The sequence below is a fragment of the Rhizobium sp. 62_C5_N11_2 genome (genome assembly GCF_051811185.1).
Lineage (GTDB): Bacteria > Pseudomonadota > Alphaproteobacteria > Rhizobiales > Rhizobiaceae > Rhizobium > Rhizobium leguminosarum.
Genome location: NZ_JBPWPW010000001.1, coordinates 1953837 through 2178314 on the forward strand (window position 1 = coordinate 1953837; position 224478 = coordinate 2178314).

The window sequence follows — 224478 nt, forward strand, 5'->3', positions numbered from 1 at the left end:
CAGCAGTTTCTTACTCTGGGAGGATTTCGAAATTATTAGCGCGACGAGTCCGCGCCGCGGCGCGTCAGATACCCTTGCTGTCCGCATCCGGCACGATCTGCACGCCGTTGATCCTGTAGCTGCCGTCCGGCTGGCGCATGATCTGGTAGATCGCCGTCCAGTCCTTGCCGTCGCGGCCTGAGATCAGCACCTCGTGATAGATCAGCGCGCCGTCGTCGATCGAGCGGCTGCGCCCGAAGGCGTAGTTGCCGGGATGATAGACCGGCTCGTAGCTCTTCTTCACCATGGCGAAGAACAGGTTCTTGTCGGGATACATCGCCTTGATGCCGGGGGCGGCGAAGGAATAGGCGGTCTCGGCATCGTCCTTGAGGAAGGCCTTGATCTGTTCCTCGATCATCGTCCGCGTCGTTTCGATCGGATCTTCGGCGCGGGCCGATACGGGGGAGAGGGCGGATGCGGCACACAGGATGAGAACTGCGAAGAAGGCGCGCATGGATTGATCTCCGGCTCCGTCAGGGAAACGATCCCCCGACGGGCAGAAGTGTAGGCGATTTCTGGCGCAAGAAAAGCGGACTTTACGACCAGCGCCGGAAGAGGGCGCTGGCATTCACCCCGCCGAAGCCGAAACCGTTGGTTATCGCGTAGTCCATCGCCAGCGGCCGCGCTGTCTTGCCGACGATATCGATGCCGTCGGCGGCCGGATCCGCATGTTCCAGGTTGCGGGTCGGCGGCGCGATCTGGTCGCGCAGCGCAAGGATGGTGAAGATCGCTTCCAGCCCGCCGGCGGCGCCAAGCAGGTGGCCGGTCGCCGATTTCGTCGCGCTGACGGCAATGCCGCCATTGCGGCCGAACACCGTGCCGATCGCAGCGATCTCGCCCCTGTCACCGACCGGTGTCGAGGTCGCATGTGCGTTCAGATGCCTGACCTCCGAAGCCGGGATCTTCGCCTGCTTGAGTGCTGCCTCCATCGCCCGGCGGGCGCCGTTGCCGTCTTCGGGGCCTGAGGTCATGTGGTAGGCGTCCGCCGCCGTGCCGTAGCCGACGAGTTCAGCGAGCGGCGTCGCGCCGCGGGCAAGCGCATGCTCCAGTGTTTCGATGACCAGGATGCCGGCGCCTTCGCCCATGACGAAACCGTCGCGCGCCGTATCGAAGGGGCGTGACGCCAGCTTCGGCGTCTCGTTGAAACCGGTGGAAAGCGCACGCGCAGCGGCAAAGCCACCGAGGCTCACCTTGTCGATGCAGGCCTCGGCACCGCCGCAGATCGCCACATCCGCTTCGCCGGAGCGGATCAGCCGCGCCGCATCGCCGATCGCCTGGACGCTGGCCGCACACGCCGTCACCGGAGCGCCGAGCGGCCCCTTGAAGCCGTAGCGGATGCTGACCTGGCCGGCGGCAAGGTTGACGAGGAAGGACGGCACCGTAAAGGGCGACAGCCGCCGCACGCCGCGCGTTTCGCCGATCCGCACCGCTTCGGCGATCGCCGGAAAGCCGCCGACCCCCGACGCGATGATCGTTGCCGTGCGTTCACGCTCGCCTTCGTCGGTCGGCATCCAGCCGGCCTGCTTTACCGCTTCTTCCGTCGCCGCCATGGCGAAGTGGATGAAGCGGTCCATCTTCTTCTGGTCCTTCGGCGTGATGTAACGGTCCGGATCGAAGCCAGCCTCTGCATCCTCAGCGATGTCGGGAACGATACCACCTACCTTGGCCGAGAGGTCGCCGACGATATCCTCCGCCAGCACCCTCAGCCCGGAACCGCCGTCGAGAAGGCGCTTCCAGGCGGGCTCGACGCCGGTCCCGAGTGGCGAGACAAGTCCCATGCCGGTGACAACGATGCGATCCATTGTATTTTCCTCCGACAGCGCCACGCGTCTTTCAGACGCGCAAAGGACGCTGTAACTTTTTGAATTAATGCATCATTTCATCCGCAAATCGCTTCCGATTTTGAGGATGAAATGATGCATCAGGCGTCGATGCCGAGATACCAGGCGCGCATGCGGGCGATCCGCTCGTGCACTTCATCATCGGCGGCGGGGCCTGCAAGCAGGCTGGTGTTTTCGGGTGTCATTTGTTCGCCGGTCCGCGCATCGACCAGCATCGTCTCGCGCTCTCTGCCGGAAGCGGCATCGCTCAAGAGAAAGGCCAGGTCCTCTGCGGGGATGTGCCGGCTTCCCCAGGAAAACAGCGTCATCAGAACAGGAAAGAAATCACGGCCCTTGTCCGTCAGCAGATATTCGTAGCGGGCAGGGCGCTGATGGTAGAGCCGCCGTTCGAACACCCCCTTTTCCGTCAGATGTTTGAGCCGCCGCGTCAGGATGTTCGGCGCCACGCCGAGGCTTTTCTGGAATTCGTCGAAGCGCGAAAGCCCCTGGAAGGCGTCACGCAGGATCAGCATGCTCCACCAATCGCCGACGCTGTCGAGCGCGCGCGCCGCCGGGCATTTGAAATCGCTGAAGCTTGTTCGCTGCATGGCTGCTGTCATTATAGCAGTGACTATCATCATGCAAGTTACTATCTGGCGTCGCCCCCGAAAATGCGGGCGAGCAGAATGCCGGTGACGAGCATGCCGACCGCCACGAAGATCGTATCGCCCGGCGTGCCGATATAGAGCGGCCCGACATTGGCAAAGAGCAGGAAGGCGACGAGGAAATTCGCCCAGCCCCAGACGACATTGGCCGTCGGCGAGCCAAGCTTTGCCCCTTGCACGAATGGGATGCGGAACGGCCTGCCACTGACGCCGTTGACGAAATGTGGGACGCCGTTGGTCAGAAATGCCGCGGCGATGAGATGGGCGATATAGGCGATCCAGGGCAAAAGCTTCTCCTGAGCTGCACGAGTGGCGTCAACGGAGAATGTGGCCGGGATTTCGGCTCCGGCAAGAGGAGGAGGCGCGACTGCCCGTGACGCTGTAGGCCCGCCGCCTGAAAGGCGATGGGCCGACCGGGTCAGACAAGCAGGATGTCTTTGAAGTGAAGTGCTGCGGAATTATCGAGATCCGCGACGTGGATGGCCGTGCCTGCTGCGCTTCCATCTGCGTCAAAGGATAGAATGCCGCTCGCCTGATCGTAGATCAGCTTGTCATCAGCCTCCAGCGCTTTCGTTCCCAGCACGAAATTCTCATCCGAAAATCCGGATAGGCTGAGCGCGGCGAAAATCGAATGATCGAGCATCAGCTTGTCGCCCGCCGCGGAAGAAAAATCCCGGATCTTGTCGACGCTGACATTGTCGGGCTTCACATCGAAGACGAAGGTATCGCCTCCTCCGCCACCGGTGAGCGTGTCTGCACCGGCTTTCCCGAACAGCTTGTCATTGCCGAGGCCGCCGGTCAGCTGGTCGGCGCCTTTGCCGCCATTGATCGTGTTGCTTCCATCGTTGCCGGTCAAAACGTTGGCCGTGTTGTTGCCTGTCGCGCTGAGATTGGCGGTGCCGGTCAAGGCGAGATTTTCGATCGTTCCGGCTGTGTGCTTCTGGTCGGCCAGGTTGAACGAGGTCGAAGCCTTGACGGTGTCCTTGCCGGCCCCGCCTGTCTCATCGGCAAAATCGCCGGCATTGTCGACCACATAGGTATCGTTGCCGGCGCGCCCCGACATATGGTCCGCGCCGGTGCTTCCGTCGAGAATATTGTTGCCGGAATTACCGACGAGAGTGTTTGCCAGGCCATTTCCCGTGCCGTTCAGATTGGCCGTGCCGGTCAGCGTCAGGTTCTCGACGTTTCCGATCGTGTGCGTCGTATCCTTGAGGCTGAAGCTGATCGACGACATGACGGTATCCGTCCCGCCACCCCGGCTTTCGTCGACGATTTGCGCGGGGTTGCTCACGGTGAATATGTCGTTGCCGGTGCCGCCATAGATATGGTTGGTTGCCGGCGGCGTGCTGGCACTGCCGCCTCCGATGTCGATGATGAGGGGATGGTCGACGACGTCAAGCGTCAGGGACGAGACGTTGCTGAGGCTTTTGATCGCCGTCGTTCCGGTCAGAGGGTCGAAGACCTTCACGGAGCCGAAGGATGCGCCGAGATTGACCTTGACGCCTGTCGTCGCGGCCTGGATGGCCGTGTCGGTGGACTGGTTCCAGATATCGGGCTCGTTCCAGATGATGATCTGGTAGCTTCCGTCCGATTTCTCCGTCAGCAGGCTGCGGGCCGAGGACGGCATGCCGTCGATCGAATAATTGAGGGTCCCCGCGCTGAAACTTGCCTTCTGAGCGCCGTCGTCCGCAAGGATTTCCGTTAGATTATGGATCGCCGTCGCAGCCGGCTTGGCCGAGTAGTCGAGATGAAAAAGGCCGAAATGCTTTTCCTGATTGGTGCCCTGAGGATCGGAATAGGCGTCCAGCAGCTCGTAGATGAATGTATTTTTCGATCCGAGTGCGGCGCCGTCCATCAGCGTGTTGAGAAGGAGCTTTGCCTGCGTCGCTTCACTGACGCCCTCCCAGCCGCCATTGGTGTCGGCAGTCAGCGAGGTGTGGTAACCGGTCTCGGTGATTGCCAGGGGCTTGCCCGGATCGGCAGCGCGCTGAACGCCGGCTTCTCGGGAAAGCCACGAGTACGGCTGGTCGCCATCCTTCGCATAGGTATGGATCGTCGTGTAGTCCGAGGCGGAAGCGACGGTATATCCGGTAAAGCCGAGCACCGGGATATTTTTCAACAAGGGATCGGCGTTGACGGCGGCTGAGAGGTCCTTCTGATAGGCGACCGCTGCTGCCTGCCCGCTCAGGCCGTGATAGCTGACCGGCCAGTTGTTGACTTCGTTCGGGCCTTCGATGCCGACGACCGACCCGGGATGGGCCTGCACGAAATCATGCAGCCGCTGGGCGACGGTGGCGGGGTCGACTTCCCGCTGGGCGCTGAAGACGAATTGCACGCCGGCCTTTGCCGCATCGCCGAGATGCGTTTGGCCGTTGGGATCGGAAGCGGAGTTGGGGGCGTGATCGCGAACCGTATCAAGGCCAAGATAATCGAGAGCCTTAACAACTTCTCCGACATTGGAATATTTTCCGTCGGTGTAGTCGATATGCGTATCAATTCCAAAGGAACGAACAATATCGTTTATTCTAACGGCTTGAGCCATAAGCTTTTCTCCCGGTTTACGAGGGAAGTGGCAATGGGAATTAATCCCCATTTGTTGGCGCCAATTCGATTTAATACACGAGGAGGGTCGTGCGGCGATGACTCGTTATCCATGATATATTGTTGCGAATGTGGCTCAATTCGGATTGTATTTATTATGTAATCTGCGCTTGCATTTTTTCGTTCGGCCGGCTGATCATGCGCGAGTGGGACGGCCCATAGGCAGAGTCTGGCGAAATCCGACATGGTTTTGGAGGATGCGATGACCGTCAATGTTCAATTCCGGTTTCGCAGCGGCTTGCCATTATTGGCGTTCGACAATGTCCGTCTCCGCGGAAGTTGGGACGAGCAAGGTCACCCCTCGAATGATTGGACGTCTGTTCCTATGCAGCGCTCTCGTGACGAGGATGGCTATGATGTCTTTGTCATCAGGGTTCCCTTTCCCGATGACGAGATCGGCACGCATTTTCGATGGGGGATCGAACCGGGTCGACCCGGCGCTTCAAGCCTGTGGGCGATCGCCGGCGAATTAGACGACGAGGCCTCGTCGCGTCGCGAACGCTCGTTCGATCTCCAGCAGGGGATAGGGCCGCAGACCTATTATCTGACATGGATCGGCCGCCTGGGAGCGAACCGGGTTGAAAAGCGCGACGCAGCCGATGGCATCCGCTTTTCGGTCTGGGCGCCGAACGCCCGGGATGTCTTGCTGGTCCTGGCCGATCCGGCCATCGGCTATATCGCCGATGACGGCACCGGAGCGGTAGCAACCATCAAAATGCGAAGAACCGTCGACGGATTCTGGATCGCCGAAACCGGCGACGATGATGGCCTTTTAGATTTCGACAGCATGGTCGGCACGCCGTACATGTACCGCGTTACCAAGGATGATGGATCGCTCGTCTACCGCACCGATATCTGGTCCCTCATGCAGATTGGCGCCGGAGACTTTGATCCCGATGGAGCAACCTATCACGGATCACCGGCGGCATTGGACGGACCGCAAAGCTGTTCGGTCGTCTGCGACCCGAAGCGGGTGGTGCTCCCGTCCGGGCAGGAGCTTGCCGCCGAGGCGTTCTGGGCTGACGAATTCGCCGGAGGTCGAAAGCTTCCGGATCGGCTCGAGGATCTGGTGATCTATGAACTGCACGTCGGCGCCCTCGGTTTCGGCAAGGCCGCGCCCGGCTCGCTTGATGATGCCATCGCCTTCGTCGAGCATCTCTCGGCGCTCGGCGTCAACGCCGTGGAATTGCTGCCGATCGCGGAATTCGAGACCCGGGCCAACTGGGGCTACGGCACCTCGCATTTCTTTGCCGCCGACCAGGGGGCCGGCGGCACCGACCGGCTGAAGATGTTCGTCAAGGTCTGCCACCAGCGCGGCATCGCCGTCATCCTCGATGTCTGTTACAACCATTTCGATCCGGATGGCGAGCGGGCGCAATGGTCCTATGATTCCAACGATCACACCCGCAATATCTACTATTGGTATGAGGGAAATCCCGGCGACTACGCCGATCCCAGAGGCGGCTACATCGACAATATCTCCACGGGGTGGGCGCCTCGCTTTGATGAGGAAGCCGTCCGCCAGCTTTTCATTTCGAGCGCGGCATTTCTCGTCTCCGTCTGCCACATCGATGGTTTCCGGCTGGATCAGACGAGTTCGATCCATCAATATCCGGTCCTCCATGCCGACGGCCGGCGCGCCGATCGGGCTGCCGCCTTCGGCGCCAAGTTTCTCAAGCAGTGGACCCGCACGATGCGGCTGATCAAGCCACAGCTTTTCCTGACGGCTGAAGACTATTCGGATTGGTCGGCGATGACGGAACCAAGCCTGACCGGCGACGGACTCGGCTTCGATGCCACCTGGTACGGCGATTTTCATCACAACCTCGTCGAATATCACGGCGGCGCACAGGCGCAGCTATTGAAGAATGCCGGTTTCGGAGACAAGCGGGCTTTGACCATGTCGTCTTTTGCCGGCGCATTGCAGACGAGCGCGCGATCCAAGGTGGTCTACAACCAGTCGCATGACGATTGCGGTAATCGTGAAGGATCGGCACGAACCGCGGTTATTGCGGTCAATTTCGCGCCTATTGTCGGCGAGACCCGGGCATGGGCGGAGGCGAGATCGAGGTTCGCGGCGGCGATGACGCTGCTGTCGCCGGGGACGCCGATGTTTTTCATGGGCGAGGAGATCGGCGCCCAGAAGCCCTATCGCTACAATGATTTCCTCGAGAACCGGGAGAATATTCTCGGCGAAGCGGAAGGTAGCGGCGCAGGGATGGTCAGCTGTTATCGCGATCTGATCGCGCTCAGCATCCATCAGGACGCCATTCGCTCGCGCAATATCGCCATTCCCCTGGTTCACGACGAAAATCGCGTGATTGCCTTTCATCGATGGGATGACGGCGAGGATTTCCTTGTCGTGGGGTCGCTGAACGACGCTCCCTTCGAACACGGCTACCGGCTGCACAGCGAACGTCTGGGGGATGATCTCTGGGAGGAGATCTTCAATACCGATGCTCACAAATATGGCGGCTGGAACGTCGGCAACGGCGGCGGAAGAATTCGAGCCACAGCAGGAGTGCTCGATGCCGTGCTGCCGGCATCAGGCGTTCTGGTCTTTCGCAGGCTGTGACGCGCCACGACCGGAACGGTCAGACGAAGCCGAACGGTAGATTTTCGACCTTCCTGTCTTTGCCGTAGTCGCGCTCATGCGGTGAGCGGCGGCGGCCGTCGCCGCGAGCGGACAGATCGATCCGGTTTTCGGCGAAGATCCCGTCGGGCCAGGTGCCGGTGTCATGGCAATCGGCATCGAGCTTGGGGGCAAGAATTTTCAGGATCATCAGGGTTCCTCCACGGCGCACCATCAACACTCGAAAAGGCCGTCTGGTTCCGTTTATAAACCCGGAATTATTAATAAATTAACCATAAAACTTAAGGGCAAGGGTATCGCCGCATCGATCCCGTCATTCTCGCAAGGGTGACGCTAGTGGACGATTGATGACGAGGACATCGATGCCAGCATCCCTTCGGTCGCGCGGATCAGCCGCGCTGCGCGCGCCATCACCTCGGCTCCGGCCTCCGTCTCGGCAATCGCGGTTGCCATACTGTCCAGCCCGTCCGCCACCTGGATCAGCTTGGGGAGCATGTCGGCTCGTCCGACCGCTTCGGTCGATCTGGCGAGCTTACGCAGCGCCTCCGAATAGCTCGATATCAAAGCGAGTTTCTGGTCTGCGGGAATATTGGAGAACGAGCGTTTCTCGGAAGGCGACAGCGGCAATTTCGGCATGGATGCGACCTGTTGAACTGCGTGTGAACTCGAATAGCCGCTTTTTGTTCCGAGCTGGCCCATTGTCCCGAGGGCCGATCGCTAGCTTTGAAATGGAACTCCGGAGCTTGCTTGCCGTTGAGAGGCATGAACACAGGAGGTTTCCATGCAGTTGATCGATACGCGAGTGACACAGGCCGGCGACATTTTCACCGTAGAATTTTTAGGCGAAGGAGGAGAATCGATTTCGGTCAAAATTGATAACTCTCACGGCGAACTCGACGACAAGACGGCGGTCGATCACGCCAAGGTCATGATGGTTCAGCTGACCTCTTTTGCCGACCGTGAAGCAGATGGCAGCATCAACCGGTACGATGCCTTGAGCAACGGCAATTTCGACGAAGGCAGCAAGGGTTTGATCGGCCAGCCGAGTGCGCGTTCGGCCGGCGACAGGCAAACGCTGGAGGAGGAGCTCAACGAGGGCCTCGAGGACAGCTTTCCTGCAAGCGACCCGGTCTCGGCAACGGTGTCGTCCATTCCCGCCAACGCGCCACGGCATTGATTTCGCCGCGATCTCAATTCCAAATGCAGGCGAAGGCTGCCCCGGTTCCCGCGGGCAGCCTTCTTCTTACGTGACAGATTGATGTCAAAACTGAGAAACAGCTGAAAACATCAGGTGTGTGATTGACATGGGAGCCTTCTAGAGAGGGCACGAGAAGGGGCGCGGGTGACGCGCTGCCGACGTCTCGGAGACGCGCCCATGAAAATCATTCAGATCACCGACACCCACTTCAGCCCAGACAAGCCGCATTTCAACGGCAACTGGGCGCCGCTTCTGACCTGGATCGAAGAGACCGGCGCAGACCTGATCGTCCATACCGGCGATCTCACCGTCGACGGCGCCGACAAAGACGCAGACATCACCTTTTCGATGGATCTGATGCGCCAGCTGTCGATCCCGATGCTGATCGTCCCCGGTAATCACGATGTCGGCCACCTCAAGGGATCGGACCAGCCCGTCAATGCCGAGCGGCTCTCCCGCTGGCGCAGCCTTGCCGGCGACGACCGCTGGCTGGAGGATGCGGCCGGCTGGCGCTTCATCGGGTTGAACTCATTGCTTCTCGGTCATGAGGATGACGAGGAGGAGGCTCAGTTCGATGACAATGATCTGACACCCAGAGCATGATGCCGAAAAGTGTGAGCGTTTTCGGACGACATCATGCTTAACTCTTTAATTGAGAACAGGATTCAGATTTTAGGCCGACCGGGCCTAAAATCATCCTGTTCTAGGCAGAGTTATCGACTTCTTATTTATTCATACACATGGAAGTTGCTGGGGAATGCAACCTGTGGAATAGTCAGGTTGACGCCATCTACCCACTTCATTCTCATCACCTGGACAAGAATGTCTCACAAAAAAATGGAATGCTCCACGGCGTGGCGGATTTTAGCGGCGGCCTCCCTTGTCGCAAACTTCGCGTTGCCAGCCTATGCGGACACCCCGTCCGTGCCCTGGCCGCAAACGCAAAGCGACATCCAAGCCGAGTCCGACGTGCATTTTGGCACGCTCGCCAACGGTATGCGGTTTGCGATCATGCGCAATGTCACGCCGCCCGGACAGGCAGCTATCCGCTTTCGCATTGGCTCCGGTTCGCTCGACGAAAACGACGACCAGCAGGGCCTGGCGCATGTTCTCGAGCACATGGCCTTCAAGGGTTCGACACATGTCGCCGAAGGGGAGATGGTCCGTATCTTGCAGCGCAAGGGCTTGGCCTTTGGACCGGACACCAACGCCCATACCTCTTATGACGAGACCGTCTATGCGCTCGATCTGCCCGAGGTCGATGCAGACACAATTTCGACGGGTCTGATGCTGATGCGCGACACCGCGAGCGAGCTGACCCTCGATGCCAGCGCCTTTGATCGCGAACGCGGCGTCATCCTGTCGGAGGAGCGGTTGCGCGACACGCCGCAGTATCGCGCATCACTCGGAATCATGAATTCGCTGCTCGCCGGCCAGCGCGCGACCATGCGCGCACCGATCGGTAAAGCCGACATCATCAGCAATGCGCCCGTAGACCTCGTCCGTGATTTTTACCTGGCCAATTACCGACCCGACCGGGCAACCCTGATAGTGGTGGGCGATATCGACCCCGCCGCCATGGAAGTCGAAATCCGGCAGCGCTTCGGCGACTGGAAGGCCGTGGGTCCGGCGCCGACAAAACCGGATCTTGGCGCGCTTGTGACGAAACGCGAAAGCGCCGAGGTCATCGTCGTTCCCGGCGGCATGACCAGTATACAGATCGCCTGGACGCGTCCCTATGACGCCGCGCCTGACACCTTCGCCAAGCGCCGCGCTGGGCTTATTGAGGATCTCGGTTTCCTGGTGCTCAAACGTCGGGTGAGCGCCATCGCCAGCAAGGCGGATGCCCCTTTCATCAGTGCGGACGTCGGCTCCCAGGATCTCCTCGATTCCGCCCATGTCGTCCTGATCGCGGCGAATTCGGAGCCGGACAAATGGCAGGCGGCGCTCACTGCCATTGACCAGGAACAGCGCCGGATCCAGGAGTTCGGCGTTGCGCAGGCGGAGATCGATCGCGAAATCCGCGAATATCGCTCGGCCCTGCAAGCTGCTGCGGCCGGAGCCGCGACGCGGATGACCACCGACATTGCTTCCATGCTGGCTCGCAGCGTCGATGACGATCAAGTCTTCACCTCACCCGCCGAAGACCTCTCGATGTTCGAGACGATGACGAACGGCGTCACGGCGGATGAGGTCAATCAGGCCCTGGAGCGTGCTTTCTCCGGCAACGGTCCGCAGGTCGTGCTGCAGGCGGACCAATCACCTGAGGGCGGAGCCGACACGGTTCGGCAGGTCTATGACGCTTCAAAGGCCATTGCCGTCTCGGCACCATCCGGTGCAACTGACGTGGCCTGGCCCTACACCCATTTCGGCGAACCGGGCGCTGTCGTCAAACGTCGTGCGGTTGAAGATCTCGGCTTGACCATGTTGCGCTTTTCCAACGGCGTACGGCTTACCGTCAAGCCAACCAAGCTGCGTGCCAATGAAGTGCTGGTGCGCGAAGATATCGGCCGCGGTCGGTTGGACCTGCCGCACGACCGTTCCGCCGCGATCTGGGCATCTCCGGCCGTCGTGCTGTCTGGCGTAAAGGCTATGGATTACCAGGATATACAGAAAGCGCTGACGGCCAACATTGTCGGCGTCGACTTCTCGGTCGGCGACAGTTCCTTCAGGTTCGACGGTCGTACACGGACTGAAGATCTTGCGACGCAGTTGCAGCTGATGAGCGCATACACCTCCGATCCCGCCTATCGCCCCGAGGCGTTCAAGCGTGTGCAGCAGGCCTATTTGAGCGGCCTCGATCAGTATGACGCGTCGCCCGGCGGCGTTTTCAGCCGCGACTTCGCAGGTCTCGTGCATTCCGGCGACCCGCGCTGGACCTTCCCCGACCGCGCGCAGTTGTCCGCCGCCAAGCCAGACGAATTCGCGGCGCTGTTCCGGCCTATGGTTTCCAATGGCCCGATCGACATCACCATCGTCGGCGACGTAACCGTGGACGACGCAATCCGCCTGACGGCTGAAACCTTTGGCGCTTTGCCGCCGCGCCCGGAGACGGCCTTGAGCAACGATCGGGACGACGTGCGCTTTCCGGCGACGACCGAGAAGCCCGTTTTGCAGACCCATAACGGCAGGGCGGATAACGCCGCCGCCGCGGTAGGAGCTTCCATCGGCGATTTGCTCTCCGATCTGCCCCGGTCCTTCACCGCCAATATTGCCACCCAGATTATCCAAAACAGGCTGATCGACCAGTTTCGCATTGCAGAAGGCTCAAGCTATGCCGTGCAGGGCGACGTTGACCTGTCAAGGGAAATCCCGGGCTACGGCTACGCATATTTCTACGTCGAGACCGACCCGGCAAAGGTTGCGCGCTTCTATGCACTTGTCGACGAGACCGCCAATGATCTGCGGTCGCATGACGTCTCCGAAGACGAGCTCGCGCGCGCCCGGGAACCCATCATCGAGACATTGAAGCATCAGCAGCAGAGCAACGAATATTGGATCGCATACCTGCACCACGCCCAAGAGGATTCTCGTCGTTTAGACCGGATACGCGATAGTCTCAGCGGCTACGGCAAGGTCACTGCCGGGGATATCCGCGCGTTTGCCACGGCCTATTTCAGCCCTGAAAAATTCTGGAAATTCGAGGTGCTGCCGGCGGCGGTACGATAGGTCGTGAGCTCCGCTCACGAACGGCGTTTGACCACGCGCATGTTCATTTCCGAGCGAAGAGCGAAGCGCTGGGTTTCGTAGAGGGAAATGGCCGAGGTATTCGCCGCATAGGCATGTAGATAGGCCGTGTCGCCGGTGGACGCGATTTCGCCGGCGACGAAACGGAAGAGCAGGGTGCCGAGGCCGCGCCCCTGGAAATCGGGATGGGTGCAAAGTCCGCTAAGCTCGGTAAAGCCAGTCTGCCGCATCCGCTGCCCGGCCATCGCCACCAGGCGGCCCTCGCTTCTGATCCCCCAGAAGCTGCCGAGGCTCTGGGCTCGCAGGGTGAACGGCCCGGGTTTGGTCAGTGTCGCCAGCGCCAGCATGTCGGCGGCATCGGTCTCCGTCAGGGGCTCGATGCGGGGATCTGAAATCCTCTCATGGGGCCGCTCGGCCACCATCTGGACCACCGATGCCTCTGTGACGATAGCCAGGCTCGGTGGAATGGCGATCGGCCCGGCTTCGACGAGGATCATGCTCTCCTCCGGCGCCGGCAGTTCCTCCAGGGCGTCGAGGCTTTCCGGCGCATCGTCGGCGGACGCCGCGAAGGGGACGATTGACGGCGGGTATCGCCGTGCCTTCTCATTGCCTTCGGCAAGGTCGGCATGCGCGGTCTCCAGTGCGCTCCAGATCGGCCGGTCGAGAATATGTTTCATCATCCTTCCTCCTTAACAGGGCTGCGGCGCGCAAGCGGCGCCACCGCAAGCCCGTCCTCGATGGCGGCCAGCTGTTCGAGGATCGGCCCGTCGAGATCGCCGCAGAGATCGGCAACGGCGGCGGCGATGCGCGGCCAGATCACCTTCTTCGAATGATCGACGAACTCCTGTCCCTTGTCGGTCAGCGAGACCAGCCTGCGACGCTGATCGTCCGGCGCCGGCTGCATGTCGACGTAACCGAGTTCGAGAAGCTGGCCGGTGGTCCGCGTTGCGCCGGGCTGGGTGATGCCCACCGCCTGCGCAAGCTCTCCGATCGTCAGCGGTCCGGCCCGGTCGATCGCTGCAAGGAACGGATACTGGCCCGCCTGGATGCTGAGACCGGCCTCGTCGATGACCTGCTGCGTATCGGCCTGCAGCCTTTCTCCGATGCGCCGCAGCCGGCTGCCCATGCAGAGAAACCCCAGCGTCCGGACCACATCCTCGACCATGCCGACTCTCCATTTGCATTGGATGTTATATAACATGTTATGAATTAAATTGCAATTCTTCGAAGGTGGTCGGCAGATGAGACCAGGGGAAGGGTAGCACGAGCAAGTGCCTCTATCAGCCCCGCCATTTCCTGGTCATCAGAAACACCGCCAGCACGCAGCTGAGCAGGCCAAGTGACAATGGCAGACCCTGATGTCCGATCAGTTGCATCGCCAGTCCTGTCGCGGGCGAGCCGACGATGCCGCCGATGCCCCATACCAAGGCGAAGGCCGCGTTACCGGCGATCAGGGCCTGACCGGTGAAACGCTCGCCGAGCTGGATCAGCGACAGGGTGTAGATCCCGAACGAGACCCCGCCCCAGACGAACACCAGCGGCCAGATAAGCCACGTGGTGAAGACCGACGGCAGCAGCAGGCAGCCGGCCAGGCAAGCCAGGACGCAGAATAACATCATCCGCATCGAGCCAAACCGTTCGGCGACCCGCCCGAGCAAAATCTGCAGCGCGGCATTGCCTGCGATGAAACAGGTGATGAGCGACGCGATGCGTCCCTCGGCGCTGCCGAGTGCGGAGCCATAGACCGCGAACAGGGAAAGCAGAATCTGCTCGAAGGCGGCGGCCGTGAAAACCGCAAACAGCAGCAGCGGCGCCAATACGAAGAAGCCTCCGACCGAGGTTGCCTCGCCTTCGTTAGGCATCTCGGGCAGGCGAGCGGCGACGGCAAGCACGATCAGGCCGCAAAGAAGAAAGGCCGTAATGCCGATCATGAAGGGCGGCCATCCCTCGGTGCCAGTGAGGCCGAGGGAGAGCGGGCCGATGGCGAAGCCACCCGAAACGATCGATGAATAGAGGCCCATGATCCGGCCCCGGCGCGGCGCCGGCGTGATCGAAATCAACCAGGTTTCGCTGATCACGTAAAGCGGATTGGCGAAGAAGCCGAGCAGGAAGCGCAGCGGCATCCAGGCCCAGATGTCCTGCATCCAGGCAATCGTAATCAGGGTGAGGGCAGTCAGGATCGAACAAAGGATCGCCAGCCGCGCCCCGCCCAGGCACTGCGACAGCGCCGGAATGAAGGGCGCGGATAGGATAAAACCCAACGGCGTCATCGCCGCCGACAGGCCGATCAGGCCAAATGTCGTTCCCTGCCGCTCCAGGATGAAGCTGAGCAGCGGATAGGTCAGCCCCTGTGCCACGGCGAATACCGTGACGGTCGCGATGATACCCGCCATCGCGGCCCATGGGATCCGATCAGTGCGCGCTGATGTGATGCTTTCGGCAGTCATGCAGATGTCCTCGTCAGACCGTATGGTTTGAAGGGCCGAGAAAGCCACAACGTCAAAGAGGATGAATTCTGCAGGAGGCCGGGAATGCCGTACTTAAGTTTTCCCAAAAAGTTCTCAAAAACGTCCAAAGGGACTATAGATGCGCCCCATGCAGGGATCGCGTTTTGCCTTTGGACCATTCGTGCTTGATCCGGCCGCGGGAACGCTTCTTCGGAACGATGATCCCGTTGCCGTTGGCCACCGCGGGGTAATGCTGCTTGCCGCACTCGTCGGGCGGCCCGGCGAAATCCTTGGTAAGGCCGAGTTAATGGATGCGGCGTGGCCGGGCAGGGCGGTCGAGGAAGGCAACCTCACCGTTCAGATCGCGCAACTGCGCAAGCTGCTCGGTCCGACCGGTGACGGCGGCGAATGGATCTCCACGGTGCCGCGCGTCGGCTACCGCTTCATAGGCGCCATCAATCAACTTGGCGGCGTGAAGCGAAAACCTTTGCCGCTGCCTGACAAACCATCGATCGCGGTGCTGCCCTTCGTGAATATCAGCAACGATCCCGAACAGGAATCCTTCACGGATGGGCTGACCGAAGACCTGATCACCGACCTGTCCAGGATACCGGGCCTGTTCGTCATCGCCCGCAACTCGGCCTTCGCCTATAAGGGAAAGGCGAGGGACGTAGGCGAGATCGCCGAGGAGCTCGGCGTGCGCTACCTTCTGGAGGGAAGCGCAAGACGCGTAGCAGGGCACGTGCGCGTCAACGCTCAACTGGTCGATGCGGCAAGTGGCGATCATCTATGGGCGGAACGCTTCGATCGCAGCCTCGAAGATATCTTTGCCGTTCAGGACGAGGTGACTGGCAAGATCGTCGAAGCGCTGCTCGGGCGGCTGCGGGCACCGCCATCGCGCAATCGGCCCAATAATCTCGAGGCTTACGATCTCTGCGTGCGGGCGCGCAGGCTGATGGATGATACGCCGCAGACGGCGCGGGAAGCGCATCTGATGCTGACGCGCGCGATTTCCCTCGATCCCAACTATGCCGAGGCCTATCGCTGGCTTGCCATGAACCACTGGATGGGAGAGGTGCATTCCGGCGGACCAACGCAACCCACCCGTAGCCTAGCTTTGGAGCTGGTGCGCAAGGCCGTCGCGATCGATCCTAATGATGCCGGCTGCCGCTGGATCCTGGCTTACCTGCTTGCCTATGAGCGCAGCTTTGCCGAGGCGGATGCGGAATTCGCCAAGGCGATCGAACTCGACGCGAACGAGGCCGACACCTTTGCGGCACTATCCGACATTGCGGTCTTGGCCGGGCGGGTCGGGGAAGGTCTTGAGCATATTGCCAAGGCCTTCCGGCTGAACCCGTTTCCGGCAAGCTGGTACTATCTGGCGCTCGGCCAGGCGCAATATGCCGCCGGCCAATACGAAGCCGCCGTCGAGACGCTGCGCAGGGACGAGACCTATCGGACAAGCTCACGCCGTTTTCTGGCGGCAAGTCTTGCCCAACTGGGCCGGCTCGATGAGGCTCGCGCCGAGGCCGAACTGTTCCTCGTCGCCAACCCGCATTTTTCAACCCGCCACTGGGCCGCGACGGAACCCTTCCGCGACGCTCGGACGCTTGCGCATTTCGTTGACGGCTACCGCAAGGCGGGGCTTCCGGGGTGACGCCGGCGTGCCTCGAAGACGGCTCGATCTAGACGGTGCCGGGCCGCGCAGTTGATTGGCTCGCGGAAGACAAAAAGTCCTCTTCGGCGGTGGGCAGTTTTCCGTTTGGGGTCAGGTCGTCGACAGCCTTGGGAAGATCGCGCTTCAGTCGCCCAAGAATCTCCTGATGCGAAAGGCCGGTATTGGCAGCGATCTCGTTGAGAACGTCCGGACCTAGTGCTTCCGCGAGCTGGCCGTCATCGATGTCGGCATTCGGACCGGGCTGTATCCACGACTCCACCTTGTCACCCTGACCATTCTGCTGAAACGTCTTCAGCAGGTCGCCGAGACCACCGCTGACGATACCGCCTGATGTCAGCCCACCGAGAAGGCCGCCGAGACCGCCCGAACCGCCCAGTCCGCCAAGAAGGCCCCCAAGCCCGCCGGGCTGCTGGTTTCCTGCGCCCGCCTGCTGAGGGTTCTGGATGCCCCGCAGGAGCTCCCCGATCTTGCCTCTGTTTTGGTAGCCGGCAACGGCAAGGACGGCGAGAAGCGCCTTCAATTGACCGCTCATCATGATGAATCCTCCTATGGTGCTCCTGCAGCGCGGCGCGCCGCAAGGACGCAATGTCCTGAGTGCTCAAAGGTTCCGCGCCGGTTTGGAAACAAGGCCGCGCCGTCCGCATTCGTTTGCGGCCTCGAAGGCCCGGCCGTCCACCTCGTTGCTCACGCAGCGGTCATATTTCCGGGCAACCTCGCCTGTTTGCAAAGGTCATTCGTTCCGGTCCACGGCGCGTCATCCCTTGCACTACGATAGTGCGGGAAGACATGCGTACGATCTGTGCCCTGCGAAACCCTTCGCTGCGTGCGATGTCGAGAGCGTCATCAGGATCGCAGCCCCGTGGTCCGCGCCGGTCATATCGGTCGTATCGATCAGGGTCGCGATCACGTTCGTAAACGCCGAGGCCACCGGGGCCGACACGCAACTCCAAATCTTGCGCCGCCGCGATCGTCGGCGAGATCGTCAACCCGGTTAAGGCCGCCGAGCCGATGAGTATGAACTGAAGTGATTTCCGCATGAGTACCTCCCATGGCCATGCCATCGCAAGGACAACATCGACATGCGAGTTTTGTTCCTCAAGATAAGTGGAATGGGCGCGGGCACGCCGCGCCGTCCCAGATCATTCGCTTCAGACAGCCATATTCGACGCTGCCGACATCACTTCCCGAGGGGCGGGACCGCCGAACATATGGCGACCATCCTCCTCCACTTCCGTGAAACACCAGCGCACGATTCCATCCCGATCGAGCAGGAATTCGCCGACAAGTTGGCCGTGGCCGGTGGCGATCATCTGCTTGTCGTCCTCGGTGAATTCATAGCCGTCCGCCTTGTCGAGGTAGTCCACCGCCGCCATCAGGTCCATGGGCGCTGGAAGCTCGTCCGGCATGTCGATGCGCATCGACGTCACCGCACTCATGCTGATTTTGTGCGGCCAGTCATTCTCGTCTTCGGTAAACTGAAGGTTCGGCAGGCCGAAGGCCTTGTGCGATACCCGTTCCGGATCCGAGGCCGCCAGCAGATTGGGAAGCGGATGGTAGCGGAAATAGAGGCGAGCGCGGTCGATCGGCGTGTTGACAACGGTCAGGCTGTCGATGCCTTTCTCCTGCAAGGCATCGGTGAGTTCGGCCATGGCGGCAATCTGCCGGCGACAGAACGGGCAATGCAGTCCGCGGAACAAGCCGACGAGCACCGGTTTCTGGCCGCGAAAATCGTCGATGGCGACCTTGCCCTGGCGGGTGATTGCGTCCAGCACCACGTTCGGCGCGCGATCTCCCGGCTTTAGCGGTCTTCCGGCGTGGTTCTCATGCATGTTTCGTTCCTCCCTTTATATTGTTGAATCGATTTGCCTAATCGATCTCCGGCGATCACTGAAACGAGGGCAAGTCAGTCGAGAAACGGCAGGACGACGAGCGTGCCAGGATCGAGGTTGTGGCGGATGCACACATCCTGTGCCAGGGTGAAATACCGTTCCGCCTCGTCCATGTCGTCATGCTCAAGGCTGAGTGTCGCCAAGCCATCATAGCACGGAAAGAGCAGTTGAGGTTCATCAATTTCCTTCGCAACCTCAAGGGCTTCCTCGTAATACTTACGAGCTAGCTTCGGCTGCCCGTGGCATTGATGAATTTGGCCCAGCACGATCAGCGGTACGGAGAGATGGTCGCGCTGATCGAGTGCCCGGTCGATTTCGACGGCCTTTTCCGCAGCCGGTACACCCTCGGCAGCGCAGCGATCGGTGAAGGTGCAACAGGCAACTGCGAGGTTGGCGAGAAGCCGCGCCTGGAAGCCGAGATCGCCGATACGGGTCGCAAGCTCCAGTCCGCGCCGGCAGATCTTGATGGCGTTGGCCGGATCGACAATCGTGTAGAGAACGCCGAGATTGGAATAGGCACGACAGGCAGCACTTTGCAGATCGGCCTTTTCGGCGACCGAGAGGCTGCGCTCCACTTCCTGCACGGCCTCGCGGCGACGTCCGAGCCGCGCAAAGGCCGCACCCTTGGTGTTCAGCGCCTCCGCCATCGCTCGCGCCGTCTCCCGTCCGGCCTCGGTCGTCCCGTCGATCGGCAGCGTTTGCAGGGATTGCAGTGCCAGCGTCGCCCACTCGGCGGCAGCGGCCTGATCCCCCATGCGGAAGGCCAGATGGCCGCGCTCCTGCAGGACATGTGCACGTTCGACCGGCGCATCGATTGTTGCGATTATTGCTTCGGCTTCGGCCAAATGTGTCTCCGCTTGATCGCGGCGTCCTGCATCGAGATGCAAACGGCCGACCTTGCGCAATATCCGCGCTGCGGCGATAGGGTTGTTGTTGCGGTGGATCGCAAGCGCTCGCTGATAGTGGTTCAAGGCAGCGTCGCGGAGACCGGCGGGACCGCAGAGATCGGCAAGACGCTCCAGCAGCGCGAGTTGCTCTGGTGTAACCTCCACCTCGTTTGCCAGCGCGGCAAGGGCCTGACGATAGAGGCGCATCGCATCGTCATTGGCGTAGGTTTTGCGCGCCAGATCGCCCGCCGCCATCAGATAGCTGGCCCCCTTGGCCCTTTCTGTGGTCAGGCTGAAGTGATGGCCGAGCTGCGCCAGGTGTTCGGGCCGGTCGGGTGCTGCGCCATATTGACGTTCCAGAACCTGGCCGATCCGTCGATGAAGTTCCATGCGCCGTTGCAGCAGGAGATTGTGATAGATGACGTCGTGCATCAGCGTCTGGCTGAAGCGATAGCCCGGCGATTGCCCCGCATCGGGCCCGCGCAATTCTTCGATGATATTGGCATCGCAGAGATGATCCAATGCAGCATCGATGGCGGCCGGCTCTGTGGCGACGGTGCGGAGCAGGGCGGTATCGAACTTCGGGCCGACCACTGCCGCCTCTTGCGCCAGCCGTCTGATCTCCTGTGGCAGACGATCGACGCGGGCAAGCAACAGGGCTTGCAGGTTCACCGGGATATCGACATCCGTGTCTTCCGCTGCGACATGCCAGCGCTGGCCGTCATTGTGCAACGTGCCCATGTCGATCAACGCCCGAAGGATTTCTTCGATGAAAAGCGGATTGCCGCCGGCGCGGTCGAGGATGCGCTTGCGCATCGTGGCCGGCAACTTGCCATGATCCACGCCAAAAAACGCAGCAAGCAGCTTCTGCCCGTCGGCCACAAAGAGTGGGGCAAGACGCTGCACGGTGACGCTGACACGATTGGAGTCCAGAGGGTCGGTCTGCGATGTCGGCCGGTAGATCGCAAGTAGCATCAACCGGCTGCGCTCCAGCCGGTCCATCATGAAGCGAAGCACTTCCAGGGAGGTGGCGTCCGCCCAGTGCAGATCCTCGATGACAAGCAGCAGCGGACCTTGCGCCAGCCGCCGCTCGAAGACGGTGCGGACGGCATAGAAGATCTGCCGCCGCAACTGCTCCGGCTCGATGTACCGCAACGCGCCATCGGGATCGCCGAGGCCGAGGACATGTAGAAACAGCGGCAAAAGTCCCTCGACCTCATCCTGGGTCAGATCGAGCGCGCGGAACCCCGTTGCCAGCAATTGCCGCGCCCTGTCGAGATCATCCCGCTCGCCGATGCCGTAGGCGCTGCGCACCACCGCGCCGAGCGTGCCATAGGATTGTTCGCCGAGCGGAGAGCAGGTCGCTTTGCGGATGGCGAGGCCCTGGAAACGGGCAGCACTGCCGGCAATTGCGACGAATTCGTTGACCAGCCGCGACTTGCCGATGCCCGCTTCGCCGATCAGCCGGACAAGCTGCGCCGCGCCGCCGCAGGCAAGGTCGAGGCATGTCAGCAACCGCGACATTTCCGTATCCCGTCCGATCAGCGGTGCCTGAAGGCCGAGACTCTCGAGCCCGCGCGCCGTATGCGGCGCTTCCGACAGCCCGGTCAGCCGATGGACAAGGACGTTTCCGCTTTTGCCGCGCAACGCCTGCGCGCCGAGACTCTCGAAGGCAAAGGCGTGGCGGGTGAGGCGATAGGTCAGCGGCCCGACGAGGATATCGTTTTCGCCGGCCATGGACTGCAGGCGTTGGGCGGTGTTCACCGTGTCGCCGGTCACGGAATAGGATTTTGTACTGACCGCACCGAAGCCACCCGTGACGACAGGGCCGCTATTGATGCCGATATGCAGACGCAGCGGCACACCGGCGCGTGCATGCCAGCGCTCGCCGACCTGCGTCGCCCGACCGATCATATCAAGTGCGGCACCGAGCGCCCGGACGGGATCATCCTCATGAGCGACCGGCGCGCCGAACAGCGCCAGCAGCGCATCGCCGACGAATTTGTCGACGAAGCCGCCATAGGCTTCGACTGCCTGGGTCATCTCTTCGAACAATTCGTTCTGCAGCACCCGCATGACTTCAGGGTCGATCTGCTCGCTCAGCGTCGTGAAGCCGCAGAGATCGGCAAAGAGCACGGTCACCGGCCGCCGGTCGGCGTCACCCTCCGATTTCGACAGGACCGCCTCGATCTTCGGCTTCGATGCGGGCTGCGCTGTGCCTGGTATCGACGCACCACATCGGGGGCAGAAGGCAAAATCGGGCTGACAAGGATGGCCGCAGGCAGCACAGGAGAGTGGTTGCTTTGCGCCGCATCGCGGACAGAAAGCAAAACCGCTCTGAATATCGAACCCGCAGCCGCTGCACTCCATCGGACGCATCTCACGAAACCCCGATGTACGGCTATTTCAGCCGCAACCAGCAGGCCTCAGACAGGGGACAAGCATGGACCTGCTGCCCCAGGCCCGCAAGCACTAAACAAGCCGCGGATCTGGGGACAGCTTCGGCAGCTCGAGAACGGCGATCTTGGCGTCATGAGCGTTCACGAACGAATGGACTTACCGTGCGGCGGCTGCTGGATCGCACGGCTTGCTTTTGGGGTGTCGATCATCCGCCGTCACTGCGGATGGGCGTCGGCGAGCCTTGCAACCCGGCAGTCAAAGAGCACCGGCCGGTCCACGTTGATCATCTCCTCAATCCTGGCATCGAGTTCGCGAGGGCTCTCGCAACGAAGGCCGATGGCACCATAGGCTTCGGCGAGCTTGGTGAAATCGGGCAGCGAGGCCGAATAAGCGCGCGATCGACCATTGCCATCCGGCACTTGACCCCATTCTCGCGCCATGCCCGGATGCTCGTCGCTCAAGATGAAGATCTTGATCGGCGCTTGATGCTGTATCGCCGTCGACAGCTCTTTCATCGTCGTTTGCACCGACGCGTCGCCCGCAATGTCGATGACAAGGCGGCCGGGATTTGCGAGCTGCGCCCCCAGGGCGGCAGGAAGACCGAAGCCCATGGTCCCCAATCCCCCTGAGGTAATCCAGCGATTGGGTTTGTCGAACCCGAAGAACTGCGCCACCCACATCTGCTGACCGATCTCCGTGGCTATGATGGGGTCGTGTGGCTTTGTCAGCGCATGCAGACGCTCCAGGGCGTGTTGCGGCATGATTGTATGGTCCAGCCGCTCGTAGGAAAACGAATGGCGGGCTCGCCAATGGTCGATCTGTGTCCACCACGCCCGCAGCCGCTTCTGGTCGGGGACAGAGGAAAGTGACCGCCAGGCATGGAGCATATCCGCCAGCACGTGCGCGGCGTCGCCTTGAATGCCGATATCGACGGGAACGCGTTTGTTGATCGACGAGGCATCGATATCGATGTGGATTTTCTTCGAGTGAGGCGAAAACTCATGGATGCGCGAGGTCGCAAGGTCGTCAAAGCGCGCGCCGATGGCGATCATCAGGTCGCAATCGCCGATTGCCATATTGGCTTCGTGCGAGCCGCCCTGTCCGGCGACGCGTAGCCAGTTCGGCCCGGTGGCGGGGTAGGCTCCAAGTCCCATGAGCGTGGAGGTGACGGGAAAGCCAGTGAGGTCGGCGAGCTCACGCAGCAATCGCGACGCCGCCGGCCCCGAATTGATGACACCGCCGCCGGTATAGATGATGGGGCGCCGGGCTTCGGCCATCAATGCGACAGCCGCCCGGATCGCGTTTTGATCGCCTTGCATTGCGGGCTGGTAGCTGGGCAGAAGAGCTACCTTGTCAGGTGAGACGTAGGTGCCGCTGGCGAAGAGCACGTCCTTCGGCATGTCGACGAGAACAGGGCCGGCTCGACCGGCCGCCGCGATCCGGAACGCCAGATGGATCGTTTTGGCCAGATCGTCGATGTGTTGGACCAGGAAATTGTGCTTTGTGCAGAGGCGGGTGATGCCGACCGTATCGCATTCCTGAAAAGCGTCCGTGCCGATCAGACTTGTCGGCACCTGACCGGAGAGGCAGACGATCGGAATGGAATCCATAAGCGCATCCTGCAGCGCCGTGACCGAATTTGTGACCCCTGGTCCCGATGTCACCAGCATGACGCCGACCTTTCCCGTCGAGCGGGCATAGCCTTCGGCTGCGTGTCCGGCGCCTTGCTCATGGCGCACCAGGAAATGTTTGATGTCCTCCTGTTGGAAGATTTCGTCATAGATCGGCAGCACCGCTGCGCCGGGGTAACCGAAAATGTGTTCGACACCGTTGTCGCGCAGCGCTTGCAGAACGATCTCGCCGCCGTTCATGAGACGATCAGGGTTATTGAGGGAAGAGTTGGCTTTCTCGCCGGTCATATCTGGGTTCCGTCGTGAGTGAAGTGATAGGTGCGACGGGGCATAAAAAAGGCCCCGTCAGGGACCTGTTTTCGGCGCATGGGTGGCTATTGCCGGACGATCAGACCGTCCTGCCCATGCGCGATATCACCACTACGAGAACCATTGCGATTTTCATGGCCGATAGAGCTAGCTCCAAATCTACACGTCGTCAACGACGTCTCTGCGCAGATTTTATCTGTGGTTGAGAATTTTTGAGATCAGTGGTTCGGTCAGTGGCGACGCAAGGGCAGGGGGCGAACCGCTCGCAATCTATCGACCAAAGGCAAACTCTGCTCGTTCTATCGCCCGCGAAGCGATTTCGACCACTTCCTCCAACGTACGCCGGTCAGGCGTTCCGAGCCAGCCGGCGACGAATTGAAGATCAGGCAGTTTGGGGGAGATATCGAGGGCCACCAGTCTTCCGGCCGCGAGTTCGAGCGCGACGATGGCGGGCGGAATAACAGCAATGCCCAAACTGTCCAATGCCATGCGGATCAGCGTGGCGAGCGACGAACTCGCGTAGATTCTGGGCATCGGCAGGGCGGGATCGGAAAACAGTTCGGTTACCTGCACATAGGGCTGGGTGTTGCGCGCGAAGGTGAGGATGGGCCAACGCGCGATTTCCTCTAGCGAACCGTCCTTGAGATCGGCCTTGACCTTCGGACTGGCGACAAAACTCACCGGAAACCGGCACAATTGGCGTTGAATGACGGCAGGAGCGCTCAATGGCCCGACCAGAAACGCCAGATCGATTTTCTGCTGGATCAACCGCTCGCGCAGATTGGTCGAAATATCGACCTCGATCTCCAGCGCAAGCTTGGGGTAGGTGTTGCTCACCTGTTCGAGGAAGTTCGGAAGCCACGTGTGGACGATCGTCTCTGCCACACCCAGCTTGAATGTACCGCTGAGATGAGTTCGGTCGGCGACTGCGTGGAGCATTTCGGCCCGGAGCCGAAGCAGCCGGTCGGCATAGGTCAGCACCTGTCGTCCGGCGGGCGTGACCGACAAAGTCCGGCTAGACCGATCGAATAGCTGGGTCCCGAGTTCCTCCTCCAACTGCGCTACACGAACGGAAATGGCCGGCTGGGTCGTGTTCAGCTTTTCGGCGGCGGCTCGGAAGCTCTCAAGCTGCGCAATCCACAACACCGTTTCCAGCGCCTTGAAATCCACCATGCACAACTCCTCCGATAAATGGAATTTATCGATATTCATGAAAAATGACAATTTGAAATTATCACGTTTTTGCCGATGCTTGTATCCGAAGAAAACGAGGTGTCTCCATGAACATAGTATCGACCCGTCAGGAGCAGGCTTTCTCCAATCCACTCGCCATGCGGGCCGCCTCCAGGAATGGCAGCTGGACGAAGGAAACAAGCGGCACCGCCCCCGGCTACGTCCAAGCCAATCTCGCCATCCTGCCGAGCGCGCTGGCGGATGATTTCCTGCGCTTTTGCGTGCGCAACCCGAAGGCATGTCCGCTTGTCGGCATATCCGAAAAAGGTTCGCCGCGCATTCCGGACCTGGGCGTCGATCTCGACATCCGGACGGATGTGCCGAGATACCGCGTCTGGGAAGGTGGCGAACTGGCCGCCGAGCCGACCGACATCAGCGATCTCTGGAGCGACGACCTCGTGGTTTTCGCTATCGGCTGTTCGTTCTCGTTCGAAGAGGCGCTGATCGCAAATGGCATAGGGCTTCGCCACGTCGCCGAAGGGCACAATGTCGCCATGTACCGGACGAATATCGAATGTGTCCCGGCGGGACCGTTTTCCGGCCCGATGGTCGTCTCCATGCGGCCGCTCGCCCCAGCCGACGCCATCCGGGCGGTTCAGATCACCTCGAGAATGCCCGCAGTGCATGGCGCACCCATTCACATCGGCTTGCCCGCGTCCATCGGCATCGAGAACCTCGACCAACCGGACTACGGCGATCCGACCCGCATCATGCCCGACGAAATGCCGGTCTTCTGGGCATGTGGGGTGACGCCGCAAGCCGTCATTGAGGCCGCCCGCCCGAAATTCGCAATCACGCATGCGCCCGGCTGCATGTTGGTCACGGACAAGCCGAACGCGGCCCTCATCGCTTTCTAGGGCGCGATGCCGAAAAACATGAGCGGTTTTCGGATAACACCATGCTCCAACTATCTAATTTAGAACAGGATTGGACAATCACGCCCCGCCAATAAGAACTGGGAAAATCGCGGGGCCATGGCAAACTCAACAACGAAAAGGGGAATGACATGACAGACAATTACGCCGTCTCAACGCGTGCCGAGCCGCGAAGCTGGTATGGTGAACTGACGCAGCCGGGGAAACGCACATTCTGGGCGTGCTTTTCCGGATACGCGCTGGATGCGTTCGATGTCCAGATCTACAGCCTCGCAATACCGGCGATCATTGCCACGCTTGCAATTTCCAACACCGATGTCGGGATCATCGCCACGGTGACGCTTCTTGCCTCCGCACTCGGCGGCTGGTTTGCCGGCATTCTCGCCGACCGCTTCGGACGGGTACGCACCTTGCAGATCACGGTGATCTGGTTCGCCGTATTCACCTTCCTCAGCGGCTTTGCCCAAAATTTCGAACAGCTTCTCGTATGCCGTGCGCTGATGGGGCTTGGTTTTGGTGGCGAATGGTCGGCCGGCGCGGTACTGATGGCCGAGGTGATCGCAGCCAAGCACCGTGGGAAAGCGGTCGGCATGGTGCAGAGTGCCTGGTCTGTCGGCTGGGGTGCGGCCGTTTTGCTGTCCACCGTCCTGTTCAGCCTGATGCCGCAGGAAGAGGCCTGGCGCGGGCTCTTCTGGGCTGGGCTGGCACCGGCCATTCTCGCCATTATCGTGCGGCGGTTCATTCAGGAGCCCGAGGTCTACACCGCCTCGCAGAAGAAGCTGAAAGCCTCCGGCGAGGTCGTGCGCATCACCGAAATCTTCGCACCCTCGATGCTCGGCCGGACCATGCTGCTGTCGTTAATGACCACCGGTGCGCAAGGCGGCTATTATGCAATCGCCACCTGGCTGCCGAGCTTCCTCAAAACGGAAAGGCACTTGAGCATCATCGGTAGCGGCGGCTACCTCGCCGTCATCATCATCGGCTCGTTCTTCGGCTATGTCACCGGCGCCTATTTGTCCGACATCATCGGCCGCCGCAAGAAGTTCATGCTGTTTGCGATCGGTGCGATCGTCACTGTCGTGATCTATACCTACCTGCCGATCAACAACACGCTGATGCTATTTCTCGGCTTCCCCCTGGGCTTCTTCGCTTCCGGCATCTTCGCGGGAATGGGCGCCTTTCTGACCGAGAATTTCCCGACCCGCACGCGTGCGGCAGGGCAGGGCTTCACCTATAATTTCGGCCGCGGCGTCGCCGCCCTCAACCCGACGCTGGTGGGCATCGCGACGGCTACCATGCCGCTCGGCAAGGCAATCGCCATATTCGCCGTCGTCGCCTACCTGCTGGTCATCGTCGCCGCTTTCATCCTGCCCGAGACCAAGGGCAAGGAACTGGCAGCCGACTGACGCCTTGCCGGATTGCGGCAGGCGCTGCAATCCGCCTCTTTCCCAAATCGATGAAACAAGGACCGTGCTTTCCGCGCGGATGGTCAAGTCATGAGTGAATCACACTGGGATTTCTGGATCGATCGCGGCGGCACGTTCACCGATGTCATCGGACGCGACACCGAAGGCCGCCTGCATGCCCGCAAAATGCTGTCCGAAAATCCCAGCGCCTACCGGGATGCGGCCGTCGCCGGCATAAGGGCGTTGATGGGCCTTGATGCGAGTGAACCGATACCGGCCGGCGCCATCGGCGAGGTGCGCATGGGAACCACCGTTGCGACCAATGCCCTCCTGGAGCGCAAGGGCGAGCCAACTGCCCTCATCACAACGCGCGGCTTCCGCGACGCGTTGGAGATCGGCTACCAGGCCCGGCCCGATATTTTCGCCAAGCACGTCGTCAAACCGGAACTGCTCTACGGTATCGTCGCCGAGATCGACGAGCGCGTTCTGGCCGATGGCGAAGTCGAGAAGGAATTGAACGAAGCGGAGGTCCGCAAGGCCGTCGAAAAGATCGCCGCACGTGGCTTCAAATCCATTGCCATCGTGCTGATGCATGCTTACCGCTATCCAAGCCATGAGCAGGCGATCGCTGCCATCGCCCGCCAGATGGGCTTTCCGCAGGTTTCCGTCAGCCACGAAGTTTCGCCGCTGGTGAAGTTCGTCGGTCGCGGCGACACGACGGTCGTCGATGCCTATCTTTCGCCGATCCTGCGCCGCTATGTGGCGCAGGTAACGGAAGAACTCGATATCGAACGGACCGGGGCCCGGTTGACCTTCATGACCTCGTCGGGCGGATTGACTGCCGCCAGCCTGTTCCAGGGCAAGGACGCCATTTTATCCGGACCTGCGGGCGGTGTGGTCGCCCTTGCGCAGACCGGCGCGGAAGCCGGTTTTGCAAAAGTGATCGGCTTCGACATGGGCGGCACCTCCACGGATGTCGCCCATTTCGACGGAGAATATGAACGGACATTCGAAACCCAGGTCGCCGGCGTTCGCATGCGCGCACCGATGATGCAGATCCACACAGTCGCAGCCGGCGGCGGATCGCTCCTGCGCTATGACGGCGCGCGTTTCCGCGTCGGCCCGGAATCTGCCGGCGCCCATCCAGGCCCCAAGGGTTACCGCAGGGATGGGCCACTTGCCGTCACCGATGCTAATATCATGGTCGGCAAGCTGATACCCGACATGTTTCCGGCGATCTTCGGTGAAAGCCAGGATCAGCCTCTCGACTATGCTGCGGTCAAGACCGCCTTCGACGCACTCGCCGAGGAGATCGGCGATGGGCGCAGCGGCGAGGAGGTGGCCGACGGCTTCCTGAAGATTGCCGTCGCCAATATGGCGGAAGCCGTGAAGAAGATCTCGATCGCACGGGGATACGATGTCAGCACCTATGCCTTGAACGCCTTCGGCGGGGCGAGCGGCCAGCATGCGTGCCTGGTGGCGGATGCACTCGGGATGACGAAAGTCCTGGTCCATCCATTCTCAGGCCTGCTGTCCGCTTATGGCATGGGGCTTGCTGACATCCACGCCATGCGCCAGGCCTCGCTCGATCTGCCTCTTCATACCGAGAGCATCCCGGCAATCGTCACGGCAGCGCAGCCCTTGTCAGAAGAGGCGTTCCGCGAGGTCCGCGAACAGGGCATCGATGCCTCCGAGATCACTGTTCATCTGCGGCTGCATATCCGTTATGCCGGTGCCGACACCGCATTGGAAACCACCGCTGCCCGGATCACCGCGACAGAAGCCGGCATCGCGCCAAGCCATTTTGACGTCGATGCGCTGAAACAGAGCTTCGAAGTCGCGCACAAGTCCCGCTTCGGTTTTGTCGATCATGACAAACCGATGATCGTCGAGACGCTCGCCATCGAGGCGGTCGGGGGAGGCCGGAGCGTGGCACCGGAGGCAAACGCAGTCACCAGCAATGTCCGTCTCGATCCCGCCACCCGCACGCGCTTCTTTTCTGAGGGGCGGTGGCACGCGGCGCCGGTCTATCGCCGCGAGCAACTTTCCTCCGGAAATGTCGTCGAAGGTCCTGCCCTGCTGATCGAGCCTAACCAGACCATCGTGATCGAAGACGGCTGGACAGGCACGCTGACAGCCAAGGATCATATTGTCCTCGAACGCAAAATCGCCAGATCGCGGTCACTGGCGCTCGGCACGGCGGCTGATCCGGTCATGCTCGAAATATTCAACAACCTCTTCATGTCGATCGCCGAGCAGATGGGCTTCACGCTGCAAAACACGGCATCGTCCGTCAACATCAAGGAGCGGCTCGATTTCTCCTGCGCGATCTTCGATCGTCATGGCGCGCTCGTCGCCAATGCCCCGCATGTCCCGGTGCATCTGGGATCGATGGATCGCTCGGTGGAGGCGATCATCACCGGCAATCCGGTCATCCATGCCGGCGATGTCTTCGCCATCAACGCACCCTATAACGGTGGCACACATTTGCCTGACATAACGGTCTGCACCCCGATTTTCGACGCCGAGGGCAATGAAATCTTGTTTTGGGTGGCATCCCGCGGCCATCATGCCGACATTGGCGGCATCGCGCCGGGATCGATGACGCCGAACGCCCGCACCATCGATGAAGAGGGCGTCTATATCGACAATTTCAAGCTCCTGGACCGGGGCCGTTTTCGGGAGGCTGAACTTGCCGAACTGCTGACGGGAGCACTCCACCCGGTGCGCAATCTCGGCCAGAACATCGGGGATATCAAGGCGCAGATCGCCGCCAACCGGAAGGGCGCCGACGAACTCGGAAAGATGGTCGATCAGTTCGGCCTCGACGTCGTCGAAGCCTATATGGCCCATGTGCAGGACAATGCGGCAGAAAGTGTCCGCCGCTTGATCGCTCGCCTTGGCGATGCCGAATTCACCTATCCGATGGATCAGGGATGCGAGATTAAAGTCCGCATCAGCATCGACCGCACGAAATGCGAAGCGACGGTCGACTTTACCGGCACATCGCAACAGCAGCCGGACAATTTCAATGCCCCGGAACCGATCACCCGCGCGGCGGTCCTCTATGTCTTCCGTGTCCTGGTGGAAGACCATATCCCGATGAATGCCGGCTGCCTGCGGCCGATCAAAATCATCGTCCCGGAAGGGTCGATGCTTGCACCCCGCCGTCCGGCAGCGGTCGTGGCCGGAAACGTCGAGGTGAGCCAGGCCGTCACCAATTGTCTCTTTGGGGCGCTCGGCAAGCTGTCGTCGTCGCAAGGGACGATGAACAATCTGACCTTCGGAAATGAGACGCACCAATATTACGAAACGCTATGTTCGGGCGCTCCGGCAGGCGAGGGGTTTTCAGGCGTTGCCGGCGTTCAGTCCCATATGACGAATTCGCGCCTGACGGATCCGGAAATCCTCGAACTGCGCTTTCCCGTCGTGCTCGAGGATTTTCACATACGCGAAGGTTCAGGGGGCAAAGGACACTGGAACGGCGGCGACGGCACCAGCCGCACGATCCGTTTCCGGCGCTCGATGGATTGCGCGATCCTCTCCGGGCACCGCACCGTCAGGCCGTTCGGCCTCGCCGGCGGCGAAGCGGGCGAAACCGGCAGAAACCTCGTGCGCCGGCTCGACCAGAAAATCGAGGTGCTGCCAGGCTGTGCGCAGACGCGGCTTGATGAAGGCGAGGCGATTACCATCGTCACCCCGACCGGCGGCGGCTATGGGGCTCCTGCCACCGGATGAGTGGCCGGCGCGAACCCAAGTTCTATGGCGAGGTATGGGCGCCATCGAGGATTTGCCGCGCCTCGGCCCGCGGCGCGGCTACGGAGTGACGATTAACCAGCGAGCATTCGAGCTTCGCAATCGGATAGCGCTTGCCGGGCGTACTTTCCGGGTTGAGATGTTCGATCGCCCATTGCCCCATGGCAAGATGTGGAAGGACCGAAGTCGTCAGCGGGGGTACGAGATGTCGTGAAATTTCTTCGTCGTCATAACCCACCACCGACATGTCCTGGGGAATGCGAAGCCCTGCATCCTTGAGCGCTTCGTAGCACCCGATGGCGGTGCGGTCGTTCTGGCAGAAGATCGCGGTGGGCGGCTCTTTCAAAGCAAGCAGTTTCATCGTGGAGGCATAGCCGGCACTGGCCGACCAGTCGCCTTCAATGACCAATTCCGGATCGAAGGGTATATCGGCGGTCGCCAGCGCGCGGCGATATCCCGTCAGCCGGTCCTGCGCAGCCTGCATCCAGATTTCGCCGGTGATCGTCGCGATACGATGGTGTCCATGCATGATCAGATGTCGCGTGGAGCTCTGCCCTCCCGCGATCTCGCTCGGCACCACGGCGGGAAAAGCATGGTCCGCCGTATAACAGTTCAGCAGGACCGTCGGGATGTTAAGCTTGCGGACATAGGAAGGAAGCTCCACCTGGCGGGTATAGATTGTCATATATATGAGCGCCGATATGCCTCCGCTCGTCAACGCCTCGATTGCTTTCGGCTCCATGACGGGATCACTGAGCGTCTGGGTTACCAAAAGGACATTGCCGGCGTTCCAGGAGGCTTGCCGCGCGCCTTCGATCGCCACGATCGCTTCCGGGCTGGTGGCGAGCTGATCGACGGCGAAACCGATGACGTTGTCCAGTCCCGAATAGGAGGCCTTCGTCGTATAGGTCTTCTCCATGTAGCCGAGCGCGCGCGCCGCCTCCCATACGCGGTCGCGCGTCTGCTGTGAGATACGGGTGCCGGGCGTGTCGTTGAGGACGAAGGAGACGGCCGCCTGCGAGCAGCCAGCCGCCGCGGCGATGTCCATCATCGTCACGCGCGCAGGCTTATTTTGGGTCTTGGGTTTTCGCATTCGTGGAAACTGTCTCTCTCGGGATAATAGGGTCGGGTGGATTGATCGTCGTTTCGGCTAATTAATATTAGCATCTATCTGAAAGCGCTGGCAATTGCATGAATTGTTGCAACACTATCAGTTATTGGCCATTGCCAGTACAAAATAGCCATCCTGGCCACTGCGTGATGAAATGTTTTGATCTGCATTGATAATACTATTTACTAATTAAATTTCTTGTATACCGTCAGGGAGCGATCGGAACCTATGCCACTCGTCGCTTGGCGACGGCCCTAGGAGGGGGCGCGCATCCGGCCGGCCGTAAATCGGAAACGGGCCCGTGCAAACCGCGGCCCCTCGGGAGGTGTATTATGAAACAGCTGAAACGCAACGCAGCCTTGTTCTTCGCCGGGTTGATGCTGAGCGCGGCGCCGATTGCCGTATCGCATGCTGCCGACAAACCGACACTTGCATTCGTCGTCAACGGCGCATCCGACTTCTGGAAAGCCGCAGAAGCGGGCGTGAAGAAGGCGCAGGGCGAGATGCCTGACTACCAGATGGAGCTGAAGTACCCTGAACAGGCATCTGTCGCCGTTCAGCAACGGCTTATGGAAGACTTGGTCAGTGCCGGCGTCAAGGGGGTCATGGTCTCTGCGGTCGATCCCAAGACCCAGACGGACGGCTTGAACAAGATCGGCTCGCAGACTGCTCTCTTCACGACCGATAGTGACGCGCCGCAGACCAACCGCGTCGCCTATATCGGTTCGTCCAATATCGACGCCGGATTGCAGGCCGCCGAAATCGCCAAGAAGGCGATGCCGGACGGCGGCAAGTGCATCGGCTTCGTCGGCCTGCTCGGCGCCGACAATGCCAAAGAACGCATCCAGGGCATGAAGGACGGCTTGAAGGGCACGAAGATCGAGCTGACAGATGTACGCGGAGACGATATCGACCAGACGCGCGCAAAGAAGAACGTCGAGGACGCGCTGGTGGCCAGCCCCGACGTCACCTGCATGGTCGGCTTCTACTCCTACAATACGCCGCGCATCTATGAGGCGCTGCGCGACGCCGGCAAACTCGGCCAGATCACCGTCGTCGGCTTCGATGACGATCCGATCACGCTCGGCGGTGTCAAGGAAGGCACGATCGCAGCGACCGTCGTGCAGCAGCCATTCGAGTGGGCCTATCAGGGCATGAAGCTGATGGCGGCCTACCTCAAGGGCGACAAATCAGGCGTTCCCAGCAACGGCTTGATCATCATCCCGACGGTGATCATCGGCAAGGATGACGTCGACAAATATGCCGCCAGCCTGAAGGCTATGTCTGGAAAATAATCCTCCTTCGCGGCGGTGGCACTTGCCGCTGCCGCGAAAGACGTCTCATGCCGACACAGCCATTGGCAGCCATGGACAGGCGATGAACCACAGCTCCGACATCCCGTCACCGGACGCGCTTGCAACGCCATTCCTGTCGCTTTCCGGCGTTGGCAAGACCTATCCAGGCGTCGTTGCGCTTGAGGGCCTGTCGATCGACATCATGCCGGGAGAGGTCATCGGCCTCGTCGGCGAGAACGGGGCTGGAAAATCGACGCTGATGAAGATTCTCGGCGGCGTGATCGCCCCCGACCGAGGCACGATCCTGCTCGACGGCGTGGAGCTTCGTTTCCTTACTGTGGAATCGAGCATCGCATCCGGCATCGCCTTTGTGCACCAGGAACTCAATCTCTTTGAGAATCTCGACGTTGCCGCCAATATCTTCCTGGGCCGCGAACCGCTGAAGGCCGGACCTTTCAGGCTCGTCGATCGCGATCGGCTGCGAGACATGGTGAAGCCGCTCTTGAAGCGGGTAGGGGCTCATTTTTCCGCCGACACACCCGTGGCAGCGCTTTCGCTTGCCGAGCAGCAGATGGTGGAAATCGCCAAGGCGCTGTCGATCAACGCCAGGCTCGTCATCTTCGATGAACCCACGTCCAGCCTGCCGCTGGCCGAAACCGAGCGGCTCCTGAGCATTATCAAATCGCTGAAAGCGGACGGCATCAGTGTAATTTTCATTTCGCATCGCCTCCACGAGGTTGAACGCGTCGCAGACCGCGTCGTAGTCCTGCGCGACGGCACGCTCGTCGGCACGCTCGCCAAGAAAGACATCGGCCACGACCAGATGGTCAAGCTGATGATCGGCCGGGTGCTTGCGGCCCGGACCGCAAAACCGCAGCGCTCGCCCGGCTCAGTTGCGCTGAAGGCAAGCGGCGTGCGCACCGAGGCCTATCCCGGGCGTCCCGTTGATCTGGAAATCCGCTATGGAGAAATCATGGGGCTTGCAGGGCTCGTTGGGTCGGGCCGCACCGAGCTTGCAAAAGTACTCTTCGGCATCGACCGGAGCTACGGCGGAGCCATTCTTCAGGACGGGCGGCAAATTGCGATCGGGTCTGCCCGGGACGCCGTCGCTCGCGGCATTTTCCTGGTGCCGGAGGATCGCAAGCGCAACGGCATTCTTCTTGATTTCCCGATCGCCCAGAACATAACCCTTGCCGATCTCCCCAAGCTCTCCAGCCGCTTCATGCTCTCCGCTGAGCAGGAGAGGGCGGCGGCCGAAAAGCAGCGCGTTCGCCTGGGTATCAAGGCACCCTCCGTGTCGACGCGAACCGGCACTCTGTCCGGTGGCAACCAGCAGAAGGTGGTGCTTGCCAAATGGTTGTCGATGAGCCCGAGGGTGATGATCTTCGACGAGCCGACGCGCGGCATCGATATCGGCGCGAAGAACGAGATCTACGGCCTGATGCGAGCGCTTGCCGATGCCGGAGTGGCGATCCTGATGATCTCCAGCGACATGGAAGAGGTGATCGGCGTTTCTGACCGCATCGCCGTCATGCACGAGGGCCAGATCGCCGGCATATTGGAAGAGGACGAAATCAGCCAGGAAAGCGTCCTTTTGCTTGCTGTCGGCAAACGGGTAAAATAGCGGCTGCGGCCAATATAAATAAGTATCGGGGATGGATCTCGAATGATCAAAAAAGATCTCGGACTGCTGCTTTTGATCGTCGTCGTCGGCATCGTCGTCGCCATCATCAATCCGCGCTTCCTGCTACCGATCAACCTGGCCAACACCGCCAACCTGATCGGCCTGTTCGGCATCCTGTCGATTGGCCAAGCCTTTGTCATCATTACCGGCGGTATCGAGCTTTCCGTGGGCTCGCTCGTCGCGCTTCTCGGCGTGCTGTTCGTCGATTTCATCGCGGTCCAGGATATGTCCTGGATGCTGGCGCTGCCGCTCATTCTCGTGCTTGGCGCGGTCATAGGCGCCGTCCACGGCTGGCTGATCACCCGGCTCAACCTGCAGCCCTTCGTCGTCACCCTCTGCGGCCTCCTGATTTATCGTGGGGCAGCGCGCTTCTATACGGCCGACGGAACGGCAGGCTTTGCTTTCGGCCAGAATTTCCCAGACCTCGAGTTCCTCACCGCTGGGCGGTTTTACGGCGTTCCCAACACTTTCATCGCACTCGTCATCATTGCCGTGGTCATGTGGGTCATGCTGCATCGCTCTGTCTTCGGGCGTTATCTTTACGCAATCGGGAAGAACGAGGAGGCGGCCCGCTATTCTGGTATCCGTACCGGCCGCATGGTCATGTCGGCCTATGTCATCTGCGGGCTGCTAACGGCGCTTTCGGCGATTTATTTCGCCATGTACACACGCTCGATCTCGCCGGCGAGCCATGGTCAGTTCTACGAACTCTACGCGATTGCCGCTGCCGTACTCGGCGGCTTTTCGCTCCGCGGCGGCGAGGGATCAATCGTCGGCGTCGTGCTGGGGACGGTCCTGCTCCAGGAGTTGCAGAATCTCGTGAATCTACTTGGTATCCCTTCGTCGTTGAATTTCGCTGTCATGGGTGGCGTGATCCTCATCGGCGTTCTGATCGACCAACAATGGCACGCGATCCGCGCAAAGCGCCGCCTTGTCTCTGCCGCCCGGCAGACCGATAACCGTCTTTCGAACGAAAGCAGTTTGCCGGTGGTTGCCAATCAGGACTAGGTCAGTGGATGGGGCAATGAGTATCGTGACCTTGCCCCGTTGAAATAATCCGTTTCAGGAGGGCAGCATTCAGCCAGCTTTCGCAACTTGGCACGACGCTCACAAGCCATGTCATGGGCGGTCACGCAGTAATAGCCGTTGAGATCCGGTATCAACTTGTCGACGAACATGTTGCGCTTGAGCTCACGAAAGATCGTTGAGCGATGCCGTCCAAGTTTTTCAGCGATGATCTCGACGCTGATGCCGCCCATCCGCCAGCGAGCGATCTTGCGGCGTTCATTCAGGTCGATATGGGAGTAGGTGTGTCTCATTGCACTTTCCTTGCGATTGTTAACCCGTTGGCATCATTCGCAAGTCGCAGTTCAAACTTAAACCCACCCTCCTGGAGAAGCTAACCCAAGTGCATCATGCCCATTTTGCAGGGTAGGGGATCACGCCTCATCCTGCAAATGCGCCATGAACACCTCGGCTGGTGTCTTGTAGCCGAGGCATTTACGGGGTTGGTCGTTGAGATGACGTGCGAGTTGGATCAGGTCGTGTTGTGACACGGCTGCCAGATCCGTAGCGCCTGGCATGAAACGGCGAATGCGCTTGTTGGTATTCTCGACTGTCCCTTTTTGCCACGGTGCACTCGGGTCGCAGAACCAGCTACGCGCACCGATCCCTTCTTCCAAAGCCCTGAATCCGGCAAACTCGGTACCGCGATCAAATGTGAAGCTTTGACGCGCGAACGCCGGTAAAGGAGAAAACGCTCTGATGATCTTGTCCATGATCGGGCGTGAGTGCCGGCTCGGATTCTTGATGAGAACCGTATAGCGGCTTCGGCGCTCCACGAGGGACGTGACATTGGCATGTCCGAGTGGGCGTTCAAAGATGAGGAGGTCGCCCTCCCAATGCCCAAACCGTGATCTATCTCCAATAAAATCAGGACGTTGGGATATGCGATGCGTGGCTGGGAACGCACCGTCGCGCGGCTTCCTGGAGCGCAGTGGACGACGTTTGCGGCGCGCTTCCGGTAGATACTGATAGAGGCCTAGCCCATAATCTTCCTTGCTGTAGATGAAGCGATAGATTGTCTCTTTGCAGACGCGAACAAGACTGAGCCTCTCCGACAACAGCCGCCCGGCGATCTGCTCTGGAGACCAGCGTGCCTCCAACTGGTTGATGATCTCCGAGCGTAAATTCGGGTGGCGCCGCAGCTTTCTCAGCCGGCGTCGCCGCTCCTTAGAGATATCGTGAGCAACCGTGCTGTAGTAGCCGTCGTAGTCCGGCAGTTCGCGATCACGAAACGTATTGCGCTTGATCTCGCGGTAAATCGTCGAGCGGTGACGGCCAAGCTGACGGGCCATCTCGTTGACGGGAACTTTTGCCGCCACCAGTTGATGTAGGCGTCGCCGGTCGGCGAGGGTGATTTGCGTATAGCATCTGGACATGCCAAAATCTCCGAAGTGAAGCCATTGAAATTACTGGCATGTCGCACTTGGAAATAGAATGTACCTCCCTACATCAAGCGATCGCATAAGATAGATTATGGAACAAGGGGATGACGTTTGATTACAATGGCATACCTTCGTCATACATCTCAAAGGCCCACTCTTTTAAAATCGACCTGCTCGAATTTGCGTCTTGACGATCCAGCACATCGACGAGTTCATCGGCGAACGTGCCCACATGGAACAACTGATCCCAGCCGACAAACTCTTTCGAAACCCGTGTCTCGGACGACGCGCTTGGCCGCAACGTCCGGGTCAGAGAGTTGCCTTGCGGTATTCGACGGAAAGCTCGCCTGTCCGCTCACCGTTGCTATTCCTCAAGTGTCGAGATGACTTTCGATGGTCTTTGCAGCTCCGTTGCGGCAGCAGAAGCCGCGGCATCGGCGGGACCGCCGGAAACATGAACGGTCGGCGTTGCAAATTGGATGCCCTTTTCCGCGAATGTCTTCTTGAGCATGGCGAGAGCCTTTCGGCGAACGCCGAACTGTTCGCCGGGTTTTGCCATGAATTTCAGCCGAATCTGCACGCCGTAGTCCGCCATCTGCTCAATCCCTTGCATTTTCAAGGGCTCGATGATGTTAGGACCGAGTTCGGCATCCTCCAGAAGCTCAACGCCGATGCGCTTGATGGTCTTGCGGACCTCCTCAAGGTCGCTGTCATAGTTCAGGGTGAGCGTAATGATGTCGATGACCCAGTCGCGGCTGAGGTTTTGCACCGCGCCCAGTTCGCCGAAGGGAACGATGGTGACCGGACCGCGATGGTGGCGCAAGCGGATCGATCGCAGCGAGAAACCTTCGACCGTTCCTTTATATTTTGCCGCCTGGATGTATTCGCCGATGCGAAAAGCATCGTCGAACAGATAGAAGACGCCGGAGATAATGTCCTTGACGAGTGTTTGGGCGCCGAAACCGACGGCTATGCCGACGACGCCAGCACCTGCCAGCAACGGTCCGATCTGGATGCCGACGGCATCCAGGATCATCAGGAAGCCGACGGCTCCGATCGCCAGGAACAGTACATTGCGAAGAATGGGCAGGAGGGTATTCAACCGTTGACGCCGTCGTGCATCGGGTCCTTCCTGATGCCCTTCCTGCACGCTTCGCGACGCCACCGCCATCTGACTGTCGATCAGCGTGCTTGCGAGCTTCCAGATAACGTCGGTCACCAGCAGCACGATAACGATGCGGATTCCGGCGCGGATCAATCGCGTGGTCACCGTTTCGGCTGCGGCGAGGTCACTGAGATTGACATTCCACGCGCGGGCAATGAGGAGAGCGGCGACCACAATGAGGCCATTCCGCAGCGTTTGCATGATGACAACAGACCATCCGACGATGGCCGGATCTTCGACCGCCTGCCCCTCCCCGGATTGAATAATGCGACGAATGATATCATGAGCCACCGAAACGGTAAGCGGCAGAAGCGTAATGATGATCACCGTCCAGAATGCAGCGCGGAGCCCGGATACCCATAACAGCCACGATAGCAGGATGCTCGCGCTGAAGGCGACACAGACCAGCCGGCTCACGGGCGGCCCATCAGAACGAAAGTGCCGCAGCCAGATCATAACGATAAAAGCGATTGAAACGACACCAAGCCATGCTGCGGTAAAGAGGTCGGCCAAGATGGGTGAAGCCCCGATCGTCCCGATCACTTCGATGGTGGCCCAGCCAGCCGCCAGCACTGCGACGATTCCGAGGAGCCAGTAGTACCAGAACCACGCAAGCGAGGTGACAAGCGTCAGAAGCCGCATATGCGGCAGGCGGGCGCCTGGCGCGATGACAATGCGGCCCACAAGCACGCCAAGGCGCACCATGAGCGCGGCCGATAGCAGGATGAGTGCGATATCGCGAAACACGGCAGGCCATGGAAAGAGGATAAACGCGCCGAGACTTCCGATCAGGTAACCGACCAACGCGAGAAGACCCATTGAAAGCCGGGCGGCGTGGAGCTTGATCCGTTGCCGGACGGTGTCGGCAGGCGCGTTCAGCACAAAATGGAGCAGCCCTCGCCCTGACCACCAGGCAAGGCGCTGCGCAACGAACCCGCCCGCGACGAAGAGTATGACCGCCAAGATCAGGCCGACAGGTTCGATACGATCATCCGTTTGGAAGACCCGTATCGCCGACTGGATCTGCCCGGGAAGGGTCGGAACGGCATCGACGAGTGTCAGCAACCTCTGGCGCAAATCCTGTAGTGACGTGGCAATCGAAGTCGGTGCCGCCTCTTGCGAGACTGCCATCGGCTGCGCCGGTTCCTGATTGCCCGGAACGATCCGGCCGACCAGCGCTCGTCCGGAATCATCATTCGGCAATTCGATAATAACCCGGATCGGCGCCGAGGAATTGGTCGGCTCAGCCGCCGAGGCGGGGTTTGCGCTCGCCAGCAGAAGCGTTGAAAATACCACCGCCACGAATGCACACACTCTGCGGAGGGGATGACGGTCGTCGATGATGCGCATGTGGCCGTGGTCCCCGCGATCGTGTCGTCGCTTTTGCCGGATTGGTCGAAACTTCGGACTTTGTGAAGCGTTGCACGACCAACGTCAATCGACGAACCGGTCTCGGGGACGCTGACTGCGAACCAAAGGCCAGGCGGCGTTAAGACCGCAAGCTTCTGAAGGCCTCCCTGATCTCCTGACTGAAGAGTTCCGGCTCCTCCCAGGCAGCAAAGTGACCGCCCTTGGAGGCGCGATTGTAGTAGATGAGCTTCGGATAAGCCTTCGACAGCCAATGCCTTGGCGGCTTGTAGACCTCGCCGGGGAACACCGTGACGGCGACCGGTACTTTGACGGCCGTGAGCTTGGCGCCCGACATGACGTTTTCCCAATAGATCCGACCACTTGAAGGGCCGGTGTTCGTCAGCCAATACAGTGTGATGTTGTCAAGGATGGCATCCTTGCCAAGAACCTGTTCGGGATCGCCGCGTGTATACACCCAGTCGGCGATCTTGTCGTAAAGCCAGGCGGCGAGGCCGACTGGAGAATCCGCAATCCCGTAGCCGAGCGTCTCCGGCCGTGTGCTCATGATCGCTGCGTAGCCGAAGCCGTTGTTGAGGAAGTCCCGGGCCTCGTCGAAGACGACCTTCTCATCCTGAGACAGGCTATCGGGAGCCGGCCCTCCATTTTTAAGAGCCTGCGCTGCGTCCGCTGGGAAAGTCGTCGCACGCTCGACCCTGTTGACGTGGATCGCTAGTAGCCCATCGGGCGCCTGGCGACCCAGGGCGTCGCTGATGATCGCGCCCCAGTCGCCGCCTTGCGAGACATAGCGGTCATAGCCAAGCCGCTTCATCAGCACGTCCCAGGCAGCCGCGATCAGTTGAGGGTTCCAACCTGTTGCTGGCGGTTTCCCGGAAAAGCCGAATCCTGGAATCGAAGGGATCACCAGATGGAAGGCATCATCAGCCCTGCCGCCATGCGCCGTCGGATCCGTGAGCGGCCCGATGACGTCAAGCAGCTCGAAGACCGAACCCGGCCAGCCGTGGGTCATGATCAGCGGCAGCGCGTTTTCATGATGGGAGCGGACATGGATGAAATGGATGTCCAGTCCATCGATATTGGTAAGAAACTGCGGAAAGCTGTTCAGCCTGTTCTCTGCCTTCCGCCAGTCATAAGACGACTGCCAGTAACGCGCCAGTTCCTTCAGCCTGTCGGTCTGGACGCCCTGCGAACGATCCCTGACGGTTTCCCCGTCGGGCCAGCGGGTCTCGGTGAGACGCCGCCTGAGGTCTGTAAGCGCCGCCTCGGAGACCTCAACCTTGAACGGTCGGATCTCCCCGGATGCGGCGACGACGACATCTGCGGCGGCGGACAAGCGTGGAAGGAGAGCGGCGGATATGCCGGTCGCGGCAACCCCCAACAACAGCGAGCGTCGCGATATATCCCTGTGTTTCAAAGAGTTCGGCAGTGCCATGGCACGTGTCCTTTCATGACATCGAGGGTCGTCCTGGGGCGGGAGGGGAAACGATGGCCCTGCCCCGCTTCAATGCCGAAAACGTCAGGCCTCGTCAGCTCCGGAACGAAAGATCAGAAACTTGTTGCCTTCCGGATCGCGAAAATAGGCACAGTAAGGACCCGTGCCATTCTCGCCACGTGGGCCAGGCGCTCCTTCGTCCGAGCCACCCGCCGCCAATGCCGTTGCATGGGCTTCGTCGACCTTTGAACGGGACGGAGCTTCGAAAGCAATCATTCCGCCGTTACCGACGGTGGCAGGGCGGCCATCGAACGGCTTGATGATGCCGAATTCGAGCGTGCGATGACCGTAGTAGATGGCTCGGTTGGGCTGGACGAGGACTCGTCCGATCCCGAACACGGCCAGAAGCTTGTCGTAGAATACCGACGCGGCATCCAGATCATTCGTGCCGACAGTGGCATGGCCGGGGAGGCTGCGGACCTTGTCGGGGGCGGCCGCAACTTGTCTGCTTTGGGAAATGTCGTTCATATCAGTTCTTCCTTATATTGTCGCGGCCGACGCTCTGCCTTCCGCACGCAAACGCCAACGAGCTGTCTCAAATCGGCGGCTGGTGGATATTTGGGCGGGTCGATGGCCGGCCGGCACCTCGCCAAAGTGAGAGGCACCCTCTCGTTCAGATGTCAGCCTTGGGCTGCCGGGTTTCAGCGTGCCGCCGTCGAGAGGGTTCCTCTCACTTTCTCCGGCTACCGCGGGCTGACGCCGTGCTCAATTATTTGTGGCGACAGCCGGCTTTTGGGCTTTGGCTGACCGCCGTTCACAAAGGACATCCTATGTCTAAGGACAAAACCGTAAATGCTGCATCGGCCGCAGCAACTCTCTCTTCCCAGGCGGCTGGAGCCTTCACTTCCGCGTCCAGAGAGGCCGCGCAAGACGCCGTCGACTTCATCGAGATCGATGAGGTCCTCACGCTGAGGAGGATGATTGTCCGCGCCCACGCGCCAAAAGGCACCGTGCTTTTCCTGCATGGGTTTCCGGAAACACTGACGGTATGGAAGGACATCGCGACAACGCTTGCTCACGACTACGACGTCCATGCCTTCGATTGGCCGGGCTATGGGCAGTCGTCGCGCCCGGCTTTGGAGCGGTTTTCCTACGCGCCGAAAGAGTACGCTCAAGTGTTGAAGGCTTACATCGAGCGGGCAGGCATCGACCGGTCGACCCTCGTGATCTATGCGACTGACATCGGTGCCCTCCCCGTCCTGCTGCTTGCTCTCGACGAGCCGACGATCGCCAGGCAGATCATCGTCGGAGACTTCGCGCCGTTCGACCGGCCGCACTACATGTGGGAGAACTTGCAGAACCTCAAAGCCGAGCCGACCGCCTCGCCGACCCGTGCCTACATGAACAAGACGAGCGACGAGATCCTCCAGAACGTGCACAGGCGCGGCCTCTCTCCCGCTGAACAATTCGATCTGCCGGCTGACGTCCAGCAGGACATGACCGGTTCGTGGAGCCTTGACGGGATGACTTCAGCGGATGCCTTCGCCCACTACTACGCGAATTTCACCGGCGATCAGCATTATCTCGAGGCTAACCTCTCCCGGCTGAAGACGCCCGTGAAGGTGATCTGGGGCGAGAAGGACATCTACATTGCAAGGGAGATGGGCATCGAGTTCGCCGGCAAGATCGGTGCAAGAGTCGATATCCTGTCAGGTATCGGCCACTTTCCGCATCTTCAGAACTCGAAACAAACGGTTGAAGAGATCCGCACATCATTCAGATAATGTTTGATTATTTTATTTTTCAGATAGCGCGCAAGTGAGGCAATGCCCAGTCGACGAAAGCCCGTACCTTCAAGGCGAGAAGCCCCTGGCGGGCGTAGACGATATGAATAGGCTGCGGCGCGCCGTCGAAATTGCGGAGGATGGGAACGAGCGCGCCAGACGCCAGCTCGTCGGGAACCTGATAATCGAACAGCCGCGCGATCCCCGCCCCGCCGACGGCCGCCGCAACACAGTTCGCCGCCGTATTCACCTCCAGCCGGTTGCGGGGCACCGCCTCAAGCGGCGTGCCGTCGACGTCGAAGGTCCAGAAGAATGTCCGCTTGTTGAAGATGATCCCGTCGCGATCGATGAGATCGCCGGGACGCTCCGGCATGCCATGCCGCTCGAGATAGGCAGGGCTCGCGCAAGTCATCAGGCGGAATTCCCCGACCTTGGCGGCATGGAGCGAACTGTCGGCGAGGTTGCCAAGACGGATCGCGATATCCACCTGCTCGGACACGAGATCGACCGTGCGGTCGAGCGACAGCAGGTTCAGCGATACCTCGGGATATTTGTCCATGAAGCTCAGCGCAACGGGCAGCACGTAGCGGCTCCCGTATTCGATCGGCATCGTGATCGTCAGCACGCCTCTGGGCGTCTGGTATTCCCCGGACGCCCTTCGTTCGGCCTCCTCCAGATCCGCCATGATCTTTCGGGCGGCGTCGACATAGTCGCGCCCCGCATCGGTGAGCTGAAGATTGCGGCTGGTGCGGACGATCAGATTCGCCCCAAGATGTCGTTCAAGGTCCGCCACCTTGCGACTGACGCTGGGTAAGGGCGCGTTCAGCTTCCTGCTGCCGGCAGAGATGCTTCCGGCATCGACGACGGCCAGTAATATGCGCATCGCTTCTAGACGATCCATCGGACACCGCCAGTAAGATATCGCTTCTGTTCAGCCCAGCTTAAGGGTTGGCTTTAGAACAAGATGATTTTAGGCCGGGTCGGCCTAAAATCTGAATCCTGTTCTACATTATATAGTTAGAGCATGATGTCGTCCGAAAACCGCTCACACTTTTCGGCATTATGCTCTAGTCAAGCAGCTTCCGTATGGCCATGATCCCTTTTGCAGCGTCCGACCAGGATTGACGCCAAATCAACACGCCGACGCTGAGGATGGTCGCAACAGCGAAAGGGATTGGCCCGATGAACCAGAAGGCGGCTGCAACGGTGAAGTAGTAAGATCGGACACCGACGCTGAAGGATCGAAGAGCAGGATTCAAAACCAGGGTCAGGGCGTTCGTCCAGCTGGCGATGTCCCTGTCTTCATCGCGGGACGGGCTCGCCCCGATCGCCGCCAGGCAGTAGTTGATCTGCCGGACCGCCCAGATGAAATCGGATAGTCCCCGCAGCAGTGTGGCCATGATCAGGAGGACCTTGCACTGGAAAAACCATGCCGGATCCTGAGCCGCAAACATCGCAATCAGGCCACCCGATCCATAGTTCGGCTCCATGAATAGCGCGCCGCTGAGCCCAACGATGACGATGAGATTAGCGGATCCGAAGAAGGATGCTGAATTGATCGTGTGTCCCAGGATCGCGGCGTCGCCGATGAAGTTGTTGTCTCGCGTCAGGACCTCCCGCATCCAGGCCGCGCGAACGCGCACCATATCAACGGAAAGGCTATCGTTCCTCCTCGGCCACCCTGCTGCCATCAAAGGCTCGACCGCCACCCAGACGAGAATGAAGAAAACGATCGCCGCGACGTTCAGAAAATCCATGGTGCCCCCGAACTGAATCTGGATTTTCTGAACACTACTTCGAGCTAACGGCAGCTCCAAGCCTCTATCGCCGCCCTGCCCTTCAGATCGACACGCCTATATAAAGGCGTTGCATGGTCCGTCGCGGACTGCCGCGAGGTAACGGGACATCGTCGCAGCCCGAAGCCGAATTTGCTCGACCGCCTGTTGGGGTGTCACGGCCAGGAAACCGACATGGTCGCGTGGGCGGAGCTGGACGAAGGCGTCCAGATCCGAATCCACCACCGTTGCGATCTTGGGATAGCCTCCGGTCGTCTGGTGATCGGCCAGTAGAATGGTGGCGACGCCATCTCCGGCCACCTGCACCGAGCCCCGGACGATCGCTTCCGATGGCATGTCCAACGCGACGCTTGGCGCAAGCGACGGACCTTGGAGGCGTACTCCCATGCGATCATAGGCGTCGCTCAGGCGGAAGGGCGACGATAGGAAATTCGACAAGGTTTCTTTCGAGAAGAACCGATCCTGTGGACCAACCACCACACGCAGCTCGGATCGCGGTCTTGCGATGACCGGACATGGGATCGGACCATTTCGATCATCTCGCACTTCCGGATCGGCGAGAGTGAGCGTTTGACCGGCCGCAAGGCGCCCGCCGCCGAGGCCGGAGAGACTGTGAGTCGACATGCTGCCCAGCCAGGTCTTCGCCTCGATATGACCGGCGAAGGCCAGATAGGTCCAGCTTCCCCAGTGTCCCGGACGGATTGCCAGCCGTTCCCCGGCCTTCAAGGTGGCGACCATCCACGCGCCGCGCTTGTCGCCGGCATGCTCTATGATGAAGCCTCCTCCCGCGACGGCGAATGTAACCTCTCCCGACACGCAGTCGAGAACCAGGCCGCCCATGGAGACTTCGATTGCCGGCTGACCAGCAGGATTGCCGACGGCGGCGTTGGCGGCTGCAAACGAGGTCCTGTCCATCGGACCGGAGGCCGGAACGCCATACCGCATCAATCCGTGACGTCCTCCGTCCTGGACCGCGACGTGAGGACCCGCGAAGTCGATTGCAAGGACGGCTTCGCTCATTCGGGGCACCTCGCGTCGAATTCGGCTCTCGATATGCGGCGGAAACGCACCGCGTCGCCGACGTCGAAAAGGAACGGACGGTCGTCGGACGCGGCGTCGAGGATCTTCGTCGGCGAGCGGCCGATGATCCACCAGCCGGTCGGCATGGTGAGCGTGCTCACCAGGCACTGCGGCCCCGCGATCAGCACGCTTCCGGCAGCTATGCCGCGAATGGGCGCCGGCTTCCTCGGCTGTTGAATGGCTTCGGGCACGCCTGCAAGATATGCATATCCCGGAGCGAAGCCGTACAAGAAGACGCTGTAGTCGCCCGAGAGATGGGCGGATATAACGTCTTCCGGCGATAATCCGCTTGCCTTGGCGACGGCGGCAAGATCGGGCGCAAGATCAGGATCGTAGCAGACTTCGACTTCGCGCATCGCTCCAATCGTCGCTGGAACCTCAGCTCCCAGACGCTCGGCAATGGCCGCCTCCGTCGTGCGGTGATCGGCCACGAGCGGATCGAAGCATACGAGAATGCTGGCATAGGCCGGTACAGCTTCGACGAATCCTTGAAAGGGTGCCGCCTTCAAGGCGGCATCCAACTTGACGACCCGATCGTGGATCCGTTTATCGATGGTCGCGCCGAATTCGACGAGCACCGCGTGGCCGCCCACCGGACGGTAGTTCGGACCGGTGCCGGACGCTGCGAATGGGGTCTGTGACACGTCAGTCGGCGCCTTCGATCAGAATGAAATCCGCATCCGCGGCTCGCGCGCAGGTCCCGTAGGCATCCGGCTCGGTAACCCGGGCGATAAGATAGCCTTTGGCCATCACCTGTTTTCCTGTGTCGGTTGGAGGAATGGAGCCACCTCGATGCCTGCCTTTTGCAATTCCCTTCGCACGTGGACGGCCATGGCGAGCGCTCCTGGGCTGTCCCCGTGAACGCAGATCGAGTGCGCATCGAGAGGGATCGGAACGCCGTCGACCGTCGGCATGAGGCCGCTGGACAGGTACCCGATCAATCTCGATGCCGCCTGTGCTGGATCATCGATCATCGCTCCTGGCAAGTTGCGCGGAACGAGCCGACCCGTGGAGAGGTAGCCGCGGTCGGCAAAAATCTCGCTGAAGACGGTCATCCCGGCATTGCGGGCCGCATGTTCCAGCTCTGTCCCGGAGATCGCCAGTACGGCAAGTTCCGGCGAAACCGCTCGGGTTGCACGGATGATGGCGTCGGCGACCGGCCGTTCGTCGGCCGCCCAATTGGCGAGTGCGCCGTGCGGTTTGATGTAACGGATGCGGGTGCCCGCCAGAGCCGCAGCGCCCATCAGCGCCCCTGTCTGCGTCGCCACAAGCTGCTCCACTTCCCGGACGCTCAAGGGGATCAGGCGTCGTCCGAAGCCCTCGCGATCTGCAAAGCCCGGATGGGCCCCGGCGACGACGCCCCGTTCGCTTGCGAGCGCCAGCGTCTCCACCATGGTCGCCGGATCTCCGGCATGGCCGCCACATGCGATGTTGGCACTGGAGACGACGTCAAGGATCGCCTTGTCGTCGCCCATGCGCCAAGGTCCAAACGCCTCCCCGAGATCAGAATTGAGATCGATTTTCGTCATGATTTCCCTCAACCCTTCGCGCCGGTCTTGTCAGCTTCGTCGCATTCTGGAACGTCGAAGCCGAGGTGGAGCACACCTTCGCCGTACGCGTCAAGAAAACGACGCTGCTGGCTGCGCGTGGCGAGCTTGTGTGGCGGTCTCGGGCCGCCTTTCGCGCAGAGCTTCGGTGGCAAGCTTACCACTCATTCGGCACAGATCGAACCCATCAAGCGTAGGTTCCTGCCAAGCGAAGACTCCTTAAATCGATTCCGATTTGAGGAATTATGCAGTAAGATCGGCGGCGAAATGGTCGAGCACGTCGTATTCTCTGAAGAGCCGGGGTGACGTGATCGGCCGGCAGCATTGGCGCGCAGACTGGGGATGCGGAATGAACCTTGTCGACAGAGCTTTCGGAGCGTCCGAATTTTCGGATGCCGAAGAGCCTGGGATTTTCACCTGGGAGTTGGCGACCGACAAGGTTTATGCGGATTCGGCGCTGGCAAACCTCTTTGGGCTTGATCCGGAACAGACCCTCACAGGGCTGCCGGTCGTACGATACCTCGACCGAATTCACCCTGACGACAAGCCATCTGTGGCCAAGGCGATTTCCGAATCGGTGATCACAGGAAATCCGTATCGCTGTGACTATCGGGTGTTTGATCGAAGCGGGCAAATAGTAGCCGTGGCTGCCTTAGGTCGCTGCTTCAGGGATGAAGACGGAAACCCGTCGCAATATGCGGGCATCGTATTTCCGACGAATGATCACGTCCAGCAGGACGCATTGTCTGCTCACTGCAGTGCGGCACTGAAAATCGCGCGGTCATCCGGCTTGCAGGCGACGGCCGATGCGCTTGAAGCGATTCTCAAAGAGCTTGCCAAGCCGATGCCTTGAGACGTCGCGCAGGTTCATTGATTCCTTCCCAAGTGCTAGTTGTCGCATCAGTTTTTTGGCGACTGCGATGGTCTGTGCGAGCCTTTGATACTTGACACCCGCAGAGGACGCTCTTCTCCGGGCAGTGATCGATGTTTCGGTCATCAGCAACGCGCCGCGCGCACCGCAGTCAGTGGCAAAGGACAGTGGGCATTTCGAGGCGGGTCAACAGGGACCGTGTAACCCCACCCAGGATGAATTCGCGTAGCCTCGAATGGCCGTATGCGCCGGCGACGAGCAAATCTGCCTTGCGTTCCAGGGCTGCGCCTTGAATGACGTTAGCTGGCGAGTCTCCCTTCGCTTGCACGGCGGCGACATCGACGGCAAGACCAGCCTTGCGGAGCGCCGTCGCAAGGTGATCTCGGCTGCCCTCGTCAATCTGCTTATCATCGGTGATGGAAATCAGGACGATACGCGAAACCCGTTCCAACAAGAACCTGGCACCGGCCAGTGTCCGCGCGACAGTGGCTCCTCCATCCCAGGCGACGGCAACAGCATCGATCCGGCCGGAGAAATTATCCGGGGGAAAAAGCAGGAGCGGTCTACCGCTTTCAAACAGCACGCTCTCGATCAGCGGCTTCATCAGCTCAGATGCTTCCAAAATAGAAAGATCATATGCGCGCGACAGCTCGGCAAGCGTTTGTGCGACAAACGGCTGCCTCACATCGAATGGCTGGATCTCGACCTCGACCTCGGCTTTTTTCGCATAATCACGGAGCGTCTGCCCGAGAACGGTTCCATTGTCTTTACTCAAGCGCTCCGCCTCCGCACGCATGTTGGCGACGTCAAGGAGTGATGGAAATCGCGGCTGAACGGGTTCGATCCTGACCAGCGGTATACTTGCCGTCAAACCGGCCTTTTGGTGAAGGGAAAAATCGACAGCATTCTGAAGGAGCGAGAAGGAGCTTGCGTCTGGATAGGTGGCCAGCGGTAAATGGAATTGCGCTTTCATGGCTGAAGTCCTCCGAATGCTTGCAGGTATCATTACATATGGGGGGTCTCTCGTGCTTTGACGAAGATCAAGGTCGCGAAACCGCGAAAGCGCGAGCGTGATAATGAACGTCGTCAACCGGAAGGAAGCGGAATTCGTTGGGCGAAGCGGCAAAGATCTATGCTAAGCGATGAAGTGCGATGCGCGATTGAATATCAGCACTTCGCAGAGCAGCTTGTGGATGAACAGCAATGGCATATACGGCGCAGCTGCCTTCGATGAATCGGCCGGCGCACCTGGACCCATCGGATGATGACATCATTGGTGACGACAGAAGCATTCCAGCGCCTCAGTCTGGCGCTTGCAATCGGCATTCTTGTCGGCATTGAGCGCGGCTGGCAGGATCGTGAGGCTGCGCCAGGCAAAAGAGTTGCCGGTATCCGCACCTATGGCCTGTCAAGTTTCCTCGGCGGCTTCTGCGGTTTCCTGCAGCCGGTGACAGGGCCGATTCTGCCGACAGCTATCTTTATATTCTTTTGCATCACGGTACTCCTCTTCAGCCGCATGCAGGCGGCACAAGAAGAGGATTACAGCGCCACCGGCACCATCGCCGCCCTGGCGGTCTTTGCGCTCGGCTTTGGTGCGGTCGTGGCGGATATGACGGTAACGGCCGCAAGCGCTGTGGCAATAACGGCCCTTCTTGCAGCGCGGGAGCCGTTGCATGGATTTCTTCGCCGATTGACCTGGCTTGAACTCAGGGCCGCTCTGATCCTGCTGACGATGACCATCGTCATCCTCCCTATCCTTCCCAACGAACCGATTGATCCTTGGCAGACAATCAATCCTTTCGAGCTTTGGATGATGACAATCCTGGTGGGAGCCGTTTCCTTTGCCGGTTATATCCTCATCAGGCTGAGCGGCGCCCGCGCCGGAATACTGCTGACCGGGACCAGCGGTGGCATCGTTTCCTCGACGGCCTTGACGCTTTCCTTCGCCCGTCAGTCGAAAGAGATGCCTGCCCTCTCGCCACTCCTCTCTGCGGGAGCAATGCTGGCGGGAGCCGTTTCTCTCGCCCGCGTGCTTTTGATTTGCGGCGTCATTGCACCAGCTGTTTTCAGGGAGCTTGCTCCATTACTCGCTCCGGCTGCTGCCACCCTCGCCATAGCAGGCGGCTTCGCCGCATTGCTGCAACGCCCGGATGACAGCACCGATTTTTCACCCCGAAACCCGCTCGAGGTGATGGTCGTGCTGCGCTTCGCACTCGTTCTCGCCGTCGTGACAGTCCTGACGCGAATGACCTTGATCGTCTTTGGAACTCAGTCGCTGATCGCCCTTTCATTCATCACAGGACTGGGCGATCTCGATGCGATAACGCTTGCCGTTGCGAAGCTGTCATCCATCCAGGTGCCTGCAGATGCGGCCGCTCGAGCCATCGCGGTCGCCGCTTTCGCCAATCTTCTGGCGAAAGCCGTTCTTGCAGCAAGTATGGGGACCATCGCCTATGCGGTTCGTTTTGCGATCGCAGGTGGTGTCGCGACCTTGGCCGGAATTGCCGGCTTGGTTTTGACATGAGCGCCTGTTCGCATGTCGGTCACCGGCTCCAATGACGTTCGTCCAACCAATCGGTGCCTGGGGACACCATCAACGATCGTCACCGCGGTCTCGCCTCAGAGAGATGACCGGCAAACCCCGCAAGCAGCACGCCGAGCGGAAGACGTCGAACCAGTCTGGCCGCAATGAAGGTTGCGCCGATCGCCGCGGCAAGTTTCAGCCAGGGATAGTCGCCGAGCTGGACATGGGCGCTTGCATCGACCGATGTGGCCTTGGCTTTCAGCGCCGCTTCCGCATCCTCGCGCAGCATGCCTATGCGGGCATTCAGCAGCCTGACCTCATGCTGCAGAGCGTTCAGGCTCTCGTCGGCCTTTTCACGCGCGGTTTGCTCAGCGGCATCGGCAAAGGGCGGATCGCCTTCCGCGATCAGTTCGTCGGGATCTGGCGGAAGGCCGTGGCGGTTGATGGATGATTGCATGGACGTATCCTCGAATAGGTGAGCGAGAGGCAATAAGGCCCGGCATTGCGGCCGGGCCTCATAATATCAGTGGTCGCGCCGGAAACCCTGGCTCTGGTGAGATCCGCCTTGAGATTGGGTCTGCGATTGGCGATTGGTTTCGTCCGATGACGGGGTGTCGGGGTCGGGCAAGGTATAGGCACGCACCTTGGCGCTTCCATGGGTGGTGTCGCGCATTGCAACCGGGCGCGCATCGTCGAACGCGCTCTCTGACACAGCGAGATCTTCCGACGATTTGCCGCCAGAGGGTTGGCCGGCAAAGCCGGTATTGGATGCGCCTTGCTGTCTGTCCTCCAACGACCAGAGATCTGCCCGCTCATCCATGTCGATGCTGCCCTCGTCGTCCAGAATATCGTGGACGGTCTCATAAAGCGCGTCATCGATATCATTGACCTGGACGAGGAAGCCGCCGCGCCGCAGCCCTTCTGCGTAGACCGCACGATCCTCGTCGGGGAAAAAGAAGTCTGCCAGCGCGTCGAAGAAGCCGCTGCGGTCGTCGCTCATCGCGCCGGCATTTTTTCCATCCGCCTCATATCCAGGCATCAGCCTTATTCTCGCAACCGGCACGCCCGCATCTTCAAGACGGGAGACGGCGGATTCGGCCGCCGATCGGCTGTCGAAGAATGCAGTAAGGCTGCTGCCGCCTGTCGGTCCTGAAAAGGCCGGGTTGGTATCGTTGTAAATGCTGCCCATGGGACTCTCCTCTCGATGTCTGGCCCAGCCGCCAATCCGAAGTTTGGCGAAGTCTGGTGTCCTGAATTGAAGAACCGGCGGCTGAGTTGAATGTTCCAAGGGAATGGCATGGGAATGACTCCGCATGTCGCGCGCGTTCCATAACGTTGCCGCCTGCCATCAGATACGCAAAGTCGCAAATTGCGCTGCTCGCGAAATCCCTCAGCGGTTGACGTCAAACCGTCGAGACGCTAGCACGGCTTTGACGCATTGGGGATAATTCATATGGACATGTTTACGGCAGCCGGTCTGACGGCTTTGCTGCAGGTCATCGCTATCGACCTCGTTCTCGCCGGCGACAACGCCGTGGTTATCGGTCTTGCCGCTGCCGGCCTCGAGGCCACGCAACGCCGCAAGGCGATCATCGTCGGCATTCTGGCCGCGACCGTTCTGCGTATTCTCTTTGCCAGCGTCGCAGTCTATCTGCTGGCAATCGTCGGCCTGCTGCTGGCCGGCGGCTTGCTGCTGCTCTGGGTCTGCTGGAAGATGTGGCGCGAGCTTCGCGCCGGCCATGGCGAGAACCACGAAGCCGCAGGTGCCGTAGGCGCGCCGAAAAAGACCTTCTTCCAGGCGGCGACCCAGATCGTCATCGCCGACGTTTCGATGTCGCTCGACAACGTTCTGGCTGTTGCCGGTGCGGCGCGCGAACATCCGAGCGTGCTGGTCATCGGTCTCGGCCTGTCGATCGCGCTGATGGGTATTGCCGCAAACCTGATCGCCCGGTTGCTCACCAACCATCGCTGGATCGCCTATGTCGGTCTGCTGATCATCCTCTATGTCTCGCTCGACATGATCCACCGCGGCGCCGCCGAGGTTCTGCCCTACATGCAGTGACCCTGCATGCAGCGACCGGGCATGCGGTAACGCGGCTCAGGTCTCGATCCTGACCTCGGTCTCGAAGCTCATCTGGTCATACGCCGGCACCACATGGTCCGGCGTCTCAGCCATCACCACGTCGTAGTCGAGCGGCGTGTGCATATGCGTGAGGATCGCCTGTTTCGGCTTCAGCCGGCCTATCCAGTCGAGCGATTGTTCCAGCGACAGATGGCTCGGATGGTAGGTATATTGCAGCGCGTCGATGATCAGCATGTCGAGATTTTGAAGCTTCTCGACTGTCTGCGGCGGGAAGTCGCTGATATCGCTGCAATAAGCCACATCGCCGATGCGGAAGCCGAGCGAGTGGATGTCGCCGTGCTGCTGGATATGCGGATGGAAGGCAATTGTGCCTCCGGGGCCGCGGATTTCCAGAGGTTCGTCGAGATTTTCGATGACAATCGGCAGCACGATCGGCGGATAATTGCTGCCCGGCGGCGTTTCCAGGCAATAGCCGAAGGCTTCCCGCAACCTGTCCATCGTAAATTGGTCGGCAAAGATCGGGACCCGGCGGCGGGTATTGTGAAAATAGCCGCGCAGATCGTCGATGCCGTGAATATGATCGGCATGCGGATGGCTGTAGAGTACGGCGTCGACATGGTCGGCCCCTGCCCTGATCATCTGCTCGCGGAAATCCGGCCCGGTGTCGATGACGATGGTGGTCACCCCACCATCCGGTGCGAATTGCTGCACCATGAAGGCTGCACGCGTGCGCCGGTTCTTCGGATTGTCGGGATTGCAGGCGCCCCAGTCGCCAGTGATGCGCGGCACGCCCGGTGACGACGAACAGCCGAGAATGGTGAAACGCCGCCGGTAGAGCACGCCGCTAGATCCTCGGCATCTTCGAGAACAGCCGGAAAGCGTTCTCCGTCGTGATCCGCGCGACCTCTTGGTAGGACAGGCCGATCGTATCGGCGAGCACCTCTGCCGTGTTGACGACGTAGGACGGCTCGTTGCGCTTGCCGCGCCAGCGCTTCGGCGCGAGATAGGGCGCGTCTGTTTCCACAAGCAGCCGCTCATGCGGGATCGTCCTGGCGATCTCGCGCAGCTCTTCCGACTTCGGGAAGGTCAGGATGCCCGAGAAGGAAATATAGCCACCGAGTGCGACACCGGTCTTGGCAAGCTCCGGGCCGGCGGAGAAGCAGTGGAGAATAAAGGGGAAGGCCCCCTTCCCGCTTTCCTCTGTCAGTATGTCAGCCATGTCCTCGTCGGCGCTGCGGCTGTGGATGACGAGCGGCAGCCGGGTCTCGCGCGCCGCCGCAATATGCCGACGAAATCCGGTCTGCTGATCCTCAGGCTTCTGCGTGTCGTAGAAATAATCGAGACCGGCCTCGCCGATCGCGACCACCTTCTGATGGGCATTGGCGAGACGCACCAGCTCTTCCGTCTGGATATCCAGCTCTTCGTCGGCATTGTTCGGATGCGTGCCGACCGAGCAGAACACCGAGCGATATTTCTCGGTGATGGCAAGCAGCGCGTCGAGCTTGCGCACCCGCGTCGAGATCGTCACCATCTGCTTGACACCGGCCTGATGGGCGCGCGTGACAATCTCGTCCCGCTCCGCCTCGAAGTCGGCGAAATCAAGATGGCAATGCGTGTCGATCAACACGGCCTCAAGCCTCCGGAGCCACGTAGCGCGGGAAGACCGGCGTCGGCGCTTCGAGCGCCGTTCCGGCAACCAGACGGCCGGCTTCGCCGAGGGCAGCAAATTCGCGCTTGTCTGCAGGTGCTGCAACAAGATCGAGCAGCTTGCCGGATGATTCCGGCATGAAGGGCTGCAGCAGGATGGCAATCTGGCGCACGACTTCGGCGGTCACGTAGAGCACCGTGCCCATCCGCTCCGGATCGGTCTTCTTCAGTGCCCACGGCGCCTGGCCGGCGAAATAGCGGTCGGTCTCGGAGACGACCGAAATGATCGAGGCGAGCGCCCGATGGATCTGCTGCTTGCCCATATCTTCGCGGGTCGAGGCATGCAGCGCATCGACCTGTGCCAGCATCGCCTTGTCTTCGTCGCTGAGCGCCCCGCAATCCGGGATCTTGCCGTCGCAATTCTTGACGATCATCGACAGCGAGCGGCTGGCGAGATTGCCGATGCCGTTGGCGAGGTCGGAGTTGATGCGGGTTCCGATCGCCTCTTCGCTATAGCTGCCGTCCTGGCCGAAGGACACTTCGCGCAGGAAGAAGTAGCGCACCTGGTCGAGGCCGAAATGGTTCACCAGATTGACCGGATCGACGACGTTGCCGAGCGACTTCGACATCTTCTCGCCCTTGTTGAGCAGAAAGCCGTGGGCAAAGACCCGCTTCGGCAGCGGCAGCTTCGCCGACATCAGGAAGGCTGGCCAGTAGACGGCGTGGAAGCGAATGATGTCCTTGCCGATGATGTGCACGTCGGCCGGCCAGTATTTCGCCCGCGGGCCGTTCCTGTCCTCGATATAGCCGGTCGCGGTGATGTAGTTGGTCAGTGCGTCGACCCAGACATACATGACGTGGGCCGGATCGTTCGGCACCTTGATGCCCCAGTCGAAGGTGGTGCGCGAGACCGAGAGGTCCTTGAGGCCCGACTTGACGAAGGAGATCACCTCGTTGCGGCGCTCGGCCGGACCGATGAAGTCGGGGTTCGCCTCATAATGCGCAAGCAGCTTTTCCTGGTATTCGGAGAGCTTGAAGAAATAGCTTGCCTCTTCCACCCACTCGACAGGCGTGCCCTGCGGCCCGTAGCGCACGCCGTCAGCGCGCAGCTCCGTCTCGTTTTCCTGGTAATAGGCCTCGTCGCGCACCGAATACCAGCCGGCATAGCTGTCCTTGTAGATGTCGCCATTGTCGGCAATCAGCTTCCAGATGTTCCGCGAAGTCTCGTGATGACGCTCCTGCGTGGTGCGGATGAAATCATCATTCGAGGCGTTGAGCAGCGTCGCCATCGCCTGGAATTCGCCGGAGTTGCGGTCGGCGAGCGCCTGTGCGGTGATGCCCTCGGCGCGCGCCGTCTGCTGCATCTTCTGGCCGTGTTCGTCGGTGCCGGTCAGGAAGAAGACATCCTTGCCATCCAGGCGCTGATAACGCGCCATTGCATCGGTCGCGATCAGCTCGTAGGCATGGCCGATATGCGGCTTACCGTTAGGGTAGGAAATCGCGGTGGTGATGTAGAAGGGTGTCTTGTCTGTCATGGCGGCCAATGTCCGGCTAACTCTATAAAAATGGTCAGCCGCTCTTAGCGCATGTCACCGCCGAGCGAAACCTCAACTTTCCAGCTGTCGATGATTTCCCAGACGCTGGCGTGGCGAACTTGACTCGGCTTCTCGCCCAATCTACCCGTCTTGGGAAAGAGGGCGGGACAAGAACGAGGTGCCAGTTTTCATCTACCGGATTTGTCGCGGCCCCGCGCAGCCAGGGGCGCTTGTTTGACATTCGAGCCGCTCTATTCGCTTTCCGGTCTGTGTGTCGGCGCCCTCGTCGGTATCACCGGCGTTGGCGGCGGTTCGCTGATGACGCCCCTGCTGGTGTTGCTCTTCGGCGTTCATCCGGCCACTGCCGTCGGCACCGATCTTCTCTATGCGGCGATCACCAAGACGGCGGGCACAGCCGTTCACGGCATGCATGGGCGGGTCAACTGGAAGATCGTCGGCAGCCTCGCAGCCGGCAGCCTGCCGGCCGCCCTGCTGATGCTGTGGCTGCTGGCAGGCGTCGATCGCAAAAGCATCGGCGTGACCAATACCATCACCACCGCGCTCGGCTGGCTTCTCGTCATGACCGCGATCATGCTGGTCTTCCGTGGCCCGATCCTCGAATTGGCGCGCCGCGCCATCGGTGATCGAACGCCGCCAAAGCCGACGACCATCCTCGCCCTCACTGTCATTCTCGGGTTCGTTCTCGGCGTACTCGTCACCTTGACCTCGGTCGGGGCCGGCGCGCTGGGTGTGACGATCCTGCTGGTCCTCTATCCCCGGCTCGATGTGCGCGAGATCGTCGGTTCCGATATCGTCCATGCGGTACCGCTGACCTTGATCGGCGGCACGGGCTATTGGCTGATCGGCGAGATCGACTGGCCGATGCTGCTTGCCCTGCTGATCGGCTCTATCCCCGGCATCATCATTGGAAGCCTTCTGGCGCCGAAGCTGCACGAACGCACCATCCGCATCGTCCTTGCCGCCACGCTTGCTGTCGTCGCATTGAAGCTGTTGACCGGCTGATCAGAGCATGGTGCCGAAAAGTATCAGCGGTGACGCGCTTTAGAGGCCTGGCTGCTTGATATCGGCGAGAATGCTGATGATCGTCTGCTTTCGGTCGAGGTTGTAGGCATCGGAAACGGTGAGCCGTTCGGTGATCTCGGAATAGAGCCGCGCCAGCCGCTCCGCAGCAGTGATCTGCCCTTCGCCCGCTGCCACGCGAGCCCGGTTCATGATGTCGTCGCCGACGTGGCTGACGAAGAAATCGAAAATCGTGTCGCTTTCCCTCCCCGAAAGCGCGTCGGCCAGCCGATGCATTGCCTTGCGTGCTGTCGGTCCCTCGGCGGATAGCATCTCGTCATAGGCGGCGATGATCTCGCCGCCGCCGTAGTTCAAGAGTTTCAGCGCCTCACCGACGCTGCCATTGGCGGCCGAAAGCACCGCCCCGCCTTCGCCTGATATGCCGAGATGGGCAAGGGCCGCGACGAGTTCATCGTCGGCGAGCGGCGCCAGCTTCAGCGGCAGGCAGCGCGAGCGGATCGTCGGTAGCAGCCGTCCCGGCGCATGCGAGAGCACCAGGAAAAGCGCCCGCTTCGGCGGTTCTTCCAGGATCTTCAGGATGGCGTTGGCCGCATTGCGGTTCATGTCGTCGGCCGGATCGATAATGACGATCCGCCAGTTGCCGGTACCGGAGGTCTGCGAGAAGAATTTGCCGGCGCGGCGCACCTCGTCGACTGTTATCGCTGATTTCACCTTGCCTGTCTTTTCGTCCACCGGCCGGGCAAGGTGCAGGAGATTGTGCGAGGCGCCCGACGCGATCTGCCGGCTGACTGGAGAGGCAGGATCCGGATCGCCGATCGTCTCCGGCGCTGTCTCGGGATCGGGATGCGAGAGCACGTGATTGGCGAAGCGGAAGGCGAGCGTCGCCTTGCCGATGCCTTCCGGCCCCTCGATCAGGATGGCGTGGTGGCCCTTGCCGGACCGGTAGGACTGCGCGAGGAAGGCTTCCGCATCCTTATGGCCGAACAGCCTGGTATTTTCTCCCGGCCAGATGGCGCCGTCGAGCAGTCCGGGCCTTTCCTCACTCATACTGGGCCTCACTCATGATGTGCGGCTTCCGGCATTCGGGCACGGCCTGCGGGCGATAGCAGCTGTTTGACGATCGCCAGGATCTCGGCGCCGATCGTCTCTTCCGCCTGCATGGCGTTGACCACGTGGCAGCGCTCCGGCTCGCGGGCGGCGATATCGAGAAAGGCCTCGCGCCGTTTCTCGTGCGTTTCCAGCCGCTCCTTCTCGAAGCGATCGGGAGCATCGGCCGCAGCACGCTTTTGCGCCCGCTCCAGCCCGACCTTGGCGGGGATGTCGAGAATCACGGTGCAATCCGGCATGACACCGTTGATGGCGATGCGCTGCAGGGTCTCGATGAAATCGGGCTCGAGATTGCCGGTGACGCCCTGGTAGACCCGGGAGGAATCCATGAAGCGGTCGCAGAGCACGACCTTGCCTGATGCAAGGGCCGGCCGGATCACCTCTTCGACATGGTCGTTGCGGGCCGCGGCAAAGAGGATCGCCTCCATTCGCGTGCCGAAGGCTTCGGCAGCCCCCGACAACAGCACATGGCGCACCGCTTCGGCGCCCGGCGATCCGCCTGGTTCGCGCGTCACCAGCACGTCGTGACCTTCGCCCTTCAGCGCCTCGGCGAGGCGGCGGATCTGCGTGGATTTCCCAGCGCCTTCCCCGCCTTCAAACGTAACGAACAATCCCGTACCGGATGACAATGACAACTTCCCGCATTCCAGGCGCCGCACGCGCCCTGCTCCTTCTATCTATCCGAAGATATCAGGTAGGAAAACCTTTTGCCGCGGCGACATATTCACCTTTCCCGGCAAATTGCATGAAAGGACCGGGCTTTTAGCCGGGCGCGGACTTATCCCAGAGCCAGGAGAAGAACAGCGATTCGCCGAGTTCCAACACGGCGTCGACCGCCCGGCTGCTGAGCGAGCCTTCGCCGACCGCCTGCACGGTATAGAGCGGCACTTCCCTGAGCAGCCGGCTGCCGGCAAAAATCCTCAGCGTGCCTGCCTGGGTATCCGGCTTGACCGGCGCCGTCAGCGGCCAGCGATAGATGATGCGCGCCGACAGCCGGTCGGGATTGCTGATCGGAATATAGACGCTGACCGGCGCCTTGGCGACGAGATCGACGGTGCGTGCCGTGCCGCCATAGACGCTGGCGGCACCGATCACTTCCTTCTCGGCGAAGATCTGCCGGTTTTCGAAGGCCGTCAGCCCCCATTCGAGCACCCGCTTGGCCTCCTCCGTCCGCTCCTTGTCGGAATCGATGCCGGCAAGCGCCAGAAACAGCCGCCGGCCGTCGCGCTCAACCGACGCGACGATCGAATACCCCTCGCCCTCGGTAAAGCCGGTCGCAAGCCCATCGGCGCCGAGATCGAGCCCGAGCAGCGGGTTGCGGTTGCGCTGGAAAATCTTGTTCCACTCGAAATCCGGCTGGGCGAAATAGGGATAGAGATTCGGATAGGTCTGCTGCAGGGTCGCGGCAAGCGTGACCATTTCGCGCGCCGTCACCTTGCTCTTGCCGTCGGGAAGGCCGGTGGAATTGCCGAACTCAGCTTTCTCCATGCCGAGCTCGTGGGCCCGGCGCGTCATCGACACGGCAAATTGCTGCTCGCTACCGGCCATGCCTTCGGCGAGGATGATGCAGCTGTCATTGGCGCCCTGGATGGCGACGCCCTTGATCAGGTCCTCGACGCGCACGTGCGATTTGAGGCTGGCAAACATCGTTGCCGTCCGCGACGGCGCGCCGCCCGTCCGCCAGGCATATTCGGAAACGGGATATTCGGTATCGAGCGTGATCTGGCCCTTCGTCACCGCCTCGAAGACGAGATCCATCGTCATCAGCTTGGCGAGCGAAGCCGGCGAAAAGCCCTGGTCCTCGTTCTTGGCGAGAAGCACAGTGCCGGTGGCAGCCTCGATCATATAGGCCTGCGCCGCCTTGGTAGCGAAACCGGCGGCACCGCCATCGGCTGCAAACGCGCCGGTGGCAAACGGCATCAGGCATGCAAGCAGGCGAAGCGCAGGCTTCAGCATCGCAATTTCCATTTATGGAGCGGCGTATGTCGGGAGGTTAGAGCCAGGGAGAATCCGATGCAATGCCATGCTCAGCGCGCGACGGATTTGGCCTGATGACGCTTGGCTGCGGCAAGGATCGAATCCTGCGTCAGCCCGTCATTGCGCACCATCACCGCATCGAAGGCGAGATCGACGGTCACCGTCTTCACCTCTTCGTTCTGGTAGCCGAGCGCCAGCGAATTCTGAGGCCGCTCATAAGGCATCGGACCGATCTCGGGCAGTACGACCATCTGCTCCATGGCCTGCGCGCCATTGTTGAAGGACGGCGCCGATGGCGCGACCAGAACATGGGCAGCCGGTGCCGGAGCGGGTGCTGCGTTGTAGCGTGCGCTCGGCGTCGAGCCGGCGTAGGAGGTTGCCGACATCGGCACCGGCACGTTGGCCGGCGTCTCGTAATCTTCCGAACTCTGCAGCTGGTCGCGGGTGATCTTGCGGCTGTTGGAGGCGACCATCACGCCGGTTGCGATCTGGCCTTCCGGATTGACGCCGGGAATACGGCTGCCCTTCGGCACGTAGGAAGCCATCAGATAGGGCATGTCGTGGCCGTCCATACGGGCGCGGCCAACATATTGCACGCGCACCTTGCCGGTGCCGCTGTGCTGCAGATCGAGCATATCGGCCGTCTTGTTGGAAAGGTCGATGATACGGCCTTCGTGATAGGGGCCGCGATCGTTGACGCGCACGATGACGGAGGAGCCACTTTCGAGATTGGTGACGCGCGCATAGCTCGGCAGCGGGAAGGTCGGATGCGCGGCGGAAAGATGCATCTGGTCGTAGACTTCGCCGTTCGCCGTTAGACGCCCGTGAAAGGCCGAACCATACCAGGAGGCGACGCCGACCTTGTTATAGGCGAAGTCTTCCTTCGGGTAATACCACCTGCCCTTCACCTCGTAGGGATTGCCGACGATGTAGCGGCCGCCGCCCTTGGGGATGTTGTTGCCGGTGGCGACCCGCGGGCTCGCCTTCACGCCATATTCGGATTCGGAGAAATATTCTTTGCCGTGGGATTTTTTCTTCGGCACTGCCTGCGTCGTGCCACACGCCGCCACCGTTGCACACATCGCCGAGATCGCCAGCCACCGTGCTGTCGTTGCGAAAGACGCCGCCCCGTAATCCAGTTTCATATGCCCCACGCCGCTCAAAGATCGTTATGGTTAAGGAACCTTGCCCCATCCTGGGCCAATAACGCCTTATCCCCACCCGCCTAACGAGGCTTTAATCTTGTTAAGTTCATGGCAAATTTACGAACGATTTCGCAGCGATAGCGACAATTCTAATGATTATGGTTTATAAATCACTAACGCGAGCCCTTTCCGCCTACCCTTCCGCCGCCGCAATGAGGCCCGAAATCATCGTGCCGATGCGGGGCATATGGTGAACATCTGGGCGCTTCCGGATGCCCCAAAAGCTCCATATTGAAACACGGTCTGCGCGTATTTCGCGAGCGGCAGCGCGGCACTCCTTGCCTATCCCGGCGATATGACGCTATGCACGCTCATCGCGGGTTGGGGGCATAAGAATGGGCCGAACTTTCAAAAGCTTGATCCTGTTGGTGGTGATGTCAGCCCCATCGGCGGTCGGCGCCGCCACGGAGGGTTTCCCCGCCTATTGGCGCAAGACGATGACCAATGATCCCTCGACGAATTTTTATCTTGCGGAGACCTTGAAACCCTTGCCGAACAAGGATGCCGAAACCCTCAAGGTGCTCCGCCTGTCGCTGATCGCCGGCAACCTATGCCTCGGTGCCGCCGTCGATAGGAGAACAGGCGAAGCCTATCTGCAGCGGGCCGGCTATGACCGCATCCGCGGAAAGACGTGGGACGAAGCCGCCTTCCTTGCCGACGACTGGTTCAAATATTTCAACTACCGCTCCCTCGCCCATCTCTGCGCCGGCATCGACTATATTTTCGGGCCGAAGGGAAAGCTGGTGCCCAATCTGGTAAAGGCCGGCAAGGGTGAACCGAAGGGACCCTACGATCCCCAAAATCCCTACCTGCGGCTTCCACCCCTGCGCAAGCCGAATGGGTAGGTCACCCCGCCGACTGGCTATGATGCAACGCGGATCGCGTATTTGACGCTTCGTGGCTGTATGGGAACGAAATGGCCGCCGCAGGCTTTGAAGGTTTAGACCTTTGGAGGATCACCATGAACGATGAAACCCTGACGCAGCTCGACACGGTCAGCCAACAATTGCATGCCCGATCTCTCGCGCTTTCCCAACCAGATAAAGACAACGACATCGCAATCCTGATGTCGGCACTCGCCGTGACGATGGAGGCGGTTCGCTCTCTCTGCGAGGATATGAACCAGCTCAACGGTCCGAAGGGCCTCGGATCCGACGGGGGCTAGCTGCTACTTCCCAAAGCAGTTGGAATTGCGTCTATGCGCAGCATCCCCTCCAGAATCACGCCAAGGGCGAGAACGACACGCGCGCCTCAAAGACCTTCAAAACGGTTCGCCAGCCAGTCTCTGAAAATCAGGGCGACCTTTCTGCGATTTGGGGCACTTGGCGTTACCGCGTAGAAACGCCTCCCTGTCTTCAGGCTGCGGTCAAGAGCAATGACAAGGCGGTTTTCTCGAAGGGGCCGATCGATGAGAGGTCGCCAACCGAGCGCGATGCCTTCGCCATTTTCCGCAGCTTTCATCGCGACAAGGGAATCGTTGACCTGCAGCGATGTCGGCAAAGTTGGCGGAGCGCCGACGCCTGTGGCCCGCAACCACTCGGCCCAACCGATCCTGAAGCGATACGGGTCAACGTAGTGTATAAGCCGATGGCGCAGTATATCGCTCGCGAGTGACAGAGGCTTGCTCTTCGCCTGGTAAACCGGGCTGCAAACAGGCAATATTTCCTCGTCCCACAGCGGAATGGCATCACAATCCGGCCAGTTTCCATCGCCGAGCCGAATGTGAACATCGATGTTGCTCGTCGTCATCGCTGGATCGCGGTCCAGGCATCTCAGGTCAATCATCAAGTCGGGATGGATTTGGCGAAATTCCGGCAGCAGCGGCATCAGCCACTCTGTCGCCATGACCGTCGAGGCGCTGATGACGAGCGTGTCTCGGCGAGGCATACCGGCGATATCGTCAAGCGTCTCGGCGATCGATGCAAATCCCCCCGATACCGCCGAATAGAGGCGTTGGCCTTGCGTTGTCAGGCTTAGCGCCCGCCTTTCCCGGACGAAAAGCGCGTGGCCGAGAGACGACTCGAGTTGTCTGATCCCGTGGCTGACCGCAGGCTGAGTGATGGACAATTCCGTGGCGGCTTTCGAAAAGTTCAGATACCTCGCCGCAGCCTCGAACAGGATCAGGCTGTGAAGGGAGGGAATTGTCCGTCGTAACGACTGACTGTCATGACTCATGGTTTCGAGTTCTTCGCCGTTCGAAAATTGCAGCGCACGGAATCGCCGTCCCACACGGTGCAAGACTGCGCACCGGCAAGAAGCGAACACCTTATCGTTCGCGTGGTCAACAAGCGTGGCGGACGATCACCCACTCGCGTGCCTGCCGATCCGACCTCGAAGGTCTTTATCGATCCTGCCTCATACTTCCATGAATTTATTTGCCCTTTACGGCCTCACGCCCTCGCCGGACATTGTCGTTCGCCCGCCACAACCCGACGTCGGGAGAACAGGCGACAACGACAATAGGCCGTCACGGGAACAATTGAGATGTCAAACGATCCATTGCTCCAGCCTTTCCAACTCAAGCATTTGACACTCCGAAACAGGATGATGTCGACGGCGCACGAACCGGGATACACTGAAGACGGCCTCCCGAAGGAGCGCTACCGTCTCTACCATTCGGAAAAGGCCAAAGGCGGGATAGCTATGACGATGATCGGCGGTTCATCCGTCGTTGACATCGATAGTCCCCAGGCGTTCGGCAATATCCAACTCCACAAAGACGAGTCCGTGAAGTGGCTTCGAGAGCTTGCCGACGACGTTCACGAGCACAGCGCTGCCGTGATGATTCAAATCACTCACCTTGGAAGCCGAACCAACTGGAACAAAGGCGATTGGCTTCCGACAATCGATGCGTCCCACATCCAGGAGCCTGCGCATCTGCCTATCCCAAGGCGATGGAGGATTGGGACTTCGAGCGCGTGATCATGGCGTATGCCGACAGTGCGGAGCGGATCAAAGCGGCAGGGCTTGACGGTATCGAGCTTGAGTGCGCCTCGCATCTCATCGCGCATTTCTGGTCTCCGGCAACAAATAAGCGGGACGATGACTACGGTGGCTCGCTCGAGAACCGGATGCGCCTTGTGAACGATATTCTAACCGCCATCCGCAAGCGTATCGGCCACGAGTTCATAGTCGGCGTCCGTATGGTCTGCGATGAGGTTTGGGATAAAGGACTCTCGCGCGACGAAGGGGTGGAGATTGCCCGTCGATTGAAGGCCAGCGGATTGATCGATTTCGTCAACGTCATTCGCGGCCACGTCTCAGAAGACGAGGCCTTGAGCCATGTGATTCCGAACATGGGAGCCGCATCTGCTCCCCATCTCGATTTCGCCGGAGAGGTTCGTCAGAATGTGAAGTTACCGACCTTTCATGCGGCAAGAATTCAGGATGTGGCTACCGCGCGACACGCAATTGCGAGCGGTAAGCTTGACATGGTCGCCATGACACGCGCGCACCTTGCCGATCCTCACATCATCCGCAAGGTGATCGAAGGGAAGGAGGATCAAATTCGCCCCTGTGTCGGCATGGGGTTCTGTATCGACTCCATCTACCCTGCCGGCAACGCCGCGTGCGTGCACAATGCGGCGACTGGTCGGGAGGGCAGCCTCGCGCATGTGATCCGGAAGACCAGCGGGCCAATCCACAAGATTGTGGTCGTCGGAGCGGGACCGGGCGGTCTCGAGGCTGCACGGGTCGCAGCCGAGCGGGGCCACAAGGTCATGGTTTTTGAGGCTGGACCCAAGGCGGGCGGACAAATTCTAATAACCGCGGCACTGAAACGACGTCGCGAAATCCTTGGGATCGTGGACTGGCGCTTGTCTGAATGCGAGCGCCTCGGCGCCGAATTCCACTACAATCGCTTCGTCGATGCGAGTGACGTTGTGGCTGAAGAACCCGACGTCGTCGTCGTTGCCACGGGCGGGCTGCCTAATGTTGACTGTCTTGAGGAAGGACAGGAGCTCGCGACGACCAGTTGGGATATCCTCGGCGGAAGCGTTCAGCCCGCGAAAAATGTGCTGGTCTACGACGACAACGGTTCGCACCCCGCCATGACGATCGCGGAGTTTCTGGTCGATGCGGGCTCGAAGCTTGAAGTTGTCACGCCTGCACGAACCCTTGCGCCGGACATCGGGGCAACGAGCTACCCCGCCTATTTCCGTGCTCTCAACAAAGCAGGCGCAAAGATTACCCTGAACCTGCGCATTGAGCGCCTCGAACGTCGCGGAAACAGGATCGCAGTCATACTTTTCGACGAGTATTCCAAGGTCCGGGTCGAAAAAGAAGTGGACCAGGTTGTCGTCGAAAGCGGGACGAAGCCGATGGACGAACTCTATTTCTCGCTCAAGCCGCTCTCCCGGAACCAAGGTGAAATCGACTATCGGGCTTTCATAGCGGGCAAGCCGCAAGTTGTAGCCAATAACCCCGGTGGCAAGTTTCAGCTGTTTCGGATTGGCGATGCGGTCGCAAGCAGGAACATCCACGCGGCCATATACGACGCGCATCGATTCATGGCCGCGGTTTGATCAAGGCCGTAGAGTTGAATTCCCGCCAATCAGTTCGATTTCGGCCAGTCCTCCACCGATCGATCTTAAAGGCATACGCAAAGTTAAGGCACGCCTGAGGTCCCGAAAGATGTGGGCCGCGCCGTCTGCAAGGTCGTGGCCATGATGGCTGCGAGCGGGACTCGGTGATCTGATTGCAGGAATTGCGCGCAGGGATGACCCCTCGCCGCGCAATCATGAAGGCCAGGCCGAGCGCTGGTGTTTCATGAAAAGGGGAACGAAAACTAGGAGCAAAAAATGATGAAGTTGTGGAAAATGCTTTGTGCAGCGGCCATGTTCGGAATGACCATGCTGCCCGCGCACGCAGAAGAAAAGACCATCACCATTGGCACGATGCAGTGGGAAGATCTGGGAGCGATCAGCGGTGTCACCAAGAAGGCGCTGGAAGATTCCGGCTACACCGTGAAGGTCGTGTCGTTCTCCGAATGGGGCATCGCTTATACCGCACTCAGCAAGGGTGATATCCAGATTCTCGCCTCGCTGACCGACTACGTCGCACAGGACTATTGGGATAAGAACAAGAAGAAGCTGGAGAAGATATCGCCGGTTTCGTTTGGCCTGTACCAGGCTATTGCGGTTCCGAATTATGTGCCGATCGACTCCATGGAGCAGTTGAACGCTAACGCTGACAAGTTCAGCGGCAAGATCGTCGGTATCGAGCCGGGCTCAGGCCTGATGCGCGATGCCGCCAACTCGGTCAAAGCCTATGACCTCAAGCTACAGCTTGTCGAAGGCAGCACGGCTGCGATGACGGCTGAATTGAAGTCGGCCATCGACCGAAAGGAATGGATTGCTGTGACGCTCTGGGAGCCGTCGTGGATGATACAGAAGTACCCGGTCAAGTTTCTGAAGGACCCGAAGGCAATATTCCCGCTGGCGCAGACCTACAATTGGATAGCTAAGAGTGGCTTCTCCGCCGAGAACCCGCATGCGCGCGAAGTCATCGCCAGCGTATATCTCCCGCTCGCAGATATCACCGCGATCGCCGGGGCAGTCGCCGACGGCAAGACAATGGACGAGGCGGTCAAGGGTTGGACCGACAGCCATACCGACCTCTTGAAGCGTTGGGAAAACATCAAGTCGAAGTGACGCTTAACGGCCGGGCCACTGAGCAATCGGCGGTCCGGCTCAGACTTTACGCGGAGAGCCGCGGAGGGCTCGCTGGCATCGGACCGCCACCTACGCTGCCGGTGGACGATATCGGATCGACTTCGCCTTTTCCAAGGCTTCGATCGTATCCTCGACGCTGAGGAGGACAGTGGTCTCCATGGAGCTGAGCGCGCCTCCTGCACCGATCGCAAGCGCGACTGCCGCCATCGATACGTTATCAGGCGCCTCCCACAGATTCCAACCATCATGCTCGCCGAAGGCGTACCAGAATCCATGAAGCTTTCCGCCCACAGACTCGATGTAACTGCGTGCCGCCTCTCGGCGATCCTCGGGGTTTTCGATCATTCGCGCCCACGTCTCGGGCGTGTAGCTAAAGCGCGTGAGATACATGGCCATGGTTTGTTTCCTCCGCCAGAACAACACAGTAAACGCTCAAGCCGGGGCGAACGCCAGTCATTTCCAATGTACGGAACAGGCCGCTCTGCCTGTTTCCTATCGCAAAGAGGCAAAGACTTACGCGCCGGAACTGCGATCGGCGAAGATGCTGGCAAATGCTGCAGAGCAAGTTGACGCTGCTATCAAAGCTGCTAAAAAGCCAGCCATCGAGTGATTGGGTAGCAAATCGGCGGCAATGGCCGGTTCGCAGAAATCAACAGAATGTCGATTTCACCACCTTTTCAAGCAGATGGAAGAGTGTCCGAGTGGTTTAAGGAACCGGTCTTGAAAACCGGCGTGCGGGAAACCGTACCGTGGGTTCGAATCCCACCTCTTCCGCCATGCAACATTGAATTTGCTGCATAATTTCCGCTTTCTGCCCAAAAGTTGTACGCTTATCATAACGATAGGATGCCATCTAAGCGGAACCGGCGCGCAGTGGTCGGGCTTCCGTATTGCTGTCGCCCCGATGATCGACTGGACGGATCGGCCCAGAAACAAGGTGACTTCGTGTTAGGTCGTACTTTTCGTCGTACCGTGGGTATTGGGCCTCCTTCACCTAACCCTAAATCGGCACCCCCTAATCCTTGCAAAAATTCACAAGGCGAATAGATTCAGTCCATCAGATAGCTTTTGCTGGTGACCACGGATGTACTGGCACCGTGCTGATGCAATCAAAGAAGGGTCGGCGCGAGCATTCGCCCCGACCTTTTTCTTTGCCGGCGCCGACAGCAAAAAAAGCCTCGCCCGAGGGTGAGGCGATGCCAGCTGGTGAGGCTGACAGCGCTAAGGGAGGGCTTCCGTTTTGCTGTCGCCCCGATGATCGACTGGACGTATCGGCACCGAAATAACGACCTCTGATGCCCGTGTCGTACTTCTCGTCGTCCTGCGCGGACGGCTAGAAATTAAAATACAGGCTCACACCTGACCTACGTTGGTAAGGGTAATAGTCGCGATAGCCGTAGTGGGGGTATTCATAATTTCGGGGATAGCCATAGTTCCGCGGACGGTAGCATGAGCCGTAATACCGACAGTCTCGGTAAGCGTATCGCCGGTGCTTCCAGTGGCCGTTCGCATGCTTTTTGCCATGGCTGCGGTGTTTGACCTGCTCGATGTCGGCGGCCTGCATTGGCACTGCTTTCGGCACGACGATCGGTGTGGCGTTTAGCGGCAGGGCGAAAGATGCAGCCAGGACTACGGCTGCAAGTGCGGGAAAAAGTTTCTTCATCATCGGCGCATCCTTTCAGGCGTCTAGCCTGGGTTAATAAGCATTAACCTAGGATGAACGGATGGGCGCTGCCTTGATCTAGCCATCGCGGCGGCTTGTAACGCCGCGTCTAGCCACCTCTTTCACAAACCAAAGTGAAGCCTTTTCTTTCGATTACGAAAAGTATCCAGCATCTCCTCCACGAAAGCATCTTTGTCCACCGGCGTGCCGGGATGCAATCGATGCTCCTGTACCCACTGGTCCCATTCCAATGCTTTGATTGCGTCTCTAATCATCCTGTAGCGCTCCGCCAGGCGCTCCCTTGTTAGCTCGACAGTTTGGATCTTCAGGAGCTCGACCTGTCTCCATGCAGGTCGAGCCGCCAACCAGACGCCGGCTATCGCCAGCACCGCCACAAACGCCACACCATTGTCATTTGGTGAGTCGTGAGATCGAATTCTCCGTGAACGGCGAGGCTGGGAACTAACGTCCGCATTGCGGCTGGAGCAATGAGAGACGACCAAGACCGACCGGCGACCTTTGCGTCGATGATGAGATGATGTACAGGCTGCGGCAGGACGCGACTGCCATTAACTCAAGAATGGGGTCGGGCGGCAGATTGACGTCACGTCGCTGCCACGAGATCACGTGGCCGTCCTCTGAGCCGGAGTCGTAAAGACGTCCTGACATGACACGGCAACCTTGCGCCGCTTTAGGGTCTCGGCTTTCGCGCAGCTTGATCCTGGGCCAGAACCAGCAGTCACCTATCGTGGCTGATTTGATATCATTGGGGCTTCAACAGCAAGGGAAACAGCCGTGATAGCGGCGGCGCCAAGGTTCTTCGAATTTTCCAGATTTTGGTATACCCAGTGTCTTAAGCGGCCCAACAAGCGCGAGGCTCCCTTATGATCGTTCAAGCTTGCATCAACGGCGCACGGCCGAGGGATTTCCATCCGCTCATTCCGCTGACGATCGATGCCATGGTGCGCGATGCCGCCGCTTCGGTCGCGGCGGGTGCCGCGGAGCTCCACATTCATCCGCGCGGAGCCGACGGCAAGGAGAGCCTTGCCGCCGTAGACGACACGCTTGGCGCGATCCGCCGCGCCTGTCCGGGAACGCTGATCGGTGTGTCCACCGGCGCCTGGATCGAAGGCGATCGGGAGAAAACGCGGGCAGGCATCCGCTGCTGGCGCGTTCTGCCGGATTATGCGTCGGTGAACCTGTCGGAAGACGATGCGCCTGGTGTCATCCAGCTGCTCCGGCAGAAGGGCGTCGGGATTGAAGTCGGGCTGGCATCGGTCGCCGATGCGGAGCGCTACACCAGCCTCGAAGATCATGAGCGGGTCTTTCGACTGTTGATCGAGCTTGACGACGAACAGGATCTGCAGCGCGCATGCGCTATCAGGGATGGCATCATCGAGGTGCTTGAGCGCAGCCGCGTCAATCGGCCGATCCTCCTGCACGGCTTCGACGGGACTGTCTGGCCCTTCGTCCGATCGGCGCGCGAACGCCGCTATTCCACCCGCATCGGCCTGGAAGATGGCAAGCACCTCCCGGATGGAACGATTGCGAGTGACAATGCTGCATTGGTCGCGGCGGCCGTTGCAATCTTCCGCGGCCAATCGAACTGATCCCACTGTCGAATTTTCGCCGTCGTCGGTCCCCTTGATCCCGGCCGATCGTTGCTCGCGAACTAGAACCATGACAACTGAATAGAAGCTTTCCGGTTTTCGGAATTCGGGGCGCCTGATAAATATTCACGAAAAATACGAGTATATGAGGACGCCAATAGAACCCCAGAAGATAAGCGGTGCCAGTATCATCCCGGCGACAATAATCTTAGTCACAGCAAAAACTCCGCAAACTCCGCCCCGGCGCAAAATCTATGGCAGCGGCCGAAGCGTTAGTATGGGCATGAAGTCCGAGACAGGTCGGACCTTGGTCTGAGCTTGGCTGCGGCGGATGAGTGCCGGGCTCATTTATCCCCGCGCACTGAGCGCAGCCGGTAAGGGATCGCCGGCGTTCGGGAGGCCTGCGCATCAGTTGATTGAAGAAGGGTCGCGTAGGACTGAAGTGCAGCCTGGCCGGCCCCTTCGCATTGACTATCCCATGCCAACATGATTTCCCGTCCGGATCACGACAGCGCTGTGCGTCTTTTCAGACGCGCAAAGGACGCTGCAGCACTTTGAATTACTGCGGGGACATCATGGCCGACATCATTGTAAAGGACAGCAACGGGACTCAGCTTCAAGACGGCGATTCCGTGACGCTGATCAAGGACCTCAAGGTCAAGGGAACTTCGGAGACGCTGAAGCGCGGAACCCTGGTCAAGGGCATTCGCCTGACCGACAATCCTGGTGAGATCGAGTGTAACACCAAGCAGGTCAAAGGCCTCGTACTGAAAACCGAGTTTTTGAAGAAGGCATAGGATCTCCCTTGCCCATCATCAATCGTCCTTGAGTGCCTCCTGCGGCAGTTCCTCGGTGATCACCTCGAAGCGGGAAAGCGTTGCCGGGCCGAAGGCCGTCGACATGGCGACGTCGGTAGCGTCACGCCCGGTCGCCATCAGGATCCGGCCGATGCGCGGCGTGTTGTGGCGGGCATCGACCGTATGCCAGTGCCCCCCGAGAAAGACCTCGAACCAGGCGCTGAAATCCATTGGATTGGGATCGATCGGAACGCCGATATCACCGAGATAGCCCGTGCAATATCTGGCTGGGATATTCATGCATCGGCAAAGCGCGATGGCGAGATGGGCAAAGTCGCGGCAGACGCCCGCCTTGTCGGTGAAGCCGCCATGCGCGGTCCGGAGAACGTCCGCCTTCAGGTAATCGAAGGTGATGTGGTCATGGACGAAATCGCAGATCGCCTGGACGCGCGCCCAGCCGAGCGGCGTCGATGAGAATGTGGCCCAGGCAAAATCGGCAAGCCTGTCGGTGTCGCAATAGCGGCTGCCAAGCAGGAAGACCAGCACATCATCTGGCAGGTCATTGATCGCGTGCTGGACGGCATCGTCGGGAACGATGTCGGGCTGACCGCTGTCGTAGATCTCGAACTCCGTCGAGATCGTCGTCAGGCCCGGCGGGGCGACGATCCGGCTGCAGGCATTGCCGAACACATCCGTATAGCTCCAGGCCTCGATCGGCTGGTCGAATGTCAGGATCTGATCGCTGAGAAGATCGGCACGACGGGATGGGTGGATATTGAGGACGAGCAGCATTGGCGTTGGCTGCATGCATTCGTAGCCCAGATGAAACCCGGCGCGTATCTTCATGGTGGCTTCCTTGTCGCGTCTCCGCATTGGCAGAGGTGAGTAGGGAACGCTGATCGCGCTACCCGGTTCCCGCAAGACCGGGACTGTCACCGCCTGGCTAGCCAGATTGCCTTGTGGTGACGTTCACCTGCACCGTCATGCTATCGAAATCCTTCCCATCCCCGTCGTAACTGCCGCTCAACGGGACTGCCTGGCGCGGATCGCGGGCAACCGCGACACGAATGAGATCGCGGTTGCCGACGATGCCGTTGGTCGGATCGAACTCCGTCCAGCCGGCGCCGGGAAGATAGATCTGGCACCATGCATGCGTCGAACCGCCGCCGAGCACGGTGGAGCCGTCCCGGTCGGGAACATAGACATAACCCGTGACGAACCGCGCCGCGAGGCCGAGGACGCGTGCCGCCTCCATCATCAGCAGCGCAAAATCCCGGCAGGTGCCGGAACGAAGCTGCAAGGTCTGCACCGGCGTCTGCGTCCCATGTTCCTGGCGCCGCGCATAGACGAAGCTTTCCCGAATGGCATAACAGAGCGTCATCAGCAGGTGCCCGGTCTCCGTCGGACGTCCAACGCGCACGAACTGGCGCGCCCAGCGTCCGACCTCGTCGTTCGGATCGGGATAATGGCGCTGCATCGCCGGCGTCAGATCGGCAATCTCATCCTTGTCGTAGGAGAATGGATAGGTCAGGGCCTCGTCGTCGACCTTGAGATCCAGGGCGACCTGCGGCGTATGATCGAGCGTGATCCAGGTTTCGAAACGAAGCTCGGACGCCGGCCTCGAAATATTGATGAGCGCCACGCAATTGCCGAAAACATCGTGGATCCAGCGCACATGACTTTCCTCAGGATAGATCGTCAACGACGCTTCGATCAGCCGCTGGTCGAAACTGTCGCGCGGTCGGAACATCAAGCGGTGCTCGCCGAATTCGACCTCCCTGACGTAACGATAGGACGTGATGTGGCGGACGGAGAAAATCGTCATGAGCCGCCGTCCGGTAATCTGTTCACTTTGCTGCTCCAAGACGGCGATGCCGCCCCTCCTCTGCGGAAGCGCCCAGCCCGCTTTCCCGCTCATCCCGATTTCTTGTCATATAAGCACATTCGAAAGATTGCTATTGTATCTTCAACCGATCGACGGCAGGGCCGTCCAACCTAAGAGGATAACATGCATATCATCTGGGACGTTCTGACGCTTCTGCTGACAATTGGCTCGCTCTATGGCGGTCGCGAATACCGGATTATTCGCGCCCGTGCCCGCGCTCAAAACTGGGGCAACTTCTGACCTGATCCCAATATCATTGATTCGATCCGGATATCTCTGATTCAATTTTGAATCATGGTGCGCATCGGATCGTTGCCGGTCGCGGTTACGTCGAATGACGTAAAGCCACACGTTTAAGAAAGTGCTTTATTAGCTGAGACGGAGTCTATCCGTCCATTCTCCCTGTTATTCTAAGCCCGCCTCACCCCAGGCGGGCTTTTTTATTCAGTCGCCTGCGTCACTTCTTTGCGCCGGCGGAAAGCACCCGATGGGTCGCGTTGTCCATGGCGTGGCTCGCTTCCTGTCCATCCTTCTTCAGCCCGTATGCGGTATTGCCGCAACCGGAAAGTGTCAGCAGGCAGATGCAGGCGATGGCGATTGCAGCTTTTGGCATCAAGTGTTTTCCCCCGGATTGAATGGCGATTCAGAGCATGATGCCGAAAAGTGTGAGCGGTTTTCGGACGACATCATGCTCTAACTCTTAATTTAGAACAGGATTCAGATTTTAGGCCGACTGGGCCTAAAATCATCCTATTCTAGAGAAAATGATGCACTCCTCGCCAAAATCAATCCGCAGGAGAGCAGGAGATAAGCGCGAACGGACGGTATGGAACTCCGTGACGCGGATTTGCGTTAACGCGAGCTATCCAACCGGGGTTAACGACATGGATTACCAGATTGCCTTCGCCGCGACGGTCGCAACAGCATCCTTCCTCTTCTTCATGTTGATCGTCCACCGGACCTGATTGCCAGGCGGCGGCGGATTGGGCTTGAGGCGCTCGATCACTTGACCATCGCCGACCCAGTTTGCGATCCGGAGAGATGGCAGCACCAAGTGCTATTGCGTCTGCAGTCGGCGTTGATCAGGCGGCGTAGACCGGAAGGTCTGGCGAGCATAGATCGCCGAAGATCCGTCAGCAAACACGGGAAGCGTGAAGAAGAAGTGTTTCGACATCCGAAAGTATTACGACAATAAAAAATGTGTTAAAGTTTAATCAATTGTGAGGCTTAACTATCTGTTAACAATATAGTTGCGCTCCTTCCGCTTCCGCTTATGCTTTACGCAAAAGGGGAGAGGAAAGATGTTTAGCAAAAGCCTGATCATGCCTTTCGGATTCGCAATGCTCGCCATTGCCGGCCTGCTCTTCCAGATTGCCGCCCACGCGCTGAACTCTCCGGTCACCTTGCTGCAGCCGTGAGTCACATAAGTTGCTGAACCTGCAAGCAATCTCAGTAACTGGGAGTGGAACTTCCTTTCGTTTCGTGCATTCTGTGACTCGTTTTGCCAGGAGGGAGATAACCATGGAAGACGCAGGCGTGGGTTGGATTGCAGCCATCATTATCGGCGGTGTCGCCGGATGGCTGGCGGAAAAGGCCATGCGCAGCAGCATGAGCCTGCTCATGAACATATTGCTCGGCATCATCGGCGCGATTGTCGCCAACTGGATCCTGGGTCTGTTGCACATCCAGCCGCTCGCCGGTTGGCTGGGTTATCTGATCACCGGTTTCGTCGGTGCCTGCATCTTGATCGCGATCGGGCGCGTCATCCGCCGTTGACGGTAGCTTTTGCCGTCATCGGAAATATTGAAAGCCGGGCGTTCATGACGTCCGGCCTTTCTTCACCTATATTCCCGTTCAACGGCGGCTGAGCAGGCCGAACACGTAGGCAATGCCTGCCGTCACCGCGAGTGCCATGAGCGGTTCTTCGCGCACCTTGTCGCGCAGTTGCTCCGTCATCAGCGAAGCCTCGTCGGTAACCGCCGACTTCGCCCCCTGCCCCAGCGCCACCACGCTTTCCGTCAGCCGGGAAAGATCGTTGCGAAGGGCTGCGACCTGCGCCGACAGATCGTCTGCTGCTATGTCAGCCTTGACGCGCGCAGCGGTGGATTCGGCGGAAGCGGTTTTCAATTCTGCCATGGTCTGCTCCTGTTTCATGGGATGCCGCTTCAACGAAATGGCGGCCAAAAAGGTTCCGTTGGAGCCGATCTTTTGTTCGCCGCAAAGCTGCTGCCGCGCTGCCGTCGGTCCGCGCAGCTTTTCGCGTGACAAACCCTTCATTTCCTGTCGGGTTTGTTTTAAGGAACGTCGAATGTCTGCCCGCGCGCGGGTCAATGATACTGCGAGGTTTGCGTTTCTATGTTCCATATCCTGAGAAGGGCCGCTCAGACCTGGGTCGCCAAGCTGCTGATGCTTCTGCTGGTTGCGTCCTTCGGCATCTGGGGCGTCTCCCGGTCGCTGATAACGGGCAGCAATAGCACCACGGTCGTGACCGTCGGCGATCAGCATGTGGACGTCAACGAATTCCACCTCGCCTATCAGCGCCAGGTGGCAAGCGTCAGCCAGCAGTTCGGCACGCGCCTCACCCCCGAGCAGGCCCGCGCCTTCGGCATCGAGCAGCAGGTGCTCGCCCAGCTCGTCGCCGGCGCCTCGCTCGACCAGCTCGCCGAAGACATGAACCTTGGCCTGTCGCAGGATCGCCTCGCCCAGTTGATTGCCGACGATCCGGCGTTCAAGGCGGTCAACGGCCAGTTCGACCGCGAGCTCTTCGTCTCGCGTCTTCGCAATGCCGGCATCCGCCAGGACGATTACATCAAGGAGCGCAGCAAGGTCGCTGTCCGCAGCCAGGTGGTCGATGCCATCTCCAACGGGTTCACGGCCCCGAAGACGCTGGTCGATGCCCTGAAACTCTATGGCGATGAAAGCCGCAGTATCGACTACCTGCTGCTGACCAACGCCAATATCGAGCCGATCAAGGCGCCTGCCGACGACGTGCTGGCGACATGGTTCGATGGCGTCAAGCAGCGCTACCGGGCGCCGGAATACCGCAAGCTCGTTTATCTCAAGCTGCAGCCCGCCGATATCGCCGATGCGGCGACCGTCACCGACGACCAGATCCACGAAGCGTTTGACAAGAGCAAGGATACCTATCGCACGCCGGAAAGCCGCACCATCGAACAGCTGACCTTCACCAGCAAGGATCTCGCCGTCGCCGCCGAAACGGCGCTGAAGAGCGGCACCGGCTTCGACCAGCTGGTTTCCGACCAGGGCAAGACGGCAAGCGACGTGCTGCTCGGCGAGTTCACCAAGGACAAGGTTCCCGACCAGGCCGTTGCCGATGCGGCTTTTGCGGTTTCGCGCGATGGCGGCACGACGCCTGTCGTCGATGGCTCCTTCGGCCCCGTCATCCTGCGCGTCACCAACATCAAGCCTGAAACGACGAAGAATTTCGACGAGGTGAAGGAGGATATCCGCAAGCAGCTGGCACTCTCCAATGCCTCTCAGGAAGTGATCAACGTTCACGATCGCATCGAGGACCTGCGCGCGGGCGGTTCCACGCTCGAGGATATTGCCGGCCAGCTGAAGCTCACCGCCGTGGCCGTCGACGCCGTCGATATGACCGGCGCCGACAAGGACGGCAAGGAGGTCAAGGATCTCCCCGCCAAGCAGCAGCTGCTCGGCGAAGCCTTCAAGACCGAGGTCGGCGTCGATGCGCCGCCGCTGCCGATCGGTAATGACGGCTATGTCTGGTTCAACGTCCGCGAAATCACGCCGGACCGCGAGCGGCCGGTGGCCGAGGTGCGCGAAAAGGCCGTCGAAGACTGGACGGCGGAGCAGCAGAAGGCCGAGCTCGCCAAGAAGGCCGGTGAATTGAAGGCCGAAGCGGCCAAGGGCACGGCACTTGCCGATATCGCGACGCCGCTCGGCATCGCCGTCGAGAGCAAGAGCGGCGTCACCCGCTCCACCGATGATGCGGTCCTCGGCCGGGCAGGCATCACCGCCGCCTTCTCCGGCCCCGTCGACACGGTCGCAAGTGCTGTCGGCGCCGATCCCTCGACGCAGATCCTGCTGAAGGTCACCGAGGTCAACACCCAGCCGACCGGCGATGTGCTGAACAACCGCGATGCCCAGATCACAGCCATGGCCAATGCTGCCGGCGATGATATTCTCGATCAGATGGTCAACCTGTTGCAGACGCAATACGGTGCGCAGATCAACCAGACCCTCGCCGAACAGGCGACGGTCCGCTAGGAGGCTCTATGACCGATCTGAAGCCGTTCCTGGCCAAGGCCGCAAGCCGCGAGCCGCTGACGCGAGAGGAGGCCCGAGCCGCCTTCGACATCCTGATGTCGGGCCAGGCGACGCCCTCGCAGATCGGCGGCTTCCTGATGGCGCTGCGCGTGCGCGGCGAGACCGTCGATGAGATCGTCGGCGCCGTCACCGCGATGCGCTCGAAGATGCTGACCGTCGAGGCCCCGGCCGATGCGATCGACATCGTCGGCACCGGCGGTGATGCCAGCGGCACCTACAACATCTCGACGCTGGCGGCGCTGATCGTCGCCGGCGCCGGTGTTCCTGTCGCCAAACACGGCAACCGGGCGCTGAGTTCGAAATCGGGCGCGGCCGACAATCTGGCAGCACTCGGCGTCAAGCTCGACGTCGGTCCCGAGATCATTTCCCGCTGCATCGCGGAAGCCGGCGTCGGCTTCATGTTCGCCCAGCTGCATCATTCCGCCATGCGTCATGTCGGCCCCTCCCGGGTCGAGCTTGGCACGCGCACGATCTTCAACCTGCTCGGGCCGCTTTCCAGCCCGGCCGGCGTCCGTCGCCAGCTGCTCGGCGTCTTCTCGCCGCAATGGCTGGTGCCGCTTGCCGAAGTCATGCGTGATCTCGGTTCCGAATGCGTCTGGGTGGTCCATGGTGATGGCCTCGACGAGATCACCACGACCGGCATCACACACGTCGCGGCACTCGAAGACGGCAAGATCCGCACCTTCGAGCTCTCGCCCGCCGATTTCGGCGTCAGCCCTTGCGTGCTCGCCGACATCAAGGGTGGTGACGGTGTCGCCAATGCCGCAGCCCTTCGCGAGGTGCTCGGCGGCGCCAAGAATGCCTATCGCGATATCTCGCTCGCCAATGCGGCCGCCTCGCTCGTGATCGCGGGCAAGGTCGCGACGATCCGCGACGGCATGACGCTGGCCACGCAATCGCTGGATAGCGGCTCTACCGCGCTCGCTCTCGACAAACTCATCGCCGTTTCCAACGATATCGACTAGGATTGCCCGATGACCGATATCCTGAAGAAGATCGAACTCTACAAGCGCGAGGAGATCGCCGCCGCCAAGGCGAGAGTGTCGCTTGCCGACTTGAAGGCGATGCAGGCTGATCAGTCCGCCCCGCGCGGCTTCCACAAGGCGCTCGTTGCCAAGCGTGATGCCGGCCGCTTCGGCCTGATCGCCGAGATCAAGAAGGCGAGCCCGTCGAAGGGTCTCATTCGCCCGGATTTCGATCCGCCGTCGCTGGCGAGCGCCTATGAGGCCGGCGGTGCCGCCTGCCTTTCGGTGCTGACCGACAGGCCGAGTTTCCAGGGCGCGCCGGAATTTCTGACAGCCGCCCGCGCTGCCTGCACGCTGCCGGCGCTGCGCAAGGATTTCATGTTCGAGACCTATCAGGTGCACGAGGCCCGCGCCTGGGGTGCCGATTGCATCCTGCTGATCATGGCTTCGCTTTCTGACGACGAGGCCGAACGCCTGCAGGACGAAGCCTTCAGCCTCGGCATGGACGTGCTGGTCGAGGTCCACGAAGCCGAGGAGATGGAGCGGGCGCTGAAGCTTTCCTCGCCACTCATTGGCATCAACAACCGCAATCTGCGGACCTTCGAAGTCAGCCTCAGCGTCAGCGAGACGCTTGCCCCCATGGTGCCGGACGACCGGCTGCTGGTCGGCGAAAGCGGCATCTTCACCCATGCGGATTGCAAGCGCCTGCAGGCCGTCGACATCAATACCTTCCTTGTCGGCGAGAGCCTGATGCGCAAGGACGACGTAGCCGCCGCCACCCGCGCGCTGCTCTTTGGCGAAGCCGCCATCGCGGCCGAATGATATGAGCGGCCAAAAGCCAGGGCTCACTCATATCGATGCCTCCGGCGAGGCGCATATGGTCGATGTCTCCGATAAGGTCGAGACGGTTCGCATCGCCACTGCCGAGGGCCATGTGAAGATGGCGCCGGAAACGCTCGCTCTCATCCGGCAAGGCAATGCCAAGAAGGGCGACGTGGTCGGCACGGCGCGCCTTGCCGGCATCATGGCGGCAAAACGCACCGCCGATCTCATCCCGCTTTGCCATCCGCTGATGCTGACGAAGGTCACGGTCGAGATCGCGGAAGATGCCGCCCTGCCCGGTCTGCGCGTTACGGCCACCGCCAAGCTGACCGGCAAGACCGGTGTGGAGATGGAGGCGCTGACCGCCGTCTCGGTCGCTTGTCTGACGATCTACGACATGGCCAAGGCGGCCGATAAGGCAATGGAGATCGGCGGTATCAGACTTCTAGAAAAGTCCGGCGGAAAATCCGGCGATTTCCGTCATCCGGAGGCAAGATGAACCTTCTCCCGGTCACCGAGGCTCTGAACCGCTTGCTCTCTCGCGCAAAGCCCGTCGCGGCGTCCGAGACGCTGTCGCTTGCCGAGGCTGAGGGCCGCGTCCTGGCCGTCGATCTGACGGCCGGCCTGACCCAGCCGCCCTTCAATGCCTCCGCCATGGATGGCTATGCGCTACGCCGTGAAGACGCGCCGGAGCCGGGCGCCGTGCTGAAGGTCATCGGCATGTCTTCCGCCGGCCACGGCTTCGAGGGAAGCGTCAGCCAGGGAGAGGCCGTCCGTATCTTCACCGGCGCGCCTGTTCCGCCAGGCGCTGATAGCGTCCTGCTGCAGGAGGATGTGGAGAAGATCGAGGGCGGCATCAGGACCAATTTCCCTGTGCGGCATGGCCAGCATGTGCGTCCTCGCGGCCAGGATTTCGCCGAAGGCGAAGCCGTGTTGTCGGCCGGCACCGTGCTCGATTTCTCGCGGCTGACGGTCGCTGCGGGCATGAACCGGCCTGATGTCGAGGTGCTGCGGCGCCCGCTGATCGCCATCCTCGCAACCGGCGACGAACTGCTGCCGCCCGGAAGCACGCCCGGCCCTTCGCAGATCATCGCATCCAATACGTTTGGTATTGCAGCCCTTGCCCGCAAAGCCGGCGCCGATGTGCTCGATCTCGGTATCGTGCCTGATGACAAGGCCAAGATCACCGCGGCGATCGGCACGGCGCGGGACGCCAAGGTCGATGTGATCGTCACGCTCGGCGGCGCTTCGGTCGGCGACCATGATCTGGTGCAGGCCACGCTGATCGAGGCCGGCATGCAGCTCGATTTCTGGCGCATCGCCATGCGCCCCGGCAAACCGCTGATGGTCGGCAGCTTCGGTGAGACGCACGTGCTCGGCCTGCCCGGCAATCCGGTCTCTAGCCTCGTCTGTTCGCTGCTCTTCCTTGAGCCGCTGATCCGCAAGCTCGCCTCCCTGCCGCCGGTGCGGCGCGAGGCAACGGTGGAGGCGGCCGTCACACTGCGCGCCAATGACCACCGGCAGGACTATATCAGGGCGAAGCTTTCGAAATCCGCTGCCGGCGACTGGCTTGCCGAGCCCTTCGGCAAGCAGGATTCCTCGATGATGAAGGTCTTCGCCGCAGCCGATTGCCTTGTCATCCGCCCGCCGCATGCGCCGGAACTGCCGGCCGGAGCGCCCTGCCCGGTCATGCTGCTGCGGCCGGACCTTCTAGCCTGATTATAGTTGCAATTTATTTCCACGTCTGAGCGTAATTCGCTTCTGGCTGCTAATGAACGCGCAGGAGCAACGTTTGTGTTTGTAGGTGATGCCAATGTTATCTAGCTACATGATGTCGGCTGTCGTCCTTCTCACGGCCTATTCGTCCGCCGTTGCCGCGGTACAAGGAGGTCCCGCGCTGGAGCCACCGTCCGATCCCGGTGCCCCCTGGGCGATCGAGTGGAGCATGCCTGATCGCAAAGACGAGATGACACCCAAAACTCTTATTCTCTGCTCGGATCATATGGACGAGCATCTCAGGCGGTATTGGTCGCTGATTGAGAAGTCAGGTGTGCTGAAAGGCTATACGATCTTGGATGGAAGCAAACTTGGGGCGTACAAGTCGGCGACCGGCAGCGTCGGCTACATCGTCTCGGCACACAAAGGCAAGCAAGATCAGACAGTAAGCAATTGTGTCGCGAATTACCCGGAACTCCAGCCGCTTGTGAGTGACTTCATCGAAAAGGGAATATCGGCCCAACAAGATGAGTTTAAGAACCTTATAAGGATTGGAATACTTCCCAGGGAAGTACGGCCGCGGCAATGTTATTCAAGATTCTACTATCAAACCGAAGACTATTATCCGACTAGGAATACAAAGAAATGGCTTGCGCTGATCGACGTGGACGACTCCCCCGACAACAGATGTTTTGATGTGACGCTTCCAGCAACTTTCGGCATCCATCCTTTTTCCTGTGAGTCTGCCGGAATCTGCGTTCACGACCGAAAATAAAAGCATGGTGTCTGCATTGAGCACGCAGTCATTTTATAGAGGGTAACGCATCAGCCAAAGCGAGTTTAAATCTTGCCTTCAGCTATTGCCGAAGAGCGAGAATACGCCCGCCGGCACCGCCCCGCCGCTGCTGCCTCCGCCAAAATCCGCAACTGCATGGGTGGCGATTCGGCTGAGTTCGCCCTGCGGCAGGTGGGCCCGTTCGGGATCGCCGATCAGCACCTCGATGCCGCTCGCCTGGCAACGCCGCAGGAAGGCCATCACCCGCAAGGCTAGCGCTGGATCGTAGAACAGGTCGCCGACAACGAGGAGGTCTATCTCCGGTGGTGGATCCTCGATGATATCGGCGGCCCGGGCTATGATATCCACGCCGTTGATCGCCGCGTTGAGGCCGATCGCGGCAACGGCATTGGCATCGATGTCGACCGCCGTCACCGCCGCTGCGCCGGCCTTCGCCGCCGCGATGGCGACGAGCCCCGAGCCGGCGCCGAGATCGAGGACGCGGCGACCCACGACTATTTCCGGCCGGTCGAGCAGATAGCGGGCAAGCACGGCGCCGCCGGCCCAGGGATAGGCCCAATAAGGTGCCGGATCGGCTTCTCTGCGGCCTGCAAGCCGCCAGAGCCCGCTTGCGGGGCCTGCCGTATGAAGCCGGATCTCGGGAATGGACGGAACGGGTGAGATCGGCAGATAAGCTTTGATAAAGGCGACCGGATCGGGTTGCTGCATGCCCGGGCGTTTCATCGTCGTCTGCTCCTGCCGCCACCGAAGCTCAATAGTTCTTCATGGCAAGATGCGGCATGCCACCGTCGAGGAATTCAGTGCCATAGGCAACGAAGCCAAAACGCTCGTAGAGCGGCAACTTGTCCGCCTGCGCTGTGAGATGGAAGCGGTTGTCGCGTGCGCCGCGATGCAGTTCTATTGCACGCCCGATCATATCAGCCGCAATGCCGCGGCCGCGCCATCGGCCAGCAACCGCAACCCGGCCGATCTTCACATGTTCCTCGGCGTAAATGGCTCTCAGCGTGCCGGAAACCTCGCCCGCCGTGACAGCGACGAGATGATGGGCGCTGAGATCGTCGGCATCGAATTCCTCGGCTTCGGGAACCTTCTGCTCATATACGAAAACTGCGCGTCGCAGCCGGAAGGCCTCATTGCAGAGCGTACTGAAAACCGGAACGCTGAGGATTGCCGTTTCCACCATCATCCTTGCCTCGCTGAGGGATACGACCCAAAGCCCTCCGCCAGGACCGGCGAAGGGTTGCTGCATAATTCCTCAAATAGGAAACGATTTTAAGGACAAATTATGCATTAATTCAAAGCATTACAGCGCGGTGCTGCAGCGACAAAATCAGCCGGGCCTCTTCTTCGAAAACTTGCCCTTCGGCCCGGCGCCGCCTTTGCCGTCATATTTGGCGCCTTCGAATTTCGGCTTGTCGAATTTCGGCTTGTCTGACTTCGGGCCATCGAAGCCGGGTTTGCCCGGCTTCTTGCTCCAGGGCTTGCTATCCTGTCTCTCCTGGCCTGCATTGTCGGCTGCGGCGTATCCGCCGCCCGGACCCTTGCCGAACTTGTTCTTCGGCGGCTCGCCGCGGAACGTATCGTCCGGCCGCTCGTCGCGGGATGGCCTGCCGGCATAGGGCTTCGGCGACGGCGCCCGGCTAAAATCCGGCGTGCCGGGAAGCCTGGTCACGCGGATGCCGCGTTCGAGCGCCTTGTTCGGTCCGATCGCCGCCTGGAAGCTTTCGGCGCTCGCCGCGGCGATTTCCACGAAGGTCTCCTCAGGCTGCATCTTGATCGCGCCGATCTCGCGCTTCGTCACATTGCCGTTGCGGCAGAGCATCGGGATGAGCCAGCGCGGCTCGGCATTCTGCTTGCGCCCGACCGAGACCGAGAACCAGACGCTAGCGCCGAAATCCTCGCGCGGTCCCTTCTGCGCCGGCTCGTAGGGCTCGGCATTGTCGCGGCGCTTGCGGCTGCGTTCGTCCTGCACGGTAACTTCGATGAGATCTTCCGGCGCCGAATGATTGGTGCGGTAAAGACGCAGGAAGGCGGCGGCAAGCTTTTCGGCGCCGTGGCTGGCGAGAAGCTGCTGTACCAGCCCCTGCTCTTCCTCCTGCGGCGTTTCGTTGAAGATCGGGTCGGCGAGCAGCCGCTCGTCGTCGCGTTCGCTCACCTCCTCGGCCGAGGGCGGTCGCGCCCAGGCAGCCGAAATACCGGCATTCTCCAGCAGGCGCTCTGCCTTGCGCCGCGCGTTCAGCGGCACGATCATGGCGCTGATGCCCTTGCGTCCGGCCCGGCCGGTACGGCCGCTGCGGTGCAGCAGCGTTTCCGGGTTGGTCGGCAGGTCGGCGTGGATGACGAGATCGAGGCCCGGCAGGTCGATGCCGCGGGCGGCGACGTCGGTCGCGATGCAGACCCGGGCGCGCCCGTCGCGCATCGCCTGCAGCGCATGGCTGCGTTCGTTCTGCGTTAGCTCGCCGGACAGCGCCACCACGGCGAAATTGCGGTTGTTGAACCGCGCGGTCAGATGATTGACGGCAGCGCGCGTTGAGCAAAAGACAATGGCGTTGGTCGCCTCGTAATAGCGCAGCACGTTGATGATCGCATTCTCGCGGTCGCTCGGAGCCACCATGAGCGCGCGATATTCAATATCGATATGCTGCTTTTCCTCGGCCGCGGTGCTGATGCGCACGGCATCGCGCTGGTAGCTCTTGGCAAGCTTGGCGATCGCCGCCGGCACCGTTGCTGAAAACATCAGCGTCCGGCGTTCGTCCGGTGCCGCATCCAGGATGAATTCGAGATCCTCGCGGAAGCCGAGATCGAGCATCTCGTCGGCCTCGTCGAGCACGGCAGCCTTCAGTTCCGACATGTCGAGCGCCCTGCGGCGGATATGGTCGCAGAGCCGACCGGGCGTGCCGACGACGATATGGGCGCCGCGTTCGAGCGAGCGGCGCTCGCTGCGGATGTCCATGCCGCCGACGCAGCTGACGATCACCGCGTCAGTCATCTCAAAGAGCCATTCGAGCTCACGCTTGACCTGCAGGGCAAGTTCGCGCGTCGGGGCGATGACGATGGCGAGCGGCGCGCCGGCATTGCCGAAGCGCTCCCTGCCTTCGAGCAGCGTCGGCGCCAGCGCCAAGCCGAAGGCGACGGTCTTGCCGGAACCGGTCTGGGCCGAGACCAGCGCGTCGGAAGCGGCAAGCGCTGGATCGAGCATCGCCTTCTGCACCGGGGTGAGTTCGGCGTAACCGCGCTTCTGCAACGCCTTGGCGATCGCCGGGACGACGCCGTTAAATTCTGTCATGGATTCGATCTTTCGGAGCTGTCAGGCGCGTTGCTGCGCCATGGCCGGAGCCAGCCGGCGGGGTATTTGCGCCGTTCCTAGCCGCTCCCGCGGCGATTGTCAAAGCGTACGGCTACGCCACAGCCAAACGTCGATGCGGCTTGCCCGGCCGCGTAGCGCCGTTTCCAACGGTCCCTCCATGCGGCCGGACTGCGTGAGCACGCTATCGGCGCCGGCAGCGCGGACGATTTCGGCGCTCAGCGCCAGTTCGACACCATGGCGGGCAGCCACCTCCATCAGCCGGCTGCCGACATTGATGGTGTCTCCCGCCGCCGTGATCTGCTGCCGGTCGCCGGTGCCCAATCGCGAGGCGACGATCGGGCCGCAATGGGCGCCGACCTTGAAGCCGATCTTTTTCGGGGCAAAGCCCGCATGTGCTTGAAGCCAGGCTCGCGTGCGCTCGCAGAGGCTGACCGCGCAGGCAGCGGCGCGGGCGGCATCGTCATCGGCCGGCTCCGGTAGGCCGAACAGGATCATCGCGCCGTCGCCCATGAAGCTGGTGATGGCGCCGCCATGGGCGCGCGCCTCCTCGTCGACCAGTTCGAAGAAGCCGCTCAGCATCTCGCTGACCGCCACCGGCCCGACATTTTCGCTGAGGCCGGTGAAACCCGAGAGATCGATGAAGATGACGGCGGCGTTCTGGCGCACCGGCGCAGCAAGGAAATTCGGATCGCGCGCCAGCCACTCGCCGAGGCCGGGCGCCTCGATGCGCTGCAGGAGCGCGCTCTGCTCGGCGAAATGGCGGGCGCGGCCGCGGTCGAGCCAGAGCTCGGCCGCCCCGTAGATCAGCGCCGGCGGCAGCGCTGCGGCGATCGGCAGTGCCGCACTCAACCAGTAGCCATGCGCAAAAGCCGACAGATTGATCATCGCCCAGACGATCAGCGTCAGCACGATGATGATGTAGCCTGCCGCACTGCGGCGCCAGGCAATCAGCGAAACGAGCACGAGCGTCAGACCGACGGCAATGCCGGCATCGATCAGCCTTATCCTACGGTCGCGCACCATGCCGTCGCCGGTGACGAGATGGGTGATCGCGGTCGACATCACCTCGACGCCCGGCATGACGGGATCGAACGGCGTCGGAAAAACGTCGCCACCGCCAGTCACCGTCGAACCGATGACGACGATGCGACCAGTGATCGCATCCGCCGAAAGCTTGCCATCTAGCGCATCTGCGGCGCTGAAGGTGGCGATGCTGCCATGCCCGCCATAAAAAGTCACCGGCAGGCGTTGGCCGATATCGGTGGGAATACGCAGCTTTCCGAGCATGATGGCATCGGGTTCGATGGTGGGGTCGACGCCGAGCGCCACCGACGCGACACGCAGCGGAAAAGCCGGATCCAGCCGGTCTGCGGAACGCGAGATCAGCGGAATGAAGCGCGGCGTGCCGGTCTGGTCGGTTGCGACATTGACGATGCCGACCGCGGCTGCCTCGGCAAAGCGCGGAAGCGGCAAGAGCAGCTGGTTTGCCTCAGGGATGGCGGCAAGCGGATCGCCTGCCGCATCCGTGACCCGCTGGCTGCTTTGCGCGAAAGTGGCAGCAGCCGCAATCACGCTCGGCCCCTGGCGAAGGGCAACAGTCAGCGCAGCATCACCCGCCTCCGGCCCCGGATCGACGAGCAGAATGTCGATCGCCAAAGCCTTCGGCTTCAACGCGGTGATCGCCTCGGCGAGGCGCGCAAGTGTCGCCCGATCAAGCGGATAACCGTGCGCCCTAGCGGTGCGGTCGTCGATCGCAACGATCGAGACGACGGGCGGCGGTGTTTTCGCGCCGACGATGGCGCTGCGGATATCGGCAAGAGAGGCCTCCATCCGGTCGAGAAGGCCGCTTCCGGCATTGAGATGGGTATAGCCGAGCGCAGCCGCCCAAAGACCGGCGAGCAGCAGCGCGATCACGGTCAGTAGACGATGGTTCATGGGATTTATTGGCCGAGGCGGGCAAGAAGGGCGGCGGCGCGTGGCGCCGGCCAGCGGCGCACGACGAGGGGTTCTGTTCCGTCGGTAACGTCGACGCCCTCGCCCGGCGACAACACCACTGCCTCGCCGGCCGGTCGGCGGACCGCGACACTGCCTCTGACGACCAGCACCGAGGTCTTGCCGCCAGCGACATCGACAGCCCATTGCGTACCGCGCACGGCAGCGATCGCCTGCGGCGTCACGACCTGAAAACCACCGGCGTGCTGGTTGCTGTCGACATCGACGAGAATGGCCTTGCGCCGCAGCGATGCCGAATCAGGGCTGCCGTCGCGGTTGCGGTCGACGAGGCTGTAGGCGGCGCCGGCCTCCGCCGTCACCGTGACGCCGCCTGGACAACTGAGCACCTGGCGGGCGCCGGCATCACGCGATACCGTGCAGCCGGCAGACTGCGCAAAGGCCGCCCCATGCGGAATGAGGCCGAGAACGAGTGCGGCGGCAAGCAGGCTGCGAAGCGTCGTATTCATGGAAAGTCCCCTTGACCATGCGGAACAGCTCTTTTCGAAAGCGCCCGCCAACCGTCTTCTTCCATGTGAGGGATGATAGACGAATTCAAATATTTCCCTAGGCAAAAAAAGTAAACCGGCGCAATCGCCGGCGGAATTCTTACGTTCTACTATCCGTTTCAAGCACGGGTCCGGCATAACGCGCCCGCGGCCGGATCAATTCACCGCTGTCGATCTGCTCCATCGCATGTGCAAGCCAACCGGCGGAACGGGCAAGCGAGAAGATGATGATCGGCGCCTCCCTCGGGAGGTCGAAGGCGGCGGCCATTGCGGCAAGCGCGAAATCGACGTTGACCTTCTCGCCGACCATCTCTTCGCCGGTTTCCCGGATCTCGGCAAATTGCGGCGGCAAGTCAAAGTGCGAAAGCAGCGCCAGAGCCCTGACATCGCCGTCGGGATAGAGCGGATGACCGAAGGCCGACAGGCGATTGCCCTGGGCGAGCGTGCGGCGGATCGCCTGCTCCGCCCCGAGGGCGGAAGCGTTCTCGATCAAGGCGTCGACGCCCTGCCACGCGGCGCCGTGTAACGGCCCTGTCAGCGTCGCCAGACCGGACAGCACGACGGCCGAAAGGGCTGCACCCGCCGATGCCGTGACCCGCGCCGCAAAGGTCGAGGCGTTGAGTTCGTGATCGGCAAGCAGCACCAGCGCGCGACGCAGGCAATCGGCAGCGTCCGGCCTCTGCCAGCTTGCCGCAAGCCGCAAATGCAGCGGCTGGTCGGAAGGATCTGGCGCCAGCGCATCGGCGACGGTGCGGAGAACGCCACTTGCTTCGCGGCGAAGTGCTGCCTGCGAGCGGCCGAGCGATGGCAGGTCCGATGTTACCCGCCCTGCCAGTGCCAGGAAAGCAACCTGAAGCGACGGAGAGGCATGTCCGGTCCCGCTGCCGGAGGAAAGTATTTCCGCGCCGTTCCAGAGCAGTGCCGCCGTCTGCTCCAGCGTCGCGACTTCAGCGAAATCGGCGGCATCCTTTCCGCGATAGAAAAGCCGTCCGCCGATGATGGTGGAAATTGCCGAGGAGAGAACCGGATCGCCCCAGCGGATCGCCTCGGCGGCGACCGTTTCGGTCTTGCGGCGGCCGGCATGGCGCTCGGCAAGCCGCTGTACGTCGGAAGCCTGGTAGAGGCTGCGGCGCGGGTCGGTGGGATCGGGCTTGGCACGGATGCGCCCGCGACTGACATTGGCGTAGAGCGTCTGCGGCTTGGTCTTCAGCGCCCGCAACGCCTCCTCGGCAGTCAGCCACGACATTGGAGCCTCACATTGATCAATTACGTCAAGATTGACGTCAATGAGACTAGGTTGGATCATCCCGATCGTAAAGGAGAAAACAACATGAAAAATGGCTTGGAAGACGTCATTGCCGCCGAAACGCAGCTCTCGGATGTCGATGGCGAAGCGGGACGACTGATCATCCGCGGCGTAGCGCTGGATCATTTGGTCGCAGACGGCACCTATGAAGGCGTCGCAGCCCTGTTGCTGGACGGGTTGATGGAGCGAAGCTTCAATGAAGTGGAATTGCGCGACTGGCTGGCGCAGGCGCGAACCGGGGTGTTCGACCACATCAAGGCCGCCGATGCCTCTTTGCTCACCCTGCCTCCGGTCGATGCGATGCGCGCGCTGATCGCCCGGCTGCCTGACGGCGAAGATTTCGATACCGCGCTCAACCTTCTGGCGGCGCCTGCCGTCTTTCTGCCGGCGGTTTTGCGCCTGCAACGCGGTGAACAGCCGATCGCACCAGACGCCTCGCTGCCGCAGGCCGCCGATATCCTGCGCATGCTGACCGGAAAATTGCCGACCAGGGAGCAGACGGCGGCACTCGATGCCTATCTCGTGACGATATCTGACCATGGCCTCAATGCCTCGACCTTCGCGTCGCGCGTCATCGCCTCGACTCAGGCTGGCCTCACCTCTTCCGTGCTGGCGGCGCTGAGCGCCCTGAAGGGGCCGCTGCATGGCGGTGCGCCCGGTCCCGTGCTCGACATGCTGGATGCGATCGGAACGGCGGAGAATGCTTACCCGTGGCTCGGCGAAGCGCTTGATCGCGGCGAAAGGCTGATGGGCTTCGGCCACCGCATCTATCGCGTCCGCGATCCGCGCGCCGATGCGCTGAAGGGCGCGCTGAAGCCGCTGATATCAACCGGACAGGTAAACAGCGCCCGCGGCGCGCTGGCGGAAGCCGTGGAGGCCGCCGCATTGGCGATCCTGAGGGCGCGCAAACCGAACCGGCCGCTTGACGTCAATGTCGAATTTTATACGGCGCTGCTGCTCGAAACGCTCGGCTTTCCCCGTGAGGCCTTCACCGGCGTCTTCGCGATCGGCCGCACTGTCGGATGGCTGGCGCACGCGCGTGAACAGGCGCTCAACGGCCGGCTGATCCGCCCACGTTCGGTCTATATCGGGCCACTACCTGCCGCTGCCTGAAAAATGAATTCGGCGGCAGAGCATCTTTCTGCCGCCGATCATTAACCGCCGACGAAAGCGGCGAGGTTGTCGAGCGTCAAACGGCAACCTTCCTCATTGTCTTCGAGGCGAATGCCGGAGGGGATGTTGTCGCAGACCATCGTCACATCGGTGCCTCCATCTGCAGGCGACAATATCGTGGTCACGGTCATCTCGCCGGAAAAGCCCTCGTCCTCGGAATCGAAGGCCGTGGCCCAAACGATTCGTTCGTCCGGCACGAGCTTGGCAAAGCGGCCTTCGAACCTGTCGGTCTTGTCGGAGCTCTTGCCCGGCTGCGACGCCTCGTCGTCGGGATAGACGAGCGACATGCTGAAGGCGCCGCCTTCCCTGCCCTCGAAGGCATGGACGATGCCCTTCATCGAACCGGGCGGAAGCCAGGTGGCGACGGCATCTGCATCGAGGAAGGCGCGGTAGATGCGCTGGCGTGGTGCTGCGATGAAGCGTGAGACGGTGGTGCTGCGTCCGGTGTTCATGCCGGCGAGATAGCGCAAGCACGGATGTTATCCAGATCGTGCCAGAGCAATTCCAACAAAAGTGCGCAGCGGTTTTGCGTTCGGAATTGCGTGAAAACAAAGAGATAGAGCATTTCCGTTACTCGAAGAAAACGGAAATGCTCTAACCGCGCGATCTGGTGTTGGCATTCGTCAGACGAGACGGCTCTGTTCCGTCGCCGCTTCGATGAAGCTCGCAAACAGCGGATGCGGATCGAGAGGCCGGCTCTTCAGTTCCGGGTGGTACTGCACGCCGATGAACCAGGGATGGTCGGGATATTCGATCGTCTCCGGCAGCACGCCGTCCGGCGACATTCCGGAGAAGACGAGACCGCAGTTTTCGAGCCGATCCTTGTAGTCGACATTGACCTCGTAGCGGTGGCGGTGACGCTCGGAAATATCGGTGGAACCGTAGATATCCGAGATCTTCGTGCCCTTCTTCAGCGCCGCCTTGTAGGCGCCGAGGCGCATCGTGCCGCCGAGATCCCCGGCTGCCGTGCGCTTCTGCAATTCGTTGCCCTTGACCCATTCGGTCATCAAGCCGACCACGGGTTCTTTCGTCGCGCCGAATTCTGTCGAGGAGGCACCAGCCACGTCGGCGAGATTGCGCGCCGCCTCGATGACCGCCATCTGCATGCCGAAGCAGATGCCGAAATACGGCACCTTGCGCTCGCGGGCAAAGCGGGCAGCGTGGATCTTCCCTTCGGAACCGCGTTCACCGAAGCCGCCGGGCACGAGGATGCCGTGCACCTTTTCGAGATAGGGTGCCGGATCTTCCTTTTCGAAGACCTCGGATTCTATCCATTCGAGGTTGACCTTGACGCGATTGGCGATGCCGCCGTGATGCAGCGCCTCGATCAGCGACTTATAGGCATCCTTGAGGCCGGTATATTTACCGACGATCGCGATCGTCACCTCGCCCTCCGGTGTGCGGATGCGATTGCAGACCTCTTCCCACTGGTCGAGCCGTGGCTTCGGTGCCGGCTCTATGCCGAAGGCGGCAAGGACTTCGTCGTCCAGGCCTTCCTTGTGGTAGGCTATCGGCACATCGTAGATGTTGGCTACGTCGAGCGCCTGGATAACGGCGGACGGGCGAACGTTGCAGAACAGCGAGAGCTTGCGGCGTTCGGCTTCCGGAATTTCGCGGTCGGCGCGCACCAGCAGGATATCGGGATGAATGCCGAGTGCCTGCAGTTCCTTGACCGAATGCTGCGTCGGCTTGGTCTTGAGCTCGCCGGCCGCCGGAATATAGGGCATCAGTGTCAGGTGGACGTAGACGGCGGTGCCGCGCGGCAGGTCGTTGCCGAGCTGGCGGATCGCCTCCATGAACGGCATCGCCTCGATGTCGCCGACCGTGCCGCCGATCTCGCAGATGACGAAATCGTAGTCGTCATTGCCCTCGACAACAAAATCCTTGATCTCGTTGGTGACGTGCGGAATGACCTGCACCGTCGCGCCGAGATAGTCGCCGCGCCGTTCCTTGTCGATGATGTTCTTGTAGATGCGGCCAGTGGTGATGTTGTCGGTCTTGGTCGCCGAACGCCCTGTGAAGCGTTCATAGTGACCGAGATCGAGATCGGTTTCCGCGCCGTCGTCGGTGACGAAGACCTCGCCGTGCTGGGTCGGGCTCATCGTGCCCGGGTCCACGTTCAGATAGGGGTCGAGCTTGCGAAGCCGAACCCGATATCCACGGGCCTGCAGCAACGCTCCGAGAGCCGCGGCCGCAATTCCTTTTCCGAGAGAGGAAACCACGCCGCCAGTGATGAATACGTATCGCGCCATGGGATTCACCGGATACCTTTTCAAAAACGATTCCACCAGCCCAAAAATTCTTTTCCGGAACTTTCGGAGCGTGGCGTGGGAATCTGAACAAAAGAAAACCGGCAGACCCTAGGGCCTGCCGGCGGTTTATGTCGAAGACCGGCTTACTGTCCCGTCGGGACGCCGGAAGGCTGAGCCGGTGCCGGCGCGGCCGGAGCTGCGGGCGTTGCCGGAGCCGTCGTCGCCGGGGCAGTCGTAGCAGGTGCGGTGGCCGCGGGGGCCTGAGTTGCCGGAGCCGCAGTTGCCGGAGCTTGAGCGGCGGGAGCCTGCGGTGCGGGCGTCGCTGCCCCGCTGCTCGGAACGCCGTTGCCGGCCGGCTGATTTGCCGGAGCCTGCGCGCCGCCGAGCGAATCGAGAATGCCGTTGCCCTGGCCGCCTGTTGCCGGAATGCGGTCGAGAATATCGCTCGGACGGCCCTCGTAACGCGTCAGTATGCCGAGGCCGAGCGAGGTCAGGAAGAACAGGGTCGCAAGGATCGCGGTCGTGCGCGTCAGCGCATTGGCCGTGCCGCGGGCCGACATGAAGCCCGAACCGCCGCCGATACCAAGGCCGCCGCCTTCAGAGCGCTGGATGAGCACGACGCCAACAAGGGCGAGCACGATCATGAGATGGATGACAATCAATACTGTCTGCATGGGTCCAGTCCTGCCCGTCTGGAGACGGGCATAAATAAGAATTCTGGCGGCTCTTTACATGAGGCTTTCATCTATTCCAAGCCCTTCGGCCCGGAATATGCCCTGGGGTAAACGAATAAACCCAGGAATAAACAATGCCTCAGGCGAGCAGCGCCTCATAGGCCCGGTAGATGGCGAGGAAGTCGGCCGCTTTCAAGCTCGCCCCGCCGATCAGCGCGCCGTCGACATTGGCGATGCCCATCAGCTCATGGGCATTGGCCGGCTTGACCGAGCCGCCGTAGAGAAGACGCATCTTGCGGCCCTCATCGCCGAAGCGCGCTACAAGTTCTGCCCGCATGAAGGCATGCGCCTTTTCGACATCGCCTGATGTCGGCGTCACACCAGTGCCGATCGCCCAGATCGGTTCGTAGGCGATAACGGTATTTTCGGCCGTCGCGCCATCGGGAACGGAGGCGGAAAGCTGGCGTTTGATGACGTCGAGCGCCTGGCCTGTCCGGCGTTCATCCGCCGTCTCGCCGATGCAGATGATCGCCGTCAGCCCTGCGGCGAAGGCCGCCTCCGCCTTGGCGCGAACCAAATGGTCGGTTTCGGCATGGTCGGTGCGCCGCTCGGAGTGACCGACGATGACATAGGTGCCGAAACAATCGGCAATCATCTCGGCCGAGATGTCGCCGGTATGTGCACCGGACGGGTTCTGATGGCAGTCCTGAGCGCCGATCGCCAACGGGCTGTCGGTGCACAGCGCCGTCGCCACGTATAGCAGCGTCGCCGGCGGGCAGATCAGCGCTTGGACCTTGTCGGCCAGCGGCGGGCGAACACCCTCGGCGATCGCCTTGATCTGATCCAGGGAGGCACGCATGCCATTCATTTTCCAGTTTCCCGCCACAAGCGGGCGCACATCAGGTGTCATGCTGGCCTTCCACAATCTGCTTATGCCTTGGGCAATATCAAAAGCTTGCAGCAAAGAAAAGCATCACGCCCTTGACGTAAAGGGAATCTCTGCGATCCCGCGCATATTTCTGCCGAATATCGTCCGCTCCAGCGCCGCGCGTCTTTCAAGACACGCAAAGGTAGTATTTCTGAATTCATGATCGTGCTATTCCGAAAAATAGTCTCCGATTTTCCGACAGAAGCGCTAGCCGGAAAGAATCCAGTTCACCACCCTGCGCCAGTCGATCATCCGGATCGGCGTCCCGTGATTGCCGGTCTCAAACAGCGTGAAACGCGCCGGATATTTTGCCTTGTGCAGGCTTTCAAACAGCGCCTGCTGGTCGGAGGCGGCATAGACCGGGTCGCGGCTGCCATGGGCGAACCAGAGCGGCAGCCTTGCCTTGTAGAACGCGCTCCTGGTGAAATCGGGATCGGTGACTCCGCTCATGATCAGCATGCCCTTCAGCCGCTTGACGCTGTCACCATCGCGCGCAATGCCCCAGCAGACCTGGCTGCCCATCGAGGCGCAGGAAAGGATGATCGGTCGGCCGGGCGATTGCGCGCTGGCATAGCGGATCAGGCCGGCGATCGCCGCAACGCCGCCGCTGTCGAAGCTTTTGACGGTCGGCGAATAATAAACCCCGCCATTGCCGGCAACGAGGTTCTTCAGCCGGTTGAAATTGCCGCCGAAGCTGTAATCGTTGGCGCCGAGCCGCCGGTCGCCGTCGCGGCCATGGATGAAAATCACCGTGAAAGCGGCACTCTGAGCCGGTCCCACCCTGGTGACATCGAGCTTGATGCCGTCGAGAGACAACGTCTCGTCCGCCTGGGCCTTGCGGATGCCGAGCGCCACATATTTCTGCTGCACCCGCTTTTGCGGGATCTGGTCGCGGCCGTTGATATCGCGCATCTCGTCATAGTCGATGACCTCGAGGGCGCCGTCATCGCCTGTCTGCAGCACGGTCTGCTTCGAAAACAGATCGTCCTTGAAGGGCGCTAGCACATCGGCTGCCTGTGCCGGGCCAACAGCGGAGAACATGGCCGCAGACAAGAAAAACGCCGCAATTGCGGTGATGATGGTGCAATGACTTGTGGACATTCGCATTCGGATGGTTCCTGAAGCCTGCCGCCGCTTGCCATTCCGCGTCCGGCAACGCAAATCATTTGGGAAAAGCCCGCCAAAACTGGCGGTGTCGCGTATAGAGGTGCTTTCTGGCAAAATCTGTCTGATTCGCAAACGTGGCATGAAATGCGGTGATTTTGGGTCGGCGGCGGATGCCCGCCCAAGACAGGATGAAGATCTGAACGGCTCCATGGACGATAGCAACGACCTCTTTTCCGGAATGCCCCTCTCTGAAAAACGCGAGGAGGCGCAGAAGCCTGCCGCTCCGGCCGAGCGGCCGCCGGTGACGGCTGCGCCCACCGCCGCCGCAGCACCTCCTGCCGGAGCCTCCGCGCGCCCGGCGCCCGCCGCGTCGAACTCCGATGACTACGGCGCCTCGTCGATCCGCGTCCTCGAAGGCCTCGAGCCGGTGCGCATGCGCCCGGGCATGTATATCGGCGGCACCGATGAAAAAGCGCTGCACCACCTGTTTGCCGAAGTCATCGACAATGCGATGGACGAGGCGGTCGCCGGGCACGCCAATTTCATCGAGGTTTATCTCGACCTCGAGGGTTATCTCACCGTCTCCGACAACGGCCGCGGCATCCCGGTCGAGAACCATCCGCAGGTGCCGGGCAAGTCGACGCTCGAAGTCATCATGACCAAGCTGCATGCCGGCGGCAAATTCGACGGCAAGGCCTACGAGACCTCGGGCGGCCTGCACGGCGTCGGCGTCTCGGTCGTCAACGCACTCTCCGACGACCTCGAAGTCGAGGTGGCGCGAAACCGCAAGCTCTACCGCCAGCGCTTCTCCCGCGGCCTGCCGCAGGGCGGGCTCGAAGAGTTGGGCGACGTCCACAATCGCCGCGGCACCCGGGTGCGCTTCCACCCAGACCCCCAGATCTTTGGGGATCACATGAAGTTCGATGCCGCCCGCGTCTTCCGCATGGCGCGCTCGAAAGCCTATCTCTTCGGCGGCGTGGAAATCCGCTGGAGCTGCGAGGCGGGCGTGCTGCCCGAAGGCTCCGAGGTCCCTGACAAGGCCGTCTTCCACTTCCCCGGCGGCCTGAAGGACTATCTCCAGGCGACGATGGGCAAGGAGTTCACCGTCACCCGCGAGATCTTTGCCGGCAAGACCGAGAAGACCAGCGGCCATGGCTCGATGGAATGGGCGATCACCTGGTATGGCGGCGATCCGCAGGTCCATTCCTATTGCAACACCATCCCGACCCCCGAGGGCGGCACGCATGAGGCGGGGCTGCGCATCGCGCTGACCAAGGGCCTGAAGGCCTACGCCGAGTTGACGCAGAACAAGCGCGCCGCGCAGATCACCACCGACGACGTGATGATCTCCGCCGTCGGCATGCTGTCTGTCTTCATCCGCGAGCCGGAATTCGTCGGCCAGACCAAGGACAAGCTCGCGACCGTCGAGGCCCAGCGCATCGTCGAGAACGCGCTGCGCGATCCCTTCGACCATTACCTTGCGGACAATCCGAACGAGTCGGCCAAGCTGCTCGACTGGGTGATCGAGCGCGCCGAGGAGCGCTTGCGCCGCCGCAAGGAAAAGGAAGTCAACCGCAAGACGGCGGTGCGCAAATTGCGCCTGCCCGGCAAACTTGCCGATTGTTCGCAGAACACCGCGGAAGGCGCCGAACTCTTCATCGTCGAAGGCGATTCGGCAGGTGGTTCGGCCAAGCAGGCGCGCAACCGCTCCAACCAGGCCATTCTGCCGCTGCGCGGCAAGATCCTCAACGTTGCCAGCGCCGGCCGCGAAAAACTCGGCGCCAACCAGCAGCTCGCCGATCTCATCCAGGCGCTCGGCTGCGGCACGCGCTCGAAATACCGCGACGAAGACCTGCGCTACGAACGCATCATCGTCATGACCGATGCCGACGTCGACGGCGCCCATATCGCCTCGCTGCTCATCACCTTCTTCTATCAGGAAATGCCGGAACTCGTGCGTGGCGGTCATCTCTTCCTCGCCGTGCCGCCGCTTTACAAGATCACCCAAGGCTCGAAATCCGCCTATGCCCGCGACGACAATCATCGCGCCGAGCTGATGCAGACGGAGTTCAAGGGCAAGGCCAAGGTCGAGATCAGCCGCTTCAAAGGTCTCGGCGAGATGATGCCCGCCCAGCTCAAGGAAACCACCATGGATCCGTCCAAGCGCACCCTGCTCAAGGTGCTGATCGATGAGGTGGATTTCGAAGGCACCCGCAGCGCTGTCGACGATCTGATGGGCACCAAACCGGAAGCCCGCTTCCGCTTCATCCAAGATCGCGCGGCCTTCGCCGAGAACCTCGATATTTAATGCGTCGCCACGCATTTTAGCATCGACGATTTCACGGAACTGACGAAGAACCGTAACAACTCCGTCAAACAACCGGCGCATGAAGCGGTCGGCGCGCCTTCCCCTTGAGGGAGCGGCAGCGCCGATTCGAACCGTTTTCAAACCCCTTGCCGGATATTTGTCATGACCAAGCGTTTTCCCGCGGCTGCCGCTTTTGTTCTCCTGTCCAGCACCGTCAGCGCTACCGATATCGGCGCCACCTTCGAGACCGCCTGCCCCTTCGGTGATTGCGCCGCCGGCATTTCGCTCTCCTATCTCGGTGAATTCGTCATCCCCACCGGCCACATGGAAAACGGCGTCGAATTCGGCGGCATTTCCGGCCTCGATTTCGATGCCGCCACCGGTCACTATCTCGCCATCAGCGACGACCGCTCGGAAAGAGGCCCAGCCCGCTTCTACGAACTCAACGTCGATGTCGACGTATCCGGTCTCAAGGGCGTTTCGGTCGTCAAGCAGGTGACGCTGAAGGACAAGAACGGCGCACCCTTCGCCGCCAGGACCGTCGATCCGGAATCGATCCGCCTCGGCAAGGACGGCATCTATTGGGGCAGTGAAGGCGACGGCAAGGCGCTGCTTGCGCCCTTCGTCCGTGTCGCTTCGCCGGACGGCTCCTTCGTCCGCGAATTCAAGCTGCCGGAGGGCTTTGCGCCGACCGCGGACAAGTCGACCGGTATCCGCGACAACCTCGCCTTCGAAGATCTCGCCGTCGCGCCCTCCGGCGATGTTTTCGTCGGTGTCGAAGCCGCCCTCTATCAGGACGGCCCGAACCCTTCGCTGACGTCAGGCAGCCTGTCGCGCATCGTCCGCTACGACGGCGCCACCGGCGAGCCGAAGGCCGAGTACGTCTATCCGGTCTCGCCGGTCCCGCAGGCCGCCACCAAGGCCGACGGCGGCAACGACAACGGCATGTCGGAGATGCTTGCCCTCGACGATCACCGCCTGCTCGCCGTCGAGCGGAGTTATGCCCAGGGCTTCGGCAACAGCATCAAGATCATGATGATGGATCTGACTGATGCCACCGATGTATCCGCCATCGCGTCCCTCGCCAAAAACGACCAGCGTGTCGTTCCCGCCCGGAAGAGCCAGGTCCTTGATTTGAGGGCGATCGGCCTTGTTCCCGACAATATCGAGGCCATGTCGCTGGGGAAGGCCAAGGACGGCACCGACGTCCTCATTCTCGGCTCCGACAACAATTTCTCGACCAGCCAGAAGACGCAATTCTACGCCTTCAAGATTCTGCGCCGCCCGCAGCAGTAAGACGCCCGGGTCTGAGCGTCGAATAGCGACGCTTTGTATACGCTTTCATGGTGCGGACCTTGAAACCGCCGGGTTGATGGCCCATAACCAGAGTACAAGAAAAAGAAGAGGCGCGCGTGGGTGTGTTCGACCGTCAGAAAAGCAATCATGAGCCGCGATGGCTCGGATCATCGGCGCAGACGCGCACGCCGCTGATTCCCTCCATTTCGGCGGCGCGCTGGCTGCTGGTCCTGGTCGTCGCTGCCGGCGTCTATTTCTTCTACGGCTTCCTCGTGCCGGTGCTCGCAGCCCTCGTCATCGGCTTTGCCAGCTGGCCGCTCTACCGCAAGCTTCTTGCCCGCGTCGGCGGCAATACGACGATCGCCGCGACCATCGCCATCATCATGATCATCACTTTCCTGGTCATCCCGATCGGGCTTGCTGTGACCTATACGACCGGCGAAGTACGCACCTGGGTCACCTGGGCAATCCACGCCAACCGCGCCGGCGCCCCGACACCCGACTGGATCGTCGCGCTGCCTTGGGCCGGCGCCTACCTCGATGAAGTCTGGACAAAATATATCGGCAGTCCCGGCGCCTTGGGCGAAGTCATCCAGGCAGTCAGCGGCGCCAATATCGGCAACATCTATCGTGCCGTGCTTGCGGCCGGCGGCGGCGCCTTCCACCTGCTGCTGACGCTGCTCTTCATGCTGATCGCGCTATTCTTCGTCTATCGCGACGGTTTCTCCTTCTCCAAGCAAATCGACATGCTGGGCGAGCGTATCCTGCCGAACCGCTGGGAGCGCATTTCCCGCGTCGTGCCGGCGACGATCAGCTCCACCGTCATGGGCATGACGTTGATCGCGATCGGCGAAGGCATTGTGCTCGGCCTTGCCTACTGGATTGCCGGCGTGCCCTCGCCGGTGACGCTCGGCGTTTTGACGGGCGTGATGGCGCTGATACCGGGCGGTGCGCCGCTCTCCTTCACGCTGGTCTCCATCTATCTGCTGGCGAGCGGCTCGCATGTCGCCGGCATCGGTCTCTTCGTCTGGGGGACGGTCGAGCTCTTCATCGTCGACAAGACGCTGCGGCCGAAACTCGTCGGCGGTCCGATCAAGCTGCCCTTCCTGCCGACCTTCTTCGGCCTCGTCGGCGGTGTCAAAACGATGGGTTTCCTCGGGCTGTTCATCGGCCCTGTGCTGATGGCGCTGATCGTCGCCATCTGGCGTGAATGGATCCACGAGGCCCGCAGCGCCGACAAGAGCGAAACGGGGCCGCAGATCATCATCGACGAACCGGCCCCACCGCCGGTACCGCGAGTCGCCGAAGGCTGAACATACCTTCGCAGACGGGGCTACCCCAGCCGCTTTTCCATGAACAGGCTGAGCGGGTCCGGCAGGTAGGCGCCGAAAGGTTCGATTTCCCGATATCCGTATTTGCGATAGAGCGCGATCGCCTCGGGTTGGTAGATGCCGGTTTCGAGCCGGATCGCCGTCAGCCCCTTTTTTTCTGCGATTGCTTCGAGCGCATTCATCAGGCTGCTGGCGATCCTCAGCCCCCTTGCCTCGGGATCGACGAACATGCGCTTGATCTCCGCCGTGCCGTCACCGGCCTCGACCAGCGCGCAGCAGCCGACGATCGCATCGTCGCTGCGCGCGACGAGGAAGCTCACCGCAGGTTTCTCCAGCACGGACAGGTCGACCAGGTGGTTGCTTTCCGCGGGATAGAGCGATTGCGCATAGGCATCGGAAAGATCGAGAAGGCGAATGACGCCCTCCTGGCGCGGTTGCTCCAGGGCGATGGTCACGGACATGCTGACTTCCTCTGCTGGCGCGGGGCACAATTTTTCCCGACATGACGAAGAGTTAATGCCGTTGCCTTCATTCGGTTGGAATTGCACCCTCTAAGACGATGAGGTGCTCAATAATCAAGGAAGCAGAATATGCAAGCGGTGCTGATCGCGATGACCATTCTCGGCTGCGACGATTCGATCAGCCAGTGCAATTATGTCGCGACGGTCGATAAACGCTGGGAAACCGTTGCCGCCTGCGATGCGGAAGCCGAACGACGCCTGAAGACCTATGTCAATGTCAATTATCCCTCGGTGATCGCGGTGTGCGAGGCGCCGAAAGCCATCGCCGCCGCCGAGCCGCCGAAGCCGGCGCCCGTGCCTGCCGCTGCGCCCGAGGTCGCTGTCGCAGCGCCCGAGGAACCGGCAGGAAGGATCGCCGGTTTTGCTGAAGGCATCGCCGGGCAGGTCCGCGCCCATCTGCCCTCAGGCAAAAGCGTCAGGGACACACTCACCAAACCCGTGCACTTCGTATCCGCCAGCTATTCCTGGGTGGTGACGCGGCTCGCTGATTAGGCGGCCGCAAGCGCCGCGTAGACGCGGGCCGATTGTCGCTGCTCGTTAACATGCAGCTTTTCCACCAGGTCGAGCAGTTCGCCGATCGCGCCATGCGCATCATGATGGCGGAATTTTTCGAGAAGACGGCCGCAGACATTGCCGAGCACGCTGCCCGGCGCTTTTCTGGCGGCGTCGCGCCACAGCATCGTCGCCTCGACAAAGATCACGCTGATATTCCTCGGCAGGCCGGCGGACTCGTAGAGCGCACGCACGGCATGCATACGCCCGGTTGCCAGGATCGAACGCACCCGGCGCTCGCTGCACGCGGTCAGATCGACGATCGCGCCGGCGAAGAAGTCCACCTTGCCGGCGCAGAGCGCATGCATCAGGAAGGATGGCGTCAGCCGGCCGTTGAGGCGCAGATGCTGGACGAGGTCGGGGATTTCGCGCGGGGCAATATCGCCGGCGATCGAGACGATGGCAGCCTCGGTCGCCTCGCGGCTGATGCGCTGGAGCCGCTGCAGGCCGATCGCCGCCTGCACCAACGGCAGCCCGATCAGCGCATTGCTGACATGCTGGGTGAGCAACTGGCGGGCATCGGCCGGAAGGTCGCTTCGGTCGAGAAGCAGGTTGCGGATATCGCAGCAGTCCCCGAGCCGTTCGGCGATGCGCTTCAACGACAGGCTGGAGATCACCGCGCCGTCATTCTCGAGCAGGCAGAGGAGTTCTTCCTCGTCGCCGACCTCCGCAAGCGCGGCGGAGACCGGGCGCGTCACATGCGCCCTCGCCGCGATCAGCATGCGGGTCGCGCCATTGCCGCGCGCGGCAAGGTCGACCAGATCAGCGTCGCTCAAAAGTGGCGAACAGGTCACCGCATGGCAGGCAACCTCGGGCTGGTCTTCGGCAAGCGAAAGGATCAGGCTGCGCGGCGCATCGGGCGACCAGGCGATCGCCTCGGCAAGCGCAAGCCGCACACGTGGCGACGGATCGTCGAGAAGAAAGGTCATCGCCATTTCGGCCGCCGCCCGCTCGTCCGCAGACATTTCGGACTGCAGATAGGCGCGCCCGAGTGCGTTTGCGGCCCGGGCCCGGTCACCGGTCTTGGCCGTTTCGATCCAACGAAGGAAAGCTTCTACGATCACGCGACGCCCCAGCACTTGAACGCGATTCCCTCGCGCTCCATTCAATGCTGCGACCGTAGCGGCAAAAGGTTTAAGATTGGTTCACCATATTTCTTAAGTCTTTTTACGCCTTACCGGTTCGGCTCAGCCTTGCTGCGGCTTCGGCCGAACCATCTCGAAAACATCGCTGCCTTCGCTGTAATCCATGTAACCCATGCGGGCGACAGGTCGGGCGATCGACATGTCGAGGCGGCCGTCCCTGACGATCGCTTCGTCGATGCGTATGCCGACCACTTCGCCGAAGACCAGGACGTTTTCGGACGGTTCCCCCGACAGCGTCTTCGGCTCGATGATCTCCGTGACCTTGCATTCGAGCACCGCGAAAGCCTCGCCGACATAGGGCGCGTCGATCAGTTCGGCCGGCTTCGGCGTCAGGCCGGCGAAATCGAATTCGCTGTCGCCGTAGGGCAGCGCCGCCGAGGAGAGATTCATCTTCTCAGCGAGATCGCGGCTGACGAAATTGCAGGTGAAGACGCCGGTCTCGGCCGCATTGCGCTGGCTGTGCTTGCGCCCGGCCGAAGAAAACATCACCAGCTTCGGCCGGTCGGCAACGGCATTGAAGAACGAATAGGGCGCGAGATTGATCGAGCCATCCCTGCCCTTGCTGCCAATCCAGCCGATCGGGCGCGGCGACACGATCGCCTTGAACGGATCATGCGCGAGCCCGTGCCGATTGCTCTCGGTGGTGTAGAACATCAGTTGTCTCCGCCGACCCAGGTCACAGTATCGGCAAGTTCCGGCCGCGGCCGCTCGATTGCCGGAAATGTGGTCGAGCCGATATGGATGAAGCCCGCCACCTTTTCATCCGAACCGACGCCGAGCAGCGGATAGGCGCGCTCGTCATAGGCGAACCACTCCGTCAGCCAGTTGGCGACATAACCATTGGCGTTGGCGGCGAGAATGACGTTGAAGCAAAGCGCGCCGGCCGACATCAGCTGCTCCCATTCCGGGATCTTGATATGCGGTCCTGCCTTGCTGACGACGGCGACGACCACGGGCGCGCGGGTGAAACGGCTGCGCTCGACCTGGATCATCTCTTCGGAAAGTTCGGGCTTTGTCTGAAGTGCCAGCGTCAGAAGCTCCTCGCCGAGACGCACGCGCTGCTCTCCGCGATAGACGATGAACCGCCACGGCGCGATCTTGCCGTGATCGGGAACACGCGAGGCGAGACGCAGGATCTCCTCGATCTCGGCCTTCTCGGGGCCTGGTTCGCACATTTGGAAAGCGGGGATGGAGCGGCGCACGGCGAGGTAGTCGATTAGCTTGATATCGGATTTCATGCGGGAGAGGCTCTCATTATTTATGCTGCTGCAAAGGGTGGGTCTTGAATTTGCCATCGCGTTGGTCTTGAAGTGGCCTTTGCGATTTCAGAAGTCAATCGGTTCACGAAACAGATGTTTGGCATTTTGCCTTTTGCACGCATCGGCCTTGCCATTGCCCTGATCATACTGACGCCCTTCGGCGCCGGCGCTCAGGATGCCTTCAAGGGATTCAAACAGCTTGAATCGACGCCGAAGATGCCGAAGCTCGATGCCTTCATCGCGCCCGGTGCTGCGCCCGAAGGGGTCAAGCTGCGCGACGTCCCGATGGAGGCCAAGCTGACGGCGGACGGCACTCCGATTGAGGAAGGCCTCTCCTGGTACGTCTTCAGCCCGATCGCCGGATCCGACGGCAAGCTGCCGCTGATCGCCAGCGCCAAGGGCGGGCCCGCCGCCTTCCAGCTCGCTCCGGGCGATTATTTCGTCAACGTCTCCTTCGGCCGCGCCGGCGTCACCAAAAAACTGACCGTGCCCGCTGAAGGCGAGGTCGACAAGCAGGTGATGGTGCTCGATGCCGGCGGCCTGCTGCTCAATGCCGTCTCCGGCACCGATGCCCGCATCCGCCCCGACCAGTTGAGCTTCTCGATCTATTCCTCGGAAGTGCGCGACGATGGCGAGCGCGGCCTCGTCATGGCCGATGTCTCGCCGAATACCGTTGTCCGCCTCAATGCTGGCACCTACCACATCGTTTCCGAATATGGCAGCGTCAACGCCGTGATCCGCGCCGACATCCAGGTCGAGGCCGGCAAGCTGACCGAAGCGACGATCCAGCATCGCGCCGCGCAGATCACCTTCAAGCTGGTCTCGGACGCCGGTGGCGAGGCGATCGCCGATACGGCATGGTCGATCCTGACGGCGGCCGGCGACAGCGTCGGCGAAAGCGTCAGCGCCTTCCCGACCATGGTTCTCGCCGAAGGCGGATATTCCGCCGTCGCCCGCAACAAGGACAAGATCTACCAGCGCGATTTCACCGTCGTCGCCGGCAGGAACACCGATGTCGAGGTCCTGATGAAGGACCAGCAGCCGCAGCCGCCGGCGGATGCTGCCCGCACGGTGCAGCAGGTGCCTGTGGGCACACCGACACCGCCGGGCGTCCAGCCGGCCCCGGTGGCGCCGCTGCCGTCCTACGAACAGCTCGTGCCGCAGGGCGGCGACGACACCAGCCTCGATTGATTTTACCGCGCGCGGTTTCGGCTCAGCCGAGACGCTTGGAAGGCGCGCTTCTGCGGCGCCATCGTTAGGACGGCCTCGTTATCGCGACTTAGAAGCCCCCGGCCGCACAAATCAGCAGGTTTCATCATTGGTATGGGGAGATTCGTTGAAGCGCCGCTCGGACTCGGGCGACGCGCAGACCGGATTTCCGACAGCGCCGAGCCTGGCGCTGTCGGATCCCTGCTATTCAGGCCGCCTTGGCTTTTTTTGCTTCGGCCTTGCGACGAATGTCGGGCGGTGTCGCTTCGAGGGCAAGGCTCTCGACGGCGGCGTCTAGCCCCATCGAAACCTGTTCCTGGCTGCCCAGGCGGCGGATATTGACCGTGCGCTCCTCGGCCTCCTTCCTGCCGCAGACGATGATGACAGGAACCTTGGTGACCGAATGTTCGCGGACCTTGTAGTTGATCTTCTCGTTGCGGAAGTCGGTTTCGACGTTGAGACCGGCCTCGCGCAGCGCCTCGGCCACTTCAAGCCCGTAGGCGTCGGCTTCCGAGGTGATCGTTGCGACCACCACCTGAAGCGGCGATACCCAAAGCGGCATGTGGCCGGCGAAGTTCTCGATCAGGATGCCGAGGAAGCGCTCCATCGAGCCGCAGATGGCGCGGTGGATCATCACCGGCTGCGTCTTTTCGGAGTTGCTGTCGATATAGAAGGCGCCGAAGCGTTCCGGCAGGTTGAAGTCGACCTGCGTCGTGCCGCACTGCCATTCGCGGCCGATCGCATCCTTCAGCGTATATTCGAACTTCGGCCCGTAGAAGGCGCCCTCGCCCGGCAGAATGCCGGTCTTGATGTCATTCGACTGCTGCTGGATCGTCTCCAGCACGCCCATCATCACGTTTTCGGCGCGGTCCCAGAGTTCGTCCGAACCGACGCGCTTGTCCGGCCGGGTCGAAAGTTTGATGGTGACTTCGTCGAAGCCGAAATCCTTATAGACCGAAAGGATCAGGTCGTTGATCTTCAGGCATTCGGCGGCCATCTGCTCGTCGGTGCAGAAGATATGCGCATCGTCCTGCGTGAAACCGCGCACGCGCATCAGCCCGTGCAGCGCGCCCGACGGTTCGTAGCGATGGACATTGCCGAATTCGGCAAGCCGGATCGGCAGCTCGCGGTAGGATTTCAGCCCGTGCTTGAAGATCTGGATATGGCCGGGGCAGTTCATCGGCTTCAGCGCAAAGACACGGTCGTCGTCGGTGTCGTCGCCGGCAACCGTCACCTTGAACATGTTATCGCGGTACCAGCCCCAGTGACCGGAGGTTTCCCACAGCGATTTGTCGAGCACCTGCGGCGCATTGACTTCCTGATAATCGCCGGCCAGCCGGCGGCGCATATAGGCGACCAGCGTCTGGAAGACGCGCCAGCCCTTGCCGTGCCAGAAGACGACGCCAGGACCCTCTTCCTGGAAATGGAAGAGATCCATCTCGCGGCCGAGGCGGCGGTGATCGCGCTTTTCAGCTTCGGCAAGCATATGCAGGTAGTTGTCGAGTTCCGACTGCTCGGCAAAGGCCGTGCCGTAGATGCGGCTCAGCATCGGATTGTTGCTGTCGCCGCGCCAATAGGCACCGGCCACCTTCAAGAGCTTGAAGGCTGAGCCGATCTGGCCGGTCGAGGCCATGTGCGGGCCGCGGCAAAGGTCGAACCAGTCGCCCTGATAATAGATCTTGAGATCCTGCCCTTCCGGGATCGCGTCGACGAGTTCGACCTTGTACTGCTCGCCCTTGTCGGCGAAGACCTGTTTCGCCTTCTCGCGCGACCAGACCTGCTTTGTGAAGGCGGCGTTGCGGGCGATGATTTCCTTCATCTTCTTTTCGATCTTCGGCAGATCGTCGAGTGTGAAGGGCTCGTTCTTGGCGAAGTCGTAATAGAAGCCGTTTTCAATGACCGGACCGATCGTCACCTGGGTGCCGGGCCAGAGTTCCTGCACCGCTTCGGCCATGACGTGCGCCGCGTCGTGGCGGATGAGTTCCAGCGCGCGGTCGTCATTGCGGGTGATGATCTCGATCCTGCCCGTCGCCACGGGATCGGAAAGGTCGCGCACGGTGCCGTCGATTGCAACGGCGACTGCCTTCTTGGCGAGCGACTTGGAAATGGATTCGGCGACATCCCGGCCGGTTGCGCCAGCATCGTAGCTGCGCACGGAACCATCGGGAAATGTCAGGGAAATAGCTTGGGACATCGAAATTCTCCTTGTCCAGTCCCGCCAACGAATGCGGGTGGTTGCAACGACAGCGCCTCCGTCCTTGGATGCGCCGCCGCCTGATAGCCAGATTTGCTGCCCGAGTAAAGAAAAAGCGGGGCGATCCGGCACCGAAACGAGGTCGTGCGTCTATCCGCCGTAGGTCATTGCGTAATCCCTGAGCGCCGATTTCAAGGGCTGGTCAATCTCATCGTCCAGTGGCCCATCGTAAAGGCCGCGTCGCGAGAGGCTTCTTTTCAGTGCCGTGCGGGTGAAAGATGAAAACGCCTTCAACTCATCGGCAATCTGCCGGTCTCCCTGCCGCATTGCCAGAAGGATGTTTTCGGCTGCGTTATCCGAACTGAAGGTCGCATCATAGGCATAGGCCAGCCGATAGGCGGCTCTGTTGTAGCCAGTGTCCATCGCCCGCAGATACCACTTGATGGCCTCTTGCCGGTTGACAGCAATTCCGAGGCCATCGTCGTAGAAACGCCCGAGCGAGAACATGCCGCCGGCCGAATTCAGCTCGGCGGATTTTTTGTAATATTGGAATGCGATAGCCTGATCTTGATCCTTGCCGTTCTCGTAGTACCACCCAAGATTAAGAGCGCCGGCCGCAGATCCCGCATCGGCCGCCTTCTGATACCAGTTGCGGGCGATGGTCTGGTCCTCTTTGGTGCCGATGCCATTCTGGTAGTAGTAGCCGACGGCGTTCATCGCTTCAGGATATTGCTTGAAGGCCGCCATCATGAACCAGCTGAGCGCCTTGGAGCGATCAATAGGCACGCCCTGCCCGTATTCGTATATATCGCCCAGGGAGTATTGCGCTTTCGCATTGCCATGGGCCCCGGCCTTCGTCAGCCATTCCAGAGCTTTGCCGAAATCCTTCAGGTTTCCATCCGCTCCTCGATAGAGCGTCCCGAGCCTGTACATCGCGTCAGCAGAGTTCTTGTTCGCCGCCGCCTCGTACCACTCGATCGCTTTCGCATAGTCGCGGGCGACCCCATCGCCATCCTCATACTTGATGCCGAGCAGGATCATCGCCGTGACGTTACCGGCGGCCGCGCCTTTTTCCAGATAGTCGATCGACTTGCCGTCGTCCCGCGGCAGGTTGGCATCATTGGCGTACATTTCGCCAAGCTCGGCGAAGGCATCGATAAATCCGTTCTCTGCAGCGGCCTTAAACCAGTGTACGGCTTCTCTCGAATCCTGAGCCGTACCCTCGCCTCTTTCATACAAAAGCCCAACACAATACTGGGCCTTGGCCGAGCCATTTTCGGCCGCCTTGAGATACCAGACAAAGGATTTTTGAGCGTCGGCAGTCGTACCCGAACCGTCATAGGAGCGGTCAGCGACTTCGAGAAATGCGTTGGTATCTCCTGCCTCCGCCGCCTTCTGGAACCATTCGAAAGCTTTGACCACATCCTTGGGAAGGCCGCCGCCTTTTTCATAACCATAGGCAAGCACCCGCATGGCGTCTGTCTCGCCGGCGGCCGCAGACTTCTCCAGCCATTTCACGCCGTTTTCGACGTCACGAGGACCACCCGTTCCCATATAGAGCGATTGACCGAAACGTCGGGCGCCGCTGGAATCTCCGAGTTCGGCAGATTTTCCATACCAGATGCGGGCTTCGCTCTCGTCTACCGGCACACCTTTACCTTGCTCATACATGGCGCCCACATCTGCCATGGCACGGGCATTCCCACGAGAGGCAGCTTCCTTCATCCAGTACATGGCCTGGTCATAGCGCGGATCGGGCATCTTCAATAAAAGCAAAGCCTTGCTGCGATAGGCAGCGAGTATGTCTTGCGCAATTGCCTGATCCAGCAGGCTCTCGGCCTTTGCGAAGTCACGCTTCGTCTCTCTGCCCGCCACGTAGACGTCTGCCAGCGTCCTCATCGCATTGCCGTCGCCAAGTGCCACGGCTTTCTCAAGGAGATCGAGCGCGGTCTTTCTCTGCGTCTTGTCCCCATCTCTCAGATAATATCGAGCAAGCGTCCTCATTCCATCGGCGGAACCTTTCCGCACCAGGTCGTCCAGCATGGCAACGGCGCGGCTGGCATTCTTCTCCGTTCCGATGCCTTTCGTGTAAAGGAATGTGATGTCCGTTGTCGCTCTCTCATGGCCCAGTTGTGCTGCGGCTGAAAGCAGTCCAAAACCCCGCTCGGCGTCAACGGGAACACCAATCCCGTCCAGATACATCCAGGCAAGCGACCTCTTGGCGGGAATGTAGCCCAGCCGATCTGCAAGTTCGAAATAGGAGCGCGCCATGACAAAGTCCTGCGCAACGCCCCACCCCAACATGTACATCTCTCCAAGATAGTCGGCGGAGCGCGGATCGTTTGCTGCTCTTGCCTTTCTCAGCCAGGCCAGCGCGGCTTTGAAATCACGCTCACGCCCGAGACCGTAAGCAGATGCCTTCGCCAGGTAATCCATGGAGGGTGCGTGCCCCTGGGCCGCCAACTCCTCGAATCCGGCAAGGGCCGGTTCGAATTGTTGAAGGTTGAACTTGCTGGCGAGCCAGAAATAACGGGCGTCGATGGAGCTTGGTTCTGCCTGCAAATAGGCTTCGCAAGCGGCAAGCGCATCCCGCCAGTAAGCGAGATTGTCGATTTCTACGCCATCACGCGCCAGATGGCGGCACGTGGCTTCCGATGCTGGGTCAACTGCGGTTGCAGCAGCTGCCGGGGAGTTGGCAATAGAGACGGCGAGAAAAAGCGAGGCAGTCGCGAGATAGTGAAAGAGCTTCATCAGTGACGGAATTTCAAAAATTAGGACAGGAAATACACTGATATCTGTCACTTATTCAACTGCAAGTACATTTTTTCTCGAGTGATAAAAACCTTTGAAGACGTGTTTTCCTTGCATCTAATCCAGCATATCCATCAGAGTTCGCACCGTGTTCCAGTGCGCAGCATACCGACCGTCAGTAGCGGCATCATTTCCTGTCTGAGTAAAGACGAAGCCGGCCTACATGATCATTTCGGTGAGGCCGCGCACGGTGTTCCAGTTGCGCATCGTACCGACGCCGAGCTGCTTGGTCGTCAGCGCCGAAAGCAGCTTGGATTGGCTCGGCTTGCCGGCGAAATCGATCCAGAGATCGCCGCCGACGACGGCGATGCGCTGTCCCTCCGTCATTAGCGGCTTCAGCGCCTCCACCTTCTTCGGGTCGACCGGCAGGCGCATCACCCGGACGATCACCTGGTCGCCGTTGCCGTCCTTGAAGGGATTGGTGCTGCAAAGCGCCATCCAGGTGCAGTCGCTGCGCACGATGATATCGACATGTTTGCCGAACTTTTCTTCAAAGCCCTCTTCCAGGGTTACTTCGAGTTCGTGCGGCCGCATATCGTCGGCCTCGAAGACGAGATTGCCTGTGGAAACCAATGTGCGCGGCTCGCGATAGCCGAGCTCCTCGGCAAGGGCGCGCAAATCCTGCATGATGACGCGGCGATCGGGCGTCAGGACAATGCTGTGCAGAAGGGCGATGAAGGTGCTCATGGCACGCGCCCTCTCTTGCGTCCGAGGGTGAAATAGCGCCAAGGGGTCCACCAGCGGAAGCCGTCGCCGAGTATTTCCGGCACCTGGTCGAGGCCGCTGGTGCCGCCCGGGCCGCAGCGGCCGACGCGAAACAGCGTCATCCAGCCGCCGGCCCAGAGGCCGTGGCGGGCGATCGACTCGTAGCCATATTCGGAGCAGGTCGGGATATGGCGGCAGGAATTGCCGACAAAGCCGGACAGCGTCAGCTGGTAGAGGCGGATGAGACCCATGCCGAGCAGGCGGTCGGGAGTTTTGCGGAAAGGACCGGTGTAATTGCGGGAAGTGCGTGCGGCCTTTTCACGCGGCTTGTCCGATCCGGCGGCGCCACCGTCGTCCTCATCGTCAGCCTGCTGGGCGCAGAACTCGCACATGTTAGTTAAGCCTCGACAACTTCCGCCCGTTTCGCCTCGATCTGCCCGATCGCGTCAACGACCGCATCGAAGGTCAGCATCGTCGAAGCATGGCGCGCCTTGTAGTCCCGCACCGGCTGGAGATAACGCATGTCTTCGAACCGTCCCTGTGGCCCCGCTCCATCCGCCTTCAACATGGCGAGCATGTCCTGGCGTGCCTGGCGCAATTCGCCCGATGTGGCGCCGACCACATGGCGGGCCATGATCGAGGACGAGGCCTGGCCGAGCGCGCAGGCCTTTACCTCATGGGCAAAACCGGTCACCGCATCGCCATCCATCTTCAGCCAGATCCGCACCTTCGAGCCGCAGAGCTTGGAATAGGCCTGGGCGGTCGCATCCGCATCATCAAGCGTGCCGGTCAACGGAATATTGCCGGCGAATTCGAGGATTTTGCTGTTGTAGATATCGTCCATGCTGGATTTCCGCTCCAAAATCACTGCGGATCGGCCTTTATGGGGGCGTTATTGTCATCAAAACAAAAAACACACCGTGTCGTCTGAGGATACTTACATACGATGGCCGTCTTCCTATATGTATGTCGTTCGAAGGCCATGAAAATGCAATGGCCTCGTGTAAGTTTGATTGGGAAACCGTGCCGGACGGGCTGAACTTGCCCTGAAAGCCCCGGAGCCTGCCAAAGGTGCATGAATTCCCGCATGGGATTGACCAGTGGCGATTCCGACAGATGGGTCCGCGGTGCGGACCAGGAGACCATTGTTCATGGACGCCATCGTAAAGAATTTTCCGCAGACGAACCGCGACTCGGATCGCCCCTCCCAGCAGGAGGCGGAGGAAGCCGTTCGCGTTCTGCTGCGCTGGGCCGGTGATGACCCGACGCGTGAAGGCCTGCTCGAAACGCCGGCCCGCGTCGTCAAATCGTACCGCGAACTCTTTTCCGGTTACGACATGGCGGCGGAAGACGTGCTCGGCCGCACCTTCGAGGAGGTCGCCGGTTACGACGATATGGTCCTCGTCAAGGACATTCCGTTTTACTCGCATTGCGAACACCACATGGTGCCGATCATCGGCAAGGCTCACGTCGCCTACATGCCGGACGGGCGTGTGCTCGGCCTGTCGAAGATTGCCCGTGTCGTTGAGATCTATGGCCGCCGCCTGCAGACGCAGGAAACGATGACCGCGCAGATCGCCCGGGCAATCGACGATACGCTTAATCCGCGCGGTGTCGCCGTATTGATCGAGGCCGAACACATGTGCATGGCGATGCGCGGCGTTCAGAAGCAGGGCTCGACCACGTTGACGACGACGTTTACGGGAACGTTCAAGACCGAGCCGGCCGATCAGGCCCGTTTCATGACTATGGTGCGGAGCCGCTGATACCGGCTCCCTCAGGAGGGCCGCGATGAGTCAACTGATCTTCAATCAACCATCCGAGGACAAGTCGGCGTTGGAAGACGCCGGCGATTTCACGCCCCGTTTCGACGACCGCGGCCTGATCACCGCGATCGTCACCGATGCTGGCGATGGCGAGTTGCTGATGGTGGCGCATATGAATGCCCAGGCATTGGCGCTGACCATTCAGACCGGCACGGCGCATTATTTCAGCCGTTCGCGCGGCAAGCTCTGGAAGAAGGGCGAGACCTCCGGCAATCTCCAGACCGTGAAGGAAATCCGCACCGACTGCGATCAGGACGCCATCTGGCTGAAGGTCGAGGTCGCCGGCCACGACGCCACCTGTCACACCGGCCGCCGCTCCTGTTTCTACCGGACGATCACGCTTCGGGACGGAAAGCCGATGCTTGATATCGTTGACGACGAGCTTCAATTCGATCCGCAGGATGTCTACGGAAAATAGCCCGAATTTCCCGGTACTTGCTCCTTATTGCGCCAGAAACCGCTTCTATATACCATTTGGAAACTGATCGGGCACACTATCGGAAATCACGTGTTCTGCTGGGAGGGGAGAGCGCCATGTTGAGCTGGAGTCTGCATCGTCAAAGCTCTGAAGGCGAGGGTTCTGGTTCCGGCATGTCGACCACGCTCGATATGCTCCCGCCTCCGGCGCCTCAAAAGAAAATCAAGATTGCGCTCGCGCTCGGCGGCGGCGCTGCCCGCGGCTGGGCCCATATCGGTGTGCTGCGCGCACTCGACGAGGCTAAGGTCGAGATCGGCATGATTGCCGGCACCTCTATCGGCGCGCTGGTCGGCGGCTGCTATCTCGCCGGCAAACTCGATGAACTCGAAAGCTTCGCGCGCTCGCTGACGATGCGCCGTATCGCAAGTCTCCTCGACCTCACCATCGGCGGCAGCGGCCTGTTCGGCGGCATGCGGCTGACCAAGCGCATGCAGGAACATCTCGAAGGCCTGAACGTCGAGGATCTCGACCGGCCATTCGTCGCGGTCGCGGCCGAGGTCAATACCGGCCATGAGGTCTGGATTGCCAATGGTTCGCTGATTACGGCGCTGCGCGCCTCCTATGCCCTGCCCGGCATTTTCGAGCCGGTGCGCAGCAATCATCGCACGCTGGTCGACGGGGCGCTGGTCAATCCCGTCCCCGTCTCCGTCTGCCGCGCCTACGAGCAGCCGCTCGTCGTCGCCGTCAATCTCAATTACGATCTCTATGGCCGCTCGGCCGTCGTCCGGCACAATGCCAGCCTCTCTCCTCAGGAAGTGCAGAAGCAGGAAGAGGCGCCCTATGCGCGCCTCGGTATGACCGGCGTCATGGTGCAGGCCTTCAACATTATCCAGGATAGGATCGCCCGCGCTCGCCTTGCCGGCGACCCGCCGGATATTTCGCTGCAGCCGCGTCTCAGCTATATCGGCCTTTCCGAATTCCACCGGGCTGGCGAGGCGATCGAACGCGGCTACGAGGAAGCCCGGGCCCGGCTCCCCGAGATCAAGCGCATGCAGGAAGTCTACGCGAGCCACCCCTGATGCAGGCCGTCTAAAAGCCTGGATCGGTTGTGCGATAACGACATCGGTCAACCACGGCCGGCTAAAACCTCAGCCGGCGATATAAGCCTTGATTTCCTCGGCCTCACGCTCGACTTCGGCGATGCGCGATTTCACCACGTCGCCGATCGAAATGATGCCTGCAAGCTTGCCATTGCTTTCCACCGGCACGTGACGGAAACGGCGGCTGGTCATCAGCTCCATAAGCTCGTTGACGGTCGTCTCCTCATGGCAGCGGTAGACCTTCGCGGTCATGACCTGGGCCAGCGACTGGTCGAGGCCTTCCTTGCCGTGTTTGGCGATCGCATGCACGAGATCGCGCTCGGTGAACATTCCCGAAATCCTGTTCTCCATGCCGACGACGACGATGGCGCCGATCTTTTTCTTGCTGAGGATCGCGGCCGCCTCGGCGACGGTGGTGCTCGGCCCGGCAGTGATGACGTCTCTGCCCTTCAGGTCGAGGATTGCTTTGACTGAACTGGTCATTCGAACCTCCTATGTCCGTGAAACACTTGTCACAGGCATCCGCGGCGGTTTCTCCCCCCATCGCGGATAGGTAGATCGTGCACTGCCCGGCTCAGGATTGCAACATATCCTTCTCGGTTCCGTCAGGTTCCATCACCGGCGGGCGCGGCGCCCGGTCGAACAGTGAAAACAGCAAGAAGCCGAAGACGAATCCGCCGATATGCGCATCCCAGGCAATCGCCTGATCGCTGTCGCCGACGAGCGGGATGCCGACGGCGATCAGCGCGTTGCCGACCAGCCAGAGCAGCATGAAGATGATGACGGTGCGGCTCTTCAGCGCCCCGACGATGGAAAGCCGGGGATTGAGATGCGCCGGCGCCATCGGCCGCCGTTCGGCCGGAAAGGCGAATCGGCAGGCAGCGCCCATCAGCCCGGAGATGACGCCCGACGCGCCGATCAACAGTGACACATCCCCCCAGTTCAGCACCGCGTGCAGAGCGGCGGAGGCGACGGCGGAAAAAACCCAGAAGAGCACGAAACGCAGCGTCCCGATGCGGCGCACGACCGGCGCGCCGAAGGCCATCAGCCAGAAGGCGTTAAAGAGGATATGCTGGACGCTGCCGTGCAGCAGCGAATAGCTGACGGGCGTCCAGAACAGCTCCAGCCCTTGCTGCGACAGCGGAATCACATAACGGGCGGGAACGAAGCCGAAGGTGAAGAACAGCCAGTTCAGCGCATCGTCGGAGAGCAGGAGTTCCTGCACCGCATAGATGACCCCAAGCAGGCAAAGGCTGAAGAACAGCGCCGGAGGAAGGTTGAAGACCGGTTCGCGCGGTGGCCGTGCCGGCGGCTGGACCTCGGGAGGTTCGGGCGCCCTATGCGGCTCGGCCGTCTGCTCATTCATCTGTGTTTCGCCTCGTTGAGGCCACAGCCATACAGGAGCGACTGTCAAAAAAAAAGCCGTCCGAAGTGCCGGACGGCGTACCGGGAGCTCCAGGAAAGACCTCGGCCCGTAGGTTGTGCTGAACTTCGAAAGTCGAAGCGATGCGGAACAGTGTCACGACGGGCACCGCATCTCAACCGAAACCCTTTCTTAACCTTAACCGCCGCGATCTGGCATGAAATCCGCATAGTAGAGCCTGTACGGGCAATGACTGCCCGAAAATGATCCGGAATGGGACAGGTTGGTGTGAAATGCGTGTGCAAACGACCATCGAAATTTTTGACTACTGGAACCGTATCCGCGGCGCTGCCGATGCGCCGCTGAAATCACAGGTCGAACCCTCCGCCGTCCCCCACCTGCTCCAGAGTTTGTTTATTCTTGAGAGGCGCGAGGGCGGAGATATCGGTTTCCGGCTCGCCGGCACCCGCATCTGTGATCTCTTTGGGCGTGACCTGCGCGGCGAACGTTTTTCGTCTCTCTGGGCAAATGGTCAGCTCGCGGACATCGAACGCACGGCGATGGGCGTCATGGACCATGCGATGCCGGCCCTGTTCAACGCCACCGGCTACAGCACCGTCGGTCATCAGGCCTCCTTCGAGATTATCATGATGCCGCTGCGTTCGCCGGACGGCGCCTGCGACCGGCTGCTCGGCGCGATCGCGCCGGCCGCGGCCGCGAGCTGGCTGGAGATCGTACCGCTCGAATTCCTGGCGCTCGACCGCAGCCGCCTGCTGCCCGGAAAATTCGACAAGCCAGCACCGGCCGACCTGCGCCCCATCAACAGGATCGTCGCCGGCAAAAGCATCCATTTCGGGCAGGTCATGCGCCGCATGGTGTCGCAGCTGCTGAGCGTGGAGGCTCGCTGACGGTCCCATTTTAGGACATCGGATATACTCGTTTTCCGCTATGTCGGGACTGGGCGAAACAACCTTCTGTTAATGGATTGTGGGTAAAGATCGGTCTCTGAGATTTTGATGAAGAAGCCCTTTGATGCACTCGTTCCAGCCAGCTCAGACGCAACGACCTGCGCCGCGCCCTGAACAGGGCGTTTTCCAGCGCGTGCCCATCAATATGCAGGGCCGGCTGATGCTTGCGAACTACGAGGAATTCGAGTGTATGGTGATCGACATGTCGCCTGGCGACATGTACGTCACCTGCCCCGGCCGGCCGCGCGCCAACGAACGCGTCGTCGCCTATATCGACCATCTCGGCCGCGTCGAAGGTTATGTCCAGACGATCGATGGCCGTGGCTTCACCATGTCGATCAACGCCACTGACCGGAAACGCGAGAAACTCGCGGCCCAGCTCACCTGGCTTGCCAACAAGCATGAACTCGGCCTGCCCGAGGATCGCCGCCACGACCGTCTGACGCCACGCGACACGAAGACCGAACTGACGCTCGAGGACGGCACGCGTTATTCCTGCCGTATCATGGACCTTTCGCTGTCGGGCGCTGCCGTCGACGTCGAGATGCGCCCTTCGATCGGAACGGCCGTGCGCCTCGGCAACATGCGCGGTCGCGTCGTGCGCCACTTCGTCGAAGGCGTGGCGATCGAATTCCTCTCGATCCAGTCCCGCGAGACGCTGCGGGAATTCCTTTAAGACTGCTGAAAATGGGCGATGCCGCGGATTCCGTGGCGGGTGCCAATTCTCGACAGACTTCCATCGAACGCGATTGCCAGGTCCGGTGCGCACCCGGTCAGGTCGTGTTGAAAAGCCTGCACTTCACGGCGACAACTTTGCAAGCGGCTACAAATCTGGCTTTGGAACGCAGCGTGAATTCCTGTCGCAAGTCGTTCCACCCAGTCGGTAGACTATATTATGTGTGGAACAAGCTGCGACACCGATCGGCACCCAACGAGGTCGCCCAAAATTGTGCGGTGATTTTGCGTCCCGGAGCGCTCCGCCCTCACCCGTCTTCCCTTTGTCAGCGAGATGATGGATAAGGTCCGCTTCGACCCAGGCGCACCGATGTCAGCTCTCTATCCGGAAATCGAACCCTATGATCATGGCCTGCTCGATACCGGCGATGGCAACCTGATCTACTGGGAGGCCTGCGGCAATCCGGCGGGCCGCCCGGCGCTGGTGTTGCATGGCGGCCCTGGCTCCGGCTGTTCGCCCACGGCGCGCCGCTATTTCGATCCCGATGCCTACCGAATCATTCTGTTCGATCAGCGCAATTGTGGCCGCAGCCTTCCCAGCGCTGCCGATCCCGAAACTGATCTCTCCCTCAACACCACCTGGCATCTCGTTGCCGATATCGAGCGGCTGCGGGCCTGTCTCGGCATCGGCACCTGGCTCCTTTTCGGCAATTCCTGGGGTTCGACGCTGGCGCTCGCCTATGCCGAAACCCATCCGGAGCGTGTCTCCGCGGTCGTCCTGTCAGGCGTGACGACCACCCGGCACTCGGAAATCGACTGGCTCTATCGCGGCATGGCGCCGCTCTTTCCTGAAGAATGGCACCGTTTCCGCCAGGCGGTTTCCCCAGGCAGCCAGGGACGAGATGAGGACATGGTTGCCGCCTATCATCGTCTCCTCAACGATCCGGACCCGGAGACGCGCCTCAAGGCGGCGCGCGACTGGCATGATTGGGAGGCGGCCTCGATTCTGCTCGCCGATCCCCAAGGCCTGCCGCGCCGCTGGGCCGATCCGGCCTATTTGCTAACACGGGCCCGCATCATCACCCACTACTTCAGCAATGGCGCCTGGCTGGAGGACGCCCAGCTTTTGAAGAACGCCGCGCGGCTCACCGGCATCCCCGGTATCCTGCTGCAGGGACGGTTCGACATCGAGGCGCCGCTCGTCACCGCCTGGGAACTGGCCCGCGCCTGGCCGAAAAGCGAGCTCAGCATCCTTGCGCATGCGGCCCATTCCACCGCAAATCCCGATATGAGCGCGGCGATCGTCGGTGCCACCGATCGATTTCGCGATATTTAGCAAAAATAATTTCCTGCCGGAATCGAGGATCTGAGCGACATTCTGCTTTTGAACCGGCCGAATCGGCCCATTCCAGCGGCATCGCCGGTCGGCTGCGCGTTGCCGCAGATCGCCAGCCGGCAGCTGAGATTTACCCGGCTCAACGAAAATCCTTAACATGCGGGCGGCAACGCAACCTTTTCGCGGGCGAAAGCCTTGTTGCGTTGATTACAATTTTAATCGATTTCGCGACAAATCCGCGTCAAATTTTATGCGCATTCGAATCTGTTTTTAGCCAAGTTTTATCGGCATTTGAATCAACTAAGCCTTTAATTCTATTACGTAATTTTGCGTGAGATAAAAACGTCTGTGCCATTGTCACCTCAACTTACGGGGAGACGGCAATGACAACTGCGAATATCCTGAAAGGCGGCCTTCTGGCCGGCGCCATCATGATGGCAATGGCGGGTTCGGGACAGGCAATGCCCGCCAGCATGGTACTGGCAGGCAATGCCAGCCCGCCGATCGGACACTACGAATTCTGCAAGGCGAATCCGACGGAATGTGTCGAAGTTGGCGGCGATGCCGGACCGGCCATCCTCAACGAGGATCGCTGGAAGGAAATTCTCAAGGTCAACTACACCGTCAATTCGACGATCCAGCCGATGACGGATGAGCAGATCTACGGGGTCGAAGAGCGCTGGGCCTATCCGCGCACCGTCGGCGACTGCGAGGATTACGCCCTGCTGAAGCGCAAGATGTTGATCGACGACGGTTTCTCGCCGTCCGACACGCTGATCACCGTCGTGCTGCAGCCGAATGGCGAAGGCCATGCCGTGCTGACGGTCCGCACCGATCACGGCGACTTCATCCTCGACAACATGCGCAACAAGGTGCTGCTGTGGTCGGATACCGAATACACCTATCTGAAGCGCCAGTCCGCCGACGATCCGGCCCGCTGGTCGAAGCTTCAGGACGGCCGCGCTGTCGCGGTCGGTAGCGTCAAGTAAGAACAGCCTGCCGGCCAATGCCGGCTGCTGCCCTGCGGCCCGGTCAGTCCCCGCATCCCGTCCCCGACCGGTGCCCAAGAGCCGTTCCCGCTGTCCCGGGAACGGCTCGCTCCTTTTTGAGCCTTACGTCATCAGCGCATTAGCGAATTATTAACCCTGCTGGTCCGATCATGACGATGAGATTCATCATCGGCACCGGCGGCTCATGTTCTTCCTGCGGCGGACCGAAACCCGAAGAACCGCCATGAGCCATGCCGCGCACAGCGCACCCGACGAGCAGCCGCTTCTTTCCATGGGGTTTCTCCTCCGCACGATGGCGGTGATCGCCGTTCTGGCGGTCCTGACTGTTGCCATCAGCATTGGCGGCCGTTGGTTCGGCCGGCATATCTCGCTTGCCGGCAACACCGACAGCACGGTTGAAATCAAGCTGGCCATCGGCCGCGATACGGTGAAATTCCCCGAGAATGCCATCCGCTTCCCGAGTCAAAGACACGAAGGCGCCGCCGAGCGCGTCGATCTCTACCTCGCCTGGCCTGAGATGCAGGGTTACGGCAAGGAAAACCACCTTCGATTCGACGATATCGCCCAATCCTCCGGGCTGATCTTCCTGCAGATCACCCAGAGCACCATGTCGCGCGACATGTCCGGGCGGCTGGAACCGATCTATTCGCATCTGCTTGAAGGCCCGGCCGAGTCCTTCCGGGACGGGCTGACGCTGCACCGTCTTCGCGCCGATGCAGGTTACGGCGATGAAGTGCTGCTGACGGCGCCCGTCAAGGGTGGGCAGGATTACGTTGTGCGCTGCATATTGCCTTCAGCCCCAGATAAGGCTGCGGGCGGAGATTGTCAGCGCGATATCAAGGTCGGCAGGGATCTCAGCGTTCTCTACCGTTTCTCAAGCAGCCATCTCGACGACTGGGAACATATTGATGCCGCTATCCGCACCTTTGTGGACGCGCGTCTTGTGAACCGTTCTGCGACAAGTCCCTAAAATGCTCTCCGGACAGCGAAATAAACGATTCATCATAAACGGATTGGTAACGCCCAACCGGTAATTTTAGAAGACGAGCTGTACGGCGGGAGGTGTGCGGTTCCTGCCAAAATCTGAAGTGCCAAATATCTGAAATGCAAGCGAAGAGTGGAATAGTGTCAAGGTCAGTCTCCTCCGTATCATCGTCCCGATCCGGCAGTTTTTTCGCAAAGCTGCTGGCGATCCTTTCGGTGGCCGTCACGATCGTCCTGGTCGATTCGGTGAATGCCGACGCGGAAGCGGCAAATCCGAAATATGCAGGCATCGTCGTCGACGCCAAGACCGGTAGCGTTCTCTACAGTGAGAATGCCGACCGGCTGCAATACCCCGCCTCCCTGACCAAGATGATGACCCTATACATGACCTTCGAGGCGTTGGAGCAGGGTCGCATCCGCCTCGATACGCCGGTCCCCTTCTCCGCCCATGCGGCAGCCCAGGCGCCGACCAAACTCGGCGTGCGCGCCGGTGGCACGATCACCGTCGAGCAGGGCATTCTCGGTCTCGTCACCCTGTCGGCCAATGATGCCGCAACTGCGCTCGGCGAAATGCTGGGCGGTGGCAGCGAGGATCGCTTCGCCCAGCTGATGACCGCCAAGGCGCATGCGCTCGGCATGACGCGCACCACCTATCGCAACGCCAACGGCCTGCCCAATACGGCGCAGATGACGACGGCGCGCGACCAGGCCCGCCTCGGCATCGCCCTTCGCCAGCATTTCCCGCAATATTACGGCTATTTCTCCACCCGCGCCTTCAAGTTCGGCAGCCGCACGATCCGCAGCCACAACCGCCTGGTCGGTTCGGTGCGCGGCGTCGACGGCATCAAGACCGGGTACACGCGCGCTGCCGGTTTCAATCTGGTGAGCTCGGTGCAGGTCGACGGCAAGTCGATCGTCGGCGTCGTTCTCGGCGGAGCGTCGACGCCTGCCCGCGATGCCCAGATGCGCAATCTGATCGCCAGTTACCTGCCGAAGGCATCGAGCCGCGGCGGATCGTCGGCGCTGATCGCCCAGGCAGCCCCTGCCCCGGCGATGATCGAGACGCCCGCTCCGGTCCTGCCGCAGAAGGCCCAGCAGAAAGCTCAGCCGCAAATGGCCCAACAGCAGGTCGCAAAGACGATCACCGCAGCGCAGCCGCCGATTTCAGCAGCGGCTGCCGATCTCAGCCTGCCGCACAAAGGCCCGCTGCCGGATGCGCGCTATCAGGTTGCCGAGACCGAAGTCGCCTATGCCGAGAGCGCTCAGTCGAAATCCGACAATCCGCTGGTGGCGCCGATGCCGGCGCCGACCAAAGTCAAGACCATGACCTTCAAGCAGCAGGCATCGGTCGCTGTGCCGACGCCGGCACCCGCCTATATGCCGCCGGAACAGGGCGATACTTCGGTCGATGAGGTCACAACCGCCTCGACCACTCCCTCCCCGACCCGTGCTGCTTCAACCAGCAACGGTCCGGCCGGCTGGGTGGTGCAGGTCGGCGTCTCGCCCAGCCGGCAGATGGCCATGGATCTTCTGGAAAGCGCCAAGAGCAAGGGCGGCAAGGCGCTGGCCTCGGCAAAGCCCTTCGCGGTTGCCTATGCCGCTGGCGGTGACCAGCTTTATCGCGCCCGCTTCGGCGGCTTCGATGACCAGCGCGACGCCGTCAATGCCTGCAAGGCCTTGAAGAAGGCCGGCATCAAGTGCTGGGCGGCTGCCCAATGAGCTATTCGATGCTGCCTGCAAGATGGCCGGCGGCATCGGTGACGGCCGGAATCGGTGTTTGCGTTTCCGGCCACCTTTCTTGAACTCGATCAGTATTGCGTACGGGGAAAACAATGGCGATCAATGAGAATTTTCCAGGAGTGCCAGCCGACCGCCGCATGGCGGCTAAAGGGCGCTCATCCCTCCATCCGCTGCACGAGGCGGCCTTACGCCTTGCCGAGATCGGCCTGCAGCGGCCGAAGGCGAAGTCTCCGAAGACCCGGGATCTCATCAATCTGCTGCTGTGCCATGGCGCCCGCGCCTGGCGTTACTCCCAGCCCGAAGCCCGCATCCATCTGCATGTGACCTCGCCGGACGGCAGCGCGCCGGTGCAGTTGCGCCTGCGCTGAACTGCAGAGCGCCGCGCGTCCGAAAGGACGCGCGGAAGACGTTCAATCCACGCATAAACCTTTCCGGAAATCGGCTCCGGTTTTCGGGGATTAGAGCAGACCAAGGTCCGTAAGTTCGCGGCGAAGATCAGCGGGCATTTCGGCAATGCCGGCGCCAAGGCTTGTCAGGTCGCGCGGCACGTCATCCTCAGTGTAATAACGCCAGCCCTGGAACGGACGCTTCGGCTGCACGACCGTCTCGATGACCTCCGGGCCGAGCATCAGGCGGCAGCGCGAAATCCCCTCGCCGTCGGTGAAGGTCTCGATGTCGAGCAGCTTCTGCCTCGCCTGCACCTGCCCCTTGATCACCCAGTAGAGCGAGCCGCCGTCAAGCAGCTCCTCCATCCGTTTCGGCGCCATGCGCGTCGTATGCACCGAATGCGGCTCGAGTCCGGCGGCGATGGCGCGCAGTGAGCGTTCCGCCACCCATTCGCGCAGATCGTCTATCGAGTCGGCGCCGACACAGAGTTTGATGAGATGCAATGCCATGCTGCCGTTGAAATCCTTTTGGCAGCGAGCGTCAAGCTTCAAGCATCAAGCATCCACAAACTCAGCATTCGACGACGTTGACGGCGAGCCCCCCGGTCGAGGTTTCCTTATATTTCTCGCTCATGTCGTGCCCGGTCTGGCGCATTGTTTCGATGCAGGCGTCGAGCGGCACGAAATGTTGGCCGTCGCCCTTGATCGCGAGCGAGGCTGCCGTGACGGCCTTGACGGCGCCGAGCGCGTTGCGCTCGATGCAGGGTACCTGCACCAGGCCCGCGATCGGATCGCAGGTCATGCCGAGATGATGTTCGAGCGCGATTTCGGCGGCGTTCTCGATCTGCTCCGGCGTTCCGCCCATGACCGCGGCAAGGCCCGCGGCAGCCATTGCCGCTGCCGAGCCGACCTCGCCCTGACAGCCGACCTCGGCGCCGGAGATCGAGGCATTGTGCTTGATGATGCCGCCGATCGCAGCGGCCGTCAGCAGATAGTCGCGGATGCCGTTCTGATCCCAGTCCTCATGGAAATGCTCGTAATAGCGGATCGTCGCCGGGATGACGCCGGCCGCGCCGTTGGTCGGCGCCGTGACGACGCGCCCGCCGGCTGCATTCTCCTCGTTGACCGCCATCGCATAGACGCTCAGCCAGTCGTTGGCGAGCAGCGGGTTGATGCGGTTGCTGCGCCACTCCTCTTCCAGCTTGTCGTGAATCCTGCGGGCGCGGCGCTTGACGTTGAGACCGCCGGGCATGATGCCCTCGACCTTGAGGCCGCGCTCGATGCAGGAACGCATCGCCTCCCAGATGCGGTCGAGCCCCTGATCGAGCTCCTCTTGGCTGCGCTGGCTCTCCTCATTCGCCCGCTTCATCTGCGCGATCGACAGCCCGGAGCGCGCCGCCATCTCGAGCATCTGTTTGGCGGTGGAGAAGGGATAGGGTACGCGCGTGCCGCCCGCCGCGTTCTTCTTTGCCCGCATCTGCTCGAGCTCGGTGTCAGTAACGACGAAGCCGCCGCCGACCGAATAATAGATGCGCTTGACGAGCAGCCGGCCGTCCCTGTCATAGGCGGAAAAGACCATGCCATTGGCATGCCCCGGCAGCGGCTGTTTCTTGTCGAAGATCAGGTCGGTTTTCGGCTGGAACTGATAGCCGGGATGGCCCTCCGGCGTGATGCGGCCGGTGCGCTCCACCGTGTCGACGATGCCGTCCATTTTGTCGGGATCGACGCTGTCGGGCGCCTCGCCCATCAGCCCGAGAATTACAGCCCTGCCCGTGCCGTGGCCGATACCGGTATGGGCGAGCGAGCCGTGCAGGCTGACCTTGATCGCTGTGACCTGTGCACCCGATGACGGGCGCGGCCATTCGTTCGACAGGATCAGCTCGAGAAACCGGTTGGCCGCCGACATCGGACCCATCGTGTGCGAGCTCGACGGCCCGACACCGATCTTGAAGACATCGAATACCGAGAGAAACATGGGTGCGCCTTCCGAATATGAGGATGCAAGCTTAAGCGAGGCCGGTTTCGAATCCGTGCGGCGCACCGACATCGCATGGAGCCGGTGCGACATTCGGACTGCAGACTAGAGCGCCGCGACTCCAATAGGACGCGCTAGCACTTTGAGCTTGCGCATAATCCTTTCCGAAAATCGAATCCGATTTTCGGAATCGCGATCTGGCCGTAAGCGCTGGGGTGATGAAGACTATGCGGCGGAAGAACTGGTTGCCTTATCTTGACAGTCTGCACCGGCTCCCAATGTCCTACAGACGTCGATGCAACAGGACTGACGGAGGCCGGCCTGGACAGCGCCCGGCAAGTTGAACTCCTTCGTTGATGGGGGCTCCCCGGATGGGGGGCCGGGCAAGGTTGAGCAACCTGTCCGTTCTTAGACGAGACGACACCTTGCAGATTGGGAGATTGGACATATGGCGCTCAAACGGATGGACAACATCGGAATCGTCGTCGAAGACCTCGGAGTGACGATTGATTTCTTTCGCGAACTCGGCCTCGAGCTCGAAGGGCGGGCCACGATCGAAGGAGAATGGGCCGGACGTGTCACCGGACTGGGCGATCAGCATGTCGAGATTGCCATGATGCGCACGCCGGATGGCCACAGCCGGCTCGAGCTCTCCCGCTTTCTCACGCCGCCTGTCGTCGAGGATCACCGCAATGCCCCGGTGAACGCTCTAGGCTACCTCCGCGTCATGTTCACCGTAGACGACATCAATGAGACGCTTGAAAGGCTCCGCAAGCGCGGCGCGCAGCTCGTAGGCGACGTAGTGGATTATCAAGACACATATCGGCTCTGCTACATCCGCGGGCCCGAAAGGCTTCTCATCGGGCTCGCCCAAGAACTCAGCTGAGCGCTATGCGCGAAGCTTCCCGTTGCGATTATCCTGAATGACCGTGCCGTCGGCACCATCGGGTTCGGGCGTCGTCGAGATTTGCCGTTGATCGGCCATGGTTGAAGTTTCGCCGCGCAGCAGGCGCTTTTCGATCTCTTGCAGGTTGAGGATCGCGCGGTCCATTTGATCAGCCGGAGTTTCGCGCGGAACCATCCGCAGGCGATTATCCTGCCATAGCTGGACCAGCCGCCGCCGACCGGGAACCTCGATCGTCTCGTGGATGAACCATGCCCCGATTGCCGCAACGAAAAGCGTCACCACGATGAGCGCCGGTTCTGGCATCAAGGCATCAAAAGTCAGACGCGTCAGGAACATTATGGGCACATGAAAAAGGTAAAGTGAAAAGCTGATCTTCCCTAGAAACCGTACTGGTGCAGCTGCCAGGACATGTGCAGCGATGGGCGGCTGTCGAGCGACGAGCCCGACAATGACGGCCGCGGCCACCGCACTTTGCAGGCTCCAAAATTCAGGGGAAAAGCCCGACGAGACATGCCTGTAAGTGAAGAACACCGCCAGAAGGAAAAGCGTTAAAATTCCTGTGAGGGCAGATGGATTCCATTTATTCCAATGGGAATGCATCATCCCGGCAATTGCGCCGAAAAGAAAGTAAGGAAGCTTGGAGACGAGCATTATTCCCGGGCCTGGCAATTCAACCAGGCCATCCACGATGACGACCACCGTGAGGCCCACAATCACGCCGCTATAGCGGTGCGGTCGGGCCAGGCAAAGCCACAGGACAGGAAAGAGCAGATAGAATTGGATCTCGGGTGGTATCGACCAGAAAACACCGCTCGAGCCGAGAAGAAAGACATGACGCACAAAATCTGTGACGCCAACGATAGGCTGAACAAAATCCAGATTTTGCATGATCGACAGCATCGCCACGAAAACGACGGCCGCCAGGTAAACCGGATAGATGCGAGCAAAGCGGCTCACAAGAAAATCCAAGACGTTTTCTCTCGTCACCGGCCGTGAACCATAGAGATGAGCCATCAGGAAGCCACTGAGAGCAAAAAACAAACCGACAGCTTCGTCGCCCAGCGTCACGAGATGCGGCGCTGTGATTGGAAAGATAAAGCCAATATGGGCTTCAACGACCAGGAGCGCAGCGACACCGCGCAGGCCATCGAGACTGGGAATGTAATCCGGCCGGCTCATGGGTCACTTTTGAATCAGGTTTTCAGTCCTGAACATTGGCTATTACGACTTTACAAGCGGTTAACGCGGTGCCCTGCCCGTGCACCTCTAGACTGGCGTTACGCTAAAGCATGTCGCGCAAAACTGTGCAGCGGTTTTCCGACAGCTACATGCGTAAAACAAAGGCCTCAAGCACGAGAAGCGGATCTGAAAGATCGCGACGCTCTAACTCTCGCATCGTGCTTTCCGATAATCGATTCCGATTTTCGGGCCGATGCGCTAGGGTGCATCTCCAAGACGGCAAATTGCTTTGGAAAACGGAACCGCTTCTCCATGACAGCCACCAACCGCATCGCCCTCTCCAGCGACCACGCCGCCATTCAGCTCCGGCAGGCCATTGCCGGTCATATCGCGGCGCAAGGCTGGATAGCGGTCGATATCGGACCGACGACGCCGGAGAGCACACACTATCCTAAGCACGGTGAAGCGGCGGCGCGGCTCGTCGCCTCCGGCGATTGCCGGTTTGGCATCATTCTATGCGGCACCGGCCAGGGCATCATGATGGCGGCGAACAAGGTAAAGGGCATCCGTTGCGGCGTCTGCGTCGACACATTCTCGGCCCGCATGATCCGCCAACACAACGATGCCAACATGCTATCGATTGGCGTCCGCGTGGTGGGCGAAGGGCTGGCGCTCGATATCGTGGATGCGTTCCTGACCGCCCAGTTCGAAGGCGGCCGGCATGCAACGCGGGTGGAGATGATTGAGGCGCTGGAGGGGTAGCGCCGTCCTTTTCTTCTTCTTCTTCTTCTTCTTCTTCTTTGGGTCCCGCCCCGAATTTCCAAGCTGACGGATCACCGCATTGCTACATTTAGGTCCAGAAGATGCCGGTCGGCTATCCACCAAGCCTCGTCGTTTCCCGACGACTCGATTATGCCGAACTGCCGCATGGCCAAAAGCCCGCGTCAAGCCGCCCAACTCGGCCATGCGGCAAAATTCAACTTGCGGCATACTAGCCGCATTCATGCGGAGACTGGATCACTGATGACGAAGGCGGACTATATCGCTCTGGCCTTCTTTGCCTGGGTCTGGATGGGCTATTCCTGGCTGCTGCGTGGCCGTACCTTCTTCGGGCGCACCAGCCTCACCCATGCGATGACCGAGCGGCGGCGGGAGTGGATCTATAATTCGCTGCGCCGCGACCTGAAGATGATCGACACGCAGATCATGGCCGGCCTGCAGAACGGCACCGCCTTCTTCGCTTCGACCTCGATCTTCGCGATCGGCAGCTGCTTTGCTTTGCTCGGCGCGACGGAGAAAGTCGACGCCGTCTTCGCCGACCTGCCCTTCGTCTTCCATGGCGGCCATGCCGTTTTCGAGATGAAGGTCGGCGGGCTGGCAGCGCTTTTCGGCTATGCCTTCTTCAAGTTCGGCTGGTCCTACCGGCTGTTCAACTATTGCACTATTCTCTTCGGCTCGATCCCGATGATGCGCGACAGCGAGCGCGACATCATCGCCGCCGAGCGGGCCGCCGAACGCGTCATCCGCATGAATGTCATTGCCGGCAGCAATTTCAACGAGGGCCTCAGGGCGATCTTCCTGTCGATTGGTTATCTCGGCTGGTTCATCAACCCTTATGTCTTCATGATGACGACGGCGATCGTCATCTTCGTGCTGGCGCGGCGGCAATTCTTCTCGGAGGCGCGGCTGGCGATCATGGATGCCGGCCCGCCATCAAATCTCCACCTTTCTGCTATTCGCCGCGATATGCCGTCGAGCGACGGACGTGATTTGCCCGAGGGACTTTGATGACATTGCCGGCAACGGAAACCGATGCGGCGGCAAGGCCACCGCGCATCGGTCTATTGGATACGGCGCGCGGCGTCGCGCTGATCGCCATGGCGAGCTACCATTTCAGCTGGGATATGGAGTTCATGGGCTATCTCGCGCCGGGCACGGCCGAGACCGGCTGGCTGAAGATCTATGCCCGGGCGATCGCCACGACCTTTCTCTTCATCGTCGGCATCAGCCTGGTGCTGTCGAGCAAGCCCGAGATTCGCTGGCCCTCCTTCTGGAAGCGCTTCGGCATGATTGCCGCGGCAGCCGCGGTGATCTCGATCGCCACACGCATCGCGATGCCGAACGAGTGGATCTACTTCGGCATCCTGCATTGTATCGCGGTGCTCACGCTCATCGGCGTCGTTTTCTTGAGACTGCCGCTCGCCTTCACCCTCATCGCCACGCTCGCGCTCTTTGCCGCCTGGATCACCGACAATTTCGGCCCACCCGGCCTGCTGCGCTCATCCTTCTTCGATCCCCGATATCTCGCCTGGATCGGCCTTGCGGTGATGCCGGAACGGTCCAACGACTACGTGCCGCTATTTCCCTGGGCAACGCCCTTCTTCGCTGGATTGAGCATCGCCTCGATCGCCATCAGAACCAGGCTGCTGCACCGGCTTGCCGCCATTGGCACCGGGTCCTGGTGGCCGGCAAGGCTTGGCCGCCACAGCCTTGCCTTTTACCTCATCCACCAGCCGGTGTTGATCGGTATCGCCTATGGGCTTTCCCTCGTCGTCCCACCGCAGGCGCCGGATCCGGTTGCGACTTACCTAAGGCAATGCAACGCCTCTTGCGTCATGCAGCAAGGCGAAGCGCTCTGCCGCAGCTTCTGCCAGTGCACGCTGGAGAAATTGCAGGCGCAAGCCCTGTTCACGCCGCTTCAGGCGGGCGCGATCGATATACAGAACGACGAGCGGGTCCAGACCATTGCCGCCGAATGCAGCGCCGAGGCAGAATGAATTCGCCGACAATACGGCGCTTGATCAGGTGGTGACGCCGATTTCGGCGAGGCGGCCGAGGCAGGTCTCTTCGATAGCGTCGAGTTCCGCCAGCGTGTCGTCGATATCCTTGCGCTTCTGGCGAAGGTCGTCGCGCTTCTCGTCGACGCGCTTCATCAGGAGCTTCAGCTGGCCGAGTTCGCCCGGCGGCTCCTTGTAGACCTGGATGATCTCACGGATTTCGGCGATGGTGAAACCGATGCGCCGGCCGCGGAGGATTTCGGCGATGAGCCGCCGGTCGGCTTGCCGGAACAGACGGGTGCGCCCGCGCCGCTCCGGATGGATCAGTCCCTCGTCCTCGTAGAAGCGGAGCGTGCGCGTCGAGACCCCGAATTCGCGCGTCAGCTCCGTTATGCTATAAAACTTGTTCACCGGCATGTGTTCCCCGTCGTCGGACAGACGATAATATTGACTTTTACGTAATAGTCAATTTTTGACGGTTCAGATGCCGAACCACCATGTGGCGATGCCGAGAAAGGCGAAGAAGCCGGTACAGTCCGTCACCGTTGTGACGAAGACGGAAGAGGCGATCGCCGGGTCGGCCCCCATCTTGTCGAGCAGCAGCGGCAGCAGGATGCCGGCAAGGGCTGCCGCTATCAGATTAATGATCATCGCCGCCGCAATCACCCCGCCGAGCTGGTAGTCGTGGAACCAGGTGCCGGCGATCGCGCCCATGATCGTCGCAAAGACGATGCCGTTCAAGATGCCGACGCCCGCCTCCCTGCGGATGATGCGGCCGGCATTGTAGATGTCGAGATCGCGGGTGGCGAGCGCGCGCACCGTCACCGTCATCGTCTGCGTACCGGCATTGCCGCCCATCGAGGCGACGATCGGCATCAGCACCGCGAGCGCGATCATCTTCTCGATCGAGGCGTCGAACAGGCCGATGACGCTTGCCGACAGCATCGCCGTGCCGAGATTGATCAAAAGCCACAGGAAGCGCGAACGCACCGTCGACAGCACATTGTCCGACAGCTCTTCGTCGCCGACGCCGCCGAGGCGCTTGATGTCTTCGTCCGCCTCCTCGTGGATGACGTCGACGACATCGTCGATGGTCAGCACGCCGACCAGCCGGCCGTTTTCGTCGACGACGGCAGCCGAGAGAAGGTCGTACTGCTCGAAGAGCTGGGCCGCCTCCTCCTGGTCCATCTCGGCCGGAACCGGATGGTTGGTCTCGCGCATGATCTGCTCGATCTTCGTCTGCCGTTTGGTACGCAGGATCTGGTCGAGATCGACGGCGCCGAGCAGCTTGAAGGTCGGATCGATGACGAAGATCTGCGAGAAGGAATAGGGCAGATCCTCCTCGTCGCGCATGTAGTCGATCGTCTGGCCGACTGTCCAGAACGGCGGCACGGCGACGAATTCCGTCTGCATGCGGCGCCCGGCCGAGCTTTCGGGATAGTCGAGCGCCCGGCGCAGCCGCACCCGCTCGGTGAACGGCAGCTGGGCAAGGATTTCCTCCCGGTCCTCCTTGTCGAGGTCCTCGAGAATGTAGACGGCATCGTCCGAATCGAGCTCGCCGATCGCGGCGGCGATCTGCGCGTTCGGCATCTGGTCGACGATTTCGCGGCGGATCGCCTCATCGACCTCGGTCAGCGCCGTCATGTCGAAATCGTCGCCGAGCAGGCGCACCAGCGCCAGGCGCTGATCCGGCTGGATCGATTCCAACAGGTCGCCTATTTCCGATTCATGCAGGCGAGCAACGTTCTGACGCAGGAACAGCGTGTCGCGGTCGGCGATCGCAGCACCGACGAGCGCCAGGAAATCGCTGCGGACATTGCCGTCCTCGTCGTAGATATCAGCGTCCTCGTCATCAGGACGCCTGCGGATGCGGTCTTCCTCATCGGTCGTCGTCATCTGCCGCCCTCGCATCTGGTTCGAATTTCAACGACTGCCGCACCGCATTCGCAAATGTCGGCTGAAAACACATTATCAACAAGCGGATAAGCGAATCCCGCGCGAGGCTCCCGCAGCCGGAATTCTTGGCCCCTGCTAGCCCAAAGCACCCGTGTCGTAAAGCGGCAAACCGCGCTTCGTGATGACAATGCTCGTGGCCGGCGATAGTTTCCTCACCCGTCCAAGCAGAGGAAGCCTGCCCCATGCCCATCCGTCCAATTTTGTGCTATCCACATCCGGGCCTGAAGACTGTCTGCGCACCGGTGACGGCCTTTGATTCCTCGCTCGCCGCGCTTGCCGACGACCTGCTGGTGACGATGCGCGCTGCCCCCGGCGTCGGTATCACCGCCGCCCATATCGGTGTCTTCAACCGTGTCACGGTGCTGGAACTCGACAAGGCCGACGGCGTGCGCCTCTACGTCAATCCTCATATCACCTGGTTTTCGAAGGAGACGATGAGCCATACCGAAGGCAGCGTCTCCATGCCCGGTGCGACCGACGAGGTCACGCGCCCGCGGGCGATCCGATTCCGCTATCAGGATGCCGAGGGCGCCGTGCACGAGGACGGTGCCGAAGATTTCCTTGCCATCTGCATTCAGCACGAAGTCGACCAGCTCGACGGCATTTTCTGGCTACAGCGCCTCTCACGGCTGAAACGCGACCGTCTCGTGAAAAAATGGGAGAAGGCCCAGGGCTGACAATCACGGCCGACAAATCGCCGTCCATGCCGAACCATTCGCCGTTGCCGGCGTTTCCAGCAAAGAAACAAGGAGCGACTGCAATGGCAAGAATCGGTGACAAGACCCCGATTTCCCGGGAGGAAGATTATCGCGACCTCGAAGAGCGCAATCTCGACGACGGCTGGCCCTATGCCGACAGCAGCGGCGCCGACCCCGCCAACCGCCCTTATGGCGAGACCGTAGCCAATTTCGACAGCGATCCCAACAGGGGCTTCCGGGTCGATGGCACGGATGAGGACGGCAACGAGAATCGCCTGAAGGATTCGCTGCGCGCCGATACGATCGACCGCGATGAAAGCGACGATCTCGAAGCGCGGGTGAACGACAATCTCGAAAACATTCCTGAGGTCGACATCGACAGCATCGAGGTTCATGCAGATGGTCACGTCGTCACCCTGGAAGGGTCGGTGGAGACGATCGGCATCGCTCGCAAGGTCGAACTCGGCGCGCTTTCGGTCGATGGCGTCCGTCACGTCCGCAACAAACTGCAGCTGACCGGTGTCGATGCGCATATCCCGAACGACGACTGAGTTCACGCCCAAGGCGCAGATCACCAACCGAAGGCGGGCTGCCGCCTGCCGTTGGTGATCTTTCCCAATATTACCAAAAGTTAACAATTTAAGATTGCAGCACCAGCTGTCTTATTCGTGACACCAATCGCCTATTTTTGTTAGGCGGCTTCTGTCACGCGAAGGTCAATTTCGTTGACAACACTGTGATTTCATTTGGACAAAAGGTCGCGGGTGCGTCGCCATATTATCACAAAATTGCCTGAATTGGGGCGCGAACTCGTGTGTGCCGAGGGTTAGTTTATGTTGTGGAATTCAACAGCAGATTGAGGAGATAAACCCATGCGCATCAAATTTGCCCTTGCCGCGTCCCTGTTCGCCGTCAGCCTTGCAGGCGCTGCCTTCGCCCAGCCGACCTATTCCGACGACTACACCAACGACAGCGACGGCTTCGCGCCGAGCCCCACCTCGAAGCCGGCCCCAGTGCACTACAGCAGCCGCAAGGCTCCGTCCTATTCCAGCGACTACACCAATGACAGCGACGGCTTCGCACCGAGCGCCATGGCAGCCCCTGCCGTCGACAAGACCGCAACGGCCAGCATCACGCCGCTGCCCCCATGCCATAGCATGATCGGCCCGAAGGGCTCCCATACCAAGGGTGCCGACAGCGGCGCTTCCCGCACTGAAGCATGCCGCGCAACGCATTGATCCGACAAAAGAAAGGGCCGGAAACCGGCCCTTCTCTTTTCAATCCATCTTTATGTCGTCTTAGAATACGAATGGAACGAGCCGGTAACGGGTCGTGGCCATGAAGGCCTCGTAGGCAGGATCCTGCTTGAGCAGACGCTCCTCCGCCAACAAGCGGAAACATTGGGCGGTGAGGGCCGTCGCATAGATGGCAAAATTCCAAAGGCTCGGATGGACCAGGAAGAAGCCGATGTGTGTCATCAGATAACCCGCATACATCGGATGGCGGACAAATTTGTAAGGCCCGCCGATCTTGACGCCGCGATTGGCCGGCACCAGGCCGAAGCTTCGCAGCAATGTCAGCTTTGCCGATATCTGCAGGACAAAACCGAGTGCCATCGCCGTCCCGCAGAACGCGAGTGGCGCTAGCGGCTGTGTCGCGGAGGGCGTGGCAAGCAGCGGGAAGATCGTCCCGATGGCGGTGACCGTCCAATCAAAGAGGCGCAGCGACGCATTTCTCGTCGTCCGGCGGGTCAGGATGAGGAAGGCGGCAGCTCCCTCCGAAACGATCAGCAGGCAATCGATGATTGCCCGATTGTCCTGCATCTGCGGCAGGACACGCATGACAATCCCGACGAAGAAATAGCCGATGAGAACCTTCTCGATAATATCGAGAGCGAAATACACATCGAGGAATGACCAGCTTGCCGCTGCTTTTTTTCTCATTGTCCTCGGACTTCCATATTCACACAGCTGTAGTGTCGTATATATTTTCAATCGCTAATTATGGGTTAAAACGTTGGCTCTGACAGTGAAGCGGTTGCCGAGTCTGACGGCAGAATGCGCCCGGCGAGCGTTTCGCCGAAGGAAAATGGTGGGTCGAGAAGACTCGAACTTCCGCGGATTCTTCCACAGCGACCTCAACGCTGCGCGACCGCCAAATCTGCCACGAAGCATTGTTTCACTTAAGAAAAGACCGAAACCAGCCTTTCTTTCTGATACAAATTGCCCCGGTCGCCGTGGTCAGTCAGGTTTCGCCGGTCGTTTCGCCGAAAACCGCCTCAAAGGCGGCGCGCAGCCGGATATCGACATCAGCCATCATCACAGGCAAGCCAAGATCGACGAGGCTGGTCACGCCATAGGCGGATATCCCGCAGGGCACGATGCCTTCGAAATGATCGAGATCCGGATCGACGTTGAGCGACAGTCCGTGGAAGGTCACCCATTTCCGCAGCCTTATGCCGAGAGCGGCGATCTTGTCCTCGGCCATCGTCCCATCGGCCAGCAACGGCTTTTCCGGCCGGCGCACCCAGACGCCGACGCGATCTTCACGTCGCTCACCGCGGACATTCATCATGTCGAGCGTGCGGATGACGACATCTTCAAGGGCGGCGACAAAGGCGCGCACGTCCTGGCGCCGCCTTTTCAGGTCGAGCATGACATAGGCGACGCGCTGGCCGGGTCCATGATAGGTATATTCACCGCCACGCCCTGTCGCAAAGACCGGAAACCGGTTCGGCTGGACGAGGTCCCTCGCATTGGCGCTGGTGCCGGCAGTATAGAGCGGCGGATGTTCGACGAGCCAGACGAGTTCATCGCCGCCATCTGATATCACCGCCACCTCGCGCTCCATCGTCTCCACCGCCTCCTCATAGGGAACGAGGCCATCGGCGATGCGCCAGCGTACCGGCCGGGTTCCGAGTCGGGGAAGCATAGAGAATTCGAGATCGGTGCGAAGCATGGTCATTCCTTGCCGCTCTCCCCGAAATGCCTGCGAAAAAGGGGCGGCAGGACAGCTATATGGACCTGTTTCGGGGCCAATTCAAATGCTGTGAGCGGTTTTCAAAAAAACTGTCATATCGCCCTTGTGCACCCCAGATGCTTTTGCTACATGCTGCCCCGCCGACGCAAATCGGCACCTACCACGATGCGGTCGTGGCGGAATTGGTAGACGCGCAGCGTTGAGGTCGCTGTGGGGCAACCCGTGGAAGTTCGAGTCTTCTCGACCGCACCATTTCCCTTCAGGGAAACGCTCTCTAAGCGATGATTTCGATTTCACCTCGAAGCTATTTGCGGTTGCTTGGCTTGATTGCCTGGCTTTCCCGTGATTGATGGCGTCATCCTCGCAAGAATCAGCAGCCATGTCAGAGCCCCATCAAAATTCCCTGCAGGGCATGGCCATCATGTCCGGCGCCATGCTCATCCTGCCGACCATGGATGCGATCGCCAAATACATGGCGACCTTCGAGGCGATGTCGCCGGGCCAGGTGACCTTCTACCGATTCTTCTTTCAGATCGCCTGTACCCTGCCGATTCTTTTCGCCCTCTTCGGGCTTAAGGCGCTTTCGGCCAAACGGCCATGGATGAATCTGCTGCGCGGCGTGCTGCATGGCGCTGCGAGCCTGCTTTTCTTCGTCGCCGTCAAATACATGCCGCTCGCCGATGTCTTCGCCATCTATTTCGTCGAGCCCTTCATGCTGACCGCGATGTCGGCACTGTTTCTCGGCGACAAGGTCGGCTGGCGGCGCTGGATGGCGATCATCGTCGGCTTCGGCGGCGCAATGATCGTCATTCAGCCAAGCTACGAGATCTTCGGGCTGAAGGCGCTGCTCCCGGTCGCCTGCGCCTTTCTGTTCTCGCTCTATCTCTTCCTCAACCGCGCCATTGGCGAGGCCGATTCGCCGCTGACCATGCAGACGATGGCCGGCATCGGCGGAACGATCTTCATGGCGGCTGCGCTTTTCGTCGGAAACAGTTTCGGCAATGCCGATTTTGCCGTCTCTCTGCCCTCCTCCGGTCTCGGCCTTATCCTGCTTCTCGCCCTCGGCTCGATCTCGGGATATGCGCATATGCTCGTGGTCCGGGCTTTCCGCCTCGCTCCGCTGTCGCTGCTTGCGCCGTTCCAGTACTTCGAGATTATCTCGGCGACCGTTCTCGGCTATGCGTTGTTCAACGATTTCCCGAGCTTTTCCAAATGGATCGGCATCTTCATCATCGTTGCATCAGGCCTTTTCATCATCTGGCGCGAGCGGCTGCAGGCGCAAACGTTAAAATCTTCCTGACCTCGGGAATATCAGATTAACTCCTCTTCTTGAGGGATCGTCAATTCGCAGGCGCTAAAACTGTCTGCGGTTTCATGATGAAGCCTGGAGTTAAAACATGAGCGAATTTCGTCTCGCTTTTCCGGCCTGTGTCGTGGCCGGCAAGCATCGGCTGACGGCCGAAGATATAGTATTGCTGCGCAAACATAGTTTTCCGGAGGGTATCCGGACATCCGACGACGTCGTGGCGATGTTGGCGCTCAACAATTCCTGCCCTGAAAAATGTGCCGACTGGAACGCTTTCTTCGTGGAGCAGCTCGCCGGTTTCATCGTCCATTACACCTATCCGCAGGGCTCGCTGGATGAAATCAACGTCGCCTGGATCATGCGCATGTTCACGACCAATGGTGTCGTCAACTCGGCGCTCGAGCTCGAGCTCATTCTCCACGTTATGGAGATTTCGACCGATGTCCCAGTTGAGTTGAGAGCGCTTGCCCTCGATCAGCTTCGTCTGGCGATCACCGACAATATCGGTGGCTACAAGCTGTCGCGCGCCATCGATCGCCGGGGCATCACCCGCCAGGACGTCGACTACGCAATGCGCATCTTCAGAAGCGTCGCCGAAGGCGGCATCATCCCCGTCTCGTCGGTCGAATACGGCGTTCTCCAGCAGATCGAGCAGGCAACGCTGTCCGGCGCCAATCATCCGCACTGGGCGGGGATCATGGCTGCCGTCGAGCTGCGCGATTATGCCGAGCCGCGTCGCAGCCGCTGGCTGCGCATCGTCGACGAGGAACCTGTCTCCGAAGCTGCCGTCGCCTGACGCTCCGCAAGCCTGATTGTGCGTTCCGGTGTTTTGTGCGTAAAACTCCGGGATGCATTTCTGGGTGGAGTCTCCATGTTCAAGAAAATCCTGATCGCGAATCGCGGCGAAATTGCCTGCCGCGTGATCAAGACTGCGCGCCGCATGGGGATTCTGACCGTCGCGGTCTATTCGGATGCGGATCGGGACGCGCTGCATGTCGAAATGGCCGACGAGGCTCTGCATATCGGCCCGGCCGCGGCGTCGGAGAGTTATCTCGTCGCCGAAAAGATCATCGCCGCCTGCAAGGCGACGGGGGCCGAGGCCGTCCACCCCGGTTACGGCTTCCTCTCCGAACGCGCCTCCTTCTGCGCTGAACTCGAAAAGCAGGGCATCATCTTCATCGGTCCGAAGCCGAAGGCCATCATGGCGATGGGCGACAAGATCGAATCGAAGAAATTCGCCAATGCCGCCGGTGTCTCCACCGTGCCCGGCCATCTCGGCATCATCGAGGATGCCGCCCATGCGGAAGTGATCGCTGGCGAGATCGGCTATCCTGTCATGATCAAGGCGTCGGCGGGTGGCGGCGGTAAGGGCATGCGCATCGCCTGGAACAAGGCTGATGTGGGCGACGGCTTCGAGCGCGCCCGCTCGGAGGCAAAAAGCTCCTTCGGCGACGACCGCGTCTTCATCGAGAGGTTCGTCGTCGAGCCGCGCCATATCGAGATCCAGGTGCTGGCCGACGCGCATGGTAACGTCGTCTATCTCGGCGAGCGCGAATGCTCGATCCAGCGGCGGAACCAGAAGGTCGCGGAAGAGGCGCCCTCGCCCTTCCTCGATGAAGCCACCCGCAAGGCCATGGGCGAACAGTCGGTGGCGTTGGCGAAGGCCGTCGATTACCAGAGCGCCGGCACCGTCGAGTTCATCGTCGACCGCGACCGCAATTTCTATTTCCTTGAAATGAACACCCGCCTGCAGGTCGAGCATCCGGTGACCGAACTCGTCACCGGTATCGATCTCGTCGAGCAGATGATCCGGGTGGCAGCCGGAGAGCCCCTTCCCTTTGCTCAGGAGGACATCAGGCTCGACGGCTGGGCGATCGAGAGCCGGCTCTATGCCGAAGATCCCTACCGCAACTTCCTGCCCTCGATCGGCCGCCTGACGCGTTACCGCCCGCCGGCGGAAGGCAGGACCGGCAATGTCGTTATCCGCAACGATACCGGCGTCTTCGAGGGTGCCGAGATCTCGATGTACTACGATCCGATGATCGCTAAGCTCTGCACCTGGGCGCCGACCCGGCCCGAGGCGATCGACGCCATGGGTCGGGCGCTCGACGGCTTCGTCGTCGATGGCATCGAGCACAATGTGCCTTTCCTGTCGGCGCTGATGAAACATCCGCGCTGGCGCGAGGGCCGGCTGTCCACAGGCTTCATCGCCGAGGAATATCCCGATGGTTTTGCGCCGATGAAACCGGACCCGGCGGAAGAAGCCGTGCTTGCCGGCATCGCCCTCTCCGCCTCGCTGATCGAGACAAACCGCCGCGAACGTTTCGCCGATCGTCTGCGCGCCGCATCGGGCGCGCTGCGCGAGGAATGGGTGGTCAAGATCGGCGACAACCACGTCGCTGCAAGATTGCTCGACGGCCTCGTCACTATCCCCTTCGATATGGACATCGCGATCGAGGGGGCGATAGAGGGCCAGAGCAAGAGTGTTGTCACCGATTGGAGACCGGGGGATCCTGTCTGGAGCGGCAAGGTCGGCGGTCGCGACATCATCGCGCAGATTCGCCCCGTTCTGAACGGGTTGCGTATCGACTGGCAGGGGCTTTCAGTGATTACCAAGGTCTTTTCGCCGCGTCATGCCGAGCTCGACAGGCTGATGCCGGTGAAGCTGCCGCCCGATACCTCCAAGCTCCTGCTCTGCCCGATGCCTGGCCTCGTCGTCGCCATCGCGGTTGCCGAGGGCCAGGAGGTCAAGGCCGGTGAGACGCTTGCGATCGTCGAAGCGATGAAGATGGAAAACGTGCTGCGCGCCGACCGCGATCTCGTCATCTCGAAGATCAATGCCGCGGCCGGCGAAAGCCTGGCCGTCGATGCCGTCATCATGGAATTCGCCTGAGAGGAAAAGACCGGGCGACCGGCCGTTTTCGCTTGAGCCGAGTTCGCCGACCATGCCAAGCTCAGCCCGATAAATCAGCTGGGAACCAACAAAAATCGTCAGGGAGATATCAAGATGGACGTTCGCGCCGCCGTTGCCGTTCAGGCCGGAAAACCGCTGGAAGTGATGACCGTGCAGCTGGAAGGACCGCGGGCCGGCGAAGTGCTGGTCGAGGTCAAGGCGACGGGCATCTGCCACACCGACGATTTCACCCTGTCGGGCGCCGATCCTGAAGGCCTGTTTCCGGCCATCCTCGGCCATGAGGGCGCCGGCATCGTCGTCGATGTCGGCCCTGGCGTCACCTCGGTCAAGAAGGGCGATCATGTCATTCCGCTCTACACCCCGGAATGCCGCGAGTGCTATTCCTGCCTTTCCCGCAAGACCAATCTCTGCACCTCGATCCGCGCTACCCAGGGCCAGGGGCTGATGCCGGATGGAACGAGCCGCTTCTCGATCGGCAAGGACAAGATCCACCACTATATGGGGTGCTCGACTTTTTCGAACTTCACCGTGCTGCCGGAGATCGCCCTTGCCAAGGTCAATCCCGACGCACCCTTCGACAAGATCTGCTACATCGGCTGCGGCGTGACGACCGGCATCGGTGCGGTCATCAACACCGCCAAGGTGGAGATCGGCTCGACGGCGATCGTCTTCGGTCTCGGCGGCATCGGTCTCAACGTGCTTCAGGGCCTGCGTCTTGCCGGTGCCGACATGATCATCGGCGTCGATATCAACCCTGACCGCAAGGCCTGGGGCGAAAAGTTCGGCATGACCCACTTCGTCAATCCGAAGGAGGTCGGTGACGACATCGTGCCTTACCTCGTCAACCTGACCAAACGCAACGGCGACCTGATCGGCGGCGCCGACTACACGTTCGACTGCACCGGCAACACCAAGGTGATGCGCCAGGCACTGGAAGCCAGCCATCGCGGCTGGGGCAAGTCGGTTATCATCGGCGTTGCCGGCGCCGGCCAGGAAATCTCCACCCGTCCGTTCCAGCTGGTCACCGGCCGCAACTGGATGGGCACCGCTTTCGGCGGCGCGCGCGGCCGCACCGACGTGCCGAAGATCGTCGAATGGTACATGCAGGGCAAGATCCAGATCGATCCGATGATCACCCACACCATGCCGCTCGAGGACATCAACAAGGGCTTCGAACTGATGCATTCGGGCAAGAGCATCCGCGGCGTGGTGGTCTACTAATGCATGACACAAAGACTGCGGGCTTGAAGTAAAACCGCTCGATACCCCAAAAATAACGGGCCTGATCTGCAGAGGGCTTCACCAAGTGTGAAGCCCTTTCATGTTACCGCTTCGGTGCTTGGCAATCATGCTTCGCCAAAAGGGGGGCCTTATGATTTTTCGGACTATTATTTCGGCCTGTGCATTTGTGTTACTGCCCGCCATTGCATTTGCGGACCCCACAGGTTCCTACAAGGTCGCTGGCACCAGCGAGGACGGCAGCAAATATCAGGGCACCGTCAAGGTGCTTCGCAACGGCGAGACCTATATCGTCGACTGGATGATCGGCAAGAACGAGTCGATCGGCACCGGTCTCGGCGCAAAATTCAGCGGCGATCGTTTCGAAATGGGGCCGGCAAGCGACGAGGATACGGCGATCTCCGTCGGCTACGTCTCCAAGGAGAATTTCGGCATCGCCATGTATTTCGAGCAGCCGGACGGCAGCTGGCAGGGTGTCTGGACCTATGGCGGCTCGGAAAAGGTTGCGAGCGAAATCTGGACTCGCGAGTAATCCGCGCGTATCAGGCGTCGGCATTGAATGAGGTAAACAGCCTTTGATCTATGTCGACGCCGATGCCTGCCCGGTGAAGCCGGAAATCCTGAAGGTGGCCGAACGTCACGGCCTCGAAGTCACCTTCGTTGCCAATTCCGGCCTGCGCCCCTCGCGCGATCCGATGATCCACAACGTCATCGTCTCCAACGCCTTCGACGCCGCCGACAACTGGATCGCCGAACGCGCCGGTGCGGGCGATGTTGTTGTCACCGCCGATGTGCCGCTTGCCGTACGCTGTGTCGCCGCTAGCGCCTTCGTCAGCGGACCCACAGGGCGCGTCTTCAACGAGACCAATATCGGCATGGCGAGCGCCATGCGCGATCTTGGCGCGCACTTGCGTGAAACCGGCGAGAGCAAGGGCTACAACGCCGCCTTCAGCCCGAAAGACCGTTCACGCTTCCTCGAAACCTTCGATCGCCTCTGCCGCCGCGCCAAGAGCCTTTCCGCCGAGGCTGGCGGGCAATCCTGATCCGGCTCCCAAGCCCGCAAGAAACGGGTGGCATGGCAGCCGTGCCGATTCCGACCTTGAACACCGCCGCCGCCTCACGCATATAGACGTTATCGCAGACGACTGCGGCATCCTCCAGGATGCAACTGTCGCGGGGACGGCCTCGCTCTTGAACAAGGAGAGTCGCATGGCCTGGTTTCTGCTTTTTCTCGCCGGTCTTTTTGAATGTGGCTGGGCAATCGGCCTTAAATATACCGATGGTTTCACGCGGCCGCTGCCGACGGCGCTGACCGTCATATCCATGGTGGTGAGCATCGTGCTGCTCGGCCTGGCGGTGAAGCACCTGCCGATCGGCACCGCCTATGCGGTCTGGACCGGCATCGGCACGGTCGGCACCGTATTTCTCGGCATCTGGCTGCTTGGCGATGAGGCAAGTGTCTCCCGTCTTGCCTGCATCACTTTGATCGTCGCCGGCATCGCCGGTCTCAAGCTTACTGCCTGATGTGAAGGTTGAGGGGCGTCGCGACGCCCCTCAGTCTATCGTTCAGGCTGTCTTGCGGTTATCGACGGCAAAAGCGCCGGGACCAGAGAAGAACAGGTAGAGGAAGACGAAGCAGAACAGGATCGCGGCGTCGCCCTGGTTGACGGCCGGGAAGAAGCTGTTCGGAGCATGCGCCATGAAATAGGCGACGGCCATTTCACCGGCGAGGAGGAAGGCGACAGGGCGCGTCAGCAGGCCGACGAGAATAAGGATACCGCCGATAAGCTCAAGAAGGGCGGCGAAAAGCATCAGCGGCGGCAGCGGGCCGGCCATCTGCGCAGCCGGGAAAGCGAAAAGCTTCATCGTGCCGTGTTCGATGAACAGCAGCGCAGTGATGATTCTGAGAGCGGCCAGCCCATAGGGGCGATAGGCAGAAAGACGCTCGAAAGTTGACATTAAACCTCTCCATTAAAACAATAAGAGCCGAGCGTTAACCTGTCCCTCGCAAGGATTGAACACACGGATCGCTGACGGCCGTTCACTTTTTCGACAGCGGGTAAACACCCGATCGCGCAGCTTTATTCGGCGGAAAACGTTAAAGCGGGATGTTGTCGTGTTTCTTCCAGGGATTGGCGAGATCCTTGTTGCGCAGCATCTTCAGCCCGCGCGCCAGCCGCCGCCGGGTGGAATGCGGCATGATCACCTCGTCGACATAACCACGCTCGGCGGCAACGAAGGGCGAGAGGAACCGGTCCTCATACATTTTCGTATGAGCGGCGATCTTTTCGGGATCGGCGATATCCTTGCGGAAGATGATCTCGACGGCGCCCTTGGCGCCCATCACGGCGATCTGCGCCGTCGGCCAGGCATAGTTGAGATCACCGCGCAGATGCTTCGACGCCATCACGTCATAGGCGCCGCCGAAAGCCTTGCGGGTGATGACGGTGAGCTTCGGCACCGTCGCCTCGGCATAGGCAAAGAGCAGCTTGGCGCCGTGTTTGATGAGGCCGCCATATTCCTGCGCCGTACCCGGCAGGAAACCCGGCACGTCGACGAAGGTGACGATCGGAATGTTGAAGCAGTCGCAGAAGCGCACGAAACGGGCCGCCTTGCGCGATGCGTCACTGTCGAGCACGCCGGCCAGCACCATCGGCTGGTTGGCGACGAAACCGACGGTGGAGCCTTCGACGCGGCCGAAGCCGCAGACGATATTTCCGGCAAAACTCGCCTGGATCTCGAAGAAATCCCCCTCGTCCGCCACCTTCCGGATCAGTTCCTTGATGTCGTAAGGCTTGTTGGAACTCGCCGGCACCAGCGTGTCAAGCGAGGTGTCGATCTCTGTCACCGACTGGTAACATTCGATCTCGGGCAGTGGCGCGGTATTTGAAAGCGGCAGGAAATCGATCAGCCGCCGTACCTGCAAGAGCGTTTCGACATCATTGTCATAGGCGCCATCGGCAATCGACGAGCGCACCGTATGCACCACGGCGCCGCCGAGTTCTTCGGCCGTCACCGTCTCGTTGGTCACGGTTTTCACCACATCGGGACCGGTGACGAACATGTAGGAGGTATCACGCACCATGAAAATGAAATCTGTCATCGCAGGCGAATAAACGTCGCCGCCGGCGCAGGGACCCATGATCACCGAGATCTGCGGAATGACGCCGGAGGCGAGCACATTGCGCTGGAATACCTCGGCATAACCGCCGAGAGCCGCCACGCCCTCCTGGATACGGGCGCCGCCCGCATCATAGATACCGACAATCGGCGCGCGGTTCTTCAGCGCCATGTCCTGCACCTTCATGATCTTCTCGGCATGCGCTTCCGATAGCGAGCCGCCGAAGACGGTGAAGTCCTTGGCGAAGACGAACACCGTGCGGCCATTGACCGTGCCCCAGCCGGTGACGACGCCGTCGCCGGCAATCCGGCTCTTATCCATGCCGAAATCGGTGGAGCGATGTTCGACAAACATGTCGAATTCCTCGAAGGAGCCCTCATCGAGGAAGAGGTCGATACGCTCGCGCGCCGTCAGCTTGCCGCGTTTGTGTTGGGCGTCGATGCGTGCTTCGCCGCCGCCAAGGCGGGCAATGCCGCGGCGCCGTTCCAGTTCCTCGAGAATTTCCTTCATGCGATCTCCCTCGCCGCTGCGGGCGGCAATCCGGCGGTTGGATTATGCGCTAGAGCATGATGCCGAAAAGTGAGCGCGGTTTTCGGACAACATCATGTTCTAACTATTTAGCGCCCGCGCCCGCTGAGTGAGAAAACCGAGCGTATCCTTGCCGCGACGTCCTCGGCCAGGATCTCGTCGGCAAGCTTGGGATCGGCAGCAATGCTGGTCACGTCGAAGGCGCTGACGGCGATGACCGAGCCGTCCTCGACCGAGGCCGCGTCGATGCTGATCTTGGCGACGTTGCGGTCCTTCTGGAAGCCGAGGCCTTTTTGGATGGAAACCACGCGGATTGTCAGCACCACCCGCGGCAGCACAGTGTCGCGCACGGTGGCGTTGATCGCTGCGTTGACGCGGTCGTTGACGCCGGAAAGCAGCTCGGCCGGCATGTTCGGACCGGAGAGAACGACGGCGCTGCGCACATCATAGACCGGTGCCTCCGGCTTGGTGGCCGAGAGGCCGACGCAGGCCGTAAGCGCGATACAGACAAGTGCGGCCCGGCAAAAACACGACCTCAGCCAATTCATTGCAAAATCCCGCACCACCCCGTTGGAGTCGCAGACTTCGTCATAATGCATTGGAAGGCAATATGTTTCAGGCGCTTAGGGCGAAAAAAACATCCGCTGCGGCTTTGAACTCGGCAAAGCGCTTGGCCCGCCGCTCCTCGGCTTCCTCGTCTCTGCCCCAATGCTCTATCGTCCAATCCTCGTCGAGATGGGCAAGCGACCAGGCCTCCTCAGTCGTTACCCGGCCCTCGGCGAAGGCGAGCGCCAGGATCGCCGAGCCGGTCAGCGTGGTGACCGTGTGGAGCGCTGCAAGTGCCATCGGGCTATCATATCGCGCGAGCGTGACAGCGAAGGCGGCAGTCGCCTCGCGCGGCTGCTCCTGAGGCATCACCCCTTCGACGAGGATGAACCGGGCGCCGAGATCATTCGCCGCCCAGTCGATCACGGGATCCCAGTGCTCGGCCTGGCGTTCGACCAGAAGTTCCGGCTCCCCGGCGCGGTAGCAGATGAGGTCGCTGGAGGAAAAGCGCAGGATATCCTCGAAGATCGCCTGCGCGTTGGCGGCAACGCCGTCGAGTGCGGTGTTGACGAGCCGCGTTACCGGCATGCTCACGGGATTGATCTCCTCGCCCTGCGCCTGCCATTCGGCAGCGACAAGCTGCGCGAGCGCCTCTGTCGGCACGGCGAGAACCTGCCGTGCCGGCGTGCGCACCATCTTGCCGTCGAGCGTGATCGCAAAACCGCCCTCGTGTTCGGCAACGGAGACGCCGGTATAGAAGCGCTTCGGCAGCGGCTTCTTCATCTGAATCTGCGCGCGGCGGATGGGATCGGGATGGCTCAGGCCTTCGGAAAGGTCGTTCAGCAGATCGCGCATGGGCTCACCTCAAGAAAAATGACGCAATATCTCGTTCGGATGGTAGGCGATCGCATCAGCGCCGTTGGCGATCAGCTCATCCACGCTGGCATAGCCCCAGGCAACGCCGATCGCCTTGGCGCCGGCAGCCTTTGCCATCTGCATATCGTAAACCGCATCGCCGATGACAATGGTGTCGGCAGCATTCATGCCGGTTTCATCGCAGCATTCGCTCACCATGGCTGGATGCGGCTTGGAGGGGCAATCGTCGGCGGTGCGTGCGACGATGAAATGCGCGTCGAAACCATGTGTCTCCATCACGAGCTTGAGCCCGCGGCGGGATTTACCCGTCACCGCGCCGATCAGCAGGTCATCGCGCCCGCTGATCGCGTCGATCATCTCGCGGATGCCGGGAAACAGCGGCTCCTTGTAATCGAGATCCTGACGCACGATCGAGAACAGCGATTTGTAGTGCGCCGTCATGTCGATGTCTTCCTGCTCCACATGCTGCCTGCCCTGCATGCGGGCAATCGCAATATCGAGGGACAGGCCGATAATGGCCTTGGTGTCTTCAAAGCGCGGTTCCGGCCTGCCGAACTTATCGAAGGTCCTGCGCATGGTTTCGTGGATCAGGCCGGCGCTATCGACCAGTGTGCCGTCGCAATCGAAAAGCGCCAGTTTCATTCGGCGTCCCTTTCGGCACTGGCGAGATCGAGGCCGAGAAGATTCCAGGTCTGCACCATATGCGACGGCAGCGGCGCACTGATGCGCAGGCGCCCGCCGGAGGGGTGCGGGATGTCGATGTGACGCGCGTGCAGATGCAGCTTCTTCTGGACGCCGCCTGGAAAATCCCAATTCGGATCGTCGTCGAAATATTTCGGATCGCCGATGATCGGATGGCCGATATGCAGCGCGTGCACACGCAGCTGATGGGTCCGTCCAGTATAGGGTTCCATCTCCAGCCAGGCGAGGTTCTGGGCGGCGGTTTCGAGCACACGATAGAAGGAAACGGCGTGATCTGCTCCATCCTCGCCGTGCTTGGCGATACGCATGCGGTCGCCGTCAGCCGTCGGCTCCTTGACGAGCCAGGTCGAGATCTTGTCCTCGTGTTTGCGTGGCACGCCCTTGACCAGCGCCCAGTAGGTCTTCTTGGTATCGCGCTCGCGGAAGGCCGCCGTCAGCTTCTGCGCGGCACCGCGGGTGCGGGCGATGACGAGAACACCAGACGTATCGCGGTCGAGACGGTGGACGAGCCGCGGCTTCTCGCCCTTCGGGCTGGTCCAGGCTTCGAGCATCTGGTCGATATGCCTGGCGACGCCGGAGCCGCCCTGCACGGCAAGACCGGGTGGCTTGTTGAGCACGATCACCTTTTCGTCCTCATGCAGCACCATGCGCGACAGCAGTTCGAAATCCGTCGAATGCTTGAGATCCTTGCCGGCGATCGGTCCTGACTTCAGCTTGGCATCGACATCCAGCGGCGGCACGCGCACCGTCTGGCCGGGCTGCACGCGCGCATCCGATTTGACACGTCCGCCGTCGACGCGCACCTGGCCGGAGCGCAGCAGCTTCTGCAGCGGGCCGAAACCGAGCCCCGGAAAGTGTACCTTGAACCAGCGATCGAGCCGCATGCCGGCTTCGTCGGGTTCAACCTTGATATGTTCAATGCCAGCCATAAAAAATCTTTCGGAAATTGCTGCGCGGGCCAAGCCGGCGTTCTTGCCGCAGCCTTTAGAGCATTTTCACGCAAAACGGAAACCGGAAAAGAGATCAGGCCAAAGCGCGCATGACAGCAAGGCCTGCGATGACGGCCGCCATCGATAGTCCGACGCTCGCAGCGATATAAATGCCGCCGGCAACACCCTCGCCGCGTTCGAATAGCGAGATGGCATCCAGCGAGAAGGCCGAAAAAGTGGTGAAGCCACCGAGGAAGCCGGTGATCAGCAAAAGGCGCAGTTCCGTCGAGGCGTTAAACTTCCGCGCGATCAGCTCGGCGAAGACGCCAATGACGAAGCAGCCGACAACATTGACGGCAAGCGTTCCCCAGGGAAAGGCCGGCCCCATGAGACGTAGCGTCCACTGACCGACGTAATATCTGAGAACGGAACCGATAGCGCCGCCGAAGGCGACAAGGAGAGCCTGGATCATGAGCCGGATTTACCGCGTTGCGAAAGTGATTCCAATCGAGCTCATATGAATTCTTACCATTTTGTAAAATGCCAATGATTTTCTTATGATGGCGCCAAGGTCATGCCGATACGGTGACTGGCATGACCCAGCTCCTGTCCATATCGGCCAACACCGCCGCGGTTGCTTTCGAGTCGCTCCGAATCCCGCAGCGTGTCGCGACGAGCACTGCGGCGCGCGACGCACGGCGGGCTGTCGACCGGCAGTTGAAGGCCGAAGGCACTGAGGAAATAGACGAGCCCTCCAGCATCATCCAGTCAACCGAAGTTGCGCTCGACTTGATGGCGAAGGGCAACCGCCAGCCGCAGTCCGGCCTGAAACAGGCGCTGCGATCCTACGAAGACTTCTGAGGCTATCGCCTTCCAAACGAAAGCCCGCGACTGCGATTGCTGTCGCGGGTTTTTTTTAACTACAGCGCCGCGCGTCTTTCCAGACGCGCAAAGGACGCTGTAGCACTTTGAATCGCTGCTCTCACTTGCCTTGAGCGGAGAGCACCTGCAGGACCAGATCGACCTTGCCGGCCCTTTCGAAGGTCAGCGTCACCGGCACCGTGTCTCCCTGCTTGAACGGCGTCTTCACCTTCTGGAACATCAGGTGCAGGTTGCCGGGCTCAAGCTTGACCGTCTCACCAGCGGCGATGGCGATGCCGTCCTTCAGCTGGCGCATCCGCATGACGTTGTCCTTGGTCTCCATCTCGTGGATCTGAACTTCGCCTGATACAGGCGAGGTCACGGACAGCAGGCGATCGTCCGTCTTGCCGTTGTTTTTCACCGTGAAAAAGCCGCCGCCGACCGGCTGGCCGGGCAGCATTGCCTTGGCGAAGCCGCCGGAAATTTCGAGATCGCCGGCCTTGACCGTTTCGCCAGCCGGTGCGGCAGCGGCCATGCCAGCCATGCCAGCCATGCCGGACATGTCCATGCCGGCCATATCGTCATGGTCGTGACCATGGTCTTCGCCGGCGACGACCTTCAACAGCGGCGCCGGGCTTTTCAGTCCATGCGCGTCGCCACCTTCCTTTGCCACCTGATCCCAGGCCGTGACCGTATCGCCGCACATCTGCGTCACCGGAAAGGCGAGCGAGGTGCCGGCCTCGACTCCTGACACTTTACCCTGGATGACGAAAGTATCGTAGAAATCGTCGGAGAGATTGCCGTTCTTCCAGCGCACTTCGATCGCGCCCGTCTTCACCTTGTCGCCGTGATTGTCGTAGGTCTTCTGGTAGTCGCCCTTGATCACGTCGAGCTCCCAGCCTGCCTTCGGCTGCGGCTTGGCGAAGACGAAGCCTTCCGGCAGCTTGACCCGCACTTCCGTGGTCGCCTTGCCGTCGCAGCCGTGCGGCACCTGCAGCGTGGCAAGAATGGTGCTGTCCTGCTTCGCCTCTCTGTCGAGGAAGGTCACGTGCGCCTCGGCGCCGGCAAAGGCGGTCGCGGAAAGAACGGCGGCAAGCCCGAATGTCTTGCCAAATGTCTTGATAGTTTTCATCGGATATCTCCTCGCCGGCCACGGACCTCTCTCGGGCGGACCGGCATGCTGCATCATGGGTTGCGGAAGCAGATCAGGCGAGGACGGGAGGTGCGCGGGAATTCGGCCGGCTGACGGCGCTTACGCTGGCAACTGCTGAGGTTTCGATCGGCGCGTTGATCAGCGCGGCGAGCTTGCGCTCGAGCCAGGAGCCCGCATCCGGCGCCGGCAGGATGACGGAGGCCGACAGCCGACAGGCTTCGCAATTCGGCTTGAAGGCGACGGTCTTACCGTCGGTGTCCTTCACGGTGACGCAGAGCGAGGCGAAGGTACCGTCAGGCAGCACATAGGCCGCTGCATCGTAGCCTTCGGAGGCGACAGCCTGAGGTGCCTGATGGGCGAGGCCAAGCAAAAGCAGGCTCAATGCGCAAAGCATGCGCAGGAAGAGCGTCGCTTTCAGTCCGGTCTGCCGCATGAGATCCCCTTCAACAGCATGTCGCGATAGCCGGTTTCCCCACGGAATGCAAAAGCAGATTTGCCGCAGATCAGGGCTTGGCATGGATATGGCGACAAAAAATTGTCCGGTCACGACATTTGGCCTTGCCAAGCGCTACACCCGCCGGATAATTGCGCCAACCTTGTTGGGAGAAGCCGGTGCTTTCGCCACCGGTGCCGAAGGAGCAACCGCCCCGGAAACTCTCAGGCAAAAGGACCAGCAAGGGGCAGACGGAACTCTGGAGAGAAGCGTTCTCGAAACGCTCGCCGAAGGGATAACAATCTCAGGCAAAGGGACAGAGGGGGCTCAGGAGAGAAGTGCGCAGCCGCGCCTTCAGATTTGAGCCCGCGCCTTCGTGAGAAGGCGCAAACCCCGGAGGCGTCTTTTGGACGATACTGCTGCCCTGAAGAAAACCCCGCTGCATGCCCTGCATCTTTCGCTCGGCGCCCGCATGGTGCCGTTCGCGGGTTACGACATGCCGGTGCAATACCCCGCAGGCGTCATGAAGGAGCATCTTCATACCCGCGCCGAAGCCGGCCTCTTCGATGTCTCCCACATGGGCCAGGTCATCGTGAAGGCGAAATCTGGCAGCTACGAGGATGCGGCGCTGGCGCTCGAAAGCCTGGTGCCGGTCGATATCCTCGGCCTTGCCGAAGGCCGCCAGCGTTATGGCTTCTTCACCGACGATACCGGCTGCATCCTCGATGATCTGATGATCACTCATCTCGACGATCACCTTTTCATCGTCGTCAACGCTTCCTGCAAGGAGGCCGATCTCGCTCATCTGCAGGCCCATATCGGCGACCGCTGCGACATCACGCTCCTCAATCGCGCTTTGATCGCGCTACAGGGACCGCGCGCGGTCGAAGTTCTTGCCGAGCTCTGGGCCGACGTCGCGGCGATGAAATTCATGGACGTGCGCCATTGCCGCCTGCACGATGTTTCCTGTCTGGTCTCACGCTCCGGCTATAGCGGCGAGGACGGCTTCGAGATTTCGATCCCCGTCGACAAGGCCGAGGATGTCACCATGCGGTTGCTCGAACATCCCGATGTCCAGGCGATCGGCCTCGGCGCCCGCGATTCGCTGCGCCTCGAAGCCGGCCTCTGCCTCTACGGCAACGATATCGACACGACCACCTCGCCGGTCGAGGCGGCGCTGGAATGGGCCATGCAGAAGGCAAGGCGCGGCAACGGCGCGCGCGCCGGCGGCTTCCCGGGCTCTGGCCGCATCCTGTCCGAACTCGAAAACGGTGCTGCGCGCCGCCGCGTCGGCCTGAAGCCGGAAGGCAAGGCGCCGGTGCGCGGCCATGCCAAGCTCTATGCCGATGCCGAAGGCAAGGTCGAAATCGGCGAGGTCACCTCCGGCGGCTTCGGCCCCAGCGTCGAAGGCCCCGTCGCCATGGGCTACGTACCGGTCTCCCATGCTGCGGCCGGCACACTGGTCTATGCCGAGGTGCGCGGCAAATATCTGCCGACCACCGTCAGCGCCCTGCCCTTCGTCACACCGACCTACAAACGCTAAACCTTTTCCAGAGAGGACGAACAATGCTGAAATTTACCGAAGAACACGAATGGCTGAAGATCGAAGGCGGCGTTGCGACGGTCGGCATCACCACTTATGCCGTCGATCAGCTCGGCGACCTGGTTTTCGTCGAACTCCCGGAAGTCGGCGCAACCTTCTCCAAGAACGGCAATGCCGCGACCGTTGAATCGGTCAAGGCTGCTTCCGACGTCTATTGTCCGCTTGACGGCGAGATTACCGAGGTCAATCCGGCCATCGTTGCAGATCCGTCGCTGGTCAATTCCGATCCTCAGGGCGCTGGCTGGTTCTTCAAGCTGAAGCTTGCAAATGCTGCCGACGCCGATGGTCTGCTCGACGAAGCGGCCTACAAGGAGCTCACTGCGTAATGACGACGCCGACAGAATTCCAGTTCACCGACTATCAACCCTACGATTTCGCCAATCGCCGTCATATCGGCCCCTCGCCGGCCGAGATGACCGACATGCTGAAGGTGATCGGCTACAACAGCCTCGACGGCCTGATCGACGCGACGCTGCCGCCCTCGATCCGCCAGAAGGCGCCGCTCGTCTGGGGCGCGCCGATGACCGAGCGCGAGGCGCTCGACAAGCTGCGCGAGACCGCCAACAAGAACAAGGTGCTGGTCTCGCTGATCGGCCAGGGTTATTACGGCACGATCACACCGCCGGTCATCCAGCGCAACATCCTGGAAAACCCGGCCTGGTACACCGCCTATACGCCTTACCAGCCGGAGATCAGCCAGGGCCGCCTGGAAGCACTCCTGAACTACCAGACGATGATCTGCGACCTCACCGGCCTCGACGTCGCCAACGCCTCGCTGCTCGACGAGGCAACCGCCGCCGCCGAAGGCATGGCGATCGCCGAGCGTGTCGCCAAGTCGAAGGCAAAAGCCTTCTTCGTCGATGCCGACTGCCATCCGCAGACCATCGCCCTCATCCGCACCCGCGCCGAGCCGCTCGGCTGGAGCGTCATCGTCGGCAATCCCTTCACCGATCTCGATCCTGTCGATGTCTTCGGCGCGATCTTCCAGTATCCCGGCACGCACGGTCACGTGCATGATTTTACCGGCCTGATCTCGCGCCTGCACCAGGCGGGCGCCATATCAATCGTCGCCGCCGATATCCTGGCGCTGACGCTGTTGAAATCGCCCGGCGAAATGGGTGCCGATATCGCCGTCGGCTCCTCGCAGCGCTTCGGTGTCCCGGTTGGTTACGGCGGCCCGCATGCAGCCTACATGTCAGTCAAGGATGCCATCAAGCGTTCCATGCCCGGCCGCCTCGTCGGCGTCTCCGTCGATGCCCGCGGCAACCGCGCCTATCGCCTGTCGCTGCAGACTCGCGAACAGCATATCCGCCGCGAGAAGGCGACGTCGAACATCTGCACCGCCCAGGTATTGCTTGCCGTCATGGCCTCGATGTACGCCGTCTTCCACGGCCCGAAGGGCATCAAGGCGATCGCCCAGCAGGTGCACCAGAAGGCCGTGCTGATGGCCAAGGGCCTGGAAAAGCTCGGTTACAAGGTCGAACCCGACACCTTCTTCGACACGATTACCGTCGATGTCGGCCACATGCAGGGCCTCATCCTGCGTGCCGCCGTCGCCGAAGGCGTCAATCTGCGCAAGGTCGGCGAAACCGGGATCGGCATGAGCCTTGACGAACGCACCCGGCCGGCGACGCTCGAAGCCGTTTGGCGGGCCTTCGGCGGCAATTTCACGATCGCCGATTTCGAGCCCTCCTACCGCCTGCCGAAGGGCCTGCTCAGGACCAGCGATTACCTCACCCATCCGATCTTCCACATGAACCGTGCCGAAAGCGAGATGACGCGTTACATCCGCCGGCTCTCCGATCGGGATCTGGCGCTCGACCGCTCGATGATCCCGCTCGGCTCCTGCACGATGAAGCTCAATGCGACGGCGGAAATGCTGCCGATCACCTGGCCGGAGTTTTCCGACATCCATCCCTTCGTGCCGGCCGACCAGGCGCTCGGCTACCGCGAGATGATCGACGACCTGATCGAAAAGCTCTGCGCCGTCACCGGCTACGACGCCTTCTCCATGCAGCCGAATTCCGGCGCGCAGGGCGAATATGCCGGCCTGCTGACGATCCGCAACTATCATATCGCCAATGGCGACGGCCATCGGGACGTCTGCCTGATCCCGACCTCTGCGCATGGCACCAACCCGGCCTCGGCCCAGATGGTCGGCATGAAGGTCGTGGTCGTCAAGGTGCGCGAAAATGGCGATATCGATCTTGACGATTTCCGCGCCAAGGCGGAGCAGCATGCGGCAAACCTCTCCTGCTGCATGATCACCTACCCTTCGACGCATGGCGTCTTCGAGGAGACCGTCAAGGAGATTTGCGATCTGGTGCACGAGCACGGCGGCCAGGTCTATCTCGACGGCGCCAACATGAATGCCATGGTCGGTCTGTCCCGCCCCGGTGACATCGGCTCCGACGTTTCGCATCTCAACCTGCACAAGACCTTCTGCATCCCGCATGGCGGCGGCGGACCCGGCATGGGCCCCATCGGTGTCAAGGCGCATCTGGCTCCCTACCTGCCTGGCCATCCCGAAACCGACGGCCGTTCGGGTGCGGTCTCGGCCGCTGCCTTCGGCTCCGCCTCGATCCTGCCGATCTCCTGGAGCTATTGCCTGATGATGGGCGGCGAAGGCCTGACGCAGGCGACCAAGGTGGCGATCCTCAACGCCAACTATATCGCCACCCGGCTGAAGGGCGCCTACGACGTGCTCTACAAGTCGGCTGCCGGCCGCGTCGCGCATGAATGCATCATCGACACCCGTCCGCTGGTCGACAGCTCGGGCGTTACGGTCGACGACGTCGCCAAGCGCCTGATCGACTGCGGCTTCCACGCGCCGACCATGAGCTGGCCGGTCGCCGGCACGCTGATGATCGAGCCGACGGAAAGCGAGACCAAGGCCGAACTCGACCGCTTCTGCGAGGCGATGCTGGCGATCCGCGAGGAAGCCCGCGCCATCGAGGATGGCCGCATGGACAAGGTGAACAACCCGCTGAAGAACGCCCCGCACACGGTGGAAGACCTCGTCGGCGAATGGGATCGTCCTTACAGCCGAGAACAGGCCTGCTTCCCGCCCGGCGCCTTCCGCGTCGACAAATACTGGTCACCGGTCAACCGCGTCGACAACGTCTATGGCGACCGCAACTTGATCTGCACCTGCCCGCCGGTGGAAAGTTACGCAGAGGCAGCGGAATAGCGGTCAAGCCCGATGCTGTAGCGAAGGGCCGAACAATCCGAGCCCCTTCCATCATGGGAGGGGCTTTTCTAATTCTGATAGAGATGCGCGGTTAACCTTCGCCTCTAACCGTCTCTCGAAGCTCCGTTCGCCTGCGAACGTCATCTCTGGAATAACATGCTACGCCCTGCGTAGCTCAACGTCAGAGCAGCTGTCTGGTTAGCCGCTGATCCAGGTTCAACTCCTCGGCAGGGGCACCAGTTTCCCAGTTCCCCTGCTCTCTATCAGCTCGAAGCGTGCCGGTTTACGGCCTAGAAGCGCTCGCCGACCATATCCTCGCTTTTGGCCCACAATGCCCTGGCCGTCTCGGGATCGAGCGCGTAGGTGCGCACGCCTTCGGAAATCGGGCTGATCTCCGCATCCGTCACTTCGGAGATGTGGCAATTCTCGCAATATTTGCCGCCGACCGCGTCTGCCGGGGCGACGAAACCTGCCCAGACGGAGGTAGCCGCACCCTGAGGAATCGTCTTCCACTGGAAGGACGGCTTGCCCTCGGCGGCGAGTGCTGCGTTGATCTGCGTTATCATGCCTTCAATCATATTAGGGTCGAGATGACGGTCGAGTTCGGTCTGGATGCCGCCGGGATGCAGTGCCGTTGCACGGATGCCGCGCTCCTTGAGGCGCCGGTCGAGTTCCACTGCGAACAGGATATTTGCGGTTTTCGACTGGGCATAGGCCGCCCAGGGCTCATAGGTCTTGCTCTCGAAATTGAGGTCGTCGAGGCTAAAGGGCGCCATGCGATGGGCCGAGGATGCGACGATCACCACTCGGCCGCCCGATTTGACCAGCGGCGCGATGCGGTTGACCAGCACGAAATGACCGAGATGGTTGGTGCCGAACTGCGTTTCGAAGCCATCGGCGGTGCGGCCGAAAGGAGCCGCCATCACGCCGGCATTGGCAATGACGACATCGAAGGGCCGGCCATCCCCAATGAGCGCATCGGCGCAGGCGCGCACGCTTGCCAGAGAGGCAAGATCAAGATCGACGATATCCAGGCTGCCGCCATTGGCCGCACCGGCGCGCACGACTTCCGTTGCCGCCCTCGCCTTTGCAAGGTCACGTGCCGTACCCACCACCTGCGCTCCATGGGCTGCCAGCACGCGCGCGGTTTCCACGCCGAGGCCGGCCGAAACACCCGTCACCAGAACGCGCTTGCCCTTGAGATCGACGCCGGCGAGCACCTCATCGGTGGTTGATGTCGCGCCAAAAAGTCCACTCATGATTATCTCCTTGATTATGGACGCACCGCTCCGGGCTGGTGGACCATTGCCCGCCGGCCTCAAATGAAATAAAAGGAGGATGCCTCCAGATAAATATGGAGGGTGCCTCCGGTTATCAAGGGGACTTCTCGGAAATGGCTGAAAAAAGTGACGGACCCACCGTCCGAAAGCCGCGTGCGGATGCCGAACGCAATCGTCTTCTGCTGATGGAAACGGCAAAGACCGTCTTTGCCGACAAGGGTTCCAGCGCCAGCCTGGAGGAAATCGCCCGCATCGCGGGCGTCGGCATCGGCACACTCTATCGCCATTTCCCGACGCGCGATGCACTGGTTTCCGCCATCTACCGCAACGAGACGACGCAGCTTGCCGCTGCCGCCAAAAGTCTTGCCGATACACATCCGCCTGTCGAAGCGCTTCGCCTATGGCTGGTGCAGTTCGTGGATTATGTCGTGACGAAACACGGCATGTCCGAGGTGCTGGATTCTTTGGTCGGCGGCACCTCCGAGCTCTATGCCGATTCTGCCGATTTGATCATAGGTGCCGTCAATCTGCTGGTGGATCGCGCAGTCGCCACCGGAGAAATCCGTCTGGCGATGGACCCGCTCGATATCCTGCGCGCCCTGGCGGGCGGCGCGAGCATCAGCTGTGGCCCCGCCTGGCGGGATGCGGCAAGGCAACTCATCGATATTCTGATAGCGGGCATGAAAGCCAGTCGCTGAGGCTGTCGTACCATCCGGCACGGCCGTCTCAGATGGAGCTGCGCAAGAATGGCAACATCGACATGGAGGATCTCCGCGCACAAGCTGGAAGAACCTCGTCGGCGATTGGGATCGCCCCCATAGCCGCGAACAGGCCTGCTTCTCGCCCGACGCCTTCCGCGTCGACAAATACTGGTCGCCGGTCAACCGCGTCGACAATGTCTAAGGCGACCGCAACCTGATCTGCAGCTGCCCGCTGGTGGAAAGCGACGCCGAGGCGGCTAAGTGGCAGTGTTAGGCAAAGCCCCTTCCACAGGTTGGGAAGGGCTGCATGCCTTTTGGGCCAAAGGATCAAATTTAACCTTTCTTAGCAAGTCTCTGTTAGCAATTCATAAAGTGGCTTCCATCAACATGGATCATCGTCGGTCCCTTGTTTTGCGTGCAGGTTCTTATGCGTCCATCGGCTGTGCCAGCAATCCTCCTCGCCGCCTTGATCCTGTCGGGATGCGCCGCAAATTCTGGCGCCGAAGATGTGCTCACCCCCGTACCGTCGCGGGAAACGACCAACGCCATCACCCAGCCGAGTGGCCCGATACCGGCAGCCGCCGTGGGCGATCCTGCGCCCCAGGCAAGCCCGCCGCAGCAGGCGTTGAGCTGGACAGGAGAGGTTCCAGAGCCGCAGGCGCTCGTGCCCGCAGACAGGCCGGTCGGCATGCCGATGCCGACGGAAAAGCCGGTCGCCCTGCTGATGCCGACCAATCCCGCCGACAATACAATGCCCGATGTCGGCACGAGGTCGCCGACACGCGGGCAAATTTACGGCCACCGGTTCCGCGATGCCAAGCCGATCAACTTCGGCTCCACCTCGCCGAGAAAGCTAGCCGTCCACGGTGTCGACGTGTCGCGCTGGCAGGGCGAGATCGATTGGGAGACCTTGCGGCGGCAAGGCGCGAACTTCGTCTACATCAAGGCCACCGACGGCGGCGATCACCTCGATCCGATGTTCAAGAAGAACTGGCGCCGGGCCAAGGAAGCCGGCCTGAAACACGGCGCCTATCACTTCTTCTACTGGTGCCGGACAGCCGGCGAACAGGCCGACTGGTTCATCCGCAACGTGCCGAAGGAAGCCAACGCTCTTCCACCCGTCATCGACGTCGAATGGAACGGCGAATCGAGCTGCAAGAGGCGCATCTCGCCTGCACGTGTCCGGGAAAAGATGCAGGTCTTCATGGACAAGCTGGAGCGCTATTACGGCCAACGCCCGATCATCTACACGGCGCCGGACTTCTACCGCGACAATTTGAAGGGTCAACTGCTCGACTATCCCTTCTGGCTGCGCTCGGTCGCCGCTCATCCCTCCAAGGTTTATCCCGGCCGCAAGTGGCTCTTCTGGCAGTATTCCGGCTCCGGCCTTTCCGATGGCGTCGACGGCAAGATCGACCTCAACGTGTTCAACGGCAACGAAAGCGACTGGCACGACTGGGTGGCGTCGCGGTAGCCGAGCCCGCTAGGCCGCTTGCCTGACCTCACGCGGACTTCTGCACCTTCACCGGCACGCCCTTGTAGGCAGGCGTTCCCGATCTCCGGTCGTAATCACCAAGCGCGATGACCCTGTTCATCTCGGGATAATATCCGGCGATGGAGCCAACAGGGATGTCGTAGGCCACTGCGGTGAAGCCTTTGACCGCCCTGCTGCCGGTTTCAGCGACCGACTCGATATCGACCTTGTCGCCGTCGGCGAGGCCGCGTGCGGAGAGATCCCCGCTGTTCATGAAGATCACGTCACGGCGGCCGAAGACACCTCGATAGCGGTCGTCAAGGCTGTAGATTGTCGTGTTGTACTGGTCGTGACTGCGCAGCGTTGTCAGAACCATTGTGTCTGCGTCTGCAAGGCGCGGATCTTCCTCCAGTCCGGGCGCGATGAGGAACTGCGCTTTTCCTGAGGGCGTGCGCCATTGCCGATCGGAGGCGGCCACCGTCAGCCGGAAGCCGCCGGGTTTCCTGACCCTTGTGTTGAAATCATGGAAATCGGGAAAGACCACCTCGATCTTTTCCCGAATGCGGTCGTAGTCAGCGACCATCCCGTCCCAATCGATATCGTATTTGGCGCCGAGCGTTGCCTTGGCGATGCCGGCGATAATGGCCGGTTCGGACCTTAGTTCGTCGCCGGGCGGCTTCAGAAAGCCGCGTGAGGCGTGCACCATCGACATGGAATCCTCGACGGTCACCGATTGTGGTCCCGTCTTCTGAATGTCTTGATCGGTACGACCGAGGACAGGAAGGATGATGGAGTTTCGGGCGATCAGCAGATGCGAGCGATTGGGTTTTGTCGCGAGATGGACCGCAAGGTCGAGCTTGCGCATACCTTCGAACGTCGCTTCCGGATCGGATATGGCGACGGCGAGATTGCCGCCGAGACAGATAAGCGCCTTCGACCGGCCTTCGATGATCGCCTCGATGGCCTCGATGGCATTATGGCCTTTCTCCTCGGGCGGGCGGAAACTGAAGGCCTTCTCCATACCATCGAGAAGCGCCTTGTTGGGGATCTCGGTGATCCCGACGGTCCGGTCACCTTGAACGTTCGAATGCCCCCGCAGCGGGCAGATACCAGCACCCCGGCGGCCGATATTTCCCCGCAACATCAGGAAATTGGCAAGCTGCTGGACATTGGCAGTGCCGTGGCTGTGCTGGGTGATGCCCATGCCATAGCAGAGGATGACATTGCGGGCGTTGAGATAGACATCAACGGCGCTATCGAGCGCTTCGAGCGTCAATCCTGATCTCTTCAGGATCGACGCCCATTCCGTCTTTGCAATATCGGCCTTTACAGCCTCCAGTCCGATCGTGTGGGCTTCGATGAATTCCCGGTCGAGAAAGCCTTTGCCGCCTGCCGCGATATCGGCATCGTCGCGCTCGAATATCCGCTTCATCAGACCCTTGAGGGCAGCGAGATCCCCGCCGGTGCGCAACTGATGATAAGCCGATGCGATCGGCGTCGAAGACATCGTCGCCATTTCCACCGGGTTCTGCGGTGCCGCAAATTTCTCGAGTGCGCGTTCTTTCAGGGGATTGAAGACCACGATCGGGACGCCGCGCCTCGCGGCATCATGCAGAGTGGTCATCATCCGCGGATGGTTGGTGCCAGGATTGTGGCCGAAGCTGAAGATCGCATCGGCATGATCGAAATCTTCGAGGGTCACCGTGCCCTTCCCGACCCCGATCGAGTGTGGCAGGCCGACGCTGGTTGCCTCATGGCACATGTTCGAGCAGTCGGGAAAATTGTTGGTGCCGTAGGCCCTGACGAAAAGCTGGAACAGGAATGCAGCCTCGTTCGAGGCGCGTCCCGATGTGTAGAATTCAGCCATGTCAGGATCGGGCAGTTTGCGCAGTTCCGCGCCGATCAGCGTGAAGGCTTCCTCCCAGCCGATCGGCAGGTAACGGTCGCTGGCGTGATCATAGACCAGCGGGTGTGTCAGGCGGCCCTGGTCTTCCAGCTGATGGTCGTTCCATTGCCACAGTTCGGCGACCGTATGCGCCGCGAAAAAGTCGGGCCCGGCACGTTTCGCCGTGGATTCCCAGGTGATCGCCTTGGCGCCATTTTCACAGAACTCGAACGAACTCGTATGTTTGGGATCGGGCCAAGCGCAGCCCGGACAATCGAAGCCCTCGGGCTGATTGGCTTTCAGCAGCGTCGCAGCCCCCTGCGCAATGACCTGCTGGCGCGCAAGGGTTTCGGCAACGGCTTTGAGTGCACCCCAGCCGCCGGCGGGGGCCGTGTATTTCTCGATGCCTTTCGGCCGCTTCTTGGTCATCACCTGCTCCACAAATCCGCCGAGGGTCAGCGCCTATTATCAATGCAAAGGGATGCCATGCGATAGATGGCGCGGACATCCTCTTAAAAAAGATCGGACCGCTCCGAGGGGGCGGAGCGGTCCTGGCGGATCATCGGATCCACGAGACTTCGGCGCGGGAGGGGACATGCCGATGTCTATCGGCACATTCGCGGTGCCGGTCTCCACATGGAAGTCACTTCCGAGAGACACCCAGACCTTACCGTCCCGATAGCAGGCGACGAAACTATACATAGGTATTGGGGATGATCTTGTTGATCCTGTCCCAACCTCGTCATGCCCGTTGAAACCTAGACAGAAGTATAGGCCCAGCTACACCAGCATTGAATGTCCTGCATTTCAAACCTGCTCGACGATTCTTTCAAGGCCAGCGAACAGGAACGCAAAACTGACAGCCGCGCAACCAGATCGCCCCATTCCGAAATCCGTTCATTCCAGCCAAGGAGAATAGCCATGGACCATATCGAACTTGAAAATCGTCGCAAAGGCGCTCCACTGCCGCCTATCCTGGATATAGTCCCGTGCCGATCCTGAACAGAGGCGACGGCACAAGGCCCTGACCTAAGGCTTTTGCTAACGCAAAGCCTTCAGCATTTCCTAAACCCTCGCAGCTAGAAGGTTACCATCCAGTTGTGGGGAAACGGCTGATGAGCATATCGGGTATTACGAGCATTGCTCTTTCGGGAATGCGGGCGCAGACCACACGTGTCGGCGCCATTGCCAACAACATCGCAAACAGCAGCACCCCGGGCTATACAAGGCTGAACACCAGCCTCACCTCCGTTGTATCAGGCGGCGTCCAGGCCCTCGTCGACCCGACGGCATCCGATGTCGATCCGGCCACTGAACTGACCGATCTGACCGAAGCCGAGCAGAGCTACAAGGCGAACGCCGTGGTCTTCGAGACCGGCGCTGACATGTGGGAAATGCTGATGAGCATCAAGCGCGACTGAGCACGCCCGAATTTCATCGAGAATTGGCTGCCTGAGAATTTCCCGCCAGCCTGAAAGTCGCGGCTATCAGGAATGCGCCGGCTCACCCTGGCGCTGTGCGGCAAGGGCCGCGAGATCGGCAGGCTTCAGCTCGACGGATTCGCCGCAGCCGCAGGCCGACGTCTGGTTCGGATTGGTGAAGGTGAAGCCGGAGCGCAACGTCGTCGTCTCAAAGCCCATTTCGGTGCCGAGCAGATAGAGGGCTGCCGACGGCTCGACCCAGACTTTGGCACCATCGCGCTCGATCAGATCGTCCTTGGCATTGGGCTCGGTCACCAGGTCGATGGTATATTCCATCCCGGCGCAGCCGCCCTTCTTGATGCCGACGCGCACGCCCTTGGCATCAGGCCCAGAATTCTCGACGATCGCTTTGACGCGGGCCGCAGCCCCGTCCGTCATGCTCATGATTGCAAAGCCCATCGGCTCATTCTCCTTCCGCAACCGGGGTCAAGATCCGGCGCATCGTGACTCAAATGTAGTACCCTGAGGTAAACGGATCAATACCGCGGGATCTCAGTACCAGCCGACGGCGACTTGCGCCTCTTCGGACATGCGATCCGGCGTCCACGGCGGATCGAAGGTCATGGCCACCTCGACGCCTGATACGCCTTCGACGGCGCCGACGGCGTTTTCGACCCAGCCGGGCATCTCGCCGGCAACCGGGCAGCCCGGGGCGGTCAGCGTCATCATGATCTTCACCATCCGGTCGTCCTCGATGTCGATCTTGTAGATCAGACCAAGTTCGAAGATGTCGGCTGGAATTTCCGGATCGTAGACGGTCTTCAGCGCGCTGATGACGTCGTCGCTCAGCCGCGCCAGCTCATCGGCCGGAATGCTGGAATGCACGATGCCTTCGCGCACGTCGATCTTCTGTTCGCTTTCGTCCAGGCTCATCACGGACACTCCTCAAGCAAAGAACTTGCGCGCATATTCAAGCGCATCGGCCAGGGCATCGACCTCGGCGCGGGTATTGTACATGCCGAAGGATGCACGGCATGTGGATGTGACGCCGAAGCGTTTCAAGAGCGGCATGGCGCAATGCGTGCCGGCCCTGACCGCAACACCCTGCCGGTCGATCACCATCGAGACGTCATGGGCATGGATGCCGGCAAGCTCGAAGGAGAAGATACTCCCCTTGTCGGGCGCCGTCCCGAAGACCCGCAGCGAATTGACCGATTTCAGCCGCTCGACCGCATAGGCAGAAAGATCCGCCTCGTGGCGCGAAATCGCCTCGCGTCCGATCTTCTCCATATAGTCGAGCGCATAACCGAGCCCGATCGCCTGCACGATCGGCGGCGTGCCGGCCTCAAAACGATGCGGCGGGTCGTTATAGGTCACCATATCCTCGGCAACTTCGAAGATCATCTCGCCGCCGCCCTGGAACGGCCGCATCTCGAAAAGCCGCTCCTTCTTGCCGTAGAGCACGCCGATGCCGGACGGGCCGTAGAGCTTGTGACCGGTCATGACGTACCAGTCGCAATCGATATCCTGCACATCGACCGGCAGATGCACGGCGCCCTGGCTGCCGTCGATCAGCACCGGGATGCCGCGCTCATGCGCGATCCGGCAGACTTCCTTGACGGGAACGATGGTGCCGAGTGCATTCGACATATGGGTGATGGCGACGAGCTTGGTGCGCTCCGTCAGGCTTTTCTCGAAATCTTCGATATGGAAAGCGCCCTCGTCGTCGACGGGCACCCAGACAAGCTTGGCGCCCTGCCGCTCGCGGATGAAGTGCCAGGGCACGATATTGGAATGGTGCTCCATGATCGTCAGGACGATCTCGTCGCCTTCGCCAATCCTAGGCATGCCCCAGCCATAGGCGACGGTGTTGATCGCTTCCGTCGAATTCTTGGTGAAAACGATGTCGTTGACCGAAGGCGCATTAAGGAAGCGGCGCACCTTTTCGCGCGCTGCCTCATAGGCGTCCGTGGCCGCATTCGAGAGATAGTGCAGGCCGCGATGCACATTGGCATATTCATGGCTATAGGCATGCGAGATGGCGTCGATTACCACCTGCGGCTTCTGCGCCGAGGCACCGTTGTCGAGATAGACCAGCGGCTTGCCGTGCACCTTCTCCGCAAGGATCGGAAAATCCCGACGAATGGCTTCGACGTCGTATTGGGTGGCCGGGGCTATCTTGTCCATTGATATATCCGATCAGGCGTGCTTTTCGAGCCAGGCCGAAATCACGCCTTCCAGCGCCTCGACAAGGGCTTCGTCTTCCAGTTCCTCGACGATCTCGGCGACGAAGGCGTTGACGAGCATCGCCCGCGCCTTGTTCTCCGGAATGCCGCGCGCCATCATGTAATAGAGATGATTGGCGTCGATATCGGTCACCGTCGCGCCGTGGCCGCACTGCACGTCGTCGGCGAAGATTTCGAGCTCGGGCTTGACCGAGAATTCGGCATCGTCGGACATCAGCAACGTGTTGCAGGCCATCTTGGCATCGGTCTTCTGCGCATCGGGCGCGACCCGGATCATGCCCTGGAAGACGCCCTTGGCGCGGTCGAAGACGACGTTGCGGATCACTTCGGTCGAGCCGGTGTTCGGCACGTCGTGGCCGAGCACCATCGTCACGTCGGTATGGCTGTCGCCACCGAGCAGGTTGATGCCGCGCAACGTCAGATCGGCGCCCTCGCCCGTCACCTTGATGTTAAGCTCCTGGCGCACCAGCCTGCCGCCGGCATTGATGACGAAAAGCCGGAGCTTGGCGTCAGCGCCGAGATCAATGCGGATCTGCCCGAGATGCGTATCGTCGGGCCCCTGCTGCTGCAGGATGATCCACGTCAGTTCCGTGCCTTCGCCGACCGTGATGTCGCTGACGTGGGACACGAGGGCCGCATCACCGGTCACCGTGAGGTGACGCTCGATGACGGTCGCCTTGACACCGGCGCCGAAGGCCACGGGAAGACGCGTATGTGCCTGCCCACCCGCATGGATGAACTGGATTTCAAGGGGGTTTTCAAGCTCGGCATCGGCAGGCACGTCGATGACATAGCCGTCGCGCACGAAGCTGCCATTGATCCGGCCGACGGCGTCGTCGCTGCCGAGCGCATCGAGCCCGCCTGCGGCAGAGCCGTCAAGCAGACGTTCAAAATAGGCCGAAACGCCAAGACCGTCGGCCGTAGCCTTCTGGTTGGAATGGCCCTGGATCACCGCCAGCACCGTGGCATCAGCAACGAGCGGCTCCAACGCCTCCGAGCCGGCATCGCCTGCCTGCGGCGGAACGGTGCGCAGCAGATTCTTGAGGTCGGTATAATGCCAGGCTTCGATGCGGCGCGTCGGCAGGCCGGCCTTCTTCAGGTCGTCGAGAAGCCGGTCGCGCAGGGCCGTCACCGCACCATTGCCCGGCAGTTCGCCGATCTGCTGGTTGAAGGCCTCGATCAACGCCGTCTCGGCCGCAGTCAGGCGGCTCGTCGTCTGCATGTTCATGGACGTCGTCCTTTCCACCCGAACTCAGGCTGCCGTGCCGATGATGTCGGCATAGCCGTTGGCTTCCAGCTCATGCGCCAGCGTCTTGTCACCCGACTTGATCACCTGGCCCTTGTAGAGCACGTGGACGGTATCCGGCACGATATAGTCGAGCAGGCGCTGGTAATGGGTGATGACCACAACCGCGCGGTCCGGCGAACGCAGCGCATTGACGCCGTCGGCGACGATCTTCAGCGCATCGATGTCGAGGCCGGAATCGGTTTCGTCAAGCACGCAGAGCTTCGGTTCGAGCAGCGCCATCTGCAGGATTTCGGCGCGCTTCTTCTCGCCGCCGGAAAAGCCGACATTCAGCGGCCGCTTCAGCATCTCGGTATTGATCTGCAACTTGCCGGCAGCATCCTTGACCCGGCGCATGAAATCCGGCGTCGTCAACTCGTCTTCGCCGCGCGCCTTGCGCTGCTCGTTCATCGCCACTTTCAGGAACTGCATGGTGGCAACACCGGGGATTTCGACCGGATATTGGAAGGCGAGGAAGATGCCCTTGGCCGCACGCTCGGCCGGATCGAGCTCGAGGATGCTCTCGCCATTATAGAGAATGTCGCCCTCGGTGACTTCGTAATCGCTGCGGCCGGAGAGCACATAGGAGAGCGTCGACTTGCCGGAGCCGTTCGGCCCCATGATGGCGGCAACTTCGCCGGCCTTCACCGTCAGGTTCAGGCCACGGATAATCTCGGTGCCGTCCTCGGCGATGCGGGCATGAAGGTTTCTGATTTCAAGCATAGTCTCGATCTTTCACTTGGGGCTTTTCCATCCAGGGAAAATGCGTTCCATCAATTCTAACAATTCACCGACCAGTTCGGCTGCTCTACCAAGCAGCAGCACAACGGCACACAGGCCAAGAGACGAAAGGACGATCAGTTTGCCGATATTCCAATTAGCGAAAGCGACAAACATTCCCACGATGACACCGGCCAGCGCCGTGGAGAACAAAAACATCAGAGCATCTGCTGTCCAATGCCTTTGTTCGCCCGTCTGCGAAAGCGGCGACTTTTCGTCCATTACCCCACCGAGCCCTCGAGCGAGATGCTGATCAGCTTCTGCGCCTCGACGGCGAATTCCATCGGCAGTTCCTGCAGGACTTCCTTGACGAAGCCGTTGACGATCAGTGCGATCGCCGCTTCGGTCGGGATGCCGCGCTGCAGGCAGTAGAACAGCTGGTCCTCGGAGATCTTCGAAGTCGTCGCTTCATGCTCGAACTGCGCCGTCGAATTCTTCGCCTCGATGTAGGGCACGGTATGGGCGCCGCACTTGTCACCGATCAAAAGCGAATCGCACTGGGTGAAGTTGCGCGCATTCGCCGCCTTGCGGTGAGCCGAGACCTGGCCGCGATAGGTGTTGTTGGAAACGCCGGCGGCGATACCCTTGGAGACGATGCGGCTCGACGTGTTCTTGCCGAGATGGATCATCTTGGTGCCGCTGTCGATCTGCTGATGGCCATTCGAAACGGCGATCGAGTAGAATTCGCCGCGGCTGTCGTCGCCGCGCAGGATGCAGGACGGATACTTCCAGGTGATCGCCGAGCCGGTTTCGACCTGCGTCCAGGAGATCTTCGAACGGTCGCCGCGGCAATCGCCGCGCTTGGTGACGAAATTGTAGATGCCGCCCTTGCCGTTCTTGTCGCCCGGATACCAGTTCTGCACCGTCGAATATTTGATCTCGGCGTCATCGAGCGCAACCAGCTCGACCACGGCGGCATGCAATTGGTTTTCATCGCGCTGCGGCGCCGTGCAGCCTTCGAGATAGGAGACGTAGGCGCCCTCTTCCGCAATGATCAGCGTGCGCTCGAACTGGCCGGTGCCCTTCTCATTGATGCGGAAATAGGTGGACAGCTCCATCGGGCAACGAACGCCCTTCGGCACGAAGACGAAGGAGCCGTCGGTAAAGACCGCCGAATTCAGCGTCGCGTAATAATTGTCCGAGGTCGGCACGACCGAGCCGAGATATTTCCGGACGAGATCGGGATATTCGCGGATGGCTTCCGAGATCGACATGAAGATCACGCCGGCCTTCTTCAGCTCTGCCTTGAAGGTGGTGACGACCGAGACGCTGTCGAAAACGGCGTCGACGGCGATCTTCGGCTTCTCGACGCCGGCAAGAATCTCCTGTTCACGCAGCGGAATGCCGAGCTTCTCATAGACCTTCAACAGCTCCGGATCGACCTCGTCGAGCGACTTCGGACCCGGCGTGCTTTTCGGCGCGGCGTAATAATAGATGTCGTTGAAATCGATCTTCGGATAATTGACGCGCGCCCAGGTCGGCTCTTCCAGCGTCAGCCAGCGACGATAGGCCTCGAGACGCCATTCCAGCATCCACTCCGGCTCCTGCTTCTTGGCCGAAATGAAACGAATGATGTCCTCGGACAGGCCTTTTGGCGCCTTGTCCATCTCGATGACGGTCTCGAAACCGTATTTGTACTGGTCCACATCGATCAGGCGGACCTGGTCGATTGTTTCCTGCACGGCAGCCATCTCATTCTCCAATCTCGCCGGATACAAGGTCCGGCAGCTTGTAGCGTTTGGGCAATTGTCCTGCCCTTTATGTAAGAGGCCAAAAGGGACTTTTCAGCCCGATTGGCAAGCAGAAATTTGCGTTTCCGCAAGTTTTGACGGGTCAAGCCGCCTCGCCCGCCGACCTCCGCCGACAGGCAATCTTCGCGAAAGCCGCAATCGCCCTGTCGACATCGTCTTCCGTCGTCGAAAAGCCGAGCGAGATGCGTAGCGCTCCGAGCTTGGCGTCACGTCCCATTGCCGTCAGCACGTGGCTTTCCCCGAGCCGACCGGATGAGCAGGCCGAACCTGCAGAAAGGGCAACGCCTTCGAGATCGAAGGCGATCTGCCCGGTCTCAGCCTTCAGCCCCGGCAGGGTGAAGAAGATCGTATTGGCGACGCGCTCGCCGCCCTCGCCGTGGATCATCACATCGGATGCCGCCTCACGCATGCCGGCTTCCAGCCGCTCGCGCAGCGCGCCGATCGTCGCATTGCGCGCCTCGAGTTCGTCGGACGCAGCTTCTGCCGCCGCGCCGAAGCCGATCAGCGCCAGAGAATTCTGTGTCCCTGAGCGGTGACCCCGCTCCTGCCCGCCGCCCTGGATCAGCGGCCTGGGCATCAGCGCCTCGCCGCGTGCGATGAGCGCGCCGGCCCCCTTCGGCCCGCCGATCTTGTGCGAGGAGACGATCATGAAATCGGCGCCGATCTTCTCGATATCGAGCGCGATGCGGCCTGCCGCCTGCACGGCGTCGACGACGAAGAGCCCGCCATGGGCGTGGACGATCTTTGCCGCCGCCTCAACCGGCTGCACGATGCCCGTCTCGTTGTTGACGAGCATGATAGCGACCATCGGCAGGCCGGCGGCCTTGTCATGCGCATCAAGCCGGAGGCCGAGCGCATCGAGATCGACGATACCGGCTTCCGTCACCGGGATCTCCGTCATACTCTCCCTGGCGAAGCGGCCGCCTTCGCGCACAGCCGGATGCTCGATCGCCGAAAAATAAAGATGGCCGAGCCGAAGCGGCGTGCGGCCCATGCGGAAATCCGGTGTCAGCACCAGGTTAGCGGCCTCGGTCGCACCGCTGGTAAAGACCACATTGCCAGGACCGGTGCCGGCAAGTGCCGCCACCTTGCGCCGTGCGCCTTCGATGGCGGCGCGCGCGGCGCGGCCCTCTCCGTGCACGCTGTTCGGATTGCCAAACACATCGATGGCGCGCATGATCGCCGCGCGTGCTGCGGGGTGCAGCGGCGCTGTGGCATTCCAGTCGAGATAAAGGCGTGGCGGCGCCATGATCTTCAGTCCTGCGCTTGACGAGCTTGCTTCAGCGGCCGCGGTTCATTTTTCTTGAAATTTCCGCCGGGCTTGCCTTATGACACGTTCCACGATGCGTGGATCGCCATGCAAGTTTCGAATTGTTCTAAACTGCGTTTTAGAAAAGCTGACAACACTAGTCAAGTCATGTTGTCATCCAGCGCAGCGCGAACGCGAAATAAAACCCGGAGTACCAATGCCCGAAGTTATTTTCAACGGCCCAGCCGGCCGTCTTGAAGGCCGCTACCAGCCCTCCAAGGAAAAAAGCGCGCCCATCGCCCTGATTCTGCATCCGCATCCGCAGTTCGGCGGCACGATGAACAATCAGATCGTCTATCAGCTCTTCTACATGTTCCAGAAGCGCGGGTTCACGACGCTGCGCTTCAACTTCCGGGGCATTGGCCGCAGCCAGGGTGAATTCGACCATGGCGCCGGCGAACTCTCGGATGCCGCCTCGGCGCTCGACTGGGTGCAGAGCCTGCATCCCGATTCCAAGACCTGTTGGGTCGCCGGTTATTCCTTCGGCTCCTGGATCGGCATGCAGCTCCTGATGCGCCGGCCGGAGATCGAAGGCTTCATGTCGATCGCGCCGCAGCCGAACACCTACGACTTTTCCTTCCTGGCGCCCTGCCCCTCTTCTGGCCTGATCATCAACGGCGAAGCCGACAAGGTGGCGCCAGAAAAGGATGTCAACGGCTTGGTCGAGAAGCTGAAGACCCAGAAGGGCATCCTCATCACCCACCGCACCGTTGCCAACGCCAACCACTTCTTCAATGGCCAGGTGGAAACGCTGATGGGCGAATGCGAGGATTACCTCGACCGTCGCCTCAACGGCGAACTGGTGCCGGAACCGGCCGCCAAGCGGATTCGCTGACACCACAAAATCTCGGCCTCATCGACGCCGTGACGGTCCGGAACACCACCGGGCCGGATGTGTCAGAACAGATCACCTACCGTGTTGCAATGTATGTTGCAGTGCGGTAGGGTCCTCGCGATCCTAACAAAAGCGAGGTCCGCAATGACCAAGTCGTTCGGGGAAGTCCTGGATAAGTATAGGGGAATTGGTCCGGGGTTCGATTTTCTTCGAATAGGGCTCGCCTTTTCCATCGTATTGACCCATTCCTTTTTGTTAACCGAGAACAATGACTTCATCAGGGGGTCGGTATTCTGGTTTACTGAATACGCTCTTGTTCCGATGTTCTTCGCTTTGAGCGGATTTCTGATCGCCGGCAGCGCCCAGCGACTGAGCCTCCGGAATTTCCTGATCAACCGAGGCTTGCGCATCGTCCCGGCCCTTGCGGTCGATATTGTCGTCTGTTCGTTGATTATCGGGCCGATCATAACGGTCGTTTATCATTCCGAATATTTTACCGATCAGCGATTTTTCAAATACTTCCTGAATATCGTCGGCTGGATCCATTACGAGCTTCCGGGCGTGTTCGAGAATAATCCGAGTCAACGGGTCAATGGCGCTCTCTGGACGGTTCCCTGGGAGATTTTCTGCTACATCATCATGTCGTTCCTGATGATCACCGCCATCGTCAAGACGCGCTACAAGCTGCTTGCGGTGACGATCGCCTACATCGCCATCGGCCTTGTCGTGCAAAAGATGCCCTATCTGTTACCTGATACAATCAAGCCGATCGCTCGCTTCCTGTTCATGAGCCGAGGCTCCCAGCTGATAACCGCCTTCATGATGGGCATCGTCGCCTTTCAGTTCAAAGCGGTCATTCCGCATTCCCGCTGGCTGTTCGCCGCCGCCTGCCTGATTTGCATCGTCGCCATTCTGACCCTGGACAGCCGGGCGACGGAGTCGGTGATGAACCGACCCCTGGTCATCCCCTCTCTCGTTTACATCACCGTCTTCGTCGGCCTGTCCGAGGTGCCCATTCCGGCCTTTTTCAGGAAGGGCGACTATTCCTACGGCGTCTATCTCTATCACGACCCGTTTTTGCAGATCTGGATCAGCTCGTTCCCGTCGGTGTTTCTCTATCCGAAATATGGTGCGCTGGCGCTCTATCTCGTCGGCCTGCCATCGGCTCTGGCCGTCGCGGTGCTGTCCTGGCATTTCATCGAGAAGCCGATCCTTGGCCTTCGCAAGAAGTTCTCGTTCATTGCTCAGGTCAGGGGCGTCGAGGATGGCAACCAGGCTGGTCGCGAATCAAATGTCCGGCCGGTCGCGGTAAAAAGTTAGGGCATTGGCGGCCGCATGTCGGCGGTGAGTTCGAAAGCCGTGCCAAGCACTCCGTCGATCGGGATCGGCGCGCGTTCGCGCATGCTGATCTTTCTGAGGACGCGTTGCGAGACGATTTTTTCGGGATGCGTGAAGGCGATGAAGCCGGATGCAAACTGCCTTTCGAAGAACCAGTCGGCCAAAGCGCCTGCCGCCTCCGTTGCCAGGCCCTTGCCCCACGCCTCCTCGCGCAGGGAATAACCGAGTTCGAATTGCTCGCTCCTGAACTTCGAAATGCCGGCGCGGCCGACGAAGTTGCCGTCCTCGGCGAGGAGCTTGTATTTGGTCGTGCCGTCGCGCGCCTGCTCTTCGAACCAGCCCTTCAGCCGCTGCTCAGCCTTCTCGAGGCTCCACGGCGCATTGCCGGACAGATAGCGGGTCGTCGCCATCGTCGAATGCAGTTGCTGCACCAGGGCCGCATCGCCTTCGTCCCACATGACGAAGCTCAGCCGCGGCGTCTTCAGTATGACCCTCTGCTCTCTCATGGCGTTGCCAGCACCCCGCCGCTGACTGGGACGCCCACTCCCGTTGTGCCAGGAAATGTCAACGGCAGCCCGTCCAGCGACCGGACGGCGAGATAGGCCCAGGCCTCGGCTTCCATCGCGTCGCCATCGAAGCCTGCCTCCTCGGCGCTCACTACCTTCGAGCCGAACCTTTCGGCCATGACCGAAAATTCCGCCATCAGAGTGGCGTTCAGCCGCCCGCCGCCGCAGACGATATAGACCGCTGGGGTCTCGGGCAGGAAGCTGGCGGATTTGATGATCGAGGCGGCGGCGACATGCGCCAGCGTCCGGGCGCCGTCTTCAAGGCTTGCTTCCTCGGGCCGAAGCGGGGCGAAATCGCCCCGATCGAGGGAACGGCGAACATTGCCGCGAAAGAACGGGCTTTGCAGATAACGCTCCGCCAGGCTGGCAACGACCTTGCCGCGCCCGCCAATCTCGCCGCCGGGATCATAAGTTCTGCCGGTCTGCATCTCCACCCACTGGTCGATCAGCGTATTGCCCGGCCCGCTGTCGAAGGCCGATATCCGGCCGTCCGTGCCGATAGAGGTGAGATTGGAGATGCCGCCGATATTGACGAAGCACACCGCCTGTCCCTGCTGCTGGAATTTTCCCGCAAGTGCTGCGTGATAGGCCGGCACCAGCGGCGCACCCTGCCCGCCATGGACCATGTCGTTGGCACGCATGTCGTAGACCACCGCTATGCCGGTTCGGCGCGCCAGTTCCGGGCCGTCGCCGATCTGGATCGTCAATCCCTCATCAGGGCGATGAAGCACCGTCTGGCCATGGAAGCCGAGAACATCGACGCCATCGGCTAAAAGCTCGAAACGCTCCATGAATGCCGTAACGGCAATTACATGCCGTAAGGTCAGTTCAAGCTCGATAGCACGAAGCTCAGCGGGCCGTTCGTTCCTGTCGCTCAGTGGACGTGCGATTTCCAGCGCCCGTTTGAGCTGCCCACGAAAATCGGCATCATAGGGCACGCCCATGAACGGCCCGCGCTCGATGAAGCTGCGACCGTCTGTCCTGATCAGCGCGACGTCGATTCCGTCCATCGACGTGCCGCTCATCAAACCGATCGCGGTCCTGATGACATTCATGAGGCTTGCCTCCCATGCGATTCCCGGATGCACTTTTGTAAAAACAGTGCTAAACGCGCCGCGACAGATCAACAACAACGAACTTGCGTGAGGCCCACTCGGGTAAGCGCAGACACCAAGAGACGAAACCCATGTCCGAGTTCAAGTCCGATTTCCTCCGCACGCTGAAAGAGCGCGGCTTCATTCATCAGGTCTCCGATGAAAGCGGCCTCGATGACCTGTTCGCCAAGGAAACCGTGACGGCCTATATCGGCTTCGATCCGACGGCGCCCAGCCTGCACGCCGGCTCGCTGATCCAGATCATGATGCTGCACTGGATGCAGAAGACCGGTCATCGCGCCATCTCGCTGATGGGCGGCGGCACCGGCATGGTCGGCGATCCCTCCTTCAAGGAAGAAGCGCGCCAGCTCATGACCGTAGATACGATCGAAGGCAACATCGCTTCGATCAAGCGCGTCTTCTCCAATTACCTGAACTACGGCGACGGTCCGAGGGACGCGCTGATGATCAACAATGCCGAATGGCTGCGCTCGCTGAACTACCTCGAATTCCTGCGCGATGTCGGCAAGCACTTCTCGGTCAACCGCATGCTGTCCTTCGACAGCGTCAAGACGCGTCTCGACCGCGAACAGTCCCTGTCCTTCCTGGAATTCAACTACATGATCCTCCAGGCCTATGACTTCGTCGAGCTTGCCAAGCGCTACGATTGCCGCCTGCAGATGGGCGGTTCGGACCAGTGGGGCAATATCGTCAACGGTATCGATCTCGGTCACCGCATGGGGACACAGCAGCTCTATGCGCTGACATCGCCGCTGCTGACGACGTCATCCGGCGCCAAGATGGGCAAGTCGGCAACAGGCGCTGTCTGGCTGAACGCTGACATGCTCTCGGCCTATGATTTCTGGCAGTACTGGCGCAACACCGAGGATGCCGACGTCTCGCGCTTCCTGAAGCTCTACACCACGCTGCCGATGGATGAAATCGCCCGTCTCTCCGCACTCGGCGGCTCGGAGATCAACGAGGTCAAGAAGATCCTTGCGACCGAGGTGACGGCAATCCTGCACGGCCGCCAGGCCGCTGAACAGGCTGCCGAAACGGCACGCAAGACCTTCGAGGAAGGTGGTCTCTCGGAAAATCTCCCGTCGGTCGACGTGCCCGCCTCCGAGCTCGACGCTGGCATCGGCCTTCTGTCGCTGATCGTACGTGCCGGCCTTGCCGGTTCGAACGGCGAAGCACGCCGTCACGTCCAGGGCGGCGCAGTCCGCATCAACGACGAGGCGGTCAGCGACGAACGCAAGATGATCGGCAGCGGCGAAATCACCGCCGACGGCATCATCAAGCTCTCGCTCGGCAAGAAGAAACACATCCTGATCCGCCGCGCGGCGTAAGCGGCTTTACCGAACAGATACCAAAGCCGGCGCCCGCGCCGGCTTTTCTGTGCCTCACTATTCAGGTCGGCGAGCAAGATCATTCAGCTCCCCGTCGGCATTCCGCGTCATCTCGTTTGGTCTCTCGGAAAAGATAGCCGGCGGATCGACACTTGAATCAGGCTTCACCCGCGACCACCAACTGATCGAGAAGATCGGCGGCGTCATCATCGCGTCGAGGGGAACCATGAGGACGTGGTCGGACCGGATGACCGCCTCTTGCGATTTCAGCCGCACGACCTTTTCCGCGGCAAGCGAAGTGTCGGCAATTGTCACAGCCATCATGGCGACCGATGCGAAAGAAACTGTCCGGGCGCACTGCATCGCATCCTCCGACATTGCACCGGCCGTTGCTTCCTGGCCGGGACAATATAGTACATCAGATTTTCCTAAAATAGGCAAAGCATCAATGTCGGACTTGTCAGGATAGGTCGGAATTGGCCTTGCCGAGAACGAACCTGCGCATTCCTCTGCTGCGATCCGGCAACAAGTCACACACCGGACGCTTTGTCGGAACCTTTTGCACCTGTCGGGATTTGCGACCTCCCGGCTTCACCTGCCTCACTGGAACTCAAAGATCTGCCGGAAAACGCCAGGCGCGATGATCGACAGCGGGTTGATCTGCAGGTTCGGCTGGTCGAACTTGCCTGTCAGCTTGAAGGTGATGCCGATCAGGCCGCGGTCGCTGCCATTGCCGAGAATGACGCCGATCAGCGGCAATTCGGCAAAGAGCCGGTTGAGGCCGTAGGCCGGCATGAAAGTGCCGGTCATGTCCATGTTGCCCTTGCGATCGCGCACGATGCCTTGGAAGGTTGCGCCGATCTGGTCGCCGCGCAGCACGCCGTTCTCGATGCCGACCATGCCATTGCGCGAGACGACACGGGCAAAGCCGCGCTGGAAGCGCTGCGACGAGGTATCGATATCGCGTTTGACGGCTTCGTTGAGGCTGCGCTGCTCATTTCCGACAGGCGTCGAAACGATCGACCGCAGGCGTTGTTCGTTGACGATCGCGAAGCGGCGCACGTCGAGCGAGCCATCCCAGCCGCCCTCCGCCCCCAGCCGGATCGCCAGATTAAGCAGGCCGCCCTGCATGTGCTGGTAGAGATCGGCGAAACGTGACACCGCGCCGGCATCGCCACTGGTGATGTTGATGACGCCGCCGTCCTTCATCTGGCTGACCACGGCCTCGCCGCTGTCGGTAACGGCGGAGAAATTGAGCGCCTGCAGCTTGTCGCCGCGCAGTGATATTTGCGCCTGGAAATTGCCGACCTTCTCGTCGTTGAAGCCGATGACGTTTTTCAGCCTGGCGCGCACCGATACGCCGGTGTCGCCGGCATCCCCATCACCATCGCCGTCAGAGCCCGATTTCAACCGCGCGATGACCGGCCGCGCATCGGCGCTGTCGCCGGAGACCGAGACGTCAAAATTGCCCTTGCTACGTTTCACCGACAGGGCGAAATCGTCGAGCGAGGACAGCTTGACGCTGTCGAAATCAGCCGAGATCAGTCCGCCTTTGCCAATGTTCAGCGATCCGTTGGCGCCGAAACCATCGCCCTTCAGTCGAAAATTCTTGATCTGGGTATTGTCGGCCGGGCCGGACGTTTCGAATTCGGCCGTGGCGGCAATGCCGCTGCCCTTCGACCAGCCTATCCAAGGCAGTTCGAGCAGCGACTTGGTGAGGTCGAGCTGGACGTCCTGCCGGTCGTCATCGATCCGCGTCAGCACCATCTTCACGCTGCCGCCGACGATGCCGGAAAGGCCGGGTATCAGCTTGTTGCGCTGGTCTTCTGAAAGCGTCGCGGTGATCACCCGCTGCCGCACCGCCGTGTCGGATGCCTCGACCGGTTCGGTAAGATCGATATCGGCCGGGACACCGTCGATCTGGGCCTTGGCGTCGAGCGTGATCCGTTTCGGATTGCCGTTCAGGGTGCCGTCGAGATTGCTGATCGTGCGGCCGGAAAACGGCTTGGCAAGATCGATATCGGTGAGCTTCATTGCCGCCGTCCATTCGGCCGGCGGCGGGTTTTGCGAGGAGAGCAGGCCGAAATGCGCCTTCACATTCGCCTCGATCCGGCCCTTGAGATCGTCGGGCGTAAAGCCGGCGCGCTGCAGCACCCGGATCGGCCTGTAGGTCAGAAGCTCGCCAACGGCGTCCGCCGCTCCGGAGACCGCAAGATCGATATCGGCCATCAGTGGTTTATCGTAGGTGGCAGGCAAGATGAACGTCCCCTGCCCGAGACCGACGGACCGGCCGGAGGGGAAATAAGACGTGCCGCTCTTGATCGCGATCGTCGCAACCGGGCCGGTCAGGTCGAAATGTGCTGACGTGTCGCGGATCGGCGGAATGTCTCCGGCGACGTTCATCCGCGCACCCGTGATGTCGAAGCCGATGCGGATCTGGTTGGCGTCGAGCTTCAATCCCTTGCCGCCGGCTGCCTCGTCCAGCCTGCCAAAGGGAATGAAGACGGAAATGGCGGCATCGGTGACGGTGCCGCCGAAGAGATTGCCGTGCACCCAGTTGCGCACCTTGGGCGCCATCCAGAACGGCCAGAGCTGCTTGATCGCTATCGTCTGCAACTGTGACGACTGGCCGGCGAAGCTGATCTCCGGTGATTTTTCGCCGAGCTTGACATCAAGTGATCCGTAGAGCGCCCCAAGCGGGCTGGAAACCGTCATGTTGGGAAACTGGAATTCGCGGCCGGCGACCATGTAGCGCCCCGTCGCCTGGATGTCGAAGGAGAGCGGCTGCTCGCCGGAGCCGCCGGGGGCTGCCGTGCCGCCGCTGACGAGCAGGTCGATGCCGAAGCCTTTGCCGGCCTGCGGGTCGAGCTTGTCGAGATCGATCAGGGCGCCGTTGATGGGAAGCGTGGTCGCGCCGAATCGGGCGTTCGACCTGGCGATCTCGAGCGTCTGCTTGGAGAAATCATAGACGAGATTGATTTGGCCGCCCGACAGCTCCTGCGGATCGCCATCCGCATAGATCTGGCCAGGATCGATGTCGATCGTCGCCGCAAGCGCCGGCGGCGCCCCATCGCGCGCTCTGGTGGCCGACACCGTCAGGTCGACAAAAGCGCTGAGCCCCTGCCGGATCACGCCCTGATCGTTGCGTTTCAGCGCAAAGGGCGTGAGGTCGGCATGCTTGAGCGTCGCCACGACCTTCGACACGTGGCCGTCTTCCTTCTCGGCCAGCATGTCGAGCTCCGCCACCTCGCCGTTGAGCGCGACTTCGCCGGTCAATTGCAACGAGGACGGGCCGGCATGGGCAAAGACGAGATTGTCGATGACAAGCGACAGCGGACCGTTGGCGGTATCGGCAAGCTTGATGTCGATGCCGGAGATGCGCACCGAATTCGTCGAGCCGCGCGTCACGATGCTGTCGAACATGTCGAACTGCGAGAAGATCCTCTCCATCGCAGCCGGCACGGCGTCGATGCGCAGATCGTCGAGCTTGACGGGATTGCCGGAGGGCAGAAGCGCGGTATCGAGCGCGATATCCTCCGCTTCGATGTCCGCGACGGCGATGCGGCCGCGGAAAAGCTGCAGCGGATCGAGCCCCAGCCGCACCGAACCCGTCGTCGACAGGTGCTGGCCGCTCTCCTGGTCGATCATGTTGACGTTGCGCGCTTCAAGTGCCAGCCGAAAATCCGAAGTGAAGCGGATGACGGTGGAGCCGACCTCGGCGCGGTAGCGCGGTCCGGCCACACCATTCAGCGCCGCCTGAGCCTGCTGCGACAGCGGCTTGTCGAACATGCCGCTCTCGACGGTGAAAACGATGCCAGCGAGAATAAGGAGAATCAGTCCCAGAAATCCTGAGGTCAGCTTCGCCGTGCGGCGCATCGGCGAACGCGGCGGCGGGCAATGAACGATGATCGGATCCTCGGCCTGGGCGGACGGCAAGCGGTCCAGCGCAACGATATCCTTCTTGCGAAACGTGACCTTTTCGCCGCGGATGGCTGACATGCGCCCTCGGGCTCTCCCTTTAAGTGAAGAATTGAACCCGGCCATGCTGGACGGGTATCCGTCCACTATATAATTCGGGGAGAGAAAGTGTCATCCACAAACCCGGCAAAAGAAAGGTTTTCCCAATGGCGGTTCCCGGCATCGGCGTCTCGGCCCCTGATTTCAACCTTCCCCGCGACGGCGGCGGCCGCGTCACGCTGGCCGAATTCCACGGCAAGCCGCTCGTATTGTTCTTTTATCCCAAGGACGACACGACGGGCTGCACCGCAGAATCATTGGCTTTCACCGCGTTAGCAAGCGAGTTCGAAGCGGCCGGTGCTGCCGTCATCGGCATGTCGCCCGATTCGGCCGCGTGCCATGACAGGTTCATCAAGAAGCACCGTCTTTCGGTGGCGCTTGCCTCGGACGAGGAAAAGACGACGCTGCAGGCCTATGGCGTCTGGAAGGAAAAGAGCATGTACGGCCGCAATTTCATGGGCGTCGAGCGTACCACCTTCCTGATCCGCCAGGACGGCACGATCGCCACCATCTGGCAGAAGGTGAAGGTGCAGGGCCATGCCGAAACCGTACTCGAGGCCGTGAGGAATCTGGCGGCGTGACCGGGCATCTGGCGATAAGCTCGCTGCGCGGCGGCGCCATCGATGCGATCAGCTCGGCCGATCTCGACCGCAAGACGGCACTTGCGCAGGAAAGCGCCACCCGCTGGTTCGCTCGCCGGGTGTCGCTGCGCTCGCCGCTCGATGCGGCCCTGCCCGACAGGCCCGGCCGGCCCGACAAACCGGTGCTGACGCCGCCGACCCAGGTGGAGAAGCGCTCGCTGCATACGCTCAAAGGACGGATCGCTCTGCTCCACGCCATCGCTCATATCGAGCTTAACGCCGTCGATCTGGCGCTCGATATCGTTGCGCGATTCGCGACCGAGCAGGTGCCGAATTCCTTTTTCGACGGCTGGATGCAGGTCGCATTCGAGGAGGCGAAGCATTTCCGCATGGTGCGCGCCAGGCTCAACGATCTCGGTGCTGATTACGGTGACCTACCCGCGCATGACGGGCTCTGGCAGGCCGCCCATTCGACGCGCAACGACCTGACGGCAAGGCTGGCCGTCGTGCCGCTGATTCTGGAAGCCCGTGGCCTCGACGTTACGCCGTCGTTGCAGACAAAGATGCGCCAGACCGGCGATCTCGAAAGTGCCGATGTCCTCGACGTCATCTATAACGACGAGAAAGGCCATGTCGCCGTCGGCGCCAAATGGTTCCGCTTCCTCTGCGCCCGCGAGAAACGCGACCCGGCAAAAGCCTTCCAGGAGCTGGTACGGGCCAATTTCCGCGGACCGCTGAAGCCGCCCTTCAACGACCTTGCCCGCGCCGAAGCCGGGCTGACGCCGTCCTTCTACAGATCGTTGGCATCGATCAGCCACGCTTGAAGTCACTGAAATTTATGATGCGACGGCGGCAATGAAAGCATTCATTAACCATAACAGTGTCTAATTTTCCGAAAGAGGCGTAGAGCATCAATCGGGAGAGCCTGCGTGAACAGCGGACATCAGCACCGGGTATTCGGCAGGCGGGCACAGGAACATATCCTCATCCTGGCAAGCGGTGACAAGGTTCGCCATATGACGGTCCGGCCCTGGATGGCTGCGGTGGCCTTCTGCTTCGTCGGCGTCTTCTCGATCGGCTACCTCTTGGCCACGTCCTATCTCGTGCTGCGCGACGACCTGATCGGCGCCACCATGGCCCGACAGGCCCGCATGCAGCACGACTATGAAGACCGCATCGCTGCCCTCCGCGCGCAGGTCGACCGCATCACCTCCCGCCAGCTTCTCGACCAGCAGGTGGTCGAAGACAAGGTCGACAAGCTGATGGAGCAGCAGATGGCGCTCACCTCGCGCCATGGCAAGCTCGACAATCTGCTCGACCGGGCCGAAAGCTCCGGCCTGACGGAAAAAGATGGCGTCCTGCCTGCGCCGTCTTCGCCCGTTCAGTCCTATGCCCCCGATATCAAGGACAAGCGTGCTTCACTCACCGGCGGCGGCATCGAGGCGATCGAGAAACAGCTGGCAAGCGGCGCGCCCGCCGATGCGACGCCCGACAATTCTACGCTTGCCTATGTGCCGGCGACCGACACGGTCGGCGACCGTGCCGACCGCATCTTCTCCAAGGTGACGCTATCGCTGAAAGATGTCGAACAGGACCAGCGCAGCCGTGTCGAACAGCTGACGAGCGATGCCGGCAATGCCGCCAACGCCATCGAGACCGTGCTGACCCGCTTCAAGATTCCGATGCCCGAGACCGCCGCCAAGAAAGACGATGACGATGCCGTCGGCGGCCCCTATGTCGAGCCCGAAAGCAACGACGACTTCAACAATTCTCTGGTCGCGCTCGACGGCGCGTTGACCCGTCTCGAAGAGGTGCGCAGCACCGCCGAATCCCTGCCTTTCCGCAATCCCGCTATCGGCAAGGACGTGACGAGCCCGTTCGGCAATCGACGCGACCCTTTCCTCGGCCGCCTCGCGCTCCATTCCGGCATCGACTTCCGCTTTTCGCCGGGCGAAAGGATCCGCCCGACGGCCCCCGGCAAGGTGATTTCGGCCGGTTGGACCGGCGGCTACGGCAACATGGTCGAGATCGATCACGGCAACGGCATCTCGACGCGCTACGGGCATATGTCCCAGGTCCTGGTCAAGGTCGGCGACACGGTCGATCGCGATGACGTCATCGGCCTTGCCGGTAGCACCGGCCGCTCGACGGGCACGCACCTGCATTATGAAGTGCGCCAGGACGGCCACGCGGTCGATCCAGTATATTTCATGAATGCCGGCCTTAAACTCGCCACCTATATCAAGTAACTCCTGCCCGGTAACCAACGCTTCACTCTGCAATGGGTGCGGCGTCTCTATTTCTTGACTTGCCGGCCATTCGGGGCTATGTCGCGCTGCATTGCGGCATGCAATCCCGCCGACTCGTTCAGAGCTCGGCCGAACGGAATGGAAACAGTTTTCCCTTTGACGACATTTGCTGACCTTGGCTTAAGCCAAAAAGTGCTATCCGCTGTTACGGACGCGGGCTACACGATCCCAACGCCTATTCAGGCGGGCGCCATCCCGTTTGCGCTCGAGCGCCGCGATATTTGCGGCATCGCGCAGACCGGCACTGGCAAGACGGCATCCTTTGTTCTGCCGATGCTGTCGCTTCTGGAGAAGGGCCGTGCGCGTGCGCGCATGCCCCGCACGCTGATTCTCGAACCGACGCGCGAACTCGCCGCTCAGGTCGCCGAGAATTTCGAGAAATACGGCAAGAACCACCGCCTTAACGTCGCCCTTCTGATCGGCGGCGTTTCCTTCGAGGACCAGGACCGCAAGCTCGAGCGCGGCGCCGATGTGCTGATCTGCACGCCCGGCCGCCTGCTCGACCATTTCGAGCGCGGCAAGCTGCTGATGAGCGGCGTCGAGATCCTCGTCATCGACGAGGCCGACCGCATGCTCGACATGGGTTTCATCCCCGATATCGAACGCATCGCCAAGATGATCCCGTTCACCCGCCAGACGCTGTTCTTCTCGGCAACCATGCCGTCGGAAATTCAGAAGCTCGCGGACCGCTTCCTGCAGAATCCGGAGCGCATCGAGGTCGCAAAGCCGGCTTCCGCTGCAGCGACCGTGACTCAGCGCTTCGTCGCTTCGCACGGCAAGGATTACGAGAAGCGAGCGGTTCTGCGCGAACTCGTCCGCGCCCAGACCGAGCTCAAGAACGCTATCGTCTTCTGCAACCGCAAGAAGGATGTCGCCGATCTCTTCCGGTCGCTTGAACGCCACGGCTTCTCCGTCGGCGCCCTGCATGGCGATATGGACCAGCGCTCCCGCACGATGACGCTGCAAAGCTTCCGCGACGGCAACCTCCAGCTTCTGGTTGCCTCCGACGTCGCCGCCCGCGGCCTCGACATTCCCGATGTCAGCCACGTCTTCAATTTCGACGTGCCGATCCATTCCGAGGATTACGTCCACCGCATCGGCCGCACCGGCCGTGCCGGCCGCTCGGGTGCCGCCTTCACCTTGGTCACCAAGCGCGATACCAAATTTGTCGACGCCATCGAGAAGCTGATCGGCGAAAAGGTCGAATGGCTGAGCGGCGACCTGAATTCCCTGCCACCGGCAGAAGAAAGCCGGGAAACTGAACGCCCGCGGCGCAACAGCCGCGAGCGTGGTGCCAGAGATGGCGCAGCCCGAGATCGCGCGCCGAGAGAGAATGGCGACAGGGATCGTGGCCGCGGACGCGGCAGTCGCAGCGCTGCGAGTCATAAATCTGACAACGACATCCAGGATAATGGCGTAGACGTGATCGAAGCAGCACCAGTAAAGGCCGACATCGTGAAGAACGAGCGCAAAGCAGAGCAGAAGCCGCAGAACAATGCGCGTAACAATCGGCCTTACCCGGCAAACGACGACAGCCGCGACCGCCGCCGTCATCGCGATCACGACGACGGCCCGACCCCGATCGGCTTCGGCGATGATATCCCCGCCTTCATGCTGATCGCCGGCAGCGCCAAGGTCTGAACTTCCAATGGGCAGGCCCGGTATTGATTTTCCGGGTCTCGGCGTCGGCTTGGTGATTCTGCGCGACGCCAGGATCCTTCTCTACAAACGCATGCGTCCACCTGAAGCCGGCTATTGGAATATCGTCGGCGGCAAGGTGGATCACATGGAGCCGGCTGAGGAAGCTGCGCGCCGCGAGGCCGAAGAGGAAACCGGCCTGACGATCGGCCGCATCGAGCGCCTCGGCATGAGCGAGCAGATCATCGAGGCCGATCGCCAACACTGGATTTCGATCCTCTATCTCGCCCGTGACGTCGACGGCGAGCCGCAACTGACCGAACCGGACAAGCTTTCGGATTTCGGCTGGTTTCCTCTGACCGATCTGCCCGAGCCGCTGTCGGCCTTCACCAAGGCTGCCATAGCAGCCTTGCCGACCGCCGAACGCGGCTAGTCATTCGGCGCGAAGCGACGCCTCATAGGCAAGCCGCACCCATTTCGCCATTAGATCGGGATCGTCGTAGGCCTCGTCGGGGATTGACCAATAGGGCATCTTCACCGGCTTGCCGTTCTTGCCCTCATACGTCCATTGGGTGGCGCCGGCAGCGGCAAATTCCGGGGCGCTCGTCTCGTCGGCCTTCAGCAGCATCTCGTCACGCACTTCCAGCGCGATGATGCGCCCGAGATGATAGATGCCTTTGCCGCCGAACATGCGCTTGACCGTCACGGGGCCAAGCCCCTGAAACATTTCCTCGATCCCGGCATTGTCCATTCTTTATTCCTTCGAAATCCCGGCCACTCCAATCACAGCGCGTGATAATCCCGGTTCAGATAGATGAGCGCCGGGTGTTTTTCGCTGAAACGGACGGCCGCGACCTCGCCGAAGATGACGTTGTGCGTCGGCAGTTCCTTGATATCGATCACCCGGCAATCGAAGGCGGCAAGCGCGTCGGCGAGCACGGGCGCGCCGGTGGCAAGCATCTCGAAACGGGCGCTGGCGAAACGGTCGTCATTGGCAAGCGACGTGCGCCCGGAAAAGGCATCAGCAACGCCCTGATGATGGGCGCCGAGCGTGTTCAGCGCGAAAATGCCGCTGCGAAAGAAGATCTCGTTCTTCGGATTGGTGTTGTTGAGGCAGACCAGCACCGAGGCCGGATTGTCCGAAACCGAGCAGGCGGCCGTGATGGTGACGCCGCGGCGCAGCTCGCCCATCGCCGTCGTCACGAGCTGTACATGGCCGGCATAACGGCTCATGGCATCGCGATAAAGGCCAGGGTCGATATGCTGCCTGTTCAACACCTGCTTCTCCCGTACGCGCTTATTCTGCCTACTGCATAAATCCTTAAATCGGAATCGATTTAAGGACAAAATTATGCAGCCATTCAAAGTGCTACAGCGTCGTTTGCGCGCCTGAAAAGACGCGCGGCGCTGTAGTTCGACTTGCTATCGCGCCAATATGGCGAGCATCGGTTACCTTTTCTACAATAGGACCGGTGAAAAGCGCTGTGTTGCGCTTGTTTTTCTTTGACGATCGCGGCCTTGCGGATAAAAGGGCATGGACGATGGCTAGGGATCTCCGCCTTTCATGATCAACCTGCGTGGCATAGCAGCTTTTCTGGCGCTGCTGGGAGCGGCGGCGCAAGGCCATGCGGCCGGCGTGACAATCGGCGTCGTCGCCCCCCAGAACGGCCCGCTCGCCCTGCTCGGCGCCCAGATTACCGCCGGTGCCGGCTTCGAGATTCAGCAGTCAGAAAATACCCTCGTTGCCATCAACGAGACCTGCGAGGACAATAGCGGTGCTGCGGTCGCCGATGCGCTTGTCAATGCCAAGGTGCAGGTCGCGATCGGCTTTCTCTGTAGCGAAACGCTCGAAGGCGCGCTGCCGAAGCTGAAGGACGCCAGCATTCCCGCGATCACCGTCTCGGTGCGCTCCCGCATCCTCATGGAGGATGCGTTGAAGAACGGCTGGCCGCTCTTCCGGGCAGCACCCGCCGACGGTGCCGAGGCGGCAAAGATCATCGAGGCGATCCTGAAGGACTGGGCCGCCGATCCGATCGCCCTGATCGAGGACGGCACCATTCATGGCCGCGAACTGACGGAAGCGGTGCGCAATGCGCTGGAGCAGAACGGCCTGAAGCCGGTCTTTACCGATACCTACCGGCCAGGACAGGAGCAGCAGATTGCCCTTGTCCGCCGCCTGAAACGGGCCGGTGCCACCAGGGTCTTCATCGGCGGCGACCGCAATGACGTCGCCGTCATCGCCCGCGATGCCAAGGCTGAGAATATCCCGCTGTCCATCCTCGGCGGCGATGCCATGCGCGCTGCCGACCAGCCGCTGCCGTTGAATGAAGGCGTGCGCGCTGTCGCCCTGCCCGAATACGCCGTTCTGCCGGAAGGCACGGCTGCGGCCGACGCACTGCGCGCCAAAGGCATCGAGCCGGAAGGGTATGTCCTGCCGTCGCTGGCCGCGGCACTCATTGCCGGCCAGGCGGGGCAAGCCGCCACTGCGGCGGGCAAGCCCCTGCAGGAGACGCTTCTCGGCACGACATTCCAGACGCCGGTCGGCGCCATCGCCTTCACCGATGCGCATGAACTTTCGCAAAACCCCTACCGCCTGCTCGAATGGCGGGGCAACGGCTTTTTTCCACCTGGCGCACCGACACAATGAGCGGCGCGCCAGCCTTGAATTCGGGGCCCGCGGTCAAATGGCGGCCCATACGGAGTAAGATTTGATGACGCTGCCCATTCGCATTGCCCCCTCGATCCTCGCAGCGGATTTCGCCAGGCTTGGCGAGGAGGTGCGCGACGTGACGGCCGCTGGCGCCGACTGGATCCATCTCGACGTCATGGACGGGCATTTCGTGCCGAACATCTCCTTCGGCCCCGATGTCATCAAGTCGCTGCGCTCCTATACATCAGCCACCTTCGACTGCCACCTGATGATCTCGCCGGTCGACGACTATCTCGAAGCCTTCGCCAAGGCCGGCTGCGACCGTATTACCGTCCATGCCGAAGCCGGACCGCATCTGCACCGCTCGCTGCAGACCGTCCGCAATCTCGGCAAGAAGGTCGGCGTGACGATCAATCCGGCGACATCGCTCAGCGCCATCGAGAACGTGCTCGACGATGTCGACCTCATCCTGATCATGTCGGTCAATCCCGGTTTCGGTGGACAGAAGTTCATTCCTGCGATGGCGGCAAAGATTGCCGCGGCGAAGTCACTGATTGGTGACCGGCCGATCGAACTCCAGGTCGACGGCGGCGTCACAGTGGAAACGGCGCCTGATATCGCCCGGGCGGGCGGCAACGTTCTCGTCGCCGGCTCGGCAATTTTCAAGGGCGATACGGTCGAGGATTATCGCCGGACTGTCGCCGATCTGCGTCAGGCAGCCGAAGGGGCACGAGCATGAAAAAACGTCTGATCATCGGCGGCATGCTTGCCGTTGCATTTGCCGGCCTGCCCGGCCTGTCACTTGCCGGCGACATCGCCAATATCCAGCCGATCGGCTTTTCCGCCGACGGCAAGGTTTTCGGATTCCAGGAATTCGGCATCGAGCAGAGCGGCGACGTCCCCTACTCCAACACTTATTTTGTCGATACCGACAGCGGCCAATATCTGGAGGGCACGCCCTTCCACACGGAACTGACCGATAAGGACGCCAATCTTTCCAAGGCGCGGCGGCAGAACCTGACGGCGGCGCGCAGCCAGATGGACAAATACGATCTTCTGACCAATCCGGGCCTGATCGCCGCATTCAATCCGCCGACCGAACTCGGCTCCCCTTCGAAGACGATCCGCTACACGACGCTTGCGACCGACGGCCCGCCGAAATCGCCCTATACGCTCTCGCTCGGCGAGATGCCGGTGCCGACGCCGAAGGATTGCGCTGCGGCCAACAAGCGGGTCATCGGCTTCAGCCTGCAAATGATCGAAAAGGAAGGCGCTCCGAACCGGCAGGCGGCGCGCCAGGCGATGGCGGTTCCGGCCGAGCGCGTATGTTCCATCGAATACCGGATCGGCGGCGCTGTGGTCTACCAGCCGGAAGCCGGAAACCAGGTCCATATCGCCCTTGTCCTGGCCTTCGATGCCGAACGGAACGGCCGCTGGATCGCCGTTCCGGTTCATCCCTGAGCACGGATCACCCGAGGACGGATCGCCCCAGGATGGATCGTCTAAGAGCTGCACGGCCGCCCTACCCCGATCTGATCGCCGGCGCGTTGCTTTGGGGCATGCAGATGCTTGCCGCCGCCATGCTCGGCCTTTACCTGCGCAACGGCCTGCAGACGAGCCGCCTTGCCGAGGTCGCAGCACTCTATTTCGCCGGCGGTCTGTTCGCCTGGCCATTCGCCCTGCCGGTCGCCCGTTTCTTTGCTTATGGCAGGCCGCCGGAGGCGCGTTTTGCCGCATTTTTCGTGACGCTGACAGCAGCAACGATCCTGATGACCGCCTTCCTCTTCGCCATGGAATACCGGATCTTCTACTCGCGCTGGCATGCGCCCTTCGGAAGCGTCGTCTGGGCTTTCCAGTTCGTCTTCACCGGTGCCAGCGCCGTCTACCAGTTCCTGGTGATCGGCCTGCGCCTTTTCCTGCCGCTTGGCCTCGTCTGCCTTGTCGCAAGCAGCTATCATCTTGCCAAACGCATGCGTTGAGATTGCCGCCCGTCTTTGCTACAGGGGCGCTAACCTCGATAAAGCAAACCTCTTGAAGTGAAGGCAGCCGCTCATGATCCCGCGTTATTCCCGGCCCGAAATGGTCGCCATCTGGTCTCCCGAAACCAAGTTCCGCATCTGGTTCGAGATCGAGGCGCATGCTTGCGACGCGTTGGCCGAACTCGGCGTCATCCCAAAATCGGCGGCAAAGACGATCTGGGAGAAAGGCGGCGCCGCCACCTTCGACGTCGACCGCATCGATGAGATCGAGGCCGTCACCAAACATGACGTCATCGCCTTCCTCACCCATCTCGCCGAGATCGTCGGCCCGGATGCGCGCTTCGTCCACCAGGGCATGACCTCGTCCGACGTGCTCGACACCTGCTTCAACGTCCAGCTGGTCCGCGCCACCGACATCCTGATTGCCGATATCGACCGGCTGCTCGAAGCGCTGAAAAGCCGCGCCTTCGAACACAAGGACACCGTCACTATCGGCCGATCGCATGGCATCCATGCCGAGCCCACCACCTTCGGCGTCAAGCTGGCGCTCGCCTATGCCGAATTCGAACGCTGCCGCCAGCGCCTCGTCGCCGCCCGCGAGGAAGTCGCGACCTGCGCCATATCAGGCGCCGTCGGCACCTTCGCCAATATCGATCCGCGCGTTGAGGAACATGTCGCCGAAGCGCTTGGCCTGAAGGCCGAGCCGGTCTCGACACAGGTCATCCCGCGTGACCGCCACGCGATGTATTTCGCCACGCTCGGCGTCGTTGCCTCATCGATCGAGCGGCTGGCGACCGAGATCCGCCACCTGCAGCGCACCGAGGTGCTGGAAGCCGAGGAATATTTCTCGCCTGGCCAGAAGGGCTCCTCGGCCATGCCGCACAAGCGCAACCCGGTTCTGACCGAAAACCTGACCGGCCTTGCCCGCATGGTCCGCTCTTACGCAATGCCAGCGATGGAAAACGTCGCCCTCTGGCACGAGCGCGATATCTCGCATTCCTCGGTCGAGCGCATGATTGGCCCAGATGCCACCGTGACGCTCGATTTCGCCCTGTCGCGGCTTGCCGGCGTCATCGAAAAGCTGCTGGTCTATCCCGAGAATATGGAGAAGAACCTCAACAAATTCCGCGGCCTCGTCCATTCGCAGCGCGTCCTGCTGGCGCTGACCCAGGCCGGCACCTCCCGCGAGGATGCCTACCGCCTCGTCCAGCGCAACGCCATGAAAGTGTGGGAACAGGGCAAGGACTTCCTGGAAGAACTGCTTGCCGACGCCGAAGTCCGCGCTGCTCTGTCGGAAGAGGACATCCGCGAAAAATTCGACCTCGGCTACCACACCAAACATGTCGACACGATTTTCCGACGGGTGTTTGGCAACGCGTGAGCGGTTCGAGATCAACGATATGGCGGCGCCCTTGCAGGCGCCGTTTTTATGTCTAGCTTTTCTCAAGCGGCCGTTGTTTTTGCTTCGGTGCTTTGGCAGCCACAGGACGCTTGCGTGCCTCCGACTTTTTCAACGGCGCCGCTTTCACTGTCTCCGCTGTCCGGCAAGCCTCCGTCTCGCCCCTGCCTTTGGCGGCCTTGGCGACCAGCTCGTCGAGACGTTTCAGCTCTTCCTCGTCGAGATTCTCGATACCGATGAAACGGTTCTCGGCATGGCTGGTCAGGATGATTTCATTGAGCTTGGCCTGGATCGCCCGCGTGTCGCGTGTCTGGGCGTTCTGCAGCACGAAAACCATCAGGAAGGTGATGATCGTCGTGCCGGTATTGATGACCAGCTGCCAGGTTTCCGAATAATCGAAGAAGGGGCCGAGGGCCGCCCAGATAGCGACGGCGATCAGTGCCAGGATGAAGATGATGGGTTTGCCCGCCCATTCCGATACCTTGGTTGCGAAGTGGGCAAACAGATGCTTCATCGTCACCTCAAAGATCCTCCCTCGAAGTCTCCGGAGCATGAGGTCGACGGACATCATGCTCTGGCTAAACAAACTCCGAGGCAGGTTCGAGGTTCCCCAGGGATCCGAGATTCCCTGCTGAAAGGGCTGTGGTTACGCTGTGGTTTCCCGCGCAATCAGCTTGCGATAGAGATGCCAGGTCGCATGGCCGAGGATCGGGATAACCAGCGCAAGCCCGGCAAAGACCGGGATGGTGCCGATGACGAGGAGTGCTGCGACGATCAGGCCCCAGAGCAGCACCGGCACCGGATTGAGAATCGTCGCGCGGATTGACGCCGTGACGGCGGCTACCGCCCCGACATCGCGGTCGAGCAGCAGCGGAAAGGTGATGACGGTCATCGCCAGCACCACGAGCGCAAAGACGAAGCCGATGAGATTGCCCCAGATGATCAGCTGCATGCCCTCTGACGTGCCGAAGACCTGGCGGAAGAAATCCGCCATGCTGCGCGGAAAGACCTCGCCGAGCAGATTGCTGTAGAGCGTCTGTGCGGTCACCAGCCAGACGACGAAGAGGCCGCAGAGCATCAGCCCGACCGCCACAATCGACGGCAGTGCCGGCGAATGGCGCACATCGAGCGCATGCGTCCAGGACGCGTCGAGGCCGGCCTCGCGCCGGCGGCTGATTTCATAGAGGCCAATCGCAGCGATCGGGCCGATCAGCACAAAACCCGCCATAAGCGGGAAGACCATCGGCAAAAGGTTGGCGCCCGAGGTCCACAGCGTCAGGAAGACGCCGGCGATCGGATACATCAGGCACAGGAACACATAGTGGGACGGTTTCTCCATGAAATCCTCGTATCCGCGCTTCAGCGCGTCGAAGACGTCAGCTATACCGATGCGATTGACGACGGGCCGCGCCAAGCTTTCGCTAGCACCCGTCATGACATGAAATGCCGCCATGGTTTTCTCCTCCTCAGCCGAGACCTGATCGGCGGCGGACAGCATCGGCGGGCAAGCCGACACGAAATCCGCAACCGGCACTGGAGCAATATAGCAACTTTCAACGCCCGTGTCGCTCTCTCCCTTGGCACCCCCTCTTGACATCTTGGACCAGCTTTCTCACATCGGCGACACTATGAAAGCCTCAGACGCAGATATCCTCATCATCCCCGGTTACACCAATTCCGGCCCGAGCCACTGGCAAAGCCGCTGGGAGGCAAAGCTCAGCACGGCGCGGCGCGTCGAACAGGCCGAATGGACGAAGCCGGTTCGCGAGGATTGGATCGCCCGCATCGCCGAGGAGGTGAACGCGTCGACCCGTCCGGTCGTCCTGGTCGCCCATTCGCTGGGCGTGCCCTCGGTGATCCACGCCATCCCGCATTTCCGCAACCGCGTGGCAGGCGCTTTCTTGGTCGCCCCGCCCGATGTGGCCAATCCCGACATCCGCCCAAAGCACCTGATGACTTTCGGTCCCTATCCGCGTGATCCGCTGCCCTTCCCGTCGATCACGGTCGCCAGCCGCAACGATCCGTTCGGCAGCTACGAGCATGCCGACGAGATTGCCAGCAGTTGGGGCTCCTTCCTCGTCGATGCCGGCGAGTCCGGTCATATCAATGCCGATTCCGGTCACGGTCCCTGGCCGGAAGGCACCATGGTCTTTGCCCAGTTCCTCGGCCGGCTCTCCCCCTGATCGAGGAAAAGGCGCTATCCCGCTTGTTGAGCAAGTGCTTTCTAAGTCTTTCTTAATGGAATGACCGCAGACTGCGCCGAGGTGAGATAAGCGAGAATGCCCGTGAAGAAAGCCCATTCAGAGGCCGGTGATCCGCATGGCGATGCCGCAGCGGCTGAGGCAGGTATCGGCAATGGGGCGACCGACGATTGCGACCTGGCAGAGCGGGAAAGCCGCTGGAACCATGCGCTCGTCGGCTCGGGCCTTGGCGTATGGGATCACAACTACCGTCTCGACCGAAAATATTACTCGCAGACGTGGAAAACTATCCGCGGCATGGCGCCCGACGAGGAAGCCGCCGGCGATTACGATGCCTGGCTGCAACTGGTTCATCCCGATGATCGCGATTTCGTCGTCCATGCGATCGACCGGCAGAATGCCGGCGATCCCAATTACCAGATCTTCGAGTATCGCGAGCGCCACAAGGATGGCCACTGGGTCTGGATCGAGTGTCGCGGCGCCTGCGTGGAATGGGACGAGAGTGGCGTGCCGACGCGCATCGTCGGCACGGATACGGATATCACCGCCCGCAAGCAGGCCGAGGAGACGCTGTCGCGTTTGTCGCGCCGGCTCGATCTGGCGCTGGAGATTTCCCGCATCGGCGTCTTCGAGGCGGATATCGAGCATGATGTCGTCGAATGGGACGAGCGCCTCATTGCCATTTACGGCCTGCAGGGCGCCTCGCGGCAGATCGGCAGCGACGCCTGGGCGAAAAGCCTGCATCCCGACGACCGCGAGCGCGTGCTTGGCTTGTCCGACCGTAGCGTCGAAAGCGGCAGTGATTTCCAGCAGGAATACCGCATCATTCGCGGCGACGGCGTCGAACGCGTCATCCGTGCCCGCTCGGCCTTCTTCATCGACGGCAACGGCCACCGCAAGCTGATCGGCGCCAACTGGGACGTCACCGAGGAAGTCGCGCTCCGCAACGAGCTGCAGCGCGCCAAGGATCTGGCCGAGGCGCGCAACCGCGAGCTCGAAGCCGCCAAGGAGAGCATCGAGCACCTGGCGCTGCACGATTATCTCACCGGCCTGCCGAACCGCCGCTATCTCGACAAGATGCTGGGCGAGCGTTCGGCCGAATGCCGGGCAAAGGGCCTGGCGCTGGCGATCCTGCATATCGATCTCGACCGCTTCAAGCAGATCAACGACACGCTTGGCCACCGGGCTGGCGACGCCATGCTCCAGCATGCCGCAAGCGTGCTGAGAAATTCCGTCCGCGCCACCGATTTCGTCGCCCGTATTGGCGGCGATGAATTCGTCATCCTCTGCGCCGTCGATCCCGCGTCGAAGAAGATCGCCGGCCTTGCCGAACGTGTTATCCGCGAATTGCGCAAACCCGTCAGATATGAGGGTCACGATTGCCGTTTCGGCGCCAGCATCGGCATCGCCATCGATAGCGGATCGACGCTCGACGCCAAGCAGATGCTGCTCGACGCCGATATCGCGCTTTATCGGGCCAAGGGCCTGGGCCGCAACCGCTTCGAATTCTTCTCGGCCTCTGCCCGCCGCGACATCATCTCCGCCAAGCACCTCGCCGACGAGATCCTGATCGGCCTCGAGCGCAATGAATTCGTGCCCTTCTATCAGCTGCAGTTCGATGCCCGCACGCTCGATGTCGCAGGCATTGAAACGCTTGCCCGCTGGCAGCACCCGGTGCACGGGCTGCTGACGCCCGACCGCTTCCTCGATATCGCCGAGGATCTCGACGTCGTCTCGACCATCGACGCCCTGATCCTGGAGCGAGCGCTGGCCGACCGCAGCGTCTGGATCAAGGACGGGCTGCCGATCCCGAAGATATCGGTCAACGTCTCCGCCAGGCGGCTCGCCGACCCCGATCTCGGCAAGAAGCTTCGCGCCCTGAAGATCGAGCCCGGCACCATCTCATTCGAGCTGCTGGAATCGATCTCGCTCGACGATTGTGACGAGGCGGTGGCCGCCAACCTGAAAAAGCTGCGCAAGCTCGGCATCGACATCCAGATCGACGATTTCGGCACCGGCCATGCCTCGATCGTCAGCCTGCTGCGCCTGAGCCCGAAAACGCTGAAGATCGACCGCGAACTGATCCGCATGCTGCCGCAATCGTCCGAGCAGCGCAAACTGGTCGGCTCGATCATCGATATCGGCCGCTCGCTGAACATCCTGGTCATCGCCGAGGGCGTCGAGACGGTGGATCATATCCGCATTCTCGAAGAACTCGACTGTGACACACTGCAGGGCTACGCGCTCGCCCGGCCGATGCCGGCCATGCAGATCCCCTCCTTCATCCGCGCCGGAAGCTGGCGCCACGGGCAAATCGCCGCTCGCGCCTTGCAGACGCAACTTCGTCGCGCGCTGCGAAGCAGAGCCGCCAAATAAAAACCTGCATAAGCGGCCCGCCATTTTGCCTTCATTCCACGGTAGAGGAAAAGGCGCTACACTTGTCTTGCGAATTCATTCGATTCTCTTGGCGGTATTCCGTAAAATTGGAAACCAGGGCCGCGAAATCCGGAAACCAGGGAAGGAGCGACAGGCGGATTGTGAAACCCTCTCTTTTCCTTTAAGGGGACGCCACGAGATCGATCCACTCGCGCTATCCCAAGAGCGCCAACAACAGAGAATGACCACGATGAACCGTCGCCGCCGTATTTACGAGGGCAAGGCAAAGATTCTGTATGAAGGCCCGGAACCGGGCACTTTGATCCAGTTCTTCAAGGACGATGCCACTGCCTTCAACAAGAAGAAACACGAAGTCATCGATGGCAAGGGCGTCCTCAACAACCGCATTTCCGAGTATATCTTCAGCCATCTGAACAAGATCGGCATCCCCACTCATTTCATCCGCCGGCTCAACATGCGCGAGCAGTTGATCAAGGAAGTAGAGATGATCCCGCTTGAAATCGTCGTGCGCAATGTCGCGGCCGGTTCTCTCGCCAAGCGCCTCGGCATCGACGAGGGCGTCGTGCTGCCGCGCTCGATCATCGAATTCTATTACAAGTCCGACGCGCTCGACGATCCGATGGTCTCCGAAGAGCACATCACCGCCTTCGGCTGGGCAAATCCCGCCGAACTCGATGACATCATGGCGCTTGCCATCCGCGTCAACGACTTCATGACCGGCCTCTTCCTCGGTGTCGGCATCCAGCTCGTCGATTTCAAGATCGAATGCGGCCGCCTCTTCGAAGGCGATATGATGCGCATCATCCTTGCCGACGAAATCTCGCCGGACAGCTGCCGGCTCTGGGATATCGAAACCCACGAGAAGATGGACAAGGACCGCTTCCGCCGTGACCTCGGCGGGCTGCTCGAAGCCTATTCCGAAGTTGCGCGCCGTCTCGGCATCATCAATGAAAACGAGCCCGTGCGCGGCACCGGCCCGGTTCTCGTCAAGTAAGGCAGGAAAGACAAAGTGATCAAGGCTCGTGTCACCGTCACGCTGAAAAACGGCGTTCTCGATCCGCAGGGCAAGGCTATCGAGGGTGCGCTTGGCGCCCTCGGCTTCTCTGGCGTCGGCCATATAAGACAGGGCAAGGTCTTCGACCTTGAGCTGGAAGGCGCCGACAAGGGCAAGGCCGAGGCCGACCTCAAGGCCATGTGCGAAAAACTGCTCGCCAACACGGTGATCGAGAACTACGCAATCGCGATCGACTGATGATCACAGACCCGTCGCCTTTCAGGATTTGGCGTCATGATGAAAGCAAAGCTGGAGACGGAAGTCTCGAAATATATGAGCTATGTTTTGCGTCATGCGCCGGAATCTTCGGGCTTGACGCTTGATAGCGAGGGTTGGGTGGCGTTCGACGAACTCGAAAAAGCGTTGTCGTCGAAATACGACGTTTCCCGCGCCGAGATCATCGAGATTGTCGAAAACAATCCAAAGAAGCGCTTCTCGCTCGCCGACAATAGAATTCGCGCAAACCAAGGTCATAGTGTCGACGTCGATCTCGCATTGAACCAGGACGAGCCGCCTGCCGCTCTTTTTCACGGCACGTCTCTGACGAACTGGCAGTCGATCGAGCGCGAAGGCTTGAAGAAGATGCAACGGCACCACGTTCATCTGTCAGCAGATGTCGAAACGGCGAAAATCGTCGCAATGCGCCGCAAGGGTGAACATCTCATCCTATGCGTAGACGCGGCCCGCATGTTTTCAGAGGGTCATTCTTTCTTTGTCTCCGACAATGGAGTATGGCTCGCCGAAAGCGTTCCAGTTCAATATCTTTCGCGAAACGCAGGGACCCCATGAAATCAGCCGTCGTTCAACTTCCGGGCCTCAACCGCGACCGCGACATGATCGCCGCCTTGACCAAGATCTCCGGCCAGCCACCGGTGACGATCTGGCAGACGGAAACCGAGATCCCCGATGTCGACCTGATCGTCATTCCCGGCGGCTTTTCCTATGGCGATTATCTGCGCTGCGGTGCGATCGCCGCCCGCATGCCGGTCATGCAGGCAATCATCGACAAGGCTGCGAAGGGTGTGAAGGTGCTCGGCGTCTGCAATGGCTTCCAGATCCTCGTCGAGGCCGGCCTGCTGCCCGGCGCGCTGATGCGCAATTCCTCGCTGAAATTCGTCTGCCGCGAGATCAAGCTGGAAGTCGTCAATGCCGAGACGGATTTCACCCGCGCCTATGCGCAGGGTCAGGTCATCCGCTGCCCGGTCGCCCATCACGACGGCAATTATTTCGCCGACGAAGCGACACTGGCTGCAATCGAAGGCAATGGCCAGGTGGTGTTCCGTTATGCCGAGGGCACCAATCCGAATGGCTCGATCAACAATATCGCCGCCGTGATGAATGAAAAGGGCAACGTGCTCGGCATGATGCCACATCCCGAAAACCTGATCGAGGCCGCCCATGGCGGTTCGGACGGCCGTGGCCTGTTCGCCTCGGCGCTCGACGTCATCGCCGCCTGAGCCCTGCACGTCGCCCAAAAACCGCGCAGCGGTCTTGGGCAACGGCATGCACCCGAAAATCCTTCCGTCCGGATCTGGAGCAAGATTAATGCGCCCTCGCCTCGCAAACGCCGCCCTGTTGACCGCTCTCGCAGCCATGGTGACAGCCTGCCAGACGCCGGCGCCGACGACAGGCCCGAACCGCGCCGCACTACCGACGATGGAACGCGTGGCGCTCGGCGCCAATGCCTGCTGGTTCAAATCGGGCGATCCGGCCTTTGCAGCCTACAAGCTGGCGCCGGAGCTCAACTCCTTCTCCGGCCGTCCACGCATCCTGCTTGTCCACAAGGGCAGCCCGGAAAGCCGGCCGCTGCTCGTCGTTCAGGCCGAGGGAAGCCCGTCGCGCCTGCAGGCCTTCGGTCCCATGATGCAGGAGCCGGTCGCCGGCCGCATCACCACCGACGTCAATCGCTGGTCGGCAGGCAACAAGGCCTGCAGCTGATCGCCCATCAGCCCTGCAAGAATGATCTGCCCGGAAGCATGATCAGTCCCAGAAAAACGACTTGCTGACTTCGCGCGCGGCTTCGGACTGTGACACTCCGATATCCTTGAGCTCGGTCGCCGTCAGGCCCCTCAGAGCGCGCCGGCCTTCCCGCTTCTGATGCCAGAGAAGAATGGCAGCCCAGATTCGGCCCAAACGCGTCGTCGCCTCGGCGGGCGCGACGGGAAGGACAATCTGTCTCCTGTCTTCATAAGAGACAATCGGTACAATCGGCATTTTGATCTCAGGTAAGGCAGACATTCCAGGAATCCTCTCGGCGTGCCGTTGGAATTGACTCATACGCTTGACCGATACAATGTGCCAATATATACAATTGTCACCATGACAAATTGGCTTCCCGATATTTCCCGCGGTTCCGGGCCGGTCTATCTCCGGCTTGCCGACAGCATCGAATCCGCCATATCAAGCGGCGCCCTGCCCGCTGGCAGCAAACTGCCGCCGCAGCGCAACCTCGCCTATGATATCGGCGTGACGATCGGCACGATCGGCCGCGCCTATGCGCTGGTGCATGAGCGGGGTCTGGTCGCCGGCGAAGTGGGGCGCGGCACCTATGTGCTGAACCGCTCGGAGACGGCGCCCGGCGAACAGATCGATCCGCTGACCGTCTCGCTCGGCGGTACCCGCGTCCAGGATGCGCCGGCGAACAAGATCCGCTTCGACACGACAGCCGCGCCCGATCTCGGCCAGGGCAAGATCATAGCAGGCATTCTCGCCGAGATCGGCGAACAGCATCTTTCTGAAATCTCCTCTTATTCCCGCAGTTTCCCGCGCAACTGGTTCGAGGCCGGTCGCCTCTGGCTTGCCCGCAGCGGCTGGACGCCGGAGGTCGACAACATCGTGCCGACGCTCGGCGCCCATGCGGCGGCGATATCAGTTATCGCCGCCGTTTCTGCGCCGGGCGACAAGATCGTCTTCGAAGATCTCACCTACACGCAGGTCAGCCGCAGCGCCCGCCTGCTCGGCCGCCGCACACTCACGGTCGATTCCGATGAGCTCGGCGTGATCCCCGAGGATTTCGAGCGGCTCTGCCAGCAGCAGCATCCGAAGATCGCCTTCCTGATGCCGACCGTCCACAATCCGACGCTGGCGATCATGCCCTATGAGCGGCGCGCTGATATCGCCGCAATCGCCAGGAAACACAGTGTCTGGCTGATCGAGGACGACCTCTACGGCGGCATGGCCGACGACGATACGCCGCTGCTCGCCTCGATTGCGCCCGATCGCACCTTCCTCGTCAACGGCCTGTCGAAATCGGTCGCCGCCGGCGTGCGCGGCGGCTGGGTCGCCTGCCCGCCGCATTTTGCCCAGCGCATCAAGGTGACGCATAGGATGATTACCGGCGGCCTGCCCTTCATCCTGGCCGAGACTTGCGCGCGCCTCGTCGAAAGCGGCATGGCGCACGAGATCCGCAAGGCAAGTGTTGAGGAACTTTCACGGCGCGTCCGTCTCGCCCGCGAGCAGCTGCAGGGCTTCGATTTCGAATCGCACGTACACGCGCCCTTCCTCTGGCTGAAACTGCCGGAGCCCTGGATGTCCGGCACATTCAAAAATGCCGCCTTCCGCGACGGCGTGCTCGTCGACGATGAGGACGAGTTCAAGTCGGCGCGCGGAGAGAGACCCTATCATCGCGTTCGCATCGGCTTTTCCTCGCCGAAGACGGGCCAGGAACTGATCTCGGGCTTGATGATCCTGCGCCGGCTGCTGGAAAATGGCGGCTCCGCCTATGACGGCGAAATATGACGTGTTGCAATTACACGTCATAATTTGGAAAAAACGCCGGAGCTTATTCGGAGCGCTTCACCGACTCAACCTCCATATTACCTCCTTGTTGTTCCCGTCTGACGCGAATCAAAGGACAGCAAATGAGGTCGACTTCGGAAAGATCCCGTTGCGTTTTTTGGGTATGGCACCTCGTGTGCATCTCGGCACCTCGATCGGCACGTCAGGCGAGGCCAGCCAGTTCTTCACCGACTTCACCTGGACCGGCGATTTGAACGAGAAGCTTTTTTGCCGAAGCCGGCTTCGGCGGCGTCATTCATACCGGCGATCTCGAGGGCGATGGTGACTGCCCGGAACTCGGCTGTCGCGTCCACTTCCACGAATATCTGGGCGCCGGCTATCGTTTCAACGCCCACTGGAACATCATGGCCCAGATCGCCCACTCCTCGCATGCCAATCTCTGCGATGGGCCGAACGACGGCATGACACGTGCCCGTCTGCAGATCGGCTACAAATTCTAGGCAGCGACCGCATTTCATCGTCAGGAAGAAGTTGACCGCCCGCTGTTGACGGCGGGCATTTTCCTGTCGCGCGCCGTCCCTACATAGGCTAAAGAGCGGAAAACGCGCAACGGCAGGGACTTTCGAGAGCTCATGACCATTCCAAACACCATCCCGATCACGCCGGAACTCATCGCGGGTCATGGCCTGAAGCCCGACGAATACCAGCGTATTCTGGATCTGATCGGCCGCGAACCGACCTTCACCGAGCTCGGCATCTTCTCGGCCATGTGGAACGAGCACTGCTCCTACAAATCCTCGAAGAAATGGTTGCGCACGCTGCCGACCAAGGGGCCGCGCGTCATCCAGGGCCCGGGTGAAAATGCCGGCGTGGTCGACATCGATGACGGCGATTGCGTCGTCTTCAAGATGGAGAGCCACAACCACCCCTCCTATATCGAGCCTTATCAAGGTGCTGCGACCGGCGTCGGCGGCATCCTGCGCGACGTCTTCACCATGGGTGCGCGCCCGATTGCCGCGATGAACGCCCTGCGCTTCGGCGAGCCGGATCATCCGAAGACCCGCCATCTCGTCTCCGGCGTCGTCTCCGGCGTCGGCGGCTACGGCAATTCCTTCGGCGTGCCGACGGTCGGCGGCGAAGTCGAATTCGACGCTCGCTACAACGGCAACATCCTCGTCAACGCCTTTGCTGCCGGTATTGCGAAGTCCAACGCCATCTTCCTGTCCGAAGCCAAGGGCGTCGGTCTTCCGGTCGTCTATCTCGGCGCCAAGACCGGCCGCGACGGCGTCGGTGGCGCGACGATGGCATCGGCCGAATTCGACGAATCGATCGAGGAGAAGCGCCCGACCGTTCAGGTCGGCGACCCCTTCACCGAGAAGTGCCTGCTGGAAGCCTGCCTCGAGCTGATGAAGACCGGCGCCGTCATCGCCATCCAGGATATGGGTGCAGCCGGCCTCACCTGCTCGGCCGTCGAAATGGGCGCCAAGGGCGATCTCGGCATCCTGCTCGAGCTCGACAAGGTGCCGGTGCGCGAAGAGAGAATGACGGCCTACGAAATGATGCTGTCGGAAAGCCAGGAGCGCATGCTCATGGTGCTGCAGCCGGAAAAGGAAGAGGAAGCCAAGGCGATCTTCGTCAAGTGGGGCCTCGATTTCGCCATCGTCGGCAAGACGACCGACGATCTGCGCTTCCGCGTTATGCATCAGGGCGAGGAAGTCGCCAACCTGCCGATCAAGGATCTCGGCGACCAGGCGCCGGAATATGACCGCCCCTGGCGCGAATCCGGCAAGCATGGCCCCCTGCCGGCAAATCTCGTCGCCGCACCCGAGGATTATGGCCAGGCGCTGCTTCAGCTCGTCGGTTCCGCCAACCAGTCGAGCCGCCGCTGGGTCTATGAGCAATACGATACGCTGATCCAGGGCAATTCGCTGCAGCTTCCGGGCGGCGATGCCGGCGTCGTGCGCGTCGACGGCCATCCCTCCAAGGCGCTTGCCTTCTCTTCCGACGTCACCCCGCGTTATGTCGAGGCAGACCCCTTCGAAGGCGGCAAGCAGGCGGTCGCCGAATGCTGGCGCAACATCACCGCGACAGGCGCCGAACCGCTCGCCGCCACCGACAACCTCAATTTCGGCAATCCCGAAAAGCCCGAGATCATGGGCCAGTTCGTTCAGGCGGTGAAGGGCATCGGCGAGGCCTGCCGCGCGCTTGACTTCCCGATCGTGTCAGGCAACGTCTCGCTCTACAACGAGACCAACGGCGTCGCCATCCTGCCGACCCCGACGATCGCAGGCGTCGGCCTGCTGCCGGATTGGCGCAAGATGGCCCGCATCGGCGCTGCCAACGATGGCGATAAGGTCATAATGATTGGCGTCGACGGCAGCCATCTCGGCCAGTCCGTCTATCTCCGCGACGTGCTTTCCAGCCGCGAGGGTCCGGCGCCGGAGGTGGATCTGTTTGCCGAGCGCCGCAACGGCGATTTCGTCCGCTCCGTGATTCGCAACGGCCAGGCGACCGCCTGCCACGACATCTCCTCGGGCGGCCTTGCCGTGGCGCTCGCCGAAATGGCGATGGCCTCAGGCAAAGGCCTGACGATTGATCTGAGCGAAGGCAAGGGTGCGCCGCATGCGCTGCTCTTCGGCGAGGATCAGGCGCGCTACGTCCTGACGTTGCCTGCCGATGTCGCCGATTTCGTCTGCGTCAATGCAGAAGGTGGCGGCGTTCCCTTCCGCCGTCTCGGCACGGTCGGGGGAACGGCGCTCATCGTCGGCGATCTCATCTCGCTGCCGATTCAGCAATTGCGCGATGCCCATGAATCGTGGTTCCCTGATTTCATGGAAGGCCGCGGCGAACTTGCTGCGGAATGATGCGCAAGGAGTAACGATCATGGCCATGAAACCCGGCGATATCGAAGACATGATCAAGGCTGGGATTCCCGGTGCCAAGGTGACGATCCGCGATCTGGCGGGCGATGGCGATCACTACGCCGCCGAAGTCGTCGCCGAAGCCTTCCGCGGCAAGAGCCGCGTGCAGCAGCACCAGATGGTCTACGAGGCGCTGAAGGGCAATATGGGCGGCATACTACACGCGCTAGCGCTGCAGACCTCCGCGCCGGAATAGAGCCCGACGCGATCCCGATGACGATGCCCGGCCCTCAGCCGGGCATTCTCTTTTCGTCGGGATTGGCAAAGACCGAGGCCGGCATCGGCCCAGATGTCAGCAGCGTGAAGTCGAAGGGTGCCTGCAGATCAGGCCCAAGCACATATTGCCGGTGGACGCGTAGCTGGTCCTTGCGGATCTTGCGGTAGTGCTCGCGCGTCAGCATCTGCTTGACGCGGATCAGGATCATTTTCGCCTGAGGCGCATCCCTATGGCCGGAGACAGCAACGACCGGTACCTTGTAGAAATTGATCGAATCCGTCAGGCACTGCACATCGAGCCAGGAAATGTCGGGACAGCGGGCGATCAGCCCGACGCGGGCGCGAAGCAGTGTTGCCGATGACATGAGCGCACATTGCAGGATGGCGCTGCCGAGTGTGGCAAACACCACACGCTTGCCCTTGAAGATCTCCGGCTCCCTTTCCAGCAATATGCCGATGACATGGGCGGCGACGCTCGATCCCATGCTGTGCGAGGAGATCACATATTCGTCCGCCTGTTCGTCAAGCGCCTTGCGCACGGCAGTGGCCCGGCCTTCCAGCCAGTCGTTGAAATCTGTCCGGTCCATGCGGCCGAGCGCCACGGCCATTGCCCAATCGGCGAACAGATGCAGCGTATGGAAGCGTTCGGAAAACGGCAGGAAGGCGAAGATGAAGAAACAAACGGCCAGCGGTCCGCTCCAGAGCATGTGCCACGGCGAAAAGCCGAGACCATAGGGCAGGATGGCAATCTGCGCCGTCAGTGCGATCGCCAGCGCCGTCAGCAGGAACGGGAAGAGGAAGAACAGGCCGAAGCGCCAGGCGTGGCGGAAATATCCGCGCATGCCGCCTTCGAGCATGATCTCGGCGCAGCTCCGGAAGCCTGCCATGATCTGGCTCAGCGTGTTTCCGCCGCGCAGCCTGCTTACCAGCGTATCGTGATCGACCATGTGGATCCGGCTCTTCGTCTGCCAGCCGTGGGAACCGGTCCCTTCCCCGGTCGCCGCCTTGTCGGCTGCCACCGGCGCCCCTTCGGCTGCCACGGGCGCCGCTTCGGCTGCCACGGGCGCCGCTTTGGCTGCCCGTTCACCCGTCGTGACCACGAAACTGAGGGGATCACTTCCCGCCTCCGGCGCGCCCGTTTCAAGCGAATAGCCCCAGACGGCGGCACTCTGCCTGGCCGAACGCTCGTAGCGCGCCCTGTGGGCAACGCCGTCGAGCGGCTCGAAGCCCGTGAAATGCAGGACGACCCGCTTCTCGATCAGTTTCATTCCACTCTTCCGGCCGGGCAAATGGCCGGCATGTTGCTGCGATCCGGCTGCTGCGCCGCGGATAGGGGCAAAAAAGCAGCTATGGTCTCGAAGCCGTCTTGCTAACCGAACTCTTCCGGAATTCAATAGCATCCATGTCGTTTCCATCACGAACGGAGGGGTTTTGTGGCCGACCTAGTCAAAGAATTGATATCAGGCGTCGTCGACAGCGTGCTGAAGGAGATCCTGAAAAAAACCACCGGCCGCGCCACGACGAAGCGCAGGAGGCGTAAGACACGCCCCGCCGCGACGACGAAGGTTGCGCGCAAGACGACCTCGGCCAAGCCTAAGCCCGCCCGCAAACAAGTCAGCAAGCGCCGCACCGCCGCTGGCCGCAGCCGTCAGCGACGCAGCTGATATCTTTCGAGCAAAAGCTGCATCTTCGGGACACTGGGGGACTGAACCGATGAAACGCATTCTGAAAATCACTCTCGCGGCCGTCGTCGCGATCTGTCTCACCGCCGTCGCCGGCGTCTACGCCCTGTCGGAGATGCGCCTTTCCAGGACCTATGACGTTGCGGTTGCCGATTTCACCGTCAAGACGACGCTGCCTGCCGAGGAAGTCGAACGTCGTGCCCGCACGCTGATGTGCGGCGGCTGTCATCACGATGCCGGCAACGTGCTCATCGACGAGCCGGGCATCGGCCGCATCGTCGCGCCGAACCTGACCCGCTTCGTGCCCATGTACAGCGATGCTGAACTCGTGCGCCTCATCCGCCATGGCGTCAAGAAGGACGGTACCGGCGCCTTCATCATGCCGGCAAGCAACTTCGCCAATATCACCGATGACGATATGGCGGCGATCATTGCGTGGATGCGCAGTTTGAAGCAGCTTCCCGATGCTGTGGCCGGAACGACGCAATGGGGACCGCTCGGGCGAATCGGCCTGGCGCTCGACAAGATCCCCTTCGAGGCCGATCTGGTGCCTGCCGTCGTCTCCCCTGCCGCGACGCGTCCGACCGATATCGGCGAATACGCCTTCAGGACCGATTGCAGCCACTGTCATAATCTCGATACGGCAAAGCAGTCGGAAGCCTTCCTGGTGCCGGCGCTTAAGCCCCTGGCGCAATCCTATTCAGCTGCCGATTTCAAGACGCTGCTGCGCACCGGCAAGGGCGTCGGCGGCCGGGATCTCGGCGTGATGACACAGGTTTCCCAATGGGATTTCAGCCATTTCACCGATGTCGAAATCGAACAGATTCAGACCTATCTCGCCATTCGACCGTAACGCGACGGCAACAACCCCGGCAACGGCCTGCGCGAACTGGTCTTTTTTTGGTTCGGGCGGCTGGAATTCCTGCCGTCGCATGCTATCTAAAGGCAACGATTGAAACGGTGGGCCTTTAACCCGCCTGTTGAAAGGATTAGATCCCATGAGCGGCATTCACGAATTCATCGGCAACGAAATCAAGACCAACGACGTCGTCCTCTTCATGAAGGGCACGCCGCAGTTTCCGCAGTGCGGTTTCTCCGGTCAGGTCGTGCAGATTCTTGATTACATCGGTGTCGACTACAAGAGCGTCAACGTGCTCGCCGATTCGGAAATCCGCCAGGGCATCAAGGAATATTCCAACTGGCCGACAATCCCGCAGCTTTACATAAAAGGCGAGTTCGTCGGCGGCTGTGACATCGTCCGGGAAATGTTCCAGGCTGGTGAGCTGCAGCAGCATCTTCAGGAAAATGGCATCACCGTTCGCGGCGCCGCCTGACCGGTCACCGGACGTCCGCCCGGTTTCCAAATCTGTTTCTTGAGTTCGAGGCGCTGCGGCCAGCAGCGCCTTGACCTGTTTATGGGAATTTCATTGTGACAGATTCATCACAAGCCGTGTCCGCGGGCCGCCTGCCCATGGGCAAGCGTGAATTCATCGCGCTCGCAGCCTTCCTGATGGCCGTCAACTCGCTGGCGATCGACATCATGCTTCCGGCCCTGCAGCAGATCGGCGCGAGCCTCGGCGTCGAGAGTGAGAATCACCGGCAGTTCGTCGTCTCCACCTATCTGCTCGGCTTTGGCTGCGCCCAGCTGTTCTACGGCCCGCTCTCCGATCGCTTCGGCCGCCGCACGCCGCTTCTGGTCGGTCTCGTCATCTATATCGTTTCCGCCATCGGCATCGTCTTCGTCCCCACCTTCGCCGGCTTGCTGATGCTGCGTTTCATCCAGGGTGTCGGCTCAGCCGCAACCCGCGTCATCACTGTGTCCATCGTTCGCGATATCTATGGCGGCCGGCAGATGGCCGAGGTCATGTCGCTCATCATGATGGTCTTCATGATCGTGCCGGTCATTGCGCCCGGCACTGGCCAGATCGTCATGTTTTTCGGCAACTGGCACCTGATCTTCCTTTTCATCGCCACCATGGCGACTGGCATCACCGTCTGGGCCTATCTCCGTCTGCCGGAAACCCTGCATCCGCAGAATGTCCGCCCATTTACCGCCCGCTCGATCTTCGGCGCCTTCAAGCTGGTGCTGACCAATCGCGTCGCGCTCTGTTACACCATTGCCAGCACCTTTATCTTCGGCGCGCTGTTCGGCTTCATCAATTCGGCCCAGCAGGTCTATGTCGGCATCTACGATCTCGGCGTCTATTTCCCCTTCGCATTCGCCGGTGTGGCGATCTTCATGTCGCTGTCGTCCTTCTTCAATTCGCGCTTCGTCGGTAAGCTCGGCATGCGCCGCCTGTCGCACGGCTCGCTCATCGGCTTCATCGCCATCAACACCATCTGGCTGATCGTCCAGATGGCCAGCACCGAGCCGATGCCCTTCGCTCTGTTCATCTCCTTCTTCGGCCTTGCCATGTTCCAGTTCGGTTGGATCGGCTCGAACTTCAATTCGCTCGCCATGGAGCCGCTTGGCCACGTCGCCGGCACCGCCTCTTCCGTCCTCGGCTTCATGAGCACGGTCGGCGGCGCCATCATCGGCGCCGGCATCGGCCAGGCCTTCGACGGCACGGCGCTGCCGATGGTTGCCGGTTATTTCACCGTGTCGATCATCGGGCTCGTCTTCGTGCTGATCGCCGAGAAGGGTCGCCTCTTCCAATCGCAGAACCCCGCCGTCTGAACGGCCGCCCTCCTCCGCATCCGGGATTTCCAATCACATGACGCCGCCGCATAAACCGCACCAGGAAAACCAGGGCTCTCGCCGCATCGGCATGGGCTTTGGCGAATTCATCGTCACCATCGCCATCATGACCGCCAGCATCGCCATGGCGATCGACAGCATGCTGCCGGCATTGCCCAATATCGGCCATTCCCTCGGCGTCACCAATACCAACGACGCCCAGCTCATCATCGGCGTGTTCTTCTTAGGCTTCGGTGTCTCGCAGATCTTCTTCGGCAGCCTTTCGGATACGTTCGGCCGCCGCAACATCCTGCTCGGCGGCTTGGCTTGCTACATTGTCGGAATGTTTGCCGCAGCAGCAACCGGCAGCTTCGAAATGCTGCTGGTCATGCGCTTCGTTCAGGGCGTGGGCGGAGCGGCGGTGCGCATCACCACCATGGCCATCGTCCGCGACTGCTTCGGCGGCCGTGAAATGGCCCGCGTGATGTCCTATGTCATGATCGTCTTCATGATCGTGCCGATCGTTGCCCCTTCCGTTGGCCAACTCATCATCCTCTATGCCAACTGGCATTGGATCTTCATCCTGCTCGGTATCATCGCCACCATCCTGTTCGTCTGGGCCCTTCTGCGGCTGAAGGAATCGCTGCCACCGGAAGAGCGGCTGCCGCTGTCGGTCAGCTCTGTCTTGGACGGCTTCAAGACCGTGCTCACCAACCGCATCACCTGCGGTTACATGATCGGCCTCACCATGTTCACCGGCGTCATCAGCGCCTATGTGATCTCGGTGCAGCAGGTCTTCGGCGAGGTCTATGGCCTTGGCGACTGGCTGCCGATCGCCTTTGCGGCCACCGCCGGCGGCATCGCCGTCGCCAATTTCGCCAACGGCTTCTTCGTGCGCAAATTCGGCATGCGCCGCATCTCGCACGCCGCCCTGCTGATCTTCACGGCCCTGTCGGCCGCCGGCTTTTTCCTCTCACTGGCCGGCAAGCCGGATTTCGCCGTCGCCTACGGCATCTTCACCATCGTGCTGATGATGTTTGCCGTGATCGCCACCAATTTCACCGCCATCAGCCTCGAGCCGATGGGCAATCTCGCCGGCACGGCGACCGCCATCACCGGCTTCGTCTCGACGACGGCCGGCGCCATTCTCGGTGGCCTAGTCGGTCAGATGTTCAACGGCACGGTGCAGCCGCTCTTTGGCGGCTTCGCCCTCTTCGGTGCGGTCACCATCGCAGCCACCCTCTGGGCTGAGAACGGTAAGCTCTTCACCCATCCGGGAGACAGCCCGCAGCTCGATCCGGGTGCTGCCCACTTCTGAAATAGGAAATATGCCGGAGCGATTGATCCCCGGCGGCATCGCATTAGTTGGCAACTCGGCACCTTCCTAAATCTGGATGCCCCCCTGGAAGAAGGAGCCTGGTTTTGGATGCAGGATATCAACGTCTCCCCCCGCCATTGCAGGGCGAGATATTTCAAGTCAAACCAGATACCGGCACTGGCGTGGTGGTACTCGGCGGCTCCAGTGGCCGGGTGGATGTGGCCCGTGCCAGGCTGTTTGCCAGCCAAGGGGCAACGGTCATCGCGCTTCGCTGGTTCGGCGGCGAAGGCCAGGCGCCAGGCATTTGCGAGGTGCCGCTGGAAACCGTCTTCGCTGCTACTGATTGTTTGATCGAACTCGGTTGCAAACGCATCGTCCTGGTGGGGACATCGAAAGGCGCCGAAGCTGCGCTGCTCACGGCGGTATACGATCCGCGCATCAGCGCGGTCGTCGCGATGAGCCCTTCGTCAGTCGTCTGGGGAAATATTGGTCCAGGGCTTGATGGCATTAGCTGGCCGGAACGCTCGTCGTGGACATTGCGAGGCACACCGCTTCCCTTTGTTTCGTCGGACCCAGAATGGGTGCGAGAATACAGAGACGAGCTGGTCTCCTATCGAGGCCTGTTCGAACGATGCCTTCAGGTGCACGAGTCTGAGATCGACGCAGCGGCTATCCCTTTGGAGAGAACGAATGCCGAAATTCTGCTCGTAGCAGGATGCGATGACGCGCTCTGGCCATCAGACAAATTTGCCGCGTCACTTGTTCGGCGGCGCGCAGCTTCGGGCTTACTCACCCAGCTTGTGTTGGGAGAAGATGCGGGCCATCGCATTCTGCTGCCGGGCGAAACCACCCCCCGATCATCGCTGCGCGCTCATGGTGGAAGTGACGAGGCCGACGCCAAATTGGGACGACTCGCCTGGGAACATATTCTTGAGATGCTGTAGCGTGAGCGCTGCAGTGATTTGATCGATGGTTCAATCCATCGGATTGGCGCAGCATTGCGCGAAAGGCGCCCTCGATGGACGACCGAATTCTGATCAGGCCTTACGCGCCAGGCGACGTGGACGCGACGATTGAAATTTTTCTGAGCGCCATACGAGAGGTCGCGTCGAAAGACTACTCACCCGCTCAGATCCAGGCTTGGGCAAAGGTGGAAGATCGCGGACTATGGGCAGAGCGAAGGATAAGCAGGCCTGCCTGGATCGCAGAATTTGACGGACAGCCTGCCGGGTTTTCCGACCTGACCGGCGACGGATGCCTGGACATGATGTTTGTGCACCCCGAGTTTCAGGGGCTTGGAATAGCAAGCCACCTGTTAAGCAGGGTCGAAGGCGAAGCTCTGAAACTGGGGTTTAGCCGAATTTATACCGAAGCCAGCCGAACGGCCCGACCGTTTTTCGAGCGCAAAGGATTCCGCGTCATAACGAAGCAAATCGTCGAGAAGCGTGGGCAAGGCCTGGAAAACTTTCTCATGGAAAAGCTCTACCAGTAATATGCGGCAGGTCGAGCGATTGTTCAGACCGTGAAAACCTCGCGCCGCAGCACCTCCCACGAGGCCTTGTCGGGGGTAATCAGCAGCCCGCCATCGAGATGATGCGGCAGATAGGGCGAGCCGTCGAAGCGCGCCGCATAGGCGCCTGCCTCCTGCGAGATCAGCGTGCCGGCAAGGTGATCCCAGGGCATCAGCTTGTTGTACATGAGGTAATGCACATGGCCGCCGGCAAAGGTGCGGTATTCGTGGGCCGCACAGCGGTAATTGGTGAGGAAGCGCACCTTTGCGAGATTGCCCAGCACTTCGGCGCGTTTCTCCTTCGGCAGGTAGCCGGTCGAGGCCATCCCGACCATATGCTCCAGTCCCACGGGCGCTGCGACCGAGAGCCGCTCGGCGCCGCCTTCCGGCCGCCGCAGCCAGGCGCCGCCGCCCTTTTCTGCCATCACCCAGTCGTCGCCCATCGGATCGTAGATGATACCGGCAACCGTCTCGCCGCCGGAGATGACGGACGCCATGACGCCGAAGGCCGGGATGCCGGCGGCAAAATTGAACGTGCCGTCGACCGGATCGACGACGATCGCAAAATCGGCATGGTCGAGGCTGCCGAGCAAATCAGGATCGGCCGCGACCGATTCTTCGCCAAGGAACAGCGCGCCCGGCCAGAGCCGCTGAGCTTCCGCCTTGATCATCCGCTCGGCCTGCTCATCGGCCTCGGTGACGAGATCGGTCGCCTCGCTCTTGGCGCGCACATCGTCCTGACCGAGCCGGCGGAAGCGTGGCAGGATCTCTGCCTTCGCCGCGCGGCGCAGCAGATCGGCCAGAACGGTCACGTCAACAGTCGAAGTCATGTCAAATCCTCACGCTTAGGTCCCTCCGGAGAACCTTGAATCAGATGCCGACGATCTCGCGCCGGATGAGCTGCCAGCTCTCCCGGTCGGGCGCAGAGATGATGCCACCCGTCGTCTCGCCGGGGCGATAGGGCGTACCGTCGAATTTCGCCGTATGGCCACCGGCCTCCTGATGCGCGAGCACGCCGGCCAGGTGATCCCAGGGCATCAGCTTCGCATGGCCGATGAAATGCATCTTGCCGGAGGCGACCATCCAGTATTCGTAGGCCGAGCAGTTGAAGGCGAAGGTCATCCGGATCTTTGCCATGTTGGCGCAGATACGCGCGCGATCCGGTTCGTCCATGTGGCTCCATGACAGGCCACCGACCATCTGGTTGAGGCTAGCAGGCTCAGCGACCTTCAGCTTTGTCGACTGCCCGTCCCGACGTGTCAGAAAGGCGCCTGCGCCCCTGATCGCGGTCACTGTATCGCCGAGAACGGGATCGTGAATGATGCCGGCGACCGTCTCGCCCTTGATCGTCACCGCCAGCATCGTCCCGAAAACGGGAAGCCCGGCGGCGAAATTGAACGTCCCGTCGACAGGGTCGATGACGAAGGCGAGCTCCGCATCGGCAAGGGCCGGCACGACCGACCGGTCGGCATCATAAGCCTCCTCGCCGACGACGAGTGCTGCGGGAAAGCGCTCTCTCAGCGCCGCGGTGATCCGGTGTTCGGCAAGCACGTCCGCCTGCGTCACCAGATCAATTGCCGAAGTCTTTTCCGAAACATCGGCAGCGCCGAGATTGCGGAAACGCGGCATGATCTCGGCGCGCGCAGCCTCCTTGACGCAGTCGCCGAGAAAGAGAATATCCTGGTCTGAAATAGTCATGCGAAATCCTGCCTTCATTCAATAGCCAGCCTCCATAGCCGGCCCTTCATGAAGGATCGGTGACACCAAGGGTGGAAAAGTTGAAGAGTTTTGGGTCGAGCAGATGCGACGGGTTCACATGCGAAAGCGCCCGCAGCATTGTTTCCTTACGGCCCGGCATGCGCCGCTCGATATCGGCGAGCATGTCCTTCATCGCATTGCGTTGCAGCCCGTCCTGCGATCCGCAGAGATCGCAGGGGATGATCGGAAACTGCATGGCGGCGGCGAATTTCGCGAGATCGTCCTCAGCGGCATAGGCGAGCGGCCGGAGCACCATCAGATCGCCCTCGTCGTTCAGAAGTTTCGCCGGCATCGAGGCGAGCCGGCCACCATGGAAGAAATTCATGAAGAAGGTTTCGAGAATGTCCTCGCGGTGGTGGCCAAGCACAAGCGCATCGCAACCCTCTTCCCGCGCGACGCGGTAGAGATTGCCGCGGCGCAGCCGCGAACAGAGCGAGCAATAGGTGGCGCCTTCAGGCACCTTCTCCTTCACGATCGAATAGGTATCCCGATACTCGATCCGGTGCTGAACGCCGATCTTGGTGAGATAATCCGGCAGCACGTGCTTGGGGAAGTTCGGCTGGCCCTGGTCGAGATTGCAGGCGATGAGTTCGACCGGCAACAGGCCGCGCCATTTGAGATCGAGCAGCAGCGCCAGCAGCCCGTAGGAATCCTTGCCGCCGGAAAGGCCGACCAGCCAGCGCTTCTGGCCCTTCAGCATGTCGAAATCGTCGAAGGCCTGGCGCACCTGCCGCAGCAGCCGCTTGCGCAGCTTGTTGAAGGAGACGGAACGCGGCGCATCGGCAAACAGCGCATGGCCGCTGGTGTCGGCCTCGCCACTCTCCAACTCGTCGGCGATATTAGCTGCGATATTCATTGCTTCGTCCTACAGAAATTCCACATTTGCTCTAGCAGAAACGCACCTCGCAACACAGCATCAATCGCCGAAAACCGACCAGCCGGTGCGCGCTGCGAGCATTTCCAGCGCCGCGGCGCCGAGCTGCGAATTGCCGACCTTGTTCAGCCCCGGCGACCACACCGCGATCGAGGCAATACCGGGCGCCACGGCGAAGATGCCGCCGCCGACGCCGCTCTTGCCGGGCAGGCCGACATGATAGGCGAAGTCGCCCGAGCCGTCGTAATGGCCGCAGGTCAGCATCAGCGCATTGATACGCCGCGCCCGCTTCGGCGAAACCACCGAATGGCCGGTCGTCGGATTGCTCCCGCGCGCCGCCAGGAACAGCCCGGCGCGGGCCAACTGCTCGCAGCTCATCGACAAGGCGCATTGATGGAAATAAACGCCGAGCACGTGGTCGACGGGATGGTCGAGATTGCGGTAGGCGCGCATGAAATTGGCAAGCGCGAAATTGCGGTATCCCGTCTGCGTTTCCGAGCGCGCCACCTTGTCATCGATGGTGATCGACTCGTCATCGGCCAGATAACGCACGAAGCGCAGCAGCTCCCCGATTGCCTCGCGCGGCGCATGGCCGGCCATGACGACGTCGCTGACGGCGATCGCGCCGGCATTGATGAAGGGGTTGCGGGGGATGCCGCTCTCGTGCTCGAGCTGGACGATCGAGTTGAAAGCCGATCCGGAGGGTTCGCGCCCGACCCGCTTCCACAGCCCCTCGCCGACCTTGCCGAGCGCCAGCGTCAGCATGAAGACCTTCGATATGCTCTGGATCGAGAAGGCAGTGTCGGCATCGCCGACGCGATAGACTTTGCCGTCGACAGTGACGATCGCCATGCCGAACTGCTTCGGGTCGACCTTGGCGAGCTCGGGAATATAGTCCGCGACCTTACCCTCGCCGATCCGCGGCTGGATATCGGCGTAGATGCTATCGAGGATCGCCTGCAAATCTGCCATCGCTTCTCTCCAGATCGCAAAAAAGCCGCTCGAAAGAGCGGCTTTCCGTATATCGACGCATGCTGTTGTCTCGCAATCGGTTTCGACTGCGAGACGAATGCATTAACGCGAATAGAATTCGACGACCAGGTGCGGTTCCATGACGACCGGGAACGGAACGTCGCTGAGCGTCGGAACGCGGCCGAAGGTTGCGACCATCTTGTTGTGATCGACTTCGATATAGTCGGGAACGTCGCGCTCTGCGAGGCTGACGGCTTCCAGAACGGTCACCAGCTGCTTCGACTTTTCGCGAACTTCGATGACGTCGCCGGCCTTGCAACGGTAGGAACCGATGTTGACGCGCACACCGTTGACGGTGACGTGGCCATGGTTGACGAACTGACGGGCAGCAAAGACCGTCGGAACGAACTTGGCGCGATAGACGATTGCGTCGAGGCGCGATTCCAGCAGGCCGATCAGGTTTTCAGAGGTGTCGCCCTTGCGGCGGTCGGCTTCGGCGAAGATCGCGCGGAACTGCTTCTCGCGCAGGTCACCGTAGTAACCCTTGAGCTTCTGCTTGGCGCGCAGCTGCACACCGAAATCCGAAAGCTTGCCCTTGCGGCGCTGGCCATGCTGGCCCGGGCCGTATTCGCGGCGGTTCACCGGGGACTTCGGACGGCCCCAGATGTTTTCGCCCATACGGCGGTCAATTTTGTACTTGGACGATTCGCGCTTGCTCATCGTATTTCCTTTCAAAGGTTTATGACGGTTTGTTACCAAACCGCACGAAGGAAACACGCCCTCCTCTGATCTCTGCCGAGATCTGACAGGATGTTCCGGTTAGCGAACAGGAACGATCCACGGGACATGTCAAATGAAACACCGGACATTGCTGCCCGGTGCTTGCCGCAGTCTTTAGAGGGCCGTCATGAAAATGTCAACAGCGGCAAACCCCGAAAGCGCCACTATTCCGCCGCCAGCGGCTGGTCGCCCGTGTCGGGGGCGTTGGCGTCGCCCGGCGCCGTCTGGCAGTCCATATCCGGGAAAGCGACGATACGCTTGCCGGAAAAATCGGCGTGCACGACGATGATGCCCTGCTCCTCGAAATAACCGAGCAGGCGGCGGGCGCGGCGGGCGGAATGGGTGCCGTAGGCGCGGGCGATCCGCGCATCCGACGGGCACGGCTCGCCGCAGACGGCGGCCTTGGCGAGCATCAGGAAGACGCCCTGCAGGTCGTCGGTGACACCCGATGACAGCGACAGCGCCGTCGCCCAGGCAACAGTCGCAGCTGTCGTCGCATCGACGCCGGAACGCGAGATCGCCACCCGCCGACGGAAATCCGGCAGCGCGATCGGCGGTCCCGGCACGCGGCGCATGCGCAGCCGCACGAGAAAATCCTGGTAGAGCACCGAATCGGTGCGGAAGGCGGAGGTGGGATCGTCGAGTATTTCGGCAAGAACGCCGGCTAGGCGCTCCTCCCGCTCCTCGGCGGAGACTTCCACCTGGCTCGCCCTCGCCTCGGCAGGTGCTGCCGATGCCGCCGGCGTCGAGCGCGAGAGCTCGGCCAGAATGTCGGTCGTCGGCCGCGGCGCCGGCGGGGCGCGCCGCACGGGCGGGCGCTGGAATTCCTCCGGATCGGGCGTGAAGATCAGGTCCTCGACATCCTGAGGCGCATCCGGCAGCGGCATCAGCTTCGGGCTGGAAGAGCGCGCCGAGGTCTCCACGGCGCCGATCTGGATCGGCAGCGGCCGGCGTGACAGTGCCGGTCCGAGAGCGACGAAATTGCCGCGCTTCAGGTCGCGGAACATCTCGGCCTGGCGCCGGTCCATGCCGAGCAGGTCGGCAGCGCGCGCCATGTCGATATCGAGGAAGGTGCGGCCCATCAGGAAGTTCGAGGCCTCGGCGGCGACGTTCTTGGCGAGCTTGGCAAGCCGCTGAGTCGCGATTACGCCGGCAAGGCCGCGCTTGCGGCCGCGGCACATCAGGTTGGTCATCGCGCCGAGCGACATCTTGCGCGCATCTTCCGAAACATCGCCGCCAACCGACGGCGCAAACATCTGCGCCTCGTCGACCACGACGAGAACCGGATACCAGTATTCGCGATCGGCATCGAACATGCCGTTGAGGAAAGCCGCTGCAGCACGCATCTGATCTTCGAGATCGAGGCCTTCGAGCGTCAGCACGCAGGAAACGCGATGCTGGCGGATGCGGTTGGCAATGCCGGCCAACTCCGCCTCTGTGCGCTCACCGTCGACGACGACGTGGCCAAACCTGTCGCTGAGCGTGACGAAATCACCCTCGGGATCGATGATGACCTGCTGTACCCATTGTGCCGATTGCTCGAGCAGGCGGCGCAACAGATGCGACTTGCCCGATCCGGAATTGCCCTGCACGAGCAGACGGGTCGCCAGCAGCTCCTCGATATCGAGCGTCGCCGGGCTGCCGGACGCCAATCCCATATCGATGCCAACCTGCACGTCCCATTCCCCTTACAAATTCCCGGCCCGTCTGTAGCAGATTCGCAGGCACTGTTGTCGTCAAACCTTCAAGAACCCACAGGGAAAGCCAGCCCTAAAGCTCGGCCCGAAAATCGGAATCGATTTTCGGAAAGCCTACAGCGTAGATTCAAGAAGATAGTGCGCCTTGCGTCCAAATGGACAGCGCTCTAGGAAAATAACGCTTCACACCGCCTCGCGCTCGATGAGGTCGCCCGCCATGTCCTTCTGCGTCGGAATCAGCAAACGTGTGCAGAGCAGGCTGACGAAAAGCGGTACCAGCAAGACCGCAAGCCCCGCGCGCAAGCCCAGGAGTTCGCCGAGAAAGCCGATGATCGGCGGCCCGATGAGAAAACCGGTCAGGGCTGCGAAGGAGAGCGTCGCAACGCTTGAAGCGGGCGGGCGGTCAGTCAGCGAAGCAACGGCCGTCACCGCAAGCGGAAACCCGACCGAGACACCGACACCAACTGCGGCAAAGCCGAGTAGCGCAAGCGGCGTCGCCGGTGCAAGGAGAACGACGAGCATGCCGGCAAGCGAGGCGATGCCGCAACCACGGGCAATGGCAATCGCGCCGAAACGGCCTTTCATGTAATCACCGCTGAAGCGCCCCGCCGCAACCATGAAAGCGAAAACCGAATAACCGAGGCCGGTTTGCGCGCCTTCTGCATTCATGACATCGCGGAGGTAGACCGCCGACCAATCGGCCATCGCACCTTCCGTCATCGTCACGCCGAAGACGAAGGCGCAGATCCCGAGCAGAGCGAGACTGGGCAGCTTGAAGCCGGTCATTGCCTGCGAATTCTCCGCATGGTGACTTTCCGGCAATTTCGGCAGGCGCAGGCTGGCAATCAGCGCAGCCGGCAGGATGACGAGCGCCGTGATCAGAATCGACCAGTGCGGCGAAAGCCCGATGGCTATGGCACCAACGCCGATCAGGCTGCCGGCCATGATGCCAAAGCTCCAGAAGCCGTGGCAGCGGCTCATGATGATCAGCCCCGTCGCCTTCTCCGTCACATCGGCCTCGACATTCATGCCGAGTTCCACCGTCGAAAGCGCGACCCCAACGACAATCAAGGCGAAGAATAGAAGCATGGCGCTGGGCGCGAAGGCTGGAAGCGAAACCACGGCAAGAAAGAAGATGAAACCATAGATGATCGCCATGCGCCCGCCGATGCGCGAGACGAGGCGGCCGGCAAACGGCAGGGTGATCAGCGTGCCGATCGGCAATCCCAGAAGTGCGACGGCGAGATCGGCGGTGCCGAGTTCAAGCTTCGCCTGGATATCAGGAATGCGCGGTAACCAGGCGCCAAAGGCTATCGGCTGCAGAAAAAAGATCAGCATGACAAGTCTTTGCAGCGGCACGGCGCATCCCTTTTAAGTCTTGAGCGGTAAACACCCGCCCGCGATTCCCCGCGGAGATCTTGCGCGATGAGATCAGTGAAATAAAGCGTGCAGTGCCTTATCGCGTGCTGAGGCCAAAACCCTGCATCAGTCGGCGCGTCGCAAAGTCGGGATTGCCGGATGTAAAGGCGGCAAAGTCGAAATTATCGGGGTGAACGGCATCGGCGATCTGCGGAACGAGTGTGCGCGCCCGCCGGGCAATGGCTTCTGCCGGATCCAGCCAGTCCACCGGCCAAGGCGCCAGTCTGCGGAATAGATTGGCCATGAAGGGATAGTGCGTGCAGGCAAGCACGACGATATCGGTCCTCTGACTGTCCTTCTCGACGAAGCATTGGTGGATTTCGGCAAGCACGGCGTCGTCGGAGACGGCGTCACCGCGTATATAGGCCTCTGCCATGCGCGCAAGGTTCTCCGAGCCGACGAGGCGGACATGGCATTGCTGGGCGAAGGACTGGATGAGATCGCGTGTATAGGCCCGCTTGACCGTACCCGGCGTCGCGAGCACCGAGACCAGGCCGGAGCGCGTGCGCTCCGCCGCCGGCTTGATCGCCGGCACGGTGCCGACGAAGGTCATCTGAGGAAAGGCGGCGCGGAGATCGGCGCCAACCAGCGTGAAGGCGGTGTTGCAGGCGATGATGCAGACCTCGGGATCGTGTTGTTCGAGCAGCCGGCCGAAAAGCCCGATGATCCGTTCCTTCAGCGCCTGCTCCTCCCAGCCGCCATAGGGAAAGCCGGCGTCGTCGGCGACATAGATGAAGCCGCGTTCCGGCATCAGCACGCGCGCTTCGCGCAAGACGGTCAGACCGCCGATGCCGGAATCGAAGACGAGGACGGGTTTCAGCTCATGCGTCGGCGCTGTCATCTGGCGGTGTTTCCTTGGTCGCGGTCGGGAACCTGCCGCCGCGCGGGCTCTTGCGCGAGAAGCGGTCGAGAGAGGAGATGACGCCGCGCAACACGCTGATTTCCTGCTCCGTGAAGGCCCGGCGGGATAGAACAGCGCGCAGATTGTCGACCATTTTCGGCTTTTTCCCGGCAGGATGGAAATAACCGCGCGCATCGAGCGCCTCTTCCAGCTGATCGAACAGGCCGAACAGCTGGTCCTTGGTCGAAGGCGTCTGCCCCATCGCCTGAAAAGGCACGGCGCCGAGATCCTCCATGCCGGATTTCATCCATTCATAGGACATCAGCAGCACCGCCTGGGCGATGTTCAGCGAGGCAAAGGCCGGATTGACCGGAAAGGTGACGATCTCGTCGGCAAGCGCCACCTCCTCGTTGGTCAGCCCCCAACGCTCACGCCCGAAGAGGATGCCGGTGCCCTCACCGGCGCGGAACCTCGCCCGGAGCGTCTCGGCGGCGATGACGGGAGAGCGCACCGGCTTATAGCCGTCGCGCTCGCGCGCGGTCGTCGCATAGACAAAATTAAGATCGGCGACCGCCTGTTCCAGCGTGTCGTAGACCTTGGTCGCCTCGATGACGTGATCGGCCTTGGAGGCAGTCGCCAGGGCTTTCTCGTTCGGCCAGCCGTCGCGTGGATTGACGAGGCGCAGTTCAGCAAGGCCGAAATTCGCCATGGCGCGCGCCACCATGCCGATATTCTCGCCCATCTGCGGCTCGACCAGGATGATGGCCGGGCCTTCGGCCAGAAGTTGACGCTCGCTGTTCGTGCCTGCCATGGTCCTATCCCTGTTTCGAGCGCGCAATAGCCTCGCCTGCTGCAAACGGCAAGACGTCTGCGTCAGGATAAAGCCTTTCCAGCGCCGAACCGATCATTTCGAGCCCGAGTCTCGCGCCCTCGCGCGACAGCGGCAGGTGCCGGCCTGTTGTCCGCGATGCCTTGCGCTGAATGAGGAAACAGGTCGAGCCGCGCGGCGCTGCATTGTCGATCAGCGCCAGATCCGCCGCGATCAGCGTCTTCAGATTGGCGTCGGCGGCCGGCGCGTCATAACTCTTCGCCAGGATACGCGCCCAATAGGTGCAAGAGAGGAAGATCGCCAGCGTCTGGCGGATCTGGCCTGGGCGCGTCACCACCGACCAGGACGAGCCAAGCGGGCGCGCCGCCACCGTTACGTCGCGGTAGCAGGCATCGATCGTCTGCGACAGCGCCATCAACTCGAAACCGCTTTTGCCCTCGCCGATCCCGGCAAGCAGGTCGCGCAGCGCCTGGAACCAGTGCGCGAGTGCAGTATCGAGCGCGCCGCGCGTGCGCGTGGGGAAAACGACGAAGGCGACCGCCGTTCCGGCCGCCGCCCCGATCATGGTCTCCCCGATGCGCAGCTTCAACAGATCGAGCGTCAGCACGCCGGTCATCCCGTAGACCAGGCAGAGCACGATCGAGATGAAGAAGGTCATCGTCGCATAGGAAACTTGCAGGAAATAGAAGGCGAGGAAGATGCAGATGGCGGCGACCGGAATGGCGATATCAGGCTCGCCCGAAATCATCGTTGCCAGCACGAGGCCGATGGCGATGCCGAATACCGTGCCGAGTGAGCGCGATAGGGCCCTCATCGCCGTATCGCCGCGCGAATTGGTATTGGTGAATACGAGGAAGGAGGCGAGCACCGCCCAGAACCAGCGCTCGCGCGACAGCAGCAGACCGAAACCCATGGCGATCGCCGAGGCGAGCGTGATCTGTAGCGCCAAGCGCAGCAGCGGATTGGCGAACGAAAAGTCGATAGGCTGAGGTTGCGCCGTATCCATGACGGCGTCAATGCCGGAGAAACCGGAGGCCTGCCCCTCGCCGATCGCCTGCGTCAGTTCCTGCCGGGCCTTACCGAGCCAGAGAAGCGCACGCACGGTCTCGCCCTGCGGCTGGTCCTTGATGGTTTCGGCCATTTCCTCATATCTTCCAAGTTCCACCGCATCCGCCTCGATCACGGCATGCACCAGCGCAAAGGGCGGCGGACTCTGGAAGCTCAGCACGATCGCGCTCTCGGCAGCAAGATGCGCATCGAAGAGCCGGATCGCCAGCTCTGCGGCGGGATCAGCGGTGGCATCGAAAACCCCGCCGGGCGGGCGCGGAATAAAGGTCTCCGCCATCAGCACCACTTCCTTCAGCCGGTCTTCCAGCTGGCGCAGCTCCTGCCGGTCGGCTTCGCCGATCTCAGCGCCGCCGGCAAGGGCGGCGAGCTTGAAGAGGACCTGGTTGATCCGGCCGCGCACGCTTTCGAGCGAGCGCAGCAGGTCCCGTCGCCAGTCGTCCGGCAGCAGCACTGCTCTCACCAGATGGCCGACGAGCACCGAGACGACGGGGCCGATCGCCACATCAGGCAGCTCGGCAAGGGAAGGCCGGAAATAAGACCCCATGAAATAAGAGGTGAAGGCGAACATGCCGATCGCAAAACCGCGCGGCCCGAACACGCGGCCCGCCGATGCGAGCGCGATCACCACCAGGAAGACGAGATCGGAGAGAAAACGCTGATCTTCGAGGCCCGCCGCGATGGCGACGACACCAAGGCTTGCGACGCAACCGAAGAGCCGCGTCACCAGCTGGCGCGTATTGCCCTTGTCGCGAACCGCCACCCCGCCCTCGATCGACAGCACGATGCCAAGACCGAAGGCGGCCGTCGGCAACGGCAGAATGAACATCTGGATGGCGAGCAGGACTAAAAACGAGAAAACGATCGTCAGCGTTACACGCGAGGCCATGCGCAGACGCGAAAGCGCCGGATCGTTGGCAAGCAGCCAGTCGCGGAACTGAAAACCGGAAAACAAATGCGAGAGCCCCTCATGCCGCCCAGGGATCAACAGATACCGCCGCAACAGCGGAAATCAAACTGCCCGAAATCGAATCTCGATGCTCTCGAATGTCGCGCGCCTATTGGCCCTTGGCAATCAGCGCCATGGTCGTCTTCAGGGAATCGCGCGCCTGCGTTTCGATATTCTCCGTGACGATATCGTCGATGACGGGCTTACCACCTTCCTCGACCACTTCGAAACGAACGGTCGTATAGTCCTTGGCATCGGGCGCATCCGAGCAGGCGGATTTCCTGAAGCGCACCGTCACCTCGGCCACGCCGTCGACCACAGGCGCTGCCGCCATCGTCAGATCCTCCAGCGGGCACGCATCCTGGCCGTTGACGATGACATCGTAGTCGAAGGGCGATATGCCGTCGTCGTCGATGGCGGGAAACTGCGCCGCCGCCTGGTATTTCGCGACGAAATCGCGGCTGTAGAGATGGTCGAGCCGGCCCGCATCGAAGATGTCGGTCCAGTCGCTGTTGTTGTCGGCCCAGTTGCTCCTTGTCGCCTCCATGATCTCCTTCACGGGAGCGGTAATGTCGGCGGCATCACCGATGCCGCCGACAGCGTGGCTGATGCCTGAAAAGGCCATAAGGCTTGCGATAACAACGGCGATTGTCTTCATGGTCGAATGTCCGGAGCGGCAGATCGCGGCGGACACTAGCTAAATTTCAGCGCTTGGCAATGGCGGCAAAAACGCATTGTCGAACCCCTTGCAGCTTTGCGTTCCCGGTTCACAATGCTATAGCGCTCCGGATCATATCACCCACCCGGGACCCCGTCCCCATTCAAGCTCGAACGAGGCAGATACATGAACAAGATCAAGGTCGCCAATCCCGTCGCCGATCTCGACGGCGATGAAATGACGCGCATCATCTGGCAGCTCATCAAGGATAAGCTGATCCATCCGTATCTTGACCTCGACATCGACTATTTCGACCTCTCCGTCGAAAACCGCGACGCCACCAACGACCAGGTCACCGTCGATGCCGCCAACGCCATCAAGAAGTACGGCGTCGGCATAAAGTGCGCGACGATCACGCCGGATGAAGCTCGCGTCAAGGAATTCAACCTCAAGGAAATGTGGAAGAGCCCGAACGGCACGATCCGCAACATTCTCGGCGGCGTCATCTTCCGCGAGCCGATCATCTGCAAGAACGTGCCGCGCCTGGTTCCCGGCTGGACCAAGCCGATCGTCGTCGGCCGCCACGCCTTCGGCGACCAGTACCGCGCCACCGATTTCAAGTTCCCCGGCAAGGGCAAGCTGACGATCAAGTTCGTCGGCGAGGACGGCACCGTCATCGAGAAGGAAGTCTTCAACGCACCGGGCGCCGGCGTCGCCATGGCCATGTACAACCTCGACGAATCGATCCGCGAATTCGCCCGCGCCTCGATGATGTACGGCCTGATGCGCAAGTGGCCGGTCTATCTGTCGACCAAGAACACCATCCTCAAGGCCTATGACGGCCGCTTCAAGGACATCTTCGAGGAAGTCTACGAGACCGAATTCAAGGATCAGTTCAAGGAAGCCGGCATCACCTACGAACACCGCCTGATCGACGACATGGTCGCTTCGGCGCTCAAGTGGTCCGGCGGGTACGTCTGGGCCTGCAAGAACTACGACGGCGACGTCCAGTCCGACACGGTCGCCCAGGGCTTCGGCTCGCTCGGCCTGATGACCTCGGTTCTGCTGACGCCCGACGGCAAGACGGTCGAAGCCGAAGCCGCTCACGGCACGGTCACCCGTCACTACCGCCAGCATCAGAAGGGCCAGGAAACCTCGACGAACTCGATCGCCTCGATCTTCGCCTGGACCCGCGGCCTGGCGCACCGCGCCAAGCTCGACGACAATGCCGAGCTCGCCCGCTTCGCCTCGACGCTCGAAAAAGTCTGCGTCGACACTGTCGAATCCGGTTTCATGACCAAGGACCTGGCGCTGCTGATCGGCCCCGACCAGCCGTGGCTCTCGACCACCGCCTTCCTCGACAAGATCGACCAGAACCTGCAGAAGGCCATGGCGTAAGCCGGCCTTTCCAAGATAACATCGAAGCGGCGGGGATTTCCCCGCCGTTTTCATTTTGGGAGAATGAACCGATGACGGTCATCCTGCGGCCGCTTGAAGCCTCGGACCGCGCCGCTTGGGAGCCCCTGTGGGAGGCCTATCAGCGCTTCTACGAAGTGGTCATCCCGCCTGAAACCACGGACCTCACCTGGACTCGCTTCCACGATCCTGAAGAACCGATGCACGCGCTCGGTGCCTTTGACGACGATGGCCGTCTCGTCGGTATCGTCCATGCCATCTTTCACCGTTCCTGCTGGCTGCCGCAATGGACCTGCTATCTGCAGGATCTCTATGTCGATAACAGCCAGCGCGGGCTCGGCACCGGTGCCGCTTTGATCGAGGCCGTCGCCGACCTCGCCCGCGCAAACGGCGCAGGCAGGCTCTATTGGATGACGCACGAAACGAATGCAACGGCGCGGCGGCTCTACGACAGGATCGCTGAGCGCTCGGGTTTTATCCAGTACCGCAAGGCGCTTTAAGGCCTGGGGTTGCACAAAGGCCCGGCCGCACTATTGATTCCGGGGAACGGCAAGGCCGTAGAATAACGGGAACACGAGGAGGATGTCATGACTGAAGAACTGGTATTCTATACGAACCCCATGTCGCGCGGCCGCATCGCGCGCTGGATGCTGGAGGAGATCGGCCAACCCTACCGCACCGAATACCTGACCTTCGGCGAAACCATGAAGGCGCCCGAATATCTCGCAGTCAATCCGATGGGCAAGGTGCCGGCGATCCGCCACGGCGATACTATCGTCACCGAATGCGCGGCGATCTGCGCCTATCTCGCCGAAACCTTTCCTGAGAAGGCGCTGGCGCCGAGGCCGGACGAGCGCGCCCGCTATTATCGCTGGATGTTCTTTGCCGCCGGTCCTCTCGAATCGGCGGTGACGATGAAGGCTCTCGGCTTCGAAATTCCGAAGGAACGCCTGCGCATGGCCGGCTGCGGCGGTTTCGGCGACGTCATGAACACACTCGAGAAAGCCGTCTCCGCTTCGACCTATGTCGCCGGCGAGCGCTTCACCGCCGCCGACGTATATGTCGGCTCCCATATCGGCTGGGGCCTCGGATTCGGCGGCATCGAAAGACGCCAGGCCTTCCTCGACTATGTCGGCCGCATCAGCGAGCGTGAGGCCTACAAGCGGGCCAACGCCCTTGATGACGAAGCCATCAAGACCATGCAGGCCGCCTGAGCGTGGTCTTTTGAGCATCTTGGGGGCGCGGCTGATCCGCCGGGTCCCCCCACGGCCTTAGACGAGCGGCATGTGAATATCCGTCAGAAGCTCGTTCGGCGGCACGTCGCGGGGATTGTTGAGATACTCCTCGAACATGACCCTGTCCTTCAACTGCCGGCCGGATTTCGGCAGCCATTCGGCAAACAGCCACTGATAGGACTTGGGCATATTGGCATAGGGACCCTTATGGCGTAGCACCGCATAATCGCCACCGTCGATCACGCGCCGCTCGAACGGCGCATCGGCCGGCACGTCGGAAGCGCCGGTGACGCAGGCGATCGAGCGCAGCTTTTCCTCCGGCACAAGATCGGGATCGTCGAGATAGACGCCAATCATCCGCATGTCGAGCTTGGCGAGGCCGCGGGCGTAAAGCGTGCCGAACAGCATCTCGAAGGCCTTGTCGATCTGCATGTAGGAGCCGGTATGGCCAACGCCGATCAGCTCGATCGGCGCGATCTCGCGTATGGTAACGTCTAACATGACATTGGTCTTTCCGTTAGGTGAGGGCTCATAGGCTGTGTGGCTTCCCTCTTTCCGGTAGCGGGCCGGCGGCATGCCGTAGACCGACTTGAAAATACGATTGAAGGATTGGAGATTGGGATAGCCTGATCGCTTTGCAATTTCACTGACGGCAAGTTCCGTGCGGACGATCTCGCCCGCCGCGTGATGCAGCCTGAGCCGCTTGACGGTTGCCGCCAGCGTCTCGCCGTAGATCGCCCGGTAGATCCTGTGCCAGTGATAGCTCGACATGCAGGCGATTTCGGCAAGGCGCTCCATATCCAGCTCCTCATCCAAGTGGTCGTGAATATAGGCCGAAACCCGTCTCAGACGGTTTTCATAAAGTGCCCATGCCGTTTCGCCATTCATGTCGGAACCTCGTGTAAATCGATCGGCTTGAGAGAACCATAACCCGATTTGACAAATCCTGCGGACTTGAACCTTCGGCGAATCCTGCGTAGACCGGAATTCCGGCTCGAACCCAAAAGGAATGATAGATGCCGGATTTTTCAACATTAATGCTCTTTGCCGCCGCAGCGCTGGTGCTGACAGCCACGCCCGGCCCCGACATGCTGCTGATCGCCTCCCGCAGTATCGGCCAGGGACGCGCTGCCGGTTTCCTGACCTATGCCGGCATCGCGCTCGGCACCTATTGCCACGCCCTTGCCGCAGCATTCGGGCTGTCACAGCTCTTCATGACCGTGCCTGCCGCCTATGAAACAGTGCGCTGGGCAGGCTGTTGCTATCTTCTCTATCTCGCCTACAAGACGGTCCGCTCGGAAGGCGCCGCCTTTCAGCCGGCATCGACGCTGAAGCGGCTGTCTGGCCGGCATATCTTCTTTGCAGGCCTTGCCACCAATCTGCTCAATCCGAAGATGGCGCTCTTCGTCATGGCGCTCTTTCCGCAATTCGTGAATGCGTCGGCCGGATCGCTGACGATGCAGATGCTGATACTTGCAAGCGTCCTGAACGGTATCGGCCTCGTCGTGAATGGCGCCGTGATTTTCCTCGGAAGCACGATCCGTTCGAGACTTCAATCGGCGAGCCGTTTCCCGAAGTTGCCGCAATATATCCTGGCAACGGTCTTCACCGGGCTCGCCTGTCGCCTTGCGCTGCAGCCGCGAAACTGAACATCGACTGACCACCGTCGTTGAAAACAAAACCGGCTGCGAAATCCGTGATCTCGCAGCCGGTTTGAATTTCAAACTGTTGTCAGGCGGCAGTTCAGCCGGCAAGTGCCACGGCAACCGCCTCGATCGCTTCATCGGCTTTCGATCCGTCGGGGCCGCCGGCCTGCGCCATGTCGGGGCGGCCGCCGCCGCCCTTGCCGCCGAGGGCGGCAGATGCGATGCGGACGAGATCGACGGCGCTGTAGCGCTGCACGAGATCCGGTGTCACCGCCACGACAGCACTTGCCTTGCCGTCGTCGGACACGCCGACGAGAGCAACGACGCCGGAGCCGATGCTGGTCTTGCCGTCATCGGCAAGCCCCTTCAAATCCTTGGGATCGACGCCCGAAATCGCCTTGCCGAGGAACTTGACGCCGGCCACTTCGCGCACGGCA

General features: G+C 61.1%; 215 protein-coding genes, 2 tRNA genes, 5 pseudogenes and 1 riboswitch (1 of these 223 cut by a window edge). Of the genes and pseudogenes, 106 read left to right on the forward strand and 116 right to left on the reverse strand.

Features of this window, described 5'->3' with window-relative positions:
• Window positions 1-64 precede the first annotated feature (64 nt).
• The 5 genes from AB8B31_RS09940 to AB8B31_RS09960 all read right to left on the reverse strand — a co-directional run bounded on the left by AB8B31_RS09940 (window position 65) and on the right by AB8B31_RS09960 (window position 5066).
• Window positions 65-493: a DUF4864 domain-containing protein gene (locus AB8B31_RS09940; RefSeq protein ID WP_130652388.1), complete on the reverse strand. Its 429-nt coding sequence runs from the start codon at window positions 491-493 to the stop codon at window positions 65-67.
• A gap of 82 nt (window positions 494-575) precedes the next feature.
• The gene (gene fabF, locus AB8B31_RS09945) at window positions 576-1841 is read right to left on the reverse strand and encodes a beta-ketoacyl-ACP synthase II (protein ID WP_018445344.1); all 1266 of its coding nucleotides are present in this window, start codon (window positions 1839-1841) and stop codon (window positions 576-578) included.
• Between the two features lie 119 nt (window positions 1842-1960).
• Window positions 1961-2467 carry a winged helix-turn-helix transcriptional regulator gene (locus AB8B31_RS09950; RefSeq protein WP_018445343.1) on the reverse strand — a complete coding sequence of 169 codons (507 nt, stop codon included), beginning with the start codon at window positions 2465-2467 and terminating at the stop codon, window positions 1961-1963.
• 41 nt (window positions 2468-2508) lie between these two features.
• Window positions 2509-2811, reverse strand: coding sequence for a hypothetical protein (locus AB8B31_RS09955; protein ID WP_130652391.1), 303 nt, complete (start codon window positions 2809-2811; stop codon window positions 2509-2511).
• A gap of 131 nt (window positions 2812-2942) precedes the next feature.
• Window positions 2943-5066, reverse strand: coding sequence for a calcium-binding protein (locus AB8B31_RS09960; RefSeq protein WP_131703153.1), 2124 nt, complete (start codon window positions 5064-5066; stop codon window positions 2943-2945).
• A 261-nt stretch (window positions 5067-5327) separates the two neighbouring features.
• On the opposite strand from AB8B31_RS09960, the gene AB8B31_RS09965 reads away from it, so the two are divergent.
• A complete protein-coding gene (locus AB8B31_RS09965) occupies window positions 5328-7700 on the forward strand; it encodes an alpha-amylase family glycosyl hydrolase (protein ID WP_166480272.1) in 2373 nt (790 codons plus the stop codon).
• A gap of 19 nt (window positions 7701-7719) precedes the next feature.
• Here AB8B31_RS09965 and AB8B31_RS09970 read toward each other — a convergent pair whose 3' ends face one another.
• Both AB8B31_RS09970 and AB8B31_RS09975 read right to left on the reverse strand, forming a co-directional pair.
• Window positions 7720-7908 carry a hypothetical protein gene (locus AB8B31_RS09970; protein WP_018242026.1) on the reverse strand — a complete coding sequence of 63 codons (189 nt, stop codon included), beginning with the start codon at window positions 7906-7908 and terminating at the stop codon, window positions 7720-7722.
• Window positions 7909-8051: 143 nt separating this feature from the next.
• Window positions 8052-8354 carry a hypothetical protein gene (locus AB8B31_RS09975; RefSeq protein ID WP_026230523.1) on the reverse strand — a complete coding sequence of 101 codons (303 nt, stop codon included), beginning with the start codon at window positions 8352-8354 and terminating at the stop codon, window positions 8052-8054.
• Between the two features lie 145 nt (window positions 8355-8499).
• Between AB8B31_RS09975 and AB8B31_RS09980 the strand changes: the two genes are divergently transcribed.
• The 3 genes and pseudogenes from AB8B31_RS09980 (at window position 8500) to AB8B31_RS09990 (ending at window position 12585) form a co-directional block, all read left to right on the forward strand.
• The gene (locus AB8B31_RS09980; protein WP_018242028.1) at window positions 8500-8895 is read left to right on the forward strand and encodes a hypothetical protein; all 396 of its coding nucleotides are present in this window, start codon (window positions 8500-8502) and stop codon (window positions 8893-8895) included.
• A gap of 198 nt (window positions 8896-9093) precedes the next feature.
• A pseudogene (locus AB8B31_RS09985) lies at window positions 9094-9492 on the forward strand (metallophosphoesterase family protein); the annotation flags it as partial.
• Between the two features lie 246 nt (window positions 9493-9738).
• The gene (locus tag AB8B31_RS09990) at window positions 9739-12585 is read left to right on the forward strand and encodes a M16 family metallopeptidase (protein WP_131703162.1); all 2847 of its coding nucleotides are present in this window, start codon (window positions 9739-9741) and stop codon (window positions 12583-12585) included.
• Window positions 12586-12599: 14 nt separating this feature from the next.
• Here the strand turns inward: AB8B31_RS09990 and AB8B31_RS09995 are convergent, their stop codons facing one another.
• The 3 genes from AB8B31_RS09995 to AB8B31_RS10005 form a co-directional block, all read right to left on the reverse strand.
• On the reverse strand, window positions 12600-13280 hold the full coding sequence (locus tag AB8B31_RS09995; RefSeq protein ID WP_113544163.1) for a GNAT family N-acetyltransferase: 681 nt from the start codon (window positions 13278-13280) through the stop codon (window positions 12600-12602).
• A complete protein-coding gene (locus tag AB8B31_RS10000) occupies window positions 13280-13768 on the reverse strand; it encodes a MarR family winged helix-turn-helix transcriptional regulator (RefSeq protein ID WP_131703155.1) in 489 nt (162 codons plus the stop codon). The genes AB8B31_RS09995 and AB8B31_RS10000 overlap by 1 nt, the downstream gene beginning before the upstream one ends.
• A gap of 115 nt (window positions 13769-13883) precedes the next feature.
• On the reverse strand, window positions 13884-15050 hold the full coding sequence (locus tag AB8B31_RS10005; protein ID WP_131703156.1) for an MFS transporter: 1167 nt from the start codon (window positions 15048-15050) through the stop codon (window positions 13884-13886).
• Window positions 15051-15198: 148 nt separating this feature from the next.
• Between AB8B31_RS10005 and AB8B31_RS10010 the strand changes: the two genes are divergently transcribed.
• A complete protein-coding gene (locus AB8B31_RS10010) occupies window positions 15199-16707 on the forward strand; it encodes a winged helix-turn-helix domain-containing tetratricopeptide repeat protein (RefSeq protein ID WP_131703163.1) in 1509 nt (502 codons plus the stop codon).
• A 28-nt stretch (window positions 16708-16735) separates the two neighbouring features.
• Here AB8B31_RS10010 and AB8B31_RS10015 read toward each other — a convergent pair whose 3' ends face one another.
• From AB8B31_RS10015 to AB8B31_RS10040, 6 genes are all read right to left on the reverse strand, one after another.
• The gene (locus tag AB8B31_RS10015; protein ID WP_131703157.1) at window positions 16736-17263 is read right to left on the reverse strand and encodes a YidB family protein; all 528 of its coding nucleotides are present in this window, start codon (window positions 17261-17263) and stop codon (window positions 16736-16738) included.
• A gap of 160 nt (window positions 17264-17423) precedes the next feature.
• Complete coding sequence (locus AB8B31_RS10020) at window positions 17424-17765, reverse strand: hypothetical protein (RefSeq protein WP_026230521.1); 342 nt, start codon at window positions 17763-17765, stop codon at window positions 17424-17426.
• 111 nt (window positions 17766-17876) lie between these two features.
• Window positions 17877-18557, reverse strand: coding sequence for a peroxiredoxin-like family protein (locus AB8B31_RS10025; RefSeq protein ID WP_047621852.1), 681 nt, complete (start codon window positions 18555-18557; stop codon window positions 17877-17879).
• Between the two features lie 74 nt (window positions 18558-18631).
• Complete coding sequence (locus tag AB8B31_RS10030; protein ID WP_131703158.1) at window positions 18632-21874, reverse strand: adenylate/guanylate cyclase domain-containing protein; 3243 nt, start codon at window positions 21872-21874, stop codon at window positions 18632-18634.
• A 245-nt stretch (window positions 21875-22119) separates the two neighbouring features.
• Window positions 22120-23823, reverse strand: coding sequence for a biosynthetic-type acetolactate synthase large subunit (ilvB, locus tag AB8B31_RS10035; protein WP_131703159.1), 1704 nt, complete (start codon window positions 23821-23823; stop codon window positions 22120-22122).
• 291 nt (window positions 23824-24114) lie between these two features.
• The gene (locus tag AB8B31_RS10040) at window positions 24115-25017 is read right to left on the reverse strand and encodes a LysR family transcriptional regulator (RefSeq protein WP_018445327.1); all 903 of its coding nucleotides are present in this window, start codon (window positions 25015-25017) and stop codon (window positions 24115-24117) included.
• A 107-nt stretch (window positions 25018-25124) separates the two neighbouring features.
• On the opposite strand from AB8B31_RS10040, the gene AB8B31_RS10045 reads away from it, so the two are divergent.
• From AB8B31_RS10045 to AB8B31_RS10055, 3 genes are all read left to right on the forward strand, one after another.
• On the forward strand, window positions 25125-25934 hold the full coding sequence (locus AB8B31_RS10045; RefSeq protein ID WP_018445326.1) for a putative hydro-lyase: 810 nt from the start codon (window positions 25125-25127) through the stop codon (window positions 25932-25934).
• A 149-nt stretch (window positions 25935-26083) separates the two neighbouring features.
• A complete protein-coding gene (locus AB8B31_RS10050; RefSeq protein WP_018445325.1) occupies window positions 26084-27358 on the forward strand; it encodes an MFS transporter in 1275 nt (424 codons plus the stop codon).
• 90 nt (window positions 27359-27448) lie between these two features.
• Complete coding sequence (locus tag AB8B31_RS10055) at window positions 27449-31096, forward strand: hydantoinase B/oxoprolinase family protein (protein WP_018445324.1); 3648 nt, start codon at window positions 27449-27451, stop codon at window positions 31094-31096.
• Window positions 31097-31118: 22 nt separating this feature from the next.
• On the opposite strand, the gene AB8B31_RS10060 is transcribed toward AB8B31_RS10055, so the two are convergent.
• On the reverse strand, window positions 31119-32207 hold the full coding sequence (locus AB8B31_RS10060; RefSeq protein WP_047621862.1) for a LacI family DNA-binding transcriptional regulator: 1089 nt from the start codon (window positions 32205-32207) through the stop codon (window positions 31119-31121).
• A gap of 350 nt (window positions 32208-32557) precedes the next feature.
• Here AB8B31_RS10060 and AB8B31_RS10065 point away from each other — a divergent pair, with 350 nt between their 5' ends.
• The 3 genes from AB8B31_RS10065 to AB8B31_RS10075 all read left to right on the forward strand — a co-directional run bounded on the left by AB8B31_RS10065 (window position 32558) and on the right by AB8B31_RS10075 (window position 36212).
• Entirely contained in the window at window positions 32558-33520 is a 963-nt protein-coding gene (locus AB8B31_RS10065; protein WP_018242042.1) for a sugar-binding protein, read from the forward strand.
• A gap of 82 nt (window positions 33521-33602) precedes the next feature.
• A complete protein-coding gene (locus AB8B31_RS10070) occupies window positions 33603-35144 on the forward strand; it encodes a sugar ABC transporter ATP-binding protein (RefSeq protein WP_047621894.1) in 1542 nt (513 codons plus the stop codon).
• Window positions 35145-35186: 42 nt separating this feature from the next.
• Complete coding sequence (locus AB8B31_RS10075) at window positions 35187-36212, forward strand: ABC transporter permease (protein ID WP_047621864.1); 1026 nt, start codon at window positions 35187-35189, stop codon at window positions 36210-36212.
• Between the two features lie 71 nt (window positions 36213-36283).
• Here AB8B31_RS10075 and AB8B31_RS10080 read toward each other — a convergent pair.
• From AB8B31_RS10080 to AB8B31_RS10100, 5 genes and pseudogenes are all read right to left on the reverse strand, one after another.
• Window positions 36284-36523: pseudogene (locus tag AB8B31_RS10080) on the reverse strand (helix-turn-helix domain-containing protein); the annotation flags it as partial.
• Between the two features lie 120 nt (window positions 36524-36643).
• Window positions 36644-37645, reverse strand: a complete 1002-nt coding sequence (locus AB8B31_RS10085; protein WP_154965433.1) for an IS30 family transposase — start codon at window positions 37643-37645, stop codon at window positions 36644-36646.
• A 370-nt stretch (window positions 37646-38015) separates the two neighbouring features.
• Complete coding sequence (locus AB8B31_RS10090) at window positions 38016-40166, reverse strand: mechanosensitive ion channel domain-containing protein (protein ID WP_028733705.1); 2151 nt, start codon at window positions 40164-40166, stop codon at window positions 38016-38018.
• Between the two features lie 139 nt (window positions 40167-40305).
• Complete coding sequence (locus tag AB8B31_RS10095) at window positions 40306-41616, reverse strand: epoxide hydrolase family protein (RefSeq protein ID WP_028733706.1); 1311 nt, start codon at window positions 41614-41616, stop codon at window positions 40306-40308.
• A gap of 84 nt (window positions 41617-41700) precedes the next feature.
• The gene (locus AB8B31_RS10100) at window positions 41701-42144 is read right to left on the reverse strand and encodes a VOC family protein (RefSeq protein ID WP_028733707.1); all 444 of its coding nucleotides are present in this window, start codon (window positions 42142-42144) and stop codon (window positions 41701-41703) included.
• A 302-nt stretch (window positions 42145-42446) separates the two neighbouring features.
• Here AB8B31_RS10100 and AB8B31_RS10105 point away from each other — a divergent pair, with 302 nt between their 5' ends.
• The gene (locus AB8B31_RS10105) at window positions 42447-43400 is read left to right on the forward strand and encodes an alpha/beta fold hydrolase (RefSeq protein WP_028733708.1); all 954 of its coding nucleotides are present in this window, start codon (window positions 42447-42449) and stop codon (window positions 43398-43400) included.
• 19 nt (window positions 43401-43419) lie between these two features.
• Here the strand turns inward: AB8B31_RS10105 and AB8B31_RS10110 are convergent, their stop codons facing one another.
• The 5 genes from AB8B31_RS10110 to AB8B31_RS10130 form a co-directional block, all read right to left on the reverse strand.
• On the reverse strand, window positions 43420-44301 hold the full coding sequence (locus AB8B31_RS10110; RefSeq protein WP_018242049.1) for a LysR family transcriptional regulator: 882 nt from the start codon (window positions 44299-44301) through the stop codon (window positions 43420-43422).
• Between the two features lie 166 nt (window positions 44302-44467).
• Entirely contained in the window at window positions 44468-45157 is a 690-nt protein-coding gene (locus AB8B31_RS10115; protein ID WP_028733709.1) for a DUF599 domain-containing protein, read from the reverse strand.
• 96 nt (window positions 45158-45253) lie between these two features.
• Complete coding sequence (locus AB8B31_RS10120) at window positions 45254-46225, reverse strand: biotin-dependent carboxyltransferase family protein (protein ID WP_028733710.1); 972 nt, start codon at window positions 46223-46225, stop codon at window positions 45254-45256.
• Entirely contained in the window at window positions 46213-46920 is a 708-nt protein-coding gene (locus AB8B31_RS10125) for a 5-oxoprolinase subunit B family protein (protein ID WP_028733711.1), read from the reverse strand. Before AB8B31_RS10125 ends, AB8B31_RS10120 begins: the two co-directional genes overlap by 13 nt.
• Window positions 46921-47025: 105 nt before the next feature.
• Window positions 47026-47805, reverse strand: coding sequence for a LamB/YcsF family protein (locus AB8B31_RS10130; protein WP_028733712.1), 780 nt, complete (start codon window positions 47803-47805; stop codon window positions 47026-47028).
• Window positions 47806-48172: 367 nt separating this feature from the next.
• Between AB8B31_RS10130 and AB8B31_RS10135 the strand changes: the two genes are divergently transcribed.
• Window positions 48173-48676 (forward strand): PAS domain-containing protein, encoded by a 504-nt coding sequence (locus AB8B31_RS10135; protein ID WP_131702657.1) that lies wholly within the window; start codon window positions 48173-48175, stop codon window positions 48674-48676.
• A 169-nt stretch (window positions 48677-48845) separates the two neighbouring features.
• On the opposite strand, the gene AB8B31_RS10140 is transcribed toward AB8B31_RS10135, so the two are convergent.
• Window positions 48846-49667 (reverse strand): universal stress protein, encoded by an 822-nt coding sequence (locus AB8B31_RS10140; protein ID WP_018445309.1) that lies wholly within the window; start codon window positions 49665-49667, stop codon window positions 48846-48848.
• Window positions 49668-49955: 288 nt separating this feature from the next.
• Between AB8B31_RS10140 and AB8B31_RS10145 the strand changes: the two genes are divergently transcribed.
• Entirely contained in the window at window positions 49956-51218 is a 1263-nt protein-coding gene (locus tag AB8B31_RS10145) for an MgtC/SapB family protein (RefSeq protein ID WP_028733714.1), read from the forward strand.
• A 79-nt stretch (window positions 51219-51297) separates the two neighbouring features.
• Here the strand turns inward: AB8B31_RS10145 and AB8B31_RS10150 are convergent, their stop codons facing one another.
• A complete protein-coding gene (locus tag AB8B31_RS10150) occupies window positions 51298-51675 on the reverse strand; it encodes a hypothetical protein (protein WP_018242059.1) in 378 nt (125 codons plus the stop codon).
• A gap of 66 nt (window positions 51676-51741) precedes the next feature.
• Entirely contained in the window at window positions 51742-52407 is a 666-nt protein-coding gene (locus tag AB8B31_RS10155; protein ID WP_028733715.1) for a hypothetical protein, read from the reverse strand.
• Window positions 52408-52671: 264 nt separating this feature from the next.
• On the opposite strand from AB8B31_RS10155, the gene AB8B31_RS10160 reads away from it, so the two are divergent.
• Window positions 52672-53280, forward strand: coding sequence for a TerC family protein (locus AB8B31_RS10160; RefSeq protein ID WP_028733716.1), 609 nt, complete (start codon window positions 52672-52674; stop codon window positions 53278-53280).
• Window positions 53281-53316: 36 nt separating this feature from the next.
• Here the strand turns inward: AB8B31_RS10160 and AB8B31_RS10165 are convergent, their stop codons facing one another.
• From AB8B31_RS10165 to metG, 3 genes are read right to left on the reverse strand one after another with little or no spacing between them, the layout of a single operon-like run.
• On the reverse strand, window positions 53317-54141 hold the full coding sequence (locus AB8B31_RS10165) for an MBL fold metallo-hydrolase (protein ID WP_128408958.1): 825 nt from the start codon (window positions 54139-54141) through the stop codon (window positions 53317-53319).
• Window positions 54142-54145: 4 nt separating this feature from the next.
• Window positions 54146-54928: a TatD family hydrolase gene (locus AB8B31_RS10170; RefSeq protein ID WP_028733718.1), complete on the reverse strand. Its 783-nt coding sequence runs from the start codon at window positions 54926-54928 to the stop codon at window positions 54146-54148.
• 4 nt (window positions 54929-54932) lie between these two features.
• Window positions 54933-56483, reverse strand: a complete 1551-nt coding sequence (gene metG, locus AB8B31_RS10175; protein WP_028733719.1) for a methionine--tRNA ligase — start codon at window positions 56481-56483, stop codon at window positions 54933-54935.
• Between the two features lie 234 nt (window positions 56484-56717).
• On the opposite strand from metG, the gene AB8B31_RS10180 reads away from it, so the two are divergent.
• On the forward strand, window positions 56718-57506 hold the full coding sequence (locus tag AB8B31_RS10180) for a sulfite exporter TauE/SafE family protein (protein ID WP_018242065.1): 789 nt from the start codon (window positions 56718-56720) through the stop codon (window positions 57504-57506).
• Window positions 57507-57545: 39 nt separating this feature from the next.
• On the opposite strand, the gene AB8B31_RS10185 is transcribed toward AB8B31_RS10180, so the two are convergent.
• The 4 genes from AB8B31_RS10185 to AB8B31_RS10200 form a co-directional block, all read right to left on the reverse strand.
• The gene (locus tag AB8B31_RS10185) at window positions 57546-58571 is read right to left on the reverse strand and encodes a DNA polymerase III subunit delta' (RefSeq protein ID WP_028733720.1); all 1026 of its coding nucleotides are present in this window, start codon (window positions 58569-58571) and stop codon (window positions 57546-57548) included.
• An 8-nt stretch (window positions 58572-58579) separates the two neighbouring features.
• Window positions 58580-59260 (reverse strand): dTMP kinase, encoded by a 681-nt coding sequence (tmk, locus tag AB8B31_RS10190; protein ID WP_018242067.1) that lies wholly within the window; start codon window positions 59258-59260, stop codon window positions 58580-58582.
• Between the two features lie 133 nt (window positions 59261-59393).
• Complete coding sequence (locus tag AB8B31_RS10195; protein WP_018242068.1) at window positions 59394-60587, reverse strand: D-alanyl-D-alanine carboxypeptidase family protein; 1194 nt, start codon at window positions 60585-60587, stop codon at window positions 59394-59396.
• Between the two features lie 71 nt (window positions 60588-60658).
• Entirely contained in the window at window positions 60659-61753 is a 1095-nt protein-coding gene (locus tag AB8B31_RS10200; protein WP_028733721.1) for a septal ring lytic transglycosylase RlpA family protein, read from the reverse strand.
• 395 nt (window positions 61754-62148) lie between these two features.
• On the opposite strand from AB8B31_RS10200, the gene AB8B31_RS10205 reads away from it, so the two are divergent.
• Together AB8B31_RS10205 and AB8B31_RS10210 are read left to right on the forward strand one after the other, a co-directional pair.
• On the forward strand, window positions 62149-62658 hold the full coding sequence (locus AB8B31_RS10205) for a hypothetical protein (protein WP_028733722.1): 510 nt from the start codon (window positions 62149-62151) through the stop codon (window positions 62656-62658).
• A 116-nt stretch (window positions 62659-62774) separates the two neighbouring features.
• Window positions 62775-62978 (forward strand): hypothetical protein, encoded by a 204-nt coding sequence (locus AB8B31_RS10210; RefSeq protein WP_028733723.1) that lies wholly within the window; start codon window positions 62775-62777, stop codon window positions 62976-62978.
• 86 nt (window positions 62979-63064) lie between these two features.
• On the opposite strand, the gene AB8B31_RS10215 is transcribed toward AB8B31_RS10210, so the two are convergent.
• Window positions 63065-63988: a LysR substrate-binding domain-containing protein gene (locus AB8B31_RS10215; protein ID WP_080671804.1), complete on the reverse strand. Its 924-nt coding sequence runs from the start codon at window positions 63986-63988 to the stop codon at window positions 63065-63067.
• A 309-nt stretch (window positions 63989-64297) separates the two neighbouring features.
• Here AB8B31_RS10215 and AB8B31_RS10220 point away from each other — a divergent pair.
• Together AB8B31_RS10220 and AB8B31_RS10225 are read left to right on the forward strand one after the other, a co-directional pair.
• Window positions 64298-66336 (forward strand): annotated as a pseudogene (locus tag AB8B31_RS10220) (FAD-dependent oxidoreductase).
• A 276-nt stretch (window positions 66337-66612) separates the two neighbouring features.
• Window positions 66613-67464 carry a glycine betaine ABC transporter substrate-binding protein gene (locus AB8B31_RS10225; protein ID WP_128409135.1) on the forward strand — a complete coding sequence of 284 codons (852 nt, stop codon included), beginning with the start codon at window positions 66613-66615 and terminating at the stop codon, window positions 67462-67464.
• Window positions 67465-67554: 90 nt separating this feature from the next.
• Here AB8B31_RS10225 and AB8B31_RS10230 read toward each other — a convergent pair whose 3' ends face one another.
• Window positions 67555-67881 carry a GYD domain-containing protein gene (locus AB8B31_RS10230; protein WP_011652042.1) on the reverse strand — a complete coding sequence of 109 codons (327 nt, stop codon included), beginning with the start codon at window positions 67879-67881 and terminating at the stop codon, window positions 67555-67557.
• Between AB8B31_RS10230 and AB8B31_RS10235 the strand changes: the two genes are divergently transcribed.
• Complete coding sequence (locus AB8B31_RS10235; RefSeq protein WP_028733726.1) at window positions 67874-68095, forward strand: hypothetical protein; 222 nt, start codon at window positions 67874-67876, stop codon at window positions 68093-68095. The two genes, AB8B31_RS10230 and AB8B31_RS10235, sit on opposite strands and share 8 nt — an antisense overlap.
• 77 nt (window positions 68096-68172) lie before the next feature.
• Window positions 68173-68262: transfer RNA gene (locus AB8B31_RS10240), tRNA-Ser, on the forward strand.
• Between the two features lie 556 nt (window positions 68263-68818).
• Here the strand turns inward: AB8B31_RS10240 and AB8B31_RS10245 are convergent.
• Both AB8B31_RS10245 and AB8B31_RS10250 read right to left on the reverse strand, forming a co-directional pair.
• A complete protein-coding gene (locus AB8B31_RS10245; RefSeq protein ID WP_171820916.1) occupies window positions 68819-69151 on the reverse strand; it encodes a hypothetical protein in 333 nt (110 codons plus the stop codon).
• Between the two features lie 119 nt (window positions 69152-69270).
• Window positions 69271-69552 (reverse strand): hypothetical protein, encoded by a 282-nt coding sequence (locus tag AB8B31_RS10250; protein ID WP_018445294.1) that lies wholly within the window; start codon window positions 69550-69552, stop codon window positions 69271-69273.
• Between the two features lie 480 nt (window positions 69553-70032).
• On the opposite strand from AB8B31_RS10250, the gene AB8B31_RS10255 reads away from it, so the two are divergent.
• Window positions 70033-70758 (forward strand): 3-keto-5-aminohexanoate cleavage protein, encoded by a 726-nt coding sequence (locus AB8B31_RS10255; RefSeq protein WP_028733728.1) that lies wholly within the window; start codon window positions 70033-70035, stop codon window positions 70756-70758.
• A 575-nt stretch (window positions 70759-71333) separates the two neighbouring features.
• Window positions 71334-71555 carry an alkylphosphonate utilization protein gene (locus AB8B31_RS10260; protein WP_018242078.1) on the forward strand — a complete coding sequence of 74 codons (222 nt, stop codon included), beginning with the start codon at window positions 71334-71336 and terminating at the stop codon, window positions 71553-71555.
• Window positions 71556-71573: 18 nt separating this feature from the next.
• Here the strand turns inward: AB8B31_RS10260 and AB8B31_RS10265 are convergent, their stop codons facing one another.
• From AB8B31_RS10265 to AB8B31_RS10275, 3 genes are all read right to left on the reverse strand, one after another.
• Window positions 71574-72401: a transglutaminase-like domain-containing protein gene (locus AB8B31_RS10265; protein WP_018242079.1), complete on the reverse strand. Its 828-nt coding sequence runs from the start codon at window positions 72399-72401 to the stop codon at window positions 71574-71576.
• Window positions 72402-72498: 97 nt separating this feature from the next.
• Window positions 72499-73380 (reverse strand): transglutaminase family protein, encoded by an 882-nt coding sequence (locus AB8B31_RS10270; protein WP_028733729.1) that lies wholly within the window; start codon window positions 73378-73380, stop codon window positions 72499-72501.
• A gap of 517 nt (window positions 73381-73897) precedes the next feature.
• Window positions 73898-74053, reverse strand: coding sequence for a hypothetical protein (locus AB8B31_RS10275; RefSeq protein ID WP_018445292.1), 156 nt, complete (start codon window positions 74051-74053; stop codon window positions 73898-73900).
• 908 nt (window positions 74054-74961) lie between these two features.
• On the opposite strand from AB8B31_RS10275, the gene AB8B31_RS10280 reads away from it, so the two are divergent.
• Entirely contained in the window at window positions 74962-75216 is a 255-nt protein-coding gene (locus AB8B31_RS10280; RefSeq protein WP_018242084.1) for a GlsB/YeaQ/YmgE family stress response membrane protein, read from the forward strand.
• Between the two features lie 78 nt (window positions 75217-75294).
• Here the strand turns inward: AB8B31_RS10280 and AB8B31_RS10285 are convergent, their stop codons facing one another.
• Window positions 75295-75576, reverse strand: coding sequence for a hypothetical protein (locus AB8B31_RS10285; RefSeq protein WP_026188395.1), 282 nt, complete (start codon window positions 75574-75576; stop codon window positions 75295-75297).
• 219 nt (window positions 75577-75795) lie between these two features.
• Here AB8B31_RS10285 and AB8B31_RS10290 point away from each other — a divergent pair, with 219 nt between their 5' ends.
• The 6 genes from AB8B31_RS10290 to AB8B31_RS10315 all read left to right on the forward strand — a co-directional run bounded on the left by AB8B31_RS10290 (window position 75796) and on the right by AB8B31_RS10315 (window position 82026).
• Window positions 75796-77688 carry a peptidylprolyl isomerase gene (locus AB8B31_RS10290; protein ID WP_018445291.1) on the forward strand — a complete coding sequence of 631 codons (1893 nt, stop codon included), beginning with the start codon at window positions 75796-75798 and terminating at the stop codon, window positions 77686-77688.
• Between the two features lie 8 nt (window positions 77689-77696).
• A complete protein-coding gene (trpD, locus tag AB8B31_RS10295) occupies window positions 77697-78713 on the forward strand; it encodes an anthranilate phosphoribosyltransferase (protein ID WP_018242087.1) in 1017 nt (338 codons plus the stop codon).
• A 9-nt stretch (window positions 78714-78722) separates the two neighbouring features.
• Window positions 78723-79535 carry an indole-3-glycerol phosphate synthase TrpC gene (gene trpC / locus AB8B31_RS10300; RefSeq protein WP_018445290.1) on the forward strand — a complete coding sequence of 271 codons (813 nt, stop codon included), beginning with the start codon at window positions 78723-78725 and terminating at the stop codon, window positions 79533-79535.
• Between the two features lies 1 nt (window position 79536).
• Window positions 79537-80034: a cyclic pyranopterin monophosphate synthase MoaC gene (gene moaC, locus AB8B31_RS10305; protein WP_018242089.1), complete on the forward strand. Its 498-nt coding sequence runs from the start codon at window positions 79537-79539 to the stop codon at window positions 80032-80034.
• Window positions 80031-81254 (forward strand): molybdopterin molybdotransferase MoeA, encoded by a 1224-nt coding sequence (locus tag AB8B31_RS10310; RefSeq protein ID WP_018242090.1) that lies wholly within the window; start codon window positions 80031-80033, stop codon window positions 81252-81254. Before moaC ends, AB8B31_RS10310 begins: the two co-directional genes overlap by 4 nt.
• Window positions 81255-81348: 94 nt before the next feature.
• Window positions 81349-82026: a hypothetical protein gene (locus tag AB8B31_RS10315; RefSeq protein ID WP_018445289.1), complete on the forward strand. Its 678-nt coding sequence runs from the start codon at window positions 81349-81351 to the stop codon at window positions 82024-82026.
• A gap of 78 nt (window positions 82027-82104) precedes the next feature.
• Here AB8B31_RS10315 and AB8B31_RS10320 read toward each other — a convergent pair whose 3' ends face one another.
• From AB8B31_RS10320 to AB8B31_RS10345, 6 genes are all read right to left on the reverse strand, one after another.
• On the reverse strand, window positions 82105-82770 hold the full coding sequence (locus AB8B31_RS10320) for a class I SAM-dependent methyltransferase (RefSeq protein WP_026230513.1): 666 nt from the start codon (window positions 82768-82770) through the stop codon (window positions 82105-82107).
• Window positions 82771-82798: 28 nt separating this feature from the next.
• Window positions 82799-83233 carry a GNAT family N-acetyltransferase gene (locus AB8B31_RS10325; protein WP_026230512.1) on the reverse strand — a complete coding sequence of 145 codons (435 nt, stop codon included), beginning with the start codon at window positions 83231-83233 and terminating at the stop codon, window positions 82799-82801.
• A gap of 144 nt (window positions 83234-83377) precedes the next feature.
• A complete protein-coding gene (locus AB8B31_RS10330; RefSeq protein WP_018445286.1) occupies window positions 83378-85333 on the reverse strand; it encodes a DEAD/DEAH box helicase in 1956 nt (651 codons plus the stop codon).
• 99 nt (window positions 85334-85432) lie between these two features.
• The gene (locus AB8B31_RS10335) at window positions 85433-87289 is read right to left on the reverse strand and encodes a CHASE2 domain-containing protein (protein ID WP_018445285.1); all 1857 of its coding nucleotides are present in this window, start codon (window positions 87287-87289) and stop codon (window positions 85433-85435) included.
• Between the two features lie 5 nt (window positions 87290-87294).
• Window positions 87295-87813 carry a FecR domain-containing protein gene (locus tag AB8B31_RS10340; RefSeq protein WP_018445284.1) on the reverse strand — a complete coding sequence of 173 codons (519 nt, stop codon included), beginning with the start codon at window positions 87811-87813 and terminating at the stop codon, window positions 87295-87297.
• 139 nt (window positions 87814-87952) lie between these two features.
• The gene (locus AB8B31_RS10345) at window positions 87953-89098 is read right to left on the reverse strand and encodes a citrate synthase (protein WP_028733731.1); all 1146 of its coding nucleotides are present in this window, start codon (window positions 89096-89098) and stop codon (window positions 87953-87955) included.
• A gap of 84 nt (window positions 89099-89182) precedes the next feature.
• Between AB8B31_RS10345 and AB8B31_RS10350 the strand changes: the two genes are divergently transcribed.
• Window positions 89183-90271 carry a citrate synthase/methylcitrate synthase gene (locus AB8B31_RS10350; RefSeq protein ID WP_018445282.1) on the forward strand — a complete coding sequence of 363 codons (1089 nt, stop codon included), beginning with the start codon at window positions 89183-89185 and terminating at the stop codon, window positions 90269-90271.
• 41 nt (window positions 90272-90312) lie between these two features.
• On the opposite strand, the gene AB8B31_RS10355 is transcribed toward AB8B31_RS10350, so the two are convergent.
• From AB8B31_RS10355 to tpiA, 4 genes are all read right to left on the reverse strand, one after another.
• Window positions 90313-90783 carry an SRPBCC family protein gene (locus AB8B31_RS10355; RefSeq protein ID WP_026230511.1) on the reverse strand — a complete coding sequence of 157 codons (471 nt, stop codon included), beginning with the start codon at window positions 90781-90783 and terminating at the stop codon, window positions 90313-90315.
• A 171-nt stretch (window positions 90784-90954) separates the two neighbouring features.
• Window positions 90955-92583, reverse strand: a complete 1629-nt coding sequence (locus AB8B31_RS10360; protein ID WP_018445280.1) for a CTP synthase — start codon at window positions 92581-92583, stop codon at window positions 90955-90957.
• A 143-nt stretch (window positions 92584-92726) separates the two neighbouring features.
• Window positions 92727-93257, reverse strand: a complete 531-nt coding sequence (secG, locus tag AB8B31_RS10365) for a preprotein translocase subunit SecG (RefSeq protein ID WP_018242101.1) — start codon at window positions 93255-93257, stop codon at window positions 92727-92729.
• 139 nt (window positions 93258-93396) lie between these two features.
• Complete coding sequence (gene tpiA, locus AB8B31_RS10370) at window positions 93397-94167, reverse strand: triose-phosphate isomerase (protein ID WP_018242102.1); 771 nt, start codon at window positions 94165-94167, stop codon at window positions 93397-93399.
• Here tpiA and AB8B31_RS10375 point away from each other — a divergent pair.
• The gene (locus AB8B31_RS10375; RefSeq protein ID WP_164903113.1) at window positions 94115-94348 is read left to right on the forward strand and encodes a hypothetical protein; all 234 of its coding nucleotides are present in this window, start codon (window positions 94115-94117) and stop codon (window positions 94346-94348) included. The two genes, tpiA and AB8B31_RS10375, sit on opposite strands and share 53 nt — an antisense overlap.
• 44 nt (window positions 94349-94392) lie before the next feature.
• On the opposite strand, the gene AB8B31_RS10380 is transcribed toward AB8B31_RS10375, so the two are convergent.
• The gene (locus AB8B31_RS10380) at window positions 94393-95292 is read right to left on the reverse strand and encodes a phospholipase (protein WP_028733734.1); all 900 of its coding nucleotides are present in this window, start codon (window positions 95290-95292) and stop codon (window positions 94393-94395) included.
• Between the two features lie 208 nt (window positions 95293-95500).
• Here AB8B31_RS10380 and parE point away from each other — a divergent pair, with 208 nt between their 5' ends.
• From parE to AB8B31_RS10395, 3 genes are all read left to right on the forward strand, one after another.
• On the forward strand, window positions 95501-97600 hold the full coding sequence (gene parE / locus AB8B31_RS10385; protein WP_028733735.1) for a DNA topoisomerase IV subunit B: 2100 nt from the start codon (window positions 95501-95503) through the stop codon (window positions 97598-97600).
• A gap of 162 nt (window positions 97601-97762) precedes the next feature.
• Window positions 97763-98896, forward strand: a complete 1134-nt coding sequence (locus tag AB8B31_RS10390; RefSeq protein ID WP_028733736.1) for an esterase-like activity of phytase family protein — start codon at window positions 97763-97765, stop codon at window positions 98894-98896.
• Window positions 98897-99012: 116 nt separating this feature from the next.
• Entirely contained in the window at window positions 99013-100209 is a 1197-nt protein-coding gene (locus AB8B31_RS10395; protein WP_018242106.1) for an AI-2E family transporter, read from the forward strand.
• A 20-nt stretch (window positions 100210-100229) separates the two neighbouring features.
• Here the strand turns inward: AB8B31_RS10395 and AB8B31_RS10400 are convergent, their stop codons facing one another.
• The gene (locus AB8B31_RS10400; protein WP_028733737.1) at window positions 100230-100688 is read right to left on the reverse strand and encodes a GNAT family N-acetyltransferase; all 459 of its coding nucleotides are present in this window, start codon (window positions 100686-100688) and stop codon (window positions 100230-100232) included.
• Window positions 100689-100817: 129 nt separating this feature from the next.
• Between AB8B31_RS10400 and AB8B31_RS10405 the strand changes: the two genes are divergently transcribed.
• Window positions 100818-101240 (forward strand): hypothetical protein, encoded by a 423-nt coding sequence (locus AB8B31_RS10405; protein ID WP_028733738.1) that lies wholly within the window; start codon window positions 100818-100820, stop codon window positions 101238-101240.
• Here the strand turns inward: AB8B31_RS10405 and AB8B31_RS10410 are convergent.
• The 3 genes from AB8B31_RS10410 to AB8B31_RS10420 all read right to left on the reverse strand — a co-directional run bounded on the left by AB8B31_RS10410 (window position 101237) and on the right by AB8B31_RS10420 (window position 103683).
• Window positions 101237-102379, reverse strand: coding sequence for a DUF2336 domain-containing protein (locus AB8B31_RS10410; RefSeq protein ID WP_026230507.1), 1143 nt, complete (start codon window positions 102377-102379; stop codon window positions 101237-101239). The genes AB8B31_RS10405 and AB8B31_RS10410 overlap by 4 nt on opposite strands.
• A 108-nt stretch (window positions 102380-102487) precedes the next feature.
• Window positions 102488-103099 (reverse strand): flavin reductase family protein, encoded by a 612-nt coding sequence (locus tag AB8B31_RS10415; RefSeq protein WP_018445271.1) that lies wholly within the window; start codon window positions 103097-103099, stop codon window positions 102488-102490.
• Window positions 103099-103683 (reverse strand): nitroreductase family protein, encoded by a 585-nt coding sequence (locus tag AB8B31_RS10420; protein ID WP_028733739.1) that lies wholly within the window; start codon window positions 103681-103683, stop codon window positions 103099-103101. The genes AB8B31_RS10415 and AB8B31_RS10420 overlap by 1 nt, the downstream gene beginning before the upstream one ends.
• A gap of 114 nt (window positions 103684-103797) precedes the next feature.
• Between AB8B31_RS10420 and AB8B31_RS10425 the strand changes: the two genes are divergently transcribed.
• Window positions 103798-104895: a hypothetical protein gene (locus AB8B31_RS10425; RefSeq protein ID WP_028733740.1), complete on the forward strand. Its 1098-nt coding sequence runs from the start codon at window positions 103798-103800 to the stop codon at window positions 104893-104895.
• Between the two features lie 226 nt (window positions 104896-105121).
• On the opposite strand, the gene thrS is transcribed toward AB8B31_RS10425, so the two are convergent.
• The 5 genes from thrS to AB8B31_RS10450 form a co-directional block, all read right to left on the reverse strand.
• Window positions 105122-107107, reverse strand: a complete 1986-nt coding sequence (gene thrS / locus AB8B31_RS10430) for a threonine--tRNA ligase (protein WP_028733741.1) — start codon at window positions 107105-107107, stop codon at window positions 105122-105124.
• Window positions 107108-107257: 150 nt separating this feature from the next.
• Entirely contained in the window at window positions 107258-109858 is a 2601-nt protein-coding gene (locus AB8B31_RS10435; RefSeq protein ID WP_028733742.1) for a tetratricopeptide repeat protein, read from the reverse strand.
• A 219-nt stretch (window positions 109859-110077) separates the two neighbouring features.
• On the reverse strand, window positions 110078-110605 hold the full coding sequence (locus AB8B31_RS10440; protein ID WP_028733743.1) for a DUF1697 domain-containing protein: 528 nt from the start codon (window positions 110603-110605) through the stop codon (window positions 110078-110080).
• Complete coding sequence (yidD, locus tag AB8B31_RS10445) at window positions 110602-111015, reverse strand: membrane protein insertion efficiency factor YidD (protein ID WP_018445266.1); 414 nt, start codon at window positions 111013-111015, stop codon at window positions 110602-110604. The genes AB8B31_RS10440 and yidD overlap by 4 nt, the downstream gene beginning before the upstream one ends.
• Before the next feature lie 5 nt (window positions 111016-111020).
• Window positions 111021-111467: an iron-sulfur cluster assembly scaffold protein gene (locus AB8B31_RS10450; RefSeq protein ID WP_018242116.1), complete on the reverse strand. Its 447-nt coding sequence runs from the start codon at window positions 111465-111467 to the stop codon at window positions 111021-111023.
• Window positions 111468-111774: 307 nt separating this feature from the next.
• Here AB8B31_RS10450 and folE point away from each other — a divergent pair, with 307 nt between their 5' ends.
• The 3 genes from folE to AB8B31_RS10465 all read left to right on the forward strand — a co-directional run bounded on the left by folE (window position 111775) and on the right by AB8B31_RS10465 (window position 113946).
• The gene (folE, locus tag AB8B31_RS10455; RefSeq protein ID WP_017960561.1) at window positions 111775-112389 is read left to right on the forward strand and encodes a GTP cyclohydrolase I FolE; all 615 of its coding nucleotides are present in this window, start codon (window positions 111775-111777) and stop codon (window positions 112387-112389) included.
• A gap of 25 nt (window positions 112390-112414) precedes the next feature.
• The gene (gene hisI, locus AB8B31_RS10460) at window positions 112415-112867 is read left to right on the forward strand and encodes a phosphoribosyl-AMP cyclohydrolase (protein WP_028733744.1); all 453 of its coding nucleotides are present in this window, start codon (window positions 112415-112417) and stop codon (window positions 112865-112867) included.
• Window positions 112868-112983: 116 nt separating this feature from the next.
• The gene (locus AB8B31_RS10465; RefSeq protein WP_018242118.1) at window positions 112984-113946 is read left to right on the forward strand and encodes a patatin-like phospholipase family protein; all 963 of its coding nucleotides are present in this window, start codon (window positions 112984-112986) and stop codon (window positions 113944-113946) included.
• Window positions 113947-114015: 69 nt separating this feature from the next.
• Here AB8B31_RS10465 and AB8B31_RS10470 read toward each other — a convergent pair whose 3' ends face one another.
• Window positions 114016-114450, reverse strand: coding sequence for a CBS domain-containing protein (locus tag AB8B31_RS10470; RefSeq protein WP_018242119.1), 435 nt, complete (start codon window positions 114448-114450; stop codon window positions 114016-114018).
• A 91-nt stretch (window positions 114451-114541) separates the two neighbouring features.
• Window positions 114542-115333: a rhomboid family intramembrane serine protease gene (locus AB8B31_RS10475; protein ID WP_018445263.1), complete on the reverse strand. Its 792-nt coding sequence runs from the start codon at window positions 115331-115333 to the stop codon at window positions 114542-114544.
• A 260-nt stretch (window positions 115334-115593) separates the two neighbouring features.
• On the opposite strand from AB8B31_RS10475, the gene AB8B31_RS10480 reads away from it, so the two are divergent.
• The 7 genes from AB8B31_RS10480 to AB8B31_RS10510 all read left to right on the forward strand — a co-directional run bounded on the left by AB8B31_RS10480 (window position 115594) and on the right by AB8B31_RS10510 (window position 122411).
• Window positions 115594-116238 carry a PAS domain-containing protein gene (locus AB8B31_RS10480; protein WP_026230506.1) on the forward strand — a complete coding sequence of 215 codons (645 nt, stop codon included), beginning with the start codon at window positions 115594-115596 and terminating at the stop codon, window positions 116236-116238.
• 124 nt (window positions 116239-116362) lie between these two features.
• On the forward strand, window positions 116363-116974 hold the full coding sequence (locus tag AB8B31_RS10485) for a PilZ domain-containing protein (RefSeq protein WP_018072182.1): 612 nt from the start codon (window positions 116363-116365) through the stop codon (window positions 116972-116974).
• Between the two features lie 369 nt (window positions 116975-117343).
• The gene (gene pip / locus AB8B31_RS10490) at window positions 117344-118309 is read left to right on the forward strand and encodes a prolyl aminopeptidase (RefSeq protein ID WP_028733745.1); all 966 of its coding nucleotides are present in this window, start codon (window positions 117344-117346) and stop codon (window positions 118307-118309) included.
• 383 nt (window positions 118310-118692) lie between these two features.
• Complete coding sequence (locus AB8B31_RS10495) at window positions 118693-119298, forward strand: transglutaminase-like cysteine peptidase (RefSeq protein ID WP_018242123.1); 606 nt, start codon at window positions 118693-118695, stop codon at window positions 119296-119298.
• A gap of 205 nt (window positions 119299-119503) precedes the next feature.
• Window positions 119504-120289, forward strand: coding sequence for a hypothetical protein (locus AB8B31_RS10500; RefSeq protein ID WP_028733746.1), 786 nt, complete (start codon window positions 119504-119506; stop codon window positions 120287-120289).
• 134 nt (window positions 120290-120423) lie between these two features.
• Complete coding sequence (locus AB8B31_RS10505; RefSeq protein WP_028733747.1) at window positions 120424-122022, forward strand: serine hydrolase; 1599 nt, start codon at window positions 120424-120426, stop codon at window positions 122020-122022.
• Between the two features lie 113 nt (window positions 122023-122135).
• Entirely contained in the window at window positions 122136-122411 is a 276-nt protein-coding gene (locus AB8B31_RS10510) for a hypothetical protein (protein WP_003559631.1), read from the forward strand.
• A gap of 90 nt (window positions 122412-122501) precedes the next feature.
• Here the strand turns inward: AB8B31_RS10510 and AB8B31_RS10515 are convergent, their stop codons facing one another.
• Both AB8B31_RS10515 and AB8B31_RS10520 read right to left on the reverse strand, forming a co-directional pair.
• Window positions 122502-122939 (reverse strand): DUF1489 family protein, encoded by a 438-nt coding sequence (locus AB8B31_RS10515; protein WP_028733748.1) that lies wholly within the window; start codon window positions 122937-122939, stop codon window positions 122502-122504.
• A gap of 61 nt (window positions 122940-123000) precedes the next feature.
• Window positions 123001-124404, reverse strand: a complete 1404-nt coding sequence (locus tag AB8B31_RS10520; RefSeq protein WP_028733749.1) for an L-serine ammonia-lyase — start codon at window positions 124402-124404, stop codon at window positions 123001-123003.
• Window positions 124405-124852: 448 nt separating this feature from the next.
• On the opposite strand from AB8B31_RS10520, the gene AB8B31_RS10525 reads away from it, so the two are divergent.
• Entirely contained in the window at window positions 124853-125290 is a 438-nt protein-coding gene (locus AB8B31_RS10525; RefSeq protein ID WP_028733750.1) for a VOC family protein, read from the forward strand.
• Between the two features lie 3 nt (window positions 125291-125293).
• On the opposite strand, the gene AB8B31_RS10530 is transcribed toward AB8B31_RS10525, so the two are convergent.
• Window positions 125294-126490 (reverse strand): acyltransferase family protein, encoded by a 1197-nt coding sequence (locus AB8B31_RS10530; RefSeq protein ID WP_028733751.1) that lies wholly within the window; start codon window positions 126488-126490, stop codon window positions 125294-125296.
• Between the two features lie 312 nt (window positions 126491-126802).
• On the opposite strand from AB8B31_RS10530, the gene rpiB reads away from it, so the two are divergent.
• The 3 genes from rpiB to AB8B31_RS10545 all read left to right on the forward strand — a co-directional run bounded on the left by rpiB (window position 126803) and on the right by AB8B31_RS10545 (window position 129267).
• The gene (rpiB, locus tag AB8B31_RS10535) at window positions 126803-127252 is read left to right on the forward strand and encodes a ribose 5-phosphate isomerase B (protein ID WP_027684597.1); all 450 of its coding nucleotides are present in this window, start codon (window positions 126803-126805) and stop codon (window positions 127250-127252) included.
• Between the two features lie 261 nt (window positions 127253-127513).
• A complete protein-coding gene (locus AB8B31_RS10540; protein ID WP_028733752.1) occupies window positions 127514-128278 on the forward strand; it encodes a DUF599 domain-containing protein in 765 nt (254 codons plus the stop codon).
• Window positions 128278-129267: a heparan-alpha-glucosaminide N-acetyltransferase gene (locus AB8B31_RS10545; protein ID WP_028733753.1), complete on the forward strand. Its 990-nt coding sequence runs from the start codon at window positions 128278-128280 to the stop codon at window positions 129265-129267. The genes AB8B31_RS10540 and AB8B31_RS10545 overlap by 1 nt, the downstream gene beginning before the upstream one ends.
• Window positions 129268-129291: 24 nt before the next feature.
• Here the strand turns inward: AB8B31_RS10545 and AB8B31_RS10550 are convergent, their stop codons facing one another.
• Together AB8B31_RS10550 and mgtE are read right to left on the reverse strand one after the other, a co-directional pair.
• A complete protein-coding gene (locus AB8B31_RS10550; RefSeq protein WP_018242133.1) occupies window positions 129292-129684 on the reverse strand; it encodes a MerR family transcriptional regulator in 393 nt (130 codons plus the stop codon).
• 63 nt (window positions 129685-129747) lie between these two features.
• Window positions 129748-131163 (reverse strand): magnesium transporter, encoded by a 1416-nt coding sequence (mgtE, locus tag AB8B31_RS10555; protein ID WP_018242134.1) that lies wholly within the window; start codon window positions 131161-131163, stop codon window positions 129748-129750.
• A 242-nt stretch (window positions 131164-131405) separates the two neighbouring features.
• On the opposite strand from mgtE, the gene AB8B31_RS10560 reads away from it, so the two are divergent.
• From AB8B31_RS10560 to AB8B31_RS10570, 3 genes are all read left to right on the forward strand, one after another.
• Window positions 131406-131900 carry a peptide deformylase gene (locus AB8B31_RS10560; protein ID WP_028733754.1) on the forward strand — a complete coding sequence of 165 codons (495 nt, stop codon included), beginning with the start codon at window positions 131406-131408 and terminating at the stop codon, window positions 131898-131900.
• 83 nt (window positions 131901-131983) lie between these two features.
• Window positions 131984-132472 (forward strand): BON domain-containing protein, encoded by a 489-nt coding sequence (locus AB8B31_RS10565; RefSeq protein WP_028733755.1) that lies wholly within the window; start codon window positions 131984-131986, stop codon window positions 132470-132472.
• Window positions 132473-132793: 321 nt separating this feature from the next.
• Entirely contained in the window at window positions 132794-133159 is a 366-nt protein-coding gene (locus AB8B31_RS10570) for a hypothetical protein (RefSeq protein WP_018242137.1), read from the forward strand.
• A gap of 60 nt (window positions 133160-133219) precedes the next feature.
• Here AB8B31_RS10570 and AB8B31_RS10575 read toward each other — a convergent pair whose 3' ends face one another.
• Both AB8B31_RS10575 and lipB read right to left on the reverse strand, forming a co-directional pair.
• Window positions 133220-133864, reverse strand: coding sequence for a methyltransferase family protein (locus tag AB8B31_RS10575; RefSeq protein WP_028733756.1), 645 nt, complete (start codon window positions 133862-133864; stop codon window positions 133220-133222).
• A gap of 301 nt (window positions 133865-134165) precedes the next feature.
• Complete coding sequence (gene lipB, locus AB8B31_RS10580; RefSeq protein ID WP_028733757.1) at window positions 134166-134885, reverse strand: lipoyl(octanoyl) transferase LipB; 720 nt, start codon at window positions 134883-134885, stop codon at window positions 134166-134168.
• 182 nt (window positions 134886-135067) lie between these two features.
• On the opposite strand from lipB, the gene AB8B31_RS10585 reads away from it, so the two are divergent.
• The 8 genes from AB8B31_RS10585 to sugE all read left to right on the forward strand — a co-directional run bounded on the left by AB8B31_RS10585 (window position 135068) and on the right by sugE (window position 141883).
• Window positions 135068-135152 (forward strand) — tRNA-Leu (locus tag AB8B31_RS10585).
• Window positions 135153-135249: 97 nt separating this feature from the next.
• Window positions 135250-136200 carry a DMT family transporter gene (locus AB8B31_RS10590; protein WP_018242140.1) on the forward strand — a complete coding sequence of 317 codons (951 nt, stop codon included), beginning with the start codon at window positions 135250-135252 and terminating at the stop codon, window positions 136198-136200.
• 97 nt (window positions 136201-136297) lie between these two features.
• Window positions 136298-137002, forward strand: coding sequence for a hypothetical protein (locus tag AB8B31_RS10595; protein ID WP_028733758.1), 705 nt, complete (start codon window positions 136298-136300; stop codon window positions 137000-137002).
• Window positions 137003-137077: 75 nt separating this feature from the next.
• Window positions 137078-139099 carry an acetyl-CoA carboxylase biotin carboxylase subunit gene (locus AB8B31_RS10600; protein ID WP_028733759.1) on the forward strand — a complete coding sequence of 674 codons (2022 nt, stop codon included), beginning with the start codon at window positions 137078-137080 and terminating at the stop codon, window positions 139097-139099.
• Window positions 139100-139213: 114 nt separating this feature from the next.
• Window positions 139214-140341 carry an S-(hydroxymethyl)glutathione dehydrogenase/class III alcohol dehydrogenase gene (locus AB8B31_RS10605; protein ID WP_065276303.1) on the forward strand — a complete coding sequence of 376 codons (1128 nt, stop codon included), beginning with the start codon at window positions 139214-139216 and terminating at the stop codon, window positions 140339-140341.
• A gap of 151 nt (window positions 140342-140492) precedes the next feature.
• Window positions 140493-140891 carry a hypothetical protein gene (locus tag AB8B31_RS10610; protein WP_018242144.1) on the forward strand — a complete coding sequence of 133 codons (399 nt, stop codon included), beginning with the start codon at window positions 140493-140495 and terminating at the stop codon, window positions 140889-140891.
• A 43-nt stretch (window positions 140892-140934) separates the two neighbouring features.
• Complete coding sequence (locus tag AB8B31_RS10615) at window positions 140935-141402, forward strand: YaiI/YqxD family protein (protein WP_028733761.1); 468 nt, start codon at window positions 140935-140937, stop codon at window positions 141400-141402.
• Window positions 141403-141568: 166 nt separating this feature from the next.
• Window positions 141569-141883, forward strand: coding sequence for a quaternary ammonium compound efflux SMR transporter SugE (gene sugE / locus AB8B31_RS10620; RefSeq protein WP_018072208.1), 315 nt, complete (start codon window positions 141569-141571; stop codon window positions 141881-141883).
• Window positions 141884-141925: 42 nt separating this feature from the next.
• Here sugE and AB8B31_RS10625 read toward each other — a convergent pair whose 3' ends face one another.
• The 7 genes from AB8B31_RS10625 to crcB all read right to left on the reverse strand — a co-directional run bounded on the left by AB8B31_RS10625 (window position 141926) and on the right by crcB (window position 147533).
• Entirely contained in the window at window positions 141926-142318 is a 393-nt protein-coding gene (locus tag AB8B31_RS10625) for a DoxX family protein (RefSeq protein ID WP_018242146.1), read from the reverse strand.
• Window positions 142319-142457: 139 nt separating this feature from the next.
• Entirely contained in the window at window positions 142458-143990 is a 1533-nt protein-coding gene (locus tag AB8B31_RS10630; RefSeq protein WP_018445240.1) for an acyl-CoA carboxylase subunit beta, read from the reverse strand.
• A 107-nt stretch (window positions 143991-144097) separates the two neighbouring features.
• Window positions 144098-144556: a hypothetical protein gene (locus AB8B31_RS10635; RefSeq protein ID WP_028733762.1), complete on the reverse strand. Its 459-nt coding sequence runs from the start codon at window positions 144554-144556 to the stop codon at window positions 144098-144100.
• A 67-nt stretch (window positions 144557-144623) separates the two neighbouring features.
• Window positions 144624-145409, reverse strand: coding sequence for an ATP12 family chaperone protein (locus tag AB8B31_RS10640; RefSeq protein ID WP_028733763.1), 786 nt, complete (start codon window positions 145407-145409; stop codon window positions 144624-144626).
• A gap of 9 nt (window positions 145410-145418) precedes the next feature.
• Window positions 145419-146072 (reverse strand): HAD-IA family hydrolase, encoded by a 654-nt coding sequence (locus AB8B31_RS10645; protein ID WP_028733764.1) that lies wholly within the window; start codon window positions 146070-146072, stop codon window positions 145419-145421.
• On the reverse strand, window positions 146069-147061 hold the full coding sequence (locus tag AB8B31_RS10650) for an RluA family pseudouridine synthase (protein WP_018242151.1): 993 nt from the start codon (window positions 147059-147061) through the stop codon (window positions 146069-146071). Before AB8B31_RS10650 ends, AB8B31_RS10645 begins: the two co-directional genes overlap by 4 nt.
• Before the next feature lie 94 nt (window positions 147062-147155).
• On the reverse strand, window positions 147156-147533 hold the full coding sequence (gene crcB, locus AB8B31_RS10655; RefSeq protein ID WP_028733765.1) for a fluoride efflux transporter CrcB: 378 nt from the start codon (window positions 147531-147533) through the stop codon (window positions 147156-147158).
• Between the two features lie 122 nt (window positions 147534-147655).
• Here crcB and AB8B31_RS10660 point away from each other — a divergent pair, with 122 nt between their 5' ends.
• Window positions 147656-147922 carry a hypothetical protein gene (locus AB8B31_RS10660; RefSeq protein WP_028733766.1) on the forward strand — a complete coding sequence of 89 codons (267 nt, stop codon included), beginning with the start codon at window positions 147656-147658 and terminating at the stop codon, window positions 147920-147922.
• Window positions 147923-148043: 121 nt separating this feature from the next.
• Here the strand turns inward: AB8B31_RS10660 and AB8B31_RS10665 are convergent, their stop codons facing one another.
• Together AB8B31_RS10665 and AB8B31_RS10670 are read right to left on the reverse strand one after the other, a co-directional pair.
• Window positions 148044-149054, reverse strand: coding sequence for a DUF1775 domain-containing protein (locus AB8B31_RS10665; RefSeq protein ID WP_065276305.1), 1011 nt, complete (start codon window positions 149052-149054; stop codon window positions 148044-148046).
• 73 nt (window positions 149055-149127) lie between these two features.
• The gene (locus AB8B31_RS10670) at window positions 149128-149508 is read right to left on the reverse strand and encodes a hypothetical protein (protein WP_018445234.1); all 381 of its coding nucleotides are present in this window, start codon (window positions 149506-149508) and stop codon (window positions 149128-149130) included.
• A 157-nt stretch (window positions 149509-149665) separates the two neighbouring features.
• Window positions 149666-149758, forward strand: a riboswitch (glycine riboswitch).
• A 156-nt stretch (window positions 149759-149914) separates the two neighbouring features.
• On the opposite strand from AB8B31_RS10670, the gene gcvT reads away from it, so the two are divergent.
• Genes gcvT through gcvP form a run of 3 tightly spaced genes read left to right on the forward strand, consistent with a single transcriptional unit; the run spans window position 149915 to window position 154301 of the window.
• Entirely contained in the window at window positions 149915-151051 is a 1137-nt protein-coding gene (gene gcvT / locus AB8B31_RS10675) for a glycine cleavage system aminomethyltransferase GcvT (protein ID WP_028733768.1), read from the forward strand.
• A 23-nt stretch (window positions 151052-151074) separates the two neighbouring features.
• Window positions 151075-151437 carry a glycine cleavage system protein GcvH gene (gene gcvH / locus AB8B31_RS10680; protein WP_017994172.1) on the forward strand — a complete coding sequence of 121 codons (363 nt, stop codon included), beginning with the start codon at window positions 151075-151077 and terminating at the stop codon, window positions 151435-151437.
• A complete protein-coding gene (gene gcvP / locus AB8B31_RS10685) occupies window positions 151437-154301 on the forward strand; it encodes an aminomethyl-transferring glycine dehydrogenase (RefSeq protein ID WP_028733769.1) in 2865 nt (954 codons plus the stop codon). The genes gcvH and gcvP overlap by 1 nt, the downstream gene beginning before the upstream one ends.
• Before the next feature lie 290 nt (window positions 154302-154591).
• On the opposite strand, the gene AB8B31_RS10690 is transcribed toward gcvP, so the two are convergent.
• Complete coding sequence (locus AB8B31_RS10690) at window positions 154592-155560, reverse strand: SDR family NAD(P)-dependent oxidoreductase (RefSeq protein WP_028733770.1); 969 nt, start codon at window positions 155558-155560, stop codon at window positions 154592-154594.
• 95 nt (window positions 155561-155655) lie between these two features.
• Here AB8B31_RS10690 and AB8B31_RS10695 point away from each other — a divergent pair, with 95 nt between their 5' ends.
• The 3 genes and pseudogenes from AB8B31_RS10695 to AB8B31_RS10705 all read left to right on the forward strand — a co-directional run bounded on the left by AB8B31_RS10695 (window position 155656) and on the right by AB8B31_RS10705 (window position 157756).
• Window positions 155656-156279: a TetR/AcrR family transcriptional regulator gene (locus tag AB8B31_RS10695; protein WP_018242160.1), complete on the forward strand. Its 624-nt coding sequence runs from the start codon at window positions 155656-155658 to the stop codon at window positions 156277-156279.
• 88 nt (window positions 156280-156367) lie between these two features.
• A pseudogene (locus AB8B31_RS10700) lies at window positions 156368-156556 on the forward strand (hypothetical protein); the annotation flags it as partial.
• Between the two features lie 153 nt (window positions 156557-156709).
• On the forward strand, window positions 156710-157756 hold the full coding sequence (locus AB8B31_RS10705) for a glycoside hydrolase family 25 protein (protein ID WP_028733772.1): 1047 nt from the start codon (window positions 156710-156712) through the stop codon (window positions 157754-157756).
• Window positions 157757-157784: 28 nt separating this feature from the next.
• Here the strand turns inward: AB8B31_RS10705 and AB8B31_RS10710 are convergent, their stop codons facing one another.
• Window positions 157785-160070, reverse strand: coding sequence for an FdhF/YdeP family oxidoreductase (locus tag AB8B31_RS10710; protein WP_028733773.1), 2286 nt, complete (start codon window positions 160068-160070; stop codon window positions 157785-157787).
• A 686-nt stretch (window positions 160071-160756) separates the two neighbouring features.
• Between AB8B31_RS10710 and AB8B31_RS10715 the strand changes: the two genes are divergently transcribed.
• Complete coding sequence (locus AB8B31_RS10715; RefSeq protein ID WP_028733774.1) at window positions 160757-161062, forward strand: flagellar basal body rod protein FlgC; 306 nt, start codon at window positions 160757-160759, stop codon at window positions 161060-161062.
• Window positions 161063-161128: 66 nt separating this feature from the next.
• Here the strand turns inward: AB8B31_RS10715 and sufA are convergent, their stop codons facing one another.
• The 8 genes from sufA to AB8B31_RS10755 all read right to left on the reverse strand — a co-directional run bounded on the left by sufA (window position 161129) and on the right by AB8B31_RS10755 (window position 168373).
• Entirely contained in the window at window positions 161129-161521 is a 393-nt protein-coding gene (gene sufA, locus AB8B31_RS10720) for a Fe-S cluster assembly scaffold SufA (RefSeq protein WP_018072227.1), read from the reverse strand.
• A gap of 93 nt (window positions 161522-161614) precedes the next feature.
• The gene (locus tag AB8B31_RS10725) at window positions 161615-161995 is read right to left on the reverse strand and encodes an SUF system Fe-S cluster assembly protein (RefSeq protein ID WP_003559708.1); all 381 of its coding nucleotides are present in this window, start codon (window positions 161993-161995) and stop codon (window positions 161615-161617) included.
• Window positions 161996-162007: 12 nt separating this feature from the next.
• Entirely contained in the window at window positions 162008-163249 is a 1242-nt protein-coding gene (locus AB8B31_RS10730) for a cysteine desulfurase (RefSeq protein WP_028733775.1), read from the reverse strand.
• A 12-nt stretch (window positions 163250-163261) separates the two neighbouring features.
• A complete protein-coding gene (sufD, locus tag AB8B31_RS10735) occupies window positions 163262-164536 on the reverse strand; it encodes a Fe-S cluster assembly protein SufD (RefSeq protein ID WP_028733776.1) in 1275 nt (424 codons plus the stop codon).
• Window positions 164537-164560: 24 nt separating this feature from the next.
• The gene (sufC, locus tag AB8B31_RS10740; protein ID WP_018445225.1) at window positions 164561-165316 is read right to left on the reverse strand and encodes a Fe-S cluster assembly ATPase SufC; all 756 of its coding nucleotides are present in this window, start codon (window positions 165314-165316) and stop codon (window positions 164561-164563) included.
• Window positions 165317-165328: 12 nt separating this feature from the next.
• A complete protein-coding gene (locus tag AB8B31_RS10745; RefSeq protein WP_028733777.1) occupies window positions 165329-165595 on the reverse strand; it encodes a hypothetical protein in 267 nt (88 codons plus the stop codon).
• Complete coding sequence (sufB, locus tag AB8B31_RS10750) at window positions 165595-167064, reverse strand: Fe-S cluster assembly protein SufB (RefSeq protein ID WP_028733778.1); 1470 nt, start codon at window positions 167062-167064, stop codon at window positions 165595-165597. The genes AB8B31_RS10745 and sufB overlap by 1 nt, the downstream gene beginning before the upstream one ends.
• Window positions 167065-167206: 142 nt before the next feature.
• Window positions 167207-168373: a cysteine desulfurase family protein gene (locus AB8B31_RS10755; RefSeq protein ID WP_018242170.1), complete on the reverse strand. Its 1167-nt coding sequence runs from the start codon at window positions 168371-168373 to the stop codon at window positions 167207-167209.
• 217 nt (window positions 168374-168590) lie between these two features.
• Here AB8B31_RS10755 and AB8B31_RS10760 point away from each other — a divergent pair, with 217 nt between their 5' ends.
• The gene (locus AB8B31_RS10760; RefSeq protein WP_003559715.1) at window positions 168591-169268 is read left to right on the forward strand and encodes an alpha/beta hydrolase; all 678 of its coding nucleotides are present in this window, start codon (window positions 168591-168593) and stop codon (window positions 169266-169268) included.
• A 144-nt stretch (window positions 169269-169412) separates the two neighbouring features.
• Window positions 169413-170588 (forward strand): acyltransferase family protein, encoded by a 1176-nt coding sequence (locus AB8B31_RS10765; RefSeq protein ID WP_026230500.1) that lies wholly within the window; start codon window positions 169413-169415, stop codon window positions 170586-170588.
• Here AB8B31_RS10765 and AB8B31_RS10770 read toward each other — a convergent pair.
• The gene (locus AB8B31_RS10770) at window positions 170585-171112 is read right to left on the reverse strand and encodes a GNAT family N-acetyltransferase (protein ID WP_018445221.1); all 528 of its coding nucleotides are present in this window, start codon (window positions 171110-171112) and stop codon (window positions 170585-170587) included. The two genes, AB8B31_RS10765 and AB8B31_RS10770, sit on opposite strands and share 4 nt — an antisense overlap.
• The gene (locus AB8B31_RS10775; RefSeq protein ID WP_018445220.1) at window positions 171109-172227 is read right to left on the reverse strand and encodes an anhydro-N-acetylmuramic acid kinase; all 1119 of its coding nucleotides are present in this window, start codon (window positions 172225-172227) and stop codon (window positions 171109-171111) included. Before AB8B31_RS10775 ends, AB8B31_RS10770 begins: the two co-directional genes overlap by 4 nt.
• A 131-nt stretch (window positions 172228-172358) precedes the next feature.
• On the opposite strand from AB8B31_RS10775, the gene tyrS reads away from it, so the two are divergent.
• The gene (gene tyrS / locus AB8B31_RS10780) at window positions 172359-173615 is read left to right on the forward strand and encodes a tyrosine--tRNA ligase (protein ID WP_028733779.1); all 1257 of its coding nucleotides are present in this window, start codon (window positions 172359-172361) and stop codon (window positions 173613-173615) included.
• A 57-nt stretch (window positions 173616-173672) separates the two neighbouring features.
• Here tyrS and AB8B31_RS10785 read toward each other — a convergent pair whose 3' ends face one another.
• Both AB8B31_RS10785 and AB8B31_RS10790 read right to left on the reverse strand, forming a co-directional pair.
• On the reverse strand, window positions 173673-173993 hold the full coding sequence (locus AB8B31_RS10785; RefSeq protein WP_026230499.1) for a hypothetical protein: 321 nt from the start codon (window positions 173991-173993) through the stop codon (window positions 173673-173675).
• 222 nt (window positions 173994-174215) lie between these two features.
• Window positions 174216-177614 (reverse strand): YhdP family protein, encoded by a 3399-nt coding sequence (locus AB8B31_RS10790; protein ID WP_028733780.1) that lies wholly within the window; start codon window positions 177612-177614, stop codon window positions 174216-174218.
• 125 nt (window positions 177615-177739) lie between these two features.
• Here AB8B31_RS10790 and AB8B31_RS10795 point away from each other — a divergent pair, with 125 nt between their 5' ends.
• From AB8B31_RS10795 to AB8B31_RS10815, 5 genes are all read left to right on the forward strand, one after another.
• Window positions 177740-178213: a peroxiredoxin gene (locus AB8B31_RS10795; protein WP_018242176.1), complete on the forward strand. Its 474-nt coding sequence runs from the start codon at window positions 177740-177742 to the stop codon at window positions 178211-178213.
• Window positions 178210-179037, forward strand: coding sequence for a ferritin-like domain-containing protein (locus tag AB8B31_RS10800; protein ID WP_018242177.1), 828 nt, complete (start codon window positions 178210-178212; stop codon window positions 179035-179037). The genes AB8B31_RS10795 and AB8B31_RS10800 overlap by 4 nt, the downstream gene beginning before the upstream one ends.
• A 105-nt stretch (window positions 179038-179142) precedes the next feature.
• Window positions 179143-180462, forward strand: coding sequence for a peptidoglycan DD-metalloendopeptidase family protein (locus tag AB8B31_RS10805; RefSeq protein WP_018445217.1), 1320 nt, complete (start codon window positions 179143-179145; stop codon window positions 180460-180462).
• A gap of 138 nt (window positions 180463-180600) precedes the next feature.
• On the forward strand, window positions 180601-182163 hold the full coding sequence (locus tag AB8B31_RS10810) for a DEAD/DEAH box helicase (protein ID WP_018242179.1): 1563 nt from the start codon (window positions 180601-180603) through the stop codon (window positions 182161-182163).
• Window positions 182164-182170: 7 nt separating this feature from the next.
• Window positions 182171-182593: an NUDIX domain-containing protein gene (locus tag AB8B31_RS10815; protein ID WP_018445215.1), complete on the forward strand. Its 423-nt coding sequence runs from the start codon at window positions 182171-182173 to the stop codon at window positions 182591-182593.
• Here the strand turns inward: AB8B31_RS10815 and AB8B31_RS10820 are convergent, their stop codons facing one another.
• Window positions 182594-182911, reverse strand: a complete 318-nt coding sequence (locus AB8B31_RS10820; RefSeq protein ID WP_018072246.1) for a TfoX/Sxy family protein — start codon at window positions 182909-182911, stop codon at window positions 182594-182596.
• Window positions 182912-182943: 32 nt separating this feature from the next.
• Complete coding sequence (locus AB8B31_RS10825) at window positions 182944-183438, reverse strand: flavin reductase (protein ID WP_018242181.1); 495 nt, start codon at window positions 183436-183438, stop codon at window positions 182944-182946.
• A gap of 286 nt (window positions 183439-183724) precedes the next feature.
• Here AB8B31_RS10825 and AB8B31_RS10830 point away from each other — a divergent pair, with 286 nt between their 5' ends.
• From AB8B31_RS10830 to purB, 5 genes are all read left to right on the forward strand, one after another.
• On the forward strand, window positions 183725-184807 hold the full coding sequence (locus tag AB8B31_RS10830) for a branched-chain amino acid ABC transporter substrate-binding protein (RefSeq protein ID WP_018445214.1): 1083 nt from the start codon (window positions 183725-183727) through the stop codon (window positions 184805-184807).
• Between the two features lie 64 nt (window positions 184808-184871).
• The gene (gene rpe, locus AB8B31_RS10835; RefSeq protein WP_018242183.1) at window positions 184872-185549 is read left to right on the forward strand and encodes a ribulose-phosphate 3-epimerase; all 678 of its coding nucleotides are present in this window, start codon (window positions 184872-184874) and stop codon (window positions 185547-185549) included.
• Window positions 185546-186271, forward strand: coding sequence for a DUF2259 domain-containing protein (locus tag AB8B31_RS10840; RefSeq protein WP_018445213.1), 726 nt, complete (start codon window positions 185546-185548; stop codon window positions 186269-186271). Before rpe ends, AB8B31_RS10840 begins: the two co-directional genes overlap by 4 nt.
• Window positions 186272-186303: 32 nt before the next feature.
• Window positions 186304-186789: a hypothetical protein gene (locus AB8B31_RS10845; protein WP_018445212.1), complete on the forward strand. Its 486-nt coding sequence runs from the start codon at window positions 186304-186306 to the stop codon at window positions 186787-186789.
• A gap of 73 nt (window positions 186790-186862) precedes the next feature.
• Window positions 186863-188170, forward strand: coding sequence for an adenylosuccinate lyase (gene purB, locus AB8B31_RS10850; RefSeq protein WP_028733781.1), 1308 nt, complete (start codon window positions 186863-186865; stop codon window positions 188168-188170).
• A 52-nt stretch (window positions 188171-188222) separates the two neighbouring features.
• Here the strand turns inward: purB and AB8B31_RS10855 are convergent, their stop codons facing one another.
• Together AB8B31_RS10855 and AB8B31_RS10860 are read right to left on the reverse strand one after the other, a co-directional pair.
• Window positions 188223-188702, reverse strand: coding sequence for a low affinity iron permease family protein (locus AB8B31_RS10855; protein ID WP_018445210.1), 480 nt, complete (start codon window positions 188700-188702; stop codon window positions 188223-188225).
• 132 nt (window positions 188703-188834) lie between these two features.
• Window positions 188835-189641, reverse strand: coding sequence for a DUF2189 domain-containing protein (locus AB8B31_RS10860; protein ID WP_026188409.1), 807 nt, complete (start codon window positions 189639-189641; stop codon window positions 188835-188837).
• Window positions 189642-189816: 175 nt separating this feature from the next.
• Between AB8B31_RS10860 and AB8B31_RS10865 the strand changes: the two genes are divergently transcribed.
• The 7 genes from AB8B31_RS10865 (at window position 189817) to AB8B31_RS10895 (ending at window position 195778) form a co-directional block, all read left to right on the forward strand.
• Window positions 189817-190371, forward strand: coding sequence for an RBBP9/YdeN family alpha/beta hydrolase (locus AB8B31_RS10865; protein ID WP_003559738.1), 555 nt, complete (start codon window positions 189817-189819; stop codon window positions 190369-190371).
• A 96-nt stretch (window positions 190372-190467) separates the two neighbouring features.
• A complete protein-coding gene (locus tag AB8B31_RS10870) occupies window positions 190468-192765 on the forward strand; it encodes a putative bifunctional diguanylate cyclase/phosphodiesterase (RefSeq protein WP_018242190.1) in 2298 nt (765 codons plus the stop codon).
• 250 nt (window positions 192766-193015) lie between these two features.
• Window positions 193016-193780 (forward strand): phosphoribosylaminoimidazolesuccinocarboxamide synthase, encoded by a 765-nt coding sequence (gene purC / locus AB8B31_RS10875; RefSeq protein WP_018242191.1) that lies wholly within the window; start codon window positions 193016-193018, stop codon window positions 193778-193780.
• Window positions 193781-193795: 15 nt separating this feature from the next.
• Window positions 193796-194038 carry a phosphoribosylformylglycinamidine synthase subunit PurS gene (gene purS, locus AB8B31_RS10880; protein WP_018072257.1) on the forward strand — a complete coding sequence of 81 codons (243 nt, stop codon included), beginning with the start codon at window positions 193796-193798 and terminating at the stop codon, window positions 194036-194038.
• 36 nt (window positions 194039-194074) lie between these two features.
• Window positions 194075-194629, forward strand: a complete 555-nt coding sequence (locus AB8B31_RS10885; RefSeq protein WP_018445209.1) for an RNA 2'-phosphotransferase — start codon at window positions 194075-194077, stop codon at window positions 194627-194629.
• Window positions 194626-195297, forward strand: a complete 672-nt coding sequence (purQ, locus tag AB8B31_RS10890; RefSeq protein ID WP_018445208.1) for a phosphoribosylformylglycinamidine synthase subunit PurQ — start codon at window positions 194626-194628, stop codon at window positions 195295-195297. The genes AB8B31_RS10885 and purQ overlap by 4 nt, the downstream gene beginning before the upstream one ends.
• Window positions 195298-195385: 88 nt before the next feature.
• Window positions 195386-195778, forward strand: a complete 393-nt coding sequence (locus tag AB8B31_RS10895; RefSeq protein WP_018242194.1) for a hypothetical protein — start codon at window positions 195386-195388, stop codon at window positions 195776-195778.
• Window positions 195779-195820: 42 nt separating this feature from the next.
• Here AB8B31_RS10895 and AB8B31_RS10900 read toward each other — a convergent pair whose 3' ends face one another.
• The gene (locus tag AB8B31_RS10900) at window positions 195821-196078 is read right to left on the reverse strand and encodes a DUF1127 domain-containing protein (protein WP_026230498.1); all 258 of its coding nucleotides are present in this window, start codon (window positions 196076-196078) and stop codon (window positions 195821-195823) included.
• Between the two features lie 81 nt (window positions 196079-196159).
• Here AB8B31_RS10900 and AB8B31_RS10905 point away from each other — a divergent pair, with 81 nt between their 5' ends.
• From AB8B31_RS10905 to AB8B31_RS10920, 4 genes and pseudogenes are all read left to right on the forward strand, one after another.
• Window positions 196160-197578 (forward strand): PLP-dependent aminotransferase family protein, encoded by a 1419-nt coding sequence (locus AB8B31_RS10905; protein WP_018445206.1) that lies wholly within the window; start codon window positions 196160-196162, stop codon window positions 197576-197578.
• Window positions 197579-197747: 169 nt separating this feature from the next.
• Window positions 197748-198078: pseudogene (locus tag AB8B31_RS10910) on the forward strand (acyloxyacyl hydrolase); the annotation flags it as partial.
• A 132-nt stretch (window positions 198079-198210) separates the two neighbouring features.
• Entirely contained in the window at window positions 198211-200442 is a 2232-nt protein-coding gene (gene purL / locus AB8B31_RS10915; RefSeq protein WP_018242197.1) for a phosphoribosylformylglycinamidine synthase subunit PurL, read from the forward strand.
• A gap of 19 nt (window positions 200443-200461) precedes the next feature.
• On the forward strand, window positions 200462-200695 hold the full coding sequence (locus tag AB8B31_RS10920; protein ID WP_003579540.1) for a BolA/IbaG family iron-sulfur metabolism protein: 234 nt from the start codon (window positions 200462-200464) through the stop codon (window positions 200693-200695).
• Window positions 200696-200729: 34 nt separating this feature from the next.
• Here AB8B31_RS10920 and AB8B31_RS10925 read toward each other — a convergent pair whose 3' ends face one another.
• Window positions 200730-201983 carry a hypothetical protein gene (locus AB8B31_RS10925; protein WP_028733783.1) on the reverse strand — a complete coding sequence of 418 codons (1254 nt, stop codon included), beginning with the start codon at window positions 201981-201983 and terminating at the stop codon, window positions 200730-200732.
• Window positions 201984-202148: 165 nt separating this feature from the next.
• Between AB8B31_RS10925 and AB8B31_RS10930 the strand changes: the two genes are divergently transcribed.
• From AB8B31_RS10930 to AB8B31_RS10960, 7 genes are all read left to right on the forward strand, one after another.
• Window positions 202149-202379: a hypothetical protein gene (locus AB8B31_RS10930; protein ID WP_027684531.1), complete on the forward strand. Its 231-nt coding sequence runs from the start codon at window positions 202149-202151 to the stop codon at window positions 202377-202379.
• Between the two features lie 49 nt (window positions 202380-202428).
• Entirely contained in the window at window positions 202429-203250 is an 822-nt protein-coding gene (locus AB8B31_RS10935; RefSeq protein WP_439007438.1) for a c-type cytochrome, read from the forward strand.
• A gap of 145 nt (window positions 203251-203395) precedes the next feature.
• Window positions 203396-203731 carry a Grx4 family monothiol glutaredoxin gene (grxD, locus tag AB8B31_RS10940; RefSeq protein ID WP_018242201.1) on the forward strand — a complete coding sequence of 112 codons (336 nt, stop codon included), beginning with the start codon at window positions 203396-203398 and terminating at the stop codon, window positions 203729-203731.
• Window positions 203732-203868: 137 nt separating this feature from the next.
• Window positions 203869-205074, forward strand: coding sequence for a multidrug effflux MFS transporter (locus AB8B31_RS10945; protein ID WP_032980411.1), 1206 nt, complete (start codon window positions 203869-203871; stop codon window positions 205072-205074).
• A gap of 37 nt (window positions 205075-205111) precedes the next feature.
• Complete coding sequence (locus AB8B31_RS10950) at window positions 205112-206392, forward strand: multidrug effflux MFS transporter (RefSeq protein ID WP_028733785.1); 1281 nt, start codon at window positions 205112-205114, stop codon at window positions 206390-206392.
• Window positions 206393-206496: 104 nt separating this feature from the next.
• Window positions 206497-207336, forward strand: a complete 840-nt coding sequence (locus tag AB8B31_RS10955) for an alpha/beta hydrolase (RefSeq protein WP_028733786.1) — start codon at window positions 206497-206499, stop codon at window positions 207334-207336.
• A gap of 74 nt (window positions 207337-207410) precedes the next feature.
• A complete protein-coding gene (locus tag AB8B31_RS10960; protein ID WP_028733787.1) occupies window positions 207411-207884 on the forward strand; it encodes a GNAT family N-acetyltransferase in 474 nt (157 codons plus the stop codon).
• A 23-nt stretch (window positions 207885-207907) separates the two neighbouring features.
• Here the strand turns inward: AB8B31_RS10960 and AB8B31_RS10965 are convergent, their stop codons facing one another.
• From AB8B31_RS10965 to AB8B31_RS11015, 11 genes are all read right to left on the reverse strand, one after another.
• Window positions 207908-208732 carry an inositol monophosphatase family protein gene (locus tag AB8B31_RS10965; RefSeq protein ID WP_028733788.1) on the reverse strand — a complete coding sequence of 275 codons (825 nt, stop codon included), beginning with the start codon at window positions 208730-208732 and terminating at the stop codon, window positions 207908-207910.
• Between the two features lie 40 nt (window positions 208733-208772).
• Window positions 208773-209600, reverse strand: coding sequence for an inositol monophosphatase family protein (locus tag AB8B31_RS10970; RefSeq protein WP_028733789.1), 828 nt, complete (start codon window positions 209598-209600; stop codon window positions 208773-208775).
• Between the two features lie 46 nt (window positions 209601-209646).
• Window positions 209647-210516 (reverse strand): tRNA 2-thiocytidine(32) synthetase TtcA, encoded by an 870-nt coding sequence (ttcA, locus tag AB8B31_RS10975; protein WP_018242208.1) that lies wholly within the window; start codon window positions 210514-210516, stop codon window positions 209647-209649.
• 60 nt (window positions 210517-210576) lie between these two features.
• Window positions 210577-211506 (reverse strand): glutaminase, encoded by a 930-nt coding sequence (locus tag AB8B31_RS10980; protein WP_018242209.1) that lies wholly within the window; start codon window positions 211504-211506, stop codon window positions 210577-210579.
• A 102-nt stretch (window positions 211507-211608) separates the two neighbouring features.
• Entirely contained in the window at window positions 211609-212226 is a 618-nt protein-coding gene (rpsD, locus tag AB8B31_RS10985; protein ID WP_004676212.1) for a 30S ribosomal protein S4, read from the reverse strand.
• A 224-nt stretch (window positions 212227-212450) separates the two neighbouring features.
• Window positions 212451-213962 carry an ATP-binding protein gene (locus tag AB8B31_RS10990; RefSeq protein ID WP_028733790.1) on the reverse strand — a complete coding sequence of 504 codons (1512 nt, stop codon included), beginning with the start codon at window positions 213960-213962 and terminating at the stop codon, window positions 212451-212453.
• Between the two features lie 204 nt (window positions 213963-214166).
• The gene (locus AB8B31_RS10995; protein WP_028733791.1) at window positions 214167-215342 is read right to left on the reverse strand and encodes an MFS transporter; all 1176 of its coding nucleotides are present in this window, start codon (window positions 215340-215342) and stop codon (window positions 214167-214169) included.
• Between the two features lie 97 nt (window positions 215343-215439).
• Window positions 215440-216243: a glutamate racemase gene (gene murI, locus AB8B31_RS11000; RefSeq protein WP_018242211.1), complete on the reverse strand. Its 804-nt coding sequence runs from the start codon at window positions 216241-216243 to the stop codon at window positions 215440-215442.
• Window positions 216224-217054 carry an RNA methyltransferase gene (locus AB8B31_RS11005; RefSeq protein WP_018242212.1) on the reverse strand — a complete coding sequence of 277 codons (831 nt, stop codon included), beginning with the start codon at window positions 217052-217054 and terminating at the stop codon, window positions 216224-216226. The genes murI and AB8B31_RS11005 overlap by 20 nt, the downstream gene beginning before the upstream one ends.
• Before the next feature lie 4 nt (window positions 217055-217058).
• On the reverse strand, window positions 217059-219092 hold the full coding sequence (locus AB8B31_RS11010; RefSeq protein WP_028733792.1) for an FUSC family protein: 2034 nt from the start codon (window positions 219090-219092) through the stop codon (window positions 217059-217061).
• 103 nt (window positions 219093-219195) lie between these two features.
• Entirely contained in the window at window positions 219196-219744 is a 549-nt protein-coding gene (locus AB8B31_RS11015) for a hypothetical protein (protein ID WP_026230492.1), read from the reverse strand.
• Between the two features lie 186 nt (window positions 219745-219930).
• On the opposite strand from AB8B31_RS11015, the gene AB8B31_RS11020 reads away from it, so the two are divergent.
• From AB8B31_RS11020 to AB8B31_RS11030, 3 genes are all read left to right on the forward strand, one after another.
• Window positions 219931-221142 (forward strand): NADP-dependent isocitrate dehydrogenase, encoded by a 1212-nt coding sequence (locus AB8B31_RS11020; RefSeq protein ID WP_018242215.1) that lies wholly within the window; start codon window positions 219931-219933, stop codon window positions 221140-221142.
• Between the two features lie 71 nt (window positions 221143-221213).
• Window positions 221214-221660: a GNAT family N-acetyltransferase gene (locus AB8B31_RS11025; protein WP_018242216.1), complete on the forward strand. Its 447-nt coding sequence runs from the start codon at window positions 221214-221216 to the stop codon at window positions 221658-221660.
• A gap of 87 nt (window positions 221661-221747) precedes the next feature.
• A complete protein-coding gene (locus AB8B31_RS11030; RefSeq protein WP_018242217.1) occupies window positions 221748-222374 on the forward strand; it encodes a glutathione S-transferase family protein in 627 nt (208 codons plus the stop codon).
• 57 nt (window positions 222375-222431) lie between these two features.
• Here AB8B31_RS11030 and AB8B31_RS11035 read toward each other — a convergent pair whose 3' ends face one another.
• Window positions 222432-223283: an AraC family transcriptional regulator gene (locus AB8B31_RS11035; RefSeq protein ID WP_028732997.1), complete on the reverse strand. Its 852-nt coding sequence runs from the start codon at window positions 223281-223283 to the stop codon at window positions 222432-222434.
• Window positions 223284-223411: 128 nt separating this feature from the next.
• Here AB8B31_RS11035 and AB8B31_RS11040 point away from each other — a divergent pair, with 128 nt between their 5' ends.
• The gene (locus tag AB8B31_RS11040; RefSeq protein ID WP_032998438.1) at window positions 223412-224044 is read left to right on the forward strand and encodes a LysE family translocator; all 633 of its coding nucleotides are present in this window, start codon (window positions 223412-223414) and stop codon (window positions 224042-224044) included.
• A 94-nt stretch (window positions 224045-224138) separates the two neighbouring features.
• Here the strand turns inward: AB8B31_RS11040 and alaS are convergent, their stop codons facing one another.
• On the reverse strand, window positions 224139-224478 hold the 3' end of the coding sequence (gene alaS / locus AB8B31_RS11045; RefSeq protein ID WP_028732999.1) for an alanine--tRNA ligase. 2315 nt of this gene lie beyond the right edge of the window; 340 of the gene's 2655 nt are visible here — the last part of the coding sequence; its start codon lies beyond the right edge, outside the window; its stop codon occupies window positions 224139-224141.

Excerpts from the sequence above, each read along its gene's own strand:
- AB8B31_RS10030 (WP_131703158.1), bottom strand. The coding sequence starts at position 21,874 with ATGGAGTGCAGCGGCTGCGGGTTCGATATTCAGAGCGGTTTTGCTTTC.
- tyrS (WP_028733779.1), top strand. The coding sequence starts at position 172,359 with ATGTCCGAGTTCAAGTCCGATTTCCTCCGCACGCTGAAAGAGCGCGGC.
- AB8B31_RS10055 (WP_018445324.1), top strand. The coding sequence starts at position 27,449 with ATGAGTGAATCACACTGGGATTTCTGGATCGATCGCGGCGGCACGTTC.
- sufA (WP_018072227.1), bottom strand. The coding sequence starts at position 161,521 with ATGGGCTTTGCAATCATGAGCATGACGGACGGGGCTGCGGCCCGCGTC.
- AB8B31_RS10450 (WP_018242116.1), bottom strand. The coding sequence starts at position 111,467 with ATGGACGATATCTACAACAGCAAAATCCTCGAATTCGCCGGCAATATT.
- AB8B31_RS10285 (WP_026188395.1), bottom strand. The coding sequence starts at position 75,576 with ATGGCAGAATTGAAAACCGCTTCCGCCGAATCCACCGCTGCGCGCGTC.
- AB8B31_RS10245 (WP_171820916.1), bottom strand. The coding sequence starts at position 69,151 with ATGATGAAGAAACTTTTTCCCGCACTTGCAGCCGTAGTCCTGGCTGCA.
- AB8B31_RS10090 (WP_028733705.1), bottom strand. The coding sequence starts at position 40,166 with ATGCGCATCATCGACGACCGTCATCCCCTCCGCAGAGTGTGTGCATTC.
- AB8B31_RS10105 (WP_028733708.1), top strand. The coding sequence starts at position 42,447 with ATGTCTAAGGACAAAACCGTAAATGCTGCATCGGCCGCAGCAACTCTC.
- thrS (WP_028733741.1), bottom strand. The coding sequence starts at position 107,107 with ATGTCCCAAGCTATTTCCCTGACATTTCCCGATGGTTCCGTGCGCAGC.
- AB8B31_RS10375 (WP_164903113.1), top strand. The coding sequence starts at position 94,115 with ATGCCATTCATTTTCCAGTTTCCCGCCACAAGCGGGCGCACATCAGGT.
- AB8B31_RS10630 (WP_018445240.1), bottom strand. The coding sequence starts at position 143,990 with ATGAAGGAAATTCTCGAGGAACTGGAACGGCGCCGCGGCATTGCCCGC.
- AB8B31_RS10645 (WP_028733764.1), bottom strand. The coding sequence starts at position 146,072 with ATGAAACTGGCGCTTTTCGATTGCGACGGCACACTGGTCGATAGCGCC.
- AB8B31_RS10590 (WP_018242140.1), top strand. The coding sequence starts at position 135,250 with ATGGCGTCATCCTCGCAAGAATCAGCAGCCATGTCAGAGCCCCATCAA.
- AB8B31_RS10405 (WP_028733738.1), top strand. The coding sequence starts at position 100,818 with ATGCAAGCGGTGCTGATCGCGATGACCATTCTCGGCTGCGACGATTCG.
- AB8B31_RS10565 (WP_028733755.1), top strand. The coding sequence starts at position 131,984 with ATGGCAAGAATCGGTGACAAGACCCCGATTTCCCGGGAGGAAGATTAT.
- secG (WP_018242101.1), bottom strand. The coding sequence starts at position 93,257 with ATGCAGACAGTATTGATTGTCATCCATCTCATGATCGTGCTCGCCCTT.
- AB8B31_RS10095 (WP_028733706.1), bottom strand. The coding sequence starts at position 41,616 with ATGGCACTGCCGAACTCTTTGAAACACAGGGATATATCGCGACGCTCG.
- AB8B31_RS10745 (WP_028733777.1), bottom strand. The coding sequence starts at position 165,595 with ATGGACGAAAAGTCGCCGCTTTCGCAGACGGGCGAACAAAGGCATTGG.
- crcB (WP_028733765.1), bottom strand. The coding sequence starts at position 147,533 with ATGATCCAGGCTCTCCTTGTCGCCTTCGGCGGCGCTATCGGTTCCGTT.
- AB8B31_RS09975 (WP_026230523.1), bottom strand. The coding sequence starts at position 8,354 with ATGCCGAAATTGCCGCTGTCGCCTTCCGAGAAACGCTCGTTCTCCAAT.
- AB8B31_RS10515 (WP_028733748.1), bottom strand. The coding sequence starts at position 122,939 with ATGGCATTGCATCTCATCAAACTCTGTGTCGGCGCCGACTCGATAGAC.
- AB8B31_RS10830 (WP_018445214.1), top strand. The coding sequence starts at position 183,725 with ATGATCAACCTGCGTGGCATAGCAGCTTTTCTGGCGCTGCTGGGAGCG.
- AB8B31_RS10970 (WP_028733789.1), bottom strand. The coding sequence starts at position 209,600 with ATGACTATTTCAGACCAGGATATTCTCTTTCTCGGCGACTGCGTCAAG.
- AB8B31_RS09950 (WP_018445343.1), bottom strand. The coding sequence starts at position 2,467 with ATGCAGCGAACAAGCTTCAGCGATTTCAAATGCCCGGCGGCGCGCGCG.
- AB8B31_RS10390 (WP_028733736.1), top strand. The coding sequence starts at position 97,763 with ATGACCAAGCGTTTTCCCGCGGCTGCCGCTTTTGTTCTCCTGTCCAGC.
- sugE (WP_018072208.1), top strand. The coding sequence starts at position 141,569 with ATGGCCTGGTTTCTGCTTTTTCTCGCCGGTCTTTTTGAATGTGGCTGG.
- AB8B31_RS10485 (WP_018072182.1), top strand. The coding sequence starts at position 116,363 with ATGCACTCGTTCCAGCCAGCTCAGACGCAACGACCTGCGCCGCGCCCT.
- AB8B31_RS10715 (WP_028733774.1), top strand. The coding sequence starts at position 160,757 with ATGAGCATATCGGGTATTACGAGCATTGCTCTTTCGGGAATGCGGGCG.
- AB8B31_RS10215 (WP_080671804.1), bottom strand. The coding sequence starts at position 63,988 with ATGAGTCATGACAGTCAGTCGTTACGACGGACAATTCCCTCCCTTCAC.
- AB8B31_RS10155 (WP_028733715.1), bottom strand. The coding sequence starts at position 52,407 with ATGGGCAGCATTTACAACGATACCAACCCGGCCTTTTCAGGACCGACA.
- AB8B31_RS10000 (WP_131703155.1), bottom strand. The coding sequence starts at position 13,768 with ATGGTCGAGGATGTGGTCCGGACGCTGGGGTTTCTCTGCATGGGCAGC.
- AB8B31_RS10760 (WP_003559715.1), top strand. The coding sequence starts at position 168,591 with ATGCCCGAAGTTATTTTCAACGGCCCAGCCGGCCGTCTTGAAGGCCGC.
- AB8B31_RS10495 (WP_018242123.1), top strand. The coding sequence starts at position 118,693 with ATGACAACTGCGAATATCCTGAAAGGCGGCCTTCTGGCCGGCGCCATC.
- AB8B31_RS10640 (WP_028733763.1), bottom strand. The coding sequence starts at position 145,409 with ATGCGCGATCTGCTGAACGACCTTTCCGAAGGCCTGAGCCATCCCGAT.
- AB8B31_RS10545 (WP_028733753.1), top strand. The coding sequence starts at position 128,278 with ATGACATTGCCGGCAACGGAAACCGATGCGGCGGCAAGGCCACCGCGC.
- pip (WP_028733745.1), top strand. The coding sequence starts at position 117,344 with ATGTCAGCTCTCTATCCGGAAATCGAACCCTATGATCATGGCCTGCTC.
- AB8B31_RS11015 (WP_026230492.1), bottom strand. The coding sequence starts at position 219,744 with ATGAAGACAATCGCCGTTGTTATCGCAAGCCTTATGGCCTTTTCAGGC.
- AB8B31_RS10530 (WP_028733751.1), bottom strand. The coding sequence starts at position 126,490 with ATGAGCCGGCCGGATTACATTCCCAGTCTCGATGGCCTGCGCGGTGTC.
- AB8B31_RS09990 (WP_131703162.1), top strand. The coding sequence starts at position 9,739 with ATGTCTCACAAAAAAATGGAATGCTCCACGGCGTGGCGGATTTTAGCG.
- AB8B31_RS10790 (WP_028733780.1), bottom strand. The coding sequence starts at position 177,614 with ATGTCAGCCATCCGCGGCGAAAAGGTCACGTTTCGCAAGAAGGATATC.
- folE (WP_017960561.1), top strand. The coding sequence starts at position 111,775 with ATGGACGCCATCGTAAAGAATTTTCCGCAGACGAACCGCGACTCGGAT.
- AB8B31_RS10260 (WP_018242078.1), top strand. The coding sequence starts at position 71,334 with ATGGCCGACATCATTGTAAAGGACAGCAACGGGACTCAGCTTCAAGAC.
- AB8B31_RS10040 (WP_018445327.1), bottom strand. The coding sequence starts at position 25,017 with ATGGTGGATTTCAAGGCGCTGGAAACGGTGTTGTGGATTGCGCAGCTT.
- AB8B31_RS10625 (WP_018242146.1), bottom strand. The coding sequence starts at position 142,318 with ATGTCAACTTTCGAGCGTCTTTCTGCCTATCGCCCCTATGGGCTGGCC.
- AB8B31_RS10860 (WP_026188409.1), bottom strand. The coding sequence starts at position 189,641 with ATGGCGGCATTTCATGTCATGACGGGTGCTAGCGAAAGCTTGGCGCGG.
- AB8B31_RS10185 (WP_028733720.1), bottom strand. The coding sequence starts at position 58,571 with ATGAGTGAGGAAAGGCCCGGACTGCTCGACGGCGCCATCTGGCCGGGA.
- trpD (WP_018242087.1), top strand. The coding sequence starts at position 77,697 with ATGACCGATCTGAAGCCGTTCCTGGCCAAGGCCGCAAGCCGCGAGCCG.
- murI (WP_018242211.1), bottom strand. The coding sequence starts at position 216,243 with ATGACAGCGCCGACGCATGAGCTGAAACCCGTCCTCGTCTTCGATTCC.
- AB8B31_RS10480 (WP_026230506.1), top strand. The coding sequence starts at position 115,594 with ATGATCCGGAATGGGACAGGTTGGTGTGAAATGCGTGTGCAAACGACC.
- purL (WP_018242197.1), top strand. The coding sequence starts at position 198,211 with ATGACCATTCCAAACACCATCCCGATCACGCCGGAACTCATCGCGGGT.
- AB8B31_RS10470 (WP_018242119.1), bottom strand. The coding sequence starts at position 114,450 with ATGACCAGTTCAGTCAAAGCAATCCTCGACCTGAAGGGCAGAGACGTC.
- AB8B31_RS10730 (WP_028733775.1), bottom strand. The coding sequence starts at position 163,249 with ATGGACAAGATAGCCCCGGCCACCCAATACGACGTCGAAGCCATTCGT.
- purB (WP_028733781.1), top strand. The coding sequence starts at position 186,863 with ATGATCCCGCGTTATTCCCGGCCCGAAATGGTCGCCATCTGGTCTCCC.
- rpiB (WP_027684597.1), top strand. The coding sequence starts at position 126,803 with ATGACAGCCACCAACCGCATCGCCCTCTCCAGCGACCACGCCGCCATT.
- trpC (WP_018445290.1), top strand. The coding sequence starts at position 78,723 with ATGACCGATATCCTGAAGAAGATCGAACTCTACAAGCGCGAGGAGATC.
- tpiA (WP_018242102.1), bottom strand. The coding sequence starts at position 94,167 with ATGACACCTGATGTGCGCCCGCTTGTGGCGGGAAACTGGAAAATGAAT.
- AB8B31_RS10150 (WP_018242059.1), bottom strand. The coding sequence starts at position 51,675 with ATGCAATCATCCATCAACCGCCACGGCCTTCCGCCAGATCCCGACGAA.
- AB8B31_RS10160 (WP_028733716.1), top strand. The coding sequence starts at position 52,672 with ATGGACATGTTTACGGCAGCCGGTCTGACGGCTTTGCTGCAGGTCATC.
- AB8B31_RS10210 (WP_028733723.1), top strand. The coding sequence starts at position 62,775 with ATGAACGATGAAACCCTGACGCAGCTCGACACGGTCAGCCAACAATTG.
- fabF (WP_018445344.1), bottom strand. The coding sequence starts at position 1,841 with ATGGATCGCATCGTTGTCACCGGCATGGGACTTGTCTCGCCACTCGGG.
- AB8B31_RS10085 (WP_154965433.1), bottom strand. The coding sequence starts at position 37,645 with ATGTCCAGATGCTATACGCAAATCACCCTCGCCGACCGGCGACGCCTA.
- AB8B31_RS09995 (WP_113544163.1), bottom strand. The coding sequence starts at position 13,280 with ATGAAACATATTCTCGACCGGCCGATCTGGAGCGCACTGGAGACCGCG.
- AB8B31_RS10605 (WP_065276303.1), top strand. The coding sequence starts at position 139,214 with ATGGACGTTCGCGCCGCCGTTGCCGTTCAGGCCGGAAAACCGCTGGAA.
- AB8B31_RS10540 (WP_028733752.1), top strand. The coding sequence starts at position 127,514 with ATGACGAAGGCGGACTATATCGCTCTGGCCTTCTTTGCCTGGGTCTGG.
- AB8B31_RS10010 (WP_131703163.1), top strand. The coding sequence starts at position 15,199 with ATGCAGGGATCGCGTTTTGCCTTTGGACCATTCGTGCTTGATCCGGCC.
- AB8B31_RS10550 (WP_018242133.1), bottom strand. The coding sequence starts at position 129,684 with ATGCCGGTGAACAAGTTTTATAGCATAACGGAGCTGACGCGCGAATTC.
- AB8B31_RS11020 (WP_018242215.1), top strand. The coding sequence starts at position 219,931 with ATGAACAAGATCAAGGTCGCCAATCCCGTCGCCGATCTCGACGGCGAT.
- AB8B31_RS10810 (WP_018242179.1), top strand. The coding sequence starts at position 180,601 with ATGGAAACAGTTTTCCCTTTGACGACATTTGCTGACCTTGGCTTAAGC.
- AB8B31_RS10425 (WP_028733740.1), top strand. The coding sequence starts at position 103,798 with ATGTTTGGCATTTTGCCTTTTGCACGCATCGGCCTTGCCATTGCCCTG.
- AB8B31_RS10275 (WP_018445292.1), bottom strand. The coding sequence starts at position 74,053 with ATGCCAAAAGCTGCAATCGCCATCGCCTGCATCTGCCTGCTGACACTT.
- AB8B31_RS10340 (WP_018445284.1), bottom strand. The coding sequence starts at position 87,813 with ATGAATACGACGCTTCGCAGCCTGCTTGCCGCCGCACTCGTTCTCGGC.
- AB8B31_RS10325 (WP_026230512.1), bottom strand. The coding sequence starts at position 83,233 with ATGATGGTGGAAACGGCAATCCTCAGCGTTCCGGTTTTCAGTACGCTC.
- AB8B31_RS10670 (WP_018445234.1), bottom strand. The coding sequence starts at position 149,508 with ATGCGGCAGACCGGACTGAAAGCGACGCTCTTCCTGCGCATGCTTTGC.
- AB8B31_RS11025 (WP_018242216.1), top strand. The coding sequence starts at position 221,214 with ATGACGGTCATCCTGCGGCCGCTTGAAGCCTCGGACCGCGCCGCTTGG.
- AB8B31_RS10820 (WP_018072246.1), bottom strand. The coding sequence starts at position 182,911 with ATGGACAATGCCGGGATCGAGGAAATGTTTCAGGGGCTTGGCCCCGTG.
- AB8B31_RS10330 (WP_018445286.1), bottom strand. The coding sequence starts at position 85,333 with ATGACAGAATTTAACGGCGTCGTCCCGGCGATCGCCAAGGCGTTGCAG.
- AB8B31_RS10600 (WP_028733759.1), top strand. The coding sequence starts at position 137,078 with ATGTTCAAGAAAATCCTGATCGCGAATCGCGGCGAAATTGCCTGCCGC.
- ilvB (WP_131703159.1), bottom strand. The coding sequence starts at position 23,823 with ATGACCGGCGAGAAAGCCAACTCTTCCCTCAATAACCCTGATCGTCTC.
- AB8B31_RS10885 (WP_018445209.1), top strand. The coding sequence starts at position 194,075 with ATGATGAAAGCAAAGCTGGAGACGGAAGTCTCGAAATATATGAGCTAT.
- AB8B31_RS10070 (WP_047621894.1), top strand. The coding sequence starts at position 33,603 with ATGAACCACAGCTCCGACATCCCGTCACCGGACGCGCTTGCAACGCCA.
- AB8B31_RS10950 (WP_028733785.1), top strand. The coding sequence starts at position 205,112 with ATGACGCCGCCGCATAAACCGCACCAGGAAAACCAGGGCTCTCGCCGC.
- AB8B31_RS10840 (WP_018445213.1), top strand. The coding sequence starts at position 185,546 with ATGAAAAAACGTCTGATCATCGGCGGCATGCTTGCCGTTGCATTTGCC.
- AB8B31_RS10270 (WP_028733729.1), bottom strand. The coding sequence starts at position 73,380 with ATGACGATTTTCTCCGTCCGCCACATCACGTCCTATCGTTACGTCAGG.
- AB8B31_RS10195 (WP_018242068.1), bottom strand. The coding sequence starts at position 60,587 with ATGCTGAAGCCTGCGCTTCGCCTGCTTGCATGCCTGATGCCGTTTGCC.
- hisI (WP_028733744.1), top strand. The coding sequence starts at position 112,415 with ATGAGTCAACTGATCTTCAATCAACCATCCGAGGACAAGTCGGCGTTG.
- AB8B31_RS10660 (WP_028733766.1), top strand. The coding sequence starts at position 147,656 with ATGACCCAGCTCCTGTCCATATCGGCCAACACCGCCGCGGTTGCTTTC.
- AB8B31_RS10815 (WP_018445215.1), top strand. The coding sequence starts at position 182,171 with ATGGGCAGGCCCGGTATTGATTTTCCGGGTCTCGGCGTCGGCTTGGTG.
- AB8B31_RS10130 (WP_028733712.1), bottom strand. The coding sequence starts at position 47,805 with ATGACGAAAATCGATCTCAATTCTGATCTCGGGGAGGCGTTTGGACCT.
- AB8B31_RS10050 (WP_018445325.1), top strand. The coding sequence starts at position 26,084 with ATGACAGACAATTACGCCGTCTCAACGCGTGCCGAGCCGCGAAGCTGG.
- gcvP (WP_028733769.1), top strand. The coding sequence starts at position 151,437 with ATGACGACGCCGACAGAATTCCAGTTCACCGACTATCAACCCTACGAT.
- AB8B31_RS10785 (WP_026230499.1), bottom strand. The coding sequence starts at position 173,993 with ATGTCGGAGGATGCGATGCAGTGCGCCCGGACAGTTTCTTTCGCATCG.
- purQ (WP_018445208.1), top strand. The coding sequence starts at position 194,626 with ATGAAATCAGCCGTCGTTCAACTTCCGGGCCTCAACCGCGACCGCGAC.
- AB8B31_RS10755 (WP_018242170.1), bottom strand. The coding sequence starts at position 168,373 with ATGGCGCCGCCACGCCTTTATCTCGACTGGAATGCCACAGCGCCGCTG.
- AB8B31_RS10060 (WP_047621862.1), bottom strand. The coding sequence starts at position 32,207 with ATGCGAAAACCCAAGACCCAAAATAAGCCTGCGCGCGTGACGATGATG.
- rpe (WP_018242183.1), top strand. The coding sequence starts at position 184,872 with ATGACGCTGCCCATTCGCATTGCCCCCTCGATCCTCGCAGCGGATTTC.
- lipB (WP_028733757.1), bottom strand. The coding sequence starts at position 134,885 with ATGACCATGCTTCGCACCGATCTCGAATTCTCTATGCTTCCCCGACTC.
- AB8B31_RS10440 (WP_028733743.1), bottom strand. The coding sequence starts at position 110,605 with ATGAGCACCTTCATCGCCCTTCTGCACAGCATTGTCCTGACGCCCGAT.
- AB8B31_RS10020 (WP_026230521.1), bottom strand. The coding sequence starts at position 17,765 with ATGCGGAAATCACTTCAGTTCATACTCATCGGCTCGGCGGCCTTAACC.
- AB8B31_RS10505 (WP_028733747.1), top strand. The coding sequence starts at position 120,424 with ATGCAAGCGAAGAGTGGAATAGTGTCAAGGTCAGTCTCCTCCGTATCA.
- AB8B31_RS10775 (WP_018445220.1), bottom strand. The coding sequence starts at position 172,227 with ATGAATGTCATCAGGACCGCGATCGGTTTGATGAGCGGCACGTCGATG.
- AB8B31_RS10205 (WP_028733722.1), top strand. The coding sequence starts at position 62,149 with ATGGGCCGAACTTTCAAAAGCTTGATCCTGTTGGTGGTGATGTCAGCC.
- AB8B31_RS10320 (WP_026230513.1), bottom strand. The coding sequence starts at position 82,770 with ATGAAACGCCCGGGCATGCAGCAACCCGATCCGGTCGCCTTTATCAAA.
- AB8B31_RS09940 (WP_130652388.1), bottom strand. The coding sequence starts at position 493 with ATGCGCGCCTTCTTCGCAGTTCTCATCCTGTGTGCCGCATCCGCCCTC.
- AB8B31_RS10610 (WP_018242144.1), top strand. The coding sequence starts at position 140,493 with ATGATTTTTCGGACTATTATTTCGGCCTGTGCATTTGTGTTACTGCCC.
- AB8B31_RS10695 (WP_018242160.1), top strand. The coding sequence starts at position 155,656 with ATGGAGGGTGCCTCCGGTTATCAAGGGGACTTCTCGGAAATGGCTGAA.
- AB8B31_RS10065 (WP_018242042.1), top strand. The coding sequence starts at position 32,558 with ATGAAACAGCTGAAACGCAACGCAGCCTTGTTCTTCGCCGGGTTGATG.
- ttcA (WP_018242208.1), bottom strand. The coding sequence starts at position 210,516 with ATGAATATCGCAGCTAATATCGCCGACGAGTTGGAGAGTGGCGAGGCC.
- AB8B31_RS10475 (WP_018445263.1), bottom strand. The coding sequence starts at position 115,333 with ATGAATGAGCAGACGGCCGAGCCGCATAGGGCGCCCGAACCTCCCGAG.
- AB8B31_RS10145 (WP_028733714.1), top strand. The coding sequence starts at position 49,956 with ATGATGACATCATTGGTGACGACAGAAGCATTCCAGCGCCTCAGTCTG.
- AB8B31_RS10635 (WP_028733762.1), bottom strand. The coding sequence starts at position 144,556 with ATGAATTGGCTGAGGTCGTGTTTTTGCCGGGCCGCACTTGTCTGTATC.
- AB8B31_RS10135 (WP_131702657.1), top strand. The coding sequence starts at position 48,173 with ATGAACCTTGTCGACAGAGCTTTCGGAGCGTCCGAATTTTCGGATGCC.
- AB8B31_RS10435 (WP_028733742.1), bottom strand. The coding sequence starts at position 109,858 with ATGAAGCTCTTTCACTATCTCGCGACTGCCTCGCTTTTTCTCGCCGTC.
- AB8B31_RS10895 (WP_018242194.1), top strand. The coding sequence starts at position 195,386 with ATGCGCCCTCGCCTCGCAAACGCCGCCCTGTTGACCGCTCTCGCAGCC.
- AB8B31_RS10770 (WP_018445221.1), bottom strand. The coding sequence starts at position 171,112 with ATGAGAGAGCAGAGGGTCATACTGAAGACGCCGCGGCTGAGCTTCGTC.
- AB8B31_RS10560 (WP_028733754.1), top strand. The coding sequence starts at position 131,406 with ATGCCCATCCGTCCAATTTTGTGCTATCCACATCCGGGCCTGAAGACT.
- AB8B31_RS10200 (WP_028733721.1), bottom strand. The coding sequence starts at position 61,753 with ATGAAACTGGATTACGGGGCGGCGTCTTTCGCAACGACAGCACGGTGG.
- AB8B31_RS10855 (WP_018445210.1), bottom strand. The coding sequence starts at position 188,702 with ATGAAGCATCTGTTTGCCCACTTCGCAACCAAGGTATCGGAATGGGCG.
- AB8B31_RS10355 (WP_026230511.1), bottom strand. The coding sequence starts at position 90,783 with ATGAACACCGGACGCAGCACCACCGTCTCACGCTTCATCGCAGCACCA.
- AB8B31_RS10100 (WP_028733707.1), bottom strand. The coding sequence starts at position 42,144 with ATGAACGACATTTCCCAAAGCAGACAAGTTGCGGCCGCCCCCGACAAG.
- AB8B31_RS10360 (WP_018445280.1), bottom strand. The coding sequence starts at position 92,583 with ATGGCGCGATACGTATTCATCACTGGCGGCGTGGTTTCCTCTCTCGGA.
- AB8B31_RS10255 (WP_028733728.1), top strand. The coding sequence starts at position 70,033 with ATGATCGTTCAAGCTTGCATCAACGGCGCACGGCCGAGGGATTTCCAT.
- AB8B31_RS10045 (WP_018445326.1), top strand. The coding sequence starts at position 25,125 with ATGAACATAGTATCGACCCGTCAGGAGCAGGCTTTCTCCAATCCACTC.
- AB8B31_RS10350 (WP_018445282.1), top strand. The coding sequence starts at position 89,183 with ATGAAAAATGGCTTGGAAGACGTCATTGCCGCCGAAACGCAGCTCTCG.
- AB8B31_RS10465 (WP_018242118.1), top strand. The coding sequence starts at position 112,984 with ATGTTGAGCTGGAGTCTGCATCGTCAAAGCTCTGAAGGCGAGGGTTCT.
- AB8B31_RS10230 (WP_011652042.1), bottom strand. The coding sequence starts at position 67,881 with ATGGCCATGTATCTCACGCGCTTTAGCTACACGCCCGAGACGTGGGCG.
- AB8B31_RS11035 (WP_028732997.1), bottom strand. The coding sequence starts at position 223,283 with ATGAATGGCGAAACGGCATGGGCACTTTATGAAAACCGTCTGAGACGG.
- AB8B31_RS10025 (WP_047621852.1), bottom strand. The coding sequence starts at position 18,557 with ATGCATGAGAACCACGCCGGAAGACCGCTAAAGCCGGGAGATCGCGCG.
- AB8B31_RS10865 (WP_003559738.1), top strand. The coding sequence starts at position 189,817 with ATGAAAGCCTCAGACGCAGATATCCTCATCATCCCCGGTTACACCAAT.
- AB8B31_RS10935 (WP_439007438.1), top strand. The coding sequence starts at position 202,429 with ATGAAACGCATTCTGAAAATCACTCTCGCGGCCGTCGTCGCGATCTGT.
- purC (WP_018242191.1), top strand. The coding sequence starts at position 193,016 with ATGAACCGTCGCCGCCGTATTTACGAGGGCAAGGCAAAGATTCTGTAT.
- grxD (WP_018242201.1), top strand. The coding sequence starts at position 203,396 with ATGAGCGGCATTCACGAATTCATCGGCAACGAAATCAAGACCAACGAC.
- AB8B31_RS10650 (WP_018242151.1), bottom strand. The coding sequence starts at position 147,061 with ATGGCTGGCATTGAACATATCAAGGTTGAACCCGACGAAGCCGGCATG.
- AB8B31_RS10795 (WP_018242176.1), top strand. The coding sequence starts at position 177,740 with ATGGCGGTTCCCGGCATCGGCGTCTCGGCCCCTGATTTCAACCTTCCC.
- parE (WP_028733735.1), top strand. The coding sequence starts at position 95,501 with ATGGACGATAGCAACGACCTCTTTTCCGGAATGCCCCTCTCTGAAAAA.
- AB8B31_RS10075 (WP_047621864.1), top strand. The coding sequence starts at position 35,187 with ATGATCAAAAAAGATCTCGGACTGCTGCTTTTGATCGTCGTCGTCGGC.
- sufD (WP_028733776.1), bottom strand. The coding sequence starts at position 164,536 with ATGAACATGCAGACGACGAGCCGCCTGACTGCGGCCGAGACGGCGTTG.
- sufB (WP_028733778.1), bottom strand. The coding sequence starts at position 167,064 with ATGGCTGCCGTGCAGGAAACAATCGACCAGGTCCGCCTGATCGATGTG.
- AB8B31_RS10225 (WP_128409135.1), top strand. The coding sequence starts at position 66,613 with ATGATGAAGTTGTGGAAAATGCTTTGTGCAGCGGCCATGTTCGGAATG.
- AB8B31_RS10925 (WP_028733783.1), bottom strand. The coding sequence starts at position 201,983 with ATGAAACTGATCGAGAAGCGGGTCGTCCTGCATTTCACGGGCTTCGAG.
- AB8B31_RS10965 (WP_028733788.1), bottom strand. The coding sequence starts at position 208,732 with ATGACTTCGACTGTTGACGTGACCGTTCTGGCCGATCTGCTGCGCCGC.
- AB8B31_RS10290 (WP_018445291.1), top strand. The coding sequence starts at position 75,796 with ATGTTCCATATCCTGAGAAGGGCCGCTCAGACCTGGGTCGCCAAGCTG.
- AB8B31_RS10315 (WP_018445289.1), top strand. The coding sequence starts at position 81,349 with ATGTTATCTAGCTACATGATGTCGGCTGTCGTCCTTCTCACGGCCTAT.
- AB8B31_RS10510 (WP_003559631.1), top strand. The coding sequence starts at position 122,136 with ATGGCGATCAATGAGAATTTTCCAGGAGTGCCAGCCGACCGCCGCATG.
- AB8B31_RS10265 (WP_018242079.1), bottom strand. The coding sequence starts at position 72,401 with ATGAAGATACGCGCCGGGTTTCATCTGGGCTACGAATGCATGCAGCCA.
- rpsD (WP_004676212.1), bottom strand. The coding sequence starts at position 212,226 with ATGAGCAAGCGCGAATCGTCCAAGTACAAAATTGACCGCCGTATGGGC.
- AB8B31_RS09960 (WP_131703153.1), bottom strand. The coding sequence starts at position 5,066 with ATGGCTCAAGCCGTTAGAATAAACGATATTGTTCGTTCCTTTGGAATT.
- AB8B31_RS10015 (WP_131703157.1), bottom strand. The coding sequence starts at position 17,263 with ATGATGAGCGGTCAATTGAAGGCGCTTCTCGCCGTCCTTGCCGTTGCC.
- AB8B31_RS10235 (WP_028733726.1), top strand. The coding sequence starts at position 67,874 with ATGGCCATGGTTTGTTTCCTCCGCCAGAACAACACAGTAAACGCTCAA.
- AB8B31_RS10705 (WP_028733772.1), top strand. The coding sequence starts at position 156,710 with ATGCGTCCATCGGCTGTGCCAGCAATCCTCCTCGCCGCCTTGATCCTG.
- moaC (WP_018242089.1), top strand. The coding sequence starts at position 79,537 with ATGAGCGGCCAAAAGCCAGGGCTCACTCATATCGATGCCTCCGGCGAG.
- AB8B31_RS10710 (WP_028733773.1), bottom strand. The coding sequence starts at position 160,070 with ATGACCAAGAAGCGGCCGAAAGGCATCGAGAAATACACGGCCCCCGCC.
- AB8B31_RS10005 (WP_131703156.1), bottom strand. The coding sequence starts at position 15,050 with ATGACTGCCGAAAGCATCACATCAGCGCGCACTGATCGGATCCCATGG.
- AB8B31_RS10575 (WP_028733756.1), bottom strand. The coding sequence starts at position 133,864 with ATGAGAAAAAAAGCAGCGGCAAGCTGGTCATTCCTCGATGTGTATTTC.
- AB8B31_RS10870 (WP_018242190.1), top strand. The coding sequence starts at position 190,468 with ATGCCCGTGAAGAAAGCCCATTCAGAGGCCGGTGATCCGCATGGCGAT.
- AB8B31_RS10310 (WP_018242090.1), top strand. The coding sequence starts at position 80,031 with ATGAACCTTCTCCCGGTCACCGAGGCTCTGAACCGCTTGCTCTCTCGC.
- AB8B31_RS10420 (WP_028733739.1), bottom strand. The coding sequence starts at position 103,683 with ATGAAATCCGATATCAAGCTAATCGACTACCTCGCCGTGCGCCGCTCC.
- AB8B31_RS10500 (WP_028733746.1), top strand. The coding sequence starts at position 119,504 with ATGTTCTTCCTGCGGCGGACCGAAACCCGAAGAACCGCCATGAGCCAT.
- AB8B31_RS10570 (WP_018242137.1), top strand. The coding sequence starts at position 132,794 with ATGCGCATCAAATTTGCCCTTGCCGCGTCCCTGTTCGCCGTCAGCCTT.
- AB8B31_RS10415 (WP_018445271.1), bottom strand. The coding sequence starts at position 103,099 with ATGTTCTACACCACCGAGAGCAATCGGCACGGGCTCGCGCATGATCCG.
- AB8B31_RS10520 (WP_028733749.1), bottom strand. The coding sequence starts at position 124,404 with ATGTTTCTCTCGGTATTCGATGTCTTCAAGATCGGTGTCGGGCCGTCG.
- AB8B31_RS11040 (WP_032998438.1), top strand. The coding sequence starts at position 223,412 with ATGCCGGATTTTTCAACATTAATGCTCTTTGCCGCCGCAGCGCTGGTG.
- gcvH (WP_017994172.1), top strand. The coding sequence starts at position 151,075 with ATGCTGAAATTTACCGAAGAACACGAATGGCTGAAGATCGAAGGCGGC.
- sufC (WP_018445225.1), bottom strand. The coding sequence starts at position 165,316 with ATGCTTGAAATCAGAAACCTTCATGCCCGCATCGCCGAGGACGGCACC.
- AB8B31_RS10945 (WP_032980411.1), top strand. The coding sequence starts at position 203,869 with ATGGGCAAGCGTGAATTCATCGCGCTCGCAGCCTTCCTGATGGCCGTC.
- AB8B31_RS09970 (WP_018242026.1), bottom strand. The coding sequence starts at position 7,908 with ATGATCCTGAAAATTCTTGCCCCCAAGCTCGATGCCGATTGCCATGAC.
- AB8B31_RS10380 (WP_028733734.1), bottom strand. The coding sequence starts at position 95,292 with ATGCGAATGTCCACAAGTCATTGCACCATCATCACCGCAATTGCGGCG.
- AB8B31_RS10665 (WP_065276305.1), bottom strand. The coding sequence starts at position 149,054 with ATGAAAACTATCAAGACATTTGGCAAGACATTCGGGCTTGCCGCCGTT.
- AB8B31_RS10725 (WP_003559708.1), bottom strand. The coding sequence starts at position 161,995 with ATGAGCCTGGACGAAAGCGAACAGAAGATCGACGTGCGCGAAGGCATC.
- AB8B31_RS10525 (WP_028733750.1), top strand. The coding sequence starts at position 124,853 with ATGGCGCTCAAACGGATGGACAACATCGGAATCGTCGTCGAAGACCTC.
- AB8B31_RS10595 (WP_028733758.1), top strand. The coding sequence starts at position 136,298 with ATGAGCGAATTTCGTCTCGCTTTTCCGGCCTGTGTCGTGGCCGGCAAG.
- AB8B31_RS10400 (WP_028733737.1), bottom strand. The coding sequence starts at position 100,688 with ATGTCCGTGACCATCGCCCTGGAGCAACCGCGCCAGGAGGGCGTCATT.
- AB8B31_RS10115 (WP_028733709.1), bottom strand. The coding sequence starts at position 45,157 with ATGGATTTTCTGAACGTCGCGGCGATCGTTTTCTTCATTCTCGTCTGG.
- AB8B31_RS11030 (WP_018242217.1), top strand. The coding sequence starts at position 221,748 with ATGACTGAAGAACTGGTATTCTATACGAACCCCATGTCGCGCGGCCGC.
- AB8B31_RS10765 (WP_026230500.1), top strand. The coding sequence starts at position 169,413 with ATGACCAAGTCGTTCGGGGAAGTCCTGGATAAGTATAGGGGAATTGGT.
- AB8B31_RS10690 (WP_028733770.1), bottom strand. The coding sequence starts at position 155,560 with ATGAGTGGACTTTTTGGCGCGACATCAACCACCGATGAGGTGCTCGCC.
- AB8B31_RS10280 (WP_018242084.1), top strand. The coding sequence starts at position 74,962 with ATGGAAGACGCAGGCGTGGGTTGGATTGCAGCCATCATTATCGGCGGT.
- AB8B31_RS10110 (WP_018242049.1), bottom strand. The coding sequence starts at position 44,301 with ATGGATCGTCTAGAAGCGATGCGCATATTACTGGCCGTCGTCGATGCC.
- metG (WP_028733719.1), bottom strand. The coding sequence starts at position 56,483 with ATGACAGACAAGACACCCTTCTACATCACCACCGCGATTTCCTACCCT.
- AB8B31_RS10900 (WP_026230498.1), bottom strand. The coding sequence starts at position 196,078 with ATGTCTGCCTTACCTGAGATCAAAATGCCGATTGTACCGATTGTCTCT.
- AB8B31_RS10335 (WP_018445285.1), bottom strand. The coding sequence starts at position 87,289 with ATGAACCATCGTCTACTGACCGTGATCGCGCTGCTGCTCGCCGGTCTT.
- AB8B31_RS10345 (WP_028733731.1), bottom strand. The coding sequence starts at position 89,098 with ATGTCGTGGCTGACTGCCGAGGAGGCGTTGCGGGCGCTGAAGACCAAG.
- AB8B31_RS11005 (WP_018242212.1), bottom strand. The coding sequence starts at position 217,054 with ATGGCAGGCACGAACAGCGAGCGTCAACTTCTGGCCGAAGGCCCGGCC.
- AB8B31_RS10905 (WP_018445206.1), top strand. The coding sequence starts at position 196,160 with ATGACAAATTGGCTTCCCGATATTTCCCGCGGTTCCGGGCCGGTCTAT.
- AB8B31_RS09980 (WP_018242028.1), top strand. The coding sequence starts at position 8,500 with ATGCAGTTGATCGATACGCGAGTGACACAGGCCGGCGACATTTTCACC.
- AB8B31_RS10140 (WP_018445309.1), bottom strand. The coding sequence starts at position 49,667 with ATGAAAGCGCAATTCCATTTACCGCTGGCCACCTATCCAGACGCAAGC.
- AB8B31_RS10920 (WP_003579540.1), top strand. The coding sequence starts at position 200,462 with ATGGCCATGAAACCCGGCGATATCGAAGACATGATCAAGGCTGGGATT.
- AB8B31_RS09965 (WP_166480272.1), top strand. The coding sequence starts at position 5,328 with ATGACCGTCAATGTTCAATTCCGGTTTCGCAGCGGCTTGCCATTATTG.
- mgtE (WP_018242134.1), bottom strand. The coding sequence starts at position 131,163 with ATGACGACGACCGATGAGGAAGACCGCATCCGCAGGCGTCCTGATGAC.
- AB8B31_RS10845 (WP_018445212.1), top strand. The coding sequence starts at position 186,304 with ATGGATCGTCTAAGAGCTGCACGGCCGCCCTACCCCGATCTGATCGCC.
- AB8B31_RS10960 (WP_028733787.1), top strand. The coding sequence starts at position 207,411 with ATGGACGACCGAATTCTGATCAGGCCTTACGCGCCAGGCGACGTGGAC.
- yidD (WP_018445266.1), bottom strand. The coding sequence starts at position 111,015 with ATGTGCGAGTTCTGCGCCCAGCAGGCTGACGATGAGGACGACGGTGGC.
- AB8B31_RS10980 (WP_018242209.1), bottom strand. The coding sequence starts at position 211,506 with ATGGCAGATTTGCAGGCGATCCTCGATAGCATCTACGCCGATATCCAG.